Genomic DNA, 223,372 nt, shown 5'->3' with positions numbered 1-223,372 from the left:
GTCGTCGTGCTGCTTGGCGGCGTGCTCGCAGACCTCGGGCGACGGCAGGGTGACCTTCTGGCCCATCGACAGCGTCTGCACCTGGATCTCGCAGGCGCGGTTCAGGTAGAACATGCGCGTGAACGCCTCAGCCACGGAGCGGCCGGTGGTCAGCAGGCCGTGGTTGCGCAGGATCAGGTAGTTGGCGTCCTGCATCGATTTCACGATGCGCGAGCGCTCGTCCAGATCCAGCGAAATACCTTCGTAGTCGTGGTAGTTCACGCGGTTGTAAAACTGCATGCTGATCTGGTTCAGCGGCAGCAGGCCGCACTCCAGCGCGGCGACGGCCATGCCGGCGTCCGTGTGCAGATGGACCACGCACTCCACGTCGTGGCGGCTCTGGTGCAGGGCGCTGTGGATCGTGAAGCCGGCGGCGTTGACCTCGAAGCGGTTATCGCCGATCGGCCGGCCTTCGGTATCGATCTTCACGAGGCACGACGCCGTGATCTCGTCGAAAAACCAGCCGTGCGGATTGATCAGGAACTGGTCCTGCGTGCCCGGCACGCGCACGGAGATGTGGGTGTAGATCAGGTCGGTGAGCTGGTACTTCGCGGCCAGCCGGTAGGCGGCGGCCAGTTGCACGCGCACCGCCCATTCTTCCTCGCTGATGTTGCGCGGCTTGCGGTTGCGGTGCGGGTCCGTGGTGGAAATCATGGTGGCGTCCTCTGGGGAAATCGGCGGAAGTCGACGGAAATCAGGCGAGCAAGGCAGTGATGACGATCTCCACGCGGTAGGCCGGGTCGGCCAGTTCGACCTTGCCGCAGCAGCGCGTGGGCGTTTCGCCGGGGGCCACCCAGGCGTCCCAGACCGCGTTGAAGCCGTCGAAGTCGGCCATGTCGGCCAGCCAGATCTGGGCGGTCAGCGCGCGGCGGCGGTCGGTGCCGGCCTCGGCCAGCAGGGCGTCTACCTTGGCCAGCGCCTCGCGGGCCTGGCTGGCGATATCGCCGGACTTGTCGTCAGCCACCTGGCCGGCCAAAAAGACCATGCCGTTGGCGATGACGGCCCGGCTGCGGCGGTGGTTCTGGTCCAGACGGACGATGGGCGATGCGGAAGATGTCGACATGGCGGGCTCAGGCGTGGGTCTTGACGATGCGGCGGCAGTGCTCCAGCGCGGCGCCGATCAGGTTGTTATTGGCCTCCGGTGTGCGGAAAGCCGAATGGGCGGACAACGTGACGTTGGGCAGCGTGGTCAGCACGTGGCCGGCGGGCATCGGCTCCACCGTGAACACGTCCAGCCCGGCGTGCGCCAGCTTGCCGCTGCGCAGCGCCGCGATCATGGCGTCTTCATCCACCAGCGCGCCGCGCGCCGTGTTGACCAGGATCGCGCCGTCGCGCATCGACTGGATGCGTTCCGCCGTGATCAGGCCGCGCGTCTCGTCGGTCAGCAGCAGGTGCAGCGACACCACGTCGCTCTGCGCCAGCAGCGTGTCCAGATCGACGAATTCCACGCCCTCGTGCGTCTTCGGCGTGCGGTTCCAGGCCAGCACGCGCATGCCGATGCCCCGCGCCAGCCGCGCCAGTTCCTGGGCGATGCCGCCAAACCCGACCAGCCCGAGTGTCTTGCCGGTCAGTTGCACGGCGTCCGAGCGCAGCCAGTTGCCGGCGCGCATCTCGCGGTCCATGCGCGCGAAGTTGCGCGCGGCCGCCCACATCAGCGCGAAGGCGCACTCGGCCACGGCGGTATCCCCGTAGCCCTTGATGGTGTGCACCGTGATGCCGATCTCGGCCAACTCCTCCGGGTTCATATAGCTGCGCGGGCCGGTGCCCAGAAACACCACGTGCTTGAGGCCGGTGCACTGGCGGGCGATCTCGGTCGGCAGATGAGTGTGGTCGATGATCGCGATCGGCGCGCCGGCCAGCGTCGCGGGCAGTTGCTCGGGCTTGATCTCGGGCTGGCGGTTGATCGTCAGCGGCAGGTCATCGGCCCGGTGCAGGCGGGAAGCCACTTCCGACAGTGTGGGATTGGCATCGACGAAGACGGCGCGCCATGCACCAGCATCGAACGCGGGATTATGGGCAGCGGGGCGGGCAGGCGTGGCGGAAAGAGAAGAAGTCATTGTTTTTACTCGGCAATAAATAGGGGTGAACCATTACGGTGCCGATGAACCAAAACGGGGCTCGATGAGGCCGCAACGGTGAAGCGCAGCATAACGCTTTACAGAATACAGATCAATAATTAAAGTCTGTATACAGGACGGAGTGCAGGGCCGGGAGCCACCCGGCCCGCACGTTGCCCCCACCACCCTGCCCTTGGAGCGTTCCCATGACGATGCGCCGATTTGCCCCGCGATTTGCCTTGCTTCCCGCCTCTCTGCTTGCTGTCACGTTGATGGGACTGGCCAGCCCCGCCTCGTCCCAGGACACCAAGTCGTGGCCTAACAACACGATTGCCATCGTCAGCGGCTTTCCCGGGGGCGCCGCCACCGACATCTACGCGCGCCGGCTTGGCGTGGAGCTGAACAAGGAATTCGGCGTCTCGTTTATCTCCGATAATCGCCCCGGTGCGGGCGGGAATATCGCGTCGAGTCTCGTCGCGCAGGCCAAGCCGGATGGTTATACTTTCCTGCTCGGCACGGCCGGCACGCACGCGATTAATCCCGCGCTATATTCGAAACTGTCATTTGACGTGGTGAATGATTTCTCGCGCATTGCATTATTGGGCACGCTGCCGAATATCCTGCTCGTGAATCCCGAGAAGCATCCGGAGATCAAGACCTGCCAGGACCTGATCGCCGCCGCGAAGAAGGCGCCGGGCACGCTGAACTACGCCTCAACCGGCAACGGCGCCTCCGGCCATCTGGCCGGCACGCAGTTCGCCACGGCCTCGAAGACCAGCTACGTGCATATCCCGTACAAGGGCCAGGGGCCGGCCATGACCGCGCTGCTCTCGGGCGAGGTCGATTTCTTCTTCAACCAGAGTTCGCCGAGCCTGGGCGCCATCCAGTCTGGCAAGGTGCGTGCGTTAGCGGTCACTTCGTCGCAGCGCGTGAGTGTGCTGCCGAATGTGCCGACCGTCGCCGAGGCGTGCAGCCTGCCCGGCTTCGAAAGCACCACCTGGTACGGCCTGTTCGGCCCGGCCGAGTTGCCGGCGGACATCCAGACCCGGATGTCGCAGGCCGTGCTCAAGGCCATCGGCACGGAGAGCTTCCGCCAATGGCTGGTGAGCCAGGCGATCCAGCCCATCGCCGATGGCGGCCCGGCCGCGTTCAAGCGCACGCAGCTTGCCGATATGAAAACCTGGGCCAAAATCGTCAAGGATTCCGGCGCCCATATCGATTGACGCTGATATAGACCGATTCGCATGGCGGCGTGCCGGTTGCCGCAAGGTGTATACACCGCCGTGCACAGAATCGAATTCAGGTATATTCCAGCCTTTCGCCAGCACCGGCGAAAGGCTGATGACCGAAGACAGGACTCAATACCGTGGCAACCGTGGCAAGTGACAGCATCGTCGAGCAGGTCTATGACAAGCTCAAGCAAATGAGCGTGGGCTATGACTTCAAACCCGGCGAACGGCTCAACGAAGGCGTGCTGGCCAGTGCGCTGGGCGTCAGCCGCACCCCGCTGCGCGAGGCGCTGACCCGCCTGACGACCGAAGGGCTGCTGCGCTTCTCGCCGGGCAAGGGCTTCTTCTGCCGCGATCTGGATGCCCAGGAAGTGTTTTCCCTCTACGAGCTGCGCAAGGTAGTGGAAACCGAGGCGCTGCGGCTGGCCATCGTGCGTGCCAAGGAAAAGGACATCGACGCCCTGCTGTCCTTCCTGGAGAACACCGGCCCGGAGCCGGGCGACCGTACGGTGGAGGAACTCGTGAAGCTCGACGAGACCTTCCATGAAGGCCTGATGGCGATGTCCGGCAACTTGGAGATGCTGCGGGTGCTGAAGAACATCAACGCGCGCATCCGCTTCGTGCGCTGGATCGACATGGAGCGCTGCGACCGCCGCGTCAGCCAGAACGACCACCGCGAGATCCTGCTGGGCCTCAAGGCGCGCGACCCCGAGCGCTGCATCCCCATCCTCACCCGCCATATCGACCGCCGCCACGACCAGATCGCGACCGCCCTGAAGGAAGGGCTGGCGCAGATCTACATGGGCTGACGGCCGGCCCGCCCTACCTCCCGCCTTCCCCCAAAGAAAAAACCCCGCGATGCCATCGGCATCGCGGGGTTCGATGCCCTGCCGCGAACGGCAGGGCCGGCTGTGCCCGGAAACGCTTACACGTTCACGGTATCGGCCACTTCCTTGAAGTCTTCGATCTGGTCGAAGTTCATGTACTGGTAGATCTTGTCGCTGTTGGCGGTCAGCACGCCCATGTCGGCCATGTACTCTTCCTTGTTCGGGATACGGCCAAGGCGCGAGCAGATGGCGGCCAGTTCGGCCGAGCCCAGGTACACGTTGGTGTTCTTGCCCAGACGGTTCGGGAAATTACGCGTGCTGGTGGACATCACCGTGGCGCCTTCGCGCACCTGTGCCTGGTTACCCATGCACAGCGAGCAGCCCGGCATTTCGGTGCGCGCACCGGCCGTGCCGAACACGCCGTAGTGGCCTTCCTCGGTCAGCTGCTTCTGGTCCATCTTGGTCGGCGGGGCCACCCACAGCTTCACGGGGATGTCGCGCTTGCCTTCCAGCAGCTTCGAGGCTGCGCGGAAGTGACCGATGTTCGTCATGCACGAGCCGATGAACACTTCGTCGATCTTGGCGCCGGCCACGTCGCCCAGCGTCTTCACGTCGTCCGGGTCGTTCGGGCAGGCGACGATCGGCTCATGCACGTCGGCCAGATCGATCTCGATCACGGCGGCGTACTCGGCGTCAGCGTCCGGCTCCAGCAGCTTCGGATCGGCCAGCCACGCTTCCATGGCCTTGATACGGCGCTGCAGGCTGCGCGGGTCCTGGTAGCCCTCGGCGATCATCCACTTCAGCAGCGTGATGTTGCTGTTGATGTACTCGATGATCGGTTCCTTGTTCAGGCGCACCGTGCAACCGGCGGCCGAACGCTCGGCGGAGGCGTCGGACAGCTCGAAAGCCTGTTCCACCTTCAGTTCGGGCAGACCTTCGATTTCCAGGATACGGCCCGAGAAGATGTTCTTCTTGCCTTGCTTGGCCACGGTCAGCAGGCCCGACTTGATCGCGTACAGCGGAATCGCGTTGACCAGGTCGCGCAGCGTGACGCCGGGCTGCATCTTGCCCTTGAAGCGGACCAGCACCGATTCCGGCATGTCCAGCGGCATCACGCCGGTGGCAGCGGCAAACGCCACCAGACCGGAGCCGGCCGGGAAGCTGATGCCGATCGGGAAACGGGTGTGCGAGTCACCGCCGGTACCCACGGTATCCGGCAGCAGCATGCGGTTGAGCCACGAGTGGATCACACCGTCGCCCGGACGCAGCGAGATACCGCCGCGCGTGCTGATGAACTGGGGCAGCGTGTGGTGCGTCTTCACGTCCACGGGCTTCGGATAGGCGGCGGTGTGGCAGAACGACTGCATCACCAGATCGGCCGAGAAGCCCAGGCAGGCCAGGTCCTTCAGCTCGTCGCGCGTCATCGGGCCGGTGGTGTCCTGCGAGCCCACCGAGGTCATCTTCGGTTCGCAGTACGTGCCCGGGCGGATGCCCGTGCCGTCGGTCAGGCCGCAGGCGCGGCCAACCATCTTCTGGGCCAGCGTGTAACCCTTGCCGGTATCGGCCGGGTTCTGCGGCAGGCGGAACAGCGTGGACGGGGCCAGGCCCAGTGCCTCGCGGGCCTTGGCGGTCAGGCCACGGCCGACGATCAGCGGAATCCGGCCGCCGGCGCGCACTTCATCGAACAGCACGTCCGACTTGACCTTGAATTCGGCGATCACGGCGCCGTTCTTGAGCGCCTTGCCTTCGTACGGGCGCAGTTCGACCACGTCGCCGGTGTCCATCTGCGACACGTCGAGTTCGATCGGCAGCGCGCCGGCGTCTTCCATCGTGTTGTAGAAGATCGGGGCGATCTTGCTGCCCAGGCACACGCCGCCGAAGCGCTTGTTCGGCACGTAGGGGATGTCTTCGCCGGTGAACCACAGCACCGAGTTGGTGGCCGACTTGCGGCTGGAGCCCGTGCCGACCACGTCGCCCACGTAGGCCACGAGGTTGCCCTTCTCCTTCAGCGACTCGATGAACTTCACCGGGCCGCGCTTGCCGTCTTCCTCGGGCTCGAACGCGGTGCCTTCACGCTTGTTCTTCAGCATGGCCAGCGCGTGCATCGGGATGTCCGGGCGCGTGGTGGCGTCGGGGGCCGGCGACAGGTCGTCGGTGTTGGTCTCGCCCGGCACCTTGAACACGGTGATGGTCATCGACGCCGGCACTTCCGGACGGTTCGTGAACCACTCGGCGTCGGCCCAGCTTTGCAGCACGGACTTGGCGTTGGCGTTGCCCTTGTCGGCCTTTTCCTTCACATCGTGGAAGGCGTCGAACATCAGCAGCGTGGTCTTCAGCGCGTTGCCGGCCACGGCGCCGACTTCGGCGTCGTCGAGCAGCTCGATCAGCGGGGAGATGTTGTAGCCGCCGAGCATGGTGCCCAGCAGTTCGGTGGCGCGGGCGCGCGAAATCAGCGCGGTCTTCTCCGAACCCAGGGCCACGGCGGCCAGGTAGGAAGCCTTGACCTTGGCGGCGTCGTCCACGCCGGCCGGCACACGGTAGGTGATCAGGTCCAGCAGGGTCTGTTCCTCGCCCGCCGGCGGGTTCTTGATCAGTTCGATCAGCTCGGCGGTCTGCTTGGCGGTCAGCGGCAGAGGGGGAATGCCAAGCGCGGCGCGTTCGGCAACATGGGCGCGATAGATATCAAGCATGGGAACCTGCTGGTAATAGGGTTGTAACGTACAGCTTTGTCTCTGTGGGTCCAGCGGCACAGCACACCGCTGGTTGCCGCGTGATTGTAATCCGAAGTCCGGCCCAGATCAAATGTCTTATATCTTATATAAGACTTAAATCGCAACACCCGCGGCTCCACAACGGTTGGCGGCACATAAGACTCGCGGAACTGACATGAAAGGTGTCCGGAGGTCGCCACCCGCCCTGCCGGCAGCCACGCGAGCCGGGCCGCGGCGCCGGCCTTTTAAGATATTCATCGATCACATTCACACGTCATGCAAGACGTGCGTCTTAAGTTCCGGCGCGCCCATTCGTTAACCATGGTGCAGGCGCTAATGGCGCGCCCATGCGCCTCCGCGTCCGATGCCCGCCCAGCTCAAACGGCCAAGCTGAGTGGGTTTCCCCCTTTTTATCGGCCCTTTGCTTGCCTGCGATTCGGGAAGAATGGCAGGCATTCCGACACAGGCATCTCATGGCGAACACGCTTTCCCCCTCCCAGACTGGCGGCAATTCAAGCAAGCGCGGTCGACTGCTGCTGATTGGCGGCGGCGTGCTGGTGGTGGTGCTGGGCGTTGGCGGCTTCGTGCTCGGCAGCGTGCTCGGCGGTAATCGCCAGGCAGCGGCGCCGGCAGCACCCGTAATCCCCGCGCCGATCTTCGTGCCGCTCGACGCGTTCACGGTGAACCTGAAGGGCGAGGACGGTGATCGCTTCCTGCACACCGGCCTGTCGCTCAAGGTGGCGGACGCCGACACCCAGGGCCGTCTGGCCCAGTACCAGCCGGAAGCGCGCAGCCGCATCCTGCTGCTGCTTTCGGCCCGCCAGCCGGCGGACCTGGCCACGGTGGAGGGCAAGCGCAAGCTGGCCCAGGACGTGCAGGCTGCCATCAGCCAGCCGTTCGCGCCCGGCCTGCCGCCCCAGAAGATCCTGGATGTCTTGTTTACATCGTTCGTGGTGCAGTAAGCCCCTGGCGCCCTGCTCCCGAACCCAACTGCATAACCGACATGAAACTGTCCGCCGACCTTCCTTCCTGCCGACGCGCCTGGCGCGCCGACTGAAGCCGGCCATGGACCGTTTCATCCTTACAGCTGTTCACGGGGCAGGACACTAGATGGCCTACGACAAGTTCCTCTCGCAGGACGAGGTAGACGAGCTACTGAAAGGCGTATCGGGCGAATCCGATGCGCCCGCAGCCAGCAGCGCGCCCGCTATTGATGAAGGCGGGGTGCGGCCGTACAACCTGGCTACCCAGGAACGGATCATCCGTGGCCGCCTGCACACGCTCGAAATCATCAACGAGCGCTTCGCGCGGGCGCTGCGCACGGCGCTGTTCAACTTCATCCGCCGCGGCGCCGACATCTCGGTCGGTTCGGTAAGGATCGAAAAATACGGCGATTTCGTGCGCAACCTGCCGGTGCCGACCAACCTGAACCTGGTCCACATGAAGCCGCTGCGGGGCACCGCGCTGTTCGTGTACGACCCGAACCTCGTGTTCCTGGTGGTGGACAACCTGTTCGGCGGCGATGGCCGCTTCCACACCCGTGTGGAAGGCCGCGACTTCACGCAGACCGAGCAACGCATCATCCGCCGCATGCTGGACCTGACGCTGAACAGCTACGGCCAGGCCTGGCGCACCGTGCATCCCATCGAGTTCGACTATGTCCGCTCGGAGATGCACACCAAGTTTGCCAACATCGCCGGCGCCAACGACGCCGTGGTGACCACCGCGTTCCATATCGAACTGGGCGCCGTGGGCGGGCAACTGCATATCTGCATTCCCTTCTCGATGATCGAACCGCTGCGGGATCTGCTGATGAACCCGCTGCAGGACGAGGTCGAGGTGGACAAGCGCTGGCTCGGCCAGCTCTCCACCCAGCTGCGTGCCGCCGAAGTGGAACTGGTGGCCGAATTCACGCACCTCCAGAGCACCGTGGCCGAGGTACTGGCCCTGCGTGCCGGCGACGTGCTGCCGATCGACCTGCCCGAGAAGCTCTTCGGCAAGGTGGACGGCGTGCCCGTCATGCAATGCGGCTTCGGCACCATGAACGGCCAGTACGCGCTGCGCGTGGAGCGAATGATCAATTACCAAGACAGCGATTCCAACAAGGAAACCGATCATGACTGACGGCACTCAGGACAAGCCGGTCGATCCGATGGACGACTGGGCCAGCGCCCTGGCGGAGCAGACCAGCGCCGAGCCGGCACCGGCTGCCGCCCCGGCCGCCACGACCCCCTCCGCTACGGCGGCGCCTTCGCAGGCCATGGCTACCGCCACCCCGGCAGCCTCCACGGTGTTCCCGCCGCTGGCGCAGGAAGCGCCGGCCGGCTTCCACAACGATATCGGGATGATTCTCGATATCCCGGTGCAGCTGACCGTGGAACTGGGCCGCACCAAGGTACCCATCAAGAACCTGCTGCAACTGGCGCAGGGCTCGGTGGTGGAACTCGACGGCCTGGCTGGCGAACCGATGGACGTGCTGGTCAACGGCTACCTGATCGCCCAGGGCGAGGTGGTGGTCGTGAACGACAAGTTCGGCATCCGCCTGACGGACATCATCACGCCGTCCGAACGTATCCGGAAGCTGAACAAATGACAGCCGTGTCGCGCCGGCTGCGGTCTGCCGGACGCTTTGCCGCGGGCCTGATCCTCACGGGTCTGGCCACGGCCGGTGCGCAGGCTGCAGATGTTGTATTGAGTACCGCCCAGGCAGCCAGTGCACCGGCTGCCCCGGTGGCGCAGTCCGCGCCGGTGATCAGCGGCGGGGCCAGCCTCGCGCAGGCCGGGCTCGGCCTGTTTGCCGTCATCGCCCTGATCCTCGGCATGGCCTGGCTCGCGCGCCGCGTGGGCCTGGTGCGCCACGGCAGCGGCGGCGCCACGATGAAAGTCGTGGGCAGCCTGATGCTGGGCGCGCGCCAGAAGGTGGTCATGGTCGAAGTTGGCGATACCTGGCTCGTGCTGGGTGTTTCCGCCGGCGAGATTCGTCCGCTCCACACCCTCCCGGCCCAGCCGGATGCCATGGTCCCGGCCGGCACCACCGCGCCGCAGCCCTTGCAGGGCGGCTTTGGCGAGCGCCTGATGCGCGCGATGCAGGAAAACCTCAAGAAATGAACACGTTGCGTGCCGCCATCGGGCGGCATTCCGCCCGCGGGGCCTGGGTCGCGCTGCTGCCGGTAGCGGTCGGGCTGGCGCTGTCGGCCCTGCCCGAATCGGCCCTGGCCCAGGCGCTGCCGGGCGTGACCAGCAAGCCGGCCGCCGGCGGTGGCCAGACCTGGTCGCTCTCGATCCAGACGCTGGTCCTGCTGACCTCGCTGTCGTTTCTGCCGGCTGCCATGCTGATGATGACGGGCTTCACCCGCATCGTCATCGTGCTGGGCCTGCTGCGCAGCGCGCTGGGCACGGCCTCCTCGCCACCGAACCAGGTGCTGGTGGGCCTGTCGCTGTTCCTGACCTTCTTCGTCATGTCCCCGGTGTTCGACCGCGTGTACACGGACGCCTACAAGCCGCTCTCGGAAAACAAGATCAGCCTGGAGACCGCCGCGTCCCGCGCCGCCGTGCCGATGCGCACGTTCATGCTGCGCCAGACCCGCGAGAAGGACCTGGCGATGTTCGCCCAGATGGCCAAGACGCCCGAGATGAACGGCCCGGAAGACGTGCCGTTCTCGGTGCTGGTGCCGGCGTTCGTCACCAGCGAGCTGAAGACCGCGTTCCAGATCGGCTTCACGATCTTCATCCCTTTCCTGATCATCGATCTGGTCGTGGCCAGCGTGCTGATGGCGATGGGCATGATGATGGTGCCGCCGGCGACGATTTCATTGCCATTCAAGCTGATGCTGTTCGTGCTCGTGGATGGCTGGCAACTGCTGCTGGGCTCCCTGGCGCAGAGCTTCATGACCTGACAAGGAGCCTGCCATGACGCCCGAAACAGTCATGACCATCGCCACGCAGGCGATGAAGATGACGCTGATGCTGTCCGCCCCGCTGCTGCTGGTGGCGCTGGCGGCCGGTCTGGTGGTGAGCCTGTTCCAGGCCGCCACCCAGATCAACGAAATGACCCTGACGTTCATCCCCAAGCTGATTGCACTGTTCGTGACGATGGTGCTGGTTGGCCCGTGGATGATCAACACCTTCGTCGACTACATGCGCGAGGTGTTCCAGGGCATTCCCGCGCTGGCGCACTGACGCCCGCCTGCCGTGATCGACGTCTCCACGGCCCAGCTCTACGGCTGGATCGCCGCCTTCCTGTGGCCGATGTTCCGCCTGCTCGGGCTGATCGCCACCGCGCCGCTGTTCAGTGAATCGACGATTCCGCGCCGCGCCAAGGTCCTGCTGGCCGGTGCGCTGTCGGTCATCGTCTCGCCTACGCTCGGCAATATCCCGAGCGCCACGGTCTATTCCTTCGACGGCTTCCTGATCATCCTCAACGAGGTCGGCATCGGCGTGGCCATGGGCTTCACCATGCGGCTGGTCTTCGCGGCGGTGCAGACCGCCGGCGAGGTGATCGGCCTGCAGATGGGTCTCTCGTTCGCCTCGTTCTACGACCGCTCGTCGGGCGGGCAGACCATGGTGCTGTCGCGTTTCCTGAACATCGTGGCGATGCTGCTGTTCATCGTCCTGGACGGCCACCTGATGATGCTGGCCGTGCTGGTGGACAGCTTTGGCGCGGTGCCCATCGCCGCCACGCCGCTCTCCGGCCACGGCTGGGGCACGGTGGCCAAGGCCGGGTCGATGGTGTTCTCGGCCGGCACGCTGCTCTCGCTGCCGATGATCGCCACGCTGCTCACGCTGAACCTGGCGATGGGGATTCTGAACCGCGCCTCGCCGCAGCTCTCGATCTTCGCGGTGGGCTTCCCCGTGACGCTCCTCGGTGGCATGCTGGTGATGACCCTGGTCATGCCGCAGATGGGCGCCTACATGCAGCACATGGTCGAGGCCGGCCTGGCCACCATGGGCGCCGTCCTCGACCAGCTGGCGCCCTAGGGCGCCCAAGCCGACTAGTTCGCCTGCGGCAGCGCGCCAGCCTGCTGCAGCGCGGCGCGGCCAATCTCGAGCCGCTTCGGCCCCTGATCCATCTTCGGCATGTCCATGTTCATGGCGAACACGTAGCGGTCCTCGCCGCGCGTGAGCGAGCCGACCCACCAGCCCACATCGACACCATCCCGCGCGGACCAGCCGGTCTTGGCCCGCAGCGTGTACGCCGGGGTCTGCTCGATGGTCAGGATGTCATCCAGCGCGTCATAGCTGCGCGCCGAGATGCCCGGCAGCGTGCGCGCCACCACGGCCCGCATGAAGTCGATCTGCTGGTAGGTGGTGATCTTCAGGTGGTTGTTGAGCCAGAACATGTCCACCGGGCCGCTCACATCCGCATTGCCGAAGTGGGCCGCGCCGAGGAAGCGGCGGTACTGCGCCGTCCCCACGCGCCGCGCCAGCGCCTGATAGGCCGGCACGCACGAGTTCTTCAACGCCAGCCGCAGCGACACATCGCCATTGCACACGGCCGGCAGGATCGGCTTGCCGTGGTGGGTCCAGACCTTGCCGTCCCAGGGGATCTTGTCGTTGTCCACGTCAGCCACGGCGCCGGTCTCCAGCCCGATCAGGGAATTGAAGATCTTGAACGTCGAGGCCGGCGAGTAGGCCTCGCGGGCACGCTGCGGGTTGTAGGCGTACAGGCGGGCGGCGCGCACGTCGTAGATCAGCATCGTGCCCTGCGTGCCGGCGGCATCGAAGAGCGGCTTGAGGTTGAGCGGGGCTTCCTTGGGGGCTTCCTTGGCGGTCTGCGCGTGGACCGGCGCGGCCAGCATCAGCGCGGCGGACAGCGAGGCGAGGCAAAGGCGGCGGGCAAGGCTGGGCAATCTGTTTGGCATGTTCTGCACCTTTCTGAGGGGAGGATCGAAATGTCATGGGATGACAATCCAGGCCCGGATCGTGGTGCGGAGCATAGGCGCTGATCGCCGGGGCGCCAACCCGGCCGGCTGTAACACGCGTAACATGGCGGGGCCCCCAATCGCCCCAATCGCCCCCGCCCCCATGCCCGCCCCGCTCGTCCATATCGACCTGTCCGCGCCCTACCGCGTGAACGGCCGGCCCGCGCGCTACCAGTCCGTCTGGCTGCTGGCGCGCATCTGGCTGGCCACCGCCCGCGACCATGAAGACCTGCCTGCCGCCGCCGTGCGCGCGCGCTTTGCGGAGGCTGCCGATGTGCGGATGATGGTGTCGCGCGCGTTTGCCGATTTCGCGCGCTGGGGGGTGCCGGTGGGCTGGGGCGGCGACACCTCGGCGCCCATCGACCATCTGCGCCCGGCCCGACGCAGCCGGGGCCCGTTCTGGATGCCGCCCGCCAGCGCACGGCGCCTGCGCTTCGCAGCCGGCGGCAAGGCGCTGGGCGCCACCGCCGTGGCGCGCTGGCTGGGCCAGTCCGCCGCCGATAGCACCGATGCGGCGCTGCCCGCCGCCGACGATGGCCTCGGCTACGTGATGCGCGACATGGCGTTCTGGAGCCACCTCACCCAGGCCATGCGCGGCGCGCAGGACGGCGTGCCGGGCACGGTCGATGCCGGCGTGGCCGAGTTGTTCCGCGCCGCCCAGCGCAGCGCGGCGGATGACTTCCAGCAGGCGCTGTCGCTGCTCAAGGAGAGCCTGGCGTGGCGCCGCAGCGACCGCCTCGACCAGAGCCGCGCGGCGCTGCGCCGCTTCCACCGCGTCGTCGCGCGGGGCGGCGTCAGCGCGGCCCTGCCCACCTTTGCGGCGATGGGCCACGTAGTGCGCGCGTGGGAGCACTACGCGCGCGGCGACCTGGACACCGCGCAGGGCGAGCTGGCGCGCCTCAACGCCGATGCCGAGCTACGCCCGGTGGTGCGCTACAACCCGCGCGTCCGCTTCGAGACGCTGAACCTGGGCGCACTGGTGCGCAAGAGCCTGGCGCTGCGGCCGGACGATCCCAAGGCCAAACCCGGCAAGGTCGATCGCCCCACCGCCGCGCGCGACGCCCTCCAGGCGTTCTCCGGCGCGCTGCAGGCCGGCTACGAGGCCGATTCGGTCGACGCCGTGCAACACGCCGCCGCCAATATCGGCTGGTCGCTGTGGCTGTTCTGGCAGCACGGGCTGGTCGATGAAGGCCGCGCGCTGGCCGCCGGCGACGTGCAGCGGCAGGCCATGCGCTGGCTGGGCCTGTCCGAATGGATCTGCGACCGCTTCGGCGTGGGCGGCGGCTCGGCCTGGAACACGATCTTCCTGCTGCGCGTGGCGCGCGGCACCGCCGACGTGGAAGCCCCCGACAGCGTGGCCGCGTTCCGCAGCCAGCGCCCCCTCACCGTGGCCGCCGCCATCGACGCCCTGCGCCCCTTCCACGCCCCGTTCGCGCCGGCCAAGGGCTTCGTGCGCTGGTCGTCGGTGGCCGCCTTCGCGCTTGAGGAGCACGACGCTGGCCACGTGCGCTACAACGCGCTCCAGCTCGCCAACCTGCTGATGGAATCGGCCTGGTACCTCACCCACGAGCAGGGCGCCACGGCCATCGCCTATACCGCGATGGAGCGACTGGCGCAGCAGATCGGCACGCTCAGGCCCGCCGAGCGCGGCTTCTTCCGCGCCGGCCTGCGCGCGTTCCCGCCGGAGTTGCGGGCGGCGGCAGCCGAAGCCATGCGCCGCCCGAGCCTCAGCCGCTGAACTGCACGGCCCCAACCGGCAGCGCGCGGCGGCGCCGAGCGTCAGCCACCCCCGCCACATCCCCCGCCCGGCCCGGAAGCCGGAAGAACGCCACCGCCTCATTGAGCATGCGGCCCTGTTCGTCGAGCGAGCGGGACGCCGTGGCGGCCTCGTGCACGAGGGTGGCGTTCTGCTGCGTGACCTGATCGATCTGGACGATGGCCTGGTTGACCTGTTCGATGCCCCGGTTCTGCTCGGCGGACGCTGCCGCGATCTCGTCGACGATGCCGGTCACGCGGGCCACCGCCTGGGTCACCTCGCCCATCGTCTTGCCGGCCTCCCCGGCCAGCACCGCGCCCTCGCTCACCTGCGCCACGGAGACCTCGATCAGCGCCTTGATCTCCTTGGCCGCGCTGGACGAGCGCTGCGCCAGCCCGCGCACCTCGCTGGCCACCACCGCGAAACCGCGCCCCTGTTCCCCGGCGCGCGCCGCTTCCACGGCCGCGTTGAGCGCGAGGATGTTGGTCTGGAAGGCGATGCCCTCGATGATGCCGGTGATATCGGCAATCTTGGCCGAACTGGCGCTGATGCCGTTCATGGTGTCCATCACGCGCCCCACCGTGCCGCTGCCCTGCTGCGCCACCGACGCGGCGTTGCGGGCCAACTCGCTGGCCTGGCGGGCGTTCTCGGTGTTGTGGCGCACCGTGGCGGTCAGCTCCTCCATGCTCGCGGCGGTCTGCTCCAGTGACGCCGCCTGCTCCTCGGTGCGTGCGGACAGGTCCGCGTTGCCGCTGGCGATCTCGCCCGTGGCATCGACGATGCTGGCGCTGCCCTGACGCACGCGCGCCACGGTTTCGGTCAGGCGGTCGTTCATGTCGCGCAGCGCGCCCAACAGGCGGCCAGTCTCGTCGTCCGAATTCACGTCGATGTGCATGCCCAGCTCGCCCCGCGCCACGGTGCGCGCCACGTCCACGGCGCGCTGGATCGGGCCGGTGATGGCGCGCGTCAGCAGCAGGCCGCCCATCAGCCCGGAGACCACGGCGGCCAGCGACACCACGACCAGGAGGTTGCGCTGCGTGCCGTAGTCAGCCTCCAGCGCCGCCACCATCTCGTGCTGGCGCTCGCGCGTGAAGCCGGCGTAGGCGTCGGTGGCCTTGACCAGCTCGGCCAGCAGCGGACGGCACTCCGCATTCATCTTGGCGATGGCCGCCTCCTGCTTCTTGTCCAGCGCGAGGCCGACGATGGCCGTCGCCACCGGGCCGTAGCGCGCTTCCACGCTGGCCATGCCGGCCACGAGGCCGCGCGCGGTCTCGCTGACGCCTTCGCGGGACACCATCTCCCTGAGCTTGGTCATGCGCGCCGCCACATCGTCATGCGCGCGCAGCACCTCGGCCTTTTCCACGTCGAGGTCCGCCTGCGTGGTCACCAGCACCAGATTGCGCGCGGCAATCGCGCGGCGGTCCACGGCGGAGCGCAGTTGCGCGGCCACCTCGGCCCGCGCGTTGAGGCCATCGACATAGGCCTTGAAGCCGCTGGTGGCACGGTTCAGCGCGTACAACGACAGCCCCGACACCAGCAGCACGACCAGCGCCAGCGTGCCAAAACCGGCCACGAGCTTGGTCTTGATGGAAAGATTGCGAAAGCTCACAGTGATCCCCTTTTCCCGAAGGCATGCCTGTCCGATAGGCATGCCGGATGCATGTCACACGCACGCGTGACGGCCGAATCGCTGAGAGCCCGTTCCCCACTCGCTGGCACATCGCGATATGACTGGCTCTGCCCTTGCGGGCGCGCTCGCGATTTGGCGCGCGTACGCGCCGTGCTCTGTCTAGTGCGTGGGCTAACGGCAGGCCGTGGAAAGCTTTACCCCTCCTGCGGGAGGGGTATCCGTAAGGGGGGAATGGTTAACCCGTGAGAAGTGACGGGACCGCCGGTTTCCCCCGTCAATCCGGCTTGGGACGGGGTCGCATTCTAAAGTTGCATTTGTAATGCATATTTTATAGAATCGATTCGTCGCGGCGTTCGGCCGTGAATTCAAGCGAGCAACGATGTCCGTCCTGCTGCCGATTTCTCCCCCCTCCCGTCCCGACGCGGGCTATCGCGGCCTGCCCGTCTTCGCGCTCGGCTTCCGTCCGTTCTATTTGCTCGCCGCCGCCTTCGGCGCACTGGCCGTGCCGGCCTGGGTGGCGCTCTACCTCGGCTGGTGGCAGCCGGCCGCGCAGCCGTGGATGGGCACCATGGCCTGGCACGCGCATGAAATGGTGTTCGGCTTCGCGGCGGCGGTGGTGGTGGGCTTCCTGTTCACCGCCGGCAAGGCCTGGACCGGCCTCCAGACACCGCAAGGCCCCTGGCTGGCCGCGCTGGCCGGCACCTGGCTGGCGGCGCGCATCCTGATGTGGGCCGGGCCGGCCTGGGCGGCCATCGCCGTGGATGCGGTGTTCCTGCCGCTGTGCAGCTTCAGCTTCTACCGCCTGCTGCGCCGGGCCAAGAACAAGCGCAACATGGGCCTCGCCATCGCCATGGGGGTGCTGGGCGCGCTGAGCCTGGCCTTCGACCTCGCCGTCGCCAGCGGCCATCTCGGGCTGGCTTTCCAGATGGCCGACGCAGCCACCGGGCTGGTCGTCGTCTTCGTCACAGTGATCGGCGGCCGGGTGATTCCGATGTTCACCACCAACGGCGTGCCGGGCACGCGCATCCGCCGGGTGGAGATGGTCGAGCGCGCCGTTATCGCGCTGACCCTGCTCGCCATCGTCGCCCATGCCTCGATGCTGTCGCCGCTGGCCACCACGCTGCTGGCGCTCGGCGCGGCGGCGGCGCACGGCATCCGGCTGGCCGGCTGGGACCCGCTGCGCACCTGGCGCAAGCCCATCGTTGCCATCCTCCACTTCGCCTATGCCTTCCTGCCGATCGGCTTCCTGCTGATTGCCGGCGCCGCGCAGGGCTGGGTGGACCGCTCCACCGCGCTCCACGCGCTGACCGTCGGCGTGATCGGCTGCGCCATCGTCGCCATGATTACCCGCACCGCGCTTGGCCACACTGGCCGGCGGCTGGAAACCGGCCATCTGGAACACCTGGCCTACGCCTGCATCGTGCTGTCCGCGCTGGTCCGCGTGGCGCTGCCGATCTGGCTGCCGGCGCTCAAGGCGCAGGCGGTGGCCGGGGCCGGCGCGCTGTGGGTGGCGGCCTTCCTGCTCTACCTCGTCAAATACACCCCCTACCTGTTGCGGGTGCGCATCGACGGCAAGGACGGCTGATGCGGGGCTCCCGATGGACGTGATACGATGACCGACAACTGGGGCGTGACTTCGATGCCCCAGTCAATCCATCACCGTTCCTCCAACAAAAAACGGGAGACATCGATGTTCAAATTCGCCGCAGCCCTTGGCGCCGCCGTGCTGTTTGCATCGGCCAGCGTGCCTGCCATGGCCCAGTCCGCGGACGTCCAGTCCGTCACCACCACCGCCGAAAAGCTCCGCGTCGCCATGGTCGATCCCGACCAGGCCGCGCTCTCCGCACTGGTTGCCGAGACGCTGAGCTACGGCCACTCGGGCGGCCGCCTCGACACCAAGGCCAGCTTCATCGGCGACCTGCTCGATAAGAAGTCCGATTTCGTGTCGATCGCCATCACCGACCAGACCGTGTCCGTCTCGGGCGATGTGGCCGTGGTGCGCCACACGCTGTCCGGCGAGACGCTGGATAGCGGCAAACCCGGCACGGTGAACCTGAAGGTGCTTCAGGTCTGGCAGAAGCAGGGCGGCGCCTGGAAGCTGCTGGCGCGGCAGGCGGTCAAGGCCTGACGCGCCCCCGGACGTTATATGACGTCCTATGTTTCGAATGCCTCCTTCGGGAGGCATTTTCGTTTTGGCGCGTCGTATGATGACGGCTTCCCGGTCGTGATTCCGCGAGGTTGACCATGCCTATCGCCTATCTGCGCAGTCTCACGGCGCGCCAGCGCACTGCCTATTCGAACCGGCAGCTAGCCGGTTTCCTGTGCTTCGTGGCGGGCGCGGCCAACGCCGGCGGGTTCCTCGCGGTCAAGCAGTACACCTCGCATATGTCCGGCATCGTCTCGGCGATGGCCGACGATCTCGTGCTCGGCAACTTCGCCCTGCTGCTCCAGGGCCTGGGCGCCTTCCTCTCCTTCCTGCTCGGCGCCGCCTGTTCCGCCATCACCATCAATTGGGCCCGGCGCACCGGCCTGCGCAGCGAATACGCGCTGCCGCTGGTGCTGGAAGCCGCCCTGCTGCTCTGCTTTGGCCTGATGGGCGCGCAACTGGGCCTGAAGCAGTGGCTGTTCGTGCCAGCCACGGTGATGCTGCTGTGCTTCATGATGGGCCTGCAGAACGCGATGATCACCAAGGTTTCCAACGCCGAGATCCGCACCACGCACGTCACCGGCATGGTCACGGACATCGGTATCGAACTGGGCAAGCTGTGCTACTGGAACTGGGCGCCGCCATTGGGCAACCGGCGGCCGGTGACGGCCAACCACGACAAGCTGCGCATGCTCGCCCTGCTGGTGGGACTGTTCTTCGGCGGGGGCGTGGTGGGGGCGCTGGCGTTCAACGGCATCGGCTACACGGCCACGATTCCGCTGGCGGCCCTGCTACTGCTGGTGGCGCTGGTGCCTGTGCTCGACGATCTACTACCGCGCCTCTTCCTGCTGCTGCGCGCACGCCGGCTGGCGCGGCGCAGCCGCCGCTGGGGCCGCCGGCGTTAGTCGCCCGGCCAGCCCGCCAGCCTAGGCCCGCGCCRCGCGCCGCACCGCCTGCGGCGGGAGGCCGAAGCCGCGCACGAAGGCCTCGCGCATATGCCGGCGATCCCGAAAGCCGGTTTCGCGCGCCACCACGTCCAGCGGGTGGCGGCTCTGTTCGATCATCAACCGCGCCGCCTCCAGCCGCAGGCTTTCGATGGCCTTTGCCGGCGACTGCCCGGTCTCCGCGGTAAAGATCCGGCTGAACTGGCGCGGGCTCAGATGCACCGACTGCGCGAGTTCCTCCACCGTCAGCGCCTGGCTCAGATTTTTGCGCGCATGGTCGATGGCGCGCTGGATGCGGTCTGACTTCGGCGCCATGTCCAGCAGCTCCGAGTGCTGCGACTGCCCGCCCGCGCGCCGCTGCACCATCACCAGCTTGTGCGCGAGGGACCGCGCCGCGTCCGCGCCAAGATCCTTCTCGACCATCGCCAGCGCGAGGTCAAACCCGGCCGTCATGCCCGCCGAGGTCCAGATCGGGCCATCGACGATATAGATACGGTCGTCCTCCACGTGGATGCCCGGGTGCTGCTGCTGCATCGCGCGCGCGTACGCCCAGTGCGTGGTGACGCGCCGGCCTTCGAGCAACCCCGCCTCGGCCAGCACGAAGGCGCCCGTGCAGATCGACGCCGCCCGCCGGGCGCGCGGGGCTGCGCGGCGCACGAAGTCCAGATGCGCCGCCGGCGTCGGCGTGGCGACCGGATCCCCCACGCCAACGATGATCCACGAATCCACCGCCGTGCGCGGCCCGACGGCGCGCGTCTCCACGCGCATGCCCAGCGACGAGCGGACCGGCCCGCCGGCTATCGAGTAGTTGTCGATGGCATAGAACGGCTCCCCCGCCACCATGTTGGCGTACTCGAACACGCTCTGCGTGGCCAGCGCCATCACCTGGAAACCATCGATCAACAGAAATCCGATGCGATGCATTGATCACTCCGCGCCACGCCGTGGCCTATGTCCTGAATCCGTACCATAAACGTCATTTCGGCCATCGTCAAACGACCCTACGATGACATCCATGGATTCGACGAATCCGATCCGACGACACAAACCGATTCAAAGGAGCATCACCATGGCAATCACCCCGACCCCTCCCCTCGGCACGGCCCTGATCACGGGCGCCTCCACCGGCATCGGCGCGCTCTACGCCGAGCGGCTGGCACGGCGCGGCTACAACCTGATCCTGGCGGCACGCAACCGCGAGAAGCTGAACGCGCTGGCCGCGCGCATCACGGACGAAACGCGCCGCGAAGTGGAAGTGCTGGTGGCGGACCTGAACGACCGCGCCTCGCTGGCCACGGTGGAAGCCAAGCTGCGCGAGGACGCCAGCATCACGCTGCTGGTGAACAACGCCGGGGTCGGCACGCACACGCCGCTGCTGGAGAGCGACGTGGACAATATGACGCGGATGGTCGACCTGAACGTGACCGCGCTGACGCGCCTGACCTACGCCGCCGTGCCCGGTTTCGTGGCGCGCGGGCAGGGGTCGATCATCAATATCGCGTCGATCGTGGCCGTGGCGCCGGAGATTCTCAACGGGGTCTATGGGGCGAGCAAGGCCTACGTGCTGGCGCTCAGCCAGTCGCTCCATCACGAGTTGAAGGACCAGGGCGTGCGCGTGCAGGCGGTGCTGCCGGGCGCCACCGCCACCGATTTCTGGGCGATTGGCGGCCTGCCGGTGGAGCACCTCGACCAGAACATCGTGATGCCGGCGGCGGCCATGGTCGATGCGGCGCTGGTTGGTTTCGACCAGGGCGAACTGATCACGATCCCGTCGCTGCACGCCCTCGACACATGGCAGGCCTATGAAAGCGCCCGCCAGTCGATGATGGGCCAGCTGTCCCGCAACGCGCCGGCCCCGCGCTACGCCACGGCGGGCTGATTTTTATCGCAGCCCAAGCGAGTCAAGCGTCTCCCGCAGGCCCAGCAGCTCGACCATGGTCGCGCCCTGGGCCAGCCGCTCGCGCATCTGGGCCTCCTTCTGCTCGCGCGCCGCGCTCGCGGCGATGACTTCGGGCACCTCGTCGGCGGCCACGATGACGAGGCCGTCGCGGTCCCCCACCACGATGTCGCCGGGCCGCACCGCCGCCCCGCCCAGGATCAGCGGCAGGTTCAGCTTGCCCGGCTGGTGCTTGTTGGTGCCGCGAATGCTGAGCCCCCGGCAGAACACCGGAAAGCCCATCTCGACGATTTGCGAGGCATCGCGCACCGCGCCGTCGATCACCAGTCCGGCAATGCCGATCTGCTGCGCCGCGAAGGTCAACACATCGCCCCACGGGCCGGCATCGACGAACGCTTTCGCGTCCACCACGAGTACATCGCCCGGGCGCGCCTTGGTCAGCGCGTAGTGGATCATCAGGTTGTCGCCGGGACGGATGTCCACGGTCAGCGCCGGGCCGGCCAGCCGCATGGTCGGGTCCAGCGGCGCGATGCGTGGGTCCACGGCGCCGCGCTGGCCCTGCGCCTCGTGAATCGTGGCGGTGCCCAGACGCTTGAGCTGGTCGAGCTGGGCGGCGGTAATCGAAGTGGTCATGGCGAAGTTCGATGAAGATCAGTCAACGGTCGCGCCGGAGCGCTTGACCAGCGATTCCCAATACGGCAGTTCCTTGCCGATAAAGGCGCGGAACTGGGCCGGCGTGCCGCGCACATCGCCCGAGCCCATCTCGGCCAGCTTGGCGGCGACGTCCGGCTCGCCGAGCACGGCGTTGAGGTCGTCGTTGAGGCGCTGCACCAGCGGCGCGGGCGTCTCCGCCGGCACGAACAGGCCGTACCAGTTCTCGATCACGAAGCCCGGGAAGCCGGCCTCCTGCATGGTCGGCAGATCAGGCAGCGCGCGGGCGCGCTTGGCGCCGGTAGTGGCCAGCGGCCGGACGCGGCCCGACTTGAGCTGCGGCGCCAGCGCCGTGGTGGTCTCGAAGGCAATCGGCACCTGCCCCGCCAGCACATCACTCAGCGCCGGCCCCTGTCCGCGATACGGCACGTGGATCAGGTCCAGATGGCGCTCCAGCTTCAGCAGTTCGCCAGCCAGATGCTGCGGGCTGCCGCTGCCGCCGGACGCGTAGCTGTACTTGCCCGGCGACGCCTTGACCAGATCCACCAACTGCCCCACGTTATTGGCCGGCAGCGCCGTGTTGACGTAAAGCACCAGCGGCACGGACGCCACCTCGCCCACCGGGGCCAGCGCGCGGGTGGGGTCCAGCTTGAGCTTGTACAGGGTGCGATTGATGACGATGCCGGTGTTGTTGCCGAGCAGCGCCGTGCAGCCATCGCCCTTGGCGCGGCCCACGAACTCGGTGCCGATATTGCTGCTGGCGCCGCCCCGGTTGTCGACGATGACTGGCACGCCCAGCCGCTTCGACAAGCCCGGCGCGACGATGCGCGCGAGGATGTCCGTCGTGCCGCCCGGCGGATAGGGCGAGACGATGCGCAGCGTGGCGCAGGGGTAAGCGGGGGTATCGGCAGCGGCGAGGGCGGTGGAATTCACGCCGGCAAAGATTGCGATAACGGTCGCGGCCAGCACGAAACCGGCAGCCGCGCGCCGGCGCGGGTGGGAGGGGAATGCCATGTCTGTCTCCATCTCTATTTATAGTGTGCGAGGGGCCGGGAGCCCCTTCGCGGCGCCAGGCTCAGTGGCCGGCGCGTTGCAGCGTGTGATAGCCGAACTGGCGACGGGCGTCGCGCAGCGCCATGCCCTCCAGCGCGGCGCCGAGAATCTGGTCCTCCACGTCACGCGTGCGCAGCGCGCGTTCGAACACTTCCTGCGCGCGGGCCTGCGGCACCACCACCACGCCGTCCGGGTCCGCCACGATGAAGTCACCGCTGGCCACGCGCACATCGCCCAGGCTCACCGGCTGCTCCACCGCCCGCACCTGCACGCGGTCCTTGCCGGTGCGCATGAACCGGCCGCGCGCATAGAGCGGATAGCCGGCCGCGTCGGCCTCGGCGGTGTCCCGGCAGACGCCGTGGATCACCGTGCCGCCCACCCCGCGATGCGCGGCCAGCCGGCTCATGATGCCGCCCCAGACCGTGCAGTCCATGCGGCCCGCGTTGTCGAGCACGGCCACGGCGCCCTGCGGAATGTCATCGAGAAAGTCGCCCACCGTGCCCGGCGTGGCCAGGTCCACCGGCACGAAGGCCACGGTGAAGGCCGGGCCGAACACCCGCGGCTGGCCGGCGATGTGCTGGATGCCCAGCGCGCTGCCGGGCAGGCGGAAATAGTCGAGGGCGTCCGAGATCTCGGCGGTCGAGAGTTGGCGGGCGCGGGCCAGCCAGTCGCCGGTGTGGGTGGGATTGGGGGTGTCGCTCATCGTGCTGCGTCTCCTGCTGCTTTTCTGTTTTCCTACCGATGAACGCAGTTTCAAGTAAAGTCCCATCGAGATCAAACATCGAAAAATGGACTCGACTTCAATAAAAATGAACTTGCGGCAGCTACGCTATTTCTGCGAAGTGGTCGATGCGGGCAGCGCGGCGGAAGCCGCCAACCGGCTGTTCGTGGCGCCCACGGCCATCAGCATGCAGCTTGGGCAGCTGGAATCGCTGCTCGGCGCGCCCGTGTTCGACCGGTCCCGCCGCCCGATGACGCTGACCGCGACCGGCCAGTTTCTCTACCCGCGCGCCAAGGACCTGCTCGCGCAGATGCGCCGGCTGGACGAGGAGGCGCGCGCCATCGCCGCCGGCAACCTCGGCTGGCTCGGCATCGGCTTTACCCGTTCGGCTATCTTCTCGATCCTGCCGGCGGCGGTGCAGCGCTTTCGGGAGCAGTATCCGGATGTGCATCTCGATCCACTCGAACTGCTGTCCGAGCACCAGCCAGCGCAACTGCGGCGCGGGCGTATCGACGTGGGCATCTCGCGCTATGTGGGCGAGTTCGAACGGCCGGCGGACCTGCACTACACCACGCTGTTCGAAGACCCCTTCGTGGCCGCCGTGCCGTTGCAGAGCCCGCTGGCACAGCGCAGCGCCATCGCCGCGCGGGAGCTGGACGCGCTGCCGCTGATCCAGTATCCGAAGGACCCGCAGAGCGTGTTCGCCAGCCATATGGTGGCGGCGCTGCGCGACGCCGGTGCCCATCCCACCCCGGGGCATGAGGCCATCGAGATCCATACCGCGCTGGGACTGGTGGCGGCCGGGCTCGGCTTCACGCTGGTGGGCGCGTCGGTGGCGGCGCCGAACCGCACCGACGTCGCCTTCGTGCCGATCGACGATCTCCGCGTGCGCGCCACGCTGGTGGCCGTGACCCGCGCCGGGACATCGAGCCCGGTGATCGACGCCTTCGTGGCCGCCCTCGCCGCCTCCCGCCCCGCCTAGACCGTCACCACAATCTTGCCGAACTGGGCGTTGGACTCCAGGTAGCGGTGCGCGGCGACGATGTCGTCGAAGGCGAAGCGGCGGGCGATGACCGGCGCCAGCGAGCCATCACGCACGCCGTCGAGGATGAACGCCTTGGCCGCCGCCAGCTTCGCCGGGTTGCCGATGACCTCGTGGACGAGGTAACCGCGCAGCGTCAGCCGCTTGCCGAGGACGGTGGCCAGCGGGAACGGCGTGGGCGCGGGGTCCAGCCCGCCGTATTCGATCAGGATGCCGCCCGGCGCCATGGCGGCGGTGAGCGGCGTGAACAGCGGGCCGCCGATCGGATCGAAGACCACGCGCGCGCCCCGGCCGCCAGTGATGGCGTCGATGCGCGCGGCCAGATCCTCGTCTTCCGATGCCACGACGTGGGCGACGCCCTGCGCCCGCAGCGCGTCGCCCTTGGTGGCGCGGCGCGTGACGGCAATCGGCGTGGCGCCGACCCGGTTGGCGATCTGGATGGCAGCCAGGCCGACGCTGCTCGACGCGGCCGTCACCACGACGAAGTCGCCCCGGCCCAGCGCGGCGATATCGATCAACGCGCCGTAGGCGGTCAGGGTCGGCATCCACAGGGCGGCGGCCTGCGCCCAGTCCAGCGCCGCCGGGTGCCGGACCACCGCTGCGGCCGGCATCGTAATGATCTCCCCGTAGGTCGGCCAGCGCGCCATCGAGATGGGCGGGATCACGCTAACTGCATCACCGACGGCCACCTCGCGCACCCCCTCCCCCACCGCCGCGACAATGCCGGCCGCCTCCAGCCCCAGCCCGGACGGCAGCGGCGGCGTTTCTATATAGATGCCCGCGCGCATCAGCGCCTCGGCCCGGTTCAGCCCGAGCGCCTTGACCCGGATCTGCACCTCGCCGCGCGCGGGCGGCGGCACCTCGACGTCTTCGATCCGGAGCACCTCCGGGCCGCCATGTGCGTGGAAACGGATTACGCGTGTCATCGGTGCCATCACTCGCCTTATTCGTCTTGATTGGGAACGAATACACTATGGCAGGCCGCCCATCCGCGATAAATGGCCGGTTTTCCAGAACACTGATAACCAGGAGTTTCTAATATGGACCGGCTGACTAGCATGGCCGTGTTTGTGAAGGCGGTGGATCTCGGCTCGTTTTCGGCCGCCGCCGACGCGCTCGAGCTATCGGGCCCGATGGTCGGCAAGCATGTCCGGTTCCTGGAAGAGCGGCTGGGCATGCCGTTGATCACCCGCACCACGCGGCGCCAGAGCCTGACCGAGTTCGGCCGCGAGTATTACGACCGCTGCCGCGTGGTGCTGGCCGAGGTGGACGCCGCCGATGCGCTGGCCGCCGACCATGCCGACAAAGGCGAGCAATCAGCCCCGCCGCGCGGCCGGCTGCGCGTGACCGTGCCGGTGCACTTCGGTCGGCGCTGCGTGGCGCCGGTGCTGCTGGCGCTAACGCGGCAATATCCCGGGCTCGAACTCGACCTGTCGTTCAGCGACCGTTTCTCGGACTTGATCGAAGACGGCTTCGACCTGGCCATCCGCACCGGGGAGCCGGACGACAAGGCCGGTGTGGTGGCGCGCCGCGTGGCGCGGCAGATCATGATCGTGTGCGCGTCGCCCGGCTATCTGGCCGAGGCCGGCACGCCGCTGGGGATCGATGACCTGGCGGGGCATCGCGCCGTGGTCTACCGGCGCTCGGGGCGCATCCGTCCGTGGCAGTTGCCGGGCGACGATGGCGCGCCGGTGCCGCTCCTGCCCGCCCATCAGGTGCGGATGGACGATCTCGACGCCCTGGCTGACGCCGCCGCGATGGGCCTCGGGCTGGCATGGCTGCCGTACTGGCTGGTCCGGGACCGGATTCAGGCGGGCACGCTGGTCCACCTGCTGCCCGAGCGGCCCGGTTTTCCCTACGATGCCTACGCACTGTGGCCGCACACGCCCCACACGCCCCACCTGCCACGCAAGGTGCGCGTCGCCGTGGAGGCGCTGGCGGCCGAACTGCCGCGCATGATGGCGTGAAACCACGAGTGCTGGGTGGCTTCCTCGACCTGTGGCAGCCCCGCTCGCTGATCGTCGATGCCGGCACCACCGCACCGGCCAGCGGCAGCTTCCCGGCCGTGGTGGCCTCGGACTGGACCGGCGTGCCCGGCGACGCCACCGACGGCACGATCCGCAACGCCGCCGTGTTCGCCGCCAACATCGACTACGTGGCCACCGTGACCGCGTAGCGCACCGCCGCGCAGGCGCTAGAACACGCCGAGCGCGATGCCGGCCGCCAGGCCGGCGCCCAGCTCGGCGCATTGGTCCAGGTCGTCCTGGTCGATCTGCTTCGTGGCGAGGATGGCTTCGGGCGTCTGTGCGTGCGTGCAGACAATCAGCGTCGGCGCCACGCGGTTGAGGCGCCAGCCGGTGGCGATGCGCTCGACCTGCCGCTGCGCGTTCTGGCCGTCACTGCCGGCGCAGATCATCGCCGCGTAGGGGCGGCCGTTCACGCGGTCCAGCACCGGGTAGTAGCAGCGATCGAAGAAGTCCTTCATCAGGCCGGACATCGCGGCCAGGTTCTCCGGGGTGGCGAACAGGTAGCCGTCGGCGGCCAGCACATCGGCCGCGCCGGCCTCGGTGGCGCGCAGCAGGCGGACATCCACGCCCTCCTGCCCGCGCGCCGCCGTGGCCGCCGCCTCGGCCATCTGCGCGGTGCCGCCGGTCATCGTGTGATAGACGATCAGTAAGGTCTTCATGGTGCGCCGACTCTACCATGTGGCACGGGCGGCACCGGCGCACCCGGGGGTACCGAATCGGCCTACTTGCTGCCCTTGACCGTGGTGTAGCTCGTGATCAGGTTGCGGTAGTCGGGAATGTGGTTCGAGAACAGCGTGCCGAGCCCCTCGATGTCGTTGCGCCAGTCGCGGTGCAGCTCGCACGCCACGCCGAACCAGCTCATCATCTGCGCGCCGGCCTGGGCCATGCGGTTCCAGGCCGCGTCCCGCGTGATCGGGTTGAAGGTGCCGGAGGCGTCGGTCACGACGAAGACGTCATAGCCTTCCTCGATGGCGGACAGTGCCGGGAAGGCGACGCAGACCTCGGTGACCACGCCGGCAATCAGCAGCTGTTTCTTGCCGGTGGCTTTCACGGCGGCGACGAAGTCGGCGTTGTCCCAGGCGTTGATCTGGCCGGGGCGCGGAATGAACGGCGCCTCGGGGAACATCGTCTTCAGTTCCGGGGCGAGCGGGCCGTTCGGGCCATCCTCGAAACTCGTGGTCAGCACGGTGGGCAGGCCGAAATATTTGGCGCAATCGGCCAGCGCCAGCACGTTGTTCTTGAACTTGTCGGGTTCGATATCACGCACCAGCGACATCAGGCCGGCCTGATGGTCCACCAGCAGCACGGCGGCTTGGGACTTGTCTAGGCGGTTGTACTTTTGGGTCATCATGCGCTCCAAAGGAAGCCTTGGGCGAGCGGACGGGCATCCGCCCGGCGGGGGTGGCCCTGCGGGCCAGACTCCGCTGCGAACGGCGGAGTGAAGTCCACTGTAGGCGATCCATCGGCAGCGCGGCAGTCGTGAATGCAACGCGCAGCGGGCCGGTGAAGGCGCGCTGCGCGGGACTGCCATCGGAAAAATCGGACCAGATCCGACCCGGTCAGACCAGATTGATCTCGATATGGATGTTGCCGGTGAGGGCCTTCGAGTACGGGCAGGTCTGGTGCGCGGTCTCCACCAGCGCCTGCGCCACATCGCGCGGCACGCCCGGCAGGCTCACGTTCAGGCGTGCCTGCAGCAGGTAGCCATCGCCGCCCTTGCCGAGGTCCACTTCGGCGTCCACGGCGGTATCGCCCGGCAGTTGCACCTTGCGGGCCTTGGCCGCGATGCCCATGGCGCCGATGAAGCACGCGGACCAGCCCGCAGCCAGCAGCTGCTCCGGGTTGGTGCCGATGCCGCTGGTGCCCGGCGAGGACAGCTTGATGTCCAGCCGGCCGTCGTCGCTGCGTGCCGAGCCGTCACGGCCGCCGGAGGTGATGTGGACTTTGCCGGTGTACAGCACGTTTTCGATACGGGTCATGTCGATTTCCAGTGTTTCGAGGTTGCGGGTTGAAGAGCGTGGATCCAATCGGGCAAATCAGGTGACGCAGGTGACGCAGGTGACTCAGGCGTAGGCGCCGTCGAGGTACGGATCGACCGTGCGTGCCGGGTCGGCCGAGACGCCGGTGCGGTCCATGCCGGCCACGATGCGGGCGCCGTCCGTGTACGGATCGACATTGCGGGCGCCATCGGTGAACGGGTCGACGTTGCGGGCGCCGTCGCTGTACGGGCTGCGGGCGTCCTGCACCGAGCGGGCACCGTCGCTGTACGGGTTGCGGGGTTCTTGCACCGAGCGGGCGCCGTCGGTGTAGACATCACGGGAGCCGGTGACGGCGGCTTGGGCGCCGGCAGCGGCGGCAACGAGGGCGACGGCGAGAACGAGGCGCTTGGCGATGGAGGTCATGATCGTATTTCCTTGAAGTTTGGGTTCGGTAATCAATTAAGGATTGCGAGGCGGGTTACGGTGCGTCTGGTTTGTTTCGCTTGCCGCGCTGCCACGGAATGCATTTAAGACGACGGACGTATCGCGCCCGTAGCGATTTGAGGGCCTTACTGTCAGGGCACGTATCGGTGCGGGAGCCAGATACAAAGGCGTACAAAAAGGGGCGGGGCGGAGGGGGAGGCAGATCGCGATCGGCGGGATTCGGGTGACGGATGGGGCCGAATCGGAGCCGGAGGAGACCAGATCGGACCCGAATCGGACCCAGACCGGGCAAATCGGACGCAACCGGGCCGATCGGCGAGCCCGCCGGCCACCGCCATGTATCACTCTGTATCTGGCGACGGCCTCGCCACAGTGGCATACGCCCAGCCGCGCTGGCGACACATCGGCGATATGCGCAGCGGGTCTGATCGAGGCAAGCCAATCTTCCTACCGGATGCCAATCATGACCCTGCTGATACTTGCCTATATAGGTGGCGCTCTCACCATCCTGAGCCCGTGCATCCTGCCGGTGCTGCCGTTCGTGTTCGCCCGCGCCGGCCAGCCCTTTGTGCGCAGCACGCTGCCGATGCTGGCCGGCATGGCGCTGACCTTCGCCGCCGTGGCCACGCTGGCGTCGGTGGGCGGCGCCTGGGTCGTGCAGGCCAATCAGGTGGGACGCTACGCCGCGCTGGTCCTGCTGACGATTTTCGGCGCGAGCCTGCTGCTGCCCGCGCTGGCGGACCGGCTGGCCCGCCCCGTGGTGGCGCTCGGCAACCGGCTGGCCGGCGATGGCGACACCTCCACGGTGTGGCGCTCGCTGCTGCTCGGCGTGGCGACCGGCATGCTCTGGGCGCCCTGCGCCGGCCCGATCCTTGGGCTGGTGCTGACCGGCGCGGCGCTCAACGGCGCCAGTGTGCAAACCTCGCTGCTGCTGGCCGCCTACGCGGCGGGCGCTGCCAGCTCGCTGGCCGTGGCGCTGGGCATCGGCGGCCGGGTCTTTGCGGCGATGAAGCGGTCGATGGGCGCCGGCGAGTGGCTGCGGCGCGGCCTGGGCGTGGGGGTGCTGGCTGGCGTGGCGATCATCGGCACCGGCACGGACACCGGCCTGCTGGCGCGGCTGTCCGCCGGCAGCACCACCGGCATCGAACAGGCGCTGCTCAATGCGGTGGAGAAGGCGCGCGACATGCCGCCGCAGTCCGCCAACGACGCCAATGACGCCAGTAACGCCAACAACGGCATGCTGCTGGCGGCTAACGACGCCCGCGTAGGCTTCCCGGGCGGTGTGTCGGGCGCCTTGCCCCCGCTGCCGGTCGAAGGCCGCCTGCCCGCGCTGGACGGCGCGGTGCAATGGCTCAACTCGGCCCCGATCACGCGCGAGCAGTTGCAGGGCAAGGTCACGCTGGTCTACTTCTGGACCTATTCCTGCATCAACTGCATCCGCTCCCTGCCCTACCTGCGCGCCTGGGCCGACAAGTACAAGGACCAGGGCCTGACCGTGATCGGCGTGCATACGCCCGAGTTCGCGTTCGAGAAGCAGCCCGAGAACGTGCGCCGCGCGGTGGCGGACTTCCGCATCGGCTTCCCGGTGGCCATCGACAGCAACTACAAGATCTGGCGCGCCTTCGACAACAGCTACTGGCCGGCGGCGTATTTCGTGGATGGTCGCGGCAATATCCGCCATCACCAGTTCGGCGAAGGTGGCTATGCGACCTCGGAACGTGTGATTCAAGCGTTGCTTGCGGAGGCCGGCGACAAGTCGGTGGCCACGGGACTGGTTGCGCCGGAGGCGCGCGGTGCGCAGGCCATGCCTGACCTGGACAACGTGCGCTCGGGCGAGACCTATGTCGGCTACCAGCAGGCCACCAACTTTGCCTCCCCCGGCGGCCTGCGGCCCGATGCGGCGCGCGACTACACGGTCGGCAAGCTGGACCTGAATAGCTGGGGGCTGTCTGGCCGCTGGACCGTGGAAGCGGAGCAAGGGACACTTGACCGCGCCAACGGCACCATCGCCTACCGCTTCCATGCCCGCGACCTGCACCTCGTGCTCGGCCCGGCGGCCAATGGGCAGGCGGTGCGCTTCCAGGTGACCATCGACGGCAAGCCGCCCGGCGCCAGCCATGGTGCGGACACCGATGAGAACGGCAATGGCGCGGTCACGCAAACCCGGCTCTACCAGCTGGTGCGGCAGGCGGGCGAAGTCGGCGACCACACGTTCGAGATCCGCTTTCTCGATCCGGGCGTGCAGGCTTACGCGTTCACATTCGGCTGATGTCTGAATACGTGAGTTAATCGTCACTTTTTCGGGGCTTCCTCCCGATTGCGGTAAACTACGCCCCGTTCTGCCGGCCGGGGCGTCGCTGCATCCAGCCCCACCCAGCATCATTTGCCCGGCAAACACCCCTCTGCTTCACCTTCGCTCCGGGGACTGCGCCGCCCATCGCGCGCAGCCGCCCGGTCATTGACCTGCGCCCCCCATCCGGGACCGATCCGGGACCGATTCGGAACCCATCCGGGACCCATCGTGGACCGCGCGCAGGACTGAATCCCTCAGGCAGTTTGTCTGACCCTCCCTCCCGGGGCACGCGCGCGTGTGCCGCGGGCGGATCCGTTTTCCGGAGGACAACGCAATGAAGAAGCCAGCCAGCCTTTGGCTGCTTGCGGCCGGGCTCCTGCCCGTCGCCGCCCACGCCGCACCGGGCGTGACCCTGTACGGCATCGTCAGCTCGGCGGTGCGCTATACGTCGAACATCGACGGACATCACAACGACCAGGCCGCACTGGTCTCGGGCGGCATGGTCGGCAGCCGCTGGGGCCTGAAGGGCGATGAAGACCTGGGCGGCGGCCAGCACGCGATCTTCCAGGTGGAAAGCGGCTTCGCCAGCGACGACGGCCGCGCGTCCTACAACGCGCTGTTCGGCCGGCAAGCCTGGGTGGGCCTGAGCGGCGACTGGGGCAGCCTGACCTTCGGCCGCCAGTACAACGCGCTCAACAACATCGGCTGGGCGTTCGATCCGCTCGACCAGGGCTGGGGCAATTTCTGGTCCGATCCGCTCTACATCGGCGGGGACATCTTCTTCCAGGACTACCGCATCGACAACAGCGTGGTCTACCAGCGCACCGTGGGGCCGTTCTCGGTCCAACTGGACTACGGTGCCGGCGAGCAGGCCGGCAGCATGGGGCGTGGCACCACGCTCGGCGGCGGGGTGAAGTACCAGCAGGGGCCGGTGGTGCTCGGCGTGGCGTACGACCAGCGCCGCAGCGACGATGGCGCCAACACGCTGCGCAACTACTCGGTGGGGGGTTCCTACGCGTTCGGCAAGGCCACGGCCTACCTCGGCCATATGGGCCGGCGCGAGTCCGCTGGGGATGCGCGCTTCGCCATCTCCTTCGTCGGGCTGGGCTACCAGCTGACGCCGGCGTTCCACGTCTCGGGCGCCTACTACCGCTACCAGCAGTCCGGCGACGTGACCACGCAGTTCCAGGACACCCCGGTGCGGCTGGGCGGCGGCAACGCGGACAGCATCGCGCTGGTGGGCGACTACGCGCTCTCCAAGCGCACCAGCGTCTACGTGGAGGCGGATATCGTGCATGCGCGCGGCGGCGCGGTGGGGCGGGAGACCGAGTACTGGGCCGGTACGCCGGCCACGGACGTGGACGATTCCACCCGCATCGGCGTGATGGTGGGCATGCGACACCATTTCTGAAGCCGCGCTATCATCGCCCGCTCAGTCCGTTACATCTGTTAAACCCGGGAGCCGCGATGACCGCGAACATGGACACCATCGAGATCAAGGCGTTTCTGCCGGCGCAGGATTTCGACCTGTCGAAGCGTTTCTACCTCGACCTCGGCTTTACGGAGGCGTGGGGCAGCGACGAGATGGCCTACCTGCACGCGGGGCGCTCGAGCTTCCTGCTGACGCGCTTCTACGAGAAGCCGTTCGCCGAGAACCTGATGATGTCGCTGCTGGTGGTGGATGTGGAGGCCTGGTGGCAGCACGTGGTGGCCCAGGACCTGGGCGCGCGCTACGGCGTGCGCGTGAACCCGCCCGAGGACCGGCCCTGGGGCATGCGCGACTTCACGATCGACGATCCGTCCGGGGTGCTGTGGCGGATCGGCCAGTCCATCGACCAGCCGGCCTGATGGCTGCCTGATGGCTGCCTGATGGCTGCCTGATGGCTGCCTGATGGCTGTCCTGGCTCCCTTCCTTCCGCTTCACGCTTATGTCTTCCGATTCGATTCTTTCCCCCCGTGAGCCCGGCGACACCGCCTTCTACCAGCTGTTGGCCGATAGCTACCAGCGGCTGCTCGGCCGCACGCTGGTGCCCGAGCCGATGCCGGCCCGCAAGGCGGCCCGCTGGCTCTACGAGGAGGCGCCGTTCGCGGTGCTCGCCCACAACACCGCGCCCGATCCGGTCTTCGTCTACGGCAACCTGGCCGCCCAGCAGCGTTTCGAGTACGACTGGGCGGGCATCACGCGGCTGCCGTCCCGGCTCTCCGCCGAGCCGCCCAACCAGGCGGAGCGGCAGGCCTTCCTGGCGCGCGTCCAGCGCGTGGGCTACGAGACCGGCTACACCGGCGTGCGCATCACGCGCACCGGCAAGCGCTTCATGATCGAGGAAGCCACGCTGTGGCAACTGATCGACGCCGATGGCGTGCTGCACGGGCAGGCGGTGATCATTCCCCGGACGCGCGACCTGTAGGCAGGCGCCCCCGCCGTGACTTGAGCGTTACTTGACCGGGGCCACCAGCGGCACGCCCTTCCGGACGACGTACGTCGCCAGTTCCGAGGCCTTGCCGTGCCCCACGTTCTTGGCCACGTGCGCGGTGCCGTCCGGGATGAACAGCGCCTCGCCCGCCTTCAGCGTCACCGGCGCGCGGCCCTCCAGCTGGTATTCGAGTTCGCCCGCCAGCACGTAGGCGATTTCCTCGCCCGGATGGGCATGCTTGATCGAGACCGCGCCCGGGTCGAAGTCCACCCGCACCTGCACGGCTTCGCGCCCCGGCGTGCTCAGGTCGCTCTGCACCAGGTCCGTGCGGTGGAGGCCGACGTTCTGGGCGTGCGCGGCCTGGAACAGGCCGGCGCCGATCAGCAGGACGGTAGCGGCGAGGATGCGGCTGGAGGTACGGGTCGAAGTCATGGGAAGCCTTTGCGTTGCAGTGGAAAGAGTCGCCATTGCATCGCGCTGGTGTGTGGCGGATGTATCGGGCCGGGGACGGTTCTGTATGCCGATGTACGAACGCCCGGCGCCGACATGCGGCGATACAATGTCCGCCACGCCCGCACCGCTGCGGGCCGGCGCCCTCCCCCAACGTAGGTTTCCGACTGCTACCCCATGACCGTAGACAAGCCACTTCTTGACGCCTTCGCCCCGACCGGCGTGCTGCGTGCCTCGATCAACCTGGGCAATCCGATTCTTGCGCACCGCGCGGACGCTGGTGGCGCGGGTGGCGCGGGTGGCGTGTCCGTGGACCTGGCCGGCGCGCTGGCCGAGCGGCTGGGCGTGAAGCTCGAACTGGTGGTGGTGGAGACCGCCGGCAAGTCGGTCGATCTGGTGGCGAACGAGCAGGCCGATATCGGCTTCTTCGCCATCGATCCCAAGCGCGGCGCCAGCATCGCCTTCACGGAGCCCTACGTGCTGATCGAGGGCTACTACCTCGTGCACAACGACTCGCCGGTGCGCACCAACGCCGATGTCGATCACGCCGGCACCCGGGTGGTGGTCGGCAAGGGCAGCGCCTACGATCTGTTCCTGTCCCGCGAACTCCAGCATGCGGAGATCGTGCACGCGCCGTCGTCGCAGGAGGTGGTCCGCACCTTCCTCGAACAGGATCTCGACGTGGCCGCCGGGGTGCGCCAGCAACTGGAGGCGGATATCCGGGGCCTGCCCAACCTGCGCCTGCTGGACGAGCGCTTTATGGTGATCCGTCAGGCGATGGGCGTGCCGAAGTCTCGCGGCGACGCGGCGGCGGCCTTCCTGGCGGCGTTCGTCGAGGAGCGCAAGGCGTCCGGCGCGGTGGCGGCGGCGCTGCAAAAGCACCGCATCCAGGGCGCGACCGTGGCGCCGTTGGCGGCGGGCTAACCCATCGACGAGCCTCAGCGGCCGACGAAGGTCGGCTTGCGCTTCTCCGCGAAGGCCGTCGCCGCGTTCCGATAGTCCTCGCTCTGGTCGCTGCGGCGCGTGGCCTCCGCAATGGCGTCGCGCGCGGCATCGAGCTGGCCGGCGGCGATGGCGTTGAGCTGGAGCTTGATGCCGGCGATGGAGAGCGGCGCGTTGTCCATCATCGGACGGCCGAAGGCCATGGCGGCGGCGACCGGGTCGTCGTCGGCAGATAGCGCGTCCAGGAATCCGGCCTGATAGGCCTCTTCCGCCTGGACGAGGTCGCCGGAGAAGAGCCAGCGGCGGGCGGCACTGAGCCCGATCAGGTGCGTCAGCCGCACCAGCTGGATCGTCGGATACATCAACCCCAGCTTGGCGACCGGCACGCCGGCCCGCACGCTGCCATCCCCCACGCGGAAGTCGCAGCACATGGCCAGGCTCAGGCCGCCGCCCACGCACGCGCCTTGCACGGCGGCGATGACGGGGACCGGGCAGTCCTGCACGGCGGCGTACGCCTGCTGGATCACCGCGCGGTAGGCGTCCGCGGCCACCGGATCGGACAGCACGCTGCGGAACGCGAGGATGTCGTCCCCGGCGCAGAAGTGGCCGCCGGCCCCGGTCAGCACCACCAGTTGCAGCGCGCCCCGCTCGGCGGCGAACGCGCGGAAGCGGTCGCGCAGGTCGGTCCAGGCGGCGAGGTCACAGGCGTTGCGCCGATGGGGGCGGTTGATCGTCACGATGGCCACGCGGCCGTCGTCGCGGAACTCGGTCACGATCTCCGAGGGTTGGGTGTTCGATGCGTTCATGGCGGAATTCATGTCCAAAGTGGCGGGCCCCCCCGGGGGCGCCCCGTTCCTATTCCTATTCCTATTCCTATTCCTATTGTGCGGCGATGCGGGTTTCCTGGATCACGCGCGCCCATTTGGCGACTTCGCCCTTGAGCCGGTGATCGGCATCATCGGCGCTGCCCAGCACCACGTCGATGCCCTGGGCGGCGAAGCGCGCCTTGACGTCGGGCATCTGCAGGATCTTCTGCAACTCGGCGTTGAGCCGCGTGACGATGGGCTTGGGCGTGCCCTGACGGACCAGCACGCCGTAGGTGGACGGCACCACGAAGTCCTTGAGCCCCGCCTCGGCCACCGTCGGCACGTCCGGCAGCGCGCCGATGCGCTGCGGCGTGGCCACCGCCAGCGCCCGCACCTTGCCGCTCTTGATGGCGGACAGCGCCGTGGGCCCGGTGGCGAACATGATCTGGATCTGGCCGCCCAGCAGGTCCGCCACGGCCGGCGCGGCACCCTTGTACGGCACGTGCAGCAGTTCCAGGCCGGCCTGGCGGCGGAACATCTCGCCGGCTACGTGCTCGATCGAACCATTGCCGGACGACCCGAAGGCCAGCGTGTTGGGCTTGGCCTGGGCCAGCCGGATCAGGTCCTGCACGCTGTTGGCCGGGAGGTCATGGCTCACCAGCAGCACGATCGGCAGGTTGCCGACAATCGCCACCGGCGTGAAGTCGCCGGTGAGGTTGTAGCCGTTGGCCTTCTGCAGCAGGGCGGCGTTGATCGAATAGGAGGTCAGCGCGGCCATCAGCACCGTGTAGCCGTCCGGCGCGGACCGGGCGACGAACTGCGCGCCAATGTTGCCGGAGAACCCGGGCTTGTTGTCCACCACCACGGGACGGCCCAGGCTCTCGGCAAGCTTCTGGCCCAACAGGCGCCCCACCACGTCGACGGCACCGCCGGCGGGATAGGGAACGACCAGGTTGACCGGTTTTTCGGGGTACTTTTCCTGCGCGATGGCCGGCGCGGCCATGAAGGCCACAGCACAGGCCGCCGCACAGGCCAGGAGGATGTGGGTGGCCAGCGTGGCGACGCGTGCCGGGGTACTGCGACCAGACTTTGACAGCATGGAAAGACTCCACTGAGACGAAAGGACGCACCGGCCGGGAAACCTCGCCCGACCGGGGGGGGCATGCCCAAGGGGGCATCAGGGCATCAGCCGCGGGCCTTGCCGACGCGATAGCCGCTCTGTTCGAGGTCCCAGACGCCCGCCACATCGCGGGACAGCAGCTTCTTCTGGATGCGCTGCGTGGGCGTTTTCGGGAATTCGTCGATAAAGGCCACGTAGCGCGGCACCTGGAAGTACGGCATGCGCGACTCGGACCACTGGATCAGCGCGAGCGGGTCGAGCGTCCCGCCGCCCTCCTGCCGCACGCGGATGAAGATCTTGAGTTCGTCCTCGCCCAGGTCGCTCGGCACGCCGACCAGCGCGCACTCCTCCACCAGCGGGTGCTCGGCGATCACCCGCTCCACCTCCCACGCGGAAATATTGATGCCCCGCCGCCGGACGGTGTCCTTCTTGCGGCCGGCGAAGGTCAGGAAGCCGTCCGCATCGCGCCGCGCCAGATCGCCCGTGCAGAACCACTCGCCACGCATGGCCGAGGCCTCGGCCTCGGGGTTGCGGAAGTAGCCCAGGAAGGCCAGCCCCGGCGCGTTGGCGCGCACGACGATTTCGCCGGGCTCGCCCACCGGCACGGTACGCCCGTCATCGTCGGTCAGGTCCACGTCGAAGTAGCCGAGCGGCTTGCCGATGGAGCCCGCCGGGCCCGCCGGATTGACCGTAACGAAGGTGATCATCTCGCTCAGGCCGTAGCCCTCGCGCATCTCCACGCCAAAGCGCTCGGAGAACGCCTTCCACAGCTCCGGCGGGCACCCGCCGCCCCACGCCACGCGCACCTTGTGCTCCCGGTCGTTATCGCGCGGCGGCTGCTTGAGCAGCATCGGCACCACGCTGCCGAGATAGTGGATGTGGGTCACGCCATGGCGCCGCACCTGATCCCAGAACTGCGAGGCGCTGAATCGATCGACCATGGCCAGCGTGGTGCGCTCGATCAGCGCGGAGATCAGCACAGCCACCCCGGCGCCGTGGTGCAGCGACTCCCACAGCAGGAAGACGTCGCCGGCCTGCGCGCCGGTCAGCCGCAGGATGCCCATCGGGCCCGCGCGCAGCGTGCGGTCGGACTTCAGCACGCCCTTCGGGGCGCCGGTGGTGCCGGAGCTGGGGGTCAGCGCCAGGATGTCGTCCGGCTGGGTGACGTGGGCCGGCGGCGTTTCCGGGCACGCCGCGAAGGTGGCGAAGTCGTCCCGGCCCTGCCCTGCCCCGCGCCACAGCACCGACATCGACGGCCGGTCCTGCCGGATGGGCGAGAGCGCCTCGGCATAGTCCGCGTCGGCCAGCACCGCGGCCGGCTCGAACTGCTCGAACAGGTGCGACAGGGCGGCGCCGTGCAGATGCACGTTCACCGAGACCCGCACCAGCCCCAGCCGCGCCAGCGCCAGGATGGCGACGATATGGTCCGGGTGGCTCGGCAGCATCAGCGCCACGCGGTCCCCCGGCTGGAGGCCGGCTGCGGCGAGGCCGTTGGCCACCTGGTTCACGCGCCGGTCGAGGGCGGCAATCGTCAGCACCTCGTCGTGGAAGCGGCAGTAGATGTCGTCAGGCGTTTCCCGCGCGCGGCGGGCAAGCAGCGCGGAAATGGTTTCCGAGGCGACCGGGGGAATATCGATGTGAGTTTCCGAAGACATGGGAGATGGCAGGACAGCGTTGATCTGATCGACAGGAAGGACTCGGGCGGCTCAGGCGGCGGTGGCGCGGCGGCGTTCGCGCTCGGCGAAGAACGCTTCCATCATGCGCGCCGGTTCGCCCGAGGCATAGGATTCGCGGTGGATGCGGATACCGGCCTCGATGGCATCGCGGAAGCCGGCTTCGGTCATTTCCTGCAGGCGGGCCTTGTCGAGCTTCATGGCCACCGGCGGCTTGCCGGCCAGCGACTCGGCGATCTCCATGGCGCGGGCGTGCACCGCCTCGCGCGGCACCAGATAGTGGATCAGGCCGATGGCGTGGCACTCCTGCGCGTCCATCATGCGGCCGGTCAGCGTCAGCTCGATGGTGCGCGACAGGCCGAGCATCTCGCGCATGATCCACGGTCCCGTGACGCTGGCGATGCCGGCGTTGATCTCGGGCTGGCCCATCTGCACTTCCGGGTGGCCGACGCGGATGTCGCCCAGCAACGCCACCTGGAACGCCGAGCCGGCGGCGGTGCCGTTCAGGGCCATCACCAGCGGCTTGGGCAGGCTGCGCAGCGTGTCGTAGAAGGTTTCCCATTCACGCAGCCAGACTTCGGCGCGGTCGGCGTCGAAGTCATGCGCCTCTTCGAGATCCTGGCCGGCGGAGAAAGCCCGCTCGCCGGCACCGGTCATGACGATGGCGCCCACAGCGGGGTCCTTGGCGAAGGCGCCCAGCGCCGCCAGGATCTCGCCGCGCATGGCGGTGTGCCAGGCGTTGAGGCGCTCCGGGCGATTGAGGGTGATCACGCCGATGGCGCCGATGCGTTCTGCCTTGATGTCTCGGTACATAGTTATCGCATAGAAATAGTAAGTTAGTGAATCGAAATATAAAGACATCGCGGCGGCGGTGCAACCGGTTTTCGACTAAGGGTTTACCCGCGTCTATTTGGCGCAAACGGGTGAAAGTGGGCGTGCCGCGTCGCTACGGCATGCAAAAGGAGGACCACGTCGGGGGCGAAGCTGGCGCGCAGTCACCGGGGGGCGGTGACTGCGTGGGGGTATGACAGGGGAAGGGGTAAGGCGGGCGAGGAGGCGGGAGAACTCAGGCGCGGCTGGAGATGGCGCGGCCGGCGGCAATCAGCAGCGACGCGACGCGCTGCTCGTCTTCCGCGCCCTTCCAGCGGGCCCGCGACACCGCGACATTGATCGCGCCGCGCGGCCGGCCATCGGACCCGACGATCACCACGGCGGTGGCAATATCGCCGATATACATCTCGTCTTCGGTATGGGCGTAGCCGTTGCGCCGGATGGTTTCCAGCCGCTTCAGGATGGCGTCCGGCGCGAAGATGGTGTGCTGCGTGTACGGCACGAGATCGGACTTGGCCAGGATCTCCCGCACTTCGTCATCGGGCAGCGCGCTGAGGATGGCGAGGCCGGACGAGGTGCAATAGGCTGGCAGCCGCGTGCCGACGATGACATCGGGCGTCAGCACGTGGCGGCTGACAAAACGCTGCACGAACACGATTTCCGTGCCGTCGAGCAGCGTCAGGTTGACCGTCTCCTCGGTTTCCAGCGACAGGTGCTGGAGGAACGGCGTGGCCAGCCCAACCAGCTCGTTGGCGGCGATGAACTGGTAGCCGAAGTCGAGCATGCGCGGCGACAGCGAATAGGTTTTCGCCGCCGCGTCGCGCCGCAGCAGGTTGAGGTGGGTCAGCGTATGGGTGAAGCGCTGCGCCGCGCTCATGTCCAGCTCGGCCAGCGCCGCGATCTGGGTCAGCGACAGTTCGCGCCGGCGTGCATCGAACACGCTCAGCACGCGCAGGGCCTTCTCCACGGAATTGACGAAGAGCGACGACTCGTCGCCCGCGCTGTCTCCCTTCTTGGCCCCTTCGGCAGCGGCGGGCGCGCTGGGCGTGGCTTCCGCGCTGCGCTTCGTCCGGGTTCGCTTGGTGGTGGGCTCGTTCGTTGGCATTCGAGGATAATCGTTAGCGGATTGCAATACATCATTATTGCATTGTCCGGTAACGATCCCACCCGCCCACCCGCCCACCCGCCGCCTCACCCCCCGAACAGCTTCGCGGGCACCGTCACCAGGGCCGGGAACACCACCATCAAAAACATGATGGCGAACTCGGCGATCATGAACGGCACCACGCCCCGGGTGACCTCGTCCATCTTCATGCGCCCCACGCCGGCCACCACGTTCAGCACCGTGCCGACGGGCGGGGTGACCAGTCCGATCGAGTTGTTGATGATGAACATCACGCCGAAGTAGACCGGGTCGATGCCGGCCGCCTTGATCACGGGCATCAGCACCGGGGTCAGGATCAGGATGGTCGGCGTCATGTCCATGGCCGTGCCGACGATCATCACCAGCACCATGATCGCCGCCATCAGCAGGATCTTGTTGCCCATGAAGGGCTGGAGCAGGTCCACCACCTTGGACGGCAGGTCCGCCACGGTGATCAGCCAGGCGCTGACCATGGCCGCCGCGATCAGGAACATGACCACGGCGCTGGTCTTGGCCGCCGTGACGAAGATCTGGCGCAACTGGGCGAAGCTCAGCTCGCGGTAGACCACCATCGACACGAACAGCGCATACGCCGCCGCCACCACGGCGGCTTCCGTGGGCGTGAACACGCCCATGCGCAGCCCGACCAGGATGATGACCGGCAGCATCAGCGCCCACAGCGCATGGCGGAACGCCGCCAGGATCTCCGCGCGCGACTTGCGCGGCGGCGGCTCCAGGTGCTCGCGCCGTGCCAGCCAGGCCCAGGTGAGCCAGAGCGCCACGCCGATCAGCAAACCCGGCACGATGGCGGCGAGGAACAGCTTCGAGATCGACACATTGGCGGCCACGCCGAAGATCACCAGCCCGATGCTCGGCGGAATGACCGGGCCGATGACGCCCGTGGCGGCAATCAGCCCGCCCGCCGTTTCCTTCTTGTGGCCGGCGCTGACCATCATCGGCAGCAGCAGCGCGGTCAGCGCGGCGGCGTCCGCCACGGCCGAGCCGGAGAGTGCCGAGAGCAGGCAGCCGGCCATGATCGTGACGTAGCCCAGCCCGCCCTTGATATGGCCGACCAGCGCCAGCGCCAGATCGACAATCCGGCGCGACAGCCCGCCCACGTTCATGATCTCGCCGGCCAGCATGAAGAACGGCACCGCCAGCAGCGGGAAGCTGTCGGCGCCGCCGATCACGTTCTGCGCCAGGATCTGGGCGTCGAACATGTCCAGATGCCACATCAGGGCCACGCCGCTGGCCAGCAGGGCGAAGGCAATCGGCATGCCGATCAGCATGGCGCCCAGCAGCGAGCCGATAAAGACGGTGATGGTCATGCGCGCCTCCCGGTGCTGCCGAGGTCCGCGGCGTCCGCCGCGTCCGCCTGGTCGAGAATCTGCTTCATCCGCACCGCTTCCTCGGATTCCTGCACCATGACCAGCTCGTCCTCGGTGAGCCTGCCGGACAGCAGGCGCCAGAGATCGAGCGCGATGATGACGGCCGCGAGCACCGAAAACACGATGCCGGCCGCGTAGACAATCGCCATCGGGGCGCCGGTCACCGGGGCCGTCACGTCGAGATTGATGACTGCCTGGTCCCAGCTACCCTTGCACAGCAGCACCACGATGTAGAGCATCAGCACCTGGCTGACCACCAGGCACACCTTCTTGCCCCAGGCGGGCAGCTTGCCGACCAGCATGTCCACCCCCAGGTGCCCCCGTTCCTTGAGCGCGATGACCGCCCCCAGGAAGGTGAGCCAGATGAACATCCAGCGCGACACCTCCTCCGACACCGTAATGCCCGAGTTGAAGCCGTAGCGCAGCACCACGTTGCCGAACACCAGCACCACCATCACCGCGAGCAGCAGCGCGATGCCGGCCTCCAGCACGCGGCAGATTCCATCGATCAAGCGACCCATGATGATCCGCGCCGCCTAGGACTTGGCGTCGGAGACCAGCCCGACCAGCGCGCGCAGCCCCGCCAGGTAGGAATGCACGCCCAGGCCCTGGATAGTGCCCTTCACTGCCGGCGAGATGATCGAATGCGCGCGCCAGGTTTCCCGGGCCGCGATATTCGACATGTGGATTTCCAGCGAGGGAAACGGCATGGCCTTGATCGCATCGTGCAGCGGCACGCCGTGCTGGGTCAGGCCGGCGGGGTTGATGAGGGCGCCCTGGGCGGCGTCGATGTGCGCGTGCAGGAAATCGATCAGCGCACCTTCATGGTTGGACTGGATCGTGGCCAGTTCCACGCCCAGTTCGGCGGCCAGCGCCGCCAGGCGTTCGTTGATCTGATCGAGCGTGGTGGTGCCGTAGATATGCGGCTCCCGGCGGCCGAACAGGTTCAGGTTCGGGCCGTGCAGAACGAGGATTTTCATGATGTATTGGGGGCGTCGGAGGTGGCGGGGCGGCGGGCTTACTTGCGCAGGCGCCGGATCTCGTCGTTGTAGAGCTTCACGGTGGCCGGGTCGTAGCTGGCCATGAAATGGTCGGTGACCGGCTTGACCACCTGCTGCATGCGCGCACGTTCCGCCGGCGTCACATCGTTGTACTGGATGCCCTTGGCGCGCAGCTCGCCCACGGCCTTCTGCGCGGCGGCGCGGCTCACCTGGCGCTGGTAGACGCGCGCTTCGTCCGCGGCCTCGTTCATGATCTTCTGCTCGGCCGGCGAGAGCTTGTCCCAGAACTTCTTGCTGACGAGCACGATGTTGGCGGCGTACACGTGGTTGGTGGCGCTCACGTACTTCTGCACTTCATAGAACTTGTTCGAAAGAATCACCGCGAAGGGGTTCTCCTGGCCATCCACCGCCTTGGATTCCAGCGCGCCATACAGCTCGGCGAACGGCATCGGCACCGGGTTGGCCTTGAACGCCTTGAAGGTGTCGAGAAACACCGGGTTCGGGATCACGCGGATCTTCAGGCCCTCGAAGTCCTCCGGCCGGGCAATCGGTCGCTTGGAATTGGTGACGTTGCGGAAGCCCAGATCCCAGAAGCCCAGCGCCACCAGCCCTTTCTCGGGCAGCCGGGCGATCAGCGCCTTGCCGAGCGGGCCGTCCAGCAGCGCGTCCGCCTGCTCGAAGCTGCCCACCGAGAACGGCAGGTCGATCAGGCCGAACTCCTTGACGATGCCCGCCAGCGAGGTGGACGCCGGGGCCGACATCTCCTGCACCCCGCCCTGCAGGGCCGATTGCTGCTGCATCTCGTTGCCGAGCTGCGAGGCCGGGAATTCCTTCACCTTCAGCTTGCCGCCGCTCTTGGCGGCCAGCAGCTCCCCGAACTTCTTCACGCCGAAGCTGACCGGATGGTCGGGATTGTTCAGATGGCCGAAGCGGATGGTGCGCTCCTGGATGTCCTGCGCCATGGCCGTGGCGGCGATGGTGCCCAGCGCGGCGGCCAGCGCCAGCCGAAGAATGGTTTTCCTCATGCCTTGTCTCCTCGATGTCTTTTTTCTGGGCGGGTGGTGGCCAAGTATCGGTACCAATATTGGGGCCGATCCGGATGGCTCCCCCGCAGTGAGTGGAATACTATTCCACATGGAATCAGTTTCCACTTGGGGTTAGTATCTAGCCCACCCTCATCGCCCTAACACCACCTCTATCGATATGGCCGGAGTACTCGAACGCGCACTTGCCGTGATGGAACACCTCGCCACGCAGCCGGAAGGCGTGCCGCTGGCATCCATCGCGCAGGAACTGGAGATCCCGCAGAGCGCGGCGCATCGCCTGCTGAACGAACTGGTGCGCTGCGGCTATGTGCGCCAGCTCCGCGACCATGGCGACTACGCGCTGACCGCCCGCGTGGCGTCCATCGGCCTGAGCTACCTGAGTGCCACGGGTATCGTCGACATCGCCCAGCCGCTGGTGGACCGGCTGGCGCAGATTTCGGGGGAACTGGTGCGGCTGGCCATCGTGGATGGCGAGCACCTGACGTGGGTGGCCAAGGCGCAGGGCGCCCGGCATGGTTTGCGCTACGACCCGGACATGGGCATGGACGCCCGGCTGTCTTGCAGCGCGTCCGGCCACGCCTGGATGCTGACGATGAGCGACGAGCGCGCCATCGAGCTGGTCACGCGGCAGGGCTTCGGCTCGCCTGAGGAATATGGTCCGAACGCGCCGACCACCATCGGCGCGCTGCTGACGATGCTGCACGAGAACCGCGCGCGCGGCTTTGCGATGATCAACGAGGTGTTCGCGCCCGGCATGACGGCGATGGCCGCGCCGGTCAAGCGCAAGGAGCGCGATCCGATTGGCGTGCTGAGCATCGCCGGACCGGCCGTGCGGCTGACCGAGGCGCGCATGACCGCGCTGGGCCCCGACCTGCTGGCCGCCGCCGACGAACTCGCGCTGGCCAGCCTGGCCTCGCCGATGTTTCGCACACGCTTTCCGCTACAGGGCCGCAACAACGAGGACAACTCGGCCGCCGCCTGACCTTCAGGGGCGCCGTTCCTTCAAGCCTCCATGCCGCGCAGGCACAGGCTCATCAGCCCCATGCGCCCGCGCACGCCAAGCTTGGTGAAGACCCGGGCGACATGCGCCTGCGTGGTGGATGCCGTCAAGCCGAGCCGTCCGGCGATCTGGTTCTCGGAAGCTGCCGTCAGCAGCAACATCAGCACCTGCTGCTCGCAGGGCTCCAATACATTCAGCAAGGCGGCGGGAATCAGGTGGTCGCAGGTGGGCTGCCGCAAGGCGGTGACGTCGTGCGCCACGCCGAAGCGCAGTTGATGCGTCTCCAGCCAGCGGGCGGACCATGAGAAGTGAACGTCACTACCGTCGCGGTGCTGGTAGCGGTTCTCGAATCCGGTGCGCCGATTCCCGGCCATCACCGTGCCCGCTTCCCGGAGCGTCCGGTCGCGGTCATGCGGCGCTACCAGTTCGATCATGGTCTGGCCGATGATGGCGGCCTGGGACAGGCCCAGGCTATCCGCGCACCGGGCGTTGGCGTAGCGGATCTTCCCAGCCTTGTCGACCAGGAACACCGTGTCTGGCAAGCTGTCCGCCAGCGTCAGGATCGCGTCTTCCGCCAAGCGTTCAATCATGTGTACCGATCCCCGGGGCCGCGACAAAGCCATCGCGACAATGTGGCCGATCATGCCAGAGGATCGGCGTTCACTCCAGCGGCACTGGCCCTACGTCTCGTCCTTCAACGCGTGCACGATGTTGTCGCGCAGCGCGATGACCTCCTTCTGCAGCTTGGCGAAGGCCGGCGGCGTCAGCCCGCATGCCGACATCAAGTCGGTGCTGGCCGCCTTCTCGCGCACGCGTCGACCGCTCTTCGTCAGGCTCACGCGCACCTGCCGCTCGTTCTCCGGGTCGCGCTTGCGTTCGACGTGGCCCATCGCTTCCAGCTTCTTGAGGATGGGTGTCAGCGTGTTCGACTCCAGGAAAAGCTTTTCGCCGAGGCCGCTGACGGTCTGGCCGTCCGCCTCCGACAGCGCCACCAGGGTGACGTACTGGGTGTAGGTGAGCCCGAGCTTGTCCAGCACGGGCCGGTAAAGCTTGCCGAAGGCAAGGTTCGTCGAGTAGACCGCGAAGCACAGGAAGTCCGACAGCGGGGTATCCGCGGCGCTTGTCTCATCAATGGGTTTCATCTGCTTCCTCGTCGTGATGGGCCGATGGCAAAGAATACATCGTATGCGACGCAATCGTAAGCGCTGAGCGCCTTCCTCGGCCCACCGCCACGCCGCCCGCCGGGTTTCTTCACGCGCGCCGTACAAACGCCTTGACTTGCCCGGTCCCGTGAACCATTATGCAACGCATGCGATTACATCGCATGCGATTTGTTAAACCACACTAGATTCAGAGAGACCCTCACACATCATGACCAAGATCGAAAAAGTACTGTTCACCGGCAAGACCCACACCACCGGCAGCAAGGGTGGCCCCCGCCATCACGGCAACGTCGACCTCCATCTCACCACGCCGGGCAACGACACGGCGCCGACCTATGCCTATGAAGCGGTGCAGTCCCACCCGACGGCCGAACAGCTCTTCGCGGGCGCATGGTCGGCCTGTTATATCGCTGCCCTGGGCCTCGCGGCCAAGGAACTGAAGGTGGCGGTGCCGGCCGATCTGTCGGTCGAGATCGAGGTGGATCTGGGCATGGCTGGCGCGGACTACTTCCTGCAGGGCCGCATCCACGTCAACCTGCCCGGCGTGGCGCAAGAGGCGGCCGAAGCCGTGGCGCACCGCGCCGATGCCATCTGCCCGTACTCGAAGGCCACGCGCGGCAATATCGACGTCACGCTGACCGTCGCGACGGCGTAATGGGGGATAAGGGGGATAAGGGGGGTCATGGCGCAACCGCTTCCGCGTTGCGCCATGCCTGCACGAAGGCACGCAGGGTCGTCGCGGAGGCATCGCTGACGGCCCAGTACTGCATGCCGCCTGCCGCCCAGCGCTGTAGCTGGTAGCCCTGCTGCACGGCTTCGCCGCTGCCGCCCGGCCCACGCTGCGCGTCTGGCAGCACGAACACGTCGATCGGATGCCCATCGCGCCGATAGACCAGCACGGCCACCCGGTGGCCATCCACATAGTCGAGCCGGCCGCCCAGCAGCGGGAACCCGGCGCTCGCCAGGTCGCGGACCTCCGGCGCGTAGTCGACACGGCCGTTGAACCACGGCTTCACCACATGCATATTGGACGACGCCACATCGATGGCGTGGTTCGAAATCAGACCGCGCACGTGGCTCGTCACCACGGCGTCGGCCATGCCTTCCGCCGGAGACTGCCGCATGGCGTGCTGCTGGAGGCCCAGGCCGACGGCGAACACCGTGACGCCCGCCATGGCCGCGTTGATGGCGGGCGACCACGTGAACCAGCGGCGCCAGCCTTCCGACGAGGGGGGCGAGGGCGACGCGTCGGCGTCCGGCGCGATGGCCGCGTCGCCGGGCAGCGCAGCCACGATGCGCGCGCGCAAGTCGGCGGACGCGCGGTGATAGTGCGCGCCGTGGCGCGTCGCCGCGCGCAGCGCCTGGAGATTGCGCAGGCAGGCCACGCACTGGTCGCAGTCTTCGAGATGTCGTTCCAGCCGCACACTGTCAGCCGCGCCGACTTCCCCGTCGGCGCAGGCCTGCAGGAGCAACTGCGCGTCATGGCAATCCATGTTTCGTATCTCCGGGGGGATGAGCGGGTGGCACGTCCGCAAGGTCCTGGCGCTCCGCCGGCGCGGCGGCAACCGGCACCTCGCCACGCAGCGCCGTGACGGTGGCGGCCAGCATGCGCCGGCCCCGCGCCAGCCGGGACATCACCGTGCCGACCGGTATCTGCGCGATGCGGGCGATATCGCGGTAGTGCAGTTCCTCCAATTCACGCAGGACGATGACTTCGCGGAAGACCACCGGCAGCCGCGCCAGCGCCGCATGGACCAGCCGCACATCCTCCTCGCGCATCAGCCATTGCTCCGGGTCCGTGGCGGCGCCATGCCAGTCCGGCAGCGCGGTGTCCATCTCGCCTTCCTCATAGTCCGTTTCCGCCGCGCCCCGGCGCTTCTCGCAGGTCGTGAACCACGTATTGCGGACGATAGCCAGCAGCCAGGGCCGCGGCTGGTCGCCCCGAAAGCTGCCGAACAGCCGGAACGCGCGCAGGAACGCCTCCTGCACCACGTCCTCCGCATCGCCCGTGTTGCCGCACAGCCACCGGGCGAGGTTGTAGGCGGCGTCCAGGTGCGGCAGCACGAGGGCGTCGAAGCGGCGGCGCGTGGCAGGGGCGTCCACGTCAGTCCTCGGTCCGGACGGAGCGGTCGGGCAATCCAGTCACATCGGGGCAGTCGAGCGAATCGAGCGAATCAGACGAAGCGGGTGGATGGCGCAAGGCGGTCTCCTGTATACCGGCGCTGCACCGATTCTATTCCCGCGCGCCGGCGCCGGGAATATTTGGCGGCCCCCGCCGGTATGACAGGGGTGGGGCGTGCGATGGCCATGCCCGCGACACCGACGGAGGCAATCATGGACGGAACATGGCGGCGGCGGGACATCCTGCGCCTGGCAGGCGCGGCCGGGGGCGCCGTCTTTGCATCGGCGCTGCCGGGCTGGGCGGCGGGGCGGGACGAGGAATTCGTGTTCGTGCAGCTATCGGACGCGCATTGGGGGTTCGAAGGGGCGCCGAATCCCGACGCGCGCGGGACGCTGGCCAAGGCGGTGGCGGCCGTCAATGCGCTGCCAACGCCACCCGACTTCATCATGTTCACCGGCGACCTGACCCACACCACCGACGACCCGAACGAGCGCCGGCGCCGCATGCGGGAGTTCCGCGACCTGATCGCGCCGCTGCGCGCGGGCAAGGTGTGGCTGATGCCGGGCGAGCACGACGCGAGCCTCGACGCCGGGGCCGCCTATCGCGAGCTGTTCGGTCCCACGCACTACACGTTCGATCACAAGGGGGTGCACTTCATCGTGCTGGACAACGTGTCGGACCCGGCCGGCCAGGTCGGCGAGACCCAGCGCGCGTGGCTGGCGGACGACCTGCGCAAGCAGTCGCGCGAGGCACGCATCGTGGTCTTCACGCATCGGCCCCTGTTCGATCTCTATCCGCAGTGGGACTGGGCCACGCGCGACGGCGAGGCCGTGGTGGCCCAGCTCATGCCGTACCGGCACGTCACCGTGTTCTACGGGCATATCCATCAGGAACACCACCACATGACCGGGCATATCGCCCATCACGCGGCGCGCTCGCTGATGTTTCCGCTGCCGCCGGCCGGCTCGCAGCCCAAGCGCGCGCCGGTGGCGTGGGATCCGGCCCAGCCCTATCGCGGGCTCGGCTGGCGCACGGTCAAGGCCACGCGCGCGCCGGATGCGTTCGGCCTGACCGAGCAACCGGTACAGCGCGATGCCTGAGGCGATGACCACCTCCCCGGCAAGCGGCCGCCGCACGGTATTGGGATGGATGCTGGCCGGCGCGCTGGCGGGGATGATCACGCGCGGGGACGCGGCGCCCCCGCGTGTGATTCCGGTCCGGGCGCGCCGCTTCGTCTTCCTGCCCGACCGGATCGCCCTCAAGGCCGGCGAGACCGTGATCCTGGCGCTGACGGCCGAAGACATCATGATGGGCTTCGGCGCCCCGGACTTCCACGTCCGCGCCGACCTGCCGCCCGGCCGCACGGTGCAGGTCACCCTGACCGCCGGCAAACCCGGCACCTACCGCTTCCTGTGCGACATCTTCTGCGGCACCGGGCACGAGGACATGGGAGGGACGATCGAGGTGACGTAGGGGGAGCGCTTACTCCCGGTGAATCGCCAGCGGCCCGAACGACTGGGTGACCGGCATCACTTCCACGAAGTTGATGTTGACGCGCGCGGGCAGCGTGGCGGCCCAGAAGACGGTTTCGGCGATGTCGTCCGGCGTCAGGGCGTCCGCGCCTTCGTAGACCTTCTCCACGCGAGCCTGATCGCCGCTGAATCGCACCGACGAGAACTCGGTGCCGCCCACCAGACCCGGCGCCACGTCGGTCACGCGCACGCGGGTGCCTTGCAGGTCGGCGCGCAGGTTCAGCGAGAACTGGCGCACGAAGGCCTTGGTCGCGCCGTAGGCGTTGCCGCCCGGATAGGCGTAGGCGCCGGCCGTGGAGCCGATGTTGATCACGTGGCCACGGTTGCGCGACACCATGCCGGGCAGCACGGCGCGCGTCATATACATCAGGCCCTTCACGTTGGTGTCGACCATCGTGTCCCAGTTGTCCAGGTCAGCCTTCTGCGCCGGCTCCAGGCCCAGTGCCAGGCCGGCGTTGTTGACCAGCAGGTCGATCTCGGCGAACTCGGGCGGCAGCGCGGCCACGGCGGCGGCCACGGCTTCGCGGTCGCGGACATCGAGGATCAACGGCAGCACCTTGTCGCGGCCCAGCGCGTCGGCCAGCTCGGCCAGGCGGTCCGCGCGGCGTCCGGCGGCAATCACGCGATGGCCCGCCGTGGCGAAGCGTCGGGCAATGGCGGCGCCGAATCCTGAGGTGGCGCCGGTAACGAAAACGATCATCTTGCTCTCCAAACTGGGACGGGTTCGGGCACCGATACTACACCGGATCCCCGCGGGTTTCCCCCACTGCTGGGCGCGGGGCGCGGTGCGACAATCCAGCCGTGTCGCCGAGCTGGCGTCGTGGCGATGCCTCGATTGCAGTACCACCCCAGGGAGAACAACATGCACCGCCTTGCCACGCTTGCCGCCATTACCGCCGCCTTTGGCTGCGGCTACCTTGCCGCCCCGACGGCGCTGCCGCCGGCCCACGCGCAAACCCCGCCCGCCGCGCTGGCGCCGCAGATCATCAACCTGGCGGCGATGACCCCGGACGACATCGGGCCGCAAGTCCCCAACATGGGCACGCTGCGCACGAAGGGACTGGTGGCCACGCCACACGGGACCCTGGCCGTGCAGGCCGGCAATGTGCCGAAGCACTATCACACCAGCGCCGACGAGATCCAGTACATCATCGCCGGCAAGGGCACGCTCTGGCTGGGCAATGAGCAGCGCGAGATCGGCCCGGGCGACCTGATCGTGATTCCGAAGGGCACCGCGCACGCGGGATCGATCGCCACCAGCGGGGAATTCAAGGCGCTGGCCATCAAGCTGCCGCCGCAGGCCGCCGGGGATACGCACCTGCTGCCCTGATCCCCAGCGGCTGGTCGACCTAGACCGGCAGCCCCTTGGCCCGCAGCGCCGCGTCGAAGCGCTCGGGGTCCGAGGTGCCGGACGCGTTCTCCGCGCGGATCTTCGCTTCCTTGGCCAGATGGGCGCGGCAGCGTTCGAGCACCTGGGCAGCCTCGGCGGCCGGCACGGCAATCACGCCGTCCGCATCGCCGACGATCAGGTCACCCGGCAGCACGGCCAGCCCGGCGCAGGACACCGGCACGTTGATCTCGCCCGGACCATCCTTGCTGGGCCCCCGGTGGGTGTGGCCCCGGGCGAAGATCGGCATGCCGTCTTCGGCCCACTCGCACAAGTCCCGGACGGCACCGTCGATAACCAGCCCCCCGAGCTGCTTCGTGACGCACGTGGTGCGCATCAGGCCGCCGACCAGGGCCTGGGTGACATCGCCGCCGCCGTCGATGACCAGCACATCGCCGGGCTGCACCATCATCAGCGCCTTGTGGATCATCAGGTTGTCGCCGGGGCGCACGCGCACCGTCACCGCCGGGCCGCACAGCACAGTCTCCAGCCGGCGATGGTATTGGCGCAGGCCAAGCGTGCCGATGTTGCGGCTCATGGCGTCGCCGATGGCGGCGACGGGCATCTCGCGGAACGCAGCAACGATGCTGGCGGACGGGCCATCCGCACGGGGGTTGATGCGGTAGCCGGCAGGCCACTGCACGGGTGCTGGGGATTCGGACAGGCTCACGGGAGACTCCAGGAACAGGAAGGTAGAAAGGGGATCAGGCAAGGACCTGGGGATTGACGCACGCGGCACGGTCCACCGGGCTGCCATCCAGCCAGCCGAGCACGTTCTGTGCGGCGGCGCTCGCCATCGCGGCCAGTGCCGCCGGCGTCGATCCGCCGACATGCGGCGTCAGCACGACGTTCTTCAGCTCGGCCAGCGGGCTCCCGGCGGGCAAGGGTTCGACCGCCATGGTGTCGAGCCCGGCCGCAAACAGGCGGCCGTCCTGCAGCGCGGCCACCAGCGCGGTTTCATCCACCACTTCGCCGCGCGCCGTATTGATCAGGATAGCGCCCTTCGGCAGTTGGTCGAACGCGGCGTCGTCCAGCATGTTGCGCGTGTGGCGGTTAAGCGGGACGTGGAGGCTCAGCACGTGCGCCTGCGGCAGCAGGTCGGCCATCGACGGGAGCAACGCCACCCCATCGACGGGACTTTGACGGCCGGCCAGCGCCGGGTCGAAGGCCACCACCTGCATGCCCAGCGCCAGGCAGACCTTCGCCACGCGCTGGCCGACCTGGCCGAACCCGACCAGCCCGATGGTCTTGCCGAGCAGCTCCACGCCGTCCTGCGCGCGCGACCAGCGCCCGCTGTGCAGTTCGGCATCCATCCAGCCGATGCGCCGGGCCGCCGCGAACATCAGGCCCAGCGTCATCTCGGCGACCGACTGGGCGTTGGCGCCGGGCGTGACGTAGACCGGAATGCCGCGCGCGGTGGCCGCTTCCACATCGATATTGCTGACCCCCACGCCATGCTTCGAGATGACCTTGAGCGTGGGGCAGGCGGCGATGGCCTGCGCGGACAGCGTCACCGTGCGTGAGATGACGGCATCGACGGGCTCGGCGGCCATGATGCGCTCCACTTCCCCGGCATCGCCGGACGCGGACAGGTACAGCACGCGCGCGCCGGCGCGGGTCAGCAGGTCCACCCCGGCGGGGGCGAGCTTGGGAGCGGTGACGAGAATGGTGTGCATGGGTTTCAATCGAGCTTGATATTGGCTTCGCGGATCAACGCGCCCCACTTCTGGTGCTCGGCGCGGAGGTAGTCGCCAAACTGCTGGGGCGTGCTGCCCATCGGCGTACTGCCCTCGGCGGCGAGCTTGTCCTGCACCTCCTGGGTCTTGAGCGCCTTGCGCACTTCCGCGTTGATGCGGTCCACCACGGCCGGCGGCGTGCCGGCCGGCGCCACGAGGCCGGTCCAGGTGATGGCGTCGAAGCCGGGGTAGCCGGACTCCGCCACGGTCGGCACGCCGGCCAGTTGCGGCACGTTGCGCAGGCGCTGGGCGGAACTCACGGCCAGCGCGCGGACCTTCTGGTTCGTCAGTTGGGGCATCGCGGCGGCGGTATTGGCGAAGTTGAACTCCACCTGATTGCCGAGCAGATCCATCATGGCCGGGCTGGCGCCCTTGTACGGCACGTTGAGCATGCGGAAGCCCGCCTGCCGCTCCAGCAGTTCGCCGGCAAGGTGGGACACGGTGCCATTGCCGGGCGTGCCCATCCGCAGCGCCTCGGGCTTGGCCTTGGCGGCGGCCACGACGTCCTTCAGGGTCTTGAAGGGCGAGCTGGCGTTGACGAGCAGCACCACTGGCTGCGACGCCACCGTGGAGATCGGCGCGAAGTCTTTCAGGGGATCGAACGGCATCTTCGGGTACAGCGCCGGGTTGATCGCCAGATTCGCGGTCTGGCCGAGGCCGATCGTGTAGCCGTCCGCCGGCGCCTTGGCCACCGCGTCCATGCCGACATTGCCGCCCGCGCCGGGCCGGTTCTCGATCACCACGGTCCAGTGGGCCTGGGTGGCCATCTTCTCGGCGATCAGCCGCGCGACCGCATCCGTGCCGCCGCCGGGCGGAAACGGCACCACGAGCCGGATCGGCTTGGCGGGCCAGGTGTCGGCGGCGCTCGCGGCACCGCTGCAGACAGCCAGCACGGCGGCGGCGGCCAGAAGGCGAAGGTTCAGCATCGTGTCTCCTTTCGTTATGGGCGCATTCTTGCCGTGCAGAAACATTCCGTCTATTTGATAATGTTCATGTTTTCATTCCCCGGAGTTATCGATGGACATCCAGCTCAGGGACCTGCGGTACTTCGAGGTCGTGGCCGAACTCGGTCACATCGGACAGGCAGCCGAAAAGCTGGGCCGCACCCAGCCGGCCCTGACCAAGGCGGTGCAACGCCTGGAGGCGGCGTTCGGCAGTGAACTGTTCGAGCGCAAGGGGCGCGGCATCCGGCTGACGCCCGTGGGCGAGGTCCTGCTGGCGCGGGCCCGCATGCTGCGGGGCGCGACGGACGAGGCGCTGCGGGAAGTCGGCGATTTTGCGAAGGGCAACGCCGGGCACGTGCGGATCGGCAGCGGCCCGATCGCCGCCGAGCATGTCTTGCCCGAGATTTGCAGCCTGCTGCTGGAGGAGGCGCCGGCAACCACCATCGACATCACGGTGGCGCCCAGCCTGGTACTACGCGAGCGCCTGAAGGAAGGCACGCTCGACCTGCTGATCGGATTGATGCCGGAGCATGACGACGCGCTCGTCAGTCATGCGATCGTCGAAGACGTGGTGGTGGTGGCCGCCAGCCGGACGCATCCGGTGTTCCAGCTACCGCGCGTGACGCTCAAATCCCTGCTGGCCTGGCGCTGGGTCTTGCCTGCCGCGTCGATACCGAGCCGGCAATGGCTGGACGCGGCCTTCCAGTCGCACGACCTGCCCCGGCCCGCCACCCAGATCGACGCGAATTCCATCCCGCTGCTGCCCCGGCTGATCGCCAAGACCGAACTCCTGAGCTTCCTCTCCCGGCATACGCTGCACGAGCACAGGCACACCCTGCGCGAAGTGCCGCTGAAGGAAGCCACGCTGCGCCGCAGCCTGGGCGTGACGTACCGGCGGCAAGGCTACCTGTCGCCCGCTGCACTACGGCTGATGGCGCTACTGCAGGAACGCGGCGAGGCACTGTTCCGCGCCGCGCCGGGGGATGCGGCCAAGCCGTAAGCAAATTGTATCCATGACAATTATTTGATTGTCCTGATGCAGCGGACTACGATGCCTCATCCTCCCAGCCCGGCTCCGGGCGTCGGGTGGCATCGCAAGGACGCGCATCACCATGGAACTGAACACCACCACCATTCTCGTCACCTTCGCCGGGGTTTTCCTGATCTGCTTCATGAAGGGGGCCTTCGGGGGCGGCTTTGCCATCGTCGGCATTCCGCTGCTGTCGCTGGTGATGGACCCGGTGACGGCGGGCGGACTGCTCGCCCCGCTGTTTATCGCGATGGACCTGTTCGGCCTGCGCTACTGGAAGCCCTCCACGTGGTCGAAACCTGACCTCCGGCTGCTGGTACCGGGGCTGGTGGTCGGCATTGGGGTCGGCTACGGGCTGTTCCGGGTGCTGGATCACCGTGCGATCGCCATCGTGATGGCCGCCGTCACGCTGGCCTTCGTGGGCATGTGGTTCCTGCGTGGCGGCGATGTCGTGGTACAGCCGCGCTCCTCGCGCAAGGCCGTGGCCGCTGGCGTGACCTCGGGCATCACCACCATGGTCGCGCACTCCGGCGGGCCGCCGCTGGCGATGTACCTGTTGCCGCTCGGCCTGAGCAAGCAGGTCTATGCCGGCACGACCAGCATGTTCTTCACGGTCGGCAACATCATGAAGGCGGCGCCGTGGCTGTTCCTGGCCAGGCCGGTGGGCGCCGTCTGGACCTTGATGGCGATCTGCCTGCTGGCGATACCTTCCGGCGTCTGGCTCGGCTGGCGCCTGCATGCCCGGCTGGACCAGCGCCAGATGTACCGGGCCTGCTATGGGTTGCTGGTGGTGACCGCGATGAAGCTGCTGTGGGATGGCGCGTCCGGCTACCTGCTCTGACGCTCACCAGGACTGGTCGGCCACCACGCGCGCCACGGTTTCCAGCGCCTGCCTGAGCGTTGGCAGGCTGACGGAGCCGAGCGCGAGCCGGATGGCGTGGGGCACCTGCGCTGACGTGGCGAACGGATGGGCCGTCGATACGGCGATGCCCGCCTGCATCAGCGCCATCGCGATGGCATCCGCGCGCACTTCGGGGGGCAGCGGCAGCCAGACGAAGTACGACGCGGGATGGCTGACCCGCTCCAGTCCGCCGAGCACTTCCGTGGCCAGGCGCTGGCGCAGCGCGGCATCCCGGCGTTTGTCGGCTTCGAGCCGGGCCACGGTGCCGTCTTCGATCCAGCCGCAGGCGATGGCCGTCAGGGTGGCTGGCGTATTCCAGGTGGTGGCGCGGATGGCCCGTTCGAGCTGGGGCACCCATTCGCGCGGCGCACTGACGAAACCGATGCGCAGCCCGGTGGCGACACTCTTCGACAAACTCGACACATAGACGGTAGCTTCCGGCGCCAGCGCGGCCAGCGGCGCGGGGGCCCCTTCGACGAGGAAGGCGTAGGCCGCATCCTCGATCAGCATCAGCCCATGCCGCCGGGCGATGGCGACCAGTTCGCGGCGTCGCGTGGCACTCATCACCCAGCCGAGCGGATTGTGCAGCGTCGGCATGGCGTACACGGCACGCACGCGCCGGCGGCGGCAGAGCGCCTCCAGGGCGTCGAGGTCGGGCCCGTGAGCGGTGACGGGAATCGGGACGAGTTCCAGCCGGCCAGTTTCGGCGGCGAGCTTGAAGCCCGGGTAGGTCAGGGCATCCACGGCCACCACGTCGCCGGGCTCCAGCAAGGCCATGGCGGTGAGCGTCAGCGCGTGTTGCGCGCCGCTCGTGAGCAAGACGGTTTCCGGGGTGGCCGGCACGCCGCGCCGGCCCAGATGGAGCGCCACGGTCGCGCGCTCGTGCTCGCGGCCGCCGTGGGGCTGGCAGCGCAGCAGCGCCTCAAGGTCGCCGGCGGCGGCCAGCTGGCGCAGCGCTGCCCGCAGCAGATCTGCCTGGCCCGGCAACGCCGGATTGTTGAAGCTCAGGTCGACCGTATCGGCGATCCAGGCAAGCAGATCCACGCCCTGCCCGCGCGGCAACGCCTCCTTGACGAAGGTGCCGCGACCGGCCTCCCCGCTTACCAGCCCCATCGATTGCAGTTCGGCGTAGACGCGCGTGGCCGTGACCAGCGCCAGCCCTTCACGCGCCGCGAGGTCGCGGTGCGTGGGCAGCCGCGTGCCGGGACGCAGCCGGCCCGCGCGGATATCGTCGGCAAGCCGGTCGACCAGTTGCTTGTAGCGGGGCTGGGGCATGACAGCGCGTGTCCATGACAATCATCGGAATGTCCCGATTATCCCCCCTGTGACTCACCGCCCGCCGGTGACATCGAGGAAGGTGCCGGTGCTGTAGGACGCGTCGGCGCTGGCCAGCCACAGGATCGCGCGGGCGACCTCTTCCGGCTGGCCGCCCCGGCCCATCGGGATCGAGTCCTTGACGCGATCCACCCGTCCCGGCTCGCCGCCGCTGGCGTGCATGTCGGTGTAGATGTGCCCGGGGCGGATGCAGTTGACGCGAATGCCCTCCCGCGCGACTTCCTTGGCGAAGCCGGTGGTGAAGGTCTCCAGGGCGCCCTTCGACGCCGCGTAGTCGACATATTCGTTCGGACTGCCGAGCCGGGCCGCGCCCGACGAGATATTGATGATCACGCCGCCCCGCCCGTTGTGACGATGGGACATGCGCCGGGCCGCCTGCTGGGCGCAGAGCATGGGGCCGATGGCGTTGACGGCGAAGATGCGCTGCATCCGCGCGAAATCGAGATCCTCCAGCCGGGACTGCCGCGCGAGGATGGCGGCGTTGTTCACCAGCACGTCGATCCGGCCGAACGTCTGGTCGATGGCGGCGAATAGCTGGGCGACCTGCTCGGGGTCCGCGCTATCCGCGCGCACGGCCAGCGCCCGGCGGCCCAGCGCTTCCACATCGGCCACCACGGCCAGCGCGGCGGATTCGTTGGCGACGTAGCTGATCGCCACGTCGTAGCCCTGTGCGGCGGCCAGGCGCGCGGTGGCCGCGCCCACGCCACGGCTGCCCCCCGTAATCAGAATCAGCGGTGCCTGCGGAACGGTGTTCATCATCTGCGCATCTCGATGTGATAGTGGATTAACAATTATGAGGGGCTGTCAAAGCCCCAGGCAAACCGCGCCGGCTGCGACGACGATGCAGGCGAGCCAGCGCGTGCCGCTGACCGACTCCCGCAGGAAGACCCGCCCAATCAGGACCGCGAACACCACGCTGGTCTCGCGCAACGCCGAGACCGCGCCCATCGCGCCTGATTGCAGCGCCCAGATCACGATGCCATAGGCGGCAATCGACACCAGCCCGCCGACCAGCGACGAACCGACCGCCAGCGGCTCGGACCGTACCGGCGCCCACAGCGGCGCCAGCCCCCGCACCGCGACGAACAGGATCGGCATCAGCCAGTAGAACAGGAACATCCACGCGGTGTAGCTGAGCGCCTGCCCGCCGGACAACCTGACGCCGATGCCGTCGATCACGGTGTAGAGCGCAATCATCGCCCCGGTGGTCAGCGCGGCCAAGGCACCCGCGCGGGACGCGCGGTGCCCCTGCAGCGCGATCACGATGATGCCGCCCGAGACCATGGCGATGCCGAGCGCCCGCAAGGGGCCGATCGCCTCGTCGGCGAAGAGCGCCGCGCCAAGCGTGACCAGCAGCGGCGAGGAGCCCCGCGCGATGGGGTAGGCCAGCGCCAGGTCGTTGCGGCGATAGGACCGCACCAGGCTCACGTTGTAGACGATATGCACGAGCCCCGACGCGACGATGTACGGCCAGGCGGCGCTGGCCGGCAAGGGGTTGCGCAGGACGACGAGCGTGGCGACGGCCGCGATGGCGATGCTCATCCACGTCATCGACAGGAACCGGTCGCGGTTGCCGTGCAGCATGGCGTTCCAGCTCGCGTGGAGCACGGCGGCGAGGAGCACGATACCGCCGGTATAGCTGAGCATTGGGGTGGGAGGGGAGCAGGAAATGCCCAAGAATATCTATCTTGAAGCGGCACGACAAACCAGATAAATTGCCACATCGCGTTAGAAAATCTATTGCCATGAAACGGGTATTGCCGCCGCTCAATGCCTTGCGGGCCTTCGAGGCCGCGGGCCGGCTGGGCAGCTTCAAGGAAGCCGCCGCCGCGCTGCACGTCACGCATGGGGCGGTGAGCCAGCAGGTGCGCCTGCTCGAGGAGTGGCTCGGCGCCGCGCTGTTCGAGCGGCATAACCGCCGCGTGACGCTGACGCCGGCGGCGAAAGCCTATCTGGCGGAAATCGGCCCCTTGTTCGAACAGCTTGCGCAGGCTACCGCGCGCTACGGGGTGCCCGGGCCGGTCTCCCGGACCCTGTCCGTCAACGCGCCCGCGACCTTCACCCTGCGCTGGCTGGTGCCGAGACTGGCCAAATTCCGCGCCGAGCATCCCGATGTGGAGATCAAGGTGGAGACCTCGAACGGGCCACTGGAAAGCCTGAAGGACGACCACGACCTGATCATCCGAGGGGGTCCGGACACGTTCTACGGCTACGCGATGCGGCCTTTCCTGACCGAGGAGCGGCTGCCGGTTTGTAGCCCGGCGCTGTTGCAGCGCCAGCCGCTCGGGGTGCCGGGCGACTTGCGCCACCACACCCTGCTGCATACCTCGAGCCTGCCGCGCCTTTGGCCGGACTGGCTGGCGAGCGCGCAGATCCCCGGGCTGAGCCCGGCCGCCACGTTGACCTTCGATCACTTCTTCCTGACCCTGCAGGCAGCCATCGACGGCATCGGCATCGCCATGGGGCCGACGTCGCTGGTCTCCGACGACCTCGCCGCCGGGCGGCTGGTCGCCCCATTCGCCGGCCCGCGCCTGCCGTCGCGCAGCTATTGCGCCTACGTGCCGGACGAGAAACGGGGCGATGAACTGGTCGGGCTGTTCCAGTCATGGCTGGAACGGGAGGGGATGTGATTCTGCGGCGATGTGCTACGGACCCATACGGATCTGGTATACCATCGCCCGCTAGTCCCCGCCTTCCCAAGACCCCGGCATGAAGTTCAAGGAAATCAGTGCGTTCCAGGCCGTGATGCGCTCTGGTTCGATGACCGCGGCGGCCACCGAGCTGTACACGTCGCAACCGAACGTGAGCCGGCTGATCGCGCAACTCGAATCGTCCACCGGACTGACGCTGTTCACGCGCAACGCCGGCCGCCTGATTCCCACCGAGGAGGGCCTGGCGTTCCTGCGGGAGGTGGAACGCGCCTTCGTGGGCCTCGACACGCTGAAGGACGCCGCCCGCAACATCCGCCAGTTCGGCAAGGGCCGGCTGCGCATCGCCGCAGTGCCCTCGCTCGCCATGACCGTGCTCCCGCTGGTGCTCCAGCGGTTCCATGCCGACTATCCCGGCGTCAACGTCGCCATGGAAACGGGCAGCACGCAGTTGGTGGCCGACAGCGTCGGCAGCCGCTACTGCGACCTCGGGCTGGTGTCGTTCCTGCCCCCCGCCGCCGTCACCGATGCCCAGCCCGTGGCCGAACTCGCGGGCTGTTGCGTGCTGCCGCCCGGCCATCGTCTGGCCAGTCTGGACGTCATCACGCCTGCCGACCTGGCCGGCGAGTCCTTTATCTCGATGAGTCACGGCGATGGCCTGCGCGCCGCCGTGGACGCCGCGTTCGCCGACGACGACCGGCGTGTGATGCACTTCGAAACCCCCTACGGCGCCACCATCTGCAAGATGGTCGGACTCGGGCTGGGCGTGGGCATCGTGAACCCGCTGGTGGCCCGCATGCACGCCGCCGAGGTGGTGGTCCGGCCATTCCGGCCGCGTATACCGTTCGTCAGCTACCTCCTGCTGGCCCGGAACCGGCCTGCCAACGTGCTGGCGGACCGCTTTATCGAGCGGCTGATGGAACTCATCGCTGCCGAAATGGCATCCCTGCCCCCAGGGCTATCAGGTTTTCGTATAGACGCCTGACAGACTCGTATTTGCGCGCGCGGCGCGCGCTCCGCATACTCGCTCGGACTGACACACCGCTGCCCATTGGGCTTTTTTGGGCTTCTTCGGCTGGTGGTTTCATGAAGCTTGCGAGTACCTGACATGATTTCTAGCAGGGCCCAAGGCCCGCAATCCCCCCACGGAAGGTGCTGCAGATGACCGCAGCCTCCACCTCCCGACTCCCCGTGTTCGACGTCGCCGTGATTGGCGGCGGCCTCGTCGGCTCGGCCGTGGCCTACGGCCTGCGCAGCAGCGTGGGCACAATCGCCGTGCTCGACGAAGGCGATATCGCCCTGCGCGCCTCGCGCGGCAATTTCGGCCTGGTCTGGCTGCAGAGCAAGGGCTACGGCATGGGCGCCTACAGCCGCTGGACGCTGAACTCCACGCGGCTGTGGCCGAAACTGGCCGCCGGCCTGCTGCAGGAAACTGGCATCGACGTGGCCCTGGAGCAGAAAGGCGGCCTGACGCCGCTGATGGGCGACTACGAGGTCGAGGCGCGGCTGGCGTGGGTCAACACGCTGATGGCGCAGCCCGGTGTGGAGCCCTATGAATGGAAGCTGCTGGATCACCATCAGGCCGCTTCGCTCGTGCCCGGACTGGGCCCCGATGTCACCGGGGCGATCTGGACGCCGCACGATGGCATCGTCAATCCGCTCAAGCTGCTGCGCGCGTTCCATACCGCGTTCAGCACCAGCGGAGTCAATTACCTGCCGCACCACGGCGTCACGGACATCGTGCAGCAGCCCGGTGGCGACTTCGTGCTGACCACGCCGAACGGCACCGTGCGGGCGCGCAAGATCGTGCTGGCCGGCGGCCTGCGCAACGGCGACCTGGGCCGCATGGTGGGCATCGACCTGCCGATGGCCCCGCAGCGCGGCCAGATCCTGGTGCTCGAACGCACGCGCCGCCTGCTGGACACGCCCATGGTCACGCTGCGCCAGAACGACGAGGGTAGCTGGTTGGTCGGCGACTCCCAGGAAGAGGCGGGCTACGCCGAACAGGTCACCACGCTGCCGGTGCTGGCCACGCTGGCCGACCGTGCCGTGCGCACCCTGCCCGCCCTGCGGGACGTGCGCGCGGTGCGCGCCTGGTCCGCCCTGCGCGTGCGCGCCAAGGACGGCTTCCCGGTCTACGAACAATCGGCGACGCATCCGGGCGCGTTCATCGTCACCTGCCATAGCGGCGTGACGCTGGCCGCCACGCACGCCATGAACCTCGCCCCCATGATCGCCGCAGGCGAGCTGCCACCCGAGCTGGCCACTTTTTCGACCCGGAGATTCCATGTTCAGACGCATTGACGCGGCCGTCCTGCAAGCGACGGATCGCAAAGTACGGGTCACCGTGGATGGCACCGCGCTGGAATGCCGGGAAGGCGACAGCGTGGCGGCGGCCCTGTTCGCCGCCGGCGTGCTGGCCTGCCGCGACACGGCCGTGTCCGGCGCCGCACGCGGCCCCTATTGCATGATGGGCATCTGCTACGACTGCCTGGTCCGCATCGACGGCCGGCCCAACCAGCAGGCCTGCATGGCGCGCGTGCACGATGGCATGACCGTGGAACGCCAGCACGGCGCACGCGAGGTGGCGGCATGAGCCTCGACATCGACATCGCAACCTGCGACCTGCTCGTGGTCGGCGCCGGCCCTGCCGGGCTGGCCGCGGCCACCGAGGCTGCCGCGCTGGGCCTGTCGACGGTGCTGATCGACGAACAGCCGGCACCCGGCGGACAGATCTATCGCGCCATCAGCAGCACGCCGGTACAGAATCGCGCGATCCTCGGCGAAGACTACTGGCACGGCCAGAGCCTGCTGGAGCCGTTTGCCAACAGCGGTGCGCGCCATCTGTCGGCGGCAACTGTCTGGTCGATCAATGCGCGCGAGCCGCAGCCGGGTACGGAGGGCGATGGCCAACCCGCCGGCTTCGAGGTCGCCTATTCAGTGGCCCGGCCCGGTCAGGATCCGCAGGCCGCGCTGCTGCACTGCCGCCATCTCATCCTGGCCACCGGCGCGCAGGAGCGGCCCTTCCCGATTCCGGGCTGGACCTTGCCGGGCGTGATCACGGCCGGTGCCGCGCAGATCCTGCTGAAGACCTCGGGCGTGGTGCCCGAAGGGCGCACGGTGCTGGCGGGCGGCGGCCCCCTGCTCTACCTGCTCGCCTATCAATACCTGAATGCCGGCGTGAAGCTCGAGGCGATTCTCGAGACGACCGATAGCGGCCAATGGCGCAAGGCGCTGCCGCACGCCTGGGGTTTCCTTCGCTCGCCCTATCTGGCCAAGGGGCTGAAGCTGCTGCGCGCGGTCCGCAAGGCCGTGCCGATCGTGAGCGGCGTCACGGCGCTCGAGGCCATCGCCGGCGCCGGCGGTCAGGTCGCCGAACTGCGCTATCAGGCGGCGGGCCAGCGCCACAGCATGGCGATCGACCAGCTGCTGCTGCATCAGGGCGTGGTGCCGAATACCAACCTGTCGCGCGCCATTGGCGCCGAGCATGTCTGGAACGAGCGCCAGGACTGCTGGGAGCCGCAGGTGGATGCATGGGGCGCAACGTCGATGCCGCACGTGAGCATTGCCGGGGATGGCGCGGGCATCGCGGGCGCCGTGGCCGCCGAGCATCGGGGCCGCATCGCCGCCGTGCATGCCGCTGCCGCGCTGGGTCGCATCGACATCGCCACGCGCGACGGCAAGGCGGCACCGCATCACGCCGCGCTGGCACGCGCCACGCGAGGCCGCGAATTCTTCGAGGTGCTCTATCGCCCGCTGCCGCAGTTCCGCCGCCCCGTGGGCGACACCATCGTCTGCCGCTGCGAGGAAGCCACCGCCGAACAGGTGCGCCACGCGGCACGCATCGGCTGTCAGGGTCCGAACCAGTTGAAGGCGTTCCTGCGCTGCGGCATGGGGCCATGCCAGGGACGACTCTGCGGGCTGACCGTGACCGAACTGATCGCCGACGAACAACAGCGCCATCCGCGTGATGTGGGCTATTACCGGCTGCGGTTTCCCACCAAGCCGGTGACGCTCGGCGAGATCGCCTCGCTGCCGCAGACCCAGGCGTCGCGGGACGCCGTGGTCCGCTTCAAGAAGTAAAGCGCAGTAGGCAGCAACATGAAAACAGAAGCGCGGACCGGGTCATGCATGGCATCCCGCGTCCCGCCAGTCGAACMAGCACAGCGACGACATCCTGAGAGCAATCCTCAACCCCCTTATCGAGAATCAATCATGGCGTTTTCCAAGATCGTCCCCGCTCTCGCCCTCGCGCTGGCCGCAGCCCAAGGCATGGCCCAGGACTTGCCACCGGGCCCGATGCGGATGTTGGTCGGCTTCGCGCCCGGCGGTGGCAACGATGTCATCGCCCGCACGGTCGCCACGCAGTTTCAGCTGAACACCAAGGTCACCATCGTGGTGGAGAACAAGCCGGGCGGCGGCAGCACCATCGCCACCGCCGAGATGGCGCGTGCCAAGCCGGATGGCTCGGTGCTGCTGCTGGGCTCCGTCGGCGGCCAGGCCATCGCACCGTCCATCTACAGCAAGCTGCCGTACGATCCCATCAAGGGCGTGCAGCCGGTGTCGCTGGTGGCCAAGTCCGCCAACGCGCTGGTCGTGAACAATGACCTGCCGGTCAAGAACGTGCAGGAGCTGCTCGCCTACGCCAAGGCCAATCCGGGCAAGCTCAATGTGACGTCGCCGGGCAATGGCACGATTTCGCACCTGTCGGCCGAACTGTTCAAGAGCATGGCTGGCGTCTCCATCACGCACATTCCGTATCGCGGCGATGCGCCGGCGATGCAGGACGTGATGGCGGGCCAGGCCCAGATGACGTTTGCGAGCCTGCCGTCGGCCAAGGCCGGCGCCGATTCCGGCAAGGTCCGCATCCTCGCCGTGACGAGCACCAAGCGCGTGGAAACCATGCCGAACGTGCCGACCATCGCCGAGTCCGGCGTACCCGGGTACGAAGTCGTGTCGTGGTACGGCGTTTTCACGACGGGCGGCACGCCGATGCCGACGGTGAACCGCCTCGCGCAGGAGATTGCCGCCGTGGTGGCGCAACCGTCGATCCGCGATTCGATCGCCAAACAGGGCATGGAGCCGAGCGCGCTGGGCCCAGTCGAGTTCACGCAACTGGTGAACCGCGACGCCCAGAAGTGGGACAAGGTCGTGAAGACCGTCGGCATCAAGCTGGACTGACCCCACGCGATACTTCAAGCAGGGCGAGCGTCGCGTCAGCGCTAGTTCGCCCTTACCGCAGGCGGCGGCGTCCACTTGCCGTTCAGCGCAACCGCTTCGGGCCAATAGGCGCGCACGTACAGCGAGAAGTCCTCGTCCTTCGGCGCAGGCAGCCAGTTGCTCTCCTTGTCAGCGCCGGGCGAGTCGGCCTGGATGTAGAGCGTGAGCGATCCGTCGGCACCGTACTTGAGGGCCTTGTTCTTCGTGCCGATGGAATAGCGCTTGAGCTTGTTCTCGGCAAAGAAGTGGTGCTGGTTGTAGAGCGTCAGCGACCAGAATCCCTGCACCGGGGGCTGCGCCCCCTTGGCAAAGGTCACCGTGTACTCGCCTCGGCCGTTCAGGCGGGCGCCGCTCGCATCCAGATCCTGATAGAAGTACTTGGTCTCTTTCTGCCGATTGACGAAGATGTTGGATTTCGCCGCCGCCGTGCGGGCAAAGTAATCCGTGCCAAAAGCTGCGCCGTTGCTGATGGTGCTCCAGTGGTCGGGCAGTTGCAGGCCGTAGTTGCGGAACTGGAAGAGCGGATCGACGATCTCGCTGTCTGCCTGCGCGGCGGCCTTGACCAGCATGTCCTTGACGCGCGGATCCTTTGCCGCAGCGTCTGCCAGCATCAGCGCCTGGGCGTACTTCGTCTCCTCGCCCGGCAGCGGCCTGGCGTCTTTGAGCACCAGCGGCAGCGTCGCCCAGAATGTCTCCGGCACCACCCATTTGGTCTCGGCGTCCCCCGCATTCTGATTGGGGAAATGCGGCAGCTTGGCCCAGTCCCGCGTCTGCATCTTGCCCGTGTATTCGGCCAACGGGTACAGGTTCACGCCTGCCAGCGATGCCTGCACGGCCTGCTTGTCAGCGGCGGTGTCATCCTGGAACACGCGCGGGATCACCACGCCGGTGTTGCTCCTGGCGCGAAACACCTTGGTGATGCCCTTCGGCACGCTGCCCTTCCAGTCGGGCCCCACCAGCAGGTAGAAGCCCGGTTTGGTGCCGTACATCTTGCCAAGCTCGGCAAAGCTGTCGGTACCCAGATCCACCACCTGATAAACCCAGAAGCGCTTGCCGAAGTCGGGCACCTGCACCACCACCGGGCTCTGGTCCAGCGCCAGCACGCTGAAGCCATAGACCACATCCTGGTTGGGGCACGCCACCATGCGCTCGTCCGGCGCGATGTAGTCGGTCAGCATCGACAGCCGGTTGGACGGTGCGATCGGCACCGTCCCGCCCATCAGCCCGGGTTGAGGCAGGTCCTTGAACGCCAGCCGGCGGTTGTAGACATTGGTCATCGGCCACGCCCAGAAGTAGATGTCGCGCGCCGCCATCTGCAGGTAGGCATCGGTCATCTTCATCCCCGCCACGGGCCCGGCCACCGCTCCGGGCACGTCTTGCGCGGCAAGGGCCATGGTGGGCGTCGCAGCGGCAGACGCCAGCGCCACGGCAACGAGCAAGGGGGACAGCGCAGCGGATGGCATGCGGATCATCGATGGGTTACTCATGTCGGTGAAAGGTCTTGCGTTGTGCCACCACGGTGGGCGGCTGCGCCGTCTACCTCAGCTTTTCCAGGTCGCCCGGTCGCCAGGTCTTGTCAAAGAATGGCTGGGTAGGGCCGTAGAGACGCAGGATCACGAAGTAGCCCTGCTTCGGCAGGGTCTTCAGCCAGTTCTTTCCTGTGCCTGGCGACGTCGGGCCGAAGTAGATATCGGTGGATCCGTCCGCATTTCGTACCGGCTGGTCCATGGTGTTGATCGACGGGAACGGTTGGCCGTTGTCCACGCCCGACGCGGTGATCGAGTCATAGATGGTCGCGGACCAGAACAGCGCCGCCGGCACGTCCTTGGGCAGCGTGAGCTTGTAGCGGTTGCTGCCGGATAGGAAGTTGCCCTTCGCATCGACAAAGGTGGCCGGATATTTCGCACCCACGTTGACCATGTTCACAGCCATGCCCGGACTGGCGGAATACGCATTGGTGAAGAAACCCGTGCGCGGATCGATGTAGTTGAAGGTCTCGGCGGTAAAGGTGGCGTTGCCGGGAAACACGTTCAGCCAGCGGCGGTCTTCGTACCAGACGCCGTTGGGCACGCCACGCTGCGGCGCGTACGAGATCGAGTGCCCCATCTTGGCGGCAGTGCGGGCTGCCTTGTCCAGCAGGTCGCGCGTGTGCGTGTCCGGTGCGAACGGCTTGCCCTTGATGATCCCGAGCGCTGCCAGCATCCCGCGCATCTCCATGTCGGCCGGATCGACATACTCGTTGTCGATAAAGCGCGACAGCATGTTGAATGCCTTGTCATCCGTTGGATACAGCATGTTGACCGGCACGCCCGACGCATTGGGGAACTGCATGGGCCGGGCGGAAGCCTCCTTGCCCAGCGGATAGATCCGGGTCTGCTCCATCACCTTTACCGGCGCATCCAGCTGGCGAGGATCCTTGAAAAATCCGCGCCAGAACACGAACACCCCATACGTGCGCGACCGCATCACGATATAGCCAGCCGGAATCTCGCCGCGATAGTCAGGCGGGAGCACAAGGTATTTGCCACCCCTGCCCTTGTCCGGCCCGGGCAGCCCCACATCGCCGCACCACTGACGGCCGTCGATTTCCCCCTCGGTGCAGATCGGGCGCTGGAAGAAGTCGTCGAGGATGCCTTGCAGTCCGGGCGGCACGTCGATCACCATCGGGCCGTCTTCCTTCAGGTCGAGGTAGCCCATGGCGTAGATCACATCCGAATTCGGCGTGGTGACCAGCGTCTTGGCATTCAGGCGGTCCTTCCAGATCGGCAGGACGTTATATCCCTTGCCGAAGGTCTTCTCGGAGCCTTCCTTCATGCCGAGCATATTGAGGGCAGGCAGCGCCCAGATATACGACTGCACGGCGCGCTGGAACGTCAATTCGTCCTGGAGCGTGGCAACGCCCTGCGGCGTCGGATAACCGTTGTGGAATGGCAGGTTCGCCAGGGCATCGTAGCGCGTTGCCTGCGCTATGGCGTGTCCGGCAACGAAGGCCGTCAAGGCGACTGCAACCCCGATAACTTGCCGCATCGCTTCTCCTAGGATCTGTGGGCGATTGACTACCGCAAGATCCTATCGGCCATCGGCGTGCCGCGTACTGCATGTTTTCGTTCGCTGATGTGAATCTTTTCGCCTGAAACGGCCACTTGACAGCCGTCCGCTGATCTACAGCAGACGCTCCGCCTCTTCCAATAGCGTCATGCGTGACAACATCGTGGCGCGCGCAAAGCGCACGAGCAGAAAGGTTCTCACCAGGCGGGGGTCGCCTGGAATGCTTGCGGTCAGGAATTCCAGGTCGTCGCCGGGCGCGGTGCTGTCATCGGGTTGAAGCACATTCATCCGGCTCAGCCGCATGCGCCGGCGCTCGATGAGGAGATAGGCGCCGGCGTTGGTGAGCGCTGCCTGCAGCCCTTCCATCTGGCGCTCCAGCGCATCGACTTGTCCCGCCGGCAGGGCGGTGTCGCCGTTGGCCGCATCGATCTGTGCGATCTGCGCGCGCAGGCGCTCCCGTTCCTCGGGGTCCGGCGAGACATCGCCGCCAAGCATCGAACGCATGCCCACCCCCTGGCGTTCCAGCAGCCGCAAGCGCTCGCTGAGCAACGCCATCTCCTGCAGGCGCTCATCTCGCCCAATGCCCCCCGCCGCCGCACTGGCAAGGCCCTGCAGCGCAAGCTGGTCCAGCATGCGCGCCTCGATCTCCCTGTACAGCCCGGCGTGGCTGTCACCGCATATCCGAATCTGATGATCGTTGAAGCTGACCGTGGTTTGCAGCACGTCCGAGCGCATGACGTCGCCCTCCAGGGCCACGCCCAAGGTGCGCCGCTCGACCATTTCCATGCCAAGCACCGCAAACGCCTCGTCTGTGCCAGGTGACGCATCGAAATAGTCGCGCAGATCGGCGGCGCGGCTGAAAGCCAGTGCGACGTCCTGACCAGTGCCAAAACACGCGTGGATGTACGGGTCCGTCCCCCACGTCTCCGGACTCGCTTCCCGTGGTGCGGGAATGCCGGCCACGACCGCGCGTACGTGGTCGAGCGCGATGCGGATCGAGGGGGCCAGCCGCCGGGCATAGCGGGGCAATAGCCGTAGGCGGGGACTTAGCCGGGTAATGCGCTCGGCCAGTTCCGCCACCTCCCGCCGGTTGTCCGCCTGCCCATCGGGGCCGCGGCGGCGGCGCCAGTTCAGAATGCCCATCACCATGCTCCGTTCAGGCGCGCAATATGACCTTCAGCCGCTACCCGTTGCGAGTCCGACACCGTCATGCAATCAGAAGCGCCTCGTATTCCGCCCGAAACTGTTGCAGCGAGCTTTCCACCACCGTCACGGCGCCATCGATCAGACCGCAACGGCCGCTGCCGGGCAGGATGCGACACAGGTTCTCCAGCGCTTCCAGATCGGCACGTACGCCATGGCCCGTGTCGATCCGGCCGAGCAATCGCATCATCTGGAAGGTGCCACCCTTGCAGGGCGGACACTGTCCGCATGAGCCCTGGGCGAAGAAGCTCACGTACTCGGAGACCTTGCGGACGATGCTCGTGCCTTCGGACACGACGATCATGGCACCGGTGCCCAGACGCGAACGCCGTTGACGCACGGAGTCAAAATCGAGTGCCACATCGAGATCACGCTTCGTCAGCAAGGTATTGGACGGGCCGCCGGTAAAGACCGCCTTGAACTCCTTGCCCTGGAGCATGCCACCGCCATGCTCGAACACCAGGGCCTCCAGGCGCGTGCCCATCGGCAATTCATACAAGCCAGGACGCAGGACGTCGCCCGAAAGCGAATAGAGCTTGGTTCCGGCAGCATTCCCGATGCCAAGACCGCGATACCACTGCGCACCGTTGCGCAGAATGCCCGGTACGTGCGCCAGGGTCTCGGTGTTGTTCAAGATGGTCGGTGAGCCATGCACACCGTGCTCGGCAGGATAGGGCGGCTTGCGTCTGGGGAACGGGAATCCGCCCTCGACACTCGCGATCACCGCCGTCTCCTCCCCGCCGATGTACAAGCCAGAGCTGGGGATCACGTCAAGCGACAGCGGGCCGCCAATCAGACGCCCGAGTTCCGAGAACAGAGAGTGCCCCCGCCACTGCTCCACCGCCTGACGCACCACATTGAGGGCTAACGGTTGATGCGGATTAACGTACAGCACGACATGATTGGCATGGGTCGCCGCTGCGGCGATGAGCGCCCCCTCGATGACCTGGTGCGGCGTGTGCTCCAGCAGATAGCGGTCCTTGAACGTACCGGGCTCGTCTTCGTTGCCGTTGCAGATGATGAATTTGTCGCCTGCAGCGGCGGCAGCAACCGGTGCCCATTTGCGATGCGTCGCGAATCCGGCACCGCCCATCCCACGCAGGTCCGCTTGTTCGATTTCGGCGAGGATGGCGAGCGGATCGCGCAGGGCCTTGGCCAGCCCCTCTCCGCCGCCGCATGCAAGCCAGGCGTCCAGGTCTGCGCCGACCCGGATATCGTCCCTCAGGAGAACCTGATTCAGCTTGTGCATCGCGCGCTCCGTGGGTCGCTCATCGGACGCCGCCGCCCGCGCCGCCCCACTTGCCCCGGCGCAACGCTGCATCGACCCGCAAGTCGAAATGGGCATAGCCGGGGAAGAGTTGCGGTGCCTTGACATGCAAGGGTAGCCCCGCCAGCGTCAATTGCCGCTGCCAGGCGTGCACATGGCCGATGCCTGCGCGGCCGGCCATGGCACCCGCGCCAGACTCCGCTGCCTTGGCGCCGGCACGCCGCCCCATGCTCAGGATGTCGAGCAGCGCGTTTCCCATCAGGCGGTTACGCCCGTGAATGCCCCCCGTGACCTCGCCGACGCAAAACAGGCCGGGCACGCTCGTGGCACCGTCCTTGTCGATCGCCACGCCTCCGTTCTGGTAGTGGAGGGTCGGATAAACGAGGAAGGGCTCCACTGCCGCATCGTGACCGCACTTCCGCGCGAGATGGCGCAGCGTCACGAGGCGCTTGGCCAGAATGCCGGGGTTCTCCATTTCCAGCGTCGGCGTGTCGAGGAAGACGCCGGTCTGGCCGTCCCGGTCAATGCCACGCCCCTGCGCGCATTCGCGCAGAATCGCCGAGGCCACGACGTCCCGAGGCTTGAGTTCGTCCACGAAGCGCTCGCCCTCGCCATTGATCAGCTTGGCACCGGCCGAACGCGCCGCTTCCGAAATGAGTCCACCTGCCAGGTGCGCCGGATAGGCGATGCCGGTGGGGTGATACTGGAACGAGTCGAGTTCGCGCAGGTGTGCCCCGATCCGATAGGCCAGCACCAGGCCGTCCGCGGTGGCGCCGTAGTGGTTGGATGTCGGAAAAGCATTCAGGTGCAGCCGCCCCGCCCCGCCGGTGGCGAGAATCACGGCACGCGCGCGCACCAGCACATAGGTACGCGACTCCAGGTTATAGATCACGGCCCCGGCGCAGCGGCCCCGCTCGTCGGACAGCAGTTCGACCGCCGGGCAGCGGTTCCACACCTCGACTGCGGGATCGAGGTCCACCGCCTCGCGCAGCACGCGCATCATCTCCAGGCCGGTGTAGTCCCGATAGGACAGGATGCGCGCCGCCGAAGCGCCACCGGGCTTCTTGCGCAGAAGGTTGCCGCCCATGGGCCGGCCTTCCTCCAGGTCGAACATCACGCCAAGCTGGATCAGCCAGCGAATGACGTCGGGGCCATCCATCACCATCTGCGCCACGAGTTCTGGCTCGCCGCAGAAGTGTCCGGCGCGCAGGGTGTCCTCGAAGTGCAACTGGGGACTGTCGTCCTCGCCGACGGCCGCCTGAATCCCGCCTTCGGCCATGACGGTGTTGCTGTCACCCAGGCGCAGCTTGGTGGCGAGGATCACCTGCGCGCCTTGCTTTACTGCAATGAGCGCCGCCGCGCAGCCGCCACCGCCGCCGCCGACGATCAGGACGTCGGTGCTGATCACTTGCGCGCCGGCGATGTCGATATCGTCGATCAGCGCATTGGCCTGGAGATAGCGTGCGAGATCCGGCTGACAGGGGTCCCCCTGGTTCACGCCGATGCTCAGCGCCACACGCGCATTGAGCCCATGGTCGGGGTGATAGCCCTTGAGAAGCTCGTCGACAGAAGTGTCGTCGCTGCGGACCGTCGGTACCGCACCGGGCCGGTAGCGCTTGCGCGCGTCTTCGAAGGGAATGCCAGCGGGCATCGTTGTGGTTCCGATCAGCGTGGCAGCTGCGCGCCAGGCGCGTCGAAATCGATCTTCATTTCGCCGCGCTCGATCTGCTGCAGCCGGCGCATCAGGTTCGCCGGACGCAGCGACTGTGACGCGATCATCCGCCGCACGAACAGGCCGAGATGGTTGGGCCGGATATGCTCGGGGCAGGCCAGCGTGCAGAGGTTGCACATGACACACTCGTCGAAGACATCGCTCGACTCAGCCAGTTCGCCCGCCACGGCGAGATTGACGCCGCGCTGGACGTCGAGACCCTTCGGGCAGGCGCGATCACAGCCGCTGCAGTGCCGACAATGGGAGGCTTCCGGGAATATTTCAGAGAGGGTGCGCAGCGCCTGCCAGCTGTCGCCGATTTCGTCCAGGCGATACCTGTGGCGAGACGAGACGGTGAAGTAATCCAGGAAGGCCACCTGCATGCCCTCTTCGACCAGCGTCTCGCATCCGAGGGCCGTCTTCACCTCCTGCTCGCCGCTGTGCCGCACCATGACGCGGCACGAACCGCAGACCCCCTGCCCCATGCAGCCAACGCCCTCGACCAGCGTCTCGCCTGCGTAGAGGAAGGCCTGCAGGATGGAGCAGTTGGCCGGCGCCTGGACCTGATGGCCTTCGATGCTCAAGCGTACCAGTCCCATCGGGTTGCACTCCGTCGTTCGCGGCGCCAACGCCACACTGGCGCTTCTATCGAAAAGGTCATATAAACCATAGCATATGAAAGGCACACGAACTGCCACGCGGCCTTCACTTCACTTTCCGCTGATGTAGCGCGAAACCGGCCCAGGTTCAGGCTCGATTCTCCAGGCACGACGGAGGTACGCCATGCGGCAACCCAAGATCGTCATCGTCGGAGCAGGACTGGTTGGCGGATCGGCGGCCCTGTTTGCGTCGGGGGCCATCCCGAGCGCGGAAATCGTCATCATCGATGTCGCACGCGTCCGGGCCGAAGGGCAGGCGATGGACCTCGCCCACGCTGCGGCATTCTGGGGACACAACCGCTTCTATGCCGGCGATTACGAGAACGCGCGCGACGCGGACCTCGTCGTGATCACCGCCGGCGTCGGCGTGAAGCCAGGGCAAACTCGCCTGGACCTGGCCAAAACCAATGCAGGCATCGCGACGGAGATCGTCGATCGCATCGCCCCGCTGGCCCCGGATGCGATCTACCTCATCGCGAGCAATCCCTGCGATGTGTTGGCCGCCGTCGTGTTTGACCGCCTCCGCTGCGCGCCGGAGCGCGTCATCAGCACGGGCACCTCGCTCGACACCGGCCGGTTGCGGTCGCTGCTCTCCGAGCGACTGGGCATCGTGGCGCCTGCGATTCACGCCCACGTTCTCGGCGAACACGGGGAATCCGCGCTGATCGGCTGGTCCGGCGCAACGGTCTCCGGCATGCCCCTGGAAACGTTCCTGGCGAAGAGCGGCAAGGAGCTTGGGCCTGCCAGCCGGGATCTGATCCTGCGCTCCGTGCACGAGGCTGCCAAGCTCATCAAGGAAGGCAAGGGCGCCACGCATTACGGCATCGCCAGTGCGATCGGGCGAATTTGCCAGGCCATCGTCCACGACACGGACCTCATTCTCACGGTCGGCATTGTGCATGCGGAAGTCGAAGGCGTACCGGAGGTATGTCTGTCGCTGCCGATGGTGGTCAATGGCAGTGGCGCGCAGTTACTGGCTTATCCGGAACTGGACCCCACCGAGCGCGAAGCCCTGCAGCGCAGTGCGCGCATCGTCAAGGAGGCCACCGACAGCGTGCGCCACCGGTAGGGGCATTGCACGCTTCGGACAAATCCGTTCGATGTCAGATCCTGACGGCTTCCACTCAGCTTGGCGGCGTCGGCGTCACGCTGGCACTTCTGCCGAAAAAGTCATATAAACCATAAGCAAAGACGACTGGGAAGGATCGCACCATGCTTGCAAAACTGAAAGCGGCGTTCCAATACTTCAACAGCGTAGTCCCCTTTAGACTCGGCCCCGCCCTGATCACGACGGTGGTGCTGGTCACCCTGCTGCTGTGGCCTGTGCCAGAGGGGCTCACGCCCAAGGCCTGGGGTCTGGTTGCCATCTTCCTGACAACCATCGTGGCGATCATCCTGAAGGTCATGCCGATCGGCGTGATGGCGATGATGGCCATCGTGGTCCTCTCGCTGTCGCAGGTGACCTCGACCTCGTCCAAGGGGGCCATCGCCGATGCGCTGACCGCCTTCGACAGTCCGCTGATCTGGTTGATCGTGGTCGCCATCCTGATCTCCCGCGGCGTGAAGAAGACGGGCCTGGGCACCCGTATCGGCCTGATGTTCATCGCCCTGATGGGGAAACGCACGATCGGCATCGGCTATGGGCTGGCCACCTGCGAACTGGTGCTGGCGCCGTTCACGCCAAGCAATACGGCGCGCGGTGGCGGCATCGTGCATCCGATCATGAAGTCGATCGCCACGGCATTCGACTCGGACCCGGCCAAGGGCACCGAGGGCAAGGTCGGCACCTACCTGGCGTTGGTCAACTATCACGCCAACCCGATCTCGTCGGCCATGTTCGTGACCGCCACCGCACCGAACCCGCTAGTGGTGGACTACATCGCCAAGGCAACCAATCAGGCACTGCATCTGAGCTGGATGAGCTGGGCGCTCTGCATGCTGCTGCCCGGCCTGCTATGCATGCTGGTGATGCCGATGGTGATCTATGTCTTGTCGCCGCCGCAGCTCAAGGCCACACCCAATGCGGTGGAGTATGCGCACGCCGAAATGGCGAAGATGGGCCCGGTGTCGCCGAAGGAACGGGTCATGATCTTCACCTTCGCGCTCCTGCTGCTGTTGTGGGCCAACATTCCGGCGATGGTGTTCGGCCCGGCGCTCACGCTGGACCCCACGGTGGTCGCCTTCGTCGGCCTGTTCGTGCTGATCATTACGGGCACCATCGACTGGGACGATGTACTGTCCGAAAAGAGCGCCTGGGACACGCTGATATGGTTCGGCGCGCTGATCATGCTGGCCGAGCAACTGAACAAGCAGGGTGTGATCGGCTGGTTCTCAACCGGCATGAGCAACGCGATCGTGGCCAGCGGCATCGGTTGGGGCGGCACGGCCGCGATCCTGGTAGCGGTCTTCGTGTTCTCGCACTACCTGTTCGCCAGCACGACGGCACACATCAGCGCGATGATGCTCGCCTTCCTGACGGTCGGCGTGAATCTGATACCGCCCGCGTATGTGGTGCCGTTCATGCTGCTGATGGCGGCCGGCTCGGCGATCATGATGACGCTGACCCACTATGCGACGGGCACCTCGCCAATCATCTTCGGCAGTGGCTACGTCACGATGGGGAACTGGTGGCGCGTTGGCTTTGTGATGTGCGTGGTCGAACTGCTGATCTTCGCGGTGGTCGGCACCGTCTGGTGGAAGGTGCTTGGCTACTGGTGAAACCGCAGCGATTCACCCAAAGACAATCGCCATCGATCTTGCCGTCTTGACAGCGTCAGTGTGGACAAAGGCGCAACGTCGATTTGCCAGTAGGCCCTCACCGGCGCCTCCAATGCATGGAGGACGATGGCCTTGATGACGCTCGCATGCGTGACGACCAGCGTGTGCGAGGCGGGGCTGGCATAGGGCCCCATCCACCGCCGCACACGTTCGCAAAACGCGGACAGGGATTCCCCGCCGTGCGCGACCATGTCCGGATCGGACAACCAGGCTGACAGTGCGGCAGGTTCCGCAATGCCGATTTCCTTGAGCGAGCGCCCCAACCATCTGCCGTAGTCGACCTCCCCCAGCGCGGGTTCGATGATCGGCGAATGGCCCAGCGCCATGGCGGCCTCCCGTGCGCAGCGTGCCGGGCTGCAGAGCACCTGGTCTGGCGCCCCGAGCGCGGTGGCGAGCCGGGCCACGTCGTCGGCCTGTCCGGGATCCAGGGATTCGTCGGCCGGAAACCGCCCGGCGCGCAGGGCTGCCGTGGCCGGTACGCAGAGCAATGTCAGGCGGGTTGTCACGTGTCAGGTCGTCCAGTCGATTAGAATGCACGCATATGCGCTGGGGAGAAGCCGGTTGGAATCCGGCACGGTCGCGCCACTGTATCGCAATCTGAAGCGTCGTTTCGACGAAGCAGGCTGCCAAGTCAGACCTCCCCAACGCCTCATCCATCCGTTACGGGACGCGTCATCCTCAAGGAGATCTGTCATGCACGCAAGCGCCACCCTTTCGCCGGCCATCGAGCCGGTATCCATCCCGGTTCCCGAGCTGCTGCCCTGGGCCATCTTTGGCAGCATGCTCCTGCTGCTGGCGATCTACTTCGTCGGCGTGGAGGAAGGTGCCGCCGCCATCTTCAATACGATGTATGTGCATGAGTTTGTGCACGACGGACGTCACCTGCTCGGCTTTCCCTGTCACTGAGGACGCGCCGCCATGGTGAGAAGTCTTCTGGTCCGCGGCATGATCGCGGGGTTCCTGGCGAGCCTGCTGGCATTCGGTGTTGCCAAGGTCGTTGGAGAACCGGAGGTGGAGGGCGCCATCGCGTACGAAGCGCGGATGGAGCAGGCAATGGGCGGTAGCCACCAGCATGAGATGCCCGAACTGGTCAGCCGTGACGTACAGGCCGGGCTCGGGCTGTTTGTCGGGCTGGCGGTGTTCGGCAGCGCGGTAGGTGGCCTGTTTGCGCTGACGTTCGCCTTTGTCTACGGCCGGATTGGCAAGCTGGGCGCGCGCCCGACGTCCGTGCTGATGGCGCTGCTTGGCTACATCGCGACCGTGCTGGTGCCGTTTATCAAATACCCACCGAATCCGCCGGCCATCGGCGATCCTTCGACGATCGGCCTTCGCACCGCCTTGTTCTTCACCATGATCGCCCTGTCGTTGGCGGCGATGGTGATTGCGGTCATCGTTGCCCGCAAGCTTGCGGCGAGCCACGGCACCTGGCACGCCACGCTGGGCGCGGCGGCCGTCTATGTGGTCATCGTGCTGCTGGCGCAAGGGTTGCTGCCGGAGGTCAACGAGATCCCCGACGAATTCTCAGCCGTCCTGCTGTGGCGCTTCAGGATGGCCGCCTTCGGTATCCAGGCCACGCTCTGGGCAGGTCTTGGTCTGCTGTTTGCCACGCTGGCACACCGGCGGCTGGAGGAGCGACGCGGCGTCAGGCATGCCTGACGTCTGATAGCCGAGCCCAAAACAAACATCCCCGCCACGGCGGGGATGTTTGTTTTGGGCCGCGACAGCCTTGCCGACTATTGCGCGCGCGGCGTCTTCCCGGCCCGATCTCGTTCGGATACTTGAAGTCGTCGAACGCGTCGAGCAACTCATCGTCGATCTGGATCACGGAGGAGATCGTCGATGTCCGATTGTAGGAAGGCCAATCAATGAAGTAAAATGATCGTTATTCAAAAATACATGAATCTCAATCATGCTTGAACGCATTCACCTGGCAATCATCCGGGAAGTGGACCGTGAGGGCTCCCTGACAGCGGCCGCTTCGGTGCTGTGCCTGACGCAGTCGGCACTGAGCCATGCAATGAAAAAGCTCGAGTTGCAGTTGGGTACCGACATCTGGCTGCGGGAAGGCCGCAGTCTGCGGCTGACCCAGGCGGGCTCCTACCTGCTGGCGGTGGCCAACCGCGTGCTGCCCCAGCTCGATCTGGCCGAAGAACGGGTCCACCAGTTTGCGCAGGGCGAGCGCGGCACGCTGCGGATAGGCATGGAGTGCCATCCCTGCTATCAGTGGCTGCTCAAGATCGTCTCGCCCTACCTATCGACATGGCCGGACGTGGATGTCGACGTCAAGCAGAAGTTCCAGTTCGGCGGTATCGGCGCGCTGTACGGGTATGAGATCGACATGCTGGTAACGCCGGATCCACTCTACAAGCCCGGCCTGCATTTCGAGCCGGTGTTCGATTACGAGCAGGTGCTGGTCGTCAATCGCGGCCACCGGCTCGCCGGCTTGCCCCACGTAGACGCCGACGCGCTGACGAACGAAGTGCTGATCACCTATCCCGTGGCCACCGACCGCCTGGACATCTACAACCTGTTCCTGCAGCCGGCGGGCGTCACGCCCAAGCGCCACAAGACCATCGAGACCACGGACATCATGATGCAGATGGTGGCCAGCGGGCGTGGCATCGCGGCCCTGCCGCGCTGGCTGGTGGCCGAATATGCGGAAAAGATGGATGTCACGGCGGTACGGCTGGGCCCGCATGGCGTCGCCAAGCAGATCTTCCTTGGCGCGCGGGAAAGCGACATCGAGATCGATTACGTACAAGCCTTCATCGAACTGGCCCGCCGTTCAGCGGACCTCGCCCCCAACTGAACGACGTAACGCCATCAGGCGCGCGTATCGCAGCGCGTCACCGACCCGGCACGCGTGAAAGCACCCAACTTCCGCCCACATCGGAATACAGCGTTTTCTGGTTCAGCCGGCCAGCGCCTGATCCAGCGCGGCTTGCAACGCGGCGCCATCCAGTTCCTGGCCGATCAGCACCACGCGCGTGCCCCGCGCTTCGTCAGCACGCCAGGCACGGTCGAAGTAGCTGTCGAATCGTTGCCCCACGCCGTGCAGCACCAGTCGCATTGCCTTGCCCGGGAGTTCGGCGAAACCCTTGACGCGATAGATCGTGTGGTCGGCCACCAGCTTCTGGAGCGCGCCAACCAATGCCTCGCGGTCAACGGTGCCAGCCTCCACCACCACCGAATCGAATTCATCGTGATGATGATCGGCGTGGTCGGCGTCGTCCGCGCTGCCATGATGATCAACGCGCTGGTGGATCGTCTCTTCCGACGCGCGGTTCAGTCCCAGCAGGCTGTTCACATCGAGCGACCCCGCCTGCGCCGGCACGATCTTCACTTCGGCCGGAATCTCGGGCCGTACCAGCGCCTCCACTGCGGCAATCTGGGCGGCATCCATCAGGTCGGTCTTGTTCAGGATGACCAGATCCGCGCTGGCGAGCTGGTCTTCGAACAGCTCGTGCAGCGGCGACTCGTGATCGAGGTTCGGATCGGCGCGGCGCTGCGCGTCTACCGCCACCGGATTCGCGGCGAACTGGCCGGCGGCGGCGGCGGGGCCATCCACCACCGTGACCACCGAATCCACCGTGAACGCGTTGCGGATGCTCGGCCAGTGGAATGCCTGCACCAGCGGCTTCGGCAGCGCCAGACCCGAAGTCTCGATCAGCACGTGATCGATCTGGTCGCGGCGCTCGAGCAGTTGTTCCATGACCGGGAAGAACTCTTCCTGCACGGTGCAGCACAGGCAGCCGTTGGCCAGTTCATAGAGTTGGCCGGTGGGCTCGCCCTGCTCGTCGCAGCCAATGCCGCAGCCCTTCAGGATTTCCCCGTCGATGCCCAGCTCGCCAAATTCGTTGACGATGACAGCGATACGGCGCCCGTTGGCATTCTCGAGGATATGGCGCAGCAAGGTGGTCTTGCCGCTGCCCAGGAAGCCCGTGACGATCGTGGCGGGAATTTTTGCGGTTTGCATGGAATCACCTGGTGCTTGAAAGTTGAAAATGGAAAGGGGTGGCGAGAGTCAGCGGCGCAACCGCCGCCAGCCCACGACCACCCCGCTGACGGACATCACCAGACCCACCAGCGACAGCACCCACACCACCACATCCCATGACGGGCGATGCTGCGTGAGCGAAACGAAGTCATAGCTGTGTACGGCGTTGAACAGCCAGCGATAGAGACGGCGGCTGTCGTCACTGCGGCCGATGACCTGACCCGTCGAGGGATCGACATAGGCCCAGGTGTTGTCGGCGTCGTCGAAGGTCACGCGCAACACGGGCAGCCTGCGCGCGTTGTGGTGACTGTACCAGTAGGTGTCGGCCTCGGCCTGCATGACGCTGGCCACGACTTTAGCGTCCGGCATCAGGGTGCCGGCGATACGCGAGAGCATGCCCGGGTCCCAGCGCACTGGCGCACCACTGCCCGGATCGAGCACCGTGACAACGCCCTTGCCGGCGGCCACCTGCAACATGGGCGTGCTGCCGACCCACACCATACGGACCTCGCGCGCACTGCGGTCTGCCAGCGTGGCACGCCAGTCCGGCGCGGGGAACGAGGCCCCGGCATGCCCCGCGTAGCGCTGCAGGGCCGCGCCGTCGAAGCCGCGCCCGTTGAACCACTGGTTAGGATTGACGGAGAGCCATCCCGAGATCAGCCAGAACAGCAGGAACAGCGCGCCGACGAGCCCGGCCATGTGATGCCAGGCCATCCAGCCGTGGTACGGCGAGACGCCCGCCATGCTGCCGTGCGCAAAGCGCCGCCGCACGCGTAGCCGCAGCCAGCCAATCCAGATTCCCGTGATGGCCACCACCACGCAGGGCCCGGACGTCCACAGCACCACCTGCCGCCACAGCGGCGGGTCCTTGCGGATCGGCGTGAAATACAGCCAGTGCGGCACCGAGCCGAGCCAGTTCCAGAACCGCTCCGCGCGATCGGTATCGCGCATGATCTCGCCGGTCTTCGCCGAGATGTACAGCTCGGTGCCGTGTCCGTCATCGATGGCGATGCGATGCAGCGGACGCCACGCGTTGAGGCCATTCGGCACGGTCCACTGGTCTCGTTCGGCGGTCTCGATCCAGCGCGCAGGCTTGCCGGTGAACTGCTGGGCAGTGGCCTGCGCCGTGGCTGCATCGACGCGCTCGATGACGCGGCCATCGGTGGCCGCCACGGTATGGGGCTGACCCTTGCCATCAACCATGCGATAGACGGGCAGGCTGCCCGCCATCTCAAGCCGCAGGCTGCGTGGAAAGCTGGACAGCCCCGCCGCCGCCATCGCCGCATCGGGCGTCGTGGCCACGGCACGCACATCGAGCGGCGGCAGGCTGGCCAGCCGCTCGGCATCGGTCAGCGCGGGAAAGCCGACGTACATCATCACCAGCCCCGAGCCGAACCACATCGCGATCAACAGGCAGCCGGCGATGCCCATCCAGCGATGGATCAGGTACAGCCAGCGCCGGATCTTGCGCCACATCGCCCGGGCCTCAGAAGTAGAAGTTGGCCGACAACTCCGCCGAACGCGGACGCCCCAGCAGCCATTGCTGGCCCCCGTTCGAGACCGATTCGGCGTAGTCCTTGTTGAACAGGTTGTAGACGCGCAGCGTCAGCGCCGCCTGCTTCGAGACACGCCACGACAGCGCCGTATCCACCGTCGTATAGCTCGGCACGCGCACGCGGTTGGCCGTGTCCGCGTAACGTCCGCCGACATAGCGCAGGCCCGCGCCGAACGTCCATTGCGGGATGAAGTTCCACGTCAGCCACGCGTTGGCGGCCTGTTGCGGCACGCTCGTCGGCACGTTGCCGGCGCGGGAGACCAGCACCCCGCCGACCGACTCGTTGAAGTCGTCATAGCGCGCGCGCAGCACGGTGCCGTTGACGTCGAGGCGCAGACCGCGCAGCACTTCCACGCTCGCCGAGGCTTCCAGCCCGCGCGACGACTGCTCGCCCACCTGCTGGGTGATGGTCGGATTGACCGGATCGCGCGAAAGCAGGTCGTTCTTGCGGATCTCGTACGCCGCGAAGGTCCATTCGCCGCGATTGCCCCAGAACGCCTGCTTCATGCCCACTTCCACCTGCTTGCCGGTGGCGAGGTTGAAGTTGCGCTGCGCGTCGGACGTGGTGATCAGCGCGCCGAGCGGATCGGTCGCGGTGGCGTACTGGGCGTAGACGGCCAGGCTCGGGGTGAACTGGTAGACGGTGCCCACGCGCCACGTGGTGTTGGCGAAGGTCTTGTCCCAGGCCGAGCCGGCCACGAGGTCGGTGCGCGTCAGGTCGGCATGGTCGAAGCGCACCCCGCCGATGACCGACCACTGCGGCGTGAGGGCGATACGGTGCTCACCGAACAGCGCGTACTGCGTGGTGTTGCTGCGGAAGCGCGGCGAGGTAACGACGCCCGGCGGGCTGAAGAACAGGCCCGGATCGAAATCACGCGCCGGTACGGTGGAGGTGCCGCCATAGGGCGAGTTGTTCGAGTGGGTGAAGTTGACCTTGTTGACGTCGAAGCCCACCGTCGTGGTGTTATCGAGCCCGAACAGCTTGCTGCGCACCGTCATGTCGGCGCGGTTGCCCACCTGCTCCTGGTCGTGCAGGATTTCCAGGTAGTCCCCGCGGCGCACCTGCGAGGTGGCCGGCAGATAGGTAAAGGTCTCACTGTCGCGCCAGTGACGGTGGCTGGTCAGGTAGTAGAACTGGTTGCGCACGGTGACGCGGTCGTTCGGCGTCCATTCGGCGTTCAGGCGCGTCCAGCGGTCGCGATAGCTGATCTCGGCATCGCCAACGTTGTAGTTCTTCTTGCGCAGCGAGCGGTCCAGGCTGCCGTTGACCAGCGGCGTGCCGAGGTATTGCTGCGGATGCTGGGTGCCGTCGTCATAGGACAGCGTCAGGTTGAATTCCGGATTCACGTCCAGCCGCACGGACGCCGACACCATCAGGTTGTTGGCATCGCCCCGATCCACCCAGCCAGCCGTCCGGTTGTAGGCCGTGGCGAAACGGTACGACAGGTTGTCGTTGACCTTGCCACCACTGTCGAAGGCCACGCGCGCGGTCTTCTCGGTGCCGCCCGTGATCTGGAGTTCGTTCTCGATCGGGCCTCGGATCGGCTTCTTCTGCACCACATTGACCACGCCGCCAATCGCCCCTTCGCCATACATGACCGATGCGGGGCCGCGCAGGACCTCGATGCGGTCTACCGACCACGTATCGAACGGAAAGGTCACCGTACCGGAGGCCACGTACATGCGCGTGCCGTCCAGCAGCTGCATGACCGAGCCCTGCCCGGCGAAGCCGCGCGCGGTCAGCGAGGTGCCGCCGTTGCCCGGCGACGGATTGCCGGTGATGCCGGTTGCCCGGGTCACGGCCTCGCGCACGCTCTGATCGCCCCGCGCGCGGATGGTCTCGCCGCTGATGACTTCGACGCTGGCCGGCGTCTCGAGCGGCGTCAGGCCCATGCGGCTGCCCGTGTATTCGGGTTTCGAGAGCGCCAGGCCGGGATAGACGGCCTCACTGACGACCACGGGCGGCAGTGACGTGTCCTTCTGTTCGGAGGTTTCCTGTGCGAAAGCACAGGGAAGATTGAGGCCGGCCACGGCACCAAGTGATGCGGCCAGCACGCGCGGTCGACGCCCACGCGCAGGGCGAGACGAAATCTGGGCCGAGCGCGGGCGGCCAGCGGAATGCGCGAACAAGTTGTATGTCATCGTGAAGCCGGACGACCCCGTCCGTGCGAAAGATTTCGATGATGACAACAGGCCGGTATCCGGGCTGACAGGCGGGGAGCGTGCGCTCCCGGGAATCCGTCGCCTTCCCACGCGATGACAACGATGACAATCGCGCAGTGGCCGCCGATCCGATGGATCGACATGACAGTTCCCGAACCTGCTTACCGTTGCGGGGGCAGCACAGGCTTGGTCGCGGCTCGGCGACGTACCTGTTTCCCGTTTAACCCACGAGCATCGCGGGCACCTGCAATCACGGGCGGCACAGGGGACGTGCCGCGGTGCGCATTCTACCCGTAACGGACGGTTACAAAGCGCACATGCTGATCTGGGGAGCACGGAGGCGTGAGAGCGGGATGACCCGGCGGGTGCGCCCGATAACTCACATGACTACTGCTCATGGATTGTTGAAATAAAGCCATTTTACTTCATCGATGCACATCCATACGATTGGCATGTCGCGTGAGCCTGGCAACAGATGAAAGCAAAAATGACACGTCCACTCCGTCTAGTAGCGGTTTCCGGCGGGCTACAACGCCCCTCCAAGTCTGCAGCCCTGGCAGAGCACCTGCTAGACCTGATCGCAGACGAACTTCCGTGCGAACAGCGCTTGGTTGAACTGGGTCAGCTCGCACCGCGGCTTGCCGGCGCGGTCTGGCGCACCCACTTGCCCGACACGGTGGAGCGGGAACTTGCGGCGGTTGAGCAAGCTGACGTCCTGGTGGTGGCAACACCGGTGTTCCGCGGCTCCTACACCGGACTGTTCAAGCACTTCTTCGACTTCATTCATCAGGACGCCTTGATCGACAAGCCTGTGTTGTTGGCTGCCACCGGTGGCAGCGAGCGCCATGCCCTGGTGATCGACCACCAGTTGCGGCCGCTGTTCAGCTTCTTCCAGGCGCGCACATTGCCGCTGGGTGTCTACGCGACCGACAAGGATTTCGTCGACTACCGCCTGCAGAACCAGGCCCTCATCGAGCGGGCCAGGCTGGCAATCCAACGGGCACTGCCGTTGGTCGAACTGACGCACCACGCAAGGCCCGCTCTGGCCGAGGAAGTGGTTGTGGCCTGAAACAAGAATCGACTTCTCTCAAAAATTAGGTCACTGGATCGCAATGAACAAAGAACTTGCCTTTAGCCTCAAGAGCATTCTTTTCGATGAAAACTATCAGCCATCGGACAGTACGCGCGTAACCACCAATTTTGCCAACCTGGCCCGGGGAAAGAGTAGGCAACAGAATCTGCGCAACACGTTGAGGATGATTGACAATCGCTTCAATGACCTGGCGCATTGGGACAATCCGACCGGAGATCGCTACGCTGTCGAGCTCGAGATCATCTCCGTGGAGATGAGTGTCGACGCCAAGCGCGGCAACGATGCATTTCCGTTGATCGAGATACTGAAAACCTGCATTCTCGACAAGAAAACGCACAAACGCATCGACGGCATCGTGGGGAATAACTTCTCCTCCTACGTACGCGATTACGACTTCAGCGTCTTGCTTCCAAGGTACAACGTTGATCGAGCGGAATTCCGCACGCCAGACGATTTTGGTGACTTGCATGGAAAGCTGTTCAAGCAGTTTGTTGCCTCGCGCACTTACAAGGAGCGCTTCCACAAGCCGCCTGTCATCTCCATAAGCGCCTCGACCAGCAAGACCTATCAGCGGACCGGAAACCAGCACCCCGTACTTGGGGTCGAGTATCAACAGAATGAACTGTCCTCGACCGACCGATACTTCGCAAAGATGGGGATGCAGGTTCGTTTCTTCATGCCTCCGAATGGCGTTGCACCCTTGGCTTTCTACTTTTTCGGCGATCTTCTGGGCGACTACACAGATCTCGAGTTGATCGGCACCATCAGCACAATGGAAACCTTTCAGAAGATTTATCGCCCCGAGATTTACAACGCCAATTCTGCAGCAGGGAAACGCTATCAACCGAGCCTGAAGAACCAGGATTACTCGTTGACGCAGATTGTCTATGACCGGGAAGAACGCAGCCAGCTGGCTGTCCAGCAGGGGAAATTTGCGGAGGAGAACTTCATCAAGCCGTACAAGAACGTCCTTGATCAATGGTCTGCCAATTTCGCGCTCTGACCCCATAACACGCCGTCCCGTGGCTGATCGGGAAAAACGGTCCCGAAGTATGCTTGCCACACCCATCGTTGCTTGAAAGGAATCCTCAGATGTTTGAAACCTCCATCGCCGGCAGCCTGCCGAAGCCAGGCTGGCTGGCTGAAACAAACAAACTCTGGCCTCAGTGGAAGGCTGAAGGCGACGCGCTTCGCCAGGCCAAGGCCGACGCGACGTTACTGTGGATCAAGGCCCAGGAAGACGCAGGCCTGGACATCGTGTGCGACGGCGAGCAATCGCGACAGCACTTCGTGCACGGATTTCTCGAGCAGGTCGAGGGCATCGACTTCGAGCACAAGGTGAAGATGGGCATCCGCGACAACCGCTACGACGCGATGGTGCCGCAGGTGGTTTCGGCCCTGCGCCTGAAGGGCCGCGTGCATGCCTTCGAAGCACAGCTGGCGCGCGCGCACACGAAGAAGAAGCTGAAGTTCACCCTGCCCGGCCCGATGACCATCGTCGACACCGTGGCGGACCGCTTCTACGGCGACAAGGTCAAGATGGCCTTCGCCTTCGCCGAGTTGCTCAACCAGGAGGCCCTGGCGCTTCAGGCCGACGGCGTAGACATCATCCAGTTCGACGAGCCCGCCTTCAATGTCTACATGAAGGATGCCGCCGACTGGGGCGTGCAGGCGCTCGAGCGCGCGGCGCAGGGCTTGACCTGTACGACGGCGGTGCATATCTGCTACGGCTACGGCATCAAGGCCAATACGGACTGGAAGAGCACCCTGGGCGACCAATGGCGCCAGTATGAGACGGTGTTCCCCGCGCTGGCCCGCAGCTGCATCGACCAGGTGAGCCTGGAATGCATCCACTCCCATGTGCCGCCCGACCTGATGGGGCTGCTGGCCGGTAAGGACGTGCTGGTCGGCGTGATCGATGTGGCCAGCGACGTGGTCGAGACACCCGAGGAAGTGGCTGACACCATCGGCCGGGCGCTGGAGTTCGTGCCGAAGGAGCGGCTGTTCCCGTGCACGAATTGCGGCCTGGCGCCGATGGGTCGGGATGTGGCGTGGCGCAAGCTGGAGGCGCTGGCAGCAGGCACGAGGCTGGCAAAGGAGCGGCTCACCACGGTGTGACGCCCACATGGTCGTCCGCTCTTGGCCGCGGATTCTGTTGGGCTGACCAGGAGTGGAGCGACACAGGGCTTGCATCGCCGGCGCGATTGCCTATATGATTCATATATGTTTCATATATGGATGGCACTATGGGCATCGTGAACATCGATGGCGAGCTGCATGATCAGTTGCGCAAGGCAAGCGGCGTGTCATGTCGGTCTATCAACGCTCAGGCAGCGTTCTGGATGAAGATTGGCATGCTGTGCGAAATGAATCCCACGCAAAGCTTCAATGAGATCGTCACTCGCGAACTGCGGGCTGCGGGTGTTGTTGCGCAAAGCTTGAAGGTGGCTTCGTGACCAAGGAACCTGGGGAAATTGCCCTGATGGCCGAATCGGGCAGGCTATTGGCAGAGGTTTTTTCTCGCCTGGATCGCCTGAATCTGGTCGGCATGTCCACCATGCAGGTCAACGATCTGGTGGACCACTTCATTGTCGACGAACTCCACGCGCGCCCAGCCAGCAAAGGGCAGTACGGGTACGCCTACGCCCTCAATGCCTCCCGTAACCACGTCGTTTGCCACGGCGTTCCGTCCCCCGCGGAGGTCCTCCAGGACGGCGACATAGTGAATTTCGATATCACGCTGGAGAACAATGGCTACATTGCGGATTCCAGTAAGACGTATCTGGTCGGCGAAGTCTCTCCGCTTGCCAAACAACTCGTGCGCGTAACGTATGAAGCGATGTGGAAAGGAATCAAAGCCGTCCGCCCAGGCGCGAGACTAGGTGATGTGGGGTATGCCATTGAGCGACATGCTCGCCGCAATGGCTACTCAGTCGTGCGGGAATACTGCGGGCACGGCATCGGTCGAGAAATGCACGAGCCCCCAGAGGTCCTGCATTGGGGAAAGCCGAACACGGGTCTGGTGCTGCGAGAAGGCATGGTGTTCACCATCGAGCCGATGATCAATCAGGGGCGGCATGCGGTTCATACGGAAGCCGACGGCTGGACTGTGGTGACGGGTGACGGAAAGCTGTCCGCACAGTTCGAGCACACAGTCGCCGTAACTCGACAGGGCGTCAGAGTGCTGACGCTACGCGCGGATGAAAGAATGCCGAACTGACCCGTGTTGAGGCAGGGGTTACCACGCATCGTGTCGATATTGGGGTCGAGTCCGAAGTCGAAGCCTTGGCTCGCGCCATCCCCAAGATCGATCACCTGGTCACGACAGCCGCCTCACTGGTATTCAAGCCGTTCATGGAGACCGCCCGATCCGACATCGACGCGATGCTAGGGTCGAAGCTGCTGGGGCCGATGCATCTGGTCCGGCATCTGGTGGCCCGCATGACCAAAGACAAGGGAAAATGAAAAAGCCAGCCGATGGCTGGCTTTCAACGAAGCGCTTTCCACCGGGCCGACTAGCGGCCCGGCTCCCACTTACAGAAACTTGAACAGGTTCATCCCCTGGATCTGCATGAACGACTGCTGCGCGCCTTGCAGCGCGGTCTGGCGCTGATAGAACTCGCTGATGGCGGCCGCGTAGTCCAGGTCCTGCAGGCCCGACAGGGTCTGCGCGTTGGACAGCGCGCGGTTCTCGCCGATGGTGTCCAGCGCGTCGACTTCATTCAGGCGCGAGCCCACCGACGAGCGCACCGTCAGCACGTTGTCCAGGGAGTTGCTGAACTGGCGGATGCCCGTGGCGATCACGTTCTGCAGGTTGGCGTTCGCCGCTTCCTGGTTCAGGCCGGTGTTGATCGGGGCCTTCAGCGCGTCGATCACGGCCTTCAGGTTTGCGAACACGTCCGCGCCGGCCTGCTGCGCCGGCTTGGCGGTCATGGTGTCGCCGTCTGCCGGGACGCCCTTCACCGAGAACGACACGCCTGCCACCTTGATGGCCACGTTTTCAGAGTAGTCCGTCGGGGTGCCCACGGCGGTGCCGGTGGTGGTGTCCATGATGCTGTACTGCATCTTGCCCGTGCCGGCGTCGGTCTGGAACGTCAGCGTCAGCGAGTGGCCGTACAGCGGGTCGGTCGGGTCCGTGACCGAGATCGCGCTGTAGGTGCCCGTGCCGGTATTGGCCGAATTGCCCTTGAGCACGTAGCCGGCGTTGCCGGTGACGCTCATGAACACTTCCGAACCGTTGTTGCCCGCTTCCATCTGGCGCGCGGCATCCACCTGCAGCAGCTGGTGGCCGGTATCGCCCTGGTACATCGCACCGCCCGCCGCGTTGAGCGAGAACGGCACGGTGCCCGACTGCAGGCCGGCGAAGATGTAGTTGCCGTTGCCGTCGTCGGCGTTGGCCAAGCCCATCAGCTGGTCGAACTGGCCTTGCAGCGCAGTGGCCAGCGACGCGCGGTCGTTGTCGCTCAGCGTGCCGTTACCGGCGTTCACCAGCATGGTCTGTATGTTCTGGATCGTCGTGGTGACGGTGGCCAGCGTGTTGTCTTCCAGGCCGAGGGAGGCCGTGGCCTGTCTGCGCGACGTGGTGTACTGCGTGTTCACTGCACCGGACTGCGACACGCCCAGGGCGCGCGTGGCGGCCACGGGGTCGTCGGACGGCGTCAGGATGCGGCGGCCGGTGCCGAGCTGCTGCTGCACGTGCAGCAGGGCCGATTGCTGGCCGTTCATCGAGGCCAGGCCCTGATGGTACAGGGTAGAGGTTGCGACGCGCATGGCGAGATTCCTTCGTATCCGTTGAGATCGTTGGCCGCCGCGATTACGCGCCGATGCCGATGAGGGTGTCGAACAGCGTGCTGGCCGTCTGGATCACGCGTGCGTTCGCCTGGTACAGCTGCTGGAACTTGAGCATGTTCACGGTTTCCTCGTCCATGTTCACGCCCGAGACCGACTGCTGGGCCACATAGATCTGGTTGGTGATGCTGTCCTGCGAGGTCGAGGCGATGGTCGCCGACTTCGTCGCGCTGCCCACGTCGTTGACCAGCTGCGCGTAGGCGTCGTTGAAGCTCGACGTGCCGTTGATCGTCTTGGCCGTCTGCAGCTTGGCCAGCGCCAGCGCGTTGCCGTTGTCGGCCACGGCGCCGGTGTTGTTGGCCAACGTGAAGGTGTCGCCGTTATTCGGCGCGCCGTTGAACGTGAACGTCATGCCGTTGAAGGTCACGTCGGTGCCCGTGCCGTTGGGCGCGGTGCTGGTCGGCACGACTGCCGCGCCCAGCGCGTTGGTGAACGTGTAGGTGCCCGTGCCGCTGTTGTAGGTGGCCGTGATCGGCGCATTCGCCAGCAGTGCAAAGCCCTGCGCCACATTGGTGAGCTTGGCGGTGCCCGTGCCGGTGTTGTTCTTGTTGACGTCCGCGCGCGCCGGGGAAGCCGCGGCTACCTTGGCAGGGTCGGTGATCAGCGTCCCGAAGCTGGCGGCGGCGTTGCGCGTCGGCTGGATCTGGAACGAGTCGTTGGCGTTCATCGGCGCGCTGAGGCTGATCGAGACACCATCGACGACCATCGGCGTGGCGGCGGTCGGGGCGCCCGCCTGCGAGGCCACCACTTTGTTGTCCGAGAGGCGCGTCAGCGTGTAGTTGGTGCCATCGAACTTCAGCGCGTAGTCGCTGGTCGTCAGGTTGCCGGCGTTCGTGATGGTGGCCGAGGCGATCGCCGCCGAGGTGTTGTTCTTGTTGGCGTAGACCACCGGCGAGCCCAGCGAGAACATGTCCGTGCCGATGGCGCCGTTCAGGTCGATGCCCAGCTTGTGCTGGTCGTTGAACGTTTGGCCGATGGCCAGCGAGAGACGGCCGATGGCGTTCTGCGCCGGCTCCAGGGAGTCCGAGCGGAACTTCAGGATGCCGCCGAGCGAGCCGCCCGTCACCGAGCCCTCGGGGGCTTCGATGATGTTGCCGCTCAGCAGCGTGTAGCCCACCGTTGTGCGGCCGGGGTCGGTGGCCGAGGGCTGCGCCACCATGTCGTACGAATCGCTGCCCATGACCAGCGGCTGGCCGTTGCCGACGAACACGTTGTACGTGCCACCGTCCTGCACCACCACCTTGGCGCCGACCAGTTCGGTCAGCATCGCCACGGCCTGGTCGCGCTGGTCGAGCAGATCGTTCGGCGGCTGGCCACCGCCGGCGGCGGTCATGCGCGTGATTTCCTTGTTCAGGTTCGCGATCTGCTTGGTGTAGTCGTTGACCTGCGTCACCGTCGACTTGATCTGCGTGTTCAGGCCGTCCTGGAGCTGCTTGAAGTAGTCGCTGGAGGACTTGATCTGGCCGGCCAGCGCCTGGGAGGCCGAGAGCAGGCTCTGGCGCGCGGCGGTGTCTGCCGGCGTGTCCGACACGGCCTGCACGGCGGCGAAGAACTTCTGCATCAGCGGCGAGAGGCCACCCTTCTGGTCGGCCAGCAGGTTGTCGATCTGCGAGAGCTGGTCCGCGTACGTCGCCAGCTGGGCGCTGGCCGACGTGGCACCACGCAGCTGCCCGGTCAGGAAGCTGTCGTACACGCGCTGCACGGTAATGGTGTTGGAGCCCTGGCCGTAGAAGCCCGAGCTGGTGTACTGGCCGCCCGCCGACGCGATGATCGTGTTCTGGCGCGTATAGCCCGCGGTAGCTGCGTTGCTGAAGTTGTGGCCGGTCGTCGTCAGCGCGTTCTGCGCCACGTTCAGGCCCGAAAGACCGATATTAAAGAGAGACATGTGTCTGACCCCGGATCTGTTGGTAGCCTTCGGCGTGCGGCCGGCGGCGGTGGATGAGCAAGTTAACGGCGCGAACCACGCGGGACTTTAGCGTCTCATCGGCCATTTCCACGTGTTGGCCGGCGCGCATGTTGTGAGCGATCACTTGCGTGAAGACGTAGTCTGGAAGCGCCAATAGCGCGACCGAAAGCGGGCCGCGCGAAGCGTGGGACGGGAGATTGGGCGGCGTATGCGTTGCCATGCCGCCCATCCGTCAGGTCGAAACCTTCTTCATGATCCGGACCAGCTTCTCGCCGTAGGCCGGATCGGTGGCATAGCCGGCGCGCTGCAGGCCATGCGCGGCTTCTTCCGCGCTGTTGGCGGCCACCACGCCCGCGTAGCGCGAGTTGGTGGTCAGCAGCCGCGCGTAGTCAGCGCACGCTTCGTCGTAGGAGCCGTAGGCACGGAAGCGGGCCCGCACCTTCTGCGGCTGGCCATCGACATATTCGGTGGTCAGCACCTCGGCGGTCGGCCCCTTCCAGTTCGCGCCGGCCTTGATGCCGAACACGTTGAAGGTGGTGGAGCCATCCGGGTTGGTGATCTCGCGGCGGCCCCAGCCCGATTCGAGCGCGGCCTGGCCGACGATCAGCTTGGCCGGCACGCCCGAGGCGCGCGAGGCGGCCATGGCCGGCGCGGCCAGCCGGTTGACGAAGTTGCTGATGTGTTCGGGGGAGTCGTCCGGGAGCTGGCCCAGTTGCGACTGGCCGTTCTGCTGCCAGTCCGCCTGGCCCTGATACTGGCGCACGCCGGCGGTGGGGTTCCACGCATTGCCGGGCAGCACCGTGCCGATCGGCGGCGGGCCGTCGGCGTCGGTGGCGCCCCGGCTGTCCAGCAGGGCCGCCATCTGGCCATCCTGCGGGCGGCCGCCCACACCGGGCGCGGCCATGGTGTCCGGCAGCTGCGTGCCCGTGGCACGCGCCAGCTGGCGGATCATCACATCGGCCAGGCCAATGCCGCGCGAGGACAGCTGCTGCGAGAGCTGCTGGTCCATCATCGACATGTAGAGCTTGGTCTGCTCGTTGTCGAACATGCCGTCCTGCGGCGTGGCGTCGCGCATGCTCTTGAGCACCATCTGCGTGAAGACGGCCTCGAACTGCTTGGCGGCCGCCTGCAGGGTGTTCTGGTTGTTGCCGGCGCGAGCCTGGTTCTTGAGCGCCTCGAAGCCCTGCGTATCGAGCGCGAAGCGCTGCGAGACGTCGGTCTGCGAGGAAAGCGTGGCGCCCGACATCAGATGATCTCCAGTTCCGCGCGCAGCGCCCCGGCGGCACGCATGGCCTCGAGGATGGTCTGCAGGTCGGCCGGCGTGGCGCCGAGCGCGTTCAGGCCCTTGACCACCGCGGCCAGCGAGGCGCCCGCCTTGACGATCTGGAGCGAGCCGCCACCCTGCTTGAGGTCGATCTGCGACACCGGCGCCACCACGGTCTGCCCGTTGCTGAACGGCGCCGGCTGGCTGATCACCGGTTGGGTGTTGATCACCACCGACAGGTTGCCGTGCGCCACGGCGCAGTCTTCCACCGTCACCGCCTGGTTCATCACGATGGAACCAGTGCGGGCGTTCAGGATGACCTTCGCGGCTGCCTTGGCCGGGGTGACGTCGAGGTTCTCGATCCGTGCGAGGAAGCCCACGCGTGCCGTCGGCGCCTGCGGGGCGCGCACCTGCACCACGCGGCCATCCATGGCGGCGGCGGTGCCGGGGCCGAGGTTGCGGTTGATGGCGTCGACCACGCGCTCGGCGGTGCCGAAATCCGTATCCTTGAGTTCCAGGTTCATGTAGCCGCCTTCGGGCTGGAAGGCCGCGACGGCACGTTCCACCACGGCGCCGTTGGCGATACGCCCCACGGCAAGCTGGTTGATCTGGACCTTGCTGCCGTTGGCCGACGCGCCCGCGCCGCCCACCAGCATGTTGCCCTGCGCGATGGCGTACACCTGGCCGTCGGCGCCCTTGAGCGGCGTCATCAGCAGCGTGCCGCCGCGCAGGCTCTTGGCGTTACCCATCGACGAGACCACCACGTCGAGCTGGCTGCCGGGCTGCGCGTACGGCGCCAGCGTGGCGGTCACCATCACGGCGGCCACGTTCTTCAGCTGCATGTTCTTGCCGGCGGGCAATGTCACGCCGAGCTGCGATAGCATGTTCGTAATGCTCTGCGTGGTGAACGGCGTCTGCATGGTCTGGTCGCCGGTGTTATCCAGCCCCACGACCAGGCCGTAGCCGATCAGCGGATTGTCCCGCACGCCCTGGAACGTGACGAGGTTCTTCAGGCGTTCCGCATGCGCCGTGCCGGCGCCCACCAGTCCGAAGACCAGCGCGAGCGCGAGCAACAGGCGCGGAAGAGAGACCGCGCGACCCCAGCGGGTAGGAAGGCCGGGCGGGGTGCCCAATAGCGAGCCTGGCTTGTGGAAAGGCATCGGAGGCAGAAACATGGCGGGATCAGAACGGTAAGACATTGAGGAAGAAGCGCTGCAGCCAGCCCATGTTCTGCACTTCGTCGATGTATCCCTTGGCGGTGTACTCGATCCGTGCATCCGCCACCTGGGTGGACGGCACTGCGTTGTCGCCGGTGATCGTGCGCGGATTGACCACGCCGGAGAAGCGGATGAACTCCGCCCCCTGGTTGATGGCCATCTGCTTTTCTCCGGACACCACCAGGTTGCCGTTGGCCAGCACTTCCAGCACCGTGACGGTGATGGTGCCGTTGAAGGTGTTGGCGGCGGTGGCGCCGCCGCTGGCCTTCAGGGCATTGCTGCCGTTGACATCGGCATTCGACCTGGCGCTGAACAGCCCGGCCAGCGCACGCGGCACGGCGTCGAACGACAACGTCGTGCTGCCCGTGCGGCTGGCATTGGTCCCGGAGTTCTTGCTGGCGTTGACGTTCTCGCTGATCACGATGGTCAGGATGTCGCCAACGTTACGTGGCCGCCGGTCCTCGAACAGCGGATTGCCCGCGTAGGACGAGGCGAAGATGGAACCCGTGGGCGCGCCCACGGCGCGCGGCTCGGCGCGTGCCGTGGTGGGCGTCTGTACGAGGGGCTCCTTCGGCATCAGTGCGCAGCCGCCGCTCGCCAGCACGGCCAGGCCGGCAAAGGCGTACAGGGCAAACACACCGAGGCGATGCAGCTTGGCGGCCATGGTCACTCCCATCATCCCATCTGGGTCAGGCGTTGCAACATCTGGTCGGACGTCTGCACTGCCTTGCTGTTGATTTCGTACGCGCGCTGGGTCTGGATCATGCTGACCAGTTCCTCGACCACGTTCACGTTCGACGCTTCAACGTAGTTGTTCTGCAGCGTGCCCGCGCCGTTCAGGCCCGGCACGGTGGTATTCGGTGCGCCCGAGGCATCGGTCTGCGCGTAGAGGTTCTCGCCCAGGCTTTCCAGGCCGGCCGGGTTCGGGAACGTGGCGAGCTGGATCTGGCCGACGGTGGCGGCGTTGGTCTGGCCCGGCTGCATCACCGTGACGGTACCGTCGCGGGCCACGTTCACCGAGGTGTAGTTGGCCGGCAGCGTGATGGCCGGGTTCAGCACGAAGCCGCTCGAGGTCACCAGCTGGCCGTTCGGATCGACCTGGAACGAGCCGTCACGCGTGTAGGTGGTGGTGCCGTCCGGCATCGTCACCTGGAAAAAGCCCTGGCCGATGATGGCCACGTCGCGCGCGTTGCCGGTCTGCGTCGGGTTGCCCTGCGTGTGGATACGTTCCGTGGCCACGGGGCGCACGCCGGTACCCAGCTGCATGCCCGAGGGCAGCACGGTCTGGTCCGACGACAGCGCGCCCGGCTGGCGGATGGTCTGGTACATCAGTTCCTCGAACACGGCGCGGCTGCGCTTGAAGCCCGTGGTGGACACGTTGGCCAGGTTGTTCGAGATCACGTCCATCTGCGTCTGCTGCGCATCGAGGCCGGTCTTTGCAATCCAGAGTGAGCGGATCATGGTTTTCCTTCGAGTTCTGTGTCAGCGCAACGCGCTTCAGTTGTTGGACAGCAGCGCGTTGGCCCGCTGGTCGTTGCTATCGGCGCCGGTAATCATCTTCATCTGCATTTCGAAGCGGCGCGCGTTGGCGATCATGTCGACCATCGCCTCCACCGGATTCACGTTGCTGCCCTCCAGCGCGCCGGAGATCACGCGCACGGTGGGGTCCTGCTCCAGCGCGTTCACGCCGGGACGCAGGCGGAAGTAGCCGTCGTCACCGCGTGCCAGCCCTTCAGGCGGCGGCGATACCACGCGCAGCTTGCCGACCTGGGCCAGGCCATTGGCGGCCTCGCCCGGGCCACGCGCCACCACGGTGCCATCGGTACCGATGGATACCGTGGCGCCCGGCGGCACCGCCATCGGGCCGCCATCGCCCAGCACCGGCCGGCCGACCGAGGTCTGGAGCTGGCCGTCGGCCGAAATTTGCAGCGCACCGGCGCGGGTGTACGCCTCGGAGCCGTCGGGCATCTGCACCGCCAGCCAGCCGTTGCCTTGCAGGGCGACGTCGAGGTCGCGGCCCGTGTACGTCAGCGGGCCGGCCTTCATGTCGGCGCCCGGCGTGGAGGCCAGCGTGAAGGCGCGGGTCTGCGTCTCCTGCCCCACCACCGGTACAGCGCGATACAGGTTGATCTGCGCGCGGAACGCCGGCGTGGAGGCATTGGCCAGGTTGTTCGATACCGCGGCCTGTTGGTCGAGTATCTGCTTGGCGCCCGAGAGGGCGGTGTAAATCATGCGGTCCATGTCGGCGTTCCGGCGGAGAGATCAGCGTGGATCAGATGTTCACCAGGGTCTGCAGGACGGTGTCCTGCGCCTTGATGGTCTGCGCGTTGGCCTGATAGTTACGCTGCGCGACGATCAGGTTGACCAGCTGGCCGGACAGGTCCACGTTGGACTCTTCCACGGCGTTCGACTTCAGCGTGCCCATGGCGCCACCGGCCGTGCCGAGCAGTTCCTGGCCCGATGCGCCGGTGGCGGACCACACGTTGTCGCCTTCCGGCTTCAGGCCTTCCACGTTGCCGAACGTCGCCATGGCGATCTGGCCCAGCGACAGCGTCTTCTCGTTCGAGTAGGAACCGAGGATCGTGCCGTCTTCCTGCACCGAGAAGCCCAGCAGCGCGCCCGAGGCGTAGCCGTCCTGCACGATCTTCTTCGGATCGTTGTCCGAGCCGAACTGCGTGGAACCGGTCAGGTTCAGGTTGGCGGTCAGCGCGGCGGCGCCGTTGGCGGCCGGCAGTGCGAGCGTCGGGTTCGCCGGCGTCGTCGATTGCATCACGCCGTTGCTGTCGAAGGCCATCGAGACCGGCATGCCGGCCAGCGTGTTACCCGCGGAATCGGTCAGGTACATGTTCCAGTTGGTGCCGCCCGGCACGGTCGGCGCGGCAGCCGACTTGGAGAAATACGCGGTGACCTGCTGCTTGTTGCCCAGCGAGTCATAAACGCTGATCGCCGTGCTGTAGTTGAACATGTCCGAGGTCGGCAGCGCGCCCGGGGCGCTGGCGAAGGCCGTGGTCGGCACGGTGCTGCGCGAGTCGAGCTGGAACTGCGCCGTCACGGTCTGCGTGGCGCGCGGGGGCATCTGGGCGTTGCTGATGGTGATCGGCTGCGGGGCCACGCCACCGGCGGTGGTGCCAGCCGGGTAGCCCGTGACCTGCAGGCCCGTGGCGTTGACCAGGCGGCCATCGTCCAGGCGGTTCATCTGGCCGTTGCGCGAATAGAACACCGAGCCATCGGTATTGGTCAGGCGGAAGAAGCCGTTGCCGTTGCTGATGGCCACGTCCAGGTTACGGCCCGACGAGGCGATGTTGCCGTTCGTGAACGACTGCACCACGGCGTTCACGCGCGTGCCCAGGCCGATCTTCGAACCCGCGTACACGTCCGCGAACTGCGCGGTGGATTGCTTGAAGCCAACCGTGTTGGCGTTTGCGATGTTGTTGCCAATCACGTCCAGGTTGGACGCGGCGGCGTTCAGGCCGCTTACCCCTTGACCAAAACCCATGATTTTCCCCTAATAAGGCTGTCGTTCGTGAATTGCCCGCGCGTATGCCGGACCGGGTGATACGTAAAAGTGGATCAGGAAATGCGGCGCACGTCGTCGACGTTGGCGGTCTTGCCGTCGCCAAGTTCGACCAGCACGCCGGTGCTGTCACCGCTGATGGACTGGACCTTGCCGTAGACCAGCGCAATGGCGCTGACATCCTTGCCCTCGGCCGTGCCGGACACCTTGAAGGTGTACTCGCCATTGGCCACGGCGTTGCCCTGGTCGTTCTTGCCGTCCCAGGCGATGTCGTGCACGCCGGCGGTCTGGCCCTTCATGTCGATGTTGCGGACCACGTTGCCGTTCTTGTCGAGCACCTGCACGGTCACCGAGTCAGCCGTGGACGGCACGTCCACACCGATCTTGGTGGCCACGCCGTCTGCCACGGTGATCGCGTTGCCCGGCACCATCACGGTCTTGCCGATCAGGTTGGCGGAGTCCATCGCGCGGCTGGCCGCGGTCTGCGAGAGCAGCGCGGTCAGGGTCTCGTTCATCGTCTGCAGGCCACTCACCGTGCTGATCTGCGCCAGCTGCGAGGTGAGCTGGGCGTTGTCCATCGGGTTGAGCGGGTCCTGGTTGTTCATTTGCGTCACCAGCATCTTCAGGAAGTTGTTCTGAAGATCTGCCGCGCTGGAGCTGCCGCCCTTGAGCGCGTCGTTGACGGCGGAGTTGCTGTTGACGGAAGAAGTGGTCGTCATGGTGTCGGTTCCGGCGGTTCCTGGAAGGATTCGAAAAGTTGTGGATTACTGACCGATCGTCAGCGTCTTCAGCATCATGGTCTTGGCGGTGTTGAGCACCTCCACGTTGGCCTGGTACGAACGCGACGCCGAGATCATGTTGACCATCTCTTCCACCGGGTTCACATTGGGCATCGTCACGTACCCGTTGGCGTCCGCCAGCGGGTGCGACGGGTTGTGCACCATCCGTGCCGGGGCGGCGTCTTCCATGACGCCGGCCACCTGCACGCCGCCCACATCGGACTGGCCGGGCGTGGGCGCCATCTCGAAAATCACCTGCTTGGCGCGATACGGCTGGCCGTTCGGCGCCACGGCGCTGTCCGCGTTGGCCAGGTTGGAGGCCGTCACGTTCATCCGCTGCGACTGCGCGGCCATGGCGGAGCCGGCCACGTCGAAAATGTTCATGCTGGGCATGGTCGGTCCTGGTTAGCTCTGGATCGCCGACAGCATCGTCTTGATCTTGCTGCTCATGACCGTCAGGCCGGCTTCGAAATGCACCGTGTTGTCGGCGAACGCCACGCGCTCGGTGTCCATTTCCACGGTGTTGCCGTCCATGCTCGACTGCAGCGGAATGCGGTAGTCGAGGTCGGCGCTGCCCGAAGTCGGCGCCTGGCCCGGCAGATGGCGCACCTGCGTGGTGGAAAGCGTCATGCCTTCGCTCTGGCGGCCGCGCTCCACCGACGTCGCCAGGGTGCTGGCGAAATCGAAATCGCGTGCCTTGTAGCCCGGCGTGTCCGCGTGGGCGATGTTCGAGGCAATCACCGATTGCCGCTGGGTCCGGAGGCTCAGGGCTTCCTGCTGGAAGCGCAACGCCGCATCGAGTCTGTCGATCATGTCTGCCTTTCCTGCTCTGGCTTCAACTTCGGGGAGAAAACTGCCGTAGACCTGGGAATACGTATACGCATCCCGGTCGGGGGCTTCTTCAGGGTTGCCATCTTAGGGGCCGGCCTGTCACGCCAATCGTGCGAATAGGACCGAGAAATCCGCGCAATTCGCGCCGACCCTTCGCGCGAGGCTGCCTACAATTGCCCCACAGATTCGTTGTTGTATTTCCGATGTTGTGTGGCGACATCGCGCGGACCCGCCCGTGCCGCCGCCCCCATCCTTGCTGGGATGACCCCTATGAACCTCACTCGCCAGGCCGCCGCCGGGCTGATGGCGCTGGCCGGCTTCGCGCTGGCCCCGCCGTCCGCCGCCGCGCCCGCCCAGGTCACGCCGGTGGCGTCGCCGTCGGCTCCCGCCCCGTTTGCCGACGACCCCGTACGCGTGGTCGTCGAACAGTTCCTGCTGCGCCAGGCCTCCGGCCTGCCGGGCAAGGTCAGCGTGCAGGTGGTGCCGCCTTCGGGCGGCCGCGCGCCCGATTGCATCCTTCCCGACCCGTTCCTGCCGTCCGGCGCCGCCCCATGGGGCCGCGTGGCCGTGGGCGTGCGCTGCGGTGGCGACCGGCCCTGGACGCGCTACGTCCAGGCCCGGGTGTCGGTATTGACTGATTACTATGTGGCGGCCCGCGCGATGGCCCCCGGCGAGACCATCAGCGCCGCGGACCTCGAAATGCGCCAGGGCGACCTGGCCGCGCTGCCGCGCGCCGTTGTGACGGATCCGACACAGGTAGCCGGCGCCGTGGCAGCCAACCGCATCGCGGCCGGCTCGCCCATGCGCACCGATCTACTCAAGAAGTCGATTGCCGTGAAGTCGGGCCAGACCGTCAACGTGACCGTCGAAGGTGACTCGTTCCAGCTCACCAGTGAAGGCAAGGTGCTGGCCGATGCCGCCACCGGCAATTCGGTGCAGGTGCGTCTGCGCAACGGTCAGGTCGTCAGCGGCGTCGTCCGGAGCGGCGACACGGTTGTCCTGCAGTAGCAAGCGTCACTTTTTTAACGGAAGAAGCCTGAAGTAGTCGCCTGGATTCCCGAGGAAGCAGGAAGTAAGAGCAGGCGTAGGCGGCGCGTGCGAGAATGCCGCCCAACCCTGATCAGGATGCAAAAACCCTAAAGTTCCGGGTGGAACATCCGATAAGCCAAGGGAACCCAGCAAGGATTTCACCGTGAAGATCAACCAATCCACTCCGTCCCTGCCCGCCGATGCCGCGGCAACCGACAGCGCAGCCCGTCCGGCCGCCAACGGTGCCGCCTCGTCCGCGACTTCCGGCGCCCTGACCGGCGTGCGCGTCAGCCCGCTGACCGCGCAAGTACGTGAGATCGGTTCGCGCCTGGTCAATGAGACCGACGACGACATCGATACCGCGAAGGTCGAGGAAATCCGCCAGGCAATCGCGGAAGGCAGGATCAAGATCGATCCCAGCAAGATCGCCGATGGCTTGCTCGCTTCGCTGCGCGAGTTGAGCCAAGGCGAAAGCCAATAACTCCCTGACATGAGCCAAGCCCTGATCCAGACCCTGAAGCTCGAAGCTGACGCCATCGCCGCATTTGGCCGCACCCTCGCCGAGGAGCGCGACGCCATCAAACGCCAGGATTTCCAGGCGTTGAGCGAGCTACTCAACCAGAAGATGGAATTGGCTCAGGGCCTCACGCGCGCCACCGCGGCGCGCGAGGCGCAGATGATTGCGCTGGGCCTGCGCGTGGGCCCGGCGGGCCTGCTCGTGGGCGGGCTGGTGGATGCGGACGTGACCGAAGCGTGGCGCAAGGTGGTGTTCTTCGCCAGCAAGGCCAAGGACGCCAACGCACTGAACGGCGCCATCGTCAACGCCCACCTCGAATTCACGCAGGAAGCCATCCAGGTGCTGCGCCAGGGCGGCTCGGGCCCCAACGAGATGTATGGCCGCGACGGCCGCGCGCAGAACGCCGCAAGCGGCGTGAGCCTGGCGGCCGGCTGAGTTACATACGCATCACACCGCCGGTCCCAACCCGGCGGTAGTCAGAACCGGCCTACGCAAGGCTAGGTCATCGACCGATCCCGGCCGGCAGGCACCTTGCCTACATTGACAGACAGGCGCATCCGCACGACACGCGCGGATGCCACCACTTTCTGTCTGGGAGGTGTCACTCATGTCCTTCGCGCTCTATCTCATCGGGCTCATGCTGCTTGTCGGCGGCATCGCCTGGGGCCTCAGCATCGCTGGGTTGGCTCCGGTTTATATCGGTATTGCCTGCTTGGTGGTACTGGGAATTGGAGTGATGTCGGCGGTTTCGCGGACGCGAACTAAGGATCCGTCGTAGGGAAAACGTCGGCCGTGGCCGACTTTTAGCTATTACGAAAGAACACGAAGGTTTTGTCTTCCAAGTTGTGCTCTTTTTTGTATTGCTTTTCCCAAGCCCAAAAACCTTCAGGCGGGTCCGAATCAATACCTCTCCGCCAATACTGCTCGCCATGAGTCAGCAGCATCGCCCAATGATAGTCAAGTTCGTGGGCGCGTAGGCCTACGTCCAAATATCCGTCCAGCGCATTTTCCACCAAGGAGGAAGCGAGGAGGACGGCGTTTGCCTGATCGTCACCCAGGTCACCGTACTTCACCATAATGGCCTGGATTATTGCCACCCAGGTACGAAAATTAAAAACCACACTTTCTCTGGGGTCGCGGTCGTTAACGATGACGATACCATCGACAATTTTGCTTTCCTCTATCACGCCCGATAATCTTTTGAGTCATACGCGTGCTTATCACGCTACCTCGGCAATTCATCACTGGAGACGAATCTCCTGTCTTTCAGACGATGCTCTTTCCCGAATTTCTTTTCCCAATCTCAAAAGCCTTCGCTGGCCGGCGTAGGGCGAGAGCCTCACTGAACACTTCTTGCTATGGCATGCCGAATTCAGTTTTGATCATAGAAAATGAAATTTCTTTCTTCCAAGTCGTGCTCTTTCCTGTATCGCTCATCCCACTCTTCGTAACCATCTGGCTCCTCCGTATCGATACCTTTCCGCCAATATCCTTCACCATGTGCCAGAAGCATTGCCCAATGGTAATCCAGTTCATGGGCACGCAAACCAACTGCCATATAGCTGCGCAACGCATTCTCCACCAAAGGCGAGTTCAGAAGAATCGAGGCGGCTTCTTTCTCTGTTTTTCCGGCGTATTGAACCATCAACCCCTTGATTATTTCCACCCAGGTGCGAAAATTAAAAACTACGCTTTCGCTGGGGTCGTGGTCGTTAACGATGACGATACCATCGACAATTGTGGTTTCATCCATTGCTAGCTCATCACTCCCGTTATTTGCAATTTCTCGCCTGTTTTTCCGTATTACTTTTCCCGATCCAAAAACCTTCTGACTCTGTAGAGTCGATAGCAGTTCCGCTGCCCTAATTTGCGCATCATCAACACTATTGCGTCATTCCCTTGTGGGTGAAAACAAAGTCCTCGGCCATAAGGTCGTGATCTTTTCGGTACTTCACCTCCCACTCCCAGAACCCTTCTGGCTCTATCGAGTCGATACCCCTCCACCAATAGCGCTCACCGTGCACCAATATCATTGCCCAATGATAGTCTAGCTCGTGAGCACGCACGACAACCGCCATATAATCATCCAAAGCCTCTTTCACAAGCCAGGAATTCATGAGTATGGAGTCTGCCTCTTTTTCCGACTTCCCCGCATAATCTATAATAATTGCCCTTATTATCGAAACCCACGTATGGAAGTTAAAAATGACGCTTTCCGCTGGATCTCTGTCATTAATAAATAAAATTCCATCTACGATTTTGCATTTATCCACTTCCTAACAGCCCCCCAACTTGCATCTATCAAATAACGCTGCGGACCTTGGCGAAAATATCGCCAACTGACACCCTGTGCTTTTAGGCGCAACCCCTCTTTTTACGGCGCCGGGATTGTCCACCATAGGGCCGGCCACTGCATCATAGTCATGTGAAAGCGCACCTTTACGTCCTCGAGTGACGAAGTCCACCCATTCTGCGTCTGCGGAATCAAAGATCTTTATATCCAGTTCAGCCAATTCCGCATTCGGAATAACAAACTTAGTTATTCTTGGATGCTTACGACGAACCAACCAATCCTCCGCTTGCTTTCTATCTGTAGTTACATAGAATCCACCCCTGCCCGCGGGGTTGAAGTCAAGATCTGGGCGCCCTGCAGACGGATCGATCGGCCCCTTGATATCCCCCGCATGATAAAAAGTCGTAGTCTTTTCACGCGCTGACAACCCCAGCGGGTCAATATATTCCAGCGCATTGGGTGCATACGCGTAGGCATTAATCCCGCCTTCCAGCCCAATCGGGTCCTTGCTGACAAACCGCCCGCTTACCGGATCATAGTACCGGTGCCGGTTGTAATGGAGCCCGGTTTCCTCGTCGTAATACTGGCCCTGGAAGCGCAGTGGGTTGGCAATGCCTGCCTTGCGCGCCGCTTCGGAGATGACCTCGCGCGCGGCGCCCCATGCCTGGTACTGCGCACTCCAGGCAATTTCGCCGGCTTCATCGGTCAGCTCCTGCGGTGTGCCGAGGTGATCGCATTGGTACCAGGCGATGGCGTCGAACGGCTGCGGGGCGATGTCCTCGGTCCAGAGCGGATCGTCATCGATATCGTAGTCGCCCGCGTAGTCGGGCTGGCGATGCAGGGCGATGGCGGCATGGCGCACCGCCTGCGCCAGCGGTACGAATGTGCCGGGCTCGTAGAGATAGTGCGTGCTGCGTCCAGGCTGGCTCTCCCACGCCAGTTGGTCGCCATCCCAACCGAAAAGCGTCACGCCGTGGGCGGATGACGACTTGACCAGCCTGCGCCCGAGCGCGTCGTAGATGTATTGCACCGACTGGTCCGCAGTGCGGTAACCGACCAGCCGGTGGAAGGCATCCCACGTAAAGGACCCGGTCACGCCATGGATCCGGCGCTCCGTGAGGTTGCCGCACTCGTCCCATTGATAGTGGGTGCCCGCGTACTGCCGGAGCAGGTTGTCCACCAGCCTGGGGTGACCGGTCAGGCGGCTGTCGGTGGCCCGTCGTCCATGTTCGGGCGTGGACGCATACCAGCGCGTATCGGGATCGTCGAGCAGGTTGCCGGCCGGGTCGAAGGCGAAAGTTTCGCTGCCCAGTGCGCTGTGCGCAGCGAGCAGCCGGCCCACGGGGTCATAGCGATATCGCAGCGCGCCGCGCCGCATGTCATGGATGCCCGATAGCTGTCCCACCGCATCGTACTGATACTGGCGGTGCAGCAAACGATGGCCCGCCCGCGCGCCATCGACGTGAGACAGCGTCTGTTCCATCAGCCGCCCCGCCGGATCGTACGCCTGCGCGTGGGAGAGCCGATTGCCCTGTGTGCGAAGCACCTCCCGGTGCAAGTCGTCGCGCTCAAGATGGACCAGTTCGCGGTCATCAAGCATCACGCCGTGCACGTGGCCCGCGCCGTAGGTCAGTACGGCCACGCGGTGCCCGTCCGGGCGGATCGTGGCGATGCGCTGGTGCAGCGCGTCGAACTCGTGCCGCCAGACCGCCACCAGCGGCTGCTCCAGGCACCGGTAGTGCTGATGTTCTCGCACCACATTGCCCGCGGCGTCGTGGAACCATTGCAGGCGGCTGTCCGCGTTCTCGGCCAGAATCATGCGGCCGTTGCCATCGTAGGCGAAGGTCTCGGCCTCGCTGCGCCCGACCTGGCCTTGTCGATCCAGCCGGCCGGCCTCGCGGCGAATCAGGCGACCAGAGGCATCGAACGCGTACGTGGTTTGCAGTTGCCCGGCATCGACGCTCCTTGTCAGCCTGCCCGTAGCCGGGTCATGGTAGTGGCGCGTCGTCTTGCCGTCGAAGCCGGTTTCCTCAAGCAGGCGCCCCACCGGGTCGTAGTGGAACTCGGTCCTGGCGTCGTTCTCGTTGACGAGCGTAGTGAGCCGCCCGAGCTTGTCCCACTGGTAGCCGAGCGTACGGCCCGCGGCATCGGTGCGCCCTGCTATCAGGCCGGCCTCGCCGTAGTGCCAAGTCGTGCGCCGGCGCAGCGCATCGGTATGCGCCAGCAAACGACCTTCCGCGTCGCGCTCGAAGGTTTCCGCGCGCCCATCGGGATGGCTGACGCTGGCCAGTTGGCCACCCTCGTACTGGTATTGGGTGGCCTCGCCTGCCGCATTGGCGAATTTCACCAGTTCGCCGCGTGCGCCGTACTGCCAGGTGCTGGTCTTGGCCGAGCAATCGGTGTAGCTGGCGAGCTGCCCCGAGGCGGTGTAGGCCAATTGCTTCCTCCCGCCCCGGGCGTCGAGGATCTCCACCAGCAGGCCTGCCTGGTTGTAGGCGTATTCGGTCTTGTGTCCGAGCGGATCCGTCTCCTCGATCAGGTTGCCCCGGTCGTCATGACGGCGCTGCCACAGCCCACCCTCGGCGTCCCGGATCCCAATGAGCTGATCGGCGTCGTCCCAGGCGTAGTGCACCGCGCTGCCGTCCGGGCGCAGGTGCTCGAGCAGGTTGCCGCGTCCGTCGTAGGCGAACCGGTCCACGGCGCCGTCCCCATGCACATGCGTGACGACATGCTTGGCCTCGTCGCGGAAGAACCATTCGGATAGTCCGTCGGGATACCGGATCCGATAGGTGTAGCCGAGGATGTCGTAGTAGTGGCGGGTTTCATGGCCGAGCGCGTCGGTTACGCAGGTCACGCGGATGTCGGGGTCCCACGCCAGGCGGGTGTCGAAGCTGCCGTCGTCGGCCCATTCGCGTACGGCCCGTGCATCCGGGCCATCGCCGTGCCACTGCAGGTTCGTGCCGCGTCCGGTGCGGTCCGTGTAGCGCGTGAGCAGGTGATGCCGGTAGGTGTAGTCCCAATGGGCGGCGTTCTCGTCCTGCGCCATCACGAGATCGCCCGCGTCGTCGTAGGTATAGCGCGAGAGCTGCCGCACGAGCTGGCCGTCGACGATCTGCCACAGTTCGGCAATGCGCCCGGCCGCGTCGGGGCGGATGCCGATATGCGCCAGCGTCGCCGCTCCCTGATAGGCGATCACGTCCGACAACACAGTGTCGCCATGAACGCGATGGTCATAGTGCAGCGCCACGCCCGCGCCGCTGCGCAGCTCGATGCCGGTCAGACGGAAGCGCTGCCCGTGAAGGCGATAGGTCTCCTGACCCTCGAAGCCCCGAGCGAGCGTCAGCGTGTTCTCCGACACCCGCACAAGCGTGATGTTCTCGATCGGATCGTGGTGGAACTTGCCAATCTCGGGGAGCGGATAGGCATGGCTGCGGCCATCGGCCGCGTGATACACCACGCCTTTGGACGCCCGATCGAAGCGGGTGGTGTACGGGGTGATCCAACGCGCGCCGCATTGGTTCGATACACCGGTGTCGTAGGCGGCGAGGCTTGAGCGGTAGGTACGCGTCCAGGCAAGCGGCAGCTGCCCCGGCAGGATGAAATCGGTGTGCGACAGCGTCTCGTCGCCGGTGGCGAAGCTGATGCTGCGCCGGCTGCCGGACGGCGCCGGGCAGTTCCGGCAGCCCGGGCTGCCCCGTGCTGGCGCCTGACGGCCGATGGCGCCCAGCTCGCCATCCTGCGCGCGTTGCCGCGCCTCGCTGGTGTGTTTCGGGTGAACATTGGCGCTCTGGCCGGCGCGCCGCTTCTGGCGCCAGCGCGCCACCGCCTGGGCAAGTATCGCCAGCAGCCAGCCGAGGCTGTGCGCGGCCCGCGGATCAGCCAACTTCGCCAGTTGCGCCCGCAGCGTCGGGCCCATCTCGCGCAAGGCGCCCGCGCTGGCCGCCACCTGCTGCCGCATCTTCTCGGGCATCGCGAGCCGCACCGCCTTGTTGGCCCCCGCCTTGCCCGCCGCCTTGTGGGCATCCCACACCGCGCCAAAGACATTACTGATGGCCGCCCGGGGATCGTTAAGCCACTGCCCGGCTGCAACACCGGCTCGCGTGCGGGCCGACCGCGCACTGCCGGCGGCATCCAGCTGGCCCAGCGCGACGGCTTCCATTCCGCCGGCCATCTCGCCCAGCAGCCTCTCGCCCAACGCGCCGGCATCGTCGAGGATGGCGCCCAGCTTCGTCTGCGCCTGCTGCACAAAGTCGTCGAGCTCGCCGATGATGGTGGCGTTCAAATGTCCGACCAGCACCTCGATCAGCCCATCGCCAAGTGTGGCTGTGGCAGCCTGGCGCAGTTCCTGACGAACCAGTGCGAGCGTGGGCCGCAGGCTCATGCGTGCCGCTGCCATGCCCGGTGGCAACGGCAGCACGCCGATCAGGTTGATCCCGAGGCTGGCCCAGTCGAGCACATCGCGCGAGCGGCTGCGCATCAGCACGAAGATGTCGTTGAGTGCATCGACCAGTGCCATGATGTTGCCCAGCACGGGCAAGCCACCGGCCACGGTCTGGATGCGCGCCAGCGTCACCAGCCCGCCACTGGCCTGCCGCAGCCACGCATCGACCTGCGCGGCACCCCGGCCCACATCTTCCACGTCGATGGTATTGAGCGGGGCCACTGCTGTCTCGGGCGGGCGCGGAGCGGGTGAAGGTCTCGGTTCTGGCATGGCTCGGGGTATTGGCGATGGATGGGCTTCGGCGGGAATCAGGAAACAAACCCCGGCGTGGCGATCGAAGGCCGCGTGGGATGCGATACGGCCTTGGCCAGTGTCGGTACCGGCATCGACGTCGGCACTGCCTGGCCCAGCAGTGACTGGGCGCCGGACAGGCCGAATTCCGCCAAACCATCGGGAATAGTCTTGACCGCCGCGGCGAGCTGTCGCGCGCTCTGCAGCGTCTGGCCAAGCTCGCTGGCCCGGCTCGCGGCAGCGCGCACCTGTTCCGCGACAAGCCCGGCGGCGCTCTGGGCCACCGCACTGTCTTCCTCCGTTCGCGCCACGCGCGGTGGCCATTCCGGCTGGCCGACATGACTGGCCTCGACCCAGGTATCGGCGGGGTCCTTGCCGAAGCTCACCGTGGCGGGGCCCGGTGCGAGCCCACTGACCGCCGCGAAGCCCTGAGCGTTCAGCCGGCCGGCCACGGCCTTGCCCAAGGCATCCTCCACGCGGAACTCCCCGCCGATGCCGGTGTGGTTGGCGTAGCGGTTGAACAGTTCGAGATTGCCTTGCCCGGGCTTGCGCGCCGGCGGGAACGCCACGGCGCCGCGCTGCGCGGTGATCAGGGCATAGCTGGCGGTGCGAATGACATACGCGGCGCCCGTGCGATGCGTGATGCCGCCCGCGCCATAGGTGGTGCTGCTGCCGCCACCGCTGATGACGAGCTCCTGCCGGGCCGACAGCGTGATCCGGTCGGCGGTGGCTGTGATCCCGAGCCGGGCCAGCAGGTTGATGCTGTCGCGCAGCGCACGCAGGTCGATGTCGCCGCCGGCCGCCACCAGCCGCCACCCCATGCTCTGGATGAAGATCCGCATTCCCCGGCTCGCGCTGGCCAGCAGCCGCTTGCCCACGGCAAGGCTGGTATGCCCACCGCTGGTAAGCGCCAGATGCTCGCCCGAAGCGAGATGCGTCGAGCGCGCCGTGGTGGCCTCGATGCCGGCCGGGCTGGCCAGCACAAGGTGCGGCGCGGACAGTTCCGGAAAGCTGCCGGCATCCGCATTGGCAGTTCCTGTGCCGTGGATGTCCTCGTTCTGCTGCTGGATGGCGCGGGCCACTTCGGCGTGGTCGGCCTGGTCGGCCGCGTCCTGCGCCGCGTGCTGCTGCGCCAGTTCGGCCAGCGTTTCCTGCTGCGCGCGCGCCACGGCCAGCCGCTCCACGGTCTCGCCCATGTCCTTGTGATGCGCCCGGGCGTTGGCACGTCGCTCGGTGGTCAGCAGCATGCCGTGGGCGCGCACGACGCCCTGCCCGTCTGTGCGCAGCTCGAAACCCTCGCCCCGTTTGTCCTTGCGCCCGGCGCCGTGCAGCACGCGCGTCAGAAAGCCGAGGCCCAGCCACGAGGTCTGATGGCCGCTCTGCAGCTGGGTCTGGATTTCTCCCTGGGTATCGTCCTGGACAAAGGCGTTGGCCCGCTCGCCATGCAACTCCTTGCTGACAAAGCCGGATAGCGCGTGCTGCGCCGGCAGCGGCCACTGCGGCATATTGAGACGGTTCGGTACACGGCCGGTGACGATGGGACAATCGGGATCGCCATTCAGGTGCTCGACCACCACCTCCTGGCCGATGCGCGGCACGTGCACCGCCCCGAAGCGATTGCCCTGCCACGCCGAAGACACCCGCACCCAACATGAGCTGTTGGCGTTGCGCTGGCCGATCCGGTCCCAATGCATCTGGATACGGATGCGCCCGTACGCGTCGGTCCACGTCTCCTCGCCCTCCGGCCCGACCACCGTGGCGGTCTGCGGGCCGCTCGTGCGCGGCTTGGGCTGGGTCCGCTCGGGCCGGAACAGCACGTTCGTCGGCTGCGCCGTGAAGGCGACCTCGCAACGCCACTGCTGGCCCATGCCCGACACTTCGGGGACATCCTCGATCTCCAGATCGGTGCCGAGGATCAGGTACTCGCGATTGGCCTTGTCCTGGACAAAATGGCTCAGCTTGAACGTGCATCCGGGCACCATCGCGCGCACGTGGCCGCGTCCGCTCGCCCGACTGCCGTGCTGGCGGAGTGCCTCCATCCGCAACTGGGCGAGATGGCCGCCTTCGCGCCACGGGTCGTTGTCGGTGGCAGGCTGGCCATGGTCGCCCGGATATTCATAGATCTCTGCCTCGGCATGCGCGGTATCGAGCGGCGCCGCCGAGCGCACCGCCAGATCCGCGCCTGGCTTGACGAAATCGTAGTCGGAACTGGCCCATTGGCCGGACACGAGGCGGTCGTGCAGCACGAACGCGTGCAGGCACTCCTCGTCGATGCGGTCCGCGCTGCGCTGCCAGCGAATGGTGTGGTAGGCGGGGCTGGTGTATGGCGCGAAGGCACTGTTGGCATCGGTCAGCACCAGCCGGTGCTTGCCATCGCTGTGCGCGATGTGCCAGGAAATGCCCCACTCCTGGGTCAGGCGCTGGAAGAAATCGAAGTCGCTCTCGCCGTACTGGACCTGGTATTCACGGCTGGGGTAGCGGCCCACGTCGAGGCGCCATTCGATGGGGAAGGTGTAGGCGGAGAGCAGCGCTTCGAGGATCCCGACCACGGTCTGTTGCTGAAAGACGCGGAAGTTCGTGGTCAGCGTGGCCAGCCAGAGCCACGGGCGCAGCGTCAGGCAGTAGGCGATCTGCCGGCCTTGCGGGATCGGGCCACGCACGTCGGTAATCAGCCCCGTGATCTCCCGCGTGCCCACGCCGGTGCGGCCAACTGGCCCGGTGCCGCTGCCATCGAGTTCGATGGCCACCGTCAGTTCCTGGCCGCGCAGGGCCTGCGTGTCGAGGTTCGCCGCCGGACCGGACGGCGCATACCGGGCGTCGGGCGTCTTCAGCTGCACTTCGTATTCGAACAACTCGCACAGCCGCTCCGTCCCGGACAGCCGCGAGAACACCAGCGCCGGTGCACCCATCAACGTGGGCAGACCGGCGCAACGGACAGAGACGGTACGGGACGGCGACGGCGAGGGGTTGCGCATATCGGAGCATGTCGACACAGGATGAAGGCAAGGCGACGGCTGCATCGGCTGCTGCGCGGCGCAGCCAGCACAATGCGGCGAAGGCTCGCATCATCGAATATGACAAGTTCGAAAGTGCGCTTAGATAAACTTCAATGAGATCTGCATGACTTCAGATGGCGGCCAGGAACCCCCAGCGCCAGGGAAGCGGCGGCCCATGTTGCGGATCGTGCGCCGGGCTCTATACACTACAAGCGTCCCGGCCCCCCCTGAAGGTGATCGCCCCCATGCTTGAGGCCCTGCGAAATACAACAAGCGCGCTGTTCGACCCCGATCGCCGATTCCGCCAGGCCCGCATCTTCCACGCCACGCGCGTGGCGCTGGCCCTGCTGGTGTCCATCGCGCTGACCACCGGCATCAACGTGCCGCATGGCGAATGGGCGTCGATCACGGTGCTCGTGGTCATTGGCGGGCTCCAGCATCACGGCAATATCCGCCGCCGCGCCGCCGAGCGCGGGGTGGGCACGCTGATCGGCGCCTTCGTCGGCCTCTTCCTGATCCTCCAGGAAAGCTACTTCCGCATTCCGCTGCTGACCTACCTGCTGATCGCCGTGGCGTGCGGGTATGCGGCCTACCATGCGGTCGGCAAGGGGGGATATATCGCGCTGCTGGCTGGCATTACGGTGGTCATCACGGCCGGCCACGGTGACCAGAACGTCTATGACGCGCTCTGGCGCACGGTTGATGTGATGATCGGCACGGCCATCGCGCTGGTGTTCTCGTTCGCGCTGCCGGCCTATGCGTCATATTCGTGGCGTTTCAAGCTGGCCGGGCTGCTGCGCGCCTGTGCGGCCGTGCACGCCAAGATCGAACGGGGTTTTGCGGATGAGAGCGAGCGGCAGCAGGCCATGATGAAGCTGGGCCCGCCGCTGGTGCAGCTGCGCAGCCTGATCCCCTCGGTAGCGAAGGAAACCGGCACGCTGCCGGCGGATCTGGAGGAGGTCCAGCACTGCGCGCGGGTGTGCATCAGCGCGCTGGAGATGTTGGCGACGATTCCGCCCGAGAGCATCGATGCCTGCGGGGACGAGCACTGCATCCGCGACCTGCTGCTGGAAATTTCCAGCGCGCTGGAAGCCGGCGACGAGTCCATGGTTCGCCAGAACATCACCCTGCCGGCGCCGCACCCGGACGATCCGTCCATCGGCCATAGCTCGTTCGCGTTCCTGACGCTGCAGCTGTCGGCCGAACTGGGCCATCTGCGCGACCATCTGTCCCAGATGGCGGCGCAGCATCACTTTCCCTACGCTACGCGCTGAATCGGGCTACTTCCGGTCTGTCAGCGCGATGCGCATGGCCAGCGCGCCAAGTACGGTTCCCATCACATAGCGCTGCGCACGCAACCACCGCTCGCTACGCGACAGGAATGCGGTAATCCCGGACGCCCCCATCACCAGCAGCAAATTCACCGCGCCGCTGACGCCGATCTGCACCGCGCCGAGTTGCAGGCTCTGCCACAGCACCGAGCCCTGCTCGGGATGCAGGAACTGCGGGAAGAACGACAGGTAGAACATCGCCACCTTGGGATTCAGCAGATTGGTGACAAAGCCCATGCTGAACAACTTGCGCGGTGGATCGTCGGGCAGCGCCCGGGCCTGGAACGGCGCGGCGCCGCCGGGGCGCACCGCCTGCCAGGCCAGCCAGAGCAGGTAGGCCGCGCCGGCCAGCCGGATGGCATCGAAGGCGAAGGGCACCGCCATCAGCAGCGCGGTCAGCCCCAGCGCGGCGGCCATCAGGTGGACCACAAACCCGAGCAGCACGCCGGCCAGCGAGACCAGCCCCGCCGCTCGGCCCTGGCACAGCGCGCGGGACACGCAATAGATCATGTTCGGCCCCGGCGTCAGCACCAGAACAAGGGCCGCCAGGGCGAAAAAGGCCAGGTCGTGCCAGTCGAGCATGTCGGATTTCCTTCAAAAAGGGCGACTTCGGGGGATCGGGCCATTATAGGGACGGGGGCCAGCGTCGATTGGATACAGATCGGCATGACTTTCGGGCCGATCTGTACAGCACCGTGTACAGCCCCGGGCACCGTGTCGGACAAACTCGCCTTGCCGGGGCACCGCCGATGGGCCACATTGGTCTGTGACGCCTCCTTGCCTCCCATGCCCATCCTCGACACCCGCATCCGGCACGTCCTCCAGCACCCCGGGCGTTTCATCCTGACCACGCTCCGGGAATTCCGCGCCAACCAGGGCCTGCTGCTGGCCGGGGCGGTGGCGTACTACGCGCTGCTGTCGATCGTGCCCTTGCTGATCCTGATGCTGATTGGCCTGTCGCACGTGATCGACCCGGCCCGGCTGCTCGATACGCTGGCGCGCTATCTGGAATGGCTACTGCCCGGGCAGTCGCGCGCACTGGTGGCCGAACTGGCGCGCTTCATGGACCACCGCGCCCTCGGCTGGGTGCTGCTGGTGACGATGATCTTCTTCAGTTCGCTGGCCTTCACCGTGCTGGAGAACGCCATGTCGGTCATCTTCATCCATCGCGTGGCCATCCGGCGGCGGCATTTCCTCGTCTCGGCCATCCTGCCCTATTGCTACATCCTCGTGCTGAGCGTGGGACTGCTGGTGGTGACGCTGGTGGCGGGCGGGCTCCAGACCATCGGCGAACGGCACTTGGAGGTGCTCGGCCATGAATGGTCGCTGGACCGCCTGTCCGGCACCCTGCTCTACCTGCTCGGGCTGGCCGGCGAGATCCTGCTGCTGACCTCGATCTACCTCGTTATGCCGGTGGGCCGGCTGTCCGTGCGCCATGCGCTGGTGGGGGCGGTCTTCGCCTGCGTGCTCTGGGAGGTGTCCCGCCACGTGCTGGTCTGGTATTTCGCCACGCTGTCGCAGGTGGGGCGGGTGTACGGCTCCCTGACCACGGCCATCGTGGTGCTGCTGAGCCTGGAGATTGCCGCCACGCTGCTGCTGTTCGGCGCCCAGGTCATTGCCGCCGTGGAGCGCTCCGGCGTGGACCCTGCGCCGCAAGGGTTCCACACCTAGCCGTCAGTCGGCAATTTGAAGGAAGATGGCCGACAATTGACGGACTTGCAGGCTTGATGCGCGACAGAGACGACTTCGACATCTGAATGCCTTTGCATACATCCGCGCAAAAACCGCAATGGTTCGCCCCTCCCGACACCAAAAATAAGGCAAAATTCGGGTCTTGCCCCCGGCTGTGACCCACCCGGGGCATTTTCCAACCTGATTCTTGATGCGAGATAAGCAATGAGTACCCAGCAGCCAACCATCATCTACACCCTGACCGACGAAGCTCCGCTGCTGGCGACCAGTGCCTTCCTGCCCATCATCCGCACGTTCGCAGCCCCGGCTGGCGTGAACGTCGAGACCAGCGACATCTCGGTGGCTGGCCGCATCCTGGGCGAATTCCCCGAATTCCTGACCGAAGAGCAGCGCGTGCCGGACAACCTGGCCGAACTGGGCCGCCTGACGCTGCTGCCGGACACCAACATCATCAAGCTGCCGAACATCAGCGCCTCGCTGTTCCAGCTCGTCAGCGCGATCAAGGAACTCCAGTCGAAGGGCTACAAGATCCCCGACTACCCGGAAGATCCGAAGAACGACGAAGAAAAGGCCATCCAGAAGCGCTACTCCAAGTGCCTGGGCAGCGCCGTGAACCCCGTGCTGCGCGAAGGCAACTCCGACCGCCGCGCACCGGCCGCCGTGAAGAACTTCGCCCGCAAGCACCCGCACAGCATGGGCGACTGGAGCATGGCTTCGCGCACCCACGTGGCGCACATGAAGCATGGCGACTTCTACCACGGTGAAAAGTCGATCACGCTGGACCGCGCACGTGACGTGCGCATGGAACTGGTCACCAAGAGCGGCAAGACCATCGTCCTGAAGTCGAAGGTGGCCCTGCTGGACGGCGAAGTCATCGACAGCATGTTCATGAGCAAGAAGGCCCTGCTGGCCTTCTACGAAGAACAGATGGAAGACGCGCGCAAGACCGGCGTCATGCTGAGCCTGCACGTGAAGGCGACCATGATGAAGGTGTCGCACCCGATCGTGTTCGGCCACGCCGTGAAGGTCTTCTACAAGGACGCCTTCGCCAAGCACCAGAAGCTGTTCGACGAACTGGGCGTGAACGTGAACAACGGCCTGGTGGACCTGTACACCAAGATCGAGGCCCTGCCGGAGTCGAAGCGCGAGGAAGTCATCCGCGACATGCACGCCTGCCACGAACATCGCCCGGAACTGGCGATGGTGGATTCGGCCAAGGGCATCTCGAACCTGCACGCACCGAACGACGTGATCGTCGATGCCTCGATGCCGGCCATGATCCGTATCGGCGGCAAGATGTGGGGCGCCGACGGGCGCACCAAGGACACCAAGTGCCTGATCCCGGAATCGACCTTCGCCCGGATCTACCAGGAAATCATCAACTTCTGCAAGACCAACGGCGCCTTTGACCCGGTGACGATGGGCACGGTGCCGAACGTCGGCCTGATGGCGCAGAAGGCCGAAGAGTACGGCTCGCACGACAAGACGTTCGAGATTGCCGAAGACGGCGAGGCCCGCATCGTCGACAACGCCACCAATGAAGTGCTGACGGCGCTGACGCAGAAGGTCGAGCAGGGCGACATCTGGCGCATGTGCCAGGTCAAGGACGCCCCGATCCGCGACTGGGTGAAGCTGGCCGTGACCCGCGCCCGCAACTCGGGCACGCCGGCCGTGTTCTGGCTGGACCCGTACCGTCCGCACGAGGCCGAGCTGATCAAGAAGGTGGAAACCTACCTGAAGGACTACGACACCAACGGCCTGGACATCCAGATCATGTCGCAGGTGCGCGCCATGCGCTACACGCTGGAACGCGTGATCCGCGGCCTGGACACCATCTCGGTGACCGGCAACATCCTGCGCGACTACCTGACCGACCTGTTCCCGATCATGGAACTGGGCACCAGCGCCAAGATGCTGTCGATCGTGCCGCTGATGGCCGGTGGCGGCCTGTACGAGACCGGCGCCGGCGGTTCGGCTCCGAAGCACGTGGCCCAGCTGGTGGAAGAGAACCACCTGCGCTGGGATTCGCTGGGCGAGTTCCTGGCCCTGGCCGTGTCGCTGGAAGAGCTGGGCATCAAGTCCGGCAACGCCCGCGCCAAGGTGCTGGCCAAGACGCTGGACGCCGCCACGGGCAAGCTGCTCGACAACAACAAGAGCCCGTCGCCGAAGACCGGCCAGCTCGACAACCGCGGCAGCCAGTTCTACCTGGCCATGTACTGGGCCCAGGAACTGGCCGCGCAGAAGGACGACGCCGAACTGGCCAAGACCTTCGCACCGCTGGCCAAGACGCTGACCGACAACGAGAAGACCATTGTCGGCGAGCTGTCGGACGTGCAGGGCAAGGCAGCCGACATCGGCGGCTACTACAAGCCTGACTTCGACAAGCTGGACGCGGTGATGCGCCCGAGCAAGACGCTCAACGCGGCCCTGGAGGCCGTGAAGGGCTGATGACTGCTCCCTCCGCCCCGGCACCCGGGGCGGAATCGCCGGAACGGCCGGACCCGCGCAATGCGTGGTGCCGGCCGTTTTTGCATTGACCACCAGGCAAGCCACATCGTGCAGGAATCCCCGCATGCCCTCGCCGCCGCCGGCCTAGACAGCGCCGCCTTCCACGCGCTGGCGGACGCGATCGACCAGGCGTTCTGCGTCATCGAGGTGATCTTCGACGGCGACCGGGCGATCGACTACCGCTTCGTCACCGTCAACCACGTGTTCGAGGCCCAGACCGGGCTGCATCAGGCGCAGGGCCGCAATATGCGCGACCTCGCACCCGGGCACGAGGCCCACTGGTTCGAGATCTATGGCGAGGTGGCGCTGCGCGGCCATCCGCGTCGCTTCGTCGAGCAGGCGCGCGCGCTGGACCGCTGGTTCGAGGTCTACGCCTTCCGCGTGGGCGATGGGGTGCGCCCGCTGGTCGGCGTCCTGTTCCGCGACATCACCGCCCGGCGCGAGGCCGAGGCGGCGCTGCGCAAGACCGAAACCCAGGCACAACTGGCCGTGGCCATCGCCCGGCTCGGCACCTTCCGGCAGGACACGGAAACCGGGCTGGTCTATATGGATGCGCGCATGCGCGAGCTGCGCGGCGGCGGCGAGGCCGAAGTCATGCCGCTGGCCGAGACCCTCCAGCGCGTGCACCCCGATGACCGGCCCCGGCTGCTGCAGGCCGTGGAAACCGCCATCGCCACGGCCGACGAGAGTGGTGGCGGCGGCTTCGAGGTGGACTACCGCATCCTCTGGCCCGATGGCAGCGAGCACTGGCACGCGGCCAATGGACAGGTCGAGTTCGAGGGCGAGGGTCGCCGGCGGCATCAAGCCAATGTGCTGGGTACGGCGCTCGACATCACGGTGCGCAAGCAGGCCGAAGCCATCCTGCGCGAGGCCGACGCCCGCAAGGACGAATTCCTCGCCACGCTGGCCCACGAGCTACGCAACCCGCTGGCCACCATCCACAATGCGCTCCAGCTCCAGGCCGCCGCTGCCACCCGGATGGACGCGCCGCGCCTCCAGGCCATGCTCGACCGGCAGGTGGAGCACATGATGCGGCTGATCGACGAGCTGATGGAGGTCTCGCGCATCACGCGCGGCGTGATCGAGCTGAAGGTTGAGCCGCTCGACTTCGCCGACGTGCTGCGCAATGCCGTGGAGGCCGCCCGCCCCGCCGCCATCCAGGCGGGCCACGTGCTGACGCTCCAGCCGGCCGACACCCCGCTGCCGGTGCTCGGCGACGCGGTGCGGCTGGCGCAGATCCTCGGCAACCTGCTGGCGAACGCGGTGCGCTACACCGACCCTGGTGGACGCATCGACGTGCACGCGTGGCGCGACGCCGCCGGCATCCACGCCGCCGTGGCCGACACCGGCATCGGCATCCCGCCCGGGCATCTGGGGCGGCTGTTCGCGCTGTTCGGCCAGTTCGACAAGAACGCGCCGCGCTCGCAGGGCGGGCTCGGCATCGGGCTCGCCACGACGCGCAAGCTGGCGCAGATGCATGGCGGCGACGTCCAGGCCGCCAGCCCCGGGCTGGGGCTCGGCAGCACCTTCACCGTCTCGCTGCCGGCCAGCGATGGCCCCGCCGCGGCTGACGACGCGAAAAGCCGGCCCGGCTCGCTGCCCAACCCGGTGCGCGTGCTGGTGGTGGACGACAACCGCGATGCCGCCGACAGCGTGGCGATGCTGCTGGACATGTACGGCGCGACCGCCACGGTGGCCTACGATGGCGCGAGCGCGCTGGAGGCCCTCGCCCAATGGTGGCCGGACGTGGTGCTGCTGGACCTCGGCATGCCGTCGATGGATGGCTACGAGGTGGCCACGCGCATCCGCCAGACCTGGCGCGACCGCCCGGTGATGCTGGTCGCGCTGACCGGCTGGGGCCAGGCCGCCGACCGCGACCGCACCCGCGCGCATGGTTTCGACGCCCACCTCGTGAAGCCGGTGGGGCTGGAGGCCTTGCTGGCGCTCCTCGCCAATTGCGGCGGCGCTGCATCGCCCCCTAAATAGGCACTATTCGTCATACGTCACGGCCATGGTCTATGGTGATAAGCCCAAGACCCAGCGGAGCGAGTGCCATGGCATACATCGACGGATTCGTGCTGGCCGTGAAGACGGCCAATCGGGAAACCTACCGGCAGGTGGCGCAGAAGGCGTCCACCGTGTTCAAGGAGCACGGCGCGCTGAAGGTGGTGGAGTGCTGGGGCGACGACGTGCCGGAAGGCAAGGTCACCTCGTTCACCATGGCCGTTCAGCGCAAGGACGACGAGGCGGTGGTGTTCTCGTGGATCCTGTGGCCGTCGCGCGAGGCGCGCGACAAGGGCATGGCCGCCGCGATGGCCGACGAGCGGCTCAAGGAAGGCATGGATCCGATGCCGTTCGACGGCCAGCGCATGATCTTCGGCGGCTTCGAGGTCATCGTGGACGCCTAGCGGACGCCCGGCAGCAAGGTGCGCTCCACGGCCTCCGTGAGCGCCTGCAGCACCCGGCTGTCCTCGTCCGCCTTGCGCGACACGAGCGAGATCTGCAGCGTCGGCGCGTCGGCCCCCAGCCGCACGCGCCGCACCGGGTAGCGGTCGCAGACCGTCGGGTCCATCAACTGCACCACGGAAACGCCCAGCCCCGCGCTGACCATGGCGACGATGGCGATGACGCTGTCGAACTCCATCGCACTGCGTTTCTCCGGCATCACCCCGTGCACGTACCGCGCCGCCATGGCGCCGGTGACGGTGGCGCGGTCGTAGCGGATCCAGTCGTAGCGGGCAAGCAGCTCGGCCGCGCTGGCCTCCCCGGCGTCCGGCGGGGCGATCAGCACCATCTCCCGCGTGCCGACCGGATGCCAGCGCAGGCTCGCCAGGCGGCCGGTTTCGGGCCGGGCCACCACCGCCGCATCGAGTTGCCCCGCCTTGACCAGATCCAGCAGCCCGGCGCTGCGGCCGCGCACCGGCCGCACGCGCAGCTTCGGGTAGTGATCGCGCAGGTAGCGCAGCGTGCCCGGCAGCAGCACCGGCTGGATCGATTCGATCACCCCGAGCCGCACCGAACCCTCCACGGCCACGGACACCCGGCGCCGCAGCGCATGGAGGTAGCGCAGCCCGCCCTCCATGGCGGCGGCCACCTCGCGGGCCACGGCGGTGGGCCGTACCTGCAGGCCGGATCGATCGAACAGCGGCTGGCCGACATACTGCTCCAGTTGCTTCATCTGCATGCTGACCGCGCTCGGCGTGAGGTGCATCGTGGCGGCAGCCGCCGCGAACGAGCCCTCCTCGATCACGGCAGCGAGGGTGGCGAAGGTCTCCAGCTTCATCAGTTTTCCTTATCAGCGACGTCAAGGAACGTCACTTTTTCTTAGCTGTTCTGAAGCTTAGACTGGCTGCACGACGTCATGCAAGGCGCCCCCCAGCGCCCGCGCCCAGACGTCCCTTCCATAAGACTCCGAGACACCGCCCCATGACCGCCTATCGTCCCACCGCGTGGCTGGCCGCCGATGCCGACCGCGACACCTCCTGGATCCAGCGCCTCTCCGCTGCCGAAGTGGCCAGCTTCGACACCGCCCTCACCCACGCCATCGCGCTGGACAAGCCGCTGCTGGAGATGACCGCCGATGACTTCCCGCTCGACGCCGCCGCCCGCGACGCGCTGGCCCGCGCCATCGACACCACGCAGGGCCGCTGGGGCATGTGCCTGCTGAAGGGCTTTCCCGTGCACCGCTGGACCGAGGACGAGACCCGCCTCGCCTACTGGGGCATGGGCCTGCACATGGGCGTGGCGCGCACGCAGAACCGCGCCAGCGACTTCATGAACGATGTGCGCGACGTGGGCGCCGCGTACAAGGGCAAGAACGGCCGCGGCTACAACACCAACGCCGGCCTCGACTTCCACACCGATTCCTGCGACGTGGTCGGCCTGCTGTGCCGCCGCGCGGCCCGCAGCGGCGGCGCAAGCAAGGTAGTCAGCTCGATCGCCCTGCGCGACGCCATGCTGCGCCGCCGCCCGGACCTCGAAGCCGTGCTCCACGCCCCGTTCCACTACAGCTACCAGGGCGCGCAGGATCCCGCCCAGCCGCCGCACTATGTCTGCACCATCCTCGGCAACCATCCTTGGGCCTTCGCCATGCGCACCAACCGCAAGAACGTGGTGGCCGCCCAGCGCGACTTCGACGATGTGCCGCGCCTGACGGCGGCCCAGGAAGCGGCCCTCGACGAACTGGACGCGCTACTGACCGACCCGAGCCTGTGCTTCTCGATGCAGCTCGAACAGGGCGACCTGCAACTGCTGAACAACTATGTCACCGTGCATTCGCGCACGAATTTCGAGGACTACGAGGAGTTCGACCGCAAGCGCCACCTGCTGCGGCTCTGGCTGGCCGTACCGGGCGCCCAGCCGCTACCGGACGAGTGGGCCGACTACTTCACCGACGTCCGCGCGGGTGCGGTGCGGGGTGGCCTGCGCGGCAGCGCGCGCAGTGCCGAGTTCGACGCCTACGAGCGCCGCCAGGCCGCCGCACTGGGCATGCCGCTGATGCCGTGGGCGCCAGCCGCCCAGCCCGCCACGGCCTAGGCGCCAGCATCGCCCCACAAAAAATACAAAGATAAATACGGAGACAACCATGGAACGACGCGATTTCCTCGCGCTGCTGTCGGCGGCGCTGATCCTGCCCCCGGGTCTGGCGCGGGCGGCGCCGGCCGTCACGAAAGTCCTCGTCGGCGCCACGCCGGGCGGCGGCACCGACATCGTCGCGCGCTCCCTGTCGGCCGAGCTGGAGCAGCGGCTCAAGCATCCCTTCATCGTCGAAAACCGGGGCGGCGCGGCCGGCAATATCGCCGCCATCGCCGTGGCCAAGGCGGACCCCGATGGCGGCACGCTGCTGCTGAGCTACACCAGCCACGCGATCAATCCGGCGCTGTTCGAGAAAAAGCCATTCGACGCCATCAAGGACTTCACGCCGATCTCGCTGATCGCCAGTTCGCCGCTGATCCTGGTGTCGCGCCCGGACCTTGGCGTCAGCAACCTGCGCGAACTGGTGGCGCTGGCGAAGTCGAAGCCGGGCAAGCTGAGCATCGCCGTGGCCGGCGTGGGCAGCGCCAACCATCTGGCGGGGGAGATGCTCAAGCACGAGGCCGGCATCGACATCGTCAGCGTGCCGTACAAGGGCGCCGGCCCGGCTGTGGCCGATGTGGTGGGCAGCCAGGCCGACCTGCTGCTAGGCAACGTGGCCACAGTGCAGCCGCTGCTTGTGGCCGGCAAGCTCAAGGGGCTCGGCGTGAGCAGCCCGCAGCGGCTGGCGGCGTTCCCGAACCTCGCCCCGATTGCCGATCTCGTGCCGGGCTTCGACTACAGCTCGTGGTACGGCCTGCTCGGCCCGGCCGGCATGCCGCCGGACATGGTGCGGGAACTGGAGACGGCAGCCCGCGCGGCCGTGGCGGCGCCGGCCATGCGCAAGCGCTTGCAGGGGGAAGGTCTGGTACCAGTGGGGAATAGCGCCGCCCAGTTCGCGCAGTTCCTGCAGGCGGAAATCGCGCGATGGGCGAAGGTGGTGGCCGTCACGCACACACGCGTGGCGTGAGGCGGCAGATGTAAAGCCCGGGACGGTTAGCGGAAGCTGACCGTCACTTCGTTGCTGCGCCCTTGCAGCGACGGCGCCAGGCCGCCGTTGCCCGGCACGCGGAAGGCGAATACGAAGCCCTTGCTGGCATCGTCGCCAACGAAGGCGTTGGTCTTGCCCTCGGCACCCGGCAGCATCACGCAGCGGTCGGCATTGCAGAGGTAGGCCTGCAGGTCCGGCGGCGGCACGCGCGTGAAGCTGTAACGCCAGCGCACCGCGGTGATGACGCCAGCCGACTGCGGCAGCACCCCGCCCGGCACGATCGGCGCGGACAGCGCGCGCTGGCCCCGGTTCGCAATCATCGGGCCCACCGCCGAGCCAGTCCAGGCATGGCGCGACGGGCCGATTTCGAGCGTTGCCTTCGTCAAGCCCTGCGCCGACAGGATCGCCGGCAGGAAGCCGCAGAGCGCGGCCACCGTCATCGACAGCCAGCCACGCATTACAGCAAACCCCGCAGCTGGTTGCGCAGGCGGGTAATCGCCTGGCTGCGGATCTGGCACACGCGTGACTCGGTCACTTCCAGCACCGCGCCAATCTCGCGCAGGTTCAGTTCCTGGTCGTAGCACAGCGACAGCACCAGCTTTTCCCGCTCGGGCAGCTTGTCGATGGCGCGGATCAGCGCCTCGCGCATGCCGGACTCCATCAGCACCGTCAGCGGGTTGCCGTCGTCGGTCACGCCGAGATGGCGGTCCAGGAAGTCTTCCTCGCCGGAGCGCTCGAAGTCCTCGTAGTGCAGCAGCTGGCAGCCGTAGACCTCGTTGAGCAGCTCCTGGTATTCGTCGAGCGCCATATCGAGTTCCTTGGCCACCTCGGAGTCGATCGGCGTGCGGCCGAGCTTCTGTTCGAGGCTGCGCTGGGTGCGCTCGATCTTGCGCGTGAACTGGCGCAGGCTGCGCGACTGCCAGTCGTTGGCGCGCACCTCGTCGAGCATCGCGCCTCGGATGCGCTGGCTCGCGTAGGTCTCGAAGCGGGCGCCGTGGTTGTCTTCATAGCGCTTGGCAGCGTCGAGCAGGCCGATCATGCCGGCCTGGATCAGGTCGTCGATCTGGACACTGGCAGGCAGCTTGGCCGCCAGTTGCAACGCGATCCGTCGCACCAGCGGCGCATGTGACTTGACCACGTCTGCCTGTTCGAGCTTTCCCTGAATCGTATACATGGTGGAATTCTCGGTAATAACTTGGTTCGGTGCCAGCGCCCCACATTCCTTGCGGGGCGGACTGGCTGGCTGAGTGTCGGTCCGGTTGTTGCGACTTCTTGTTCTGGTATCAGGCGGGAACGGCCGCGGCCATCCCCGGAGAGACTGCTTCCTGGCGCAGCGGCCATGCCCCGATGCCGCTGGCCACGTGGCGCAGCGCGCCGGTGGCCGCGGCGGCCGGATAGGCCTCCACGACGCAGCGGCCCAGCTGCAGCGCACGCGCCACCAGCGGATCCAGCGGCAGGTAGCCCGCCAGGCTTGCCTCCACGCCCAGGTACTGGCTCGCCGTGCGGGCCAGGTTGCGCGAGAGGGCCATCACCGTCGCTTCCTTGTCCGCCATATTGACGATCAGCTGGAAGTGACGGCATGCAAATTCATGGTGCAGCCGCTTGATGCAGGCGTAGGCGGCGGTGATCGACGTGGCCTCGGGCCGCATCACGATCACGAAGTTGTGCGCCGCGCCGGCCATGGGCGACAGCGCGCCGGACTCGCTCGACTGCGCATCGACCAGCACCGTGCGGATGCCCGGCAAGGCGCGGTCGTCGATCTGCGCGCCGGCGGGCACGTTGCCGGCCGGCAGCACGGCCACGCCGCTGGCGGCACGGGTGCCCGCCGCCGCGTCGAACGGCATCCGGCCGCCCAGCACATCGGCCAGCGTGGCCTTCGGCGCCGCGCCGGCAAGCCGGGTGGCGCGCGCGGCGGCGCGGTCTTCATCGGCCAGCAGCACACGTTCGCCCTGCATGGCGAGCGCGTTGGCCAGGCCGAGCGCCACGGTGGTGGCACCGGCGCCGGCCTCGCAGCCCACCACGGCGATACGCCGGGTGACGCGCGGTGCCAGCATGCGGCGCAGGCTTTCCGCCTGGTCGGAGCCCATCAGGTTCAAGGCTTACTCTCCTGCGGGGGCCAGTTGACGGGCGGCACTGGCACCAAGGGCGTCCATCGCCTGGCGCGCCGAGTCGGGCGTGTCGTCGAATGCCGGGGCCGGGGCCGAAGCCACGTTGCGGCCCGGGTAGTTCTCGAGCACGTCCAGCAGCGCCAGCAGGCGGCCCATGCCTTCGTTGAGCACGGCGCCGGACACCGGCGCGTTGACGCGGGCGGTGGCGCGGCCAGCCAGGCGCGACAGGAACGCGGGCGCCGTCGGCGTCGGGTTGTGTTGCAGGCGCAGCGCGGTCAGGCCGAGCTGCACCGAGACCAGCGTGCCGAGCGTGTCGTCGTCGCCCGCACCGTTGCCCTCGCTGCCCTGCGCGAAGTGCTCCATCGCATGGCGCAGCGTGCGGAACTGCTCTTCCGCGTGGTGCGTCCACTGAGCCCAGCGGGCCACCTGGGCGGCCACGTCGGCCAGCGCCGGGTCGCACAGCACGTAGTCCACGGACAGCATGTCGCCGGTTTCTCGATCGACCAGCCGGGACACCACGAGGCAAGCCTCGGTGCCGGCCTCGGCGCCGGCCCCCTGGCCACGGCCACGGGCGGCGGCGCGCACCTGGCCTTCGGGCACGCGCACCATGCAGTGGCCGAGCCAGTGCACGGCGTCGCGGTCGCGGCAGGTGGTGTCGCCGATGGCGAGGAAGGTCAGCGTATCGGCAATGGTGTCGAGCTTGTTGGCGGCGCCGTCGGCAATCACGCGCGTGGTCTTGCGCGTGCCGGCCACCCAGCGTTCGCCCAGTTGCTGCCAGCGCGCCAGCGTGGCGGCGGACGGCAGCGAGGCATTGAGGTTGACCACGGTGCGGGCGGCGGCCAGCGTGGCGCGCACGGTGGCGGCTTCGGCTTCCGCCTCGGCTTCGGCCATCGACTGGCGCGTGCGGCCGGCGGGCACCACCGTGGTGGCCAGCGGCGTGCCGTCACGGTCGGCCAGCCACAGCGTCTGTTGCAGCAGTTGCGGGGCGCGGCGACCCGGCACGGTCTGCGAGGCGGTGCCGGTCACAGCGAGCACGTAGCGGTCGCACGCGCGGCTGGCGTCGCGGCACATCGACAGGCGCACCTGCTGGGCCATCTGGCGCAGCGCCGGCGCACCGGCGCCGCGTTGCTGCCACAGCGAGCGGGCCACGTCGAAGCCGTACTGCGCGCCGTTGAGTTCCTCCACGCACACGCCCACGGCGTTGGCGCTGTCGGTCAGCGAGCGCAGCACATCGTCGGCGCCGGCACGCTCGGTCTGGGCTGGCTCGGCGGCGCTGGCCTGGCGGCGCGCCACATCGGCATCGGCGAACAGCGAGCCACGGCGCGGCGTCAGGAAGGCACGTTCGACCAGGGCATCGGCTTGAGCCAGTTCGAGGTGCTCCGGCACGCGCTGGCCGGTGGAGGCGTAGAACACGGGCAGGCGGTGGCGGATCACCACGTCGAGCACCGAGCCCAGGTGGGTGGCTTCGTCCAGCTTGCTGATGATGCAGCCGTCGATACCGGCGGCGTCGCCAGCGGTGTCGTTGCGGTAGGCGTGCACGACTTCATTGAGCGTGTCGCCGTGCGCGGCGCCGTTGAGCAGCAGCACACGCTGCATCGGGGCCTGCACGCCGGCCAGCATCGAGATCTGGTCGGACAGGCTGCGGTCGCGCTGGCTCATGCCCACCGTGTCGATGATGACGAGGTGCTTGTCCTTCATGGCCGACAGCGCGAAGCGCAGGTCGGCGGCGTCCTTCACGGCATGCACGGGCACGCCGAGGATGTCGCCATAGATACGCAGTTGTTCGTGCGCGCCGATCCGGAAGCGGTCGGTGGTCAGCAGCGCGAGCTTGCCCGGGCCGTGGCGCAGCACGAAGCGCGCGGCCAGCTTGGCGGTGGTGGTGGTCTTGCCGACGCCGGTCGGGCCGATCAGCGCGAGCACGCCGCCCTGCGCGAACAGCGTGTCCTCATCGGCCAGCACCGGCACCTTGCGGGCCAGCTCCTGGCGGATCCAGGCCATCGCGGCCGGACGGTCCGTGCCGACTGGCAGGTGGGCGAGCAACGTGCGCGAAAGCTGGCCCGAGAAGCCGGCGTTGACGAGCCATTCGAACAGCGACTCGCGTAGCGGGTCGCCAGCGGCCACGCCGGCGGGCGTGTTGGCCAGGCCGGCGAACTGGCGCTCCAGCATGCTGCGCATCGAGGCCAGCTCGCCGCGCAGGTCCCCCAGCGCGGCCGGGTCGGACGCGTCGGCGGTCATCATCGACGGCATCTGTGCGATCGGGGCCGGTGCGAACTGAGACATCGAGGACGACGGGGGCATCGAAGACAGCGGCGCCATCGGGCTCATCGACAGCATCGATGCCGATGACGCCGATGACGCGGATGGCGCGTACGGCTGCGCCGTGGCGCTGACGGCGCCCAGGTCCGCATCGCGCATCGCCACAATTTCCACGCCGCCCTCGATGGCCCGGTTGGACAGCACCACGGCGTCGGGGCCCATGGCCTCGCGCACCTTGCGCATCGCTTCGCGGCCATTGGCCGCCACAAACTTCGCCACGCTCATGTTCGTTCCTTACGCCGCGCCGCCGATCATTGCGGTAATGCGGATGTTGCGGTTGTCCGGGACTTCGGCATGCGACAGCACCTTCAGTTGGGGCAGCGTACGGCGCAGGAAGCGCGCCATCAGCGGCCGCAGCGGGGACGGCACCAGCAGCACGGGGTCGAGACCCATCTGCTCCTGGCGGCCGACCGCGCCCTGCGCCTGCTGGAGCAGCGCATCGGCCAGGCCCGGCTCGATGCCGCCGCCGTTGGCCAGCGCCTGCGTCAGCACGCGTTCCAGGCCGGCGTCGAGGCTGATGACCTGCAGGTCAGCATTGTTCGGGAACAGCTGCTGCGTGATGGCCCGGCCCAGCGCCACGCGCACCAGCGCCGTGAGTTCGGTAGGCTCGCTGACCTTGGTGGCGTGCTCGGCCACCACGTCGAGGATCGTGCGCATGTCGCGGATCGGCACACCTTCGTCCAGCAGGTTCTGCAGCACCTTCTGCAGGCCGGTCAGCGAGATCGTCTTCGGCACGAGGTCTTCGGTCAGCTTCGGCGATTCCTTGGCGATGCGGTCCAGCAGCGACTGCACTTCCTGGCGCCCCAGCAGCTCGGAGGCGTGCATCTGGATCAGGTGGTTCAGGTGGGTGGCCACCACGGTGCTGGCGTCGACCACGGTGTAGCCGTAGGCCTGCGCCTGCTCCTTGAGGCTGGCGTCGATCCACACCGCCGGCAGGCCGAAAGCGGGGTCGCGCGTGACCGGGCCCGGCAGCGTGCCGCTGACCTGGCCGGGGTTGATGGCCATCCACTGGCCCGGCGTGGCCTCGCCGCTGCCAATCTCCACGCCCTTGAGCGTGATGCGGTAGGCGTTGGGCTTGAGTTCGAGGTTGTCGCGGATATGCACCACCGGCACCAGGAAGCCGATGTCCTGCGCAATCTTCTTGCGGATGCTCTTGATACGGCCCAGCAGTTCGCCGTTCTGGCCGCGGTCCACCAGCGTGATCAGGCGGTAGCCCACTTCCATGCCCAGCGGGTCGACCATCGTCACGTCTTCCCACGTGGCTTCGGCGGCTTCTGCGGCCACGGCCGGCTTGCGCTCTTCGCGGACCTTGGTCTCGGCCTGCACGGCGTCGCGGCGCAGCATGTAGCGGCCGAACCAGGCCATCGCGCCGGCCAGCAGCAGGAAGGCGAAGTGCGGCATGCCGGGGATGATGCCCATCGCGCCGATGATGCCGGCGGTCAGGAACATGACGCGCGGGTTCGAGAAGAGCTGGCCGGTAAGCTGCTGGCCGACGTCCTGCTCGTTCGACACGCGCGAGACGATCACACCGGCGGCGGTGGAGATCACCAGCGCCGGGATCTGCGCGACCAGGCCATCGCCGATGGTCAGCAGCGTGTAGTTATGCACCGCGGTGCCGAAGTCCAGGTCATGCTGCACCATGCCCACGACCATGCCGGCCGCGACGTTGATGAACATGATGATCAGCCCGGCGATGGCGTCGCCGCGCACGAACTTCGAGGCACCGTCCATGGCACCGTAGAAGTCGGACTCCTGCGCCACTTCGGTACGGCGCTTGCGGGCGCCTTCCTCGTTGATCAGGCCGGCGTTCAGGTCCGCGTCGATGGCCATCTGCTTGCCGGGCATGGCATCGAGCATGAAGCGCGCACCCACTTCAGCGATACGGCCCGCACCCTTGGTGATCACCATGAAGTTGATCACCACCAGGATGGCGAACACCACGATACCCACCGCGAAGTTGCCGCCCACCAGGAAGTGGCCGAAGGCCTCGATCACCTTGCCGGCGGCGTCCGGGCCGGTATGGCCCTCCAGCAGCACCACGCGCGTGGAGGCCACGTTCAGCGACAGGCGCAGCAGCGTGGAGAACAGCAGCACGGCCGGGAACGCCGCGAAGTCCAGCGCCGTGCGGGTGTACATGCCCACCAGCAGCACCATGATGGACAGCGCGATGTTGAACGTGAACAGCAGGTCCAGCACGAACGCGGGCAGCGGCAGGATCATCATGCCGAGGATCATGACGATCAGCAGCGGTCCTGCCAGCGCCTTCAGCTGGGCGCCCGAGCGCAGGCCCGGGATGTTGAAGAAATTCGTCAGTGCGTTCATGCGCGGGCTTCCGGTACGGCAAGTTCGTCCGGCACCACCAGCTCCGTCGGTCCCGAAGGCTGCGGACCGTTGGAGTAGTGCCAGTGTTTCAGTTGATAGACCCAGGCCAGGATCTCGGCCACGGCGGTATACAGGCCCGCCGGGATTTCATGCCCCAGCTCCACGTGCCGGTGCAGCGCCCGCGCCAGCGGCGGCGCGGACAGGATCGGCACGCGATGTTCGGCGGCCAGTTCGCGGATGCGAGCGGCCACTTCCTCGGTTCCCTTGGCGACGACGCGCGGCGCGCCCATGCCGCCTTCCTCATAGCGCAGCGCCACGGCGAAGTGCGTGGGGTTGGTCACCACCACATCGGCCTTGGGCACCTCGGTCATCATGCGGCGACGCGCCATGGCCCGCTGCTGCTGCCGGATGCGGGCCTTGATGTGCGGATCGCCATCGGTTTCCTTCATCTCCTGCTTGACCTCTTCCTTGGTCATGCGGAGCTTCTTGTAGAACGTCCAGAGCTGCCAGGGCACGTCCAGCGCCACCACCAGCAGCAGCGAGCCGGACACCACGCCGCACACGTAGAGCACTAGCTCCATCAGGTGCAGCAGCGCCTCCTGCACGGGCGCGTTCATCAGCGCCACGGCCTCCGGCAGCTTGCGCCAGACCATCCAGGCGCCCACGCCGCCCACCAGCAGCGACTTGGCGATGGCCTTGCCGAGTTCCACCAGCGAATGCGAGGAGAACATCCGGCCCAGCCCCTGCAGCGGGGAGAGGCGCGAGAAATCCGGCATGAACGACTTGCTCGCGAACAGCCAGCCGCCCAGCGCCAGCGGGGCCATCAGCGCGGCCACGCCGAACATCAGCAGCAGCGGCAGGAAGGCCAGCAGGCTGTCCCAGATGGCGATGCCAAACTGCGACAGCATGCGGTTGGTGTCGAACGCGGTGGCCGGCTCGAAAGCCAGGCTCTTGTGCATCACGGCGTCCAGCCGGCGGCCCAGCGTGCCGCCCATGACCCACAGGCCGATCACGCCCGTCATCAGCATCACGAACGTGCCGAGCTCGCGCGAACGCACCACCTGCCCCTCCTCGCGCGCCTTTTCCAGGCGCCGGGGTGAGGCGGGTTCGGTTTTCTCGAGATCGCTTTCCTCGGACATGGACGCTCCAACGCGAAGCGCGCAGGCGGCACTTCGTCAGCGAGGATTATCAAATCCCGGGGGCGCTGGCATTCAGGGGAAAAGGGAGGGAAACAGGTGCCTGTTTCAGGAATGAGGGGGGCAGCGGAGTTAACGGCCCGGGGGGTACCGACCTTTAGGGCAAAGGTGCGGTGGCGGCCACTCCGGCGTCGTTTTGGCACCGATCGGGCGGCCATCTTGCCATGTCTTGCCGGTACCACGCAATGATGTGTTTTCGTTAAAGATTGCACCAAACATGTGATCTCAACAGCAATTCGACAGTCTTTGCCGGCAGTCCGGGTAGTCTGGGCCTGGCTTTCGCAAATCTCGCGTTTTGTAGTGGATCGGCTGCCAGCCAATAGATGTTTGGTAGCATATTCCCCGTATCGATCACAATTGAGGGGATATGCCATGACGGCACAGACGGCCACCATCGACCAGACGATGCTCGAAAAACTGTCCGCCTCCGGCAGCCTGCAGCGCGTACGCGCGGTGGCGCAGACGGGCGGCTGGCGGATCGTGGTCCGATACGGGACGAGCGAGAGCACCCTGGTGGTCCGGCGCGGCAACGTCCGCGTCTGGCCGAAGCTCGACACGTTGGTCAACTTTCTCGTCCGTATGCAGATAGCAGAATTCGAAGTCGACGCCACGGCGTTCCAGCCTGGCACCCACGTCGCCCGTCCCCGCCTGGACGCCGCCGAGCGCATGCGCGCGGCCCATGAGGCGGCAGCTTATGACCGGTGGTTTAAGGGGCAGGTGCAGGCGGGGTTAGATGATTCCCGGCCGCGCGTGCCGCACGAAGTCGTATTGCGGGAAATGGCGGAAGAGAATGAGGCGCTGCTGGCCAGCATCGCCCGCGATTCGAACCGGGGGAGTTGACCGTTGAGGGTGGAGTGGTCAACGACCGCACGGGAGGAACGCAAGGCCCTGTTCCACCGCATCGCCGCTGACAACCGGTTGGCCGCCGTGAACCTGAACCTGCTCATTGCCGATCGCCTCGAAGCGCTTGTCAGGTTTCCAGCAATGTATCCCGCCGGAAAAGTGCCTGGTACACGACACATTATCTTGAATCGCGAACACGTGCTGGTCTACGCATGGCATCCGCAGGAGGAGGTCATTCACATCCTGCGTATCGTTGGTACGCGTCAGCAGCGTCGGCGTCTCACTTAGCGCGGGTTGGCGGCCATGCCTGACCGCTAACCCGGCTGCCTTACCGCACCACGTCCGCGTGATCCGTCGACTCAGCCAGGGTGCGCCATGCGGCCAGTTCGGCTTCCACGAACTTGTGCTTCTGTTCGATGCGGGCGATGGCGTCGGTGCCCAGCGGCAGCCGCAGCGGGGGATGGTCGCTGTCCACGAGTTGCAGCATCGCCTCGGCGAGCTTCTCCGGGTTGCCCGGCTGGTTGTGGTTGGCACCAGCAGCAAAGACGCGCATCGCGCCCACCGTCTCGGCGTAGTCGGCAATCTCGGTCTTGGTGGCAACCAGCGAGTTGTCGTTCAGGAAGTCCGTGCGGAAGAAGCCCGGCTCGACCACCGTGGCGTGGATGCCCAGCGGGGCCAGCTCCTGGGACATGGCTTCGGTCAGCCCCTCCACCGCAAACTTCGAGGCGCCATAGACGCCCCAGCCGTGATAGGCCGAGTAGCCGCCCAGCGACGAGATATTGATGACATGGCCGCTGCGCTGCTGGCGCATCTGCGGCAGCACGGCCCGGCTGACGGCGAGCATGCCGAAGACGTTGGTGTCGAAGTTAGCCTTCGCTTCGGCGATGCTGGTCTCCTCCACCGCGCCGAGCACGCCGTAGCCGGCGTTGTTCACCAGCACGTCGATCCGGCCGAAGCAGGCCACGCCCTGGCGCACGGCCTCGACGGCGTCCGATTCGTTGGTCACATCGACCTTGACCGCGAGAAGGCCGGGCTGGTCGCCAATGGCATCGACGATGGCCTGGGGATTGCGCGCCGTGGCGATGACGCGGTCACCGCGTGCCAGCGCGTTGCGGACAAACAGCGTGCCGAAACCGCGCGACGCACCGGTAATGAACCAGACCTTGCTTTGGGATTGCTTCGAATCGGACATGACTGACTCCTGGGATTGGGTTGGCTCGGTTCCGGCCTTCGCTGCGATCGTCGCGGCGTGTCGGTTACCGTTGAGACCCATGGTAGGTAGTCAGACTTCCACAAACAATGGTGATGTGGATTACATGAAAAGCAACTACTGGTTGTGAATCGACCTTAGCCGGAATGGAGGCTCTCGGCCATCGCGTCGCCACGTACCGTCTCGACGATCGCCTGGCGCAGCAACGGGGCGGCAATCGGCTTATGCAGCACCCGGAAGCCGCTGGCGTGGAGCGCCTTGAGGCGGTCCGGCGCCGTGTCGCCGGTGACGATCAGGCCCGGCACCTCGGTGTCGAGGTACTCGCGCAGCCACGCGATGGCCTGCCGGCCGGTCACCTGCGCGGCCAGCCGGTAGTCGGCCAGGATCAGGTCTACCGGGGCCGGGCCGGCGATGCGCGCGCGCTGGTGGGCGGCGCAGACGGCTTCGACCGTGGCGCCCGCATAGACCGTGTGGCCCCAGAACGCGAGCAGGTCGCCCAGCGCCGCGAGGATTTGGGGATCGTCGTCGACCAGCATCACGCCATAGCGCGCCTGGAGGTCCGCCGGGGCGCGACCTTCGGCGCTGGTCAGGGCCGGCGCTTCCGGCTCGACATCGCGCGCCAGTGGCACGGTCACCGAGAAGTTGCTCCCCCGGCCGGGCGTGGAGCGCAGCTTCACGGGATGGCCGAGCAGGTCCGCCAGCCGACGCACGATGGCGAGACCGAGGCCCAGCCCGTGTTCGCTCTGCACATTGGGCAACTGGGCGAACTCCTCGAAGACCAGCGCCTGCTGCGAGGGGTCAATGCCGGGCCCACTGTCCAAGACCTGGATCTCGATCGCGCCGGGCCGGCGCCGGGCGCCCACCACGATGCGCGACTGCGGCGCGTAGCGCAGCGCGTTGCTCAACAGGTTGTCCAGGATGCGCCGCAGCAGCTCGGGGTCACTGTCGATCCACGCCTGGGCGACCCGCACGCGCAGCGTGCTGCCGCGCTGGCTGGCTTGCTCGGCATACTCGTCGCGCAGTTCGGCGAGCAGCTTGCCGAGGGACAACGGCCGGCGCCGTGCCGGCATCAGGCCGGCGTCGAGCCGCGACACGTGCAGCAGCCCGTCGAGCAGTCCGCCCATGCGGTCGAGCGTGCCGTTCAGGCGCCGGCTGATCTGCGTGGCCGCATCGGCGCGGACATCGCCACGCTCCGCCACCGCCGACAGCGAGGCGGAAAGCAGCCCGAGCGCATGCACCGGCTGGCGCAGGTCGTGGCTGGCGGCGGCCAGGAAGCGCGTCTTGGCCATGTCGGCCGCGGTTGCCCGGTCGCGCTCATGCTCGAGCTGCCCGATCAGGGCGAGATTCTCGAAGCGCAGCTTCACCCCGGTCAGCAGGGTGTGATACGTGACGCGGCTGAAATAGCTGTTCACGACGACCAGGGCGACCCCGAATGCCGCGTAAACGTTGTAGATAGGCTCCGGCCGCATCGCGCAATGGACGATGAACGGGCCGCTCATGAGCAAGACCATGCCGACGTAGATGCGTGGCTGGGCGGACAGCGCCGGCACGGCGCCGCACGTCATGCCGGCCAGGACGATGCAGGCGAAAGCCGTCCACTCGGCGCCCGGCGGGAACAGCGCGGTCGAGCCGACCCATCCCCACAACGCCGCCGATACCCATGACATCGCTGCGAAGCGGTTAGCCCAGGCGCGCGGCGTGGCGCTGGACTCATGCCGATAGAACACCGTCGAGAGCAGAATGCGCGCAAGCGTGACGGCATAGACCATCGCCATCCACCACAGCAGCGGCCCGATGTATGCGCTGTGGCGCAGCGCGTACACGATGGCCACCGGAATCACGAAGTTGGCGAACAGGACCCCATGCGACTGTCGATACAGCAGTCGCACCATGGCGGACTGGATGTCGCCACTGGGCTGGCTCATGAGGATTCCGGAAGGGCGCAGGCAAACAAGGCCGTGTGACGGCCGACGCCCCTTTATAGCATCGAACCTTTTACGCCGTGCCGATAACGGCGCCCGCGCGCGCGGACTGATTCCTCCCCGCAACACCCCCACGTTGGCGGGGCGGCGGGTTTAACGCAACTGCCATCTAGCGGGGAGCTGAGGCTGAGTGGGCGGAGGTGGCAGGCTAGCCGAGCCGCCCGGGTTCCACCTCGATGCCGAGCTGCCCGGCCATCTCTTCGACCAGGGCCTGCAGCCGCGCCACCTTGTCGGCCAGCTCGCGCTGGCTGATGCGCAGCGCTTCGAGTTCCGAAGACGAGCCGCCTTCCGGCGCCGACGCCCCGCGCGGCGCCGCCAGGTCTGCCACGCTGACCTCGCCGCAGAGCAGATGCATCCAGCGGCTCTCCCGCTCGCCCGGGGCGCGCGGCAGGCGGATAACGAGGGCCGGATTGCGCTCGGCGAGTTCATCGAGAAAGCCCTCCACGGACGAGATATCCGCGAAGGCGTGCAGGCGCGCCGTGTTGAGGCGCAGCTCCGCCGCCGTCTGCGGGCCGCGCAGCAGGAGCGTGGACAGCAGCGCCGCCGACTGGCTCGGCACGCCAAGCACCTTGGCCATGTTCTGCTCGAAGCGCGGCACCCGGCTGCTGCTGCCCTCGAACACCAGACTCAGCGACTTCAGGCCGTCGATGGCCGTCAGGATCTCGTCCTCCGACACGCTCATCACCGGCGACCGCGCGGTCTTCTGGTTGCAGCCCGACGCCAGCGCATTGAGCGAGAGCGGATAGGTGTCCGGCACGGTGTACTGCTTCTCCAGCAGCACAGCGACCACGCGGCCTTCCAGCGCCGTCAGCGCGCGCAGCGGCGGCCGCGCCTGGATTTCTGTATTGGCATTCATCGATGACATCAAGGTGAGGGGCGTGATCACGCGAAGGCGCCCATTGGATCGCAAGCGCGGGGACGATGCAACTGCCGCCCGCGCGGCGCATCAGGCCATCAAGGCAGGATCACCTCCGCGGAGAGTCCGCCGCCTTCGCGATTGCGCAGCGCCAGCTTGCCGCCGAGCGCCTGCGCCAGTTGCTGCGCGATGGCCAGCCCCAGCCCGCTACCGCCGGTATCGCGGTTCCGCGAGGCCTCCACGCGATAGAACGGCTGGAGCACCGCATCGAGCTGTTCCTCCGGGATGCCGGCGCCGCGATCCATCACCATCAGCCGCAGGGCGCCATCGGCGTCGCGCCGGGCGACGATCTCGGCCGCGCCGCCGAACTTCAGGGCGTTGTCGATCAGGTTGGTCAGGATGCGCCGCAGGGCATGCGGGCGCGTGACGATCGTCCCGCCCACGCATTCCTCCATGGTCACGGCCTTGCCAGTGTCCTGATAGTCGTAGACCAGGCTTTCCAGGAACGAGCCGATGTCGATACGCGTATCGGCTTCGCCATCGACGTGCGTGCTGCGCGCATAGGCCAGCCCCTCGCGCACGAGCCGCTCGATCTCGGACAGGTCGCTGATGAGCTTGTCCTTCTCGACAGACTCCTCGGCCATCTCGGCACGCAGCTTCATGCGCGTGATGGGGGTCTGCAGATCGTGGGAGATGGCCGCGAGAATGCGCACGCGCTCCTCCACGAAATGGGCGATGCGGTCGCGCATGGCGTTGAACGCCACCGCCGCGTGGGCCACCTCGCTCGGGCCGGTCTCGCTCATGCGCGGCGTGGTCTGGTTCGGGTCGAGCGTGTTCGCCGCATCGGCCAGCGTCGCCAGCGGCCGGATGGCCTGCCGCACCGCAAACCAGCTGCACAGCACCAGCAGCGCGAGTTGCGCCACCATCACATAGGGCAGCCAATGCGCCAGCGGTGCCATGGCAGGATGGACGTCGATAGTCAGCGGGCTGCCGTCGCTCAGTGTCAGGTGCGCCTGCAGGCGCTTGCCGTCGCCCGGAATCATCTCGACCCGGACCGGGAAGCGCTGCCCAGCCGCCTCCTCGATCTTGTTGGCGATGTCCTTGGCGCGCATGGTCATGTCGGGCACGCCCGGCAGGCCCGGGCCGAGGACGTAGCGGTACGTCGGCCGGTCCAGCCGGTGGATCCAGTCCGGGCGCTCGGCGGCGGGCAGGCGGTCGAGAATGGCGATGGAAGTGGCCACTTCGTTTTCCAGCGTGCCCAGCATGACCGTGCGCGCGGTGACGTAGCGCTCCATGAACAGCACCGTGAACGACATCGCATAGGCGATGACCAGCCCCGCCAGCAGGATCAGGAACAGCCGTGCGCTCAGGGTGCCGGGCCACCAGCGCACCCGCGACTGCGGCGCTACCAGGGCGGCCGTGGTCATTCGCGTGCCTCGGTGATCTCGACGGGCATCGCCAGCACGTAGCCCTCGCTGCGCACCGTCTTGATGTAGATCGGCTCGCGGGCGTGATCGCCCAGCCGCTGGCGCAGGCGGCTGACCAGCAGGTCGATCGAGCGGTCGAACAGCTCGGCGTCACGGCCCTGCGTCAGGTTCAGCAGCTGGTCACGGTTCAGCACGCGCTGCGGATGGTCGACGAACACGCGCAACAGCCGGTACTCGGCGCCGCTCAGGGCCACGACAGTGCCGTCCTTGTCCAGCAGATGGCGGGCGGTGGTGTCGAGACGCCAGTCGCCGAAAGTGAGCAGCCGGCCCGCCTCGGACACCTGGAGATTGGGCGGAAGCATCCGGGTGCGCCGCAGCACCGCCTTGATCCGCGCCATCAGCTCGCGCGCGGCGAACGGCTTGGCGAGGTAGTCGTCGGCGCCCATTTCGAGGCCGATGATCCGGTCTGTCTCATCGCTGCGGGCGGTCAGCATCAGGATCGGGGTGCTCTTGTGCTTCCCGGCGCGCAGTTCGCGGCACAGCGTCAGGCCGTCGTCGCCGGGCATCATGATGTCCAGCACGATCAGGTCGACGACGTTCGACTCCAGGAAGGTCCGCATGTGGCGGCCGTCCGGCGCAATGGTCACCCGCAGCCCGTTACGGGTCAGGTAGGTGGACACCAGCTCGCGGATTTCGCGGTCGTCGTCAACAACAAGGATATGGTCGATATGGGCGTCCATCTGGCGGCGCTCTTGGTAGATTTCAGTGGCGATGAGCGGAGTTTGCCCGCTCTGGCGATTGGTTGCACTTCCCTTTGTATGCCAGTGTATCTGGCCAAGCCGGGCAGACAATACCTTACCTGGCGGCCGGCGGGCGATACATCCGGTACACGCGCACGGTGTCTGATAGCGACCATACACCACCCGAACGGAGCGCACTGCCATGACCACCCCCTCTTCCTTCACGCGCCGCACCTTTGGCGCCATGGCGCTGGCGGCGCTTGCCGCCGTCGGCGTCAGCCTGGCCAACGGCCAGTTTCCCGGCCTGAGCGACGCCCGCGCCGCCCGCACGGACGCCCCGGCGCCCCCCCTGGACGGCGCGACGACCTGGCTCAACTCGCCTCCGCTGAACATGGCGCAACTGCGCGGCCGGGTCGTGCTGATCGATTTCTGGACCTATTCGTGCATCAACTGCATCAATACGCTGCCGTACGTGCGCAGCTGGGCCGAGAAGTACAAGGACCAGGGGCTGACCGTGATCGGCGTGCATACGCCCGAGTTTCCGTTCGAAAAGGACGTGGGTAACGTCCGCGACGCGCTGAAGCGGTTCAAGCTCACCTACCCCATCGCCATCGACAACGACTACAAGATCTGGCGCGCCTTCCAGAACAACTACTGGCCGGCGCTGTACTTCATCGACGCGAACGGGCGCATCCGGCACTACCACGTGGGCGAAGGGGACTACGAGAAGTCCGAGCAGATCATCCAGACGCTGCTGAAGGAAGCCAAGGCTGGTGCGGCAGCGGCGCCAGTACCGGCAGCGGCAGCGGCACCGGCGCAGTAACCCGACGGCCAATCCAAGGAGATTCAGCATGAAGCTTTACGCGAACGAGATTTCGTCGGCCACATCGCGCGTGCGTATCGCGCTGGCCATGAAGGGGGTGCAGGTCGAGGTGGTCACCGTCGGCATCCTGGGCGACGGTGCCGAGAACCGGCAGGCGGACTACCTCGGCATCAATCCACAAGGACTGGTGCCGGCGCTGCAGACCGACGAAGGCGAGTTGCTGACCCAGTCGCTGGCCATCGTGGAGTACCTCGACGAGCGCTTCCCGCTGCCACCGCTGCTGCCCAAGGACGGCGCGGGCCGCGCCTTCTCCCGCTCGATCGCCCTGGCCATCGCCAGCGAAATCCACGCGCTGGTGCCACCGCGCGTGGCGGCCTACCTCGGCAAGATGCCCGGGATGGGCGCGACGGGCGTGGTGACGTGGAACCGCCACTGGATCCTGGAAGGCCTGACCGCCGTGGAAGCCCGCCTCGCCGCCCGCCGCACCGGCCCCTACGTGGCCGGCAACACGCCGACAATCGCCGACATCTTCCTCTTCCCCCAAGCGATCAACGCGGAGCGCGCGGGCGTCGAACTGGAGCAATGGCCACACATCGCCGAAATCGTGGATCGGCTGCGGGACGTGAAGGCGTTTGCGGAGAACGCACCGGCGGCGCGGCGGTAGCGGGAGATGGCTAGGGGACCGGGGCGTTCCGGGAAGCTCCCGCCCCCGCATAACAAAGCGCGAAAACATTCGTTCGCATCGTCGGGGGCACGGCGTAGGGTCTTGGACTGTTGGCCAGTCCGGCCTTGTTCGAACGGATTCCGATGACCGCTTCCCGTCGCCAGTTCCTGCGCTATGGCGCCATGCTTGCCGCCGCTCCTGTGCTGATTTCCACCGCGCGTGGGCAGTCGCGCCCTGTCCTCAAGGCGGGGGACCAGAAGGGTGGCCTGCGGGCGCTGCTCGAATCCGCCGATGCACTCAAGGGCATTGGCTACGATATCCAGTGGACGGAGTTCCCGGCCGCCGCGCCGCTGGCGGAGGCGCTCAATGCGGGGGCGGTCGATTGCGGGCCGATTGGCGATGCGCCGGCGATCTTCGCACTCGCGGCGGGGACGCGGATCAAGCTGATTGGCGCCAACCGGTCGGACCCTTATGGCACCGCCATCCTCGTGCGGCCCGATTCACCGCTGAAGACCGCGGCTGACCTCAAAGGCAAGAGCATCRGCACGAACCGGGGTTCGATTGGCCATTTCGTGACGCTGAAGGCATTGGCGTCAGCCGGATTGAAACCCGAGGACGCCAACATCCGCTTCCTCCCTCCAGCCGATACCAAGCTCGCGCTGACCAATGGCTCCGTCGATGCGTGGGCGACCTGGGAACCGTACACGGCCATGGCGGAGACCAGCGGCCATGCCCGGGTACTCGTCAGCGGGCGTGGCCTGTGGTCGGGGCTCAGCTATCTCGCCGCCACCGACGCGGCGCTCGCTGCCAAGCGCGCGGTCCTGGCCGATTTCCTCCAGCGCGTGGTGCGCGCCCAGGTCTGGTCCTATGAACACGCGGCGGAGTTCTCCGCCACGCTGGCGCGCATCATCGGCATCTCGCCGGAGGCGGCGCGGCTGCAGTTCGAGCGACGCCATACAACATGGCAGCCGATCGATGCCAGCCTCGTCGCCATCCAGCAGCAGACCGCCGACTTCTACCTCAAATCCGGATTGCTGAAGCAGCGGCTCGAAGTGGCATCGACGTTCGACACCCGCTTCGGACTGCCCGCCTGACAGCGATCCGGGGCAGCGCCCTACTTCGTCGGCCGCTTGGCGAGCAAGGGCTCGCTCACGCCTTCCACGCCGACCAGCCCGAGCACCGTGGTGAGTGCCCACTGCGCACCCTCATGGGCATTGGTCGGATCGAACCATTCGTCGCGCGAGTGGGAACCGCCCGACTTGCCGCCGCTGCCGAGGATAACCGCCGGAATGCCGAGCGACATCGGCACATTGGCATCGGTGCTGCCGCCGCGCAGGCTGGGCGCTTCCTTGCTGTTAGCCTTGATCACGCGCACGGCCGACTGCACGATGACCGAGTCCGTGGCGGTCTGGCCTGCCGGCCGGTCGCCGATCTGCTTTGCCTGGAAGGTGATCTCATTGCCCTTGGTGGGCGACCAGCGGCCGTTCTCGTCAGCCACACCCGATGCGATGGCGGACATGATGTGCTTCTCGGTTTCGAGCAGGGCCGGCGTGCCGTTGGAGCGGATGTCGATGGCCATCTTGGCATCTCCGGCAATGGCGTTGACCGATGTGCCACCCCCCACCGTGCCGACCGTGAACGTGGTCTTGGGGTCCGTCGGCGTGCGGACATCGCTGACCTTGCCGATCGCGCGGCCCATCGCGTGGATGGCACTCGGCAGGCCGAACGCGCCGAAGCTATGGCCGCCCGGGCCACGGAACGTAATTTCGTAGCGATGGCTGCCGGTGCCTTGCGTCAGCACGCGCTCGCCGGTGCCCGGTTCGAGGCCGATCATGCCGTCGATATCGGGATGATCGCGGAACACTGCCTTCATGCCGCGCAGGTTGCCGAGTTCCTCCTCGCCGACGTTGCCCACGAACACGATGTCCCCCACCGTGCGGACGTTGTTCTCGTTGAGCACCTTGAGCCAGGACAGCAGCACGGCCAGGCCGCGCGTGTCATCGCCGATACCGGGCGCATAGAGCTTGCCGTCGCGCGATTTCACGGTGACGTCGGTGCCCTGCGGGAACACGGTGTCGAGGTGGGCGGAGATCAGCAACTTGGGCCCGTTGCCAGTGCCCTTGCGGATACCGATGGCATTGCCCTCGGCGTCGATGCGCGCATCGGTCAGCCCCAGCGCCTTCAGGCGCGATACGAAATACTGCGCGCGCGCGGACTCCTTGAACGGCGGCGCGGGAATCTCCGTCATCGTCTTCAGTTCGGTCAGCGCGCGGGCGTCGTCTGCCTTCACGTCGTCGAGCAGCTTCTTCACCACCGGCGAGGCCTCGAGGCGCGTATAGGTGCTGTCAACCTGGGGCGAGACCTGCGGCACCGTCAGCGTTTGTGCGGAGGCGACCCCGGCGAAGGCCAGCGTGGCGAACGGGACGACGTGACGGGCGAAGACGGTACGGCAACGGGCTGGCATGGCGACAGTATCCTCTGGCAGTGATACGACACAAAAACCCGGCCCGGGACCTGCTCGGTACCGCGAAGCCGGGGAGCGATCACATTCTGCCAGCGAATGCGGCGATGTGCTCGCGGGACCGTCTCCAAAAACAAACGGGACAATCGCCCGACGCGATTGTCCCGTTGCATCCTGCCATGACCTGATGTGGCTTCAGAAGCCCAGGCTTGCCAGCAGATCGTCCACCTGCGACTGGTCCGACACCACGTCGGCCTTGCCCTCGGGGTTGATCTGCGGACCGTTCATCAGCGTGGGCGGAGCTTCCACGCGACGATCGGCCGGTACGTTGTCGATCAGTACCTGCAGCAGTTCCTGCTCCAGCGAGCGGATCATGTCCATCATCTTCTTGATGACCTGACCCGTCAGATCCTGGAAGTCCTGGGCCATCATGATCTCGAGCAGGTGGCTGCCCGTGGCCTTGGCCTTCTGCGGCACCTCGGTCAGGAACTCGCGCGTGTCGAGCACCAGGGCCCGGGCATCGCCCAGTTCCACCGGCGTCTCGAACCACGCGTCCCAGCGCTTGTCCAGCGCGTTGGCGCGGGCTTCGAGGTCTTCCTGCAGCGGCTGCGCCAGTTCCACGGCCGTGAGCGTACGCTCGGCGGCCTGCTCGGTCATGGCGGCGATGTAGCTCAGGCGGTCGCGCGCGTCAGGAATGGCCTGTGCGGCCCGCTCGATTTCCTTGTCGAGCCCCAGCTCCCGCATGTTATCGCGCAGCATCCGCGTGAGGTTGCCGATGCGATGGATGATCTGATCGGCTGATTCATTGCTGAAAGTCTGAGTCGTCGACATGTCGTGCCCCTCTTACTGACCCAGCTTCTCGAAGATCTTGGTGATCTTCTCGTCCAGCGTCGCCGCGGTGAACGGCTTCACCACATAGCCATTGGCGCCAGCCTGCGCTGCAGCAATGATGTTTTCCTTCTTGGCCTCGGCGGTCACCATCAGCACCGGCGTCTTGGCGATCTCGGGAATCGCGCGGATCGACTGCAGCATGGTCAGGCCGTCCATGTTCGGCATGTTCCAGTCGGACACGACGAAATTGAAGCTGCCGTCCTTCACCTTCTCCAGGCCGGCGGCGCCGTCCTCGGCTTCTTCCACGTTGGTGAAACCGAGTTCCTTGAGCAGGTTACGGATGATCCGACGCATGGTCGGGAAGTCGTCGACCACGAGGATCTTGATGTTCTTGTCCACTATACGGCTCCAATACGGTTGTGGATAACAAATACGAAAACTGCGCCCGGCGCGTGCCCAGGGTCGGTGCCCTACACGCGCTGCGCCCGCGCACCGAAGGTGGCCAGGTGCGCCATGACGCGCTGGCTCATCGAATGCAAGGGCACTACTTCATGCACGCCGCCGGTGGCGATGGCCTCCTTCGGCATGCCAAACACGATGCAGGACTGCTCGTCCTGCGCAAGGTTGTAGGACCCGGCCTCGCGCATGCGCAGCATGCCGCGCGCGCCGTCCTTGCCCATCCCGGTCAGGATCACGCCCGTGACGTTCTTGCCGCCATGCACGGCGGCGGAGTCGAACAGCACGTCGACTGACGGGCGGTGCCGGTTCACCGGCGCTTCCTGCGACAGGTGCGCCACGTAGTTGGCGCCGCTGCGCGCCAGCAACAGGTGCGAGTCACCCGGCGCGATGTACGCATAGCCCGGCAGCACGCGCTCGCCGTGCTCGGCCTCCTTGACCGTGATGCGGCACAGGCCGTTCAGCCGTTGCGCGAACGACTTCGTGAAGCCGGCCGGCATATGCTGGACGATCATCACGGCCGGGCAGTCCGGCGGCAGTGGCATCAGGAATTCCTTGATGGCCTCGGTGCCGCCCGTGGACGCGCCCACGATGATCAGCTTTTCCGTCGACAGCAACGGCGTGCGCAGCAGCGGCGCCGGCGGGGCGCCTTCGGCCGCGCCCTCGGCGCGGGGGGCCCGCACCCGGGCGCGCGACGCCGCGCGGATCTTGTCGGCGATGGTGTCCGTGTACTCCATCAGCCCGTCGCGGATGCCCAGCTTGGGCTTGGTGACGAAATCCACCGCGCCCAGCTCCAGCGCGCGCATGGTGATTTCGGACCCGCGCTCGGTCAGCGACGACACCATCAGCACCGGCATGGGCCGCAGGCGCATCAGGCGCTCGAGGAAGTCGAGGCCGTCCATGCGCGGCATTTCCACGTCCAGCGTCAGCACGTCCGGGTTCAGGCGCTTGATGAGGTCGCGCGCCACCAGCGGGTCGGGGGCGGTGCCCACCACTTCCATGTCTGGCTGGCTGTTGATGATCTCGGTCATCAGGCTGCGGATAAGCGCGGAATCATCCACGCACAGCACCTTGATCTTCGCGGCGGTCATATCTGGTCTCTACGTCTCATTTTCAGGTCGGCACCCTTGCCGTGGCCTGCCGCGTGAACAATTCCACTGCGCCTCGTACGGGCGCCTTCGTGGAGGTGGAAATCGCGCGTGCCAGCGCACGCTCCTCGCGTTCCACGCCTACCGTATCGTCTTGTCGTGTCAGCCGGCGCACCAGCGCCAGGCCACTGCGCGGGAAATAACTCACCCGTCGCGCGTGCGGGCCACGCAGATCCTGCGCCGCCAGTCGAATCTCTTCGGTCTTCAGGTACTTCAATACAAAATCGGCATTCCGATCCCCAATATTGAGGGTCGTCATGTTCGCCAGCACCGCGCCGCCGCCAAAAACCTTGGCTTCCAGGCGCTCGCGTCGGGCGCCCATCTTCAGGAGTTCATTGATCAGCACTTCCAGCGCGTAGCAGCCGTAGCGCATCGAGGCGGACAGCATGCGGTCCGGCCCGGCGTTCTCGTCGTCCGGCAGCATGAAATGGTTCATGCCGCCCACGCCCGCCACTTCGTCACGGATACAGGCGGCCACGCAAGAGCCGAGCACCGTGGTCAGCACCACGTCCTCGCCGCTCACGTAGTACTCGTTCGGCAGCAGCTTGATGGCCTGCTTGCCGAACTCGCGGTCGAAATACTTGCGCGTGGCAATGGCTTCCGGCATCTGGGGCGTACGCATCATGCACCTCCGCTGCCGCCCTTGCCGGCCAGTTCGTATACCGTCTGCCCACGCAGCTGGAACGCGCGCGTGACATACGAGAAATTCTCGGAATGGCCGGCGAACAGCAGGCCATTCGGCTTGAGCAACGGGGCAAACCGTTCCAGGATGCGGCCCTGGGTCGGCTTGTCGAAGTAGATCATCACGTTGCGGCAGAAGATGGCGTCGAACTTCTCGCGCAATCCCCATTCCGGCGCCAGCAGGTTCAGCGGCTCGAACGCGATCGTCGACGCCAGGTCCGGCTTGACCTTGACCGAGCCCGAACGTGCGCCGGTGCCCTTCAGGAAGAAGCGCTTCAGCCGTTCCTGCGAGAGCCGACCCACCTGCTCGGCCGTGTACACGCCGGCGCGGGCCTTGGCCAGCACCTGTGTGTCGATGTCGGTGGCCAGCACCGAACCGGCGCGGTCGCCGAGTGCCTCGGCCAGGGTGATGGCGATCGAGTACGGCTCCTCGCCCGTCGAGGCCGCCGCGCACCACACGCTGTAGGGCCGGCCAACCTTCTTGGCATGCTCGGCCAGCAGCGGGAAGTGGTGCGCCTCGCGGAAGAACGAGGTCAGGTTCGTGGTCAGCGCGTTGGTGAAGAACTCCCATTCCTGGGAGCGATCATCGGACTCGAGCAGGGCCAGGTAGCTGCCGAAATCGGCGAGCCCCAGCGAGCGCAGGCGCCGCGCGAGCCGGCTGTAGACCATCTCGCGCTTGTGACTGCCGAGCGAGATGCCCGCGCGCTTGTGAATCAGCGCGCGCACCTTCTCGAAATCATGCTCGGTGAGCAGGAAGTCACGCATGTCGTCGCGCAGCGGCGCCAGCACCGGCGCGGCGGGGGCGGCAACCGCGCCTGGCTTCCCGATGGCGCTGGAGGAAGAACGGAGCGGCGTCATGGTGTGTATCTTCGTGGAGTGCCGGGTCGCGGCGGGTAAATCTAATGAGACTTCGGGGGCGATCTGCCGGCTAGCCCGATCAGGCCAGTTCGGCTTCCACCAGCTCCATCTCGGAACTGGTCATCATGCGTTCGATATCGATCAGGATCAGCATGCGCCCTTCCACCGAGCCGAGGCCGGTCAGGTGCTCGTTCGACACCGACACGCCGAACTCCGGCGCCGGCTTGATATCGTCACCGGTCAGCGTGAGCACGTCCGAGACGCCATCCACCACGATGCCGACCACACGGCCCGCCACGTTGAGGATGATCACCACGGTCTGGTGGTCATAGCGCACGTTGCCGAGGTCGAACTTCAGGCGCAGGTCCACGATCGGGACGATCACGCCGCGCAGGTTGGTCACGCCCTTGATGAAGCCGGGGGCGTTCGCGATGCGGGTGACGGTCTCGTAACTGCGGATCTCCTGCACCTTCAGGATATCGATGCCGTATTCCTCGGTGCCGAGCGTGAAGACCAGGTATTCCTGGCCAGAGGCTTCGCCCGCCTGGGTATCGATGTGTCCGATGCCGGCCATGTCAGTGCTCCTTTGCTGTCGCTATGCTGTCAGTTACTGTGCAACCGCGTCCTGGCGGCGCACGCCGGTGCGCTGCAGCGCGCCCACGTCCACGATCAGCGCCACGCTGCCGTCGCCGAGGATCGTGGCGGCCGAGATGCAGGGCACCTTGCGATAGTTCGTTTCGAGGTTCTTCAGCACCACCTGGTGCTGGCCGATCAGCTGGTCCACCAGCAGCGCGAAGCGCTTGCCCTCGGCGGCCAGGATCACGGCGATGCCCTGCGTCGGCTCCTGCAGCGCGCCGGTCACGTTGAAGACCTTGTGCAGCTCCAGCAGCGGCAGGTATTCGCCACGCACGTTCATCACGCGCTCGCCGTTGGCGGCGGTGTGCACGTCCTCGGACTTCGGCTGCAGGGACTCCATCACGCAGTTCAGCGGCAGGATGAAGGTTTCCTCGCCCACGCGCACCGACATGCCGTCCAGAATCGCCAGCGTCAGCGGCAGCACGATGCGGGTGGTGGTGCCATTGCCCGGGCGCGACGCGATTTCCACGTGCCCGCCCATTTCCTGGATGTTCCGCTTGACCACGTCCATGCCCACGCCGCGGCCGGACACATCGGTGACCACCTCGGCCGTCGAGAAGCCCGGCGCGAAGATCAGCTGCCAGACTTCCTCGTCGCTGATGTTCTCGGACACCGGCAGGCCGTTCTGGATCGCCTTGGCCAGGATGCGCTCGCGGTTCAGGCCGCCACCGTCGTCGCTCACTTCGATGACGATGTTGCCGCCCGCGTGCTGCGCGGAGAGGATCAGCTGGCCCGTCGGCTCCTTGCCGGCGGCCACGCGCTTTTCGGGGGTCTCGATGCCGTGATCCAGGCTGTTACGGACCAGGTGGGTCAGCGGGTCGATGATCCGTTCGATCAGGCTCTTGTCGAGTTCCGTCGCCTTGCCGAACGTGACCAGGTCGATCTGCTTGCCGAGCTTGCTGGCCAGGTCGCGCACCAGGCGCGGGAAGCGCGAGAACACGTAGTCCATCGGCATCATGCGGATGGACATCACCGCTTCCTGCAGGTCACGCGCATTGCGCTCCAGCTGGCCCATGCCCGAGAACAGGCGGTCGAACAGCACCGGGTCCAGCGACGAAGCGGTCTGTGCCAGCATCGACTGCGTGATGACCAGTTCGCCCACGAGGTTGATGATCTGGTCGACCTTCTCGGTCGGCACGCGGATCGAGCCGGAATCCGGCGCGGCGGCGCCGGCGGCCGGCTTGGCCTTCTCTTTTTCTTTGTCCTTGGCAGGCGCGGCGGCGGCCGGCGCAGCGGCTACAGGTGCCGGCGCTGCCACCGGGGCCGGGGCGGGTGCTGCGGCGGCGGCCGGCGCAGCGCCAGCAGCCACGGTTTCCACGGTGATCTGCTTGTCGTCGATCACGAAGCAGCAGACCGCGATGATGTCGTCGGCGCTGCACTGGCTGTTCAGCCAGATGACGAGGTCGCCATCGGCTTCCTGCTGGCCGGTGATCTCGCCCAGGTTGGCGATTTCCTCGCGCAGCAGCGCCTGGTCGCCGGCCGATACCTTGAGCAGGCTGATCTTCAGGTTACCAGCGCCACCACCGGCAGCGGGTGCGGCGGCCACGGGGGCCGGAGCGGCAGCGGCCACCGGCGCATGGCCCGGCTCGCCGCCGGCTTCCTCGGCCAGCTGCTGCAGGACGGCGCAGATGCGCGCCAGCGTTTCCGGATCGGGTTCGGTGCCGTTGCGGTAGGCGTTGAGCTGATCTTGCAACACGTCCTTGGTTTCCAAAAAGGTGTCGATGATGACCCGGTTGAGGGCCAGTTCCCGCCGACGCGTACGGTCAAGCAGGTTCTCGAAAATATGGGTGGTCGCGGTCAGTGCCGCGAAGCCGAAGGTGGCGGCGCCGCCCTTGATGGAGTGCGCGGCACGGAAAATGGCGTTCAGCTCTTCCGAATCGGGGGACCCGATGTCCAGCCCGAGCAGCAGCTGCTCCATTTCCACGAGCAGTTCTTCCGCCTCTTCAAAGAAGGTCTGATAAAACTGCGTGATATCGATATCGACAGACATGACCGTCCTGACTCGCTAAATTGCTCTGGAAGATGTGCCGCCCTGTGACGGGCGGCACGCCTCATTCGATCTTGCCCTTGCCTGCAGCGCCGCTGCCGGACGGCCTGGCCGCCGGCGCGGATGCTGCCTGCGCCTGCTCCACCTGTGCCTGCAACTCCTCTGCGGCACGGCCCTTCTGCGCCTGCACGGACACTTCGGCCGCGCTCGCGTTTTCGGATTCGAACTGCGCCTGGGCCCGCTTGTTCAGCACCACGATGCTGATGCGGCGGTTCACCGGGGCCAGCACGTCTTTCTTCTCCAGCGGCATGGTGTCCGCCAGGCCCAGCACGCGCAGCACCTTGCCTTCCTGCATGCCGCCGGCAATCAGCTCCTGGCGGGAGGCGTTGGCACGGTCCGCCGACAGCTCCCAGTTGCTGTACGCGCGCTCGCCCATCATGTACGTGGCCGAGTCGGTGTGGCCGGACAGGCTCACCTTGTTCGGCATCTCGTTCAGCACCGGGCCGATCTCGCGCAGGATGGTGCGCATGTACGGCTCCACCGCGGCGCTGCCGGTGCGGAACATCGGCCGGTTCTGCGTATCCAGGATCTGGATGCGCAGTCCTTCGCTCGTGATGTCCAGCAGCAGCTGCGGACGGAACTGGCGCAGCACCGGGTTGTTCTCGATGATCTGTTCGAGACGGCCCTTCAGGGCGCGCAGGCGCTCGGTGTCCATCTGGTCGCGCCGGCGCTGGGCGTCGGACGGATCGTTGGTCTGCGCGCGCATCACCTCGCCGTCCTTGGCCTGCACGTCCTTGCCGCCGCCGGGAATGACGCTCTTCGACATGCTGCTCTTGTCGCCGCCGGCAATCGCCACCTTCAGCGGCGTGCGGAAGTACTCCGCTACGCCTTCCAGCGTCTTCGGCGAGACCGAGCTCAGCAGCCACATCACCATGAAGAAGGCCATCATCGCCGTCATGAAGTCGGCGTAGGCAATCTTCCAGCTGTGGTTGCCATGCGGCTTGGCGTGCGACTTGGCCTTGCGGATGATGATCGGACGCAGATCCTGGGCGCTGCTCATGACGTCTCTCCGGTCAGGTCAGGCTCTTGACTTCGCGGACGTGGTCATCGAGCTCGAGGAACGACGGCCGCACCGTGGAGTACAGGACCTTGCGGCCGAATTCCACCGCCACCAGCGGCGCGTAGCCATTGAGCGAGGCGAGCAGCGTGACCTTGATGCACTCGTACATCTTCACGCTCTCGGACACCTGGTGCTCCACGCGGGAGGCCAGCGGCGAGACGAAGCCGTACGCCAGCAGAATGCCGAGGAACGTGCCGACCATGGCGTGGGCCACGAGGGCGCCCAGCTCGGCCGGCGGCAGGTCTGCCGAGGCCAGTGCGTGCACCACGCCCATCACCGCGGCCACGATGCCGAAGGCCGGCAGGCCGTCGCCAACGCGCGACAGCGCATGGGCGGGAATCTCGGCCTCGTGGCGGTACGTTTCGATTTCGTGGTCCATGAGCGCCTCGATCTCGAAGGCGTTCATGTTGCCGTTGACCATCATGCGCAGATAGTCGGTGAGGAATTCCATCATCACCGCATCGGCCAGGATGCGCGGATACTGGCTGAACACGCTGCTGGCCGCCGGGTCGGCGATTTCCTTCTCGAGGAACAGGATGCCCTCGCGGCGGGCCTTGGAGAGCAGCACGTACAGCAGTGCCATGATGTCGAGGTACAACTCCTTGTTGTACTTCGAGCCACGCAGCAGCATCGGCATGGCCTTCATGGTGGCCTTGATGGCCTTGCCGCTGTTGGAGCTCACGAAGGCGCCCAAGGCGGCACCGCCGATAATGATGAGCTCCGCCGGTTGATAAAGCGCGCCCATGTGGCCGCCGGTGATGGCATAACCGCCCAGCACCGATGCCACCACGACGACATAGCCAATAACTACTAGCACGATCGGATCCCCGTCTGAAAAACACGCGTCAGGCACGCACGGGCATCCTGTAGGGGCGAGCGGGGTCACCGCTCACCCGTCCCGGGGAGCCCGATTGCCGCGCGGACGTCTGGCCCGATGGATCAGGCTTCAGTCTGCGTGGCTGCGGCGTCCTTCGAGAGCTTCTTCACTTTCCCAGCACGCGACGGCGGACGGCACAGGCTGCACACGAAGTTCGCGTGCGGCTCATAAGCGTGCGTGACGAACTGTCCGCCGCAACATGTGCACGAGGAAAGCTGCAGCATATTGCTCTCGAAAAACCGTACTAACGTCCAGGCACGGGTGAAACTTAAGACAATTTCGCCGCCCAGCAGCGAAACGTGCTCGAGGTACAGACGGTAAGCGGCCACTACTGCACGAATGCCCGACGTCTCGCCTTCCTGCACCATGAACTGGTACGCGGAGAAGAACAGGGACGAATGGATATTCGGCAGCCAGGTGGTGAACCAGTCTGTCGAGAACGGGAGCATGCCCTTGGGCGGCGAGGCGCCCCGCAGCTCCTTGTAGAGGCGGATCAACCGGTCGCGCGAGAGCGTAGTCTCGGCTTCCAGCACCTGCAGGCGCGCGCCCAGGCCAATCAGCTCGATGGCGAGCTGGGTCTGGTTCGCGTCCTGCAGGACGCTTTTCCGGTTAGGTGCCGGTGTGGCCGTAAAGCTGCGGGCCGGCTGGGCCTGTAGGAGCGCGGTCAATTGAGCGACTCCACAGGTTGCCGGGCCAGCAGGATAGCAGCGTGGATCTGCTGCATATCATGGCTCTTGGCCGTGTGGGTGAGCGTGGACAGCAGCGCATGATCGTCAAAGCGGAAACGGCACAGCACCATGTTCGATGCTGCCAGCTTGACGAGTTGCGCCGAGGTCAGTTTGGCAAGAATGTCGGCAATTTCCTTGCTGACGCCAAGCCTGAACATGGCTTCCACCTGGTTTTCGCGCACCAGTCTTTGCGCGAGCAGAAGATAGGCGAGATTGACCTCCCTGATCTCCTGGAGAACTTCACTGCTTTCCAATTTTTCCCCGCTACCAAAACCCTTCGACCGCTTGTCCGGCGCTTACCAGCTTCGTGTCCGTGAGGACCTTGCCGGCGACCAGATCGTTTAGTGCGTGTTCGATGGGTACGACGTACTACGAAAGAACTTCGCCCGGTTACACCTTCTCTCAGAAACGTTACATCTGTTACAGAGTGTAAGTGAAACTGTTACGTTTATATCGGCAATCGGCCCGGAATGCCAATCCCTACTTGAGTTGGGGTCCAGCAAATGTCGCATGGAAAAGACATGGCCCGCCGAATTTGTAACACCAGCACACGCCTGCTTGTGGTTTACATCAAGCGTGCTCAAGCACGTAACGCATCGTGTACCAAACGGATACACGCCTTGTGCGGTGGACATGACATGGCCAAACAGCGCCCCGCAGATTCCACTATTGACGAACCATCGCGCCTTGGCTAAACACGCGCCGCAACCATGCGGCAAGCCGCGCGAAGACGTCGTCAGGCGCCTCGCGGAACAGCTGGGGTCGCGCACGCTCCACTTGCTCGAGCATGCGTGCGGCCTCATCGGCACTGACCGAGCCGTACTCCAACGCAAGGCCCAGCAGCGCGCGCATCTCGCCCACCTTGCTGCGGCCCAGCGCCTCGCTCTGCTCAGTCTGCAACGCGTACATGACGTCATACGCGCGTTGGCGAAGACTGTCGGATATCCGCCACGCCGGGGTGCGCATGCGTTCCTCCAGCGTGCGGATGTCGATGGCGGAGGCAGAAATCTGCGCGGCCAGCGCTTCGGTGAAGGCGGCGTCGGCGCCGGCCTCGGTGAGGATCTGCGTGGCCCACTCGCGCGCGTGCTCCACGCGCTGCTGCGGCGTCCAGTCGGGCTGGATGGCCAGGCCGAAGCCGAAGCGCTGCGCGTCGCGCATCAGCGCCGCCAGCGCGTTGGGGAGCTGCTTGTCGAAGACCTTCTTGGCCCAGCCGTACTCGCCGCTGGCCAGCAGCCGCATCACGGCGCGCTCGGTCAGCGGGCCGTCCTGCTGCATCAGCCGCGCCCGCAGGAAGTCGTCGAACGCGGGCGGCACGAACTGCGGATCGATGCCGGTGGAAACTTTTACAAAGGCGTCGAAGTCCGCGCGCAGCCTTGCCGTGGCTTCGGCCGACAGCGACAGGTTGATATCGGTAGTCATGATGTCATCGCATGCAAACGCGCCCCGGCGCAGCTTTTACAACGCTGCAGCCGGGGCGCACGGCGCGACTGGGCACGGCAATCAGAGCGGCGTGGCGCCGGTCAGAATGCGCTCCAGTCGCCGTTGTCGGATCCATTACCGGCCGCCGTGGCGGACGGACGCAACAGCTTCGGCTCGGTCGCTGCCGTGTCGTCGGCGGCTTCCGCTGCCGCCGCACCGGCACCGGCCACGACCAGCGCCGTGCCAGCGGCCTTGTTACGCGCGCCACGGGCCTTGGCACCCTTCAGCGCCGAGGTCACCGCCTTGACGCCGGGCCGGACCGCCGAACGCGCCGCAGGGGCGGCCGGCAGGCCAAGCGCGGGCGCCGACGGCGCCACATCGTCATGCGACAGCTTGTAGCCCGACACCGAATCCTGGAGCTTCGACGCCTGATCCTGCAGCGAGCCGGCCGCCGCAGCGGCCTGCTCCACGAGCGCCGCATTCTGCTGCGTCACCTCGTCCATCTGCGCCACGGCCTGGTTCACCTGTTCGATGCCCGAGCTTTGCTCGGCGGAGGCCGCGCTGATCTCGCCCATGATGTCGGTCACGCGCTTCACGGCCTGGACGATCTCGCCCATGGTCGTGCCCGCCTGGCCCACCAGCGCTGCGCCGTTGTCCACGCGCGCCACGGTGTCGCCGATCAGGCCCTTGATTTCCTTGGCCGCATTGGCGCTACGCTGCGCCAGGCTGCGCACCTCGCCAGCCACCACGGCAAAGCCGCGGCCCTGTTCGCCGGCACGCGCCGCTTCCACGGCGGCGTTCAGCGCCAGGATGTTGGTCTGGAAGGCGATGCCTTCGATCACGCCGATGATGTCGACGATCTTGCGCGAGGCCTCGTTGATCTCGTCCATCGTCTTCACCACGCGACCCACCACCTCGCCACCGCGCACGGCGGTCTCTGAGGCATTGGCGGCCAGCCCGCTGGCCTGACGCGCGTTGTCGGCGTTCTGGCGGACCGTGCTGGTCAGCTCTTCCATGCTCGATGCGGTTTCCTCGAGCGAGGCCGCCTGCTGCTCGGTACGCTGCGACAGGTCGTTGTTGCCGGCCGCGATCTCGCGCGATGCCGTGCCAATCGATTCCGCCGATTCCTTGAACTCGCGCACCATCGACGACAGCTGCTCCTGCATCTGGCTCATCGCCAGCAGCAGGCTGCCACGGTCGCCGTTGCGCAGCGCCACCTTGCCCGAGAAGTCGCCATCGGCGATCTGCGAGGCGATCGACGCTGCGTAATCGGGCTCCCCACCCAGCTGCTTCGACAGCTGACGCGCCAGGAACCAGCCCAGCAGCACGGAAAGCGCCAGACCGCCGACCACCAGGATCAGCATCAGCACGCGCGAGCTGTTATAGACGCTGGTCGATTCGTCCATGTTGAGCTTGGCGCGCTCGTCGCGGCGCTTGACCATCTTGAACAGCACGTCTTCCAGCGCGCGGCTGTCCTTGAGCAGGTCCGCGCTCTCGGTGAACACGGTGGATTCGAACTGCGACGTGTCCAGCGGCTGCTTGCCGACCAGCGCCACGTACTTCTCCATGCGTTCACGGAAGGCCGGCACCAGCGTTTCATACTGCTTGACCATCGCCTGGCCTTCCGGCGAGGTGAACGAGTCCTTGGCGGCCTTCACGCGCGCTTCCATGGCGGCCAGCGATTTCTCGATGGTCTCGCGCTCGGTGGCGCGCTCGCCCATCGTCGAGGCGGACAGCAGCGCGATCTGCGAGCGGCTGGCGTAGACGAGGTTGATATTGCCGTCCTGCACGGCCTTCAGGGCCTGCAGATCGCTGTTGTAGATCTTGCCGGTCCATTCCGCCATGCGCCCCATATTGACAACGCCCAGCAGGCCGATGATGGCGCCGATCACGGAAACGACCAGGAAGCCGGCAATAAGCCTGGTCGTAACGCGCAGTTGATTGAACCACTGCATAGAACTACCCCCTTCTGTCAAAAAAGACCGGGATGGGCATCGGTTGCCGCCTCCCGCGTTGTTATCGCGGCCGCTAGGCCGCTCTTACCCCGTTCCTGGCGCCACGTTGTGCCCGCGGCGTCTTGACGTTCAGATACTTGCGTACCCGGCTCCGCTTCCCACTTCCGGCGCCGGCAAGCCCTTGCGCGGGCGCGCCGGCCGGACTTCGGCCTGCATGCTGACGCGGAAGGTGGATACCGACTCGCGCAACCGGTTGGCCTGTTCTTCCAGTGCGCCGGCCGCGGCAGCGGCCTGCTCCACCAGCGCAGCGTTCTGCTGCGTCACCTCGTCCATCTGCGCCACGGCCTGGTTCACCTGTTCGATGCCAGAACTCTGCTCCGCCGATGCCGAACTGATCTCGCCCATGATGTCGGTCACGCGGCGCACGGCCTGCACGATCTCGTCCATGGTCGCGCCTGCGTCGCTCACCTGCGCCGCGCCGTTCTCCACGCGCGCCACGGTGTCGCCGATCAGGCCCTTGATTTCCTTGGCCGCGTTGGCGCTGCGCTGCGCCAGGCTGCGCACCTCGCCCGCCACCACGGCAAACCCCCGACCCTGCTCCCCGGCCCGCGCCGCTTCCACGGCGGCATTCAGGGCCAGGATGTTGGTCTGGAAGGCGATGCCTTCGATCACGCCGATGATGTCGACGATCTTGCGCGAGGCTTCGTTGATCTCGTCCATCGTCTGCACCACGCGGCCCACGGCGTCACCGCCGCGCACGGCGGTGTCCGAGGCATTGGCGGCCAGTCCGGTCGCCTGGCGGGCGTTGTCCGCGTTCTGGCGGACCGTGCTGGTCAGCTGCTCCATGCTCGAGGCGGTCTCTTCGAGCGAGGCCGCCTGCTGCTCGGTACGCTGCGACAGGTCGTTGTTGCCGGCCGCCACCTCGTGCGTGGCCGTGGAAATGCTCGCCATGCCTTCGTGGATGTCGTGCACCACGGACAGCAGGCTGCGCTGCATCGTGCGCATGGCCCGCGCCAGCGCGCCGATTTCATCGTTCGATTCGTGGTCGAAGCCAGTGGTCAGGTCGCCCGCGCCCATGCGCAGGGCGAAGTCGAGCATCTCGCCGACCGGGCGCTCCACCCGCGTCACCAGCATCGAGCCCGCCGCGAACGAGGACAGCACGGCCAGCCCGAAGGCGCCCCACAGCCACGGCCACAGTTGCGCAGCGGCCTCCGGCGCGAGCCAGTGCGCGCCGCCCGCAGCCGCCAGGAACCAGACCAGTCCGGCCAGCTGGGCCCAGAGGATGCGGCGCTTGAGGTCCACGCGCGTCAGGCGGCCCAGCAGCCCGGCGAGGCCCGTGCGCACCACCGCGCCATCGCGAATCGCCAGCCCGCGCGCCCGGTTCTCCCGGAAGCGCTGGTACAGCGCGGCGGTGGCGTCGATCTGCTCCCGGCTGGCCATCGCCCGGACCGAGGTGTAGCCCACCACACGATCTGCCACGCGCGTGGGCGTGACGGTGGCCAGCACCCAGTAGTGGTCGCCGTCCTTGCGGCGGTTCTTGACCACGCCGGTCCAGGACTGGCCGGCCTCCAGGGCGCGCCAGAGATCGGCGAACGCTTCCGGCGGCATGTCGGGATGGCGCACGAGGTTATGCGCCGCGCCAAGCAGCTCCTCCGCCGTGAAGCCGCTGGTCTCGATGAACGCCCGGTTCGCGAACGTGATCCGTCCCTTGAGATCGGTTCGCGAAATCAGGTAGTCGTTCGGCGAGAGCAGGTGCTCGCGTTGGGTTACAGGCTGGTTGTTGCGCATGTCTCGTTGCTGCGTGAAAGCCGTGGGCGCCAGCGCGCTTTGTCAGGCGTACGCGCCGTGGGCCGGTGTGAAGTGGGGATCAGTGGCTGCTGGCCGCGGCGTCGATGGCGGCGAGGTCGTCGATGTTCATCAACTTCTCGATGTCCGCCAGGATCAGCATGCGGCCTTCGAGCGAGCCCAGCCCGCGGATGTATTCGGTGTCCACGCCGCCGGAAAGTGCCGGGGCGGGCTTGATCTGCGCCGGCGCCAGCGTCAGCACGTCTGACACGCCGTCAACCACGATGCCGGTGGTGCGTTGATGGAGATCAACGATGATCACCACGGTGTACTGGTCGTAGCTGACCTCGGCCTGATTGAACTTGATGCGCAGGTCGATGATGGGAACGATGATGCCGCGCAGGTTGATCACGCCCTTCAGATAGGCGGGCGCGTTGGCGATCTGCGTCACCGATTCGTAGCCGCGAATCTCCTGCACCTTCAGGATGTCGATGCCGTATTCTTCGCGACCGAGGCGGAACGCGAGGAATTCTTCACCCGCGCCGTCTGCCTTGTTGATGCTCGTATTCATGGTTGCCCCCGCTGGCTGGATGGGTCGAGGCCGGGGTTCCGTGCCCCTTGGCTTGTGGCGACCCGCGATTTGCGACCCACAATATGCGGCCAGAGGCAGCCGGCGCGCGCCGGACACCTGCTATGGCCCTCCAGTATTTACGGCAGCAAACGGGGTGAATGAAGGGCGACATGGCCCGCGACATTACCCCTCCGTGGGAGGGGTCGGCAGGTCCAGCAAGGCTTCCACCGACGCCATCAGTTCTTCCGGATCGAACGGCTTGGCCAGGAAACCGGACGCGCCAGCCTCGCGGGCCTGATCGCGGATGCGGTCGTCGTGCTCGGTGGAAAGCATCAGGATCGGCACGCCGGCATAGTCCGGCAGCGCCCGCAGCGCGCGGATCAGCGCCAGGCCGTCCATGCCGGGCATCACCTGATCGGTCACCAGCATCCCGAAGCGCCCTTCCAGCGCCACCTCGTGGGCCTCCTTGCCGTCGGCGGCCTCCGTCACCGTGTAGCCGCCAGCCCGCAGGCAGGCGCCGATCATGCGGCGAAGGGAAGGCGAATCGTCGACGACGAGAATGCTCGGGAGGGACATGGGGGGACTCCGGGGTAAAAGTTGGTCCGCCTGCGTGCGTGCAAGAGGCGCGCGCGCGCCCAGGCTGCTGGCGACGGACGGGCCAGCCGTGTGCACGCGGTACGCGTGCCACTGCCTGTCTTCAGCATATCGACCCGTTCGTGCCCGGATTTGAGGCAACAACGCGTCGATTAGAGGAAAGCTTCTAATCCGGGGATCCCGGCGCGAGGTCAGGCGCGCAGCGGTTCAGCGCCGTGCAGGGTGTCGGCGAACGCCGACGGCTCCAGCGGCAGCGCCATCAGGAAGCCCTGCACTTCGTCGCAGCCCATGCCGTGCAGGATGTCCAGCTGCGAGTTCGACTCCACGCCCTCCGCCACCACCTTCATGCGCAGTTCGTGCGCCAGCGCCACCATGGAGCCGACGATCGCGCGGCCCTGCGGGTCCGTATCGAGCCCGCCGATCAGCGTCCGGTCGATCTTGAGCGTGCCTACGCGCAGCCGCTTCAGGTAACCCAGGCTTGAATAGCCGCTGCCGAAGTCGTCCAGCGCCACCTGAATGCCCAGCGCCTGCAGTTCCGCCAGCGTCTCCAGCGACTTGCCGATGTCCTTCATCGCCGCCGTCTCGGTAATCTCCAGCGTGATGGCCGAAGGCGGAATGTCGTGCTGGTGGATCTGTTCCAGCAGGTACTGCGGGAAATTCCGGCTCGCGAAACGCAACCCGGACACATTGATCGCCACCGGCACGATGGGCAGCCCGGCATCGTGCCACTGGCGCACCTGCGCGCAGACCGTGGCGATCACCCAGTCGTCGAGCTTGTCGATCTGGCCCGACTGCTCGGCCACCATGATGAATTCGGCCGGATTGACCGCGCCCAGCGTGGGATGGCGCCAGCGGCACAACGCCTCGGCGCCCACCACGCGGCGGGTCTTCACATCGAACTTGGGCTGGTACATCAGCCGCAGGCCGTCGTCCTGGATGGCCAGCCAGAGGTCGCGCCGGATCACGCGCATACGGCGCGCGCGCTCGCCGGCGGCGGAATTGAACACGCGCACCTGGTTGGAGCCGCTCTCGCGCGCCTCCGCCAGGCTCACGCGGGCGGCCTGCATCAGCGCCTCGGAGGTCTGCGCGTCGCGCGGATAGATGGCGATGCCGATATTCACGCCGATCTGCATCTGCAAGCCCCGCGCCGCCACGAACTCCGCCAGCGAGCCGAGCACGCGCGAGCCCAGTTCATGCGCCCGGCTGTGTTGCACCAGTGCCGGCACGCCCACGGCGAATTCGTCGCGCGCCAGTCGGGCCAGGAAGTCGTGCGGCTCCAGCGCGGCTTGCGCCAGCGCGCCGGCATCCTGGGCGAGGATGTCGTCGGCGCGCACCTCGAATACTTCGTCCACCTCGCGGAAATCGGCGATATGGATCAGCAGCACCGCGCAGCCGGTGTCGGAGAGCCGCGCATGGGCGATGGTCTGGTCGAGCCACCGCGCGAACGCGTTGCGGTCCGGGAGGTCGGTCGTCACGCTGTACTCGCCGACTGGTGCCTGTCCACGCGCGGCGGGCCGCACGGTCAGGCCGGGAATGCGCGACAGGCCGCGCCGCCCTGCCCGCTGCTCCTGGCGCGAGACCATGCCGGCAGGCAGTTCGTCGATGCCATCGCCCGCCAGAACCGGCTCGACGCCAGCCGGCAGCCAGCCGCGCGACTGCGCGCGGTGCACCGCGAACATCGCCGCGCAGAGCAGCGCCAACCCGCCGGCCAGCCAGGCCGGTGCGGGCAGCCCGGTCGCTTCCACGCAGGCGCGGGCGCTCAAGCCCGTGCCACCGCACACGCCTCCCAGGCGCGCGCCAGCCACGGCCACCAGGCCGGCGCCGGACGCCATCGCCAGCGCCACGGCCACACCCCAGCCGCGTCGGCCTTGGCGGAACCAATGGAAGATGGGTGGAATCACTTGCGCGACGATGGCCGTCGCCGCCAGCGTCGCCACGAACGTGGCGGCCATCTTCACGCCGTCATTGGCGGCGGTGAGCGTGCCGGAGGCGATGGCCACCCAGACCGGCATGCCGAGCGTGGCCTGCGACATCAATGCCGCCGACCACGTCAGGCTGCGCGCGGCCTTGCGGCCCGGCGTGCGGTCGCCCGATGCCGTGCGGCGCGCGCGCGCGGCGGCAAGGCCGAGCACGGACGCAAGCATCAGGAGGCTGTAAGTCGTGGCAGTCATGGGGGCGGCGCGTTTGTGGCGGGCACGGATGCCGGCATACCCTCGATGCGGGCCATCGGGCGGCCCGTATCACGGCATCGTGTCTCCGCCATGGGAACAGTCAAGCGCTTACTTCAAACGATGATTGGGCGATCAGAACGCGGCCCAGTCGTCGTCCGCGCGCGAGGCAGGGGCCGCCCCCGACGCCGACAACTGCGGGCGCACCAGCTGCGACTCGCGTGACTTGCGCACCACCGGCGGCCGTGCGCTGGCGGGGCGGGCGGCAGCGCGTGCCGGGCCCGACGCGGGCGACGACATGGCCAGCTTCGGCGCGGCATGCACCGGGGCCGGCGCGGCGGCGCGACGACCGTCCTCGCCACCCAGCGTGAACACCGACACCACGTTCTTGAGCTTCTGCGCCTGTTCCTCGAGCGCACCGGCGGCAGCCGCCGCTTCCTCGACCAGCGCCGCGTTCTGCTGCGTCACCTGGTCCATCTGGTTCACCGCCTGATTCACCTGCTCGATGCCGGTGGTCTGCTCCTGCGACGCCGCGCCGATCTCGTTCATGATGTCCGTCACGCGACGCACCGCCTGGACGATCTCGCCCATGGTCTGGCCGGCCTCGGCCACCAGACGCGTACCGCTTTCCACGCGCTGGCCCGATTCGCCGATCAGCGTCTCGATTTCCTTGGCGGCGTTGGCGCTGCGCTGCGCCAGGCTGCGCACCTCGCCGGCCACCACGGCAAAGCCACGGCCCTGTTCACCGGCCCGCGCCGCTTCCACGGCGGCATTCAGCGCCAGGATGTTGGTCTGGAAGGCGATGCCTTCAATCACGCCGATGATCTCGACCACCTTGCGCGAGGCGCCGTTGATCTCGTTCATCGTATCCACCACGCGGCCCACCACGTCGCCACCCTTCATGGCGATCTGCGACGCCTCGCCAGCCAGCACGCCAGCCTGGCGCGCGTTGTCGGCGTTCTGGCGCACCACCGTGGTCAGTTCCTCCATGCTCGCCGCGGTCTGCTCCAGCGACGACGCCTGTTCCTCGGTGCGCTGCGACAGGTCGGTGTTGCCGGCGGCAATCTGCTGCGTGGCCGAGGCAATCGAATCGGTACCGCCGCGCACTTCGGCGACGATGCCCGACAGGCTCTCCTGCATCTTCGCCAGCGCCTGCATCATCCGGCCGATCTCGTTCTTCGACATGCTGACGATGCGCGAGGTCAGGTCACCGCGCGCCATGCGCTCGAACACGTCGAGCGCTTCCTCCACCGGGCGCACGATCGCACGTTGCAGCATCACGGCCGCCAGGATGGCAACGACGGTTCCGGCCACAATCAGGACGATCGACAACAGGCGAATGCTCTCAAAACGGGCCTGGGCGCCTTCGAAGCTGCCCTTGGCCACGTTCATCTGGAATTTCTCGAGCTTCTCGTGGGCCGTGGCCATCGTGCGCTGGAGGTCGGGCAGCACGTCGCGGGCCAGGCGCAGGGACTCTTCGCGGTTACCGGCGACCAGCGCCTGCTGGAGCGGCGTCACGCCCTTCTCGAAGAAAGCCTGGCGCGCGACGCCCAGCGGGGTGGCGAGCGCCTTTTCCTCATCGCCCTGGGGCAGCGCCGAATAGCGCTTCCAGCCGGCGTTGGACGACTCGACGAAGATCATGGAGCGGTCCACGTTCTTCTTCATGTCGTCGCTTTCGCTGCCGGGCATGACGCCACGGTCCAGCGCCAGGCGCACGCGGGTGGTGCCCAGCATCGCCTCGCTCAGCGCAAGCGCCGAGGCAAGCTGGTTCGAATAGGTTTCCTTCAGCGCATCATTGGTTTGCGAGATGCCATGCAGCCCGGCCCCGCCCACCAGCAGCAGGATGGCGGTGAGCACGACCATGGCGCCCCGCAAAAGGGTCTTGATCTGAATATCGTTGTGAAAGGACATGATTCGCTGAATGAATAGGAGGAAACCCGGCGCCCTCCCGGCACCGGTCCGGCAGGCGGACACCCCTGGCAGCCTGCTCAAGACACGATAACGGCGCGGTCTCAACCATCCTTGAGGCAACCGGCAAATCGAATTCACTGTGCGGATAAGGCACCCGAGGCAAATGCGCAAAATGCGGTGGCATACACCGCACATATGCCCCGGATGCACTGCGCAAAACGGCCGACTCAAACAGGCGAATCGTCTCAAATGCGGCAGAATCCGAAACGCGTCGGCAGGCCAGTTCAGCGTCCGCCGAATATCGCGCCGTTTTGCATCTACGGGCCGCGCGCTGCCGTGCCGAATCGATGGTTATCCTGACCACCCGGGTATTCGCGCTGGCGTTACTCGATTGCCCCGGCAAATGCCGGCGGCGACAGCCCTCCCTGATAAAAGTTCAGGGGATTAAGTGATTTGAGACTTTTCGCAAATTGGCCCCTGGCGCGGAAAAGGGATTTGCAGGGCGGGGTGCAGCGGTTATAATGCCCTCGACAATTCGCGGACCCATCTATAAATAGAGGCTTGGAAATGGCGACCTATCAGGAAATCGTTCAGAAAATCAGCGAACTGCAGAAGCAGGCGGAAGAGATCAAGTCGCGCGAGCAGGCGACTGTGATTGCCGATATTCGCGAAAAAATCGAACAATATGGCCTGACCGCCGACGATCTCGGATTTGGCAGCGGCAAGGCCGTGGCCAGCAAGAAGGCCGCGCGCAAGGTGCCGGTGCGCTATCGCGACAGCGCCGGCAATACCTGGACCGGCCGCGGCAAGCGCCCGGGCTGGCTGACCCAGGCCCTGGCCAACGGCAAAACGGTGGAAGATTTCCTGATCCGCTGATCGCCGCGTCACCGCACCAATAAAAAACCGGGCCTTGGCCCGGTTTTTTATTGCGCGTCGGTTATCCCGCTGCCGCAGAAACGGGTACGCACCCCGTCATCGCTCAGCCGGCAAACCCGTTCGGATTCATTGACTGCCAGCGCCACGAGTCCTCACACATGCGGTCGATGTCATGCTGGGCGCGCCAGCCAAGCAGCTCCTGGGCAAGCGCCGGATCGGCATAGCAGGAAGCGATATCGCCGGGCCGCCGCGCCACGATTTCATAAGGAACAGGCCGGCCGCTCGCACGTTCGTAAGCCTTCACCACCTCCAGGACGCTGTAGCCACGGCCGGTGCCAAGGTTCACGGTCATGCCGCGCGGCTGCTCGCGCAAGTATTTCAGCGCAGCCACATGGCCGTCGGCCAGGTCGCAGACGTGGATATAGTCGCGCACGCCGGTGCCATCCACGGTGGGGTAGTCGCCGCCATAGACGCTCAGTTTCTGCCGGCGCCCGCCCGCCACCTGGGCCACATACGGCATCAGGTTGTTGGGAATGCCGCCCGGGTCCTCGCCAATCAGCCCGCTGTCATGGGCACCAACCGGATTGAAATACCGGAGATATCCGATTCGCCAACTCGCATCCGAAATCTCGATATCGCGCAGAATCTGCTCGCCCATCAGCTTGGTCTGGCCGTACGGATTGGTCGCGGACAGCGGAAAATCCTCGAGGATCGGCACGGCATGCGGATTCCCGTAAACCGTGGCCGACGAACTGAATACCAGTTGTTTCACGTTGGCCGACTGCATCGCGGCGCAAAGCGTCAACAATCCGTTGAGATTGTTGCTGTAATACTCGATCGGCTGGCTCACCGACTCGCCCACCGCCTTCAACGCGGCAAAATGGATCGCACCGGAAATCTTGTGTTCGGCGAACAGCTTGTCCAGCAGCGCGCGGTCACGCACGTCGCCTTCGACGAAATTGGGCGTCGCGCCGGTAATCTGCGCCAGGCGTTCGACAACTGCACGGTTGCTGTTACAGAGATTATCGATACCGACAACGTTGTAGCCTGCTTCGTGCAGTGCCACCCAAGTGTGGGAAGCAATATAGCCGGTGGCACCGGTCAGCAGTAAGGTCTCAGCCATGGAAAGGATCAGGGTCAGAAATAGGAATTCGGGGGCGATGCCACGCGCCGGATCGGGCGCATTTGCGCGGGGCGCTCATCATAGCCGGCGCGGGTTACGCCCAACATATCACGGCTGCGTCACAGCGCCATCGTCAAGACGGCTGAGGCGCGGCGGACCGGGTCGGCGGCAGGCCGGCACGTGCCTGCCACGCCTCATAGGCGGCGTGCAGCCGCCAGCCGGACTCCAGATCGCGCATGCCGAGCACCTGGGCCACCTTGGCCGGTGCAGTACCGGCATCGAAGTGCATCGCACCGCACGTATTGCGCAGCGTCTGCGGCGACGCCCGCTCGCGCCGCCCGGCCAGCACGCCGGCCTCTTCTAATAGAAGCTCCACGCGACGGTAGATCGAAGCCGCATGCATCGGCCGGCCATTGGCCATCGCCGGGAAGACCAGTTCGCCGAGCGTGCCGGCGGCCGCGCGCAGCGCCAGCCAGTGGCGCAGCGGCACCTCGGCGAACGGGAACAGCGGCACGGTATAGGCGCGGCCGTTGTCCGGGCGCACCATGCGCAGGGCCAGCGCGGCGCCCTCTCCACCATCGCCAGCCCCTTCCTCCAAGCCGTCGATGGTTTCCACGCGCAGCGCGCGCACCTCTGCCACCTTCAGGCCGCCACCCAGCAGCACGGCGATCAGCGCCACGTCGCGCGCGCGCTTCCACTGCGTAGGCGAAATGCCGCGCGACAGGTCCGGCCGCTCGAGCCCATCGGGCGACAGCACGCGCGCCACCAGCAGATCGCGCTCGCCCGGCAGCAGGAAGGCCGTGGGGTCGTTATCCCCCTCCGTCAGATGATTCTTCACCGCCTGACTCGCGGGATTGTGCAAGTTCTGTTGCAGCAGCGAGAGATGGTGGAACACGCGCTCGATCAGCCGCGCATAACGATAACGATGGCGCTTGTGCAGGTCCTGGGCATCGAGAAACGCGCCGATCTGCCCCGCCGACCACGTCAGCGGCGGCAAGCCCTGCTCGCCGGACCAGCGCAGCAGCTTGCCCCACATCGCCCGATAGACGACGGCGGTGCCGTGCCGGAAACCATGGCTGGCCAGCCAGCCATCGAACGCGCGCTCGGGTTGACGGCGCCAGGCGTCGAGGTCGGCATCGAACAGGGCATCGGGCTGCGGGTCGGCCCCGGAAAGCGTGGTCAAGAGTGCTCCTGGATGACGCGCCGCGAAAAACGGCGATGCGTGCATTGTAGACAACCCGGCACACGAAGCTGCCTGCCGCTTGCAAAACGCCTCCGCGTCGTGATACCTTGCCACTCACTATGCAACCAGTTGCATAGAACAGATTCCACTACGACTTTCGACGTGATCGGAGGAGACCCGATGCGAAACCTCTCACTCGCGCCCGCCGCGGCGCAATCGCTGGACACGTGGCACACGATGATCGCCACCCACAATATGGACGCGCTCGATAGCATCGTCGCCGACGAAGTGGTGTTTCGTTCACCCGTGGCGCACACGCCCTACCCAGGCCGCGCCGCCATCCAGCTGGTGCTGACCACGGTGAACGAGGTCTTCGAGGACTTCCGCTACCACCGCAGCTTCGTCGGCGACGACCAGGCGAGCGTGGTGCTCGAATTCAGTGCCAATGTGGCCGACAAGGCGCTGAAGGGCATCGACATGATCCGTTTCGATGCCACCGGCAAGATCGTCGAATTCGAAGTCATGGTGCGCCCGCTGAGCGCATTGCAGGCGCTGGGCGAGGCCATGGGCGCCCGCCTCGGCGCCCAGAAACACATCTTGCGGGGCGCCTGAGCGACTCGTATTTCCACGCCCCATCTATTAGAGATCAGAGGAATCCCATCATGGCCCTTCCCGCCCTGCTCCAGAACCTGTCGCTGCCGGCCGTCTGCTCGCCGCTGTTCATCATTTCCAATCCCGACCTCGTGATCGCCCAGTGCAAGGCCGGCGTGGTCGGCTCGTTCCCGGCGCTGAACGCACGCCCGGCCGAGAAGCTCGAGGTATGGCTGGACCGCATCACCACGGAACTGGCCGAGCACGACGCCAGGCACCCAGACCGTCCTTCCGCCCCGTTCGCGGTGAACCAGATCGTGCACAAGTCCAACGACCGCCTGGAGCACGACCTGGAACTGTGCGTGCGCTACAAGGTGCCCATCGTCATCACCTCGCTCGGCGCGCGCAAGGAAGTCAATGACGCCGTGCATTCCTACGGCGGCATCGTGCTGCATGACGTCATCAACAACACCTTCGCGCGCAAGGCGATCGAGAAGGGCGCGGACGGGCTGGTCGCCGTGGCGGCCGGCGCGGGCGGCCATGCCGGCACACTGTCACCGTTCGCGCTGCTGCATGAAATCCGGGAATGGTTCGATGGCCCGCTGCTGCTGTCCGGCGCCATCGCCAGTGGCAACGCCGTGCTGGCCGCGCAGGCCGCCGGGGCGGACCTTGCCTATATCGGCTCGGCCTTCATCGCCACCCAGGAAGCGAACGCGCAGGACGCCTACAAGCAGATGATCGTCGACAGCTCGGCGGACGATATCGTCTATTCCAACTTGTTCACGGGCGTACACGGCAATTACCTGCGCAACAGCATCGTGCGCGCGGGGTTGGACCCGGAAGCCCTGCCGACCTCCGATGCCTCGAAGATGAATTTCGGCTCGGCGAGCGTCAAGGCGTGGAAGGACATCTGGGGCGCCGGCCAAGGCGTGGGCGCGATCAAGCGCGTGGTGCCGGCCGGTGAACTGGTGCGTCGATTTGTGGAGGAGTATGCACTCGCTCGCCGTCGCCTCGGTCTGGCCGAAGCCGCCCCGGCCAGCGCGGCCTCCGCGCTCGACGTGGCCTGACGGTAGCAGTTACGTGTTGTCGCTGGCGGCAGGAGCCGCCAGCAGCGGCAGCAGATCCTTGGCCCATTTCACCCAGTCTTCCTCATAGCGGATGCCGCGCCTGAGCAGCGCATGATGGATCTGCCGCGTGCGGTCGGCCTGCCCGGCCGCGAAGTCCTTCTGCTCGATCTTGAGAAACGTCTCAAGCCGCGCCTGATGCAGCGCGATCAGCCGTGCCATCTCGTCGGCCAGTCCCAGTGGCCCGATTGCAGCATCTGCACGTAGCTTCACCAGAATTTCCTCACGCTGATCGATCCCCAGCCCGGGAGCGAGCACCCAGCGCGCCAGTTCGTCGCGACCAGCCGGCAACACGCGATACACCTTCTTGCGACTCTTCTTCTCCACGCCATCGGCCTCGGCGGGCTCGCCGCCGTTCGTGCCATTGCTCGCGCCATTGCCCTGCTCATCGGCCGCAATCCAGCCGTGATCGGCCATGCGGCCCAGTTCCCGATAGATCTGCTGGTGCGTGGCGTGCCAGAAATAGCCGATGGACTTGTCGAACCGGCGCGCGAGGTCGTAGCCGGAGGACGGCTTTTCGATCAGCGAAATCAACAGGGCGTGCTGGGTAGACATGAGGCGGGATCTGGGTGCGGGAGCCTGGCATGAAGGTTGCGACCCTGCCCCGCGATGAGCGGGTGAGGTCGCGGCGAAGCTGCCCGGTATGGTAACGCGCAAGTCACGCGGCGTCATGCCGTTAACCCATGGGATACGCGCTTGTTGCGCCCCAGGCATCGGCAATGCGCGCCGGCGTCTATTTATGACAATTTAGTCAATTGTCTCGAAACAGATCTAAAAAAAACGAAATGGCATTTCCCGACCGCTTGCAATACATTCCAGACATTGCCACCCGCATGCGCGCGCCCCTTTGCCGGCCCAACGTTCCGCGTCATGCGTCTCCCGGGAGTTGTCTATGAACGCAAGACCGGAATTCACCGAAGGCTCCGCCGCTGGCGAGGCCGCCGCGCCTGTCCGCGCGGCCCGCGCCCGCGCCGGTTCGGCCCCGATCTACTACCGGCTGCCCGACACGCCGGAAGGGCATCACATCAAGGAATACGCGAGCGGGCTGCGCCAGCTCGTGCGCTTTGTCGGTGTCGAGGAACAAGTGGTCAAGTACAGCCTGGCCTGATTTCCCGCACACCGGCCCGTGTCGGTTGTCTCCTCCTGTCCCTCCGGGACCTGGGATTTCTGCCCGCGACTGGTTCGCGGGCTTTTTCTTGGGCATAAAAAAACCGGCCCATCGGGCCGGTTCCCAGTACTGCTTACTGCGTACTGCGTGCTTCAGTGCTGCAACGATCAGTCCACCGTCGCGCCGGAGGCCTTCACGACCTTGGCCCACTTGGCGGACTCGGACTTCATGAAGGCGGCGAGCTGGGCCGGCTTTTCCGGGTTCGGCTCGGCGCCTTGTTCGGCCATCTGCTTCTTCACTTCCGGCATGGCGAGGATCTTCACCACTTCGGCGTTCAGGCGGTCGACGATCGGCTGCGGCGTGCCGCCCGTGGCGTACAGCGCGAACCACGACGTGGCTTCATAGCCGGGCACGCCGGCTTCGGCCACCGTCGGCACGTCCGGCAGGGCCGGCGAGCGCTTGCCCGAGGTCACGGCGATGGCGCGCAGCTTGCCGGCCTTCACGTGCGGGTACGACGACGGCATGTTGTCGAACATCAGGCCGATCTGGTTGCCCAGCAGGTCGTTCACGGCCGGGGCGCTGCCCTTGTACGGAATGTGCTGGATGTGCAGGTTGGTCATCGAGTTGAACAGCTCACCCGAGAGGTGCATCGACGAGCCGCTGCCCGACGAGCCGTACGACAGCTTGTCCGGGTTGGCCTTCACGTAGGCGATCAGTTCCTTCACGTTGTGCACCGGCACCTTCGGGTTCACCACGACGATGTTCGGCACCATGGCCACGCGCGTGATCGGCGCGAAATCCTTCACCGGATCGTACGGCAGCTTGGAGTACAGCGACTGGTTGATGGCGTGCGTGCCGATGGTGCCCATGAACAGCGTGTAGCCGTCGCCCGGGGCCTTGGCGGCCAGCGAAGCGCCGATGTTGCCGCCCGCGCCCGGACGGTTGTCCACCACCACGGGCTGGCCCAGGGCCTTGCCCAGCTGCAGGCTGACGATACGCGCCAGGATGTCGGTGGTGCCACCGGCCGAGAACGGCACGATCATCGTGATCGGCTTGGTCGGATAGGTGCCCTGTGCCTGCGCGCCGCCCACGGCGGCAATGCCGGCGGCCAGTGCCACACCAGCGGCCAGCAGGCGTCTGCGCGCCTTCGAAGGTTGATTGGTCATGCTCATCTTGTGCTCCAGGAATGAAATGCTCGCCAGCGGCTGGGATAGGTGCCGCCGACGCCAAGCTTTGAATCGCTATTTCCGCCCCGTGCCAGGGCGGGCATCTTTCTTATACGGGCGCCACGCCCAGCGTGGTTCCGCCGCAGACGTACAGCACCTGTCCGGTCACGAAACCATTCTCGGGCGAGAGGAAGAAGAGCGAGGCACGCGCCACGTCTTCCGGCGTTCCCATTCGTTTCACGGCGATGCTTGCCAGGATGCGCCGTGTTTGTTCGCTGCCCTCCGGATTGCTCCGGCGGAACAGCTCGGTGGCGATGGGACCCGGTGCCACGGCGTTGACGGTGATGCCGTCGCCGCCCAGCTCCATCGCCAGCGTTCGGGTCATGCCAACCAGCCCGGCCTTGACCGCGGAATACACCACGCGGTCGGGCTTGCCCAGCGCCGCGCGCGAGGCCATGTTGACGATGCGGCCAAAGCCGGCCGCACGCATCGCGGGCAGGCAGGCCTGGGTGAGCAGCATGGTGGCCTGCAGCGTCAGGCCCACTACGTAGTCTAGGTCGGCCGTGGTGGCCGTGTCGGCGGTACCGGGGCGGGTGGCGCCGGCGTTGTTCACCAGCCGCGTCACGGCGAAGCGGGACGTCACCTGCGCCGCCGCCGCACGCGTGGCGTCGGCGTTGGTCAGGTCGGCCTGGAAGAACGTCATGTTGGGGTGCGACCACGCGGGTTCCGCGTAGTCGACATTGACCACCTGGGTCACGCCATCGGCGAGCAGCATTTCGGCAATGGCGCGGCCGATACCGGAACTGGCGCCGGTGATAAGCGTGGCAACGGGAAGGGACATCTCGGTACTCCGTACCGGCAACTTCAGCCGGGTCCGTCAGAAAAAGATGCGGCCAGCCGGCGAGCCCGTCGGCCCGGCCGCATTGCTCTACCTCGTTGGGGAAGAGACACCACTGAAACTTCCCATCCGGGTAAACGGCAGGAAGCGGACGAAACTTGAGGGGCGCCCGGCGCCCCTCAAGCCCGTCAGGACACGTTCAGCAACGGTCAGACGCGTTCGATCACCATGGCGATGCCCTGGCCCACGCCGATGCACATCGTGCACAGCGCGTAGCGGCCGCCGGTGCGATGCAGCTGGTACATCGCCGTGGTCACCAGGCGGGCACCGCTCATGCCGAGCGGGTGGCCCAGCGCGATGGCGCCGCCGTTGGGGTTCACGCGCTTGTCATCGTCGGCGATGCCGAGCTGGCGCAGCACGGCCAGCCCTTGTGCAGCAAACGCCTCATTCAGTTCGATCACGTCGATCTGGTCCAGCGACATGCCCAACTGCTTCATCAGCTTCTGGGTAGCCGGGGCCGGGCCGATGCCCATCACGCGCGGCGCCACGCCGGCAGTCGCCATGCCGACGATGCGGGCACGCGGGGTCAGGCCGTGTTGCTTCAGGCCGGCCTCGCTGGCCAGCAGCAGGGCGCAGGCGCCGTCGTTCACGCCCGAGGCGTTACCCGCGGTGACCGTGCCGTCGGCGCGGACCACGCCGCGGAGCTTGGCCAGCGCTTCCATGCTGGTGGCACGCGGATGTTCGTCGCGCTCCACCACGATGGCGTCGCCCTTCTTCTGCGGAATGGTGACCGCCGTGATTTCCTGGGCCAGCGTGCCGTCGGCCTGGGCGCGGGAAGCCTTCTCCTGGCTGCGCAGCGCCATCAGATCCTGGTCTTCGCGGCTGATCTTGTAGTCGGTGGCGACGTTCTCGGCGGTCTCGGGCATCGAGTCCACGCCGTAGGCGGCACGCATCGCCGGGTTGATGAAGCGCCAGCCGATGGTGGTGTCGAAGATCTGCGCATCGCGCGAGAAGGCCGAGGTGGCCTTGCCCATCACGAACGGGGCGCGGCTCATGCTTTCCACGCCGCCGGCGATCATCAGCGTGGCTTCGCCGGACTTGATGGCGCGCGCGGCCGTGCCGGTGGCGTCCATGCCGGAGCCGCACAGGCGGTTGATGGTGGCGCCGGGCACGGCCTCAGGCAGGCCCGCCAGCAGCGACGACATGCGCGCCACGTTGCGGTTGTCCTCGCCAGCCTGGTTGGCGTTGCCGTAGATCACGTCATCGATGGCGGACCAGTCCAGGTTCGGGTTACGCGCCATCAGGGCGCGCAGCGGCACGGCGCCGAGGTCGTCCGGGCGCACCGCGGACAGGCTGCCGGCATAACGGCCGATGGGGGTACGGATGGCGTCGCAGATGAAAGCGTCAGTCATGTTCTGTCTCACTCGTCTTTGGTATGGGTCAGGCGGCCACGGGCTGCAGCAGCGGCACGCCGGTCAGGCGCTGGAGTTCGTCGAAGCTCAGGCCGTCGACGAGGTCGCGGGCGACCAGACCGTCCGGCGTCACGTCGATGGTCGCCAGGTCGGTGTAGATCCGCGTGACGCAGCCGATGCCCGTCAGCGGGTAGGTGCACTCGCGCACGACCTTGCTTTCGCCCTGCTTGGTCTGGTGTTCCATCATCACGAACACCTGCTTGGCGCCGATGGCCAGGTCCATCGCACCGCCCACGGCGGGGATGGCGCCCGGCGCGCCGGTGTGCCAGTTGGCCAGGTCGCCGGTCTGCGAGACCTGGAACGCGCCCAGCACGCAGAAGTCGAGGTGACCGCCACGCATCATCGCGAACGAGTCGGCATGGTGGAAGTAGGAGCCGCCGGCCTTGATCGTCACCGGCTGCTTGCCGGCGTTGATCAGGTCGCCGTCTTCCTGGCCGGCCGCGGGCGCGGGGCCCATGCCGAGCAGGCCGTTTTCGCTCTGGAGCAGGATTTCACGGTCGGCCGGCAGGTGGTTGCCCACCAGGGTGGGCAGGCCGATGCCGAGGTTCACCACGGCACCGTCGGGAATGTCTTGGGCCACGCGGGCGGCCATCTGGTCGCGGGTCAGGCGGTTCATTGTGATCTCCTTGGCTTCAGGCGGCTTGATCGGCGTTGGCGGCTTTGGCGGCCTGGGCGGCGCCTTCGATCTTGACCACGCGCTTGACGAACAGGCCCGGCGTGACAATGTGCTCGGGGTCCAGCTCGCCCAGTTCCGCGATGTGGCTCACCTGCACAATGGCGCATTTGGCGGCCATGGCCATGATAGGCCCGAAGTTGCGGGCGGTCTTGCGGTAGGTGAGGTTGCCCCAGCGGTCCGCCGTGTCGGCCTTGATCAGCGCGAAGTCGGCGTGGATCGGCGACTCGAACACATAGCCCTTGCCGTCGATGATGCGGGTTTCCTTGCCTTCGGCCAGCGGGGTGCCGTAGGCGGTGCGGGTGAAGAACCCGCCGATGCCGGCGCCGGCGGCGCGGATGCGCTCGGCCAGGTTGCCCTGCGGCACCAGTTCCAGCTCGATCTCGCCGGCGTGGTAGAGCGAGTCGAACACGTACGAATCCACCTGACGCGGGAACGAGCAAATGATCTTGCGCACGCGCTTGGTCTTGAGCAGCGCGGCCAGGCCGGTGTCGCCGTTGCCGGCGTTGTTGTTGACGATGGTGAGGTCGCGTGCGCCTTGTGCGATCAGCGCGTCGATCAGCTCGGCCGGCATGCCGGCCATGCCGAAGCCGCCAATCAGGATCGTGGCGCCGTCGTGGATACCGGCCACTGCCGCTTCCACCGAGTCATATAGCTTGTTGATCACTTGCGTTCCAGTACGGAAAAGTCCGGCAGCGAGGGCCGGGACCAGCCGCAAGGGGGCGGCACGCAAAACTGTCTCCGGCGTCATGCAGGACGGGGCGTCCGCGCCGTCTGTCCCATGCCTGGGGGCATGGTGACGGGCGCAGACCGGGTCCAACAATCTTGGTGTTGTCTTGGCGGCCGTCTGTGTGCGGCCATGAGTGCATCTGAAACCTGCGAATCCTGCTGAAAGTTCGCTATTCGAACTCCAATTCGCAGACTGAACAAAGGTTACACCCGGCGCGGAAACAGGGTCAAGGCGGCCGGTCCCGTGGCGGGCGATAATCGCACCCGCCCGCGAGGGGTGGCCGCCATCCCTTCAGGGTAGACGCAGCACGGCCTGACTGCCGCTCACACCGGGGCGTACCTCCAGCCGCACATCGATGCGCTCGCGCAACTCGGTCACGTGCGAAATGATGCCGACCAGCCGGCCCGCCTGCTGGAGGTCCAGCAGCGTGCGGATCGCAAAATCGAGGCTTTCCGGGTCCAGCGTGCCGAAACCTTCGTCCACGAACAGCGTGTCGAGCTGGATGCCGCCGGCGCGCGACTGCACCACATCGGCCAGCCCCAGCGCCAGCGACAGCGAGGCCAGGAACCCCTCCCCCCCAGACAGCGTATTGGCGGGCCGCGCGCTGCCGGTGTCATGGTCGAACACTTCGAGATCGAGCCCGCCCGCCACGCGCTGGTCGCCCTGCTCGCGCACGCGCTGCAAGGCGTAGCGGCCCCGGCTCATGCGCATCAGCCGCAGCGACGCCGCCTCGAGCACCTCGTCCAGCAGGGTCGCCAGCACAAAGCGCTGGAACGTCATGCGGCGCGGATTGTTGCCGTTGGCCACCTCCGAGAGCCGGCCCAGCACGGCGTAGCGCGCCTCCACATCGCGGCTGTCCTCGGCCAGCGCATCGAGCAGGGCCTGGCATTGCAGCAGCGCGTCGCGCGCGGCGGCGAGTTCGGTGCGCTGGCGGATGGCATCCTCCAACTGCACGGCCGCCGTGTCACGCGCAGCCAGCAGCGCGGGCAGGTCCGGCGCGGCGATGGCCTGGGCGATGGCGGCGGTGCGCGCGCGGTGCTCGGCAGCGGTGGCCAGATCGATATCGAAACGGCGCACGGCTTCGTCGAGTGTGGCGATGGCGTCCGGCGCGAGCGTGGCGGCGGCATAGGCCGTGACATCGGCGAACCCGGCCTGCGCCAGCGCATCGGCCAACTCGGTGTCGCACTGGACCGTACGCGCGTCGGCCTGGGCCACGTGCTGCTGGGCCGATGCCAGCGCGGCCTGGCTGCCGGAGAGCGTCGCCGCTGCCTGCCGGTCCGCAGCCTGTGCCACTTCCAACGCCGCTTCCAGCGCGCCGGCATGGCGGCGGGCCGCTTCGAGCGATGTGGCGATCACATCGGGATCGCGCGATTCGGCTGGCACCTGCGCGCTGGCGGCTTGCCATTCGCCCTCGCGCTTGGCCTGATCCTGCGCGGCGGCGCGCGCCTGCGCATCGGCGGCGCTGGCGGCAGCCTCGCTGGTGGCGAGCGCCGCCCGGCCCTGCGTGGCCGCCGCTTCCAGTTCCTGCGCTCGGCGCGCTGCCGCCTCCGCCTGCGTCACGGCGGCGGACAGTGCAGCCACGTCGGCCTCCAGCCGGCGCGCGCCGTCTTCCGAACCATCGTCGATCGATTCAGCGATATCGGCCAGCCGCTGCTCGGCCTGCGCCACATCCGCATCGGCCTTCTGGCGTGCCGCCGTGGCCTCGGCGAGTGCCTCGTCGGCACGCTGGAGCGCGGCGCGGCTCGCGTCGAGGTCGTCATCGGTCACCAGCGCCAGCACCTGCTGCGCCAGCGCCGGGTGATCGGTGCCGCCGCACACCGGGCAGGCATCGCCACGATGCAGCCCGGCAGCCAGCCGCGCGGCCTGTCCCACGCGCCAGGCGGCTTCCGACTGCGCCAGCGCGGCCCGCGCGGTGTCGCGTGCGGCGGTGGCCCGGGTCCATTGCGTCTGGGCAGCCGTCTGCGCCGCGCGCAGCGGCGGCAGGGCAACTTCCACCTGTCGATATTTGCCGATGCGCGCCAGGCGCTCGCGCGCGTTGTCGCGCTGCAGCCGCGTGACGTCGAGCGGGGCCGCCGTGGCGCGCGCCCGCGCCAGCGCCTCGTCCAGCGCCTGCTGGCGCTTGGTGCCGGCATCCAGCGCCGCCACAGCCTTGGCGTGCGCCGCCTGCGCGTGGGTCAGGGTGGCATTGGCCTGCGCCAGCGCGTGTTGCAGCAGGCCAAGCTGCCGCGCACGCGGCAGCAGGTCTTCCAGCGTCCTCGCGCTCCGCTGCGCCGCCTGCCGTTCCTCGGCGCGGGCCAGTTCGGCACGCAGGGCGACGGTGGCGGCATCCGCCTCGAGCCGGGCGCGCGCGGCGGCGGCCTCGGCCCGGGCCAGCGCCTCGCGGGAGGCGCCCTGCTCGCGGCGCGCCGCCTCAGCATTGCGCGCCACCGGGGTCATGTGCGCCGCGCGCTGGGCGGCCCGCAGCCGGGCGCGCTCCAGATCCATGGCCGGCGTACGGGCGCTCAGGCGCGCGTGCGTGGCCTCGGCCTCCTGCCACGCCGTGCGCTGCGCCTGTTCCATCTCGCCCTTGCGCAGCGACGCCTGCGCCGCTTCGCTCGCGGCGCGCGCCAGCGCTTCACGCTGCTGCAAGCCCAGCAGCGCCTCCTGCTGCGTGGCGATGCGCTCCGCGAGCGCCTCCGTCGACGGCAGCGTGTACTGCTCCAGCAGCGTGCGGCGGCGCAGCCCGATCTCGTCGGCCTCGCGCCGGATGCCTGCCGCCTGATCCTTGAGGTGCTCCTCCACGCGGCGATACAGCTCGGTACGGAACAGCCGCTCCAGAATCGCCTGCCGCGCGCGCGAGTCAGCCGTCAGCAGTTCGCGGAAGCGCCCCTGCGGCAGCACGATCACCTGCCGGAACTGCGCGCTGTCGAAGCCGAGCAGGTCGCGCACGGCATCGCCCACGCGGTTCGGCTGGGTCGCCTTGCTCCGCCAGCCGTCGTCCATCATCACGTCGAGCTGCGCCTTGGCGGCCTCCTTGACGAAGCCGCCGGCCGCGCGCTGGCTCGGCCGGTCCTGCGTGGGCGAGCGCGTGACCCGGTAGCGCGTGGCGCCCAGGCAGAATTCCAGCGTGACTTCGGTACGCAGCGCCGGATCGGCGTTGGCGCTGCGCATGTCCTGCGGGTTGCGCTCGCCGCCCGAGGTGTCGCCGTACAGCGCGAAGCAGATCGCGTCGAGCAGCGTGGTCTTGCCGGCGCCCGTGGGGCCGTGGATCAGGAAGAACGCCTGATCGCCCAGCTTTGTGAAGTCGATGGTCTCCGTGGCCGCGAACGGGCCGAATGCCTGGAGCGTCAGGTGCAGCGGTTTCATGCCGATTCCCTTTCCGCCGCGGCCATGTCGGCCAGCAGGTCGTCCAGCGTCCGGCGCTGATCGCCGTCAAGATCCGCGTCCGCTACCTCGCGGAAGAAGTTGGCGAACAGCGTGCCCGTATCGAGTTCCCGCAACTGCCGCCCCGCCGCGCTGGCCTGCCCGGTGCGCGCCAGCACCGTGCGCTCCATCGCCAGCGCATTCGGGTAGACCTGGCGCAGCCGCGCCATCGGGTCCAGCAGCGCGCCGGTATCGGACAGCACTGCATAGATATAGTCGTCGCGGCGCGGGTCGTCCATGCCCTGCGCCAGCAGCGTGGCCAGTTCGCCCTGGAGCACGCGCAGGTCGCGCAGCGGCTGGAGGGCGATCGGCTCGATCGTCACCTGCCCGGCGCCGTCTATCTCCACCAGCGACACCGACTTCATGTGCTCGGTTTCCGACAGCGAGTACTTGAGCAGCGAGCCCGAGTAGTGCACCCGCTCGCCGATGGTCTGGGGCCGGTGCAGGTGACCGAGCGCGACGAAATCGAAGCCGGCGAACACCTCCGCCGCCACCGCCCCGCTGCCGCCGACGGAAAGCGGCCGCTCCGACTCGCTCACCGTCCCGCCCACCACGAAGGCGTGGGCCACCGCCACGGCGCGCACACCGGCCGGATGGGTGGCGCGGATGGCCGCCAGCTGTGCCTGAAGCGCCGCTTCGTGGCTGGGCAGGTCCAGCCCGAGCGCATCGCGCACGGCGGCCGGCTCCGCGTAGGGCAGCGCATAGATGCGCACTTCGCCGTCGGCGTCGTGCAGCGTCACGCAACTGGCCTGCGGCCCGGTGCGCCCCGCCACGTGCAGCCCCTGCGCGGCCATCAGGCGAGCGCCGAAGCCGAGCCGGTGCGCGCTGTCGTGATTGCCGGCGATCATCACCACGGGCACGCCCGCCTCCACGACGATGCGCGCCAGCACGTCGTCCAGCAGCGCCACGGCCTCGGGCGGTGGCACGGCGCGGTCGTAGACATCGCCCGCGATCAGCACGGCGTCTGGCCGTACGTCACGGACCAGCGCGACGAACTGGTCGAGCACATGAGCCTGGTCTTCGAGCAGGCTGCGGGCGTGGAACAGCCGACCAAGATGCCAGTCGGCGGTGTGGAGAAAACGCAATCTGAATCCTTCGGCGCCGTGGCGCGAGAAGCACGGCCGGGCCGCGCGGTCCCGCATCATAACGTTGCAGCCCCCGGCGCCGCATCCCCCTGTATCCCCTCCCCTGTGTGGTCGCTGCCTCAGGCCGGCTCCGCTTCGCTGTCGGCGATCTGGTACTTGCGCATCTTCTCCCACAGCACCTTGCGGCTGATGCCGAGGCAGGCGGCGGTGTCCTGCCGGCGCCAGCCGTTGGCGTCCAGCGCCGCGATGATGCGGCGGCGCTCCTCGGCGTCGCCACGCGGGTCGGCGCGCTCGGTGCCGTCGAAGGCACCCGGGCGCAGCGCGCGGAACAGCGGGCGGATGCGTTCCTCGTCCCAATGGCCGCACTGCTGCACGGTGATGCCGATCCGCTCGGCCAGGTTGCGCAGCTCCCGCACATTGCCGATGAAGAACGCCGTGCCTACGGCGCCGCGCAGCCAGTCCGGCAGCGGCGGCAGGGCGTCGAAGCCGGCCGGGCCGAGCATATGGCGCAGGAAGGACACCAGCAGGCCCACCTTGTCCGCCGCGCCACGGTCCTCCAGGCTGGGGATGCGCAGCTCGATCACGGCCAGCCGGAAATAGAGGTCGGCGCGGAAGCGGCCCTGGCTCACCGCCTCGCGCAGGTCCTTGTTGGTGGCCGCCACGAGCCGGAAGTCCAGCTTCACCGGCATGGTCGATCCCAGCCGCGTCAGCGCGTTTTCCTCCAGCACCCGCAGCAGCTTGACCTGCTGGAACAGCGGCAAATCGCCGATTTCATCGAGGAACAGCGTGCCGCCGGTGGCCTGCTCGAAGTAGCCCCGGTGGGCGAACATCGCCCCCGTGAACGCGCCCTTGGCGTGGCCGAAGAACTGGGACTCGAACAGCCCGTCCGGAATCGCCCCGCAGTTCACGGCGACGAACGGCCCCTTGCCGTAGCGGGTATTGCGCTCGTGGAACAGCCGCGCGATGCGCTCCTTGCCGGCGCCAGTCTCGCCGTACAGCATCACGTTGCTGCCGAAGTCCGCGTAGGTGTCGACGTGCGACATCAGCTGCAGCATGGCCGGCGAGCCGGCGACGAGGTCGGCCACGTCCGGGCCGGTAGCGGCGGCGGCCAGCAGTTGCGGCATCAGCTTGCCGATCTGCGTGCGCAGGTCGGCGCCGGTGAAGTCGTGCGGCAGGATGTGCGCGTACTCGGGCGGAAAGCGGCCGGGGTCGACTTCCCGGTCCGGCGCGCCCACCCAGATCACCGGCATGCCGTGCGCGGCCTCCCAGTCGAGCGTGAACTTGGCCGCGCCGATGGCCGAGGCGCTGATGACAGCGATGCACGGCTTCACGCGCGGCTCGGCGGGCAGCGCGTCCAGCGCGCCGGCGCGGATCACCTCCACGCCCAGCGGCGTCAGGAAGCGCGCCACGCGGTCGGCAATCTCGTATTTGCCTTCCCAGACATAGACTTCCAGGGTCTCGTAGGCCCAGCGGTCGGCTTTCATGATGGTTCGCTTCAGTAGACCTTCAGTAGACCAGTTCGGCGTTGTTGCAATCGACCCCGTTCAGCCACAGGTCGGCATTGCCGAGCCGGATGCCGAGCGTGGACGTCAGCGGGATAAGCAGGGCGTCCAGCAGGCCCGCGATGGGAGGCAGCAGGGCATCGAGCAAGGCCCCGACGTTCAGCGGGATGCCCAGCACGCCAAGGCCCACCGTCACATCGGGGTTGAGGTTGCGGACCATGTCCGTGATGGCGCGGGACAACGGCTTGGTCGATGACGTGGTGGCGCTGCCGCCCGGCGCCAGCACCACGTCGTTGAGCGGGTTCATCGGCGTGACATCCGGCTTGGGATTGGCGACGACCCTGGTCGACAGCACGCCGGCAAGCACCTTCACCGAGGCCAGCTCCACCACCGTCGCCGCCGGCGCGCACTGCGGCTTCGCCCCATCGGCCACGCAGGTGGTCAGCACGTCCGGGATCACGTTGACCGTGGCGCGCCGCTGCGCCGGGTTGGCCGCGCACTGGACGTTGGTCAGGTCGCCCCGCGCCTGCCCCACGCGCACCCAGACCGGCAGGTTGACGTCTGCGCTGGCCAGCCCCAGCACGGGCAGATTGGCCTTCACCGCCAGCCACAGCCCCAGTTGCGCCGTGGTGGCCGTGGTCTGCCACGTGCCGCCGGGCAACTGCCGCGCCGGCCCCACCGCCACCTGCGGCGGCTGCACGATATAGAGCTTGCCGCCCACCGAGCCGAGGCCGACGTTGACCGAGATCTTGTCCAGGTCGATCGCACTGGTCCCGCGCGCCACGTAGGCCGCCGTGGTCAGCAGCGAGGCCACGTTCACGGCCACCTCCGCCGCCGACGAGGCCGCCGGCGTGAGCACGCCCAGATCGAGCATCTTCGCCAGCGTCACCGTGGTGCCAATCCCGCTCACCCCCAGCTGCGTCACCGGGCTGCCAAGCGCCGCGTTTAGCAGCGCGCTCTTGCCCGCCGCACCGAGCACCAGCGCGTAGAACTGCTGGATCGACAGCGTGGCGTTGAGCAGCTGGTCGATGGTGCCCACGCCGGCTTGCAGGCGAAGCTGCTCCAGCGTGACATTGGCGCCGACCAGCCCGCTCCAGTCCAGCACGGACAGGGTCACCGTGTTGCCGAGCAGCAGGCCGAGCATGCCGCTGGCCGTGGAGACGTCGAGCACGCCGCTGCCGAGCGTGAACGACGCCACGGGCGGGCTGCCGGCCGCGATGGCCTCCGCGCGCAACTGCCGGGATGCCGTGCCAGGCAGCACGAACAGCACCGGCACCGTGTAGGTGGCCTGCACGCGCACCGCGTTGGGCGAGACGGTGGCGGCCGGATAGGCGGCGTTGAAGTGGCGCACGCTGTCGCCGTTGGCCGGGTTGGCCGGGTCCCACAGGCCCAGGCAAGCGCGCAGGCCATCGGCGCCGCCGCCGGCCACATCGGCGCAATTGGCGCTCACGCCCGACGCATAGCCGTTCTGCGCCGCCGCCGCCGTCACGCTGCCGAGCACGCTGGCCGTGGTGGTGGGCAGGTCGGCGGCCCGCTTGAGTTGCTGCGCGCCCGAGAGCGCGGCCAGATCGACCATCTTCTGCAACTGGCGCTGGCTGTAGAACACATGGCCGACGTCGATCGACACCAGCGCGGCTACGCCGACCGTGGCGATCAGCAGCGCCGCCATCAGGCTGACGGCGCCGCGCGCGTGGCGATGGGCTCGGAGCGGACGCATGGCCGTGGCCTTACTGCCCGTTTGGCACGGCGGGCGTACCGCTGCCGGCGCCGCCGCGCAGTGGGCTGCCGGTGGCCTGGCTGGTGAAAAACTCCGGCAGCTCGTAGCGGAAGCTGCGCATATATCGCTCATAGCCGATGGCGGCCTGCTCGCCGCCGAGCGGGATCGCCGCGCCGGCCTGCGAGCCGTTGCGCTGGATCTCCAACAGCGTGCGCGTCTGCTGGCCGACCGGGAGTTGGGCGGTCGTTGGCTGGGGGTCGGCGGGCTGGGCCGATACCGGCGCGGCGATCAGCAGCGCCAGCAGCGCCACGACACTGGAAAATCGACGGATGGTCATTGTGCGGCTCCTGAAGCAGCGATGGCGATGGCGTTGGCCGGGGCCAGCAGCGCCAGCGGCTTGGTGGCGGGCGTGCGCTCGCGGGCCAGCGCCGCGCGGGCGACTCGGTCGCCTTCCTTGCGGATGGCGGTCCGCGTGGTCTCGGGCATGGCGGCCCGCTGCATCATCGCGTTGGCCTCGGCGCGCTTGCCGCTCGCCCACAGCCATACCGCCGCATTGCTGACGATGCGGGGGTTGCTGCCGTCCAGCTGCAGCGCCTGCATCACCGGAATGCGCGCGTCCTGCAGCGCGCCGCCGCGCATCAGCGCGTAGCCGAGGTCGTTGGCCACCTGCGGGTTCACCGGATCGAGCGTGGCGGCCTGCCGCAGCGAAACGGCGGCGCGCACGAAATCGCCCTGCCGTCCCAGCACCAGTCCGATGCCGTGATGCGCGGCGGCGGCGCGGTCGGTACTCAGCAGCTCGCGGTAGGCGGCCAGCGCCGCGTCGTCCTGGCCGGTCTCGCGCAGCGCGGCGGCGCGCATCAACTGCACGCCCGGCTGGGTGCCGAAACGCTGCTGGAACGCGTCGATATGCGCCAGCGAGGCGAAGTACAGCCCCTCCTGCTGCATCCGGGCGATCAGGCCGAGATAGACGGCCTGGTCGTTGTACTCGGCACGCGCCTCCTTGTCGCGCAGCTTGGCCAGCGCGATCTGCGCCTCCGCCTGCTGCGCCAGCGCCTCGGCGCTCTGCTGGCTCTGGCTCGCGCAGCCCGCCAGCAGCAGTGTCACGACCATGGCGATCATCGGTTTCGTCATTCAGTGCCCTCCGTTCATGCGCGCCAGCATGCGAATCACGCCCAGGAAGCCCGGGCCGGCGGTGAGGATCAGCAGCACCGGCAGCAGGCTGACCACCATCACGCCGGTCATCTTCACCGTGAGCCGGCCGATCTTGTCCTTCATGCGCGCCTTGCGCGCGGTCTGCAGCCGCTCGCCGAACTGGCGCAGCGGCTCCTGCACCGCCCCGCCGTGGCGGTCCACCTGCGTCAGCAGCGTGATCAGGCCCTTGAGGTCTTCATCGTCGAACAGCTTGCCGATGCGCTGCAGCGTCTGCTCGCGCGAGCGGCCCGAGGCGAACTGCTGGTTCGCGCGCTGCAACTCGGGGCCGAGCACGTGCAGCATGCTGCCGAACTCGACCACGATGATCTGGAGGCTCTGGTCGATGGACAGCCCCACGCCCTGCAGGAGCCGCAGCATGTCGATCAGCACCGGCAGTTCGTCCGCCACCCGCGCCAGCCGCTGCTTCGCGCGGCGGCGCAGGGCCAGCTTGGGCAGCAGGAAGCCCACCGCGAAGGTGACGAAGCCCCAGCCGATGGCCCCCGCCAGCGACACCGGCAGCCGCCAGGCGAAGACCGCCATCGCCAGCGCAACGGGCACCGCCACGCGCAGCCCGCCAAACACTGCGCGCGGACGCACGCCGTAGTAGCCGCACTGCTCCAGCAGCCGCTGTTCCTCGGCGGTGATCACGGCGCGGCCCAGCTTCGAGCTGAGCCAGATCTCGCCGAAGCGTGCGCCCGGCGTAGCGGGATCGGGCGATGCGGCAGGCGCTGTCGCGGGCGCGGCGGCCGGTGGCGAAGCTGGCGTGGCCGCTGCGCGTGCCGCCTGCCGGTCCAGCGCGGCGTCCAGCGTGCGCGTGGTGGCGCGGCGCTGGCGCCATTGCCGCACCAGCGGCCACGCGAGCAGCCCCGCCGCCCCGGCGGCGGCCAGCAGGCTCATCGAGAGCAGGGTCGTCATGTCGATCGTCATGCCCATGCGCGCGCCCTCATATCGACTTGGCCAGCCGATACAGCAGGAGGGCGCCGACCACCTCCAGCCCCAGCGCGGTCAGCAGCATCGCCTTGCCCATCGGGTCGCGCCACATCAGCAGGATGTAGCCGGCGTTCATCACGAACAGGCCGCCGGCCACCACCAGCGGCAGCAGTCCCAGCACCCACGCCGACAGCCGCGTCTCCGCCGACAGCGCCATCAGCTCGCGCTGCGCTTCCTCGCGGTCGCGCATGAAGGTGGCGGTGCGCTCCATCACCACATCGGCCCGGCCGCCGTAGCGCACGGACAGGCGCAGCACCGACGACACGATCACCAGTTCGGACAGGTCATAGGCGCGGCCCACCATCAGCACCGCCTGATCGAGTTCCTTGCCGGCGCGCTGGAGGTGGATGGCCTGCACCAGGCACTGGCGCAGCGGCGCCTCGGTGTTCGCCACGGAGTTCTGGAAGGCGGCCGGCACGCTGCTGCCGATGGTCATCAGCCGCACCACGCCATCGAGAAAGCCCGGCAACTGGCGCAGCATCTTCTCGCGCACGCGCCGGATGCGCACCCAGAGCAGGAAAGCCGCCAGCGCCACGCCAGTCACCAACATGGCGCCCGCGCCCACCGCACCGCCGATCAGGCCGCCGAACAGCACCAGCGTGGCCACCGGGGTGCCCCAGCGCAGCGCCGTGGCGCGGGTCGGCGCGAGGTCGGCGCGGCGCAGCAGGTCGGTCCCGCGGCGGCGCAGGTCGCGCGCGCCGGCTTGCGGGGCCGGGTCGGCGGCGGTGGCGTAGCGCGCCCGCACCTGCTCGGTCTGGGCGGTGAGATGGGCGCGCGCGTGCTCCGCCTGCCCGCGCGCGCGGGCCGTGGCGAGCAGCAGCAGCCCGGTGCCGAGCAGCACCAGCGCGATGGAGGCGATGAGCAGGCCGGCGACCGCCATGTCAGAGATCGAACCGGTCATCGAGCCCGAAGTTCGCGGGCCGCATGCGCGCGAGCTTGGGCGAGTGCGGCAGGATGCCGAGCGACTGCCAGCGGTCGCCCTCGGTGCCGTCCGCGTTCTGCACCGGCTCGTGCCGGTAGAGTTCCTGCGTGGAGATGATGTTGTCGCCCAGGCCGGTCACCTCGGTAATCGACAGGATGCGGCGCTTGCCGCTCGACAGCCGCCCGATCTGCACGATGAAGTCGATGGCGTTGGCGATCTGCCGGCGCAGGCTCACCTCGCTGCCCTGGAAGCCGGCGAAGCCGGCCAGCATTTCCAGCCGGTACAGGCATTCGCGCGGGCTGCTGGCGTGGATCGTGCCCATCGAGCCATCGTGCCCGGTGCTCATGGCCTGGAGCATCTCCAGCACCTCGCCGCCGCGCACTTCGCCCACGATGATGCGGTCTGGCCGCATGCGCAGGCTGTTGCGCAGCAGGTCGCGGATGGTGACCGTGCCGGTCCCCTCGAAGCCGCCGGGCCGGCTCTCCAGCCGCACCACGTGCGGGTGGTTGAGCGCCAGCTCGGCGGTGTCCTCGATGGTGATCACACGCTCCGTGGCCGGCACGAAGGTGGCCAGCGCGTTGAGCAGCGAGGTCTTGCCCGAACTGGTGCCGCCGCTGACCAGGATGTTGCAGCGGGCGCGCACGGCGGCGTCCAGCAGCTCGCTGATCTCCGGGCTCATGGTGCCCAGCGCCTGCAGGTCGGCCGGCGTCAGCGGGTCCTTGCGGAACTTGCGGATGGACACCACCGGGCCTTCCAGCGCCAGCGGCGGGATGATCACGTTGATGCGCCCGCCGTCCGGCAGGCGCGCATCCACCATCGGATTGGACTCGTCCAGCCGCCGGCCAATCGGCGCCAGGATGCGGCGCACGATGCGCAGCAGGTGTCCGCCATCGGCAAAACGCACCGGAATCCGCTCCAGCACGCCGTGGCGCGACACGTAGACGTCCAGGTGCCCATTCACGAGGATGTCTTCCACGGCCGGGTCGTTGAGCAGGTCCTCGATGGGGCCGAAGCCGGCCAGCTCCTTGGTCAGCGCCTCGGCCATCTGGCGCAGCTCGGCCTCGTTGATCGGGATGCGGCGCAGCCGGGTGAAGCTCTCCAGCTCCAGGTCCACGAACCGATGAATCGCCGTGCGCGACCATCGGCCGAACTCGGCGCCGAGTTCCTCGATGCGCGTGAGCAGGTGCTCGTGCGCCGCCTCCTTGATCGTGTGGAACTCCTGCGAGACAGGAAACGGTGCGGCGGCGTTGTCCGAAAATTCGATCGCTTGGGTCATGTCAGTTCCAGCTTGATTCCAGCTTCCTGATCAGGTGCCGGTGCGGACGGCGCGCAGCGCCTCCGGCAGCCTGTCCTTCATCCGCGCCAGGATGCTGCGTGCCTCGCCCGGCGCGGCGGCGTAGCCCAGCCGCGCCATCAGCGTGCCCAGCGCGCGCACGTAGGGGTCTGCCGCGTCGTCGTCCGCCAGCACCGCGCCCCGGTTGGCCGCGCGCAGCAGCGCGCCGCGCCGTTCCGGCAGGGTGCCGACCGATGCCACACCCACCCGTTCGGCCACCTGCGCGGCGTCCACGCCCAGTTGCGGGTCGAAGCGGGACACCAGCAGGTGCAGGTCGTCCCGCTCGATCTCGCGCTTGCGCAGCTCCTGCACCAGCTCCACGGCGGAGACGATGGCGCCCACGCTCTGCTCGGTGACGATCACCACGGCATCGGCCGCCTTGACGATCTGGGCCATGAACTCGGCATTGGAGAAGCCGCCGAGGTCCACCACCTGGAGGTCGAAGAAGGCGCGCAGGCGGTCCAGCAGGGTCAGGGCCTCCGAGTACGAGACATCGCGCAGCTCGGACAGCGTGCCCGGCAGCGGCAACACGGACACGCCGTTGGCGTGGCGCGCCAGCGCGGTGCGCACGAACACCTGATCGAAGCGGCGCAGGTTGCGCACCGCCTCGGCGAAATGAAATTCGGGGGCGATATTGAGGTACAGCGCGCCGTCGCGCGCCGGCAGGCCGAGGTCGAGCAGCAGCACCTCGCTGGCGCCGCGCTGGCGCACCGCCGCCGCGAGGTTCACGGCGGCGCTGGTCACGCCCACGCCCTGACGCGCGCCCAGCATCGCCACCACCTTGCCGTGCCGCGCCGGCTCCACGGCGCGCACGTCGGTGCGCAGCGCGGCGCGCGGCACCATCAGCCGCTGCACGGCGCCCTTGGCCTGCGTGGTGGCGCCGTGCAGGTCGATAAAGTCCCGCACGCCGGCGCGCAGCGCGGCCAGCATGGTGTCCGGCTCGGTGGCGTGGCCCACGGCCACCAGCGGCACCTGCGGGAACAGGCGCGTCACCTGTTCGGCCAGGCGCGTCGAGGCTACCGCGTGCGGCGCCGTGAAATCGAGAAACACCAGTCCGGGCCGGAGCGCACTGATCTGGTCGGCAACCGCCTCCTGCGAGCTGGCCTCCACCACCAGCGTGCCGAGCCCCACCAGCGCGCCGGCCAGCCAGTGGCGCACGTCGTCGCGCGCGGTGTTGAGCAGGAAGACCTCGGTCTGGGCGTCCATGGTCTTACCTCGAGAAGCCGGGCAGCGTGGGGTCGGCGAACTCGCCGAGCATGAAGCGGCCCCAGACGTTGGGGTCGCTGCTGGTGCGGCCGTCGTCGCCACCCACGCCCGCCACCGCCGGCGCATCCTTGGCCAGCGGCTTCACCAGATGCGGCGTGACGACGATCATCAGCTCGCGGTCCTCCTGATGGAAGTTCAGGTTCTTGAAGAAGCTGCCGAGGATCGGCAGGTCGCCCAGAAACGGAATCTTGCTGACGTTGCTGACCGTGTTGCGGCTGACCAGCCCGCCGATGACGAAGCTCTCGCCATCGCCGAGCTCCACGGTGGTGTCCGCCCGGCGCGTGACGATGGCCGGCACCGACGCGCCGTTGATCTGGATGCCGCGCGAGGGGTCGAGGTCGCTGGCCTCGGGCGCCACCTTCAGCGCGATGCGCTGGCCGGACAGCACCGTCGGCGACACCGTCAGCCCGATGCCGAACGGCTTGAACTGGATGGTGGTAGTGCCCAGCGCCTGCGGCACCGGGATCGGGATCTCGCCGCCGGCCAGGAAGCTGGCGCTCTGCCCGGACAGCGCCACCAGGCTCGGCTCGGCCAGCACGCGCACCATGCCGTTGGCCTCCAGCAGGCTCAGGTTGGCGAAAATGCCCTTCGAGGCCGACGCGGCGATCAGGTTGAACGCGCTGCTGATCGGCGACACCATCTCGCCGGCCGTGCCCACGCCGGACGTGAAATCGACCTTGGTCAGCGACGACGGGCTGAACTGCGCGAACGTGAAGCCGCCCTTGTTGCGGATGAAGTTGAGGCCCACCTCCTTGAGCACGGTCTTGCTGATCTCCACCACCTTCACATCGACCTGCACCGTGCCCGAGACCGGCAGCGTGGAGCGATCGACGACCACGCCACCCGGCTTGCCGTCGGCTCCGCTTGCTGTCCCACCTACTGCGGCGCGGGCGGCCTGCTGGGCCCGGTACGCGGCGGCGGCGTCCGGCGACTGGCCGCTGATGGTGGCGCCGGCCGCCGAGACATCGACCTGCGCGCCATCGGCGTCGGCCGCCACGGCGTCCACCCGCACCGTGTAGCTGACCGGGGCGGCGTTGCGGGTCCAGAGCTTGAGGTCGGTGGCGCCGGGCTTCTTCGCCACCACGAGCACGCTGGGCGGGCCGTCGCGATGCTTGAGCAGCAGCGCGTCCGCCACGGCGGGGTTGCCCACCGCCACGCGCTCCAGCGGCTGGCCGGGGCGGATTTCCTGCTGCGCGCCGGCCAGCAGCCGCAGCGTGCGGGGGGCTGGCGGCGACTCCTGCGCCGGGGCGCGGGCGGGCAGCAGCGCCGCGCCGGCGGCCAGCGCGAGCGCCATCGCCAGAATCATCCTTCTATATAGATAGGCCTCGGGGCGTGCGAGGGCGCGGTAACGCGTGGGGGTGGGCATGCCGTGGGGTCCGTTATTCGATGTCTCGGCGGCCGGCGCGGATCATCTCCACGCCGCTTCGGGTGTCGTTCGATGCCGGCCGCGCCACGGCGGGGGCTGGCATGGAGGGGGCAATGGGTGCCACGGCCTGCGCCGCAGGCCGCACCGGCCCCGTGCCGACCAGCCTTGCCAGCGGCTCGGCGAGCAGGCCATCGCCTGGCATGGTCTCGTCCCTGGGGTTGCGCAGCGCCAGCGTCAGGCGTCCGGCCTGCTGCGCCATGACCAGCTTGCTGACCTGTTCCAGCGGCACCGAAAGCACCGCCGTCTTGGCGCCCTCGCGGCGGGCCATCATCTGCTCGCCGCCCTCGGCTCGCTTCGCCTCGTTGACCGCGCTGGCGCCGTAGGCCAGCACGCGCAGCCGGGAGAGCAGCATGCGCGCCTGGCTGTCGGCAATTTCCTGGCTGTCGCGGCGCAGGACGACGAAGACATCGACATAGTCGCCCGGCTGCACCTGATGGCCGACGCCGATCACCTCGTCCACCGCCACCGCCATGGCGCGCTGGCCCTCGGGCACCTGACGCGCCAGCCCGGCCAGCAACTGGCCTTCGAGCACGGGCACATTGGCGCCGAGCGCCACCACGGGCACCTGGCCGGTCACGCGCGCTACGTCCTGGTAGGCGCCGGTCGGGTCGATCGGCAGTTGCATGACCTTGAGCGCGTCGGCGGGCAGCGGCTTGCCGGCCTCCACCGCGCGCGTGGTGACCACCACGGCATGCATGGGCGCGGCGCCCTGCACCGGCTGCGGCACCGCGGCCTGACGCGCCACCTGCCAGGCCAGCAGCGCCAGCAGCGCCGCCAGCACCAGCAGCGCGACGGCCGCCATCCGTATCTGCCTGCTGTTCATGTGGGTGCTCCGGGTGTCATCGACATGGCTGGGTTCTCGGAATTCTTCTCGGCGATCGTTCTCAGATGTCTGGGGAGATCTGCACCACGGCCGAACCGGTCAGCGTGGCGGGCACCGGCACCAACGGCACGCTGGGCAGGAGCGATGTAGTGGGCAGGTTCAGCGTGACGCGCACGCAGGTGGTACCGGCCGGGGCGGAGCAGGCGACGGCCTGCGCGACATCGGCGGCGGGCACCAGCGTGGCGAGGGAATCGGGCAGCGTGGCGCGCGCGGCCTGCGCCGCGGCGGACACCCGCAGGTCGATGGTGGTGGCGAGCGTGCCCCCGTTCGACGTCAACGGATAACGCAGCGCGGCCCGCGCGCCTTCCTCGGCGGCGAGCGTGAGCACCTGCTGCAGCGCGAGCACCATGCCGTAGTACACGATGCCCAGCACCAGCGTCAGCAGGAGCGGGAACACAATCGCGAACTCGAGCGCCGCCACCCCCATGTGGCCGCGTCGGGTCGCCTTCGCCCGTAATGACATGCTTCACCCGGTCTCTTCTGTTAGCGCCAAACCGGAGGCGCGGCCTCCCCCGTTGCCGGGGGAGGTTCGCCGACAGCCATTTCGCGACTTGGTACCACTCTCACTGTTGCTTGCCCGGCCGTCCGTGTGCTGCCCGCGGCCGGTGCATTGCCATGACGATCCACGCCGATGCGATCGGCGTGGCCAACAGGGGTCGAGAATTGCCGGCGGCTGCTAGCTGCCGCTCTTCACGCCGAACAGCGTGGTGACCTTGGTGGAAAGTTGGGTGAAGCCCTGGCTGAGGCCGTCGCCGAGGGCCGTGGCCCCCGTGACGATGCCGAGGGCAATGAGGCCCACGATGAGGCCATATTCAATGGCGGTGGCGCCGCGTTGGTAGCGGCTGAAACGTGCCAGCACGTTCTTCTTCATGATGCACTCCCGAAGCGACAAAAAAGAAGTTCCGATCCCGATGGGTGTTGCGCGTGACCGCCAGCGCCACTGCCCGGATGCCGGTTGTGTTCGCCGCTTCATTGAGCGGCGATTTTGTTGTTTTTGGCGCTGGTAGAACATTTATAAGACATGCTATGTCTCCAGCCATACCCCCCATAGGAACTAAGGGAATGCCAATGGGGCCTAGCTTAAAGTGGGACAGACGTTTGAAACAACGCAACCCCGCGCAAAGCGTGATCCGAATTGTTCGCGCGCTGGCAATAAAAGCGAATGTGCCGTGCGGCGTCCTGCACGTTCTGATGCGGGATGCTGCACGGCACGAAATAAAAGGATGCGCCGCGCGGGGTAAGGACGACAGCGCACCATAAAGTAGCCGGGCGATGGCTAGGGAAAGTCCCGAGCCACCTTCAGGCTCGGGGGGGTCAGTGTTGCGTCAGGCCGCCCAGCAGGCCGGTGACGCCATTGAGCGGGGAGCCGGCATTGCCGCTGGTGGCGGTGCCGTTGGTCGCATTGGTCAGCGCGCCGGTTACCGTGCCGACGAGGCCGGTCACCGGGGCCAGCGGATTGGTGCCGCCGCTGCCGCTGGCATTGGCGACCGGCAGGCTGTTGAGCAGCCCGCCAAGCGGATTGCCGCCCGTGCCGCCCCCCGTGCCGTTCCGGTTGTTCAGCAGCACGCCGGCGGCGGCCACGGTCTTGCCGGTCTCCGTCACCACGCCGCCCAGCGGCGAGACGATCGGCTTGCCGGCGTTGGTCAGCATGCTGCCGCCAGTCGCCACGGTGTTACCCAGCTTGGTCAGCAGGTTGTCGACCGGGACGCCCAGGCCGGTGGCCCCGCCCACGGTCTGCGTGGTATCGGTCAGCTTGGTCGTCAGCGGCACGATGGCCTTGCTCGCGCTGCCGGTGAGCTGCGCCACGGGGCCGGTGGACAAGGTGTCGCCAAGCTTGCCGCCCACCTGCATGACGGTGCCGCCCACGGTCTGCACCACGCCTCCCACCGGCTGGGTCACGGGCGCCAGCGGCGAGAGTTGTTCCGTGCCGAGCGACTGGACCAGATCGCCCGCGCTGACTACAGTCTTGCCGGCCTGCGTGACCACGTTGCCGGTGTTGCCGACAGTGACGCCGAGCGGGTTGTCCACGCTGCCGATCTTGCCCAGCCCCTCCCGCACGCCCACGCCGAGCGTGGCCACGGTGTCGCCGGCCTTCATCACCACGTCGCCGGTAGCGTTCTGCGCGGCATCCGGCACCACCGGCAGATTCGCGTCCTTGACCTGCTGGCCGATCTGGCTCACGGCATTGCCGGTGGCCACCACGGTATTGCCGGCGCCTTCGGTCACCTTGGCGGTGGGCGTGGTGTCCACCGAGGCAGCCGGGGTCGGCGTGGCCGGCGGCGGCGTGACGTTGTTGTTCCCGTTCGGCGAGGCGCCGCTGCCGGAACCTCCCGACGAGCAGCCGGCCAGCAGCGCCAGCACGGCGCCACAGGCGATGGTGATGACCGACACCGAACGTTCGCGTTGCATCGTTGACCTCATGATCTATCTCCTATGGTGTGCTGGTGTGGTGTGCTCGAATCCCTCGGGCTTGCCGATGCGCGCAAGCGGTGTGCCAGCATCAAGCGCACGTTCAATACGGGCGCTCCGCACGCCCTCGCCACCGCCCGGAGACCGTTGCCCGGCGCGGCGCTCCGGCCATCGCGTCGCGCCCCGGCGTGCGTTGCCGAACGCTGCCGGAACGCCGTGTGGCGTGTTACGTGCTACGTAACGTGTTCCCGCCCACGCTACACGCCGCCGCCGCGCGCCAGCCCCGCCCGCTTCATGCGGGCGTTTGAGCCCGCCGCCCGCAAACGCTTGCCTGACGCGCCTCTCCGCGCCCCCTTCCCTCCCTTCGCATGGCATGCCCGCAGGCCGTTGCCGGCCATTCCCGGCCATGGCACACCGTTTGCGCCATGGCATGTACCGCCACGCATTCGTGGCAGGTCGGGAAAAAACCAAAAGGGAAAAGGTCATGCGCAATCAAACGTTCGCGAAGCACATCGCCCTGTCGGCATTGCTCGGGTCGCTCATCGTGCTGGGCGGCTGCGCCAGCGGCAGCGGCTCCACGTCGATGGGCACCAGCGGCTCAGGTGGCTCGAATGGCTCGGGCAGCAACAACGCCGGCCTCGGCGGCACGGGTGGTACGGGCGGCACCGGCACGGATACGGCCAACAACGGCGGTGGTGGTGGCGGCGGTGGCGGCGGTGGAGGTGGAGACAACGGCGGCGGCGGCGGCGGCACGGTGGCGCTCACGCCCACCAGCACCATCGTCAGCAACGCCGGCGGCGTGGTGAAGGGCGTGGGCGATACCGTGACCGACGTCGGCACGGCCATCAAGGATGCGAACCTGCCAGTGGTGTCGCCGGCCACGCAGAACGGCCTGGCCGGCGTGGTGACCTCGCTCGGCAGCGCCGTGAACACGCTGGGCAACGGCGTGCAGGCCGGGCTCGGCAATATGCCGAACGCCACCAACCCGCTGGGCACCACGGTGGCCAGCACCGGTGGCGTGGTCGCCCAGGTCGGCAACGCGGTGACGAACGCCGGCGGCGCGGTCAGCGGCCTCGGCAGCGGCCCGCTGGCGCCGCTCGGGGCGCTGACCAACCCGCTCGGCGGCGTGGTCTCGCAAGTCGGCGGCGCCGTGACCGATACCGGCGGCAAGCTCGGCACCGCGCTTTCCACCGGCCCGGTCGAGCAGCTGACCAGCGGCGTGAGCAAGGCCATCGTGCCGCTCACGTCCACGCTGACCAGCAGCACCCAGACGCTCGGCGCGGCCACCGGCCTCGGCCAGCCGGTCAGCAACCTGCTGACCACGGTGGGCGGCGCGCTGGCGACGGCCGGCACCTCGCTGCAATCGACGCAGAAGCCCGTGGTGTCCGGCGTGGGCGGCATCGTCACAGGCACGGGCAACACGGTGGCGTCCCTCGGTGGCGCAGTGAACGGCCCGGCCAGCGGCGGCGCTGGCCCGCTGGCGCCGGTGACGGGACTGGTCAGCGGCATCACGTCTGGCCTGACGGGCGGTAACGCTGGCGGCGGCTCCGGGACGTCCGGCCCGCTTGCGCCGGTGACGGGCCTGGTTGCCGGGCTGACCGGCGGCAACGCGCCGGCGACGACCACCCCTGCGCCGACCACGCCGACGCCCAGCGGCGGCACGGGCGGAAGCAAGCCGGCAAACCCGCTTGCCCCGATCACCGCCCCAGTCACCGGCCTCGTCGGCGGGCTGGTCGGCGGCCTGACTGGCGCCCTCGGCGCGGGCGCCGGCGCGCGGCGCTGACGGCCTCCCATCGACATCGCACTGCACACACAAGCGTAGCGGCCACCGCAAGGCGGCGGGGATAGCGGCATCCCCGCCCGCCGTGGCACGCCACGCATAGCCGCGAAGCTGTGCTTTCTTGCCTTGGGGTATTGCCATGCGACCACGCGTCCGTGTTGCCGCGCTGCTGCTCAGCGCCGGCGCCTGCCACAGCAGTCTCACTTTTGCCGAACGGGGCCCGGTACAAGGCGACCCGACCCAGACCCTGCCGCGCATAGCGCCGAGCAAGCCGGCCGACAGCAACGTCACGGTGCAGGTGGAGCGGCCCGACGCCGCCCTGCAGAACCTGCTGGCCTCGCGCCTGACGCCGCGCCACTTCCGCATCGAGGGCGCCAGGACGCTGCCCTTCGACCAGATCGCCGCCAAGTTTGCGCCGCTGGCCAACCGCGAGATCACCGTCGCCGAACTGCTCCAGGCCGCCGAGTCCGTCACGCAGCTATACAAGGAAGCCGGCTACCCGCTCTCGTTCGCCTTCGTGCCGGCGCAGTCCTTCGAGCATGGCGATGTGCTGGTCACCGTGGTGGAGGGCTACGTCGCCAACGTCACGGTGCGAGGCAAGCCCGGTCCCGCCGAAGCGCGGCTGCGCAAGATCGCCGAGCAGCTCAAGCAGGACCGGCCGCTGCGCCAGGAGCGCTTCGAGCACTACGTCAACGTGCTGGCGCAGCAGCCCGGCATGCAGGTGGCGGCCACCGTGCAGCCGCCCACCACCACGGACGGCGCCTGCGAGATGGTGCTTGAGGTCAAGCGCAAGCCGTTCACGTTCGGCACCGGCGTGGAGTGGATGTCCCCCGGCGTGCGGGCCATCGCCACGGCCACCACCAACAGCCTGACGCCGCTGGGCGAGCAGCTCTCGGTCTCCACGCTGTTCCCGAAAGGGCGCGATAACGAGGAGTACTACGCGGCCAGCTACGCGCAGCCGATCGGCACCGAGGGCATGCTCGCCAAGCTCACCGCCTCCCACTACCGTGGCGTGCCCGAGAACGCCGCGCTGGCGCCAATCGGCTTCGAATCGCGCTACGTGAACGACTCGAAGCGGCTCGGCGGCACGCTGAGCTATCCGCTCATCCTCAATAACCGCCACGCGCTGACGCTGACCGGCGGGATGTACGCGAACAGCCAGTTCGAGCGCTACACCCAGGCCGTGCAGCCGGGCGCGGGCCGCCAGGTGGAGCTGTCCACCAGCGTGCGCGTGGCGAGCCTGGAGATGGGCTACGTCCAGCGCGCGGAGGGTGTCACGCGCAGCGCCACGCTCGGCCTCTACAAGGGCTTCGACGCGCTCGGCGCGAATCGGGAAAACAATCAGAATGATCTGAACTTCCTGCGCACCCGACTGCTGGTCTCGCAGGCCAACGACCTGCCGTTCGGCTTCGGCATGGCGCTCTCGGCGGCCGGGCAGTTCAGCGACCAGCGGCTGGCGTCGAGCGAGCAGATCAGCTTCGGCGGGCGCTTCTTCGGCCTCGGCTATCCGGCGGGCGAGGTGGCCGGGGACAAGGGCTGGGGCGCCTCGGCGGAACTCAACCGGCTGTTCACGGTGGATTTCACCTACCTGAAGACGCTCCAGCCGTTCCTGGTGGCGGACATGGCGCGCGTGGTTTCGAACAGCGTGTCGCTCTCGCACCGGACGCTGCAGTCGCTGGCCATCGGCCTACGTTTTTCGGACCGGCGCTACTACACGATGGACGTCTCGGTGGCCCAGCCGGTGGGCGACAAACCCACCAATGCGAGCCATCGCTCGCCGCGCTTCAACCTGCTGTGGTCGTACCAGTTCGATTGAGTCACCGCACCAGCCGCTGAGGCGGTTTGGTGCAGTTCGATCCTTGACCCCCGCGTCACCCGCAAATGAGAATGGCTCGCATTTGTACACATCAGCACGTACCAGGGGGTTGTCATGCAGGTCTCACGCGTCGTGGCCGGATCGGCCACATTGTCCCAATCCGACGAAGCATCAGAAGGCCGTGCCGGGGCGTCGTTGCCCCGGCTGACGCAGGCCGTGGGCGTGGCCCTCGCCGCCGCACCCGTGGCGGCGCTGGCGCAGGTGGAGCTGCCACCGGTCACCGTCAACGAAGACCGCCACGACGGCTTCCGCGCCGCGTCCACCGGATCGCCCAAGGACCCCGAAGCGCTGCGCGACACCGCGCGCTCGGTCAGCGTGATTCCGCAGGAGGTCATCCGCACGACGGCCGCCACCAGCCTGACCGAGGTGCTGCGCACCGTGCCGGGCATCACGTTCGGCGCGGGCGAAGGCGGCAATCCCATCGGCGACCGGCCGTTCATCCGTGGCTATGACGCGCAGGCCAGCACCTTCCTCGATGGCTTCCGGGACATCGGCGCGCAGTCGCGCGAGATGTTCAACGTGGAGTCGGTGCAGGTCAACAAGGGGCCGGCCGGCGCCTATGACGGACGGGGCGGCGCTGGCGGCACGATCAACATCCAGAGCAAAGCACCCCGGCTGGAGCGCTTCGCCGAAGGCACCCTCGGCGTGGGCAATGCCGAGTACGTGCGCGCGACGGTGGATGGCAACTGGCGCATCGGCGAGCATGCCGCCGTGCGGCTCAATGCGATGTCCCACAGCAGCGACATCCCCGGGCGCGACGCCGCGCGCGTGAGCCGGTGGGGCGTGGCGCCGTCCGTCGCCATCGGGCTGGGCACCGCCACGCGCGTCACCGCCTCCTGGTATCACTTGCAGACCGACGACCAGCCCGACATCGGCATTCCCTACAACAACGCGCCCCACACCGCCCGCAAGGACGGGCGGCCCCGGGTGCGCCCGACCGGCGATGGCCGGCCGCTCGACGTGCCGCGCGAGACCCACTACGGCCTGCTGAACCGTGACTTCCAGAAGGAGCAGAACGACACCGGCACGCTGCGTATCGAGCACGATTTCAGCCCCGCGCTCAAGCTCCGAAACCAGACGCGGCTCGCGCGCACCCAGCAGGACTTCATCTGGACCCAGCCGGACTCCAACCTCGGCAACACCTACTACAACCTGCTCTGGCGGCGCGCCAACACCCGCGTGGGCACCGTCGACACGGTGGCCAACCAGACCGACCTGTCCGGCACCTTCCGTACCGGCGCCATCGGCCACAAGTACGTGGCGGGCGTCGAATTCTCCGAGGAGAAGGCCAACTGGGATACCTACAAGGTCGATACCGGCGACCGCCGCTGCGCCAATGGCGCCGGCGCGGCCAGCGGCTACAACTGCACGACCGTGTTCGATCCCAATCCGGCCGATCCGTGGGCAGGCGCGATCCAGCGCAACCACCGGCCGACCGATGTGCGCACCCGGACGCTGTCTGCCTACCTGTTCGACTCAGCCGAGATCACGCCGCAATGGCTGGTCAATGCCGGCCTGCGGCTCGATCGCTATGACACCACGCTGACGCAGGCGCCCAACGCCAGCGGCGTGCGCAACCAGTTCTCGCGGCAGGACACGCTGGTCAACTACCAGCTCGGCGCGGTCTACAAGCCGGTGACGTGGGGCAGCGTGTATGCGAGCTTCGGCACGTCGTCCACGCCGGCGGGCTCGTTCCTCGGCCAGGGGGCGGAATCCAATTCGCTGGCGACCGACGCCGCCGGCAATCGCGGCGACCAGCTCGCGCCCGAGAAAAGCCGCGCTTTCGAGTTGGGCACCAAGTGGGATGTGCTGGGCGAGAAGCTGGCCCTGACCGCCGCCGTGTTCCGCATCGACACGGACAATACGCGGATCCTCGAGCAGGACGGCACGGCGCGCATGGCCGGCGAGCGGCGCGTGGATGGCGTGGAACTTGGCTTCGCCGGCAACGTCACGGCCAGATGGGCCGTGTACGGCGGCTACACCCACCAGAAGGCCACGCTGCGCCGGAACGGCGGCAAGGGCACGGCGAACGGCGCCACCGACGGCAACGCGTTCCCGAACACCCCGGCTGACAGCTTCAGCTTCTGGTCCACCTACGAGGTGTTGCCGGGCCTGATCCTCGGGGGCGGCGCCAACTACGTGTCCAAGGTCTGGGGCAACGAGGCCAATACGAAGTGGGTGCCGGCCTACTGGCGCTTCGACGCGATGGCCGCGTACCGGCTGAGCAAGTTCGCCAGCGTGCAGCTCAATCTGCAGAACCTGACCGACAAGGCCTACTACGCGCAGGCGCACCGCAACCACTACGCCACGATGGCGCCGGGCCGCGCCGCCACGCTGACCCTCACGCTGCGCTACTGACAGCCGGAGACGGAGGATGGATACGCTGCCATTCCGCGTGGCCTCCGCGCTGGAGTTGGGCCAGCTTGCGCCCGATGCCCTGCGCGACGTGCTGGCTGGCCCGCCCGGACCGGCGCTACGCTGGCTCGGCGCGGCAGCCGTCAGCGGCCAGCTCGATGCGCAGATGACGCTCGGCCAGTGGTTCCTCGCCGGGCGGGGCCTGCCGCCCGATGCCGCCCGCGCGCACTACTGGTTCAAGCGGGCGGCGCTGTGCGGGCACGCCGGCGCCGCCAACCTCGTCGGCCGCTGCTACGAGAACGGCTGGGGCACGGCGGCCGATGCGCGCGCCGCCACGCACTGGTTCCACACCGCAGCCCTGCGCGGTTCCGATTGGGGGATGTACAACTTCGCCACGTCGCTGGCGCTCGGGCGCGGCATGGCCGCCAGCCGCGCCGCCGCCTTCACGTGGTTCGAGCGCGCGGCGGCACGCGGCCATGCCAAGTCGCTCAACGTCGTCGGGGGCTTCTATGAAGATGGCTGGCACGTGGCGCGCAACCTCGCCTGCGCGGCGGACCACTACCGTCGCGCCGCGGCGGGCGGGGACTTCCGCGGCTGCTTCAACCACGCGCGCATGCTGGCGCTGGCCGGGCACGAGATACCCGCGCGCGCATGGGTCCGGCGCGCGGCCCTGACGGCCAACGCGCCGTTCGTCGACAAGATGCTGGCCTGGCTGGTTGCGGCACCGCAACCCGCACTACGCGCGCTGGCGGATGCGGTGCAAGGCGCCCCGGGCGCACGGGGCGCCCGGGCGGTGCGCCTCAGTTCACCCGGAACCCCACCTTGATCATGACCTGGAAGTGCGCGATCTTGCCGTCCTGCACATGGCCGCGCGTTTCGATCACTTCGAACCAGTCGATGTTCTTGATGGTTTCACCGGCTTTGGCAATGGCGTTGCGGATGGCACCGTCGCAGCCGTCGGCGGATGAGCCGACGATTTCGACCAGCTTGTAGGTGTGGTTCGTCATGGTGGTCTCCTGTCGCATCTGGCGTTGTGCCTTCCATCATAGGCAGCATGTCCGGCAAGCCCAAGGGCCACGGACGCCGCAGGGCCCCCCGCGCGGGTTGCGGAAGGGCCGCTTCCACTGTTACGCTGCGGGCCGCTGAACTTCTGCCACCACTCTGTAACCTGATGTTTACTTCCCTTCACCGTTGCAAGCGGCTCGCCCTGGCGAGCCTGATGGTTGCCGCCACCGGCCTCGCCGCCGTGGCCCAGGCCCGCACCACCTCCACGCTCGAGCGTCTGGCCGATGCGCTCACGCCCGCCGCGCGCCCGAGCGCGTTCGCGGCCGGCAGCACCTATACGCTCTGCTTCGTGCCGGACGGCCCGAGCTGCCAGGACATGCTGATCGATGCCATCCACAACACCCGCCGCAAGCTGCTGATCCAGGCGTACTCGTTCACCAACGCGCAGATCGCCAAGGCCGTGGCCGATGCGCACCAGCGCGGCGTGGACGTGCGCGTGATCGTGGACAAGAGCCAGGTCTCCGAGCGCTACACCAGCGCCACCTTCCTCAAGAATGCGGGGATTCCCGTGGTGATCGATACCAAGCCGGCCATCGCCCACAACAAGGTCATGGTGTTCGACGACCAGGCGGTCTTCACCGGCTCGTTCAACTTCACCAAGTCCGCCGAGCAGCGTAACGCCGAGAACGGCATGCTGATCCGGGGCGACGCCGCCGTGGTGCGCGCCTATACCGAGAACTGGCGCACCCGCTTCGAGCAGTCCTCCGCGTACTGATCACACGCCAGGGGCCTCCCCCGGCCCCTCGGCATCCTCCCGCAGCAGGATCAGCCAAACGCTGACAGACCGGCCGCCCGCGCCGGTGTCTACTTCAGGTGTGTATCCCCGGATGCCGCGAACGGCGATTGCCCGGGGTCATGCCGGCCATGATCCCCCGCCAGACCCTCTCCGGCGATGTTTCGAGCCTGCCCTCTCGCATCGTCCGATCGCCCCCTCGCGCGCCGCCGGCCAACCTGGCAGGAGGAAATATGCTTACCAATCAGAACACCGATAAACCCGTGCGCCGAGGGGCGCGCGCGCTTTGCGTCATCGGCGTGGCCGTGGCGTCGCTGGGCTTGTCGATGGGCGCCCGCGCCGACATGAGCACGTCCAGCGCCGGTCCGTTCACCTATATATGTGGTGGCGTGGCGGCGGACGAACAGGCGGAAATGAACAGCGCGGCCCGCGAGTACGACATGGGCCTGCTCTTCACGCAGGGCGGCCGGGGCGAGTACCTCTCGGACGTCAACGTGAAGCTGATGCGGAACGGCAAGCAGGTGGCGGAGTTCACGTCCACCGGCCCGCGCTGCCTGATCAAGGGCCCGCGCGCGTCGTACCAGGTAGTGGCCACGTTCGAGGGGACGTCCAAGCGGACCACCCTGAGCCCTGGCGAGAAGAACGTGCAGTTGCGTTGGTAGGGAACCGCCCCAACCGGCCTCTATCTATATAGATATGCAGCCCTGAGCCGCCATCCCCTGCGCGGCCCCATGCCGGCCCCGTCCCCGCGGGGCCGGCATATTTTTTTGCCCGCGTTTTTGCCCACGTAGTTGCCCACGGTTTTCGGCCACGGCCTGCATGAATGCAACAGGAATGGCACACTTCCGGGTTCTATTGTGGAGTGCCTCAAACCCTGGAGAGTTCGCATCATGACGACCAAGCCCGACAGCCGCTGGATTCGCATCGACACCGCCGATGGCAGCTTTGACGCCTACCTGAGCCTGCCGCCGGGCGGCAAGCAGCCCGGCAATCCCGGCATCGTGCTGATTCAGGAGATCTTCGGTGTGAACGAGCACATCCGCTCGGTGGCGGACCAGTACGCGGCGGACGGCTACGTGGTGCTGGCCCCGGACGTGTTCTGGCGCAAGGCGCCGCGCGTGGAGCTGGGCTACAGCGGCCCGGACTGGGAACAGGCGATGGCGCTGCGCACCAGCGTGGACCTGGAAGCCGCGGTGTCGGACATCGGCGCCACGGCCACCGCGCTGCGTGCCGAGATTGGCACGGGGGGCAAGGTGGCGGCAGTGGGCTACTGCTTCGGCGGGCTGCTGTCGTACCTGGCGGCGGCGCGGGGTCTGGTCGATGCAGCCGTGCCGTACTACGGCGGCGGCATCCAGAACCAGCTGCACGAGGCCGCCGCGCTGAACGTGCCGGTGCAGTTCCACTATGGCGCGCTGGACAAGCACATCCTGCCCGAGCATGTCGAACAGGTGCGCCAGGCCGTGGCCGGCAAGCGCGGCACCGAGGTCTTCGTCTACGATCAGGCCGATCACGGCTTCAACTGCTGGGCACGCGCCTCGTTCCATCAGCGCTCGGCGGCGCTGGCCCATGGTCGCGCGCTGACCTTCCTGGCCAACGCGCTGTCCTGAGCCCCGCTCAGTAAGGCACGGCCACGCCGTTCTGTATCTTCACGCGGTCGCCCGAACGCAGGTTGTACGGGCTGGCCTGCGTGAGGGTCAGGTAGCCGCTGTCGTTGGTGCGCACGCGCACCCGGTAGGCCGCCGGCCCAGTGTTGGTCTGCTTCTCCACCGCGTTGCCGGCCACGGCGCCGGCGACCGCGCCGCCAATCGTGGCGATGGTATTGCCGCGCCCGCCGCCCACCTGATGGCCGAGCAGCCCGCCCGCCACGCCGCCGATCACTGCGCCGACGCCGCTGGTGTCCGCAGGCTGGCCCCGCACCATCTCGATCGATTCCACCCAGCCGTAGCGCACCGCGTACGGGTCGGCACCATCGCCCGGCTGTGTCGCCGGATAGCCGTACTGGTCGTAACCGGGCTGCTGGGGGTAGGACGCCTGGGGATAGCCGGACTGCGGATAGCCCGACTGCGGATACGCTGGCTGCGGGTAGCCCGGCTGCTGGTACGCTGGCTGCTGGGGATAGCCCGACTGGGGATACGACTGCGCCGGATACCCGCCGCTGATCTGCGTGCCGCTGGTGCCGCTGGTGCCATACCCCGCCTGCTGCGGGTAGCCACCGCCGTAGTTGCTGCCGTAGCCGCCTCCATAGCCGGTACCGTACCCGTCGGCATAACCATTGCCATACGGCGCGGTGACACAGCCGGCCAGCGCGCCGGCGGCGATGACGGCCAACGCCGTGGAACGAAACGGGAAAGACATGGTGGAGACTCCTGCGGCCAATGCGCGTGTGGATGATGCGCGCGAGTCTAGAGCCGGGGCTCGGCGGCAGGTGTCACGGGAGATTGTGATGGGTAACGGGCTGTAACGCCGCCCGTGGACGAATCAGAGCCGATCAGCGCCGTCGTCGTTGAACGCCGTGATGCGGGCCACGCGGAAGGTATTGCGCAGGGACTCGAGTTCGGCCCGGTGCAGCATCGCCAGCCGGTTCAGGCAGCGCTCGCCCTTGGCCAGCAGGTGGATCTGCACCACGCGGCGGTCGTCGGGATTCACCTTGCGGCTGACCAGCCCGGCCGCCTCGCAGCGGTTCACCAGCGCCACCACGCCATGCTGCTTGGCCTGCAGGCGCTCGGCCAGCTCGCCCACCGAGGCCCAGTTCCGCTCCGCCGAGCCGCGGATGTGGAGCATCAGCAGGTATTGCTGCACCGTCACGCCTTCGGCGCGCGCGGCGTCTTCGGAAAACCGCAGGAAACGCCGCAACTGGTATCGGAAATCGGACAGCGCCTCGAAATCCTGCTTGGTCAGGGCGGTTTGGGGCGCGGCGGGCTTGCGTGGCATTGAAGAATCAGTTTTGCAGAGGGGGAAATCCGGCGCTCATTATAAAAGCACCCCTTGTGCCCGCAGGCATCCTCCGGTGCGCTGGCGCGCATTTCCGCATGCGCGCCGGACGGGGTATGGCAGAATCTGTGCGGAGACCGACACCCTAACACCGCCAACCCGGAAATCCGCCCGATGTTCACGGAAATTGTCCTGTTCCTGCTTGATACCGTCTTCACGCTGTTCGGCATGGCACTGCTGCTGCGCCTCTGGATGCAACTGACCCGGCTGCCGTCGCGCAATCCGGTGTCGCAGGGCGTGTTCCAGGTCACGGACTGGATCGTCCGGCCGCTGCGCCGCATCATTCCGGGCTTCGGCGGCATCGACTGGGCCACATTGATCGCGGCCTACCTGACCGCCGTGCTGTTCCTGGTCTGCCGTGCGCTGGTGCTGGATGCGGATCCGCTGGCCTTCCTGCCGGTGATCCTCGCCCTCAGCCTGCTCAACGTGCTCAAGTGGGGCATCAGCATGGTGATGTGGGTGACGTTGCTGATGGCGATCCTGTCGTGGGTCAACCCGCAATCGCCGATGGCGCCGGCGCTGTGGCACCTGACCGCGCCGATGCTGCGCCCGCTCCAGCGCGTGATACCGCGCCTGGGCGGCTTCGACATCTCGCCGCTGATCCTGTTCGTGATCGCGCAGATCCTGCTGATGGTCATCGCCAGCGTGAGCCGTGGCGTGATCTGAGCCGCAAGGCTAGCACAGATCGACTCCCTAGGGTTAACCCTTATTGTCCAGCTGACTGGACAGTCTTTCGAGGATTTACCCTTTTTCCTGTGCGTGCCGAAGCCTACATTACAGCCACCGCGGACCCACCGCGATCTCTGCCAATAAGTAGGAACAGCACGACCATGAAGAAGACCCTCGCCCTCACCCTCCTCGCCCTCGGCCTGGCCGCCGGCGCCGCCTCTGCCCAGGCTTCGCAATCGATCACGGACCTGGCCCGCCTCGACGGCAGCATCGGCCGCGTCGGCAAGGCTGACCCGTACACCGACGGCGCCCGTGGCGTGACCGAAAAGCGTGATGTGTACTCGGAAGGCGCGCGCGGCGTGACCGAGAAGCGCGACGTGTACTCGGAAGGTGCCCGCACCGTGACCGAGCAGCGCGACCAGTTCAGCGAAGGCGCCTGAGCCGCGTAGCAGTACCAAGGGCGGCGCAATGCCGCCCGGCAGCACCCCCGGGGCGCTCCCCACGCCCCGCTAGACTTCCCCCTGCTCCATCCGCTCGAAGGCTTCCACCCGTCCAGCGGGCGCCATCCGCGCCGCCGGCTCGGCCAGATCGCCCAGATCCGCGCCCATCATCGATTCGATGGCTTCCATGAACGCGCGCACCTTGCGCGGTTGCAGGCGCCGGTCGGGCAGCAGCGCGAAGACGCGCAGCGGCGGCAGCGGATAGTCGGGCATCACCCGCACCAGCCGGCCCTGCGCGATCTCGGTCTCGGCGGCCGTCATCGGCACCCGGGCGATGCCCAGCCCGGCCAGCGCGGCCTGCATGCGCAGTTCGGCGTTATAGGTCTGCATGCGCGGGCGGATCGGCACCGAAATGCGCTCGCCATCGCGCGCGAACTCCCAGACCGAGACGCCGGGCGTGGCCAGCGTCGGCATGTTCGAGAGATCCTCGGGATGCATCTGCGCCGGCAGGCTCGCCGCCAGCGAGGGCGCGGCCACCAGGCCGCGTTCCACGTGCCAGATGCGCCGGGCGATGGTGCCGGAGTCGGGCAGTTCGGTCTCCACCGTGACGAAGGCGATGTCGAAGCCCTCGCGGATCGGATCGACCAAGCCCTGGGAAATCTCCACCGTGATATCGAGTGCGGGATGCGCCGCAAGTGTTCGGCAGATCACACCGCCCAGTTGCTGGGCGCCGAACTCGTACGGCGTGGCGATGCGCAGCATGCCCTGCACGCGCTCCTCGCGCGCCAGGGTTTCCTGGCGGATCTCGCGCAGCCGCGCGAACAGCGGGGCCACGTCGCGATAGACCGCGCCCCCGGCATCGGTGAGGCGCATGCGGCGCGTGGTGCGCTCGAGCAGCTTGGCGCCGATGGCCGTTTCCAGCCGCGCCACGGCGGCCGACACCCTGGATTTGGGGCAGTCCAGCGCCGCCGCTGCCGCCGTGAAGGTGCCCTGCTCGACGACGCAGCAGAACGCCTCCCAATCATTCCACTGAATTGTTTCGTTCACTGACCCGATGACCTGCGACATTTTGCGATCGCACATTATGAGGGAGAGCGCGGCGTCCGTCAGCGTGGCGGTCAGTCGCGGCGGGGTATTGCCGATGGCCCCGGACTAGCGATTTGGACGCATTTCCACTACCCTTTCGGCCTTTCCGAGCCAATTTCGAGCCCATTCCGCAATGGCGAGCCCTGCCGATCCCGCATCATCCCGCACGCCGGGCACCCCGCCCGCCGAGAAGCCGAGCGACAGCTATGTGCAGTCCTTCGCACGCGGGCTGTCCGTCATCCGCGCATTCGACGCCCGCCACCCAACCCAGACGCTGACCGAAATCGCCCAGGCCAGCGGCCTGACCCGCGCCGGCGCGCGCCGTATCCTGCTCACGCTGGTGGGGTTGGGCTATGTGCAGGCCGATGGCCGCCAGTTCCGGCTCACGCCCAAGATCCTCGACCTCGGCTTCGCCTACCTGACCTCGATGCCGTTCTGGAACCTGGCCGAGCCGATCATGGAGGCGCTCTCGCAGTCGGTGCATGAAAGCTGCTCGATCTCCGTGCTCGATGGCACCGAGATCGTCTACGTGCTGCGCGTGCCGGCACGCAAGATCATGACSATCAACCTGTCCATCGGCAGCCGGCTGCCGGCCTATTGCTCGTCGATGGGGCGCGTGCTGCTGTCGGGGCTCGATGACGACACGCTCGACCGCGTGCTGCGCGACACCGCACTGGAAGCGCGCACGCGCCGCACCGTGACCGACATCGACCAGTTGAAGTCGCTGATTGCCGACATCCGCACGCGCGGCTGGGCGCAGAACGATCAGGAACTGGAGGAAGGGCTGGTCTCGCTGGCCGCGCCCATCCGCAACCGCACCGGGCAGATCATCGCCGCCATCAATATCAGCGGGCAGGCCAACCGCACCAGCGCGCAGGAGATGTCGGATCGATTCCTGCCACCGCTGCTGGAGGCCTCCGAGAAGATTTCCGGGCTGGTCGGCCTGCGGACCTAGGTCGGCCCTCGGTCGAAGACGGGCTTACACCCGCGCCTTCGGCTCCCACGACACCGCGATATCGCCGTTGACGAAGGTCTGGCAGGCCATGCGGAAGCCGGCGCGCAGGTCGTCATCGCTCAGATGCTTGCGCTCCTTGGGCTTGACCGCGTCCGTATGCTCCAGCCCGCGATCGATGTGGCACTTGCAGGTGCCGCACAGCCCGCCGCCACACTTGAACGGGATGCCGCCCTGCTCGCGCAGCGATACGCGCAGCAGGTTGCTGTTGGCGGGCGCGGTAACCGTCTTGCCGCCATTGGTCACGAATTCGATTTCCACCTTGCGGACCTCCGGCGCCGCAGCGGGTGCGGCGGGCGCGGCGCTGCCGCCGCCAGTGTCCTCGGTGGTGTCGGCGGCAGCCGTCTCGATATCTGCCCGCATCATTGCTTCCTTAAAGAGAGGTCCATGCTGCCGAAGTGCGCCAGCGCCTGCAGCGCGGCCCGGGCAGCGTCGAGCGTGTCGAAGCGCTCGAGGAATTTCGATGGCACGTGGTTGACCACCGGCGGCGCATCCGGGCCGCCGGTTTCGTCGATCACGGGCACCTTCACCGCCGCATGCAGCGTGGCGATCACGAAGATCGCCTTCGGGCGGCCATAGAACAGGTACTCGTAGGTTTCCACCGGCTCCACGCCCGGCACGGCCTCCGTGCGGAACTGGCCCGGCTTGCTGGTCAGGATCACGAACATGAGGTCTGGGCCTGGGTGTTGGCCTGAGGTTGTGCCGGGGTCTCAGGCTGCTGATCCTCCTGCTCCAGCTCGATGTCATGCGTCAGCCAGATCTGGCAGGCAAGCCGGAAGCCCTGGTCGATCCGCTCGCCCAGCTGCTTCTTTTCCTTCCAGTTCGGCGGCGGCAGGTGCTCGGCGCCCGCCAGGACCCGGCACGCGCACTTGGAGCACTTGCCCATGCCGCATTCGTAGCGCAGGTTCGGATACGGAAACTGCTTGATGCCGGCGCGGACGACGAGGTTGGTCTCGGGCTTGACCTCGTCCACGAAAACCTGCCCGTGCTTGTGAAAGACGACTTTCGGCATGTTGGTGACTTCGCTGAAATCGAAAAAAAGGAAGCGCCCGGCGTCAGTGCCAGAGCAGCATCGCGCAGATCGTGGAGACGAACAGCCCGGCCAGCACGGGCAGCAGCAACGCCCGCACTGCATCGAGCACCGGCACGCGCGCAAACCCGGCCACGGCGATCAGGGAGGACCAGGCGATCAGCGTGCCGCCGCCGGTCCAGACCGCGCCCATCTGACCCACTGCGGCCAGCGTGGCCGAGTCGAAGCCGACTACCGGACCCAGCGCGCCGGCCAGCGTGCCGGTCAGCGGCAGGCCGGCGAAGCCGGAGCCATCGATGCCGGTGATCATGCCCACCAACAGCACGCCGAAGGCCACGAACACGTGGTTGTCCGGAATCATGTGCTGGTACGCCTGGATCAGCTCGAACAGCAGGCTGGGCGCCTTGCCGGCGTCCACGCCCAGGATCTGCGCGGCGGTCTCGCCGGCGCCCACGAAGAAGAAGCCGGCAATCGGCAGCACCGAGCCCATCGCCTTGAACGCGAACACGAAGCCATCGGTGATGTGCTCCGGGCAGACATCGAGCATCTTGCGCGGCCCTTCGGCGGCCAGCGTGGCCAGCATCATCAACAGCGCGGCCACGCCGCCCACCAGTGCCGCTGCCGCGCCGCCCTTGAGATCCGGCATGCCGGCGGCCAGCTTGGGCGCCACCATCAGCGAGACCACGCAGATAAACGCCACCGGCGTGAGCACCGCGAAGAACTTCGACCACTTGATGCGGCGCTTGGCCACCATCGCCAGGCTCTGTTCGATATTGGCGTCCGTGACGAGCGGCTCCGGGTGCGACGTGCCGCGCGCAATCTCCGCCTTGTCGAAGGTGCCGGTGGCTTCCATGGCCGTGTCCACGCCCGTGGCGCGGGCCTGCCAGCGGTCCAGCAGCGCGCCGTTGGCCGGCACGATGTGACGGCGCATCGACAGATAAGCCAGCGTCAGCGCGATGGTGCCGGTGATGATCGACAGGATCAGCGCCCGGTCCGCCACCACGGCCGCGCTGACCGCTGCGCCCGCCGCCTTGGCGCTGATGCCTGGCGCCACACCAATCACGTAGTCCGACGAGAGCGCCATGCCCTGCCCGGCGATGGCGATGGCCATGGCGCCGGCCAGCGGCGGCAGCCCGGCGGCGATGGCCGCGGGCAGCAGGATGGCCGACACCAGCGGCACGGCCGGCGTGGGCCAGAAGAACAGCGAAATCACATAGGTGATGCCCGCCAGGATGAAGTAGGCGCTATGCCCGTTCTTCATGACGAGGCGGAACGGCTCCACCATGCGGATATCGGATCGCAACGATTTCAGCGCATTGAGCAGCGCCGTCATGAAGGCGATCACCAGGAAGATATTGAACAGCTCCTTCGCCGCGACGAGGCTGGCCCCAAAGATGCCCCCCAACGCGCTGACCGGATTGCCCGTGATGGCCAGGATCACGAGGAAGGTGCCGACGATAGACGGCACGACAACGTTGGCCCGCAGGATCATCGTCAAGACGATGACTGCGACACCTAGCAAATACACCCAATGTGCCAGGCCGATTTCTACGGTTTGTTGCATGAGGCTCCCCTGATCCTGATCTTGGGGCCCTTGTGGGGGCGGATGAATAAGACCTGCCGTCGACCTCTTGGCTGCGTGCAGCGCTGGGCGTCGATCTAATTTGTATACTATATCCCGTTGACGCTTCCGAACAAGCGAAACCTGCACGGCTTGGGGTAATCCCCCAATGCGGTGCGGAAAGCCGCATCAGTGCACGGTTTCAGCGCATCAAGCACCACTCTGGAAGGCACGCCTCGGGAAAATATCGATGCATCAACGCTAGCAATTTTTCCGGCCATGTGTAGACTGTATACCGAATCGAGCCACAAACAGCCCTGAGCCCCCATCGACCATGCTCCATATCACCGACGAACTGATCGACCGACACGTGACGGCCCAGGACGCCCAGCAGGCCATGCTGGCGGCCTTCCAGAGTTTTGGACGCGGCGAGGCCGCGATGCAGGAACGGATCCGGACGGAGGCGGGTGGTGTGAAGCTTTCCACGCTTGGCGCGGTGATTCCGGAGCAGGAGGTGGCGGGGGCCAAGGTATATACGACGATCGCAGGACAGTTCTCATTTGTCATCCTGCTGTTTTCAACCGTTGACGGCCGGCCGCTGGCTTCGTTCGACGCCGGCGCGATCACGCGGCTGCGCACGGCGGCCTGCACGGTACTGGCCGCGCAGCGGCTGGCCCGGCCCGAGAGCGCCACGCTTGCGCTGTTCGGCGCCGGCACGCAGGGCGTGCAGCATGCGGCGCAATTGTCCGCCGCGCTGCCGCTGCGCCGCGTGCTGGTGGTCGATCCTTATGCCGACGCGGGCCTGCCCCACCGGCTCGCCGCACAGTGCGGCATTCCCGTGACCTTTGCCGATCCGGCCGTGGCCGCCGCGCAGGCCGACATCATCGTCACTGCCTCGCGCTCGACCACACCGCTGTTCTCCGGCGAACTGATCCAGCCGGGCACCTTCATCGCCGCCATCGGATCGAGCCTGCCGCATACCCGCGAACTCGACGACACCGCGCTGTCCCGCGCCGCCACCGTGGTGGTGGAGTGGCGGCCGCAGTCGCTGCGCGAGGCCGGCGACCTGGTGCTCGCCGACAAGGCGGTGCTGCCCGACAGCAAGATCGTGGAGCTGGCCGATGTTCTGCTGGGCAAGGCGGGGCGCCGCCACGCCGACGACATCGTGATCTACAAGTCGGTCGGCGTCGGTCTGGAGGACATCGCCCTGGCTGGTGTCGCCTATCGACGGATTACCGAAGCGGAGGCTGGAAAAGCCTGACGCGTGCTGCGCCCGGTCAGCTCTTTGTCGCCCAAATTCGATTGCAGAAAGTATACAAATTTCATCCTGATTCAAACCCGCCGCAGATAAGACGTCTCTCACGTCGCGGCTCACAACCACCCCTCGTCAAAACAGGAGCCCCCAAATGGCCGAACTGATGAACCGTGAAGATTTCCGCGCCGCCCTCGAGAACGCAATCAAGGGCAAGAGCGCCAACCAGGCACCCTTCAGCAAGGCATGGGCTGGCGGCACGCTGTCGCGCGACCACCTCGCCCGCTGGGCCGAGAACCACTATCACTACGTGGGCCCGTTCGCCGACTACCTCGCCTATATCTATGCCCGCACGCCGGACCACATGACCGAGGCCAAGGACTTCCTGCTGGCCAATATGTACGAGGAAGAGATTGGCGGCGACCGCCACACCGACCTGCTGATCCGCTTTGCCGAAGCCTGCGGCACCACCCGCGAGCGCGTGGTGGATGCGGACAACATGTCGCCGACCACGCGCGGCCTGCAAAGCTGGTGCTACGCCGTGGCCATGCGCGAAGACCCGGTGGTGGCCGTGGCCGGCCTGGTCGTGGGCCTGGAGTCGCAGGTGCCGTCGATCTACCGCAAGCAGACCCCCACGCTGCGCGAGAAGTACGGCTTCACGGACGAGGAAGTCGAATTCTTCGACCTGCACATCGTCTCCGACGAGATCCACGGCGAACGCGGCTATCAGATCGTGCTCGAGCACGCCAATACGCCGGAATTGCAGCAGCGTTGCCTGAAGATCTGCGAGGTTGGCGCCCAGATGCGACTGCTGTACACCACCGCGCTCTATTACGACTACGTGGACGGCACGCGCGAGACCGTGGCCGCCTGAGCGGCCCCGCATCTGCCCGGCCCCCGTGCCGGGCGCCCCGCCCCCGTTCGCAAAGGCCACAGTCATGACCGAGACGTACCGCAACTACATCGACGGCGAATGGTGCGACAGCGCCAGCGGCCGCACCACCGACAACCTCAACCCCGCCGACACGCGCGACATCGTGAGCCGGCACGCCGCCTCGGACGCGCGTGACGCCGCCGCCGCCGTGGCCGCCGCCTCGGCCGCCTTCGACAGCTGGAAAAAGACCCCCATCGGCAAGCGCGCGAAAATTCTCAACGATGCCGCCGCGCATCTGGAAGCCAACGCCGACGCCATCGCCGCCGAGCTGACCCGCGAGGAAGGCAAGGCGCTGTCGCTGGCGCGCGACGAAGTCATGCGCTCCGCCCAGACGCTGCGTTTCTACGCCGTGGAAGGACAGACCTACGGCGGTGAGACGTATCCCAACGATGACCCGGACATGCTGGTCTACAGCCAGCGCGAGCCGCTGGGCGTGGTGACGGTAATCTCGCCGTGGAACTTCCCGGTGTCGATTCCGGCCCGCAAGATCGCGCCGGCGCTGATCACCGGCAACACGGTGGTCTTCAAACCCTCGTCGGACGCGCCGCTCTCCGGCTACCGACTGGCCGAAGCCTTCGTCAAGGCGGGCATTCCGAAGGGCGTGCTTAATTTCGTGACCGGCAGCGCCGCCGAGGTGGGCCCGACCATCGTCGAATCGCGCGCGGTACGGGCCGTGTCCTTCACCGGCTCCACGGCAGCGGGCGAGCAGATCCACAAGTCCGTGCCGATGACCACGCGCACGCAGATGGAGTTGGGCGGTAAGAATCCTCTGATCGTGATGGAGGACGCCGACCTCGACAAGGCCGTGGACCTGGCCATCAAGGGCGGCCTGTCGCTGTCCGGCCAGGCCTGCACGGGCACCAGCCGCATCCTCGTGATGCGCGAGGTGAAGCAGGCATTCACCGACAAGCTCGTGGCCAAGGTCAAGACGCTGAAGATCGGCAGCGGCATGGCCACCGGCATGGATCTTGGCCCGCTCGCCACGCGCAAGCAACTGGAAACCGTGCTTGGCTACATCGCCGCCGGCAAGGCTGAAGCCACGCTGCTGTGCGGTGGCGAAGCGCTGACGGATGGCGATTTCTCGCACGGTTACTACGTCTCGCCGGCCGTGTTCACCGATGTCACGCCGACCATGCGCATCGCCCGCGAGGAAATCTTCGGCCCGGTGCTCGCCATCCTCGAAGTGGGCAGCTACGCCGAGGCCATCGCCGTTGCCAATGACTCCGAGTACGGCCTGTCCGCGGCCATCGCCACGCGCAATCCGCGCTATATGCACGATTTTGCGCATGACATCGAGTCCGGAACGGTGAAGATCAACCGCACCACCACCGGCAACCTCGTCAACGCGCCGTTCGGCGGGCTGAAGCGGTCGAGCACCTCCACGTTCCGGGAATCGGGCCGCGCGGGGCTCGAGTTCTACACCCAGATCAAGACCATCTATCGCGGCTGCTAAGCGGCGACTACCCGGCTATTAAGGATTTCACGATGAAAAAGGCAATCAAGCTCGAACTGCGGGAAGCCCGCCACATGGTGGCGGCGGCGGTGAAGAAGGCCGAGGAGATCGGCGTGCTGGAGTCCATCTGCATCGTCGATGAGGGCGGCTATCCGCTGCTGCTCGAACGCATGGACGGCGCCCGCATCACCGGCCCGCAGATCGCCTGGAACAAGGCATTCACGGCGGCCGGCCACAAGCGTTCCACACACCTGTTCAATACGGCGCCCAACGGCCCCGCGCTGCCCGGCAACGAGGCGTTCGGCATCCAGTGGAGCTTCGAAGGCAAGTTCGCGGTGTTCGTCGGCGGCTACCCGGTGGTGGTCAACGGCGAGGTGGTCGGCGGCGTGGGCCTGTCCGGCGGCAACGGCGAGCAGGACACCGCGTGCGGCGTGGCCGCGCTGGAAGCATTGCGCGACCTGCTGGCCGGCGAGGACCTGACCGTGCTGGCGCAGGCCGACATCAAGAAGTAAGCAGGAGCGGTCATGTCCCACGGTACCCATCCCCTCTATCGCATCGAGATTGCCGAGACGCAGCAGTCGTTCACGGCGCAGCCCGGCGAGTCCGTGCTCGATGCCGCGCTGCGCACGGGCGTCAGCCTGGCCCACGAATGCACGTTCGGCGGATGCGGCACCTGCCGCGTGCGCGTGGTGGAAGGATCGGTCAGTTATGAAGAATTTCCGATGGGACTGACCGAGGACGAGGACGCCGCCGGCTTCGCCCTGGCCTGCCAGGCGCGGCCCACGGCCGACCTCGTCATCAGCACCGCGCGCGGCCTGGAGCCGGCCGTGCCGGCACGCCGCGCGTCAGCCATCGTACAGGCGGTGACGCCGCTCGCCGCCGACGTGCTGCACCTGCGCATGGCCCTGCCCGACGACACGCCGCTGGCCTTCGCGCCGGGCCAGTACATGAAGATTCTGCTAGACGACGGGAGCCACCGCAGCTTCTCGATGGCGTCCGCCCCGCGCGGCAACGAGGTGGACTTCCACGTGCGCCGCATTGCCGGCGGTCGCTTCACGGCGGGGCAACTGCCGCGCCTGCAACCGGGCGACCGGCTCGACGTGGAAGTGCCGCTCGGCAACTTCGCACTGCGCAAGGAGGACTACCGCCCGCTGCTGATGGTAGCCACCGGCACCGGTATCGCGCCCATCAAGAGCATGCTGGAGTCCCTGATGGATGACCCGGATTGCCCGCCGGTGTGGCTCTACTGGGGCATGCGGTCCGCATCGGACCTCTACCTCGACAACGAGATCCGCGCCTGGGGCGATCGGCTTTACGATTTCCAGTACGTGCCGGTGCTGTCCCGCGCGGACGCGGACTGGCAGGGCCGGCGCGGCTATGTGCACGAAGCCGTGGCGGCGGACCTGGGCGACCTGTCCGAGCATGCGATTTATCTCTGCGGCTCGCCGAACATGATCCACGATGCAAAGCAGTTGTTCACCGGACTCGGCGCGCAGGTCCCGTTCCTGTATGCCGACGGGTTCACTTTTCAGCATCCGACGATGTAGTGGAATGTCTGGTCGCAAAGGTTGACGGTATACAATAGTGGCATTCACGCCGGGCCCATGCATCCCAATGGGCCGGTGCTTCAACGCTCAAGTTTCTTGCGCGATCCACGATTTCCACGGCCGATCCCGACCATGAACGACGCCACCACCAGTGCCTTCAGCCCGAATCCGGACACCCCGGCTGCCAGCCTGGGCGCCCAGCATTCCCCGCTCTTCGCGCTTGTGACCGATACGTTGCGGCAGCGCATCCTCGACGGCCAGTACGATCCCGGCGAGCGGCTGGTGGAGAACACGCTGTCGCTGGAGCTGGGCGTGTCCCGCATTCCGGTGCGCGAGGCGCTGCGCGCGCTGGCGGCGGAAGGGCTGGTCAAGATCGAGCCGCGCCGTGGGGCATCGGTGGCGCGTCTGTCGCCCAATATCGCCCGCGAAATGGTCGAGGTGCGCGCCACCCTCGAAGGTCTCAACGCCAAGCTCGCGGCACAACGCCGCGACCCCGCGCTGATCCTGGAAATCGAGAAGGTTCTCAAGGAAGGCAACGACGCCGTGAACAGCGGCCAGACCGAGCGCTTCGTCGAACTCAACTCCAAGTTCCACGAACTGCTCGGTAATATCGCCGCCAACAGCGTGCTGCAGGACATGATGCGTTCGCTGCGTGAGCGCACCGGGCTGCTGTTCGCGCCGGCCAACCTGAGCCGCGCGCGCCTGAACTGGGACGAGCATGCCCAGATTCTCCAGGCCGTGATTGCCGGCGATGCCGACCTTGCCGCGCTGCTGGCCACGCGCCATGTGTTCAGCGCGGCGAAAGCTGTCGAAAACATGAACGGCACCCCGGCAAACGCGCCGGTCGATACGCCTGACAAGGGCGCGTAATCTCCGCCGCCTGACCTCGACACCACATTCCGGCCACATTCCGGTGCACGGACGCCCGCCCTCGCACGGGCGTCTGCGCATGGCATTCCCCGTTCGCACCAGCAAATGGCGCGCCGCACCATCGCGGTGTATACTGTAGGCTGTTGTTAACCACAATAGGGAATGACCATCATGCAATACCCGGATGCTTCGTACCTCAGCCGTCCGGTCGGCGAGCAACTCCGCAAGCACTTTGCCCGCCGCGATGCGGTTCGGCACGCCACCCCGCTGCTGCCCGTCCGTCTGGCCGATCTGTTTGCCCTGTTCCGTTCGGGCACGACTCGCGGCAACGCCGCCTGACGCGCACCACGCGCGCCAATGAAAAAGCCGCCATCAGGCGGCTTTTGTGTTTCTGGGAAGGGACGTCTACAAGGCGGCCGGCGGCAGCTCCACGCTGCCGAACTCGGCGGACCGCGTGCCGGCCAGCGGCCGGTTGCTCGCACCGAAGTAAGCGAACGCTACCGACAGCTTGACCGTCTCGGCGTCATTCCGGCCGGCCGCGTGGAACAGGCGGCTGTCGAACATCAGCACATCGCCGCGATGCAGCGTCAGGGGCATCGCCCCTTTCAGCAGGCTCTGGCTATTGGGATGCGCCTCGATGAGAAACTCGGCCGGATCGAGCTGCTCCGGCGCCAGCTTGGCCTGATGCGAACCCGGAATCACACGCAAGACGCCGTTTCGCTCGTCTTCATCGCCCAACGCCAGCCAAACCGTGACCAGCTCGGGCTTTACGAACGACCAGTAGCGTGTATCGCGATGCCAGCCAGTCTGGCTGCCGAAATGCGGATGCTTGGTCATCACGCAGTTATGGTGCGCCAGCGTCAGGCGGGCGGGCTCGCCCAGCAGCGCCTCCACCGTGGCCACCACGTGCGGATCGCTGGCCCAGCGGCGGAATACCTCGTCACGGCCATAGGCCTGGCGCAGCCGGCGTACCGTACCGCCCCCTTCGGCCTTGCGCGAGGTGGGCGCGCCGGGATAGCCGAGATCGGCCTCGAACTCCACCGGCGGCACGGCGGCGGCCAGATGCTTGCGGGTCATGTCCTCCAGCGCGGCGCACATGGCCTCGCTGGCAAAGCGGCGCAGCACGATGTAGCCGCCCGCGTGGAATTCACGCGCCAGGCTGGCCAGACCGGCCTGGTCGGCCAGGGGCGCGGAAGAGTCGAAATCGAGGGAAGCCGAGGCGCCTGAGGCGCGGTGTTGCGAGGCAGTCATCGTGGAGGGATGAGACCATTCTGAAAGTGGCAAGGCGCCAACAGATCGATGATGCCAGAAGCAGCGAGATCCGGCGCGGGCTGGCGGGCGATACCGCCCATTTCGCATGAGACAACAGGACATCTGTCGCCCTGAAAGCGTGCGGCAACCCACTGTCCGATGCGACCCCGACGCCGCTACAATGGCCGCACTCTGCACCCGCAGCCACGTCACCGGAGGCAACTCGTGACCGCCCGACCCAGGATCGTTGCCTCGCTCGCCGAGGCGCAAACCCAGCTAGGCCGCATCGTGCTGGGCAAGCCGCGCCAGGTGCGCCTTGCCTTGGCCTGCATGCTGGCCGGCGGCCACCTGCTGCTGGAGGACGTGCCGGGCGTGGGCAAGACCACGCTCGCGCATGCGCTGGCCCAGACGCTGGGCCTGCAATACCAGCGGGTGCAGTTCACGAGCGATCTGCTGCCGGCCGATCTGGTCGGCGTGTCAGTCTTCCTGCGCGAGGCCAGCGAGTTCCGTTTCCATCGCGGCCCGATCTTCGCCCAGCTGGTGCTCGCCGACGAGATCAACCGCGCGCCCCCGAAAACCCAGAGCGCACTGCTGGAAGCCATGGCCGAGCGGCAGGTGACCCACGACGGCACCACGCACGCGCTGCCGGCGCCGTTCTTCGTCATCGCCACGCAAAACCCGCTCGAGCAGATCGGCACGCATGCGCTGCCCGAGTCGCAACTCGACCGCTTCACGATGCGGATTTCGCTCGGCTACCCCGATCCGGCCTTCGAGCGGGTGCTGTACCTCGGCGGTGCCGCCGATCAGCGCCCCGTTGCCGTGATGGACGCCGAGCAGGTGATGGCGCTGCAGGCCGCCGCCGCCAAGGTCTACGCGAGCCCCGCGCTGGTGGACTACGTGCTGGCGCTGGTGCAGGCCACCCGCGCGGAACCGGGTTTCGTCGCCGGCCTGTCGCCGCGTGCGGGGCTGGCGCTGCTGGCCTGCGCACGGGCGTGGGCGCTGCTGGAGCAGCGCGAGATGGTGGTTCCCGAGGACGTGCAGGCCGTGTTTGCGGCAGTGGCGGGGCATCGGCTGCTGCCGTCCGGCCATGGCGTGGGCCAGGGCGCCGGGGTGCTCGACCGCCTGCTGTCCAACGTCGCCATTCCCTGATTTCCGTCCCGCCATGCGGCAAGCCTCCGCCACCGCGCATCGTCCGCTGACCGCCTGGCTGCATCGGCAGCATGGGCCGGTCAATGGCGTGGTGACGTTCGATCGGCGCCATCTCTATATCCTGCCCACGCGCAGCGGGGCCGGCTTTGGCGTGCTGCTCGTGGCGATGCTGCTGACCTCGCTGAATTACAACATCAGCCTCGGCTTCGCGCTCACGTTCCTGCTCGCCGGCATCGGCATGGCGTGCATGTGGATGGCCTATCGCAATCTGCTGGAACTGGCGGTGTCCACGGGTGCCGCCTCGCCGGCCTTCGTGGGCGATGTGGCGGTCTTCGCACTGAACGTGGACAACGCCGACCCAGCCGCCCGCATCGGCCTGGAGGCCCGCACGCCGCAATCCGAAACCGCCACGCTGACCATTGATGGCGACAGCCGGGGCACCTTGCCGCTCCGCGTGCCGGCCACCGCGCGCGGGCGCATGAAGCTGCCGCGCGTCACGTTTTCCAGCCGCTTTCCGTTCGGCCTGTTTCGCGTGTGGAGCTATGCGGACCTGTCGCTGGTGGCCTTCGTCTATCCGGCGCCCGAGCCGAACGCCCCGCCGCTGCCGCAGGTGGCCCGCCCGGACGACGCCGAGGACGGCACGCTATCCGTCGCGTCGGACGATGGCATCGACCAGTTGCGCCGCTATCGCACCGGCGACCCGCTGCACCGCATCGCCTGGAAGCACAGCGCCCGCACGGGCCGCATGCTGAGCCGCACCGGCACCACGCCGCGCCAGCCCGGTTGCTGGCTCGACTGGGATGCGCTGCCGCCGGGCATGGACACCGAGGCCCGGCTATCGCGGCTGTGCGCGTGGGTGCTGGCCGCCGGCGACGAGTTCGAGATCGGCCTGCGCCTGCCCGGCGTGGCGTTGCCGCCCGCCCAGGGTGCCGCCCATCGCCGCGCCTGCCTGGAAGCGCTGGCCGTGTGGCCGGAGCGGCGCGCGTCATGACCCGGCACGAAGTTCGCCCGCTCGGGCATCAGGAACACGGGATGCTGATGGGCCAGCTCGCGTTGGTGCTGGCGCCGCAGGCGCGCTCGCTGCCGGTGTCGGTCAGCCTGCTGCTGCTGGTGCTGCTGGCCTGGCGCTGGCTGCTCTGGCGCCAGCGCGCGCCGCTGCCGTCGAAGCTGATGCTCGGCGTGTCGGCCGTGCTGGTGCTGGTGACCGCCGCCGCGCTCGTATGGCAGTCGGGCGGCAGCCTCGGGCGCGAACTCTGCGTGGCGCTGCTGGGCGCCTTCGTCATCCTCAAGCTGCTGGAAACCAAGGCGCTGTCCGATGCCACGCTGGTCACCCAACTATCCTTCTACCTGCTGCTAACGCTCTACCTCGCCGACCAGCCGTTCTGGCTGGCGATCTACAGCATGGCGATCGGCGCATGGATCCTGCGCAACTGGCTGCTGCTCCACCATCCGGAAGCGCGCGGGCGGCTGGCGATCTGGCCGCTGCTTGGCCGCATGGCGCTGATCGGCCTGCCGTGGGCGCTGTTCCTGTTCGTGCTGTTTCCTCGGCTCGACCATCCGCTGTGGCGGCTGCCGCAGTCGGAGCCGGTGGGCCGCACCGGTATTTCGGACACGATGAAACCCGGCAGCGTCGGCGAGCTGATCCGCTCGCCCGAGGTGGCGTTCCGCGCCGATATCATCGGCGATCCCTTGCCCGCCAGTGCGCTGTACTGGCGCGCGCTGGTGCTCTGGAACTATGACGGACTGGCGTGGCGGCCCGCCGATGGGTCGATGCGGCCCACGCGCCCGGCCACCGGGCTGCGCGACGATGACGGCGACGACGCCACGCCACCGCCCTCGGGCGTGCGCGCGTACAACGTTACGCTGGAGCCAAGCCAGCAGGCCTGGCTGTACCTGCTCGACCGGGGCGTTGCGGTGTCCGGCAGCCTCGACGCCCGCGTTTCCGCCGACGATGAGTTTTTCGCCCGCGCACCGGTGGACCGGCCGCTGCGCTACCGGGGCCACTCGACACTGACGGGAACGCCCCAACCCCTGTCGCGGCGCACACTTGCGCTGTCGCTCGCGCTGCCGGACGGCAATCCGCGCAGCCGCGAACTCGCAGCCAGCTGGATGGCGCAGTATCCGGACCCGTGGCAGCGCGTGCAGGCCGCGTTGCGGCTCTTCGCCGCGGCGCCCTTCGCCTACACGCTCTCCCCGCCGCCGCTCGGCAAGCAGCAGGTGGACAGCTTCCTGTTCGATACCCGCCGTGGCTTCTGCGAGCACTACGCCAGCAGCTTCGTGTTCCTGATGCGCGCCGCCGGCGTGCCCGCGCGCGCCGTGATGGGCTATCAGGGCGGCGAGTACAACCCGATGGGCCGGCACTACATCATCCGGCAATCGGACGCCCACGCCTGGGCCGAGGTGTGGATCGCCGGGCGCGGATGGGTGCGCGTGGACCCGACCAGCGCCGTGGCGCCGAGCCGTGTGGAAGAAGGCGTGGACGCCGCCCTGAGCGGCGACGAGGCTGAGGCGCTACGCGCCTTGCGCGGCCCGGCATGGTTGCGGGACCTGCGCCTGGGCCTCGACGGACTGACCTATACGTGGCAGCGCTGGGTGCTCCAGTACGACCGCGCGCAACAGGGCCGGCTGCTGCAGAAACTTGGCATGGATGGCCAATTGCCAGCGTTGCTGGCGGGCGGACTGGCAACGCTGAGCCTCGTCGCGCTGTTGCCGCTCTGGCTGCGGCAACGGCGGCTCGATCCGCTCCAGTCGCTCTATGCCCGCTTCTGCACCTTGCTGGCGCGTCATGGCTGCGCGCGCGGGGCTTCGGAAGGGCCGGCCGATTTCGCCATGCGCGCCGCCGAGGCGCTGCCGGGCGCCGCCACCGCCTTGCAGGCATTCACGCGCGACTACATCGCGCTGCGCTACGGTACGCCGGACGCCGCAGGCAGGTTGCAAGCGATGGCGCGCATGCGCAGGGCGCTGACGCTCGTGCGGCGGCAGGTGCGCTAGCCGTCCCGCGCACCATCGGCCGGTTGCCATTCCCGCATCTCGCGCATATAGTTACGTTCGTAACTATATCGGATGTAACAAATGCCGTTCGAACAGCGTATCACCCGGTTTTGCGCGGAATATCCGGAAGCCCCGCGCGATCTCATGCTCGCCTCCCGCCTGCTGCTCCGTTCCGCCAGATTGCTCCGACATCACATCGAGCGAGCACTGGCGCCGCACACGCTCGACATGGGCCAGTACCTGATCATGAGCCTGCTCGTCGCCGATGGCGGACAGCCGACCATGCCGTCGGAACTTGGCGTCGCCATCGACGCCACGCGCACCCAGATGACGCGCCTGATCGACGGCCTGGAGGCACGCGGCCTGGTGCAGCGCAAGACCTCGACACAGGATCGGCGCAGCCTGGAACTGACGCTGACGGCGGAAGGCCGGGCGTTGCTGGAGCGCGCCGCGCCCGCCGTGCATGCCGCCTATGGCGAGGCCTGGGCGCCGCTGGGCAAGGACCGGCTGGCCGACGTGACGCGCGACCTTGTGCAGTTGCACCAGAATCTCGCGGCACTCGACGCGCAGCGGTCGTGAACCTGCCCGCCCCCCAGGGCAAGGGCGCCGGCGCCCGCTGGCCCGGCGCGCTGAGTCGCCTGTTGAGCCGACCGCAGCGCCAGACGTTGCTGATGATGTTGCTCGCGCTGGCCACCGGCGTGGAGTTCCTCGAGAACATCATGTTCGTGTTCGCGTCCAGCCATATCGTCGGCGGCATCGATGCGGACCCGCGCAGCTTTGCGCTGGTGCAGGCCGCCTATGCCGTGGGCAGCATGCTGATGATTCTCAAGCAGCAGTGGCTGGCGCAGCGGTTCGGCTATCGCTATTACCTGACAGGGTCGTTGCTGCTGTTCATGGCCGGCACGCTCGGCGCGGCCACCAGCACCGGCCTCGCGCAGATGGTGGCCGCCCGTTTCGTGCAAGGCGTGGGCGGCGGCGCGCTGTTCACCAGCTGCCGGATTCTCGTGAACCTGATGTTCGGCCCGGCTGATCGGCCGCGCGCCACGCGTATCTTCATGCTGGGGATTTTCGGCGCCTCGGCGCTCGGGCCGGCGTTCGCGGCAGAGCTGGTCGAGCGCGGGGTCTGGCAGGATGTGTTCTATGGCGTGCTGCCGTTCGCGGCGCTGGCCACGCTCGGCGCCTGGCTGCTGCTGCCCGACGCCGAACCCCGCGAAGATGTGGGCGGCCCGGCGCTCGGTCCGCTGCTGCTGTTCGGCGTGGCCATCGTGGCGCTCCAGGCGTCCCTGACCGAGGCGCGCTTCGACCTCTTCTCGCATCCCGCCCGCGTAGCCTTGGTCGCCGCGCTTGCCCTGGCGCTGCTCGCCGGCTTCCTGTGGCACCAGTGGCACCACGCCACGCCGGTGCTGCGACTGCGTGCGCTGCGCCATCCCGTCTACCTCACGGGGCTGGCCATGTATTTCGTCTACTACATGATCAGCAACCTGAGCGGCTACGTGTTCCCGATCTACGCCGAACAGGCACTGCGCTTCCCGCTGGCCACCACAGGCTGGCTCAACACGCTGGCCGCCACCATCAGCCTCGCCGGCATCTGGTGCTATCTGCGCGTGGCGCGGCACCTCACGCACAAGAAGCCGGTCATGGTGGCGGGCCTGTTGCTGATGGCGGGCGCGATGGCGTGGTTTTCGATCATGCCACCCGATGTCGGACCGGTCGCGCTGCTGCCCGGGCTGGTGGGCAAGGGGCTGTTCGGCGTGATGGTCATCATCCCGATTGCTGGACTGACGTTCCGCTCGCTGGCCGACGACGATGACTTTGCCCACGGCTACCGCAGCAAGAACCTGATGCGGCAGATTGCCAGCTCGTTCGCGTCGGCGCTCGGCGCCGTGCTGCTGCAGAACCGGCAGTTCGCGGTGCATACCAGCTTGACCAATGCCATCGGGCAACGTCCCGCTGAGGCGGCGCAGTGGTTGGAGTCGGCACAGAAGGCGCTGATGGCGCGCGGCTTCGATACGGGGCAGGCGCACGTGGGCGCGCTGGCGCAGTTGGCGACAATTGCCGATCAACAGGCGCGGCTAATTGCCTGCGAGGATCTCTATCGATTGATTGCCGTGCTCGCGCTGGTGGCGGCTATCGGCATGTTCGCGCAGCGTCGGCTGGACTAGCGCCCAGACTGGGGACGGCGCGTTGAGGATACGACTAGGGGCGGGAGGCGTGTCCGCCCGTCAGAACAGCGACAGCTGGCGCATGCCGAAGCCGATGGTTTCTTCCACGCGGGCACGCGCATGGGCCAGGGAGCCCTCTGCGCCGGAGTAGTTGCCGGCCGCCCAGCGGTAGACCACGGGGAGTTCGCCGCGATCGGAAAGGTGGACCTCACCGAGCTTGTCGCCGCGTTCGCTACGGTAGAAATGAGAACGGTAGCCGCGCTCCCAGTGTGGAGCGGCTTCCTTCTTGCGGCGACGCGGGGTCGTCGGCTTGGTGGTGGCAGGCGTCAAGCGCCGCGTTCGGTCGGTACCCGGCGAGATGGGGGCGCGGGTGAAATCCAACTGCATAGACTTCCTTGTTCTGTCGATTCAGCAAGAACCAGACGTGGCGGCCATGGCCACCACGCGCTTCATGCATCGCAGTCGAGATCATACCTGCTCAAACGCGTTTTTGGGATGTTTTATCGCCCTGAATGCGGCCTCTGGCAAGGGTTTGCGGGCCGTATACCGGTTTACGGTATACGGCCTGTATACGTAAACCGGGCACCGTAAACCCGGTTTTTCGGACCCGGTTAGCCGAGGTCGAGGGGGATGAAAATCCGGGCGTCGTCGCGTTGCACGAGCAGCGCCACCTGCTTGCCGGACTTCGACACCAGGGCCCGAAGTTGCTCTGCTGAACTGATCGGCGTGCCGTTCAGCGACAGGATGACATCGCCCGGCTGAATGCCCACGCGCGCGGCCGGTCCGGCCACGTTCTCCACGACCAGCCCGCCGTCGATGCCGCTGTCACGCTTCTCGGCCGGCGTAAGCGGACGCACCGCGAGGCCAAGCTTGCCGCCGGTATCGCCGCCATTCGTCTTCTGCGCCACGGCGCCTTCCTGGGCCGTGCCCACCTTGACGGTCAGCGTCAGCGGCTCGCCCTTGCGGATGACCTTGAGCTGGGTCTGCGTGCCGGGCTTCATGTCCGCGACGTGCTCGGGCAGATCGCCCGAATGGTCGATGACGTCGTCGCCCAGCTGCACAATCACGTCGCCTGCCTTCAGGCCGGAGCGGGCAGCGGGGCTGTCCGGCTCGATCGCATTGACCAGCGCGCCTGCCGGCTTGGGTAGGTTGAAGGACTGGGCCAGCGCCTGGTTGACCTCCTGCACCGAGATGCCGAGACGGCCGCGCGTGACCTTGCCATGCGCCACCAGTTGCTCCTGCACCTTCGTCGCCACGTTGATCGGAATCGCAAACGACAGGCCCTGGTAGCCGCCGGTCTGGCTATAGATCTGCGAGTTGATGCCGATCACTTCGCCCCGCTGGTTGAACAGCGGGCCACCGGAATTGCCGGGGTTCACCGCCACATCGGTCTGGATGAAGGGCACGTAGGTGTCGTCCGGCAGCGAGCGGGACTTGGCGCTGACGATGCCGGCGGTGACCGTGTTCTCGAAACCGTAGGGCGAGCCGATGGCCAGCACGGGCTCGCCGACGCGGATCTTCGACGGATCGCCAAGGCGCACGGTGGGCAAGTCCTTCGCATCGATGCGAATCACGGCGATGTCAGTCTGCGGATCGGCGCCCAGCACCTTGGCCTTGAATTCGCGACGATCGGTCAGCTTGACGGTGACTTCCGTGGCGTTATCGACCACGTGAGCATTGGTGAGAATCAGCCCATCCGAGCTGACGATGAAGCCGGAGCCCAGGCCGCGCACAAGCTGCGGCTGGCTGGTTTGCGGACCCTGGAACTGCGGGCCGAAACGCTTGAAGAACTGGAACAGCGGATCGTCGGGGTCGATGCCCTGCGGCGCCTGCGCGGAGGTGCGCTGGGCGCGCGCGGTCACGCTGATGTTCACCACGGCGGGGCCGTACTGGTCGACGATGCCCGAGAAGTCGGCTGGCGTGGCGACGGCGACGGGCGCGCCGGAGGCAGATGCCGTGACGGGCGTCGGCGCGGCGTAGCCGGGGGTGATGGCGTCCTTCTGGAGATAGGCATAACCGCCGGCCAGCGCAACGAGCGCGGCGACACCGACGGCGGAGCGGGCAAAAGTCTGGCGAATCATGGTCTTTCCTTTCTGGTTGGCTTCTTGCGCGGACGCAGGAGTTGCGGCGCGATGGAAGCATCGTAAGCAGCCATCCTTAAACCAGACTTAAAGTTCCGACCTATCTCGTCCGCGTCACCTATCCTCAATAGTCACGATAGAAAATTTATCTTGCACACAATTTAATTGTGTATAAGATAGAGCCATGGCTGACGCAACGAACTCCTCCACTAACGAAGACTGGCTCCGGCTGGATCAACAGCTCTGCTTCGCGCTGTATTCCACCTCGCTGGCAATGACCAAGATCTACAAGCCGATACTGGGTGAGCTTGGGCTCACTTATCCGCAGTATCTGGTCATGCTGGTGTTATGGGAGACGGACAAGCTGACGGTGTCGGCGCTCGGAGAACGGTTGACGTTGGACTCCGGAACACTGACTCCGCTGCTCAAGCGGCTCGAGGTGGCGGGGTTCGTGGCACGGGCACGCGATGACGAGGATGAGCGACGCGTGCTGGTCAGCCTGACGGATGCCGGCCGGCGCCTGCGCGCATCGGCGGAAGGCATCCCGGAAAAGATGTTGTGCGCGACGCAGTGCTCGATCGAGGAGATCCAGACATTGACGGCGCGCCTGCATGAGATGCGGACCACGCTGGAGGATGCACGGTCCGACGGTTGATTTGCCGATTTCGGCATGACTTTGAAAACGCCCCCGAGCGGGCATCGCTAGGAGAATGCAAATGAAACTCGAGAAAGTCCTGTACACCGCCCACGCATCCGCAACCGGTGGCCGCGATGGCCGCGCCGTGACGTCCGATAATCAACTGGACGTGAAGCTGGCCGTACCCAAGGAAATGGGCGGCAAGGGCGATGGCCTGAATCCCGAGCAACTGTTCGCAGCCGGCTATTCGGCTTGTTTCCTGGGCGCGATCCGTTTCGTGGCTAGCCAGCAGAAGATCACGGTCTCGCCGGACGCCAAGATCGAAGGCGCCGTCGGCATCGGCCAGATTCCGCAGGGCTTTGGTATCCAGGCCGATCTGAAGATCTCGCTGCCGGGCATGGACAAGGAAGCGGCCCAGAAGCTGGTGGAAGCCGCACACCAGGTCTGCCCGTATTCGAATGCCACCCGCGGCAATATCGAGGTAACGCTCACGGTAGTCTGAGTTTGACTGTAGTTGCGATCACAAACAAAAACGCCGGCAAATTTGCCGGCGTTTTTGTTTTTATGCTTGTTTTTATGCGCTGTCTTCCGTTTCGAGCATCGCGCAGAATGCGCGCTTTTGCACGGCCGACATGCGCTTGGTGGCCAACTCGGCTTTCAACGCTTCTGACTTGTTATCGTAGCGAAGCCATCCAAGCAGGCGCGTAGGTTTGCGGGAGCGTGTGTATTTGGCACCAATCCCCGCAAGGTGCTGGGCATAACGGCGCTGGACGTCAGTGGTAATCCCTGTGTAGATCGAATTGCCTTCGCATTCGAGCAGGTAGAGATACCAGGGCGTTGCCTCGGCACAAGCGAGGTCTTCTTCGTCAGAGGGCATGGCACGCAGATCATAAGCGTTTTCGTCACGAAAATGCCAATCGGAGCCCACAAAGCAAAACCCCCAGCCTTTATGGGGCTGGGGGTTCTGGGTATAAGAGCCTGGCGATGACCTACTTTCACACGGGTAGTCCGCACTATCATCGGCGCAAAGTCGTTTCACGGTCCTGTTCGGGATGGGAAGGGGTGGTTCC

217 protein-coding genes, 1 rRNA gene, 2 pseudogenes and 1 riboswitch (1 of these 221 cut by a window edge) are annotated in these 223,372 nt (G+C 67.1%); of the genes and pseudogenes, 90 read left to right on the top strand and 130 right to left on the bottom strand.

What is annotated here, in order from left to right; genetic code table 11:
• The 3 genes in view from AC1DFU_RS01100 to AC1DFU_RS01090 are tightly spaced (at most 40 nt apart) and all read right to left on the bottom strand, a layout consistent with a single transcriptional unit that may run on beyond the window.
• Positions 1-693: the 5' portion of a class II aldolase/adducin family protein gene (locus tag AC1DFU_RS01100; protein ID WP_092295563.1), read on the bottom strand. It extends 90 nt beyond the left edge of the window; the window shows 693 of its 783 coding nt (coding positions 1-693); its start codon is at positions 691-693; the stop codon falls past the left edge of the window.
• 40 nt (positions 694-733) lie between these two features.
• Positions 734-1,102: a RidA family protein gene (locus AC1DFU_RS01095; protein WP_092295566.1), complete on the bottom strand. Its 369-nt coding sequence runs from the start codon at positions 1,100-1,102 to the stop codon at positions 734-736.
• Positions 1,103-1,109: 7 nt separating this feature from the next.
• A complete protein-coding gene (locus AC1DFU_RS01090; RefSeq protein WP_441592595.1) occupies positions 1,110-2,096 on the bottom strand; it encodes an NAD(P)-dependent oxidoreductase in 987 nt (328 codons plus the stop codon).
• A 206-nt stretch (positions 2,097-2,302) separates the two neighbouring features.
• On the opposite strand from AC1DFU_RS01090, the gene AC1DFU_RS01085 reads away from it, so the two are divergent.
• Together AC1DFU_RS01085 and AC1DFU_RS01080 are read left to right on the top strand one after the other, a co-directional pair.
• Positions 2,303-3,319 carry a Bug family tripartite tricarboxylate transporter substrate binding protein gene (locus AC1DFU_RS01085; RefSeq protein ID WP_255370848.1) on the top strand — a complete coding sequence of 339 codons (1,017 nt, stop codon included), beginning with the start codon at positions 2,303-2,305 and terminating at the stop codon, positions 3,317-3,319.
• 143 nt (positions 3,320-3,462) lie between these two features.
• Positions 3,463-4,134 carry a GntR family transcriptional regulator gene (locus AC1DFU_RS01080; RefSeq protein ID WP_441592597.1) on the top strand — a complete coding sequence of 224 codons (672 nt, stop codon included), beginning with the start codon at positions 3,463-3,465 and terminating at the stop codon, positions 4,132-4,134.
• A gap of 116 nt (positions 4,135-4,250) precedes the next feature.
• Here AC1DFU_RS01080 and AC1DFU_RS01075 read toward each other — a convergent pair whose 3' ends face one another.
• Positions 4,251-6,842, bottom strand: a complete 2,592-nt coding sequence (locus AC1DFU_RS01075; RefSeq protein ID WP_092295576.1) for a bifunctional aconitate hydratase 2/2-methylisocitrate dehydratase — start codon at positions 6,840-6,842, stop codon at positions 4,251-4,253.
• Between the two features lie 494 nt (positions 6,843-7,336).
• Here AC1DFU_RS01075 and fliL point away from each other — a divergent pair, with 494 nt between their 5' ends.
• The 7 genes from fliL (at position 7,337) to fliR (ending at position 11,840) form a co-directional block, all read left to right on the top strand.
• On the top strand, positions 7,337-7,825 hold the full coding sequence (fliL, locus tag AC1DFU_RS01070; RefSeq protein WP_092295579.1) for a flagellar basal body-associated protein FliL: 489 nt from the start codon (positions 7,337-7,339) through the stop codon (positions 7,823-7,825).
• Between the two features lie 148 nt (positions 7,826-7,973).
• On the top strand, positions 7,974-8,987 hold the full coding sequence (gene fliM / locus AC1DFU_RS01065; RefSeq protein ID WP_092295582.1) for a flagellar motor switch protein FliM: 1,014 nt from the start codon (positions 7,974-7,976) through the stop codon (positions 8,985-8,987).
• Positions 8,980-9,456: a flagellar motor switch protein FliN gene (gene fliN, locus AC1DFU_RS01060; protein ID WP_441592598.1), complete on the top strand. Its 477-nt coding sequence runs from the start codon at positions 8,980-8,982 to the stop codon at positions 9,454-9,456. Before fliM ends, fliN begins: the two co-directional genes overlap by 8 nt.
• The gene (fliO, locus tag AC1DFU_RS01055; RefSeq protein WP_092295588.1) at positions 9,453-9,971 is read left to right on the top strand and encodes a flagellar biosynthetic protein FliO; all 519 of its coding nucleotides are present in this window, start codon (positions 9,453-9,455) and stop codon (positions 9,969-9,971) included. Before fliN ends, fliO begins: the two co-directional genes overlap by 4 nt.
• Positions 9,968-10,759: a flagellar type III secretion system pore protein FliP gene (fliP, locus tag AC1DFU_RS01050; RefSeq protein ID WP_092295591.1), complete on the top strand. Its 792-nt coding sequence runs from the start codon at positions 9,968-9,970 to the stop codon at positions 10,757-10,759. The genes fliO and fliP overlap by 4 nt, the downstream gene beginning before the upstream one ends.
• A 13-nt stretch (positions 10,760-10,772) precedes the next feature.
• Entirely contained in the window at positions 10,773-11,042 is a 270-nt protein-coding gene (fliQ, locus tag AC1DFU_RS01045; RefSeq protein WP_092295594.1) for a flagellar biosynthesis protein FliQ, read from the top strand.
• A gap of 12 nt (positions 11,043-11,054) precedes the next feature.
• On the top strand, positions 11,055-11,840 hold the full coding sequence (gene fliR, locus AC1DFU_RS01040) for a flagellar biosynthetic protein FliR (protein ID WP_092295597.1): 786 nt from the start codon (positions 11,055-11,057) through the stop codon (positions 11,838-11,840).
• 14 nt (positions 11,841-11,854) lie between these two features.
• Here fliR and blaOXA read toward each other — a convergent pair whose 3' ends face one another.
• Entirely contained in the window at positions 11,855-12,724 is an 870-nt protein-coding gene (blaOXA, locus tag AC1DFU_RS01035) for an OXA-1206 family carbapenem-hydrolyzing class D beta-lactamase (protein ID WP_441592599.1), read from the bottom strand.
• Positions 12,725-12,887: 163 nt separating this feature from the next.
• Here blaOXA and AC1DFU_RS01030 point away from each other — a divergent pair, with 163 nt between their 5' ends.
• Positions 12,888-14,522 carry a hypothetical protein gene (locus tag AC1DFU_RS01030; protein WP_441592600.1) on the top strand — a complete coding sequence of 545 codons (1,635 nt, stop codon included), beginning with the start codon at positions 12,888-12,890 and terminating at the stop codon, positions 14,520-14,522.
• On the opposite strand, the gene AC1DFU_RS01025 is transcribed toward AC1DFU_RS01030, so the two are convergent.
• Positions 14,512-16,149 carry a methyl-accepting chemotaxis protein gene (locus tag AC1DFU_RS01025; RefSeq protein WP_441592601.1) on the bottom strand — a complete coding sequence of 546 codons (1,638 nt, stop codon included), beginning with the start codon at positions 16,147-16,149 and terminating at the stop codon, positions 14,512-14,514. The genes AC1DFU_RS01030 and AC1DFU_RS01025 overlap by 11 nt on opposite strands.
• A gap of 400 nt (positions 16,150-16,549) precedes the next feature.
• Here AC1DFU_RS01025 and AC1DFU_RS01020 point away from each other — a divergent pair, with 400 nt between their 5' ends.
• The 3 genes and pseudogenes from AC1DFU_RS01020 to AC1DFU_RS01010 form a co-directional block, all read left to right on the top strand.
• A complete protein-coding gene (locus AC1DFU_RS01020; RefSeq protein ID WP_092295609.1) occupies positions 16,550-17,755 on the top strand; it encodes an NnrS family protein in 1,206 nt (401 codons plus the stop codon).
• Between the two features lie 105 nt (positions 17,756-17,860).
• Entirely contained in the window at positions 17,861-18,298 is a 438-nt protein-coding gene (locus tag AC1DFU_RS01015; protein WP_092295612.1) for a nuclear transport factor 2 family protein, read from the top strand.
• Positions 18,299-18,414: 116 nt separating this feature from the next.
• Positions 18,415-19,212 (top strand): annotated as a pseudogene (locus AC1DFU_RS01010) (YoaK family protein); the annotation flags it as partial.
• Between the two features lie 30 nt (positions 19,213-19,242).
• On the opposite strand, the gene AC1DFU_RS01005 reads toward AC1DFU_RS01010, so the two are convergent.
• Entirely contained in the window at positions 19,243-20,184 is a 942-nt protein-coding gene (locus tag AC1DFU_RS01005) for a GlxA family transcriptional regulator (protein WP_477159841.1), read from the bottom strand.
• A 145-nt stretch (positions 20,185-20,329) separates the two neighbouring features.
• Between AC1DFU_RS01005 and AC1DFU_RS01000 the strand changes: the two genes are divergently transcribed.
• Entirely contained in the window at positions 20,330-21,139 is an 810-nt protein-coding gene (locus AC1DFU_RS01000; RefSeq protein ID WP_441592603.1) for an SDR family NAD(P)-dependent oxidoreductase, read from the top strand.
• Between the two features lie 3 nt (positions 21,140-21,142).
• Here AC1DFU_RS01000 and AC1DFU_RS00995 read toward each other — a convergent pair whose 3' ends face one another.
• The 3 genes from AC1DFU_RS00995 to AC1DFU_RS00985 all read right to left on the bottom strand — a co-directional run bounded on the left by AC1DFU_RS00995 (position 21,143) and on the right by AC1DFU_RS00985 (position 23,564).
• Positions 21,143-21,790: a 4-carboxy-4-hydroxy-2-oxoadipate aldolase/oxaloacetate decarboxylase gene (locus AC1DFU_RS00995; protein WP_441592604.1), complete on the bottom strand. Its 648-nt coding sequence runs from the start codon at positions 21,788-21,790 to the stop codon at positions 21,143-21,145.
• Positions 21,791-21,808: 18 nt separating this feature from the next.
• Positions 21,809-22,822, bottom strand: a complete 1,014-nt coding sequence (locus AC1DFU_RS00990; protein ID WP_441592605.1) for a Bug family tripartite tricarboxylate transporter substrate binding protein — start codon at positions 22,820-22,822, stop codon at positions 21,809-21,811.
• A 61-nt stretch (positions 22,823-22,883) separates the two neighbouring features.
• The gene (locus AC1DFU_RS00985; protein ID WP_441592606.1) at positions 22,884-23,564 is read right to left on the bottom strand and encodes an RraA family protein; all 681 of its coding nucleotides are present in this window, start codon (positions 23,562-23,564) and stop codon (positions 22,884-22,886) included.
• 106 nt (positions 23,565-23,670) lie between these two features.
• On the opposite strand from AC1DFU_RS00985, the gene AC1DFU_RS00980 reads away from it, so the two are divergent.
• The gene (locus AC1DFU_RS00980) at positions 23,671-24,564 is read left to right on the top strand and encodes a LysR family transcriptional regulator (RefSeq protein ID WP_092295630.1); all 894 of its coding nucleotides are present in this window, start codon (positions 23,671-23,673) and stop codon (positions 24,562-24,564) included.
• Here the strand turns inward: AC1DFU_RS00980 and AC1DFU_RS00975 are convergent.
• The gene (locus tag AC1DFU_RS00975) at positions 24,561-25,550 is read right to left on the bottom strand and encodes a zinc-dependent alcohol dehydrogenase family protein (RefSeq protein ID WP_092296203.1); all 990 of its coding nucleotides are present in this window, start codon (positions 25,548-25,550) and stop codon (positions 24,561-24,563) included. The genes AC1DFU_RS00980 and AC1DFU_RS00975 overlap by 4 nt on opposite strands.
• 114 nt (positions 25,551-25,664) lie before the next feature.
• On the opposite strand from AC1DFU_RS00975, the gene AC1DFU_RS00970 reads away from it, so the two are divergent.
• On the top strand, positions 25,665-26,591 hold the full coding sequence (locus tag AC1DFU_RS00970) for a LysR family transcriptional regulator (protein ID WP_092295633.1): 927 nt from the start codon (positions 25,665-25,667) through the stop codon (positions 26,589-26,591).
• Positions 26,588-26,800: a hypothetical protein gene (locus AC1DFU_RS00965; protein ID WP_441592607.1), complete on the top strand. Its 213-nt coding sequence runs from the start codon at positions 26,588-26,590 to the stop codon at positions 26,798-26,800. Before AC1DFU_RS00970 ends, AC1DFU_RS00965 begins: the two co-directional genes overlap by 4 nt.
• Before the next feature lie 18 nt (positions 26,801-26,818).
• Here AC1DFU_RS00965 and AC1DFU_RS00960 read toward each other — a convergent pair whose 3' ends face one another.
• From AC1DFU_RS00960 to AC1DFU_RS00945, 4 genes are all read right to left on the bottom strand, one after another.
• Positions 26,819-27,310: a flavodoxin family protein gene (locus AC1DFU_RS00960; protein WP_092295639.1), complete on the bottom strand. Its 492-nt coding sequence runs from the start codon at positions 27,308-27,310 to the stop codon at positions 26,819-26,821.
• 62 nt (positions 27,311-27,372) lie between these two features.
• Positions 27,373-27,999, bottom strand: a complete 627-nt coding sequence (gene ycaC, locus AC1DFU_RS00955; RefSeq protein ID WP_092295642.1) for an isochorismate family cysteine hydrolase YcaC — start codon at positions 27,997-27,999, stop codon at positions 27,373-27,375.
• A gap of 211 nt (positions 28,000-28,210) precedes the next feature.
• Entirely contained in the window at positions 28,211-28,630 is a 420-nt protein-coding gene (locus AC1DFU_RS00950; RefSeq protein WP_092295645.1) for an organic hydroperoxide resistance protein, read from the bottom strand.
• Positions 28,631-28,714: 84 nt separating this feature from the next.
• The gene (locus AC1DFU_RS00945; RefSeq protein WP_092296206.1) at positions 28,715-29,056 is read right to left on the bottom strand and encodes a hydroxyquinol 1,2-dioxygenase; all 342 of its coding nucleotides are present in this window, start codon (positions 29,054-29,056) and stop codon (positions 28,715-28,717) included.
• A 481-nt stretch (positions 29,057-29,537) separates the two neighbouring features.
• On the opposite strand from AC1DFU_RS00945, the gene AC1DFU_RS00940 reads away from it, so the two are divergent.
• From AC1DFU_RS00940 to AC1DFU_RS00925, 4 genes are all read left to right on the top strand, one after another.
• Complete coding sequence (locus tag AC1DFU_RS00940; RefSeq protein ID WP_441592608.1) at positions 29,538-31,343, top strand: cytochrome c biogenesis protein DipZ; 1,806 nt, start codon at positions 29,538-29,540, stop codon at positions 31,341-31,343.
• 358 nt (positions 31,344-31,701) lie between these two features.
• Positions 31,702-32,778, top strand: coding sequence for a porin (locus AC1DFU_RS00935; RefSeq protein WP_092295652.1), 1,077 nt, complete (start codon positions 31,702-31,704; stop codon positions 32,776-32,778).
• A gap of 56 nt (positions 32,779-32,834) precedes the next feature.
• Positions 32,835-33,215, top strand: coding sequence for a VOC family protein (locus tag AC1DFU_RS00930; protein ID WP_092295655.1), 381 nt, complete (start codon positions 32,835-32,837; stop codon positions 33,213-33,215).
• An 80-nt stretch (positions 33,216-33,295) separates the two neighbouring features.
• On the top strand, positions 33,296-33,775 hold the full coding sequence (locus AC1DFU_RS00925; RefSeq protein ID WP_092295658.1) for an MEKHLA domain-containing protein: 480 nt from the start codon (positions 33,296-33,298) through the stop codon (positions 33,773-33,775).
• Between the two features lie 27 nt (positions 33,776-33,802).
• Here the strand turns inward: AC1DFU_RS00925 and AC1DFU_RS00920 are convergent, their stop codons facing one another.
• The gene (locus AC1DFU_RS00920) at positions 33,803-34,213 is read right to left on the bottom strand and encodes a cupin domain-containing protein (protein ID WP_441592609.1); all 411 of its coding nucleotides are present in this window, start codon (positions 34,211-34,213) and stop codon (positions 33,803-33,805) included.
• Positions 34,214-34,408: 195 nt separating this feature from the next.
• On the opposite strand from AC1DFU_RS00920, the gene AC1DFU_RS00915 reads away from it, so the two are divergent.
• Complete coding sequence (locus AC1DFU_RS00915) at positions 34,409-35,155, top strand: transporter substrate-binding domain-containing protein (RefSeq protein WP_092295663.1); 747 nt, start codon at positions 34,409-34,411, stop codon at positions 35,153-35,155.
• Positions 35,156-35,169: 14 nt separating this feature from the next.
• Here AC1DFU_RS00915 and AC1DFU_RS00910 read toward each other — a convergent pair whose 3' ends face one another.
• The 9 genes from AC1DFU_RS00910 to AC1DFU_RS00870 form a co-directional block, all read right to left on the bottom strand.
• Positions 35,170-35,979, bottom strand: a complete 810-nt coding sequence (locus tag AC1DFU_RS00910; RefSeq protein WP_255370849.1) for an enoyl-CoA hydratase/isomerase family protein — start codon at positions 35,977-35,979, stop codon at positions 35,170-35,172.
• A 73-nt stretch (positions 35,980-36,052) separates the two neighbouring features.
• Positions 36,053-37,078: a tripartite tricarboxylate transporter substrate binding protein gene (locus AC1DFU_RS00905; RefSeq protein WP_441592610.1), complete on the bottom strand. Its 1,026-nt coding sequence runs from the start codon at positions 37,076-37,078 to the stop codon at positions 36,053-36,055.
• A gap of 86 nt (positions 37,079-37,164) precedes the next feature.
• The gene (locus AC1DFU_RS00900; protein WP_441592611.1) at positions 37,165-38,754 is read right to left on the bottom strand and encodes an AMP-binding protein; all 1,590 of its coding nucleotides are present in this window, start codon (positions 38,752-38,754) and stop codon (positions 37,165-37,167) included.
• A gap of 51 nt (positions 38,755-38,805) precedes the next feature.
• Complete coding sequence (locus AC1DFU_RS00895) at positions 38,806-39,585, bottom strand: enoyl-CoA hydratase/isomerase family protein (protein ID WP_092295675.1); 780 nt, start codon at positions 39,583-39,585, stop codon at positions 38,806-38,808.
• A gap of 253 nt (positions 39,586-39,838) precedes the next feature.
• Entirely contained in the window at positions 39,839-40,708 is an 870-nt protein-coding gene (locus tag AC1DFU_RS00890; protein WP_092295678.1) for an IclR family transcriptional regulator, read from the bottom strand.
• 86 nt (positions 40,709-40,794) lie between these two features.
• Entirely contained in the window at positions 40,795-42,075 is a 1,281-nt protein-coding gene (locus tag AC1DFU_RS00885; protein WP_092295681.1) for a TRAP transporter large permease subunit, read from the bottom strand.
• On the bottom strand, positions 42,072-42,656 hold the full coding sequence (locus AC1DFU_RS00880; protein ID WP_441592612.1) for a TRAP transporter small permease: 585 nt from the start codon (positions 42,654-42,656) through the stop codon (positions 42,072-42,074). The genes AC1DFU_RS00885 and AC1DFU_RS00880 overlap by 4 nt, the downstream gene beginning before the upstream one ends.
• Before the next feature lie 15 nt (positions 42,657-42,671).
• Positions 42,672-43,115, bottom strand: coding sequence for a type II 3-dehydroquinate dehydratase (locus tag AC1DFU_RS00875; protein ID WP_092295687.1), 444 nt, complete (start codon positions 43,113-43,115; stop codon positions 42,672-42,674).
• Between the two features lie 38 nt (positions 43,116-43,153).
• Positions 43,154-44,161, bottom strand: a complete 1,008-nt coding sequence (locus AC1DFU_RS00870) for a TRAP transporter substrate-binding protein (protein WP_092295690.1) — start codon at positions 44,159-44,161, stop codon at positions 43,154-43,156.
• Between the two features lie 178 nt (positions 44,162-44,339).
• Here AC1DFU_RS00870 and AC1DFU_RS00865 point away from each other — a divergent pair, with 178 nt between their 5' ends.
• On the top strand, positions 44,340-45,164 hold the full coding sequence (locus tag AC1DFU_RS00865; protein ID WP_092295693.1) for an IclR family transcriptional regulator: 825 nt from the start codon (positions 44,340-44,342) through the stop codon (positions 45,162-45,164).
• Between the two features lie 20 nt (positions 45,165-45,184).
• Here the strand turns inward: AC1DFU_RS00865 and AC1DFU_RS00860 are convergent, their stop codons facing one another.
• Complete coding sequence (locus tag AC1DFU_RS00860) at positions 45,185-45,772, bottom strand: PAS domain S-box protein (protein ID WP_177219940.1); 588 nt, start codon at positions 45,770-45,772, stop codon at positions 45,185-45,187.
• 90 nt (positions 45,773-45,862) lie between these two features.
• A complete protein-coding gene (locus tag AC1DFU_RS00855) occupies positions 45,863-46,324 on the bottom strand; it encodes a MarR family winged helix-turn-helix transcriptional regulator (protein ID WP_441592613.1) in 462 nt (153 codons plus the stop codon).
• Between the two features lie 229 nt (positions 46,325-46,553).
• On the opposite strand from AC1DFU_RS00855, the gene AC1DFU_RS00850 reads away from it, so the two are divergent.
• Positions 46,554-47,000 carry an Ohr family peroxiredoxin gene (locus AC1DFU_RS00850; protein WP_092295699.1) on the top strand — a complete coding sequence of 149 codons (447 nt, stop codon included), beginning with the start codon at positions 46,554-46,556 and terminating at the stop codon, positions 46,998-47,000.
• Between the two features lie 25 nt (positions 47,001-47,025).
• Here the strand turns inward: AC1DFU_RS00850 and AC1DFU_RS00845 are convergent, their stop codons facing one another.
• Complete coding sequence (locus AC1DFU_RS00845; protein ID WP_441592614.1) at positions 47,026-47,838, bottom strand: anti-sigma factor family protein; 813 nt, start codon at positions 47,836-47,838, stop codon at positions 47,026-47,028.
• Entirely contained in the window at positions 47,825-48,448 is a 624-nt protein-coding gene (locus AC1DFU_RS00840) for an RNA polymerase sigma factor (RefSeq protein ID WP_441592615.1), read from the bottom strand. Before AC1DFU_RS00840 ends, AC1DFU_RS00845 begins: the two co-directional genes overlap by 14 nt.
• 231 nt (positions 48,449-48,679) lie before the next feature.
• Here AC1DFU_RS00840 and AC1DFU_RS00835 point away from each other — a divergent pair, with 231 nt between their 5' ends.
• Positions 48,680-49,567, top strand: a complete 888-nt coding sequence (locus AC1DFU_RS00835; RefSeq protein ID WP_092295708.1) for a metallophosphoesterase family protein — start codon at positions 48,680-48,682, stop codon at positions 49,565-49,567.
• Positions 49,568-49,571: 4 nt separating this feature from the next.
• Positions 49,572-49,940 (top strand): cupredoxin domain-containing protein, encoded by a 369-nt coding sequence (locus AC1DFU_RS00830; RefSeq protein ID WP_092295711.1) that lies wholly within the window; start codon positions 49,572-49,574, stop codon positions 49,938-49,940.
• 9 nt (positions 49,941-49,949) lie between these two features.
• Here the strand turns inward: AC1DFU_RS00830 and ydfG are convergent, their stop codons facing one another.
• Positions 49,950-50,699 carry a bifunctional NADP-dependent 3-hydroxy acid dehydrogenase/3-hydroxypropionate dehydrogenase YdfG gene (ydfG, locus tag AC1DFU_RS00825; RefSeq protein ID WP_092295714.1) on the bottom strand — a complete coding sequence of 250 codons (750 nt, stop codon included), beginning with the start codon at positions 50,697-50,699 and terminating at the stop codon, positions 49,950-49,952.
• Between the two features lie 162 nt (positions 50,700-50,861).
• Between ydfG and AC1DFU_RS00820 the strand changes: the two genes are divergently transcribed.
• Positions 50,862-51,329 carry a cupin domain-containing protein gene (locus AC1DFU_RS00820; protein ID WP_092295717.1) on the top strand — a complete coding sequence of 156 codons (468 nt, stop codon included), beginning with the start codon at positions 50,862-50,864 and terminating at the stop codon, positions 51,327-51,329.
• 19 nt (positions 51,330-51,348) lie between these two features.
• On the opposite strand, the gene AC1DFU_RS00815 is transcribed toward AC1DFU_RS00820, so the two are convergent.
• From AC1DFU_RS00815 to AC1DFU_RS00805, 3 genes are read right to left on the bottom strand one after another with little or no spacing between them, the layout of a single operon-like run.
• On the bottom strand, positions 51,349-52,050 hold the full coding sequence (locus AC1DFU_RS00815) for an RraA family protein (RefSeq protein WP_255370865.1): 702 nt from the start codon (positions 52,048-52,050) through the stop codon (positions 51,349-51,351).
• A gap of 40 nt (positions 52,051-52,090) precedes the next feature.
• Positions 52,091-53,062, bottom strand: a complete 972-nt coding sequence (locus tag AC1DFU_RS00810; RefSeq protein ID WP_441592616.1) for a hydroxyacid dehydrogenase — start codon at positions 53,060-53,062, stop codon at positions 52,091-52,093.
• A 5-nt stretch (positions 53,063-53,067) separates the two neighbouring features.
• Positions 53,068-54,048, bottom strand: coding sequence for a Bug family tripartite tricarboxylate transporter substrate binding protein (locus AC1DFU_RS00805; RefSeq protein WP_441592617.1), 981 nt, complete (start codon positions 54,046-54,048; stop codon positions 53,068-53,070).
• Between the two features lie 91 nt (positions 54,049-54,139).
• Here AC1DFU_RS00805 and AC1DFU_RS00800 point away from each other — a divergent pair, with 91 nt between their 5' ends.
• Both AC1DFU_RS00800 and AC1DFU_RS00795 read left to right on the top strand, forming a co-directional pair.
• On the top strand, positions 54,140-55,066 hold the full coding sequence (locus tag AC1DFU_RS00800; RefSeq protein WP_092295730.1) for a LysR family transcriptional regulator: 927 nt from the start codon (positions 54,140-54,142) through the stop codon (positions 55,064-55,066).
• A 112-nt stretch (positions 55,067-55,178) separates the two neighbouring features.
• A complete protein-coding gene (locus AC1DFU_RS00795; RefSeq protein WP_441592618.1) occupies positions 55,179-55,937 on the top strand; it encodes a sulfite exporter TauE/SafE family protein in 759 nt (252 codons plus the stop codon).
• A gap of 3 nt (positions 55,938-55,940) precedes the next feature.
• Here the strand turns inward: AC1DFU_RS00795 and AC1DFU_RS00790 are convergent, their stop codons facing one another.
• From AC1DFU_RS00790 to AC1DFU_RS00780, 3 genes are read right to left on the bottom strand one after another with little or no spacing between them, the layout of a single operon-like run.
• Positions 55,941-57,272: an aminotransferase-like domain-containing protein gene (locus tag AC1DFU_RS00790; RefSeq protein ID WP_441592619.1), complete on the bottom strand. Its 1,332-nt coding sequence runs from the start codon at positions 57,270-57,272 to the stop codon at positions 55,941-55,943.
• 54 nt (positions 57,273-57,326) lie between these two features.
• A complete protein-coding gene (locus AC1DFU_RS00785; RefSeq protein ID WP_441592680.1) occupies positions 57,327-58,088 on the bottom strand; it encodes an SDR family oxidoreductase in 762 nt (253 codons plus the stop codon).
• A gap of 48 nt (positions 58,089-58,136) precedes the next feature.
• The gene (locus AC1DFU_RS00780; protein ID WP_441592620.1) at positions 58,137-58,979 is read right to left on the bottom strand and encodes an EamA family transporter; all 843 of its coding nucleotides are present in this window, start codon (positions 58,977-58,979) and stop codon (positions 58,137-58,139) included.
• Positions 58,980-59,077: 98 nt separating this feature from the next.
• On the opposite strand from AC1DFU_RS00780, the gene gcvA reads away from it, so the two are divergent.
• From gcvA to AC1DFU_RS00750, 6 genes are all read left to right on the top strand, one after another.
• The gene (gene gcvA, locus AC1DFU_RS00775; protein ID WP_441592621.1) at positions 59,078-59,962 is read left to right on the top strand and encodes a transcriptional regulator GcvA; all 885 of its coding nucleotides are present in this window, start codon (positions 59,078-59,080) and stop codon (positions 59,960-59,962) included.
• A 79-nt stretch (positions 59,963-60,041) separates the two neighbouring features.
• Positions 60,042-60,965: a LysR substrate-binding domain-containing protein gene (locus AC1DFU_RS00770; protein WP_092295745.1), complete on the top strand. Its 924-nt coding sequence runs from the start codon at positions 60,042-60,044 to the stop codon at positions 60,963-60,965.
• Between the two features lie 176 nt (positions 60,966-61,141).
• A complete protein-coding gene (locus AC1DFU_RS00765) occupies positions 61,142-62,284 on the top strand; it encodes an NAD(P)/FAD-dependent oxidoreductase (protein ID WP_092295748.1) in 1,143 nt (380 codons plus the stop codon).
• Complete coding sequence (locus tag AC1DFU_RS00760) at positions 62,268-62,576, top strand: (2Fe-2S)-binding protein (protein WP_218158036.1); 309 nt, start codon at positions 62,268-62,270, stop codon at positions 62,574-62,576. The genes AC1DFU_RS00765 and AC1DFU_RS00760 overlap by 17 nt, the downstream gene beginning before the upstream one ends.
• Positions 62,573-64,063 (top strand): FAD-dependent oxidoreductase, encoded by a 1,491-nt coding sequence (locus tag AC1DFU_RS00755; protein ID WP_441592622.1) that lies wholly within the window; start codon positions 62,573-62,575, stop codon positions 64,061-64,063. The genes AC1DFU_RS00760 and AC1DFU_RS00755 overlap by 4 nt, the downstream gene beginning before the upstream one ends.
• A gap of 132 nt (positions 64,064-64,195) precedes the next feature.
• Positions 64,196-65,161 carry a Bug family tripartite tricarboxylate transporter substrate binding protein gene (locus AC1DFU_RS00750; RefSeq protein WP_441592623.1) on the top strand — a complete coding sequence of 322 codons (966 nt, stop codon included), beginning with the start codon at positions 64,196-64,198 and terminating at the stop codon, positions 65,159-65,161.
• Positions 65,162-65,202: 41 nt separating this feature from the next.
• On the opposite strand, the gene AC1DFU_RS00745 is transcribed toward AC1DFU_RS00750, so the two are convergent.
• The 6 genes from AC1DFU_RS00745 to AC1DFU_RS00720 form a co-directional block, all read right to left on the bottom strand.
• On the bottom strand, positions 65,203-66,687 hold the full coding sequence (locus AC1DFU_RS00745) for a DUF1254 domain-containing protein (RefSeq protein ID WP_255370851.1): 1,485 nt from the start codon (positions 66,685-66,687) through the stop codon (positions 65,203-65,205).
• 49 nt (positions 66,688-66,736) lie between these two features.
• Positions 66,737-68,227, bottom strand: a complete 1,491-nt coding sequence (locus tag AC1DFU_RS00740) for a DUF1254 domain-containing protein (protein WP_092295754.1) — start codon at positions 68,225-68,227, stop codon at positions 66,737-66,739.
• A 135-nt stretch (positions 68,228-68,362) separates the two neighbouring features.
• Entirely contained in the window at positions 68,363-69,391 is a 1,029-nt protein-coding gene (locus AC1DFU_RS00735) for a hypothetical protein (RefSeq protein ID WP_092296221.1), read from the bottom strand.
• Between the two features lie 64 nt (positions 69,392-69,455).
• Positions 69,456-70,700, bottom strand: coding sequence for a complex I 51 kDa subunit family protein (locus AC1DFU_RS00730; protein ID WP_441592624.1), 1,245 nt, complete (start codon positions 70,698-70,700; stop codon positions 69,456-69,458).
• A gap of 19 nt (positions 70,701-70,719) precedes the next feature.
• Positions 70,720-72,369 carry an FAD-binding protein gene (locus AC1DFU_RS00725; RefSeq protein WP_441592625.1) on the bottom strand — a complete coding sequence of 550 codons (1,650 nt, stop codon included), beginning with the start codon at positions 72,367-72,369 and terminating at the stop codon, positions 70,720-70,722.
• A 14-nt stretch (positions 72,370-72,383) separates the two neighbouring features.
• Positions 72,384-73,022 (bottom strand): 4Fe-4S dicluster domain-containing protein, encoded by a 639-nt coding sequence (locus tag AC1DFU_RS00720; RefSeq protein WP_441592681.1) that lies wholly within the window; start codon positions 73,020-73,022, stop codon positions 72,384-72,386.
• A gap of 190 nt (positions 73,023-73,212) precedes the next feature.
• Here AC1DFU_RS00720 and AC1DFU_RS00715 point away from each other — a divergent pair, with 190 nt between their 5' ends.
• Both AC1DFU_RS00715 and AC1DFU_RS00710 read left to right on the top strand, forming a co-directional pair.
• Positions 73,213-74,157 carry a lactate/malate family dehydrogenase gene (locus AC1DFU_RS00715; RefSeq protein WP_441592626.1) on the top strand — a complete coding sequence of 315 codons (945 nt, stop codon included), beginning with the start codon at positions 73,213-73,215 and terminating at the stop codon, positions 74,155-74,157.
• 143 nt (positions 74,158-74,300) lie between these two features.
• Complete coding sequence (locus tag AC1DFU_RS00710) at positions 74,301-75,806, top strand: DASS family sodium-coupled anion symporter (protein ID WP_441592627.1); 1,506 nt, start codon at positions 74,301-74,303, stop codon at positions 75,804-75,806.
• Here the strand turns inward: AC1DFU_RS00710 and AC1DFU_RS00705 are convergent.
• Positions 75,797-76,372: a histidine phosphatase family protein gene (locus AC1DFU_RS00705; RefSeq protein WP_441592628.1), complete on the bottom strand. Its 576-nt coding sequence runs from the start codon at positions 76,370-76,372 to the stop codon at positions 75,797-75,799. The genes AC1DFU_RS00710 and AC1DFU_RS00705 overlap by 10 nt on opposite strands.
• A gap of 187 nt (positions 76,373-76,559) precedes the next feature.
• On the opposite strand from AC1DFU_RS00705, the gene AC1DFU_RS00700 reads away from it, so the two are divergent.
• From AC1DFU_RS00700 to AC1DFU_RS00690, 3 genes are all read left to right on the top strand, one after another.
• Positions 76,560-76,772: a CbtB domain-containing protein gene (locus tag AC1DFU_RS00700; protein ID WP_441592629.1), complete on the top strand. Its 213-nt coding sequence runs from the start codon at positions 76,560-76,562 to the stop codon at positions 76,770-76,772.
• Between the two features lie 12 nt (positions 76,773-76,784).
• On the top strand, positions 76,785-77,522 hold the full coding sequence (locus AC1DFU_RS00695) for a CbtA family protein (RefSeq protein WP_441592630.1): 738 nt from the start codon (positions 76,785-76,787) through the stop codon (positions 77,520-77,522).
• A gap of 253 nt (positions 77,523-77,775) precedes the next feature.
• The gene (locus AC1DFU_RS00690; RefSeq protein ID WP_441592631.1) at positions 77,776-78,675 is read left to right on the top strand and encodes a LysR family transcriptional regulator; all 900 of its coding nucleotides are present in this window, start codon (positions 77,776-77,778) and stop codon (positions 78,673-78,675) included.
• Positions 78,676-78,777: 102 nt separating this feature from the next.
• Here AC1DFU_RS00690 and cobW read toward each other — a convergent pair whose 3' ends face one another.
• Genes cobW through AC1DFU_RS00675 form a run of 3 tightly spaced genes read right to left on the bottom strand, consistent with a single transcriptional unit; the run spans position 78,778 to position 83,473 of the window.
• Positions 78,778-79,842 (bottom strand): cobalamin biosynthesis protein CobW, encoded by a 1,065-nt coding sequence (gene cobW, locus AC1DFU_RS00685; protein WP_092295778.1) that lies wholly within the window; start codon positions 79,840-79,842, stop codon positions 78,778-78,780.
• A gap of 48 nt (positions 79,843-79,890) precedes the next feature.
• Entirely contained in the window at positions 79,891-81,339 is a 1,449-nt protein-coding gene (locus tag AC1DFU_RS00680) for a PepSY domain-containing protein (RefSeq protein ID WP_441592632.1), read from the bottom strand.
• A gap of 10 nt (positions 81,340-81,349) precedes the next feature.
• Complete coding sequence (locus tag AC1DFU_RS00675) at positions 81,350-83,473, bottom strand: TonB-dependent receptor (RefSeq protein ID WP_441592633.1); 2,124 nt, start codon at positions 83,471-83,473, stop codon at positions 81,350-81,352.
• A 120-nt stretch (positions 83,474-83,593) separates the two neighbouring features.
• A riboswitch (cobalamin riboswitch) is annotated at positions 83,594-83,844 on the bottom strand.
• A gap of 224 nt (positions 83,845-84,068) precedes the next feature.
• Between AC1DFU_RS00675 and msuE the strand changes: the two genes are divergently transcribed.
• From msuE to AC1DFU_RS00645, 6 genes are all read left to right on the top strand, one after another.
• A complete protein-coding gene (gene msuE, locus AC1DFU_RS00670; RefSeq protein ID WP_092295787.1) occupies positions 84,069-84,650 on the top strand; it encodes an FMN reductase in 582 nt (193 codons plus the stop codon).
• Positions 84,651-84,693: 43 nt separating this feature from the next.
• Entirely contained in the window at positions 84,694-85,677 is a 984-nt protein-coding gene (locus tag AC1DFU_RS00665) for a DUF1852 domain-containing protein (RefSeq protein WP_441592634.1), read from the top strand.
• Between the two features lie 89 nt (positions 85,678-85,766).
• Complete coding sequence (locus AC1DFU_RS00660) at positions 85,767-86,792, top strand: methionine synthase (protein WP_441592635.1); 1,026 nt, start codon at positions 85,767-85,769, stop codon at positions 86,790-86,792.
• 128 nt (positions 86,793-86,920) lie between these two features.
• Entirely contained in the window at positions 86,921-87,130 is a 210-nt protein-coding gene (locus AC1DFU_RS00655) for a ParD-like family protein (protein WP_092295796.1), read from the top strand.
• Positions 87,127-87,894 (top strand): type I methionyl aminopeptidase, encoded by a 768-nt coding sequence (map, locus tag AC1DFU_RS00650; protein WP_441592636.1) that lies wholly within the window; start codon positions 87,127-87,129, stop codon positions 87,892-87,894. Before AC1DFU_RS00655 ends, map begins: the two co-directional genes overlap by 4 nt.
• Positions 87,891-88,139: a hypothetical protein gene (locus tag AC1DFU_RS00645; RefSeq protein ID WP_477159666.1), complete on the top strand. Its 249-nt coding sequence runs from the start codon at positions 87,891-87,893 to the stop codon at positions 88,137-88,139. Before map ends, AC1DFU_RS00645 begins: the two co-directional genes overlap by 4 nt.
• Before the next feature lie 69 nt (positions 88,140-88,208).
• Here the strand turns inward: AC1DFU_RS00645 and flgL are convergent, their stop codons facing one another.
• The 11 genes from flgL to flgB form a co-directional block, all read right to left on the bottom strand.
• Positions 88,209-89,444, bottom strand: a complete 1,236-nt coding sequence (gene flgL, locus AC1DFU_RS00640) for a flagellar hook-associated protein FlgL (protein ID WP_092295805.1) — start codon at positions 89,442-89,444, stop codon at positions 88,209-88,211.
• Positions 89,445-89,487: 43 nt separating this feature from the next.
• Complete coding sequence (gene flgK, locus AC1DFU_RS00635) at positions 89,488-91,407, bottom strand: flagellar hook-associated protein FlgK (RefSeq protein WP_092295809.1); 1,920 nt, start codon at positions 91,405-91,407, stop codon at positions 89,488-89,490.
• A 253-nt stretch (positions 91,408-91,660) separates the two neighbouring features.
• Complete coding sequence (gene flgJ / locus AC1DFU_RS00630) at positions 91,661-92,674, bottom strand: flagellar assembly peptidoglycan hydrolase FlgJ (RefSeq protein ID WP_441592637.1); 1,014 nt, start codon at positions 92,672-92,674, stop codon at positions 91,661-91,663.
• The gene (locus AC1DFU_RS00625; RefSeq protein ID WP_092295818.1) at positions 92,674-93,867 is read right to left on the bottom strand and encodes a flagellar basal body P-ring protein FlgI; all 1,194 of its coding nucleotides are present in this window, start codon (positions 93,865-93,867) and stop codon (positions 92,674-92,676) included. Before AC1DFU_RS00625 ends, flgJ begins: the two co-directional genes overlap by 1 nt.
• Before the next feature lie 7 nt (positions 93,868-93,874).
• Positions 93,875-94,573 carry a flagellar basal body L-ring protein FlgH gene (gene flgH, locus AC1DFU_RS00620; protein WP_244844726.1) on the bottom strand — a complete coding sequence of 233 codons (699 nt, stop codon included), beginning with the start codon at positions 94,571-94,573 and terminating at the stop codon, positions 93,875-93,877.
• A gap of 11 nt (positions 94,574-94,584) precedes the next feature.
• On the bottom strand, positions 94,585-95,370 hold the full coding sequence (flgG, locus tag AC1DFU_RS00615; protein ID WP_092295824.1) for a flagellar basal-body rod protein FlgG: 786 nt from the start codon (positions 95,368-95,370) through the stop codon (positions 94,585-94,587).
• Between the two features lie 36 nt (positions 95,371-95,406).
• Positions 95,407-96,150, bottom strand: a complete 744-nt coding sequence (gene flgF / locus AC1DFU_RS00610) for a flagellar basal-body rod protein FlgF (protein ID WP_092295826.1) — start codon at positions 96,148-96,150, stop codon at positions 95,407-95,409.
• 31 nt (positions 96,151-96,181) lie between these two features.
• Positions 96,182-97,405 (bottom strand): flagellar hook protein FlgE, encoded by a 1,224-nt coding sequence (gene flgE / locus AC1DFU_RS00605; protein WP_092295829.1) that lies wholly within the window; start codon positions 97,403-97,405, stop codon positions 96,182-96,184.
• A gap of 74 nt (positions 97,406-97,479) precedes the next feature.
• Entirely contained in the window at positions 97,480-98,142 is a 663-nt protein-coding gene (gene flgD / locus AC1DFU_RS00600) for a flagellar hook assembly protein FlgD (protein WP_092295833.1), read from the bottom strand.
• 45 nt (positions 98,143-98,187) lie between these two features.
• The gene (gene flgC, locus AC1DFU_RS00595; RefSeq protein ID WP_092295836.1) at positions 98,188-98,595 is read right to left on the bottom strand and encodes a flagellar basal body rod protein FlgC; all 408 of its coding nucleotides are present in this window, start codon (positions 98,593-98,595) and stop codon (positions 98,188-98,190) included.
• Between the two features lie 12 nt (positions 98,596-98,607).
• A complete protein-coding gene (gene flgB / locus AC1DFU_RS00590) occupies positions 98,608-99,015 on the bottom strand; it encodes a flagellar basal body rod protein FlgB (protein ID WP_092295839.1) in 408 nt (135 codons plus the stop codon).
• Positions 99,016-99,303: 288 nt separating this feature from the next.
• Here flgB and flgA point away from each other — a divergent pair, with 288 nt between their 5' ends.
• From flgA to AC1DFU_RS00570, 4 genes are all read left to right on the top strand, one after another.
• Positions 99,304-100,041 carry a flagellar basal body P-ring formation chaperone FlgA gene (gene flgA, locus AC1DFU_RS00585; protein ID WP_441592638.1) on the top strand — a complete coding sequence of 246 codons (738 nt, stop codon included), beginning with the start codon at positions 99,304-99,306 and terminating at the stop codon, positions 100,039-100,041.
• Positions 100,042-100,225: 184 nt separating this feature from the next.
• Positions 100,226-100,543 (top strand): flagellar biosynthesis anti-sigma factor FlgM, encoded by a 318-nt coding sequence (gene flgM, locus AC1DFU_RS00580; protein WP_149138701.1) that lies wholly within the window; start codon positions 100,226-100,228, stop codon positions 100,541-100,543.
• 9 nt (positions 100,544-100,552) lie between these two features.
• Entirely contained in the window at positions 100,553-101,014 is a 462-nt protein-coding gene (locus AC1DFU_RS00575) for a flagella synthesis protein FlgN (protein ID WP_092295848.1), read from the top strand.
• Between the two features lie 172 nt (positions 101,015-101,186).
• Positions 101,187-101,357, top strand: a complete 171-nt coding sequence (locus AC1DFU_RS00570) for a hypothetical protein (RefSeq protein ID WP_177219943.1) — start codon at positions 101,187-101,189, stop codon at positions 101,355-101,357.
• Between the two features lie 25 nt (positions 101,358-101,382).
• Here AC1DFU_RS00570 and AC1DFU_RS00565 read toward each other — a convergent pair whose 3' ends face one another.
• The 5 genes from AC1DFU_RS00565 to AC1DFU_RS00545 form a co-directional block, all read right to left on the bottom strand.
• A complete protein-coding gene (locus tag AC1DFU_RS00565) occupies positions 101,383-101,766 on the bottom strand; it encodes a hypothetical protein (protein ID WP_441592639.1) in 384 nt (127 codons plus the stop codon).
• Between the two features lie 185 nt (positions 101,767-101,951).
• Entirely contained in the window at positions 101,952-102,332 is a 381-nt protein-coding gene (locus tag AC1DFU_RS00560; RefSeq protein WP_441592640.1) for a hypothetical protein, read from the bottom strand.
• Between the two features lie 130 nt (positions 102,333-102,462).
• Positions 102,463-102,696, bottom strand: coding sequence for a hypothetical protein (locus AC1DFU_RS00555; protein WP_441592641.1), 234 nt, complete (start codon positions 102,694-102,696; stop codon positions 102,463-102,465).
• A 159-nt stretch (positions 102,697-102,855) separates the two neighbouring features.
• Entirely contained in the window at positions 102,856-107,535 is a 4,680-nt protein-coding gene (locus AC1DFU_RS00550; RefSeq protein ID WP_441592642.1) for an RHS repeat-associated core domain-containing protein, read from the bottom strand.
• An 86-nt stretch (positions 107,536-107,621) separates the two neighbouring features.
• The gene (locus AC1DFU_RS00545) at positions 107,622-110,579 is read right to left on the bottom strand and encodes a type VI secretion system Vgr family protein (RefSeq protein WP_441592643.1); all 2,958 of its coding nucleotides are present in this window, start codon (positions 110,577-110,579) and stop codon (positions 107,622-107,624) included.
• A 266-nt stretch (positions 110,580-110,845) separates the two neighbouring features.
• Here AC1DFU_RS00545 and AC1DFU_RS00540 point away from each other — a divergent pair, with 266 nt between their 5' ends.
• Positions 110,846-111,874, top strand: coding sequence for an FUSC family protein (locus AC1DFU_RS00540; RefSeq protein WP_092295854.1), 1,029 nt, complete (start codon positions 110,846-110,848; stop codon positions 111,872-111,874).
• Between the two features lie 6 nt (positions 111,875-111,880).
• Here the strand turns inward: AC1DFU_RS00540 and AC1DFU_RS00535 are convergent, their stop codons facing one another.
• Positions 111,881-112,513, bottom strand: a complete 633-nt coding sequence (locus AC1DFU_RS00535) for a LysE family translocator (RefSeq protein ID WP_092295857.1) — start codon at positions 112,511-112,513, stop codon at positions 111,881-111,883.
• 204 nt (positions 112,514-112,717) lie between these two features.
• Here AC1DFU_RS00535 and AC1DFU_RS00530 point away from each other — a divergent pair, with 204 nt between their 5' ends.
• From AC1DFU_RS00530 to AC1DFU_RS00515, 4 genes are all read left to right on the top strand, one after another.
• Positions 112,718-113,602, top strand: a complete 885-nt coding sequence (locus AC1DFU_RS00530; protein WP_441592644.1) for a YihY/virulence factor BrkB family protein — start codon at positions 112,718-112,720, stop codon at positions 113,600-113,602.
• Between the two features lie 225 nt (positions 113,603-113,827).
• Complete coding sequence (locus tag AC1DFU_RS00525) at positions 113,828-116,071, top strand: NADP-dependent isocitrate dehydrogenase (protein ID WP_092295863.1); 2,244 nt, start codon at positions 113,828-113,830, stop codon at positions 116,069-116,071.
• A 108-nt stretch (positions 116,072-116,179) separates the two neighbouring features.
• Positions 116,180-118,117, top strand: a complete 1,938-nt coding sequence (locus AC1DFU_RS00520) for a hybrid sensor histidine kinase/response regulator (RefSeq protein ID WP_177219944.1) — start codon at positions 116,180-116,182, stop codon at positions 118,115-118,117.
• Between the two features lie 68 nt (positions 118,118-118,185).
• Positions 118,186-118,539, top strand: coding sequence for a DUF1428 domain-containing protein (locus AC1DFU_RS00515; RefSeq protein WP_092295869.1), 354 nt, complete (start codon positions 118,186-118,188; stop codon positions 118,537-118,539).
• Here the strand turns inward: AC1DFU_RS00515 and AC1DFU_RS00510 are convergent.
• A complete protein-coding gene (locus AC1DFU_RS00510; RefSeq protein ID WP_092295872.1) occupies positions 118,536-119,414 on the bottom strand; it encodes a LysR family transcriptional regulator in 879 nt (292 codons plus the stop codon). The genes AC1DFU_RS00515 and AC1DFU_RS00510 overlap by 4 nt on opposite strands.
• 143 nt (positions 119,415-119,557) lie before the next feature.
• Between AC1DFU_RS00510 and AC1DFU_RS00505 the strand changes: the two genes are divergently transcribed.
• Positions 119,558-120,667 carry a TauD/TfdA family dioxygenase gene (locus AC1DFU_RS00505; RefSeq protein WP_441592645.1) on the top strand — a complete coding sequence of 370 codons (1,110 nt, stop codon included), beginning with the start codon at positions 119,558-119,560 and terminating at the stop codon, positions 120,665-120,667.
• 49 nt (positions 120,668-120,716) lie between these two features.
• Positions 120,717-121,673, top strand: coding sequence for a tripartite tricarboxylate transporter substrate-binding protein (locus AC1DFU_RS00500; RefSeq protein WP_092295877.1), 957 nt, complete (start codon positions 120,717-120,719; stop codon positions 121,671-121,673).
• 26 nt (positions 121,674-121,699) lie between these two features.
• On the opposite strand, the gene AC1DFU_RS00495 is transcribed toward AC1DFU_RS00500, so the two are convergent.
• The 6 genes from AC1DFU_RS00495 to flhB all read right to left on the bottom strand — a co-directional run bounded on the left by AC1DFU_RS00495 (position 121,700) and on the right by flhB (position 129,579).
• The gene (locus AC1DFU_RS00495) at positions 121,700-122,152 is read right to left on the bottom strand and encodes a flagellar protein FlhE (protein WP_255370854.1); all 453 of its coding nucleotides are present in this window, start codon (positions 122,150-122,152) and stop codon (positions 121,700-121,702) included.
• On the bottom strand, positions 122,152-122,868 hold the full coding sequence (locus AC1DFU_RS00490; protein WP_092295880.1) for an RNA polymerase sigma factor FliA: 717 nt from the start codon (positions 122,866-122,868) through the stop codon (positions 122,152-122,154). Before AC1DFU_RS00490 ends, AC1DFU_RS00495 begins: the two co-directional genes overlap by 1 nt.
• 109 nt (positions 122,869-122,977) lie before the next feature.
• Positions 122,978-123,781, bottom strand: a complete 804-nt coding sequence (locus AC1DFU_RS00485) for a MinD/ParA family ATP-binding protein (RefSeq protein ID WP_092296232.1) — start codon at positions 123,779-123,781, stop codon at positions 122,978-122,980.
• A 12-nt stretch (positions 123,782-123,793) separates the two neighbouring features.
• On the bottom strand, positions 123,794-126,343 hold the full coding sequence (gene flhF, locus AC1DFU_RS00480; protein WP_092295883.1) for a flagellar biosynthesis GTPase FlhF: 2,550 nt from the start codon (positions 126,341-126,343) through the stop codon (positions 123,794-123,796).
• A 9-nt stretch (positions 126,344-126,352) separates the two neighbouring features.
• Positions 126,353-128,440, bottom strand: coding sequence for a flagellar biosynthesis protein FlhA (flhA, locus tag AC1DFU_RS00475; protein ID WP_092295886.1), 2,088 nt, complete (start codon positions 128,438-128,440; stop codon positions 126,353-126,355).
• Positions 128,437-129,579: a flagellar biosynthesis protein FlhB gene (flhB, locus tag AC1DFU_RS00470; RefSeq protein WP_092295889.1), complete on the bottom strand. Its 1,143-nt coding sequence runs from the start codon at positions 129,577-129,579 to the stop codon at positions 128,437-128,439. Before flhB ends, flhA begins: the two co-directional genes overlap by 4 nt.
• 429 nt (positions 129,580-130,008) lie before the next feature.
• On the opposite strand from flhB, the gene AC1DFU_RS00465 reads away from it, so the two are divergent.
• Both AC1DFU_RS00465 and AC1DFU_RS00460 read left to right on the top strand, forming a co-directional pair.
• The gene (locus AC1DFU_RS00465) at positions 130,009-130,476 is read left to right on the top strand and encodes an antitoxin PaaA2 family protein (RefSeq protein WP_177219945.1); all 468 of its coding nucleotides are present in this window, start codon (positions 130,009-130,011) and stop codon (positions 130,474-130,476) included.
• A gap of 9 nt (positions 130,477-130,485) precedes the next feature.
• Complete coding sequence (locus tag AC1DFU_RS00460) at positions 130,486-130,767, top strand: type II toxin-antitoxin system RelE/ParE family toxin (protein WP_441592683.1); 282 nt, start codon at positions 130,486-130,488, stop codon at positions 130,765-130,767.
• Between the two features lie 40 nt (positions 130,768-130,807).
• Here the strand turns inward: AC1DFU_RS00460 and AC1DFU_RS00455 are convergent, their stop codons facing one another.
• The 5 genes from AC1DFU_RS00455 to AC1DFU_RS00435 all read right to left on the bottom strand — a co-directional run bounded on the left by AC1DFU_RS00455 (position 130,808) and on the right by AC1DFU_RS00435 (position 136,694).
• Complete coding sequence (locus tag AC1DFU_RS00455; protein ID WP_441592646.1) at positions 130,808-131,671, bottom strand: oxidoreductase; 864 nt, start codon at positions 131,669-131,671, stop codon at positions 130,808-130,810.
• A gap of 155 nt (positions 131,672-131,826) precedes the next feature.
• A complete protein-coding gene (locus AC1DFU_RS00450) occupies positions 131,827-133,614 on the bottom strand; it encodes a sensor histidine kinase (RefSeq protein WP_441592647.1) in 1,788 nt (595 codons plus the stop codon).
• A gap of 205 nt (positions 133,615-133,819) precedes the next feature.
• Positions 133,820-134,527 (bottom strand): YceH family protein, encoded by a 708-nt coding sequence (locus AC1DFU_RS00445; protein WP_441592648.1) that lies wholly within the window; start codon positions 134,525-134,527, stop codon positions 133,820-133,822.
• A gap of 98 nt (positions 134,528-134,625) precedes the next feature.
• The gene (locus AC1DFU_RS00440) at positions 134,626-135,954 is read right to left on the bottom strand and encodes a sensor histidine kinase (protein WP_441592649.1); all 1,329 of its coding nucleotides are present in this window, start codon (positions 135,952-135,954) and stop codon (positions 134,626-134,628) included.
• Entirely contained in the window at positions 135,951-136,694 is a 744-nt protein-coding gene (locus AC1DFU_RS00435) for a response regulator (RefSeq protein ID WP_092295903.1), read from the bottom strand. The genes AC1DFU_RS00440 and AC1DFU_RS00435 overlap by 4 nt, the downstream gene beginning before the upstream one ends.
• A gap of 238 nt (positions 136,695-136,932) precedes the next feature.
• On the opposite strand from AC1DFU_RS00435, the pseudogene AC1DFU_RS00430 reads away from it, so the two are divergent.
• The 3 genes and pseudogenes from AC1DFU_RS00430 to AC1DFU_RS00420 all read left to right on the top strand — a co-directional run.
• Positions 136,933-137,460: pseudogene (locus tag AC1DFU_RS00430) on the top strand (thioredoxin family protein); the annotation flags it as partial.
• Between the two features lie 85 nt (positions 137,461-137,545).
• A complete protein-coding gene (gene maiA / locus AC1DFU_RS00425; RefSeq protein ID WP_441592650.1) occupies positions 137,546-138,181 on the top strand; it encodes a maleylacetoacetate isomerase in 636 nt (211 codons plus the stop codon).
• A gap of 143 nt (positions 138,182-138,324) precedes the next feature.
• Entirely contained in the window at positions 138,325-139,275 is a 951-nt protein-coding gene (locus AC1DFU_RS00420; protein ID WP_477159840.1) for an ABC transporter substrate-binding protein, read from the top strand.
• 20 nt (positions 139,276-139,295) lie between these two features.
• Here the strand turns inward: AC1DFU_RS00420 and AC1DFU_RS00415 are convergent, their stop codons facing one another.
• The 19 genes from AC1DFU_RS00415 to AC1DFU_RS00325 form a co-directional block, all read right to left on the bottom strand.
• The gene (locus AC1DFU_RS00415; protein ID WP_441592651.1) at positions 139,296-140,645 is read right to left on the bottom strand and encodes a M20/M25/M40 family metallo-hydrolase; all 1,350 of its coding nucleotides are present in this window, start codon (positions 140,643-140,645) and stop codon (positions 139,296-139,298) included.
• Positions 140,646-140,837: 192 nt separating this feature from the next.
• Positions 140,838-141,473, bottom strand: a complete 636-nt coding sequence (gene cheZ / locus AC1DFU_RS00410) for a protein phosphatase CheZ (protein ID WP_092295916.1) — start codon at positions 141,471-141,473, stop codon at positions 140,838-140,840.
• A 12-nt stretch (positions 141,474-141,485) separates the two neighbouring features.
• Entirely contained in the window at positions 141,486-141,872 is a 387-nt protein-coding gene (gene cheY, locus AC1DFU_RS00405) for a chemotaxis response regulator CheY (RefSeq protein WP_144199859.1), read from the bottom strand.
• Between the two features lie 71 nt (positions 141,873-141,943).
• Positions 141,944-143,020 (bottom strand): protein-glutamate methylesterase/protein-glutamine glutaminase, encoded by a 1,077-nt coding sequence (locus AC1DFU_RS00400; protein ID WP_441592652.1) that lies wholly within the window; start codon positions 143,018-143,020, stop codon positions 141,944-141,946.
• A 22-nt stretch (positions 143,021-143,042) separates the two neighbouring features.
• Complete coding sequence (cheD, locus tag AC1DFU_RS00395) at positions 143,043-143,699, bottom strand: chemoreceptor glutamine deamidase CheD (protein WP_092295925.1); 657 nt, start codon at positions 143,697-143,699, stop codon at positions 143,043-143,045.
• Positions 143,699-144,616, bottom strand: coding sequence for a CheR family methyltransferase (locus tag AC1DFU_RS00390; RefSeq protein WP_092295928.1), 918 nt, complete (start codon positions 144,614-144,616; stop codon positions 143,699-143,701). The genes cheD and AC1DFU_RS00390 overlap by 1 nt, the downstream gene beginning before the upstream one ends.
• Before the next feature lie 79 nt (positions 144,617-144,695).
• Positions 144,696-145,190 (bottom strand): chemotaxis protein CheW, encoded by a 495-nt coding sequence (locus AC1DFU_RS00385; RefSeq protein ID WP_092295931.1) that lies wholly within the window; start codon positions 145,188-145,190, stop codon positions 144,696-144,698.
• Between the two features lie 33 nt (positions 145,191-145,223).
• Positions 145,224-147,242: a chemotaxis protein CheA gene (gene cheA / locus AC1DFU_RS00380; protein ID WP_441592653.1), complete on the bottom strand. Its 2,019-nt coding sequence runs from the start codon at positions 147,240-147,242 to the stop codon at positions 145,224-145,226.
• A gap of 61 nt (positions 147,243-147,303) precedes the next feature.
• Positions 147,304-148,299, bottom strand: a complete 996-nt coding sequence (gene motB, locus AC1DFU_RS00375; RefSeq protein WP_092295937.1) for a flagellar motor protein MotB — start codon at positions 148,297-148,299, stop codon at positions 147,304-147,306.
• A 13-nt stretch (positions 148,300-148,312) separates the two neighbouring features.
• Entirely contained in the window at positions 148,313-149,176 is an 864-nt protein-coding gene (gene motA / locus AC1DFU_RS00370) for a flagellar motor stator protein MotA (RefSeq protein WP_092295940.1), read from the bottom strand.
• Positions 149,177-149,298: 122 nt separating this feature from the next.
• Entirely contained in the window at positions 149,299-149,904 is a 606-nt protein-coding gene (gene flhC, locus AC1DFU_RS00365; protein ID WP_092295943.1) for a flagellar transcriptional regulator FlhC, read from the bottom strand.
• Positions 149,901-150,218, bottom strand: coding sequence for a flagellar transcriptional regulator FlhD (gene flhD / locus AC1DFU_RS00360; RefSeq protein WP_010812713.1), 318 nt, complete (start codon positions 150,216-150,218; stop codon positions 149,901-149,903). The genes flhC and flhD overlap by 4 nt, the downstream gene beginning before the upstream one ends.
• 412 nt (positions 150,219-150,630) lie before the next feature.
• Entirely contained in the window at positions 150,631-151,383 is a 753-nt protein-coding gene (locus tag AC1DFU_RS00355) for a DUF4088 domain-containing protein (RefSeq protein WP_092295946.1), read from the bottom strand.
• Between the two features lie 101 nt (positions 151,384-151,484).
• Positions 151,485-153,338 (bottom strand): methyl-accepting chemotaxis protein, encoded by a 1,854-nt coding sequence (locus AC1DFU_RS00350; protein WP_441592654.1) that lies wholly within the window; start codon positions 153,336-153,338, stop codon positions 151,485-151,487.
• Positions 153,339-153,467: 129 nt separating this feature from the next.
• Positions 153,468-155,126, bottom strand: a complete 1,659-nt coding sequence (locus tag AC1DFU_RS00345) for a methyl-accepting chemotaxis protein (RefSeq protein ID WP_092295952.1) — start codon at positions 155,124-155,126, stop codon at positions 153,468-153,470.
• A 79-nt stretch (positions 155,127-155,205) separates the two neighbouring features.
• Entirely contained in the window at positions 155,206-155,694 is a 489-nt protein-coding gene (locus tag AC1DFU_RS00340; protein ID WP_092295955.1) for a chemotaxis protein CheW, read from the bottom strand.
• A 183-nt stretch (positions 155,695-155,877) separates the two neighbouring features.
• Complete coding sequence (locus AC1DFU_RS00335; protein ID WP_441592655.1) at positions 155,878-156,270, bottom strand: response regulator; 393 nt, start codon at positions 156,268-156,270, stop codon at positions 155,878-155,880.
• A gap of 209 nt (positions 156,271-156,479) precedes the next feature.
• Complete coding sequence (locus tag AC1DFU_RS00330) at positions 156,480-158,459, bottom strand: putative bifunctional diguanylate cyclase/phosphodiesterase (RefSeq protein WP_441592656.1); 1,980 nt, start codon at positions 158,457-158,459, stop codon at positions 156,480-156,482.
• 132 nt (positions 158,460-158,591) lie between these two features.
• Entirely contained in the window at positions 158,592-160,367 is a 1,776-nt protein-coding gene (locus AC1DFU_RS00325) for a methyl-accepting chemotaxis protein (RefSeq protein WP_092295964.1), read from the bottom strand.
• A gap of 567 nt (positions 160,368-160,934) precedes the next feature.
• Here AC1DFU_RS00325 and AC1DFU_RS00320 point away from each other — a divergent pair.
• Complete coding sequence (locus AC1DFU_RS00320) at positions 160,935-161,243, top strand: H-NS histone family protein (protein ID WP_092295967.1); 309 nt, start codon at positions 160,935-160,937, stop codon at positions 161,241-161,243.
• Positions 161,244-161,346: 103 nt separating this feature from the next.
• Here the strand turns inward: AC1DFU_RS00320 and galE are convergent, their stop codons facing one another.
• Together galE and AC1DFU_RS00310 are read right to left on the bottom strand one after the other, a co-directional pair.
• Entirely contained in the window at positions 161,347-162,366 is a 1,020-nt protein-coding gene (galE, locus tag AC1DFU_RS00315) for a UDP-glucose 4-epimerase GalE (RefSeq protein WP_441592657.1), read from the bottom strand.
• A gap of 133 nt (positions 162,367-162,499) precedes the next feature.
• The gene (locus tag AC1DFU_RS00310; protein WP_441592658.1) at positions 162,500-163,594 is read right to left on the bottom strand and encodes a tyrosine-type recombinase/integrase; all 1,095 of its coding nucleotides are present in this window, start codon (positions 163,592-163,594) and stop codon (positions 162,500-162,502) included.
• Positions 163,595-163,729: 135 nt separating this feature from the next.
• Here AC1DFU_RS00310 and AC1DFU_RS00305 point away from each other — a divergent pair, with 135 nt between their 5' ends.
• Together AC1DFU_RS00305 and AC1DFU_RS00300 are read left to right on the top strand one after the other, a co-directional pair.
• Positions 163,730-164,161, top strand: coding sequence for a nuclear transport factor 2 family protein (locus AC1DFU_RS00305; protein ID WP_441592659.1), 432 nt, complete (start codon positions 163,730-163,732; stop codon positions 164,159-164,161).
• 50 nt (positions 164,162-164,211) lie between these two features.
• On the top strand, positions 164,212-165,207 hold the full coding sequence (locus tag AC1DFU_RS00300; protein WP_092295979.1) for an NAD(P)H-dependent flavin oxidoreductase: 996 nt from the start codon (positions 164,212-164,214) through the stop codon (positions 165,205-165,207).
• 9 nt (positions 165,208-165,216) lie between these two features.
• Here the strand turns inward: AC1DFU_RS00300 and AC1DFU_RS00295 are convergent, their stop codons facing one another.
• Positions 165,217-165,819 (bottom strand): PadR family transcriptional regulator, encoded by a 603-nt coding sequence (locus tag AC1DFU_RS00295; RefSeq protein ID WP_441592660.1) that lies wholly within the window; start codon positions 165,817-165,819, stop codon positions 165,217-165,219.
• A gap of 337 nt (positions 165,820-166,156) precedes the next feature.
• Here AC1DFU_RS00295 and AC1DFU_RS00290 point away from each other — a divergent pair, with 337 nt between their 5' ends.
• Positions 166,157-166,372 carry a hypothetical protein gene (locus tag AC1DFU_RS00290; protein WP_441592661.1) on the top strand — a complete coding sequence of 72 codons (216 nt, stop codon included), beginning with the start codon at positions 166,157-166,159 and terminating at the stop codon, positions 166,370-166,372.
• A 167-nt stretch (positions 166,373-166,539) separates the two neighbouring features.
• On the opposite strand, the gene AC1DFU_RS00285 is transcribed toward AC1DFU_RS00290, so the two are convergent.
• The 20 genes from AC1DFU_RS00285 to AC1DFU_RS00190 all read right to left on the bottom strand — a co-directional run bounded on the left by AC1DFU_RS00285 (position 166,540) and on the right by AC1DFU_RS00190 (position 189,377).
• Positions 166,540-167,544: a Bug family tripartite tricarboxylate transporter substrate binding protein gene (locus AC1DFU_RS00285; protein ID WP_092295988.1), complete on the bottom strand. Its 1,005-nt coding sequence runs from the start codon at positions 167,542-167,544 to the stop codon at positions 166,540-166,542.
• 103 nt (positions 167,545-167,647) lie between these two features.
• Positions 167,648-168,379, bottom strand: coding sequence for an SDR family NAD(P)-dependent oxidoreductase (locus AC1DFU_RS00280; RefSeq protein ID WP_092295991.1), 732 nt, complete (start codon positions 168,377-168,379; stop codon positions 167,648-167,650).
• 206 nt (positions 168,380-168,585) lie between these two features.
• Positions 168,586-169,788 carry a 3-oxoadipyl-CoA thiolase gene (pcaF, locus tag AC1DFU_RS00275; protein ID WP_441592662.1) on the bottom strand — a complete coding sequence of 401 codons (1,203 nt, stop codon included), beginning with the start codon at positions 169,786-169,788 and terminating at the stop codon, positions 168,586-168,588.
• A 28-nt stretch (positions 169,789-169,816) separates the two neighbouring features.
• Positions 169,817-170,464 carry a 3-oxoacid CoA-transferase subunit B gene (locus tag AC1DFU_RS00270; protein WP_454757538.1) on the bottom strand — a complete coding sequence of 216 codons (648 nt, stop codon included), beginning with the start codon at positions 170,462-170,464 and terminating at the stop codon, positions 169,817-169,819.
• A gap of 16 nt (positions 170,465-170,480) precedes the next feature.
• Positions 170,481-171,188, bottom strand: coding sequence for a 3-oxoacid CoA-transferase subunit A (locus tag AC1DFU_RS00265; protein ID WP_092296000.1), 708 nt, complete (start codon positions 171,186-171,188; stop codon positions 170,481-170,483).
• Positions 171,189-171,542: 354 nt separating this feature from the next.
• Positions 171,543-174,596 (bottom strand): AAA family ATPase, encoded by a 3,054-nt coding sequence (locus AC1DFU_RS00260; protein ID WP_441592664.1) that lies wholly within the window; start codon positions 174,594-174,596, stop codon positions 171,543-171,545.
• Entirely contained in the window at positions 174,593-175,738 is a 1,146-nt protein-coding gene (locus AC1DFU_RS00255) for an exonuclease SbcCD subunit D (protein WP_092296244.1), read from the bottom strand. The genes AC1DFU_RS00260 and AC1DFU_RS00255 overlap by 4 nt, the downstream gene beginning before the upstream one ends.
• Positions 175,739-175,857: 119 nt before the next feature.
• Complete coding sequence (locus tag AC1DFU_RS00250; RefSeq protein ID WP_092296006.1) at positions 175,858-177,222, bottom strand: sigma 54-interacting transcriptional regulator; 1,365 nt, start codon at positions 177,220-177,222, stop codon at positions 175,858-175,860.
• A 22-nt stretch (positions 177,223-177,244) separates the two neighbouring features.
• Entirely contained in the window at positions 177,245-178,957 is a 1,713-nt protein-coding gene (locus tag AC1DFU_RS00245; RefSeq protein WP_441592665.1) for a TadG family pilus assembly protein, read from the bottom strand.
• A gap of 10 nt (positions 178,958-178,967) precedes the next feature.
• On the bottom strand, positions 178,968-179,294 hold the full coding sequence (locus tag AC1DFU_RS00240; RefSeq protein ID WP_092296009.1) for a DUF3613 domain-containing protein: 327 nt from the start codon (positions 179,292-179,294) through the stop codon (positions 178,968-178,970).
• The gene (locus AC1DFU_RS00235) at positions 179,291-180,088 is read right to left on the bottom strand and encodes a tetratricopeptide repeat protein (RefSeq protein WP_255370857.1); all 798 of its coding nucleotides are present in this window, start codon (positions 180,086-180,088) and stop codon (positions 179,291-179,293) included. The genes AC1DFU_RS00240 and AC1DFU_RS00235 overlap by 4 nt, the downstream gene beginning before the upstream one ends.
• A complete protein-coding gene (locus AC1DFU_RS00230) occupies positions 180,089-181,069 on the bottom strand; it encodes a type II secretion system F family protein (protein WP_441592684.1) in 981 nt (326 codons plus the stop codon). It lies immediately after the preceding gene.
• Between the two features lie 22 nt (positions 181,070-181,091).
• A complete protein-coding gene (locus AC1DFU_RS00225) occupies positions 181,092-182,018 on the bottom strand; it encodes a type II secretion system F family protein (protein WP_441592666.1) in 927 nt (308 codons plus the stop codon).
• A gap of 1 nt (position 182,019) precedes the next feature.
• Positions 182,020-183,336, bottom strand: a complete 1,317-nt coding sequence (locus AC1DFU_RS00220) for a TadA family conjugal transfer-associated ATPase (protein WP_092296014.1) — start codon at positions 183,334-183,336, stop codon at positions 182,020-182,022.
• Positions 183,337-183,366: 30 nt separating this feature from the next.
• The gene (locus tag AC1DFU_RS00215; protein WP_092296017.1) at positions 183,367-184,599 is read right to left on the bottom strand and encodes a MinD/ParA family protein; all 1,233 of its coding nucleotides are present in this window, start codon (positions 184,597-184,599) and stop codon (positions 183,367-183,369) included.
• Positions 184,600-184,603: 4 nt separating this feature from the next.
• A complete protein-coding gene (locus AC1DFU_RS00210) occupies positions 184,604-185,965 on the bottom strand; it encodes a type II and III secretion system protein family protein (RefSeq protein ID WP_369823445.1) in 1,362 nt (453 codons plus the stop codon).
• Positions 185,966-186,038: 73 nt separating this feature from the next.
• Positions 186,039-186,908 carry a Flp pilus assembly protein CpaB gene (cpaB, locus tag AC1DFU_RS00205; protein ID WP_092296023.1) on the bottom strand — a complete coding sequence of 290 codons (870 nt, stop codon included), beginning with the start codon at positions 186,906-186,908 and terminating at the stop codon, positions 186,039-186,041.
• A gap of 61 nt (positions 186,909-186,969) precedes the next feature.
• Positions 186,970-187,431, bottom strand: coding sequence for a TadE/TadG family type IV pilus assembly protein (locus AC1DFU_RS00200; protein ID WP_092296026.1), 462 nt, complete (start codon positions 187,429-187,431; stop codon positions 186,970-186,972).
• A gap of 213 nt (positions 187,432-187,644) precedes the next feature.
• Positions 187,645-187,839 carry a Flp family type IVb pilin gene (locus tag AC1DFU_RS00195; protein WP_092296028.1) on the bottom strand — a complete coding sequence of 65 codons (195 nt, stop codon included), beginning with the start codon at positions 187,837-187,839 and terminating at the stop codon, positions 187,645-187,647.
• Between the two features lie 443 nt (positions 187,840-188,282).
• Positions 188,283-189,377 (bottom strand): collagen-like triple helix repeat-containing protein, encoded by a 1,095-nt coding sequence (locus tag AC1DFU_RS00190; RefSeq protein WP_441592668.1) that lies wholly within the window; start codon positions 189,375-189,377, stop codon positions 188,283-188,285.
• Positions 189,378-189,861: 484 nt separating this feature from the next.
• Between AC1DFU_RS00190 and AC1DFU_RS00185 the strand changes: the two genes are divergently transcribed.
• The 4 genes from AC1DFU_RS00185 to AC1DFU_RS00170 all read left to right on the top strand — a co-directional run bounded on the left by AC1DFU_RS00185 (position 189,862) and on the right by AC1DFU_RS00170 (position 196,214).
• Positions 189,862-191,160 carry a collagen-like triple helix repeat-containing protein gene (locus AC1DFU_RS00185; protein ID WP_092296034.1) on the top strand — a complete coding sequence of 433 codons (1,299 nt, stop codon included), beginning with the start codon at positions 189,862-189,864 and terminating at the stop codon, positions 191,158-191,160.
• A gap of 136 nt (positions 191,161-191,296) precedes the next feature.
• On the top strand, positions 191,297-192,973 hold the full coding sequence (locus tag AC1DFU_RS00180) for a ShlB/FhaC/HecB family hemolysin secretion/activation protein (RefSeq protein ID WP_441592669.1): 1,677 nt from the start codon (positions 191,297-191,299) through the stop codon (positions 192,971-192,973).
• A 150-nt stretch (positions 192,974-193,123) separates the two neighbouring features.
• Complete coding sequence (locus AC1DFU_RS00175) at positions 193,124-195,391, top strand: TonB-dependent receptor (RefSeq protein WP_477159839.1); 2,268 nt, start codon at positions 193,124-193,126, stop codon at positions 195,389-195,391.
• 16 nt (positions 195,392-195,407) lie between these two features.
• Positions 195,408-196,214 (top strand): tetratricopeptide repeat protein, encoded by an 807-nt coding sequence (locus AC1DFU_RS00170; RefSeq protein ID WP_441592671.1) that lies wholly within the window; start codon positions 195,408-195,410, stop codon positions 196,212-196,214.
• On the opposite strand, the gene AC1DFU_RS00165 is transcribed toward AC1DFU_RS00170, so the two are convergent.
• Entirely contained in the window at positions 196,189-196,395 is a 207-nt protein-coding gene (locus tag AC1DFU_RS00165; protein ID WP_092296046.1) for a dodecin, read from the bottom strand. The two genes, AC1DFU_RS00170 and AC1DFU_RS00165, sit on opposite strands and share 26 nt — an antisense overlap.
• A 164-nt stretch (positions 196,396-196,559) precedes the next feature.
• Between AC1DFU_RS00165 and AC1DFU_RS00160 the strand changes: the two genes are divergently transcribed.
• The 3 genes from AC1DFU_RS00160 to AC1DFU_RS00150 all read left to right on the top strand — a co-directional run bounded on the left by AC1DFU_RS00160 (position 196,560) and on the right by AC1DFU_RS00150 (position 198,793).
• Complete coding sequence (locus AC1DFU_RS00160; RefSeq protein ID WP_092296049.1) at positions 196,560-197,168, top strand: phospholipase D family nuclease; 609 nt, start codon at positions 196,560-196,562, stop codon at positions 197,166-197,168.
• A 251-nt stretch (positions 197,169-197,419) separates the two neighbouring features.
• Positions 197,420-197,848 carry a hypothetical protein gene (locus tag AC1DFU_RS00155; RefSeq protein WP_441592672.1) on the top strand — a complete coding sequence of 143 codons (429 nt, stop codon included), beginning with the start codon at positions 197,420-197,422 and terminating at the stop codon, positions 197,846-197,848.
• Between the two features lie 228 nt (positions 197,849-198,076).
• A complete protein-coding gene (locus tag AC1DFU_RS00150; RefSeq protein ID WP_092296054.1) occupies positions 198,077-198,793 on the top strand; it encodes a dienelactone hydrolase family protein in 717 nt (238 codons plus the stop codon).
• A gap of 7 nt (positions 198,794-198,800) precedes the next feature.
• Here AC1DFU_RS00150 and AC1DFU_RS00145 read toward each other — a convergent pair whose 3' ends face one another.
• Both AC1DFU_RS00145 and AC1DFU_RS00140 read right to left on the bottom strand, forming a co-directional pair.
• A complete protein-coding gene (locus tag AC1DFU_RS00145) occupies positions 198,801-199,541 on the bottom strand; it encodes a glycine zipper 2TM domain-containing protein (protein WP_441592673.1) in 741 nt (246 codons plus the stop codon).
• Positions 199,542-199,664: 123 nt separating this feature from the next.
• The gene (locus AC1DFU_RS00140; RefSeq protein WP_441592674.1) at positions 199,665-200,117 is read right to left on the bottom strand and encodes a MarR family winged helix-turn-helix transcriptional regulator; all 453 of its coding nucleotides are present in this window, start codon (positions 200,115-200,117) and stop codon (positions 199,665-199,667) included.
• A gap of 174 nt (positions 200,118-200,291) precedes the next feature.
• On the opposite strand from AC1DFU_RS00140, the gene AC1DFU_RS00135 reads away from it, so the two are divergent.
• Together AC1DFU_RS00135 and AC1DFU_RS00130 are read left to right on the top strand one after the other, a co-directional pair.
• Positions 200,292-200,843, top strand: a complete 552-nt coding sequence (locus AC1DFU_RS00135; RefSeq protein ID WP_092296062.1) for a YggT family protein — start codon at positions 200,292-200,294, stop codon at positions 200,841-200,843.
• Between the two features lie 164 nt (positions 200,844-201,007).
• Positions 201,008-201,286: a hypothetical protein gene (locus AC1DFU_RS00130; RefSeq protein WP_092296065.1), complete on the top strand. Its 279-nt coding sequence runs from the start codon at positions 201,008-201,010 to the stop codon at positions 201,284-201,286.
• Positions 201,287-201,355: 69 nt separating this feature from the next.
• Here the strand turns inward: AC1DFU_RS00130 and AC1DFU_RS00125 are convergent, their stop codons facing one another.
• Positions 201,356-202,333 (bottom strand): LysR family transcriptional regulator, encoded by a 978-nt coding sequence (locus tag AC1DFU_RS00125; RefSeq protein ID WP_255370860.1) that lies wholly within the window; start codon positions 202,331-202,333, stop codon positions 201,356-201,358.
• A 172-nt stretch (positions 202,334-202,505) separates the two neighbouring features.
• On the opposite strand from AC1DFU_RS00125, the gene AC1DFU_RS00120 reads away from it, so the two are divergent.
• Positions 202,506-203,327: an IclR family transcriptional regulator gene (locus tag AC1DFU_RS00120; RefSeq protein ID WP_092296068.1), complete on the top strand. Its 822-nt coding sequence runs from the start codon at positions 202,506-202,508 to the stop codon at positions 203,325-203,327.
• 24 nt (positions 203,328-203,351) lie between these two features.
• Here AC1DFU_RS00120 and AC1DFU_RS00115 read toward each other — a convergent pair whose 3' ends face one another.
• The 4 genes from AC1DFU_RS00115 to AC1DFU_RS00100 all read right to left on the bottom strand — a co-directional run bounded on the left by AC1DFU_RS00115 (position 203,352) and on the right by AC1DFU_RS00100 (position 205,978).
• Complete coding sequence (locus tag AC1DFU_RS00115; RefSeq protein ID WP_255370867.1) at positions 203,352-203,645, bottom strand: 2Fe-2S iron-sulfur cluster-binding protein; 294 nt, start codon at positions 203,643-203,645, stop codon at positions 203,352-203,354.
• A 101-nt stretch (positions 203,646-203,746) separates the two neighbouring features.
• On the bottom strand, positions 203,747-204,052 hold the full coding sequence (locus AC1DFU_RS00110) for a ferredoxin (RefSeq protein WP_092296074.1): 306 nt from the start codon (positions 204,050-204,052) through the stop codon (positions 203,747-203,749).
• The gene (locus AC1DFU_RS00105; protein WP_255370861.1) at positions 204,043-204,396 is read right to left on the bottom strand and encodes a 2Fe-2S iron-sulfur cluster-binding protein; all 354 of its coding nucleotides are present in this window, start codon (positions 204,394-204,396) and stop codon (positions 204,043-204,045) included. The genes AC1DFU_RS00110 and AC1DFU_RS00105 overlap by 10 nt, the downstream gene beginning before the upstream one ends.
• Before the next feature lie 43 nt (positions 204,397-204,439).
• On the bottom strand, positions 204,440-205,978 hold the full coding sequence (locus AC1DFU_RS00100) for a hypothetical protein (RefSeq protein ID WP_092296077.1): 1,539 nt from the start codon (positions 205,976-205,978) through the stop codon (positions 204,440-204,442).
• Positions 205,979-206,309: 331 nt separating this feature from the next.
• Between AC1DFU_RS00100 and AC1DFU_RS00095 the strand changes: the two genes are divergently transcribed.
• The 7 genes from AC1DFU_RS00095 to AC1DFU_RS00065 all read left to right on the top strand — a co-directional run bounded on the left by AC1DFU_RS00095 (position 206,310) and on the right by AC1DFU_RS00065 (position 212,370).
• Positions 206,310-207,236 (top strand): ornithine cyclodeaminase family protein, encoded by a 927-nt coding sequence (locus tag AC1DFU_RS00095; protein WP_092296080.1) that lies wholly within the window; start codon positions 206,310-206,312, stop codon positions 207,234-207,236.
• 145 nt (positions 207,237-207,381) lie between these two features.
• A complete protein-coding gene (locus AC1DFU_RS00090) occupies positions 207,382-208,101 on the top strand; it encodes an iron-containing redox enzyme family protein (RefSeq protein WP_092296083.1) in 720 nt (239 codons plus the stop codon).
• A gap of 64 nt (positions 208,102-208,165) precedes the next feature.
• On the top strand, positions 208,166-209,614 hold the full coding sequence (locus tag AC1DFU_RS00085; RefSeq protein WP_092296086.1) for an aldehyde dehydrogenase family protein: 1,449 nt from the start codon (positions 208,166-208,168) through the stop codon (positions 209,612-209,614).
• A 32-nt stretch (positions 209,615-209,646) separates the two neighbouring features.
• Positions 209,647-210,126, top strand: coding sequence for a GlcG/HbpS family heme-binding protein (locus tag AC1DFU_RS00080; protein ID WP_092296089.1), 480 nt, complete (start codon positions 209,647-209,649; stop codon positions 210,124-210,126).
• 12 nt (positions 210,127-210,138) lie between these two features.
• Positions 210,139-211,161, top strand: a complete 1,023-nt coding sequence (locus AC1DFU_RS00075; RefSeq protein WP_144199747.1) for a 2Fe-2S iron-sulfur cluster-binding protein — start codon at positions 210,139-210,141, stop codon at positions 211,159-211,161.
• Positions 211,162-211,293: 132 nt separating this feature from the next.
• On the top strand, positions 211,294-212,031 hold the full coding sequence (locus AC1DFU_RS00070) for a GntR family transcriptional regulator (protein WP_092296094.1): 738 nt from the start codon (positions 211,294-211,296) through the stop codon (positions 212,029-212,031).
• A gap of 162 nt (positions 212,032-212,193) precedes the next feature.
• Positions 212,194-212,370: a hypothetical protein gene (locus AC1DFU_RS00065; protein WP_177219928.1), complete on the top strand. Its 177-nt coding sequence runs from the start codon at positions 212,194-212,196 to the stop codon at positions 212,368-212,370.
• Between the two features lie 66 nt (positions 212,371-212,436).
• Here the strand turns inward: AC1DFU_RS00065 and AC1DFU_RS00060 are convergent, their stop codons facing one another.
• Complete coding sequence (locus AC1DFU_RS00060; protein ID WP_092296097.1) at positions 212,437-213,282, bottom strand: phytanoyl-CoA dioxygenase family protein; 846 nt, start codon at positions 213,280-213,282, stop codon at positions 212,437-212,439.
• A gap of 225 nt (positions 213,283-213,507) precedes the next feature.
• Between AC1DFU_RS00060 and AC1DFU_RS00055 the strand changes: the two genes are divergently transcribed.
• From AC1DFU_RS00055 to AC1DFU_RS00035, 5 genes are all read left to right on the top strand, one after another.
• Positions 213,508-214,431: an AAA family ATPase gene (locus tag AC1DFU_RS00055; RefSeq protein WP_092296100.1), complete on the top strand. Its 924-nt coding sequence runs from the start codon at positions 213,508-213,510 to the stop codon at positions 214,429-214,431.
• Between the two features lie 13 nt (positions 214,432-214,444).
• Positions 214,445-215,422 carry a DUF58 domain-containing protein gene (locus tag AC1DFU_RS00050; protein WP_441592675.1) on the top strand — a complete coding sequence of 326 codons (978 nt, stop codon included), beginning with the start codon at positions 214,445-214,447 and terminating at the stop codon, positions 215,420-215,422.
• Positions 215,419-217,422: a transglutaminase TgpA family protein gene (locus AC1DFU_RS00045; protein WP_441592676.1), complete on the top strand. Its 2,004-nt coding sequence runs from the start codon at positions 215,419-215,421 to the stop codon at positions 217,420-217,422. The genes AC1DFU_RS00050 and AC1DFU_RS00045 overlap by 4 nt, the downstream gene beginning before the upstream one ends.
• An 81-nt stretch (positions 217,423-217,503) precedes the next feature.
• Entirely contained in the window at positions 217,504-218,001 is a 498-nt protein-coding gene (locus AC1DFU_RS00040) for a MarR family winged helix-turn-helix transcriptional regulator (protein WP_441592677.1), read from the top strand.
• Positions 218,002-218,093: 92 nt separating this feature from the next.
• The gene (locus tag AC1DFU_RS00035) at positions 218,094-219,584 is read left to right on the top strand and encodes an MFS transporter (protein ID WP_092296256.1); all 1,491 of its coding nucleotides are present in this window, start codon (positions 218,094-218,096) and stop codon (positions 219,582-219,584) included.
• A gap of 60 nt (positions 219,585-219,644) precedes the next feature.
• On the opposite strand, the gene AC1DFU_RS00030 is transcribed toward AC1DFU_RS00035, so the two are convergent.
• Complete coding sequence (locus tag AC1DFU_RS00030; protein WP_092296112.1) at positions 219,645-219,971, bottom strand: hypothetical protein; 327 nt, start codon at positions 219,969-219,971, stop codon at positions 219,645-219,647.
• A 224-nt stretch (positions 219,972-220,195) separates the two neighbouring features.
• Complete coding sequence (locus AC1DFU_RS00025; RefSeq protein ID WP_092296115.1) at positions 220,196-221,665, bottom strand: DegQ family serine endoprotease; 1,470 nt, start codon at positions 221,663-221,665, stop codon at positions 220,196-220,198.
• Positions 221,666-221,849: 184 nt separating this feature from the next.
• Between AC1DFU_RS00025 and AC1DFU_RS00020 the strand changes: the two genes are divergently transcribed.
• Together AC1DFU_RS00020 and AC1DFU_RS00015 are read left to right on the top strand one after the other, a co-directional pair.
• On the top strand, positions 221,850-222,320 hold the full coding sequence (locus AC1DFU_RS00020) for a MarR family winged helix-turn-helix transcriptional regulator (protein ID WP_441592678.1): 471 nt from the start codon (positions 221,850-221,852) through the stop codon (positions 222,318-222,320).
• 61 nt (positions 222,321-222,381) lie between these two features.
• A complete protein-coding gene (locus tag AC1DFU_RS00015; RefSeq protein ID WP_092296121.1) occupies positions 222,382-222,804 on the top strand; it encodes an organic hydroperoxide resistance protein in 423 nt (140 codons plus the stop codon).
• 72 nt (positions 222,805-222,876) lie between these two features.
• Here the strand turns inward: AC1DFU_RS00015 and AC1DFU_RS00010 are convergent, their stop codons facing one another.
• Complete coding sequence (locus tag AC1DFU_RS00010; RefSeq protein WP_092296124.1) at positions 222,877-223,179, bottom strand: GIY-YIG nuclease family protein; 303 nt, start codon at positions 223,177-223,179, stop codon at positions 222,877-222,879.
• Positions 223,180-223,278: 99 nt separating this feature from the next.
• Positions 223,279-223,372, bottom strand: a 5S ribosomal RNA gene (gene rrf, locus AC1DFU_RS00005); the annotation flags it as partial.

It is taken from the genome of Cupriavidus sp. 10L45, from assembly GCF_056395225.1.
The sequence above is the reverse complement of the archived record's forward strand: the minus strand, read 5'-3'. Positions and strand labels throughout refer to the sequence as shown.

Coding starts and splice junctions, on each gene's coding strand:
- flgF (WP_092295826.1), bottom strand. CDS start 96,150: ATGGACCGCATGATTTACACCGCCCTCTCGGGCGCCAAGCAGATACTC.
- AC1DFU_RS00765 (WP_092295748.1), top strand. CDS start 61,142: ATGACCGCAGCCTCCACCTCCCGACTCCCCGTGTTCGACGTCGCCGTG.
- AC1DFU_RS00560 (WP_441592640.1), bottom strand. CDS start 102,332: ATGGATGAAACCACAATTGTCGATGGTATCGTCATCGTTAACGACCAC.
- AC1DFU_RS00135 (WP_092296062.1), top strand. CDS start 200,292: ATGTTCACGGAAATTGTCCTGTTCCTGCTTGATACCGTCTTCACGCTG.
- AC1DFU_RS00845 (WP_441592614.1), bottom strand. CDS start 47,838: ATGGATTGCCATGACGCGCAGTTGCTCCTGCAGGCCTGCGCCGACGGG.
- AC1DFU_RS00155 (WP_441592672.1), top strand. CDS start 197,420: ATGCTTACCAATCAGAACACCGATAAACCCGTGCGCCGAGGGGCGCGC.
- ydfG (WP_092295714.1), bottom strand. CDS start 50,699: ATGATCGTTTTCGTTACCGGCGCCACCTCAGGATTCGGCGCCGCCATT.
- AC1DFU_RS00270 (WP_454757538.1), bottom strand. CDS start 170,464: ATGAACCGCCTGACCCGCGACCAGATGGCCGCCCGCGTGGCCCAAGAC.
- fliQ (WP_092295594.1), top strand. CDS start 10,773: ATGACGCCCGAAACAGTCATGACCATCGCCACGCAGGCGATGAAGATG.
- AC1DFU_RS00950 (WP_092295645.1), bottom strand. CDS start 28,630: ATGACCCGTATCGAAAACGTGCTGTACACCGGCAAAGTCCACATCACC.
- AC1DFU_RS00220 (WP_092296014.1), bottom strand. CDS start 183,336: ATGACCCAAGCGATCGAATTTTCGGACAACGCCGCCGCACCGTTTCCT.
- AC1DFU_RS00040 (WP_441592677.1), top strand. CDS start 217,504: ATGCCGTTCGAACAGCGTATCACCCGGTTTTGCGCGGAATATCCGGAA.
- flhA (WP_092295886.1), bottom strand. CDS start 128,440: ATGAACGCACTGACGAATTTCTTCAACATCCCGGGCCTGCGCTCGGGC.
- AC1DFU_RS00385 (WP_092295931.1), bottom strand. CDS start 145,190: ATGGCCGGCATCGGACACATCGATACCCAGGCGGGCGAAGCCTCTGGC.
- AC1DFU_RS00110 (WP_092296074.1), bottom strand. CDS start 204,052: ATGTTCGTGATCCTGACCAGCAAGCCGGGCCAGTTCCGCACGGAGGCC.
- AC1DFU_RS00340 (WP_092295955.1), bottom strand. CDS start 155,694: ATGAATACGAGCATCAACAAGGCAGACGGCGCGGGTGAAGAATTCCTC.
- AC1DFU_RS00985 (WP_441592606.1), bottom strand. CDS start 23,564: ATGAGCGACACCCCCAATCCCACCCACACCGGCGACTGGCTGGCCCGC.
- AC1DFU_RS00355 (WP_092295946.1), bottom strand. CDS start 151,383: ATGACTACCGATATCAACCTGTCGCTGTCGGCCGAAGCCACGGCAAGG.
- AC1DFU_RS01090 (WP_441592595.1), bottom strand. CDS start 2,096: ATGACTTCTTCTCTTTCCGCCACGCCTGCCCGCCCCGCTGCCCATAAT.
- AC1DFU_RS00830 (WP_092295711.1), top strand. CDS start 49,572: ATGACCACCTCCCCGGCAAGCGGCCGCCGCACGGTATTGGGATGGATG.
- AC1DFU_RS00940 (WP_441592608.1), top strand. CDS start 29,538: ATGACCCTGCTGATACTTGCCTATATAGGTGGCGCTCTCACCATCCTG.
- AC1DFU_RS00495 (WP_255370854.1), bottom strand. CDS start 122,152: ATGCGTGGCTGGCTGTCGATGACGGTGGCCGCGCTCTGCGGCTTCCTG.
- AC1DFU_RS00085 (WP_092296086.1), top strand. CDS start 208,166: ATGACCGAGACGTACCGCAACTACATCGACGGCGAATGGTGCGACAGC.
- AC1DFU_RS00625 (WP_092295818.1), bottom strand. CDS start 93,867: ATGTTTCTGCCTCCGATGCCTTTCCACAAGCCAGGCTCGCTATTGGGC.
- AC1DFU_RS00490 (WP_092295880.1), bottom strand. CDS start 122,868: ATGTATACGATTCAGGGAAAGCTCGAACAGGCAGACGTGGTCAAGTCA.
- AC1DFU_RS00440 (WP_441592649.1), bottom strand. CDS start 135,954: ATGACCACGGCCGCCCTGGTAGCGCCGCAGTCGCGGGTGCGCTGGTGG.
- AC1DFU_RS00990 (WP_441592605.1), bottom strand. CDS start 22,822: ATGGCATTCCCCTCCCACCCGCGCCGGCGCGCGGCTGCCGGTTTCGTG.
- AC1DFU_RS00050 (WP_441592675.1), top strand. CDS start 214,445: ATGCGGCAAGCCTCCGCCACCGCGCATCGTCCGCTGACCGCCTGGCTG.
- cheD (WP_092295925.1), bottom strand. CDS start 143,699: ATGCGTACGCCCCAGATGCCGGAAGCCATTGCCACGCGCAAGTATTTC.
- AC1DFU_RS00545 (WP_441592643.1), bottom strand. CDS start 110,579: ATGCGCAACCCCTCGCCGTCGCCGTCCCGTACCGTCTCTGTCCGTTGC.
- AC1DFU_RS00710 (WP_441592627.1), top strand. CDS start 74,301: ATGCTTGCAAAACTGAAAGCGGCGTTCCAATACTTCAACAGCGTAGTC.
- AC1DFU_RS00725 (WP_441592625.1), bottom strand. CDS start 72,369: ATGCCCGCTGGCATTCCCTTCGAAGACGCGCGCAAGCGCTACCGGCCC.
- cheA (WP_441592653.1), bottom strand. CDS start 147,242: ATGTCTGTCGATATCGATATCACGCAGTTTTATCAGACCTTCTTTGAA.
- AC1DFU_RS00100 (WP_092296077.1), bottom strand. CDS start 205,978: ATGCAACAAACCGTAGAAATCGGCCTGGCACATTGGGTGTATTTGCTA.
- AC1DFU_RS00910 (WP_255370849.1), bottom strand. CDS start 35,979: ATGAACGCATCGAACACCCAACCCTCGGAGATCGTGACCGAGTTCCGC.
- msuE (WP_092295787.1), top strand. CDS start 84,069: ATGACACGTCCACTCCGTCTAGTAGCGGTTTCCGGCGGGCTACAACGC.
- cobW (WP_092295778.1), bottom strand. CDS start 79,842: ATGCAAACCGCAAAAATTCCCGCCACGATCGTCACGGGCTTCCTGGGC.
- flgH (WP_244844726.1), bottom strand. CDS start 94,573: ATGGCCGCCAAGCTGCATCGCCTCGGTGTGTTTGCCCTGTACGCCTTT.
- AC1DFU_RS00065 (WP_177219928.1), top strand. CDS start 212,194: ATGACCATCATGCAATACCCGGATGCTTCGTACCTCAGCCGTCCGGTC.
- AC1DFU_RS01095 (WP_092295566.1), bottom strand. CDS start 1,102: ATGTCGACATCTTCCGCATCGCCCATCGTCCGTCTGGACCAGAACCAC.
- AC1DFU_RS00890 (WP_092295678.1), bottom strand. CDS start 40,708: ATGCCAACGAACGAGCCCACCACCAAGCGAACCCGGACGAAGCGCAGC.
- AC1DFU_RS00695 (WP_441592630.1), top strand. CDS start 76,785: ATGGTGAGAAGTCTTCTGGTCCGCGGCATGATCGCGGGGTTCCTGGCG.
- AC1DFU_RS00510 (WP_092295872.1), bottom strand. CDS start 119,414: ATGAAGCTGGAGACCTTCGCCACCCTCGCTGCCGTGATCGAGGAGGGC.
- AC1DFU_RS00525 (WP_092295863.1), top strand. CDS start 113,828: ATGAGTACCCAGCAGCCAACCATCATCTACACCCTGACCGACGAAGCT.
- AC1DFU_RS00225 (WP_441592666.1), bottom strand. CDS start 182,018: ATGGCGGTCGCCGGCCTGCTCATCGCCTCCATCGCGCTGGTGCTGCTC.
- AC1DFU_RS00735 (WP_092296221.1), bottom strand. CDS start 69,391: ATGGGCATTCTGAACTGGCGCCGCCGCCGCGGCCCCGATGGGCAGGCG.
- AC1DFU_RS00330 (WP_441592656.1), bottom strand. CDS start 158,459: ATGACTGCCACGACTTACAGCCTCCTGATGCTTGCGTCCGTGCTCGGC.
- flgD (WP_092295833.1), bottom strand. CDS start 98,142: ATGACGACCACTTCTTCCGTCAACAGCAACTCCGCCGTCAACGACGCG.
- AC1DFU_RS01085 (WP_255370848.1), top strand. CDS start 2,303: ATGACGATGCGCCGATTTGCCCCGCGATTTGCCTTGCTTCCCGCCTCT.
- ycaC (WP_092295642.1), bottom strand. CDS start 27,999: ATGACCCAAAAGTACAACCGCCTAGACAAGTCCCAAGCCGCCGTGCTG.
- AC1DFU_RS00035 (WP_092296256.1), top strand. CDS start 218,094: ATGATGTTGCTCGCGCTGGCCACCGGCGTGGAGTTCCTCGAGAACATC.
- AC1DFU_RS00895 (WP_092295675.1), bottom strand. CDS start 39,585: ATGTACCGAGACATCAAGGCAGAACGCATCGGCGCCATCGGCGTGATC.
- AC1DFU_RS00335 (WP_441592655.1), bottom strand. CDS start 156,270: ATGTCCCTCCCGAGCATTCTCGTCGTCGACGATTCGCCTTCCCTTCGC.
- fliM (WP_092295582.1), top strand. CDS start 7,974: ATGGCCTACGACAAGTTCCTCTCGCAGGACGAGGTAGACGAGCTACTG.
- gcvA (WP_441592621.1), top strand. CDS start 59,078: ATGAAACGGGTATTGCCGCCGCTCAATGCCTTGCGGGCCTTCGAGGCC.
- AC1DFU_RS00790 (WP_441592619.1), bottom strand. CDS start 57,272: ATGCCCCAGCCCCGCTACAAGCAACTGGTCGACCGGCTTGCCGACGAT.
- AC1DFU_RS00505 (WP_441592645.1), top strand. CDS start 119,558: ATGACCGCCTATCGTCCCACCGCGTGGCTGGCCGCCGATGCCGACCGC.
- flgB (WP_092295839.1), bottom strand. CDS start 99,015: ATGATCGACAGACTCGATGCGGCGTTGCGCTTCCAGCAGGAAGCCCTG.
- AC1DFU_RS00245 (WP_441592665.1), bottom strand. CDS start 178,957: ATGCGTCCGCTCCGAGCCCATCGCCACGCGCGCGGCGCCGTCAGCCTG.
- AC1DFU_RS00540 (WP_092295854.1), top strand. CDS start 110,846: ATGCTTGAGGCCCTGCGAAATACAACAAGCGCGCTGTTCGACCCCGAT.
- AC1DFU_RS00730 (WP_441592624.1), bottom strand. CDS start 70,700: ATGCACAAGCTGAATCAGGTTCTCCTGAGGGACGATATCCGGGTCGGC.
- AC1DFU_RS00235 (WP_255370857.1), bottom strand. CDS start 180,088: ATGACGAAACCGATGATCGCCATGGTCGTGACACTGCTGCTGGCGGGC.
- AC1DFU_RS00690 (WP_441592631.1), top strand. CDS start 77,776: ATGCTTGAACGCATTCACCTGGCAATCATCCGGGAAGTGGACCGTGAG.
- AC1DFU_RS00150 (WP_092296054.1), top strand. CDS start 198,077: ATGACGACCAAGCCCGACAGCCGCTGGATTCGCATCGACACCGCCGAT.
- AC1DFU_RS00835 (WP_092295708.1), top strand. CDS start 48,680: ATGGACGGAACATGGCGGCGGCGGGACATCCTGCGCCTGGCAGGCGCG.
- flgJ (WP_441592637.1), bottom strand. CDS start 92,674: ATGTCGGGCGCCACGCTTTCCTCGCAGACCGACGTCTCGCAGCGCTTC.
- AC1DFU_RS00080 (WP_092296089.1), top strand. CDS start 209,647: ATGAAAAAGGCAATCAAGCTCGAACTGCGGGAAGCCCGCCACATGGTG.
- AC1DFU_RS00900 (WP_441592611.1), bottom strand. CDS start 38,754: ATGTCTTCGGAAACTCACATCGATATTCCCCCGGTCGCCTCGGAAACC.
- AC1DFU_RS00555 (WP_441592641.1), bottom strand. CDS start 102,696: ATGAATTCCTGGCTTGTGAAAGAGGCTTTGGATGATTATATGGCGGTT.
- AC1DFU_RS00760 (WP_218158036.1), top strand. CDS start 62,268: ATGTTCAGACGCATTGACGCGGCCGTCCTGCAAGCGACGGATCGCAAA.
- AC1DFU_RS01030 (WP_441592600.1), top strand. CDS start 12,888: ATGCCCGCCCCGCTCGTCCATATCGACCTGTCCGCGCCCTACCGCGTG.
- flhB (WP_092295889.1), bottom strand. CDS start 129,579: ATGTCCGAGGAAAGCGATCTCGAGAAAACCGAACCCGCCTCACCCCGG.
- AC1DFU_RS00960 (WP_092295639.1), bottom strand. CDS start 27,310: ATGAAGACCTTACTGATCGTCTATCACACGATGACCGGCGGCACCGCG.
- AC1DFU_RS00200 (WP_092296026.1), bottom strand. CDS start 187,431: ATGTCATTACGGGCGAAGGCGACCCGACGCGGCCACATGGGGGTGGCG.
- AC1DFU_RS00905 (WP_441592610.1), bottom strand. CDS start 37,078: ATGCTGTCAAAGTCTGGTCGCAGTACCCCGGCACGCGTCGCCACGCTG.
- AC1DFU_RS00980 (WP_092295630.1), top strand. CDS start 23,671: ATGAACTTGCGGCAGCTACGCTATTTCTGCGAAGTGGTCGATGCGGGC.
- AC1DFU_RS01020 (WP_092295609.1), top strand. CDS start 16,550: ATGTCCGTCCTGCTGCCGATTTCTCCCCCCTCCCGTCCCGACGCGGGC.
- AC1DFU_RS00280 (WP_092295991.1), bottom strand. CDS start 168,379: ATGTCCCTTCCCGTTGCCACGCTTATCACCGGCGCCAGTTCCGGTATC.
- AC1DFU_RS00215 (WP_092296017.1), bottom strand. CDS start 184,599: ATGGACGCCCAGACCGAGGTCTTCCTGCTCAACACCGCGCGCGACGAC.
- AC1DFU_RS00810 (WP_441592616.1), bottom strand. CDS start 53,062: ATGCACACCATTCTCGTCACCGCTCCCAAGCTCGCCCCCGCCGGGGTG.
- AC1DFU_RS00660 (WP_441592635.1), top strand. CDS start 85,767: ATGTTTGAAACCTCCATCGCCGGCAGCCTGCCGAAGCCAGGCTGGCTG.
- AC1DFU_RS00095 (WP_092296080.1), top strand. CDS start 206,310: ATGCTCCATATCACCGACGAACTGATCGACCGACACGTGACGGCCCAG.
- galE (WP_441592657.1), bottom strand. CDS start 162,366: ATGGCTGAGACCTTACTGCTGACCGGTGCCACCGGCTATATTGCTTCC.
- AC1DFU_RS00075 (WP_144199747.1), top strand. CDS start 210,139: ATGTCCCACGGTACCCATCCCCTCTATCGCATCGAGATTGCCGAGACG.
- AC1DFU_RS00045 (WP_441592676.1), top strand. CDS start 215,419: ATGACCCGGCACGAAGTTCGCCCGCTCGGGCATCAGGAACACGGGATG.
- AC1DFU_RS00820 (WP_092295717.1), top strand. CDS start 50,862: ATGCACCGCCTTGCCACGCTTGCCGCCATTACCGCCGCCTTTGGCTGC.
- AC1DFU_RS00535 (WP_092295857.1), bottom strand. CDS start 112,513: ATGCTCGACTGGCACGACCTGGCCTTTTTCGCCCTGGCGGCCCTTGTT.
- AC1DFU_RS00925 (WP_092295658.1), top strand. CDS start 33,296: ATGTCTTCCGATTCGATTCTTTCCCCCCGTGAGCCCGGCGACACCGCC.
- AC1DFU_RS00515 (WP_092295869.1), top strand. CDS start 118,186: ATGGCATACATCGACGGATTCGTGCTGGCCGTGAAGACGGCCAATCGG.
- AC1DFU_RS00655 (WP_092295796.1), top strand. CDS start 86,921: ATGGGCATCGTGAACATCGATGGCGAGCTGCATGATCAGTTGCGCAAG.
- AC1DFU_RS00930 (WP_092295655.1), top strand. CDS start 32,835: ATGACCGCGAACATGGACACCATCGAGATCAAGGCGTTTCTGCCGGCG.
- AC1DFU_RS00415 (WP_441592651.1), bottom strand. CDS start 140,645: ATGCCAGCCCGTTGCCGTACCGTCTTCGCCCGTCACGTCGTCCCGTTC.
- AC1DFU_RS00770 (WP_092295745.1), top strand. CDS start 60,042: ATGAAGTTCAAGGAAATCAGTGCGTTCCAGGCCGTGATGCGCTCTGGT.
- AC1DFU_RS00195 (WP_092296028.1), bottom strand. CDS start 187,839: ATGAAGAAGAACGTGCTGGCACGTTTCAGCCGCTACCAACGCGGCGCC.
- AC1DFU_RS00025 (WP_092296115.1), bottom strand. CDS start 221,665: ATGATTCGCCAGACTTTTGCCCGCTCCGCCGTCGGTGTCGCCGCGCTC.
- AC1DFU_RS00180 (WP_441592669.1), top strand. CDS start 191,297: ATGCGACCACGCGTCCGTGTTGCCGCGCTGCTGCTCAGCGCCGGCGCC.
- AC1DFU_RS00700 (WP_441592629.1), top strand. CDS start 76,560: ATGCACGCAAGCGCCACCCTTTCGCCGGCCATCGAGCCGGTATCCATC.
- AC1DFU_RS00445 (WP_441592648.1), bottom strand. CDS start 134,527: ATGAATGCCAATACAGAAATCCAGGCGCGGCCGCCGCTGCGCGCGCTG.
- AC1DFU_RS00855 (WP_441592613.1), bottom strand. CDS start 46,324: ATGAAACCCATTGATGAGACAAGCGCCGCGGATACCCCGCTGTCGGAC.
- AC1DFU_RS00105 (WP_255370861.1), bottom strand. CDS start 204,396: ATGCCGAAAGTCGTCTTTCACAAGCACGGGCAGGTTTTCGTGGACGAG.
- AC1DFU_RS00210 (WP_369823445.1), bottom strand. CDS start 185,965: ATGATTCTGGCGATGGCGCTCGCGCTGGCCGCCGGCGCGGCGCTGCTG.
- AC1DFU_RS00015 (WP_092296121.1), top strand. CDS start 222,382: ATGAAACTCGAGAAAGTCCTGTACACCGCCCACGCATCCGCAACCGGT.
- AC1DFU_RS00995 (WP_441592604.1), bottom strand. CDS start 21,790: ATGACCACTTCGATTACCGCCGCCCAGCTCGACCAGCTCAAGCGTCTG.
- flgE (WP_092295829.1), bottom strand. CDS start 97,405: ATGGGTTTTGGTCAAGGGGTAAGCGGCCTGAACGCCGCCGCGTCCAAC.
- fliL (WP_092295579.1), top strand. CDS start 7,337: ATGGCGAACACGCTTTCCCCCTCCCAGACTGGCGGCAATTCAAGCAAG.
- AC1DFU_RS00320 (WP_092295967.1), top strand. CDS start 160,935: ATGGCGACCTATCAGGAAATCGTTCAGAAAATCAGCGAACTGCAGAAG.
- AC1DFU_RS00795 (WP_441592618.1), top strand. CDS start 55,179: ATGGAACTGAACACCACCACCATTCTCGTCACCTTCGCCGGGGTTTTC.
- AC1DFU_RS00345 (WP_092295952.1), bottom strand. CDS start 155,126: ATGCGCAACAACCAGCCTGTAACCCAACGCGAGCACCTGCTCTCGCCG.
- AC1DFU_RS00185 (WP_092296034.1), top strand. CDS start 189,862: ATGCGCAATCAAACGTTCGCGAAGCACATCGCCCTGTCGGCATTGCTC.
- AC1DFU_RS00715 (WP_441592626.1), top strand. CDS start 73,213: ATGCGGCAACCCAAGATCGTCATCGTCGGAGCAGGACTGGTTGGCGGA.
- AC1DFU_RS00030 (WP_092296112.1), bottom strand. CDS start 219,971: ATGCAGTTGGATTTCACCCGCGCCCCCATCTCGCCGGGTACCGACCGA.
- AC1DFU_RS00915 (WP_092295663.1), top strand. CDS start 34,409: ATGACCGTAGACAAGCCACTTCTTGACGCCTTCGCCCCGACCGGCGTG.
- AC1DFU_RS00805 (WP_441592617.1), bottom strand. CDS start 54,048: ATGCTGAACCTTCGCCTTCTGGCCGCCGCCGCCGTGCTGGCTGTCTGC.
- AC1DFU_RS00165 (WP_092296046.1), bottom strand. CDS start 196,395: ATGACGAACCACACCTACAAGCTGGTCGAAATCGTCGGCTCATCCGCC.
- AC1DFU_RS00850 (WP_092295699.1), top strand. CDS start 46,554: ATGACCAAGATCGAAAAAGTACTGTTCACCGGCAAGACCCACACCACC.
- AC1DFU_RS00010 (WP_092296124.1), bottom strand. CDS start 223,179: ATGCCCTCTGACGAAGAAGACCTCGCTTGTGCCGAGGCAACGCCCTGG.
- cpaB (WP_092296023.1), bottom strand. CDS start 186,908: ATGAACAGCAGGCAGATACGGATGGCGGCCGTCGCGCTGCTGGTGCTG.
- AC1DFU_RS00780 (WP_441592620.1), bottom strand. CDS start 58,979: ATGCTCAGCTATACCGGCGGTATCGTGCTCCTCGCCGCCGTGCTCCAC.
- AC1DFU_RS00750 (WP_441592623.1), top strand. CDS start 64,196: ATGGCGTTTTCCAAGATCGTCCCCGCTCTCGCCCTCGCGCTGGCCGCA.
- flhF (WP_092295883.1), bottom strand. CDS start 126,343: ATGAGCGTGGCGAAGTTTGTGGCGGCCAATGGCCGCGAAGCGATGCGC.
- AC1DFU_RS00665 (WP_441592634.1), top strand. CDS start 84,694: ATGAACAAAGAACTTGCCTTTAGCCTCAAGAGCATTCTTTTCGATGAA.
- AC1DFU_RS00350 (WP_441592654.1), bottom strand. CDS start 153,338: ATGCAGTGGTTCAATCAACTGCGCGTTACGACCAGGCTTATTGCCGGC.
- flgC (WP_092295836.1), bottom strand. CDS start 98,595: ATGCCCAGCATGAACATTTTCGACGTGGCCGGCTCCGCCATGGCCGCG.
- AC1DFU_RS00785 (WP_441592680.1), bottom strand. CDS start 58,088: ATGAACACCGTTCCGCAGGCACCGCTGATTCTGATTACGGGGGGCAGC.
- AC1DFU_RS00190 (WP_441592668.1), bottom strand. CDS start 189,377: ATGCAACGCGAACGTTCGGTGTCGGTCATCACCATCGCCTGTGGCGCC.
- AC1DFU_RS00140 (WP_441592674.1), bottom strand. CDS start 200,117: ATGCCACGCAAGCCCGCCGCGCCCCAAACCGCCCTGACCAAGCAGGAT.
- AC1DFU_RS00575 (WP_092295848.1), top strand. CDS start 100,553: ATGAGCCAAGCCCTGATCCAGACCCTGAAGCTCGAAGCTGACGCCATC.
- AC1DFU_RS00865 (WP_092295693.1), top strand. CDS start 44,340: ATGGCCGGAGTACTCGAACGCGCACTTGCCGTGATGGAACACCTCGCC.
- AC1DFU_RS01075 (WP_092295576.1), bottom strand. CDS start 6,842: ATGCTTGATATCTATCGCGCCCATGTTGCCGAACGCGCCGCGCTTGGC.
- AC1DFU_RS00060 (WP_092296097.1), bottom strand. CDS start 213,282: ATGACTGCCTCGCAACACCGCGCCTCAGGCGCCTCGGCTTCCCTCGAT.
- AC1DFU_RS00975 (WP_092296203.1), bottom strand. CDS start 25,550: ATGACACGCGTAATCCGTTTCCACGCACATGGCGGCCCGGAGGTGCTC.
- fliP (WP_092295591.1), top strand. CDS start 9,968: ATGAACACGTTGCGTGCCGCCATCGGGCGGCATTCCGCCCGCGGGGCC.
- fliN (WP_441592598.1), top strand. CDS start 8,980: ATGACTGACGGCACTCAGGACAAGCCGGTCGATCCGATGGACGACTGG.
- AC1DFU_RS00530 (WP_441592644.1), top strand. CDS start 112,718: ATGCCCATCCTCGACACCCGCATCCGGCACGTCCTCCAGCACCCCGGG.
- AC1DFU_RS00755 (WP_441592622.1), top strand. CDS start 62,573: ATGAGCCTCGACATCGACATCGCAACCTGCGACCTGCTCGTGGTCGGC.
- AC1DFU_RS00920 (WP_441592609.1), bottom strand. CDS start 34,213: ATGACTTCGACCCGTACCTCCAGCCGCATCCTCGCCGCTACCGTCCTG.
- flgA (WP_441592638.1), top strand. CDS start 99,304: ATGAACCTCACTCGCCAGGCCGCCGCCGGGCTGATGGCGCTGGCCGGC.
- AC1DFU_RS00090 (WP_092296083.1), top strand. CDS start 207,382: ATGGCCGAACTGATGAACCGTGAAGATTTCCGCGCCGCCCTCGAGAAC.
- maiA (WP_441592650.1), top strand. CDS start 137,546: ATGAAGCTTTACGCGAACGAGATTTCGTCGGCCACATCGCGCGTGCGT.
- AC1DFU_RS00390 (WP_092295928.1), bottom strand. CDS start 144,616: ATGACGCCGCTCCGTTCTTCCTCCAGCGCCATCGGGAAGCCAGGCGCG.
- fliO (WP_092295588.1), top strand. CDS start 9,453: ATGACAGCCGTGTCGCGCCGGCTGCGGTCTGCCGGACGCTTTGCCGCG.
- motB (WP_092295937.1), bottom strand. CDS start 148,299: ATGAGCAGCGCCCAGGATCTGCGTCCGATCATCATCCGCAAGGCCAAG.
- AC1DFU_RS00020 (WP_441592678.1), top strand. CDS start 221,850: ATGGCTGACGCAACGAACTCCTCCACTAACGAAGACTGGCTCCGGCTG.
- AC1DFU_RS00885 (WP_092295681.1), bottom strand. CDS start 42,075: ATGACCATCACCGTCTTTATCGGCTCGCTGCTGGGCGCCATGCTGATC.
- AC1DFU_RS00970 (WP_092295633.1), top strand. CDS start 25,665: ATGGACCGGCTGACTAGCATGGCCGTGTTTGTGAAGGCGGTGGATCTC.
- AC1DFU_RS00260 (WP_441592664.1), bottom strand. CDS start 174,596: ATGAAACCGCTGCACCTGACGCTCCAGGCATTCGGCCCGTTCGCGGCC.
- AC1DFU_RS00860 (WP_177219940.1), bottom strand. CDS start 45,772: ATGATTGAACGCTTGGCGGAAGACGCGATCCTGACGCTGGCGGACAGC.
- AC1DFU_RS00935 (WP_092295652.1), top strand. CDS start 31,702: ATGAAGAAGCCAGCCAGCCTTTGGCTGCTTGCGGCCGGGCTCCTGCCC.
- AC1DFU_RS00295 (WP_441592660.1), bottom strand. CDS start 165,819: ATGTCTACCCAGCACGCCCTGTTGATTTCGCTGATCGAAAAGCCGTCC.
- AC1DFU_RS00070 (WP_092296094.1), top strand. CDS start 211,294: ATGAACGACGCCACCACCAGTGCCTTCAGCCCGAATCCGGACACCCCG.
- AC1DFU_RS00145 (WP_441592673.1), bottom strand. CDS start 199,541: ATGTCTTTCCCGTTTCGTTCCACGGCGTTGGCCGTCATCGCCGCCGGC.
- AC1DFU_RS00680 (WP_441592632.1), bottom strand. CDS start 81,339: ATGTGGCGCAAGATCCGGCGCTGGCTGTACCTGATCCATCGCTGGATG.
- blaOXA (WP_441592599.1), bottom strand. CDS start 12,724: ATGCCAAACAGATTGCCCAGCCTTGCCCGCCGCCTTTGCCTCGCCTCG.
- AC1DFU_RS00880 (WP_441592612.1), bottom strand. CDS start 42,656: ATGGGTCGCTTGATCGATGGAATCTGCCGCGTGCTGGAGGCCGGCATC.
- flgL (WP_092295805.1), bottom strand. CDS start 89,444: ATGCGCGTCGCAACCTCTACCCTGTACCATCAGGGCCTGGCCTCGATG.
- AC1DFU_RS00285 (WP_092295988.1), bottom strand. CDS start 167,544: ATGAGCATGACCAATCAACCTTCGAAGGCGCGCAGACGCCTGCTGGCC.
- AC1DFU_RS01000 (WP_441592603.1), top strand. CDS start 20,330: ATGGCAATCACCCCGACCCCTCCCCTCGGCACGGCCCTGATCACGGGC.
- AC1DFU_RS00870 (WP_092295690.1), bottom strand. CDS start 44,161: ATGAGGAAAACCATTCTTCGGCTGGCGCTGGCCGCCGCGCTGGGCACC.
- AC1DFU_RS00290 (WP_441592661.1), top strand. CDS start 166,157: ATGAACGCAAGACCGGAATTCACCGAAGGCTCCGCCGCTGGCGAGGCC.
- AC1DFU_RS00500 (WP_092295877.1), top strand. CDS start 120,717: ATGGAACGACGCGATTTCCTCGCGCTGCTGTCGGCGGCGCTGATCCTG.
- AC1DFU_RS00130 (WP_092296065.1), top strand. CDS start 201,008: ATGAAGAAGACCCTCGCCCTCACCCTCCTCGCCCTCGGCCTGGCCGCC.
- AC1DFU_RS00740 (WP_092295754.1), bottom strand. CDS start 68,227: ATGCGGCAAGTTATCGGGGTTGCAGTCGCCTTGACGGCCTTCGTTGCC.
- AC1DFU_RS00800 (WP_092295730.1), top strand. CDS start 54,140: ATGGACATCCAGCTCAGGGACCTGCGGTACTTCGAGGTCGTGGCCGAA.
- flgK (WP_092295809.1), bottom strand. CDS start 91,407: ATGTCTCTCTTTAATATCGGTCTTTCGGGCCTGAACGTGGCGCAGAAC.
- cheZ (WP_092295916.1), bottom strand. CDS start 141,473: ATGTCGACGACTCAGACTTTCAGCAATGAATCAGCCGATCAGATCATC.
- AC1DFU_RS00455 (WP_441592646.1), bottom strand. CDS start 131,671: ATGTCCGATTCGAAGCAATCCCAAAGCAAGGTCTGGTTCATTACCGGT.
- AC1DFU_RS00465 (WP_177219945.1), top strand. CDS start 130,009: ATGACGGCACAGACGGCCACCATCGACCAGACGATGCTCGAAAAACTG.
- AC1DFU_RS00310 (WP_441592658.1), bottom strand. CDS start 163,594: ATGCACGCATCGCCGTTTTTCGCGGCGCGTCATCCAGGAGCACTCTTG.
- AC1DFU_RS01015 (WP_092295612.1), top strand. CDS start 17,861: ATGTTCAAATTCGCCGCAGCCCTTGGCGCCGCCGTGCTGTTTGCATCG.
- AC1DFU_RS00240 (WP_092296009.1), bottom strand. CDS start 179,294: ATGACCATCCGTCGATTTTCCAGTGTCGTGGCGCTGCTGGCGCTGCTG.
- AC1DFU_RS00745 (WP_255370851.1), bottom strand. CDS start 66,687: ATGAGTAACCCATCGATGATCCGCATGCCATCCGCTGCGCTGTCCCCC.
- AC1DFU_RS00450 (WP_441592647.1), bottom strand. CDS start 133,614: ATGAGCCAGCCCAGTGGCGACATCCAGTCCGCCATGGTGCGACTGCTG.
- AC1DFU_RS00160 (WP_092296049.1), top strand. CDS start 196,560: ATGTTTACTTCCCTTCACCGTTGCAAGCGGCTCGCCCTGGCGAGCCTG.
- AC1DFU_RS00325 (WP_092295964.1), bottom strand. CDS start 160,367: ATGTCCTTTCACAACGATATTCAGATCAAGACCCTTTTGCGGGGCGCC.
- AC1DFU_RS00875 (WP_092295687.1), bottom strand. CDS start 43,115: ATGAAAATCCTCGTTCTGCACGGCCCGAACCTGAACCTGTTCGGCCGC.
- AC1DFU_RS00170 (WP_441592671.1), top strand. CDS start 195,408: ATGGATACGCTGCCATTCCGCGTGGCCTCCGCGCTGGAGTTGGGCCAG.
- AC1DFU_RS00305 (WP_441592659.1), top strand. CDS start 163,730: ATGCGAAACCTCTCACTCGCGCCCGCCGCGGCGCAATCGCTGGACACG.
- AC1DFU_RS00250 (WP_092296006.1), bottom strand. CDS start 177,222: ATGAAAGCCGACCGCTGGGCCTACGAGACCCTGGAAGTCTATGTCTGG.
- flgG (WP_092295824.1), bottom strand. CDS start 95,370: ATGATCCGCTCACTCTGGATTGCAAAGACCGGCCTCGATGCGCAGCAG.
- AC1DFU_RS00300 (WP_092295979.1), top strand. CDS start 164,212: ATGGCCCTTCCCGCCCTGCTCCAGAACCTGTCGCTGCCGGCCGTCTGC.
- AC1DFU_RS00400 (WP_441592652.1), bottom strand. CDS start 143,020: ATGACCGCCGCGAAGATCAAGGTGCTGTGCGTGGATGATTCCGCGCTT.
- AC1DFU_RS00435 (WP_092295903.1), bottom strand. CDS start 136,694: ATGGACGCCCATATCGACCATATCCTTGTTGTTGACGACGACCGCGAA.
- AC1DFU_RS00485 (WP_092296232.1), bottom strand. CDS start 123,781: ATGGGCTCCGACCAGGCGGAAAGCCTGCGCCGCATGCTGGCACCGCGC.
- AC1DFU_RS00570 (WP_177219943.1), top strand. CDS start 101,187: ATGTCCTTCGCGCTCTATCTCATCGGGCTCATGCTGCTTGTCGGCGGC.
- pcaF (WP_441592662.1), bottom strand. CDS start 169,788: ATGACTGACGCTTTCATCTGCGACGCCATCCGTACCCCCATCGGCCGT.